Source organism: Actinoplanes sp. NPDC051851 (assembly GCF_040681165.1).
GTDB lineage: Bacteria > Actinomycetota > Actinomycetes > Mycobacteriales > Micromonosporaceae > Actinoplanes.
Genome location: NZ_JBFAYF010000004.1, coordinates 1 through 230686, shown reverse-complemented (window position 1 = coordinate 230686; position 230686 = coordinate 1). Strand labels below are relative to the sequence as shown.

The following is a 230686-nucleotide window of genomic DNA, read 5'->3' as shown; positions in this document are numbered from 1 at the left end:
CCGAGGTGGCCGGGTCCGGGCCGTCGACGACGACGATCACTTCGAGGTTCGCGTACGTCTGCGCGAGGACGCTCCGGACCGCGCGGACGGCCAGCTCGGGGCGGTTGCACGTCGGGATGACGACGCTGACATCCGGTTCTGAGGACATGTCGGCTCGCTATCGGGGCACGGTCGGGCGCTTTACGGCACGTTGCGGTGCGTGGGGCACTGTCCGGTGCTTTCGGGCGCTTTCGGGCGAGGAGAGGATTCGCCGCGACGCTATGAGTCCCGGGAGGCCGTACCGTTAATGACAGGCAACCGCAAAGGGAGTAACGGGCGAGCAACGCACAGCGATGGCCCGGCCGTGGGCGTATGGTCGGCGAGCCGGAATCGGGGCTCACAGGAAATTCCGAGTTCGGACTGCAATCTTTCGGCGCGCGGGGCCCGTCTCTATGGGTGAGGTACTGCCGCCGGAGACGAGGAGAGCCCCTTGCGAAGGAAGACCGTTCGCCGACGACGCAACAACCGTTCACCACGCTGGGCCCTCTGGGTCCTGGTCTTCGGCGTGGTGCTGACGGTCGGGGGTGCGGGCGGCGCGGTCGGGCTCAAGATGACGGTCGCCGCCGCCACCAGCTCGGTCACCAAGGAGAGCCTGCTCGGTAGCGACTCCGCGACCGACGAGCAGCGAGCCGACGCCGACCTGGACGGCGCGAAGAACATCCTGCTCGTCGGCATCGACCAGCGGCCGGACCAGATCAACGGCGAGGCGCTGCGCTCCGACACGATCATCCTGGTGCACATCAACGCCGATCACGACAGCGGCTATCTGATCTCGCTGCCGCGGGACAGCTACGTGGAAATCCCGGCGTACGACAACGGCGCGCAGTCCTTCGCCGGCGGTAAGAACAAGATCAATGCGGCGTTCGCGTTCGGCACCCGCGGACTCACCGGCACGAACGCGCTCACCCACGGTTTCGAGCTACTCACCAAGACGGTGAAGAATCTGACCGGAATCACGCCGGACGCGGGCGCCATCATCGATTTCGAGGGCTTCAAGGACATCGTCAACACGCTCGGCAAGGTCTGCATGTACGTCGACGAGAAGACCACCTCGATCCACATCGGCACCGACGCGAACGGTGACCGCGCCAAGCCGTACGTGATCAACAAGGACGGCACGCTGAACCGGAAGATCGCCGGGGTGACGCCGAACATCTACACCAAGGGCGACCACTGCTTCACGCCGACCGAGGCGCTCGACTTCGTCCGCCAGCGCGACCTGCTGGAGAACGGCGACTTCGACTACGGCCGCCAGCGCCACCAGCAGCAGTTCTTCAAGGCCATCATCAACCAGGCGGTGAAGGACGGCCTCGACTCGCCGACGAAGCTGCCCGGCCTGATCTCCGCCTTCGGCAAGACCATGACGGTCGACGACGGAGGCATCGACATGGCCGACTGGGCCCTGGCGATGGCCACCGTCAAGCCCGACGACCTGGTCACCATCAAGACCAACGCCGGCACGTTCAACAGCGAGTCCATCCCCGGCATCGGCAGCGTCGAGCTCTTGAGCGACGACAGCCTGAAACTCCTCCAGGCCGTCAAGGACGACAAGGTCGCCAACTTCCTCCTCGACCACCCCGCTTTCGTCTCCGCAACCTGACCTCCACCCGCGGGCCCGCCTCCACCCGCGGGCCCGCCTTCACACGCGGGCCCGCCTCCACCCGCGGGCCCGCCTTCACACGCGGGCCCGCCTTCACACGCGGGCCCGCCTTCACACGCGGGCCCGCCTTCACACGCGGGCCCGCCTTCACACGCGGGCCTGTTCCACACGCGGGCCCGCCCCCGCTTGCATCGCCCTGCGCTCGCATCCCCGCGCCCGCACGCTCATTCCGCCAAGATCCACATCAATCCGTGATCTTCGATCATCTGGTGTGGGCCGTGGGCGGTCCGGGTTCACCGGGGGCGGCTACTCGTCGGGGCGGAGGCGGCGGAGGGCGGCGCGGGCCACGCGCTTGCCGGTGCGGAGGCTGCCGAAGACGACCGTGGCGGCGCGGCCGGTGGTGGTGGCCTTCAGCGCGCCGATGACGCGGTTGGCGCGGACCAGCTCGGCGTCGCGCTGGACCAGGCGCCTCTCGTACCAGGCGATCTGCGCACGGGCCTCGGACAGCTCGATGGTGAGCCGGTCGCGGGCGGCGGCGGTCTCCCGGGCGGTCGGCAGGGGTTCGAGGGGAGTGGCCGGCGGGGTGACGTCGGTGCGGCCGGCCATCTCGGCGAGGAGGGCGGTGACCTCGGCGGGATCGGCGGGACTCGGCCACAGGTGGGCCGCCCCCTCGTCGAAGAGCGCCGCGGCGAACCGATGCAGCGCCTCGGAGGACGACGGCGTGGCGGATGGATCGGGGGACGAGGGCAGGGCGGGGGACGAGGGCAGGGCCGGGGACGAGGGGAGGGCCGGGGAAGGGTGCAGGGTGCCGTCAGGGGTGAGCAGGACGGCGTCGGCGGGAAGAGTGGACAGCCTGCCGGTCTGCCACGCGGTCAGCAGGGTGCGGAACTCCGGGACGTCGTGGCGGCGGGATGCCGAGAGCAGGGCGTCGTGCAGGCACGCGGCGGACGGGATCGGCTTCACCCCGCCCGACGGTGTGGTGCGGACCCAGCCCAGCGTGCCGTCCCGGTCCACCCGGTGGACCTCGTCGCCGGTCGCCACCAGGGCGTCCGGGTAGCGCTCGGCCGGGGACCAGCCCAGCGTCGCGACGACCAGCCAGCCCGGGGCGAGCGACGACGCCCGCTCCTGCCGGACCAGGCGGGCGACGATCGGGCGCGGGTCCGCGAGCATCGGCGACTCCGGGACCAGCGCCCGCCGCAGCACCGACTGGGTGAATCCCCGCAGCTCCGGATCGCCGAGGATACGCTCGCTCAGCAGCACCGTCGGGGCGGTCGGCGACGGATAGGCGGCGTACGTCGCCGTCGTCTCCACACCGGAGTCGCGCAGCGTGGCGACCAGCCTCTCCAGGCTCGCCGGCCGCGTCGGGTCGTCCTCCGGGAGGGTGCCCCACTCCGCGTCGGACGGCGGCGCGGGCGGCGTGAGCAGAGCGGGCAGGCCGACCAGGTTGGGCAGGCCGAGCACCAGGCGGCCACCCGGCCGCAGCAGGGAGAGCAGCCGCGCGAGGGAGGCGGACCAGGCCTGGTCCGCGGTCTCGGTGGAGCCGGTCCGGTCCAGGCCGTTCAGGACCAGGATCTGATCGTACGAGGGATCACCCGCCAGCTTCTGCAGGTCTCCACAGAGCACTTCGGCGTCGATCCGGTGCTCGTAGTGACGCGCCAGTGCCTCCGCGTCGGGGAGGCCGCGTACCACGAAGGTCAGCGCGCCCAGGGCGAGCCGGTCGACCAGGCCGGGATCGTGCGGCCCGGCGATCAGCGTGCGGCCGGGAGCCGCGGCGGGAAGCGCGCCCAGCACCGGACCTCGCGCACGGCTCTCCACGGGCTCCGACCAGTGCGGCATCTCGCCACCGATCAACCGGGTGTTCACGACGTCTGCCTCTCGGGGGGAGTGTGGGGCCCGGTATCCGGCCAGTGGAAGAGTCTGCGCAGCTCGGCGGGGGTGCAGAGACGGTCGGAACCGAGTTCTTCGACGGCGGCGGCCCGGGCGGCAGCGGGGTCGACCCTCGGGCCGTGCAGCTCCGCCCACTGGCGCTCGATCCGGTTCTGGCCGCCGAACGCCGACTTCTCACCCCGCAGGCGCATCGGGTCGCCGTAGACGGCCGGCTCGCACCCGGCGAGCGTGCCGTAGAAGATCGCGCTGCACAGCCGGTTCGACGCCACACGCTTGTGCCGGCGCTGCTCGGCGAGCTGGTGCTGGAGGAAGTACGGGTCAAGGTCCTTCCACCACCCGCCCCGGTACCCGTGACAGACCACCCGGAACCCGGCCCGCTCGTAGTGTCGCCGTACGGCCGGTGTCCGGTACTCCTGCCAGTAGAGGCAGACGGTGACCGGCCCCTCCTCGGTGTCCCGGATCTCGTCGATCAGCCGCCCGTGGTCCCCGACGACGTGCTGCCCCTCCCAGCCGTGGAAGGGGTAGAAGATGGTGCCCTCCCGCTCCTCAGGGGGAGCAGCGGGGGGCGAGCCGGCGAGGAGATACGCCCACGGGGCCCCGATCACGTACGCCTGCCGGCGCCCCATCGACCAGGCCCGGCGCCGGGTGCGCTCGCTCCAGAGGAAGAGCGGGATCCCGGGGGTGAACTCGTGGTCCGGGGCGAGCCCGTCGCCGATGTTCCAGCCGTGCTGGAGGTAGCCGCGGATGCCCGGCGGGGACTCCTGGTCCAGCCCGCAGTACCGGGCCAGCACGTGGGAGTGCCCGTAGTAGTGGTTGGCGTGGTGCACGGATCCTCGAAGTCGTCGGCGGGGTCTCATCACACACCGGTCCGGCGACGACGGGGCGAACGCGCCGTGACCAGCCGGGGAACGCTGCGGCACACAGCCCACAGCCAGGTTTCCTTAAGGAGCGGGAAAGGGACGGCGGGCACGGTGAGCGCATGAACAACACCCTTGCTGAACGGGAGGACACCTCCCGGATCGCCGCCACCTGGTTCGGCGCCGTCCCCGGGCTCACCGACCGGCTCGAGGCCGGGGCGAGGGTCGCCGACGTCGGCTGCTGGCACGGGTTCGCCGGGATCCTGGTGGCCCGCGCCTGGCCGGCCTGCGACGTGCTCGGCTTCGACCGGCACGAGCCGTCGATCGCGACCGCGCGGGCCCGCGCCGCCGAGGCCGGCGACCCGCCGAACGTCGCGTTCCACCAGGCCGGTTTCGAGGAGATCGGTGGGTACGGGCCGTTCGACGTGGTGCTCTTCGTCGACTCGCTGCACGACCTCGGCGATCCGGGCGCGGCGGTCCGCGCGGCCTACCGGGCGCTGACGCCGGGCGGGGTGCTGGTCGCGGTGGAGCCGAAGCGGGTCTGCCCGGAGAGGCGGCTGGCCCTGCTCACCGAGGCCGGGTTCACCGGCGCATCGGTGGCGGCCGACAGCGGTTTCACCGCGGTGCTGACCGCCACCCGGTAGCGGGTGCGCCCGCGGATTCGGCGAATCCGGTTGACGGGCGGCCCGCGGCGCGCGACCGTGAGATACCCCCCGGAATCACCAGCTCACACGGGAGGTCCGGGATGGTCGAGATCCTTGTCGCAGTGCTGCTGATCTTCTCCGCGGTGGTCACCGGGATCGCCACGACACCGCCGCGCCGTCACCATCGGCACTGAACGGACGGCCGCCGCGCCGTAGGGTCACTGGCATGAGCGAACATTTCGATCTGGTCGTGCTGGGCGCGGGCCCGGGCGGCTACGTCGCGGCGGTCCGCGGTGCTCAGCTCGGGCTCTCCGTCGCGGTCGTCGAGGAACGCTACTGGGGCGGGGTGTGCCTCAACGTGGGGTGCATCCCGTCCAAGGCCCTGCTGCGCAACGCCGAGCTCGCGCACATCTTCACCCACGAGGCGAAGACGTTCGGCATCGACGGCACGGTCACCTTCGACTTCGGCGCGGCGTTCACGCGCAGCCGGTCCGTCGCCGACGGGCGGGTCAAGGGCGTCCACTACCTGATGAAGAAGAACGGGATCACCGAGATCTCCGGGCGGGGCGTCTTCACCGACGCGAACACGCTGCGGGTCGGCGACCGGATCGTCGCGTTCGACCACTGCATCCTGGCCCCGGGTGCCACGCCACGCCTGCTGCCGGGCACGTCCACGTCGGAGCGCGTGGTCACGTACGAGGAGCAGATCCTCGACGGCCGGCTGCCGGAGAGCATCGTCATCGTGGGGGCCGGGGCGATCGGGGTCGAGTTCGCGTACGTGCTGCGCAACTACGGCGTCGAGGTGACCATCGTGGAGTTCCTCGACCGGATGCTCCCGCTGGAGGACGCGGACGTGTCGGCCGAGCTCCGGCGGCAGTACCGCAGGCTCGGCATCGACGTGCGGCTCGGCACCAGGGTCGAGGGGATCGACGAGCGCGCCGAGACGGTCCGGGTCACCGTGTCGCGCAACGGCGTCCGCGAGGTGCTGGAGGCGGAGAAGGTCCTGCAGGCGATCGGCTTCCGGCCCAACGTCGAGGGGTACGGCCTGGACAAGACCGGGGTACGCCTGACGCCGGCCGGCGCGGTGGAGATCGACGACCACTGCCGCACGAGCGTCCCGCACCTCTTCGCGATCGGTGACGTGACCGCCAAGCTGATGCTCGCGCACGCCGCCGAGGCGATGGGTATCGTCGCCGCGGAGACGATCGCCGGCGCCGAGACGATGACCCTGGACTACCGGATGATCCCGCGCGCCACCTACTGCCAGCCGCAGGTGGCCAGTTTCGGTCTCACCGAGGAACAGGCCCGCGAGCAGGGGTACGCCGTCAAGGTCGCCAAGTTCCCGTTCACCGCGAACGGCAAGGCGCACGGCCTCGGCGACGCGACCGGTTTCGTGAAGATCCTCAGTGACGCGACGTACGGGGAACTGCTCGGCGCCCACCTGATCGGCCCGGACGTGACCGAGTTGCTGCCGGAGCTGACCCTGGCCCAGCAGTGGGATCTGACCGTGACCGAGCTGGCCCGCAACGTGCACGCCCACCCGACGCTCGGCGAGGCGGTCAAGGAGGCGATCCACGGTCTGGCCGGTCACATGATCAATATGTGACGTCCCCGCCGTGGTAGGCAGGTTTCATGCTGACGGCCGAACTCGCGTACTCCGCCACCCCGCACGACCGGGCCCCGGCCCCTCCGGAGCGATCCGGAGTGGGTGGCGGAGCAACTGGCCCGCCCCGACGCCCGGGTCATCCCGATGTGGCGGGGCCGGTGCCTGCTCCGGGACGGCCGCCCGGTCCTGTCCGGCGGGCCCGTCGAGGCCGAGCAGATCGTCCTGCTCGGCCTCGACGGGGAGACGCCGGTCTTCGCCGCCGAGATCGCCGACGCCGACGCGGACGAGGGGGAGACCGCCGACCTGCGCTCGCTCGTCGCCTCTCTCGCCTCCCCGGAGGCCGCCACCCTGGCGTACGCCAGAGGTCTTCTGCACTGGAATCGCACCACCCGGTTCTGTGGCTCCTGCGGCTCGCCCGCGATCAGCACCCAGGCCGGTCATGTCCGGGTCTGTTCCGGTTGCGAGCGCGAGCTCTTCCCCCGGATCGAGCCCGCCGTGATCGCGCTGATCGAGGCGCCCGGCCCGGAACCGCGCTGCCTGCTCGCCCGGCACGCCGGCGCGGCACCCGACCGGTTCGCGTTGATCGCCGGATTCGTCGAGATCGGCGAGAGCCTGGAGGCCACCGTCCGCCGCGAGGCGTTCGAGGAGGCCGGGGTCACCGTGGGTGAGGTCGGCTACCAGGGCTCGCAGGGCTGGCCCTTCCCGGCGGGCCTGATGATCGGCTTCCGCGCGCGGGCGCTCAGCGAGCACATCGCGGTCGACGGCGCCGAGCTGGCCGAGGCCCGCTGGTTCACCCGTGACGAGGTGATCGAGCGGGTCGCCACCGGCGCGGGCGCGGGTCCGGGCGACTCGATCGGCGGTGCCCTGCTGCGCTCCTGGGTGGAGTAGGGCTTCTGGGGGAGCAGGGCTTCTGGGGGAGTAGGGATACCGCAGGTGCGGTATGCCGGTTGCCTGCGTGCGGAGGACGACGGGGGCACGGGAGTCGGGAACGCTGAGGACATGTCCGTCATGAACATCAGTCGCCGCCGGTGGGTGGGATACGTCCTGCTCGCCGTGGTTCTGGCGATCATGGTGGTCACCCTGCGCGATCGTCTGCCCGGCCTGGGCGCGCTCAGCGCCGCCCTGCGCGCGGCGGATTGGCGGTGGGCCTGCCTGGCGGTCCTCTCCGGCCTCTTCTCCCAGTTCGCGTACGCCGAACAGCAGCGCCGCCTGCTCTCCGCCTTCGGGGTACGGGTACCGCGCTACCGTGCGCTGGCGGTGACCTACGTGCGCTCGGCGCTGAGCATGGCACTGCCGGCGGGCTCCGCGGCGTCGGCGGCGTACGCGTTCCAGGCGTACCGCCGGCACGGCGCCACGTCGGCGGTCTCGGCCGCGGTCACGCTGCTCTCCACGGTGGTGACCGTGCTCTCCCTGGCCCTGCTCTACGCGGCGGGCTGGTCCGCCCTCGGCGCGTTCGCCGCGGTCGTGATCGGCGCCCTGCTCTGGGCCCTCTTCCGCCGGGCCGGTTCGCCCCGTGCCGCACATCTACGACTCTTCGTGAAGGTGCGATTCAGGCGTGAACGCGCCGGTGCCGAGCCCGATCGGCGCGGCGCGGCATCCGGGTGGACCGGCCGGCTGTTCCGGCGGTTCGACGTGGGGCAGGCGATCCGGGACGCGCGTGACGTGCCGGCGCGGACCTGGGCCGTCGCGCTGCTGGCCGGCGCGGTGAACTGGCTGCTCGACATGGGCTGCCTGGTGCTGGCCGCGGCCGCGTGCCGGGTCGACGTCGGCTGGACCCGGCTGGCGCTGATCTACCTGGCCGTGCAGGCGGTCCGGCAGATCCCGATCACCCCGGGCGGGCTGGGCCTGATCGAGACCAGCATGCTGACCGCGCTGATCGCGGCGGGCGCACCGCAGGCCACCGCCGCCGCGGTGGTGCTGATCTACCGGCTGATCTCGTTCTGGCTGATCCTGCCGGCCGGGCTCGCCGCCCACCTCACCCTGCGTGCCGGTTCCGGGGGCGGAGCGCACCGGGACCCGCTCGCGACGGCGGCGGGCCCCGGGCAGTTGGTCGATCAGAACGGGTAGGGGGCGATCTCCGGGCGTACGGTCAGCCACTGCGTCTCGGTGAACGCCTCGATGTTGGCGGCCGCGCCGCCCGCCCGGGCGCCGTTGCCGGAGTCCTTCACCCCGCCGAACGGCGCGTTCGCCTCGTCGCCGACGGTCTGCTCGTTGATGTGCACCTTGCCGGACTCGATCCGGTCGGCGACCCGCATCGCCGTGCCGACGTCGCCGAGGATCGCCACCGAGAGGCCGTACTCGCTGGCGTTCGCGAGCTCGACCGCCTCGTCCAGGGTGGCGTACCGCATCACCGGGGCGACCGGGCCGAAGATCTCCTGGGTCCACGCCGGGTTCTCCGTCTTCAGGTCGGCGAGCACCGTCGGGCGGTAGCACGGGCCCTCGGCCACGCCGCCCGCCGCGAGCCGGGCGCCGGACCTCACCGCGTCCTGGACGATGCCGTCGATCCGGCTCAGCTGGGCGCCGTCGATGATCGGGCCGAGCGCGACCGGGCCGCTCGCCGGGTCGCCGACCGGCAGGTGCGCGGCCTTCGCGGCGAGCGCGGTCACGTAGTCGTCGTAGAGCGACTCGTGGACCAGGTGCCGCCCGGTGGTCATGCAGATCTGGCCCTGGTGCATGAACGAGCCGAACGCCGCGGCCGACACCGCCTTCTCCAGATCCGCGCCGGGTAGCACGATCATCGCGTTGTTCCCGCCCAGCTCCAGGTGGGCGCGCTTGAGCAGGCGGCCGGCCGTCTCGCCGATCACCCGTCCCGCCCGGGTGGAGCCGGTGAAGGCGATCACGCGTACCTCGGGGGCCTCGACCACGGCGGCGCCGACCGCGGCGTCCCCGGGGAGCAGCGAGAGCAGGCCGGACGGCAGTCCCGCCTCCTCGAAGATCCGGACCAGGCTGACGCCGCCGCTGACCGCGGTCCGCGGGTCCGGCTTGAGCAGCACCGCGTTGCCGAGCGCGAGCGCCGGGGCGACCGCCCGGATCGACAGGATCAGCGGGAAGTTGAACGGTGCGATCACCGAGACCACGCCGGCCGGCCGCCGTCGCGCGAAGGACCAGCGCTCTTCGTTGGTGGCCAGCACGTCGCCGCCCGGGTGGGTGGGCAGCGCCGCGGCCTCGTAACACTCGTTCGCCGCGATGTGCGTCTCCAGCCCGGCCTTCGGCGGGATCGCGCCGGACTCGCGCACGATCCAGCTCTCCACCTCGGCGGCGTGCTCCTCCCAGAGCATCCCGGCCCGGCGCAGCACCGCCGCCCGCTCCTCGGGCTTGCGCGCTGCCCACTCCCTCTGCGCCCGCGCGGCGATCGTGGCCGCTTCCCGTACGTCGTCGGCGGTCGCCACCCCGAAGACCCCGAGCGTCCCGCCGGTGGCCGGTTCGATCGCGTCCGCGGTGCCGCCGCGGGACTCCCGCCAGCCGTCCACGAAGATCTTCCCGCTCCAGCGGCCGTCGAACAGCGTCATCCTCGCCCCTTGCCTCGGTTCCTCGATCGGCTTCCTGATCGGCAGCCACCACCGGCCTGCGAAGAAATGATCTCGAAACATTGCGCGCGCAACTACCCCTGGCCTCCCATTCAGCGGAAACCCACAGCCGGCCCTCAGCCCGCGTGAGTCACCCGTAGCGCCGCGGGTGTGTGCGGGCTGGTGAGGCACCCCCGGGAGCCGGCCGGGACCGGGAGTCAGCGGGAGAGGTGGGCTACTCCGAGGGCGCGGTCGAGCAGGCGGAAGCGGAAGGCCAGGGTCAGGGCGCCGAACCACAGGAGGAGGGCGGGCGGGACGATCAGGGTGACCGGCAGGGAGGGGCCGAGCAGGCCGAAGTACGTCCAGAGCACCGGTACGTTGATGACCACCAGGAAGGCCACGAACAGGGCGGCCACCAGCCAGGCCGGGCGCCTGTCGTCGGTCGGCGGGGTCCACGCGGCGAAGAAGCGGGACGGCGGCGCCAGCATCAGGATCAGCACGAACGACGCGAAGCAGAAGAACGTGGAGAGCCCGGTCTGCGCGGTGATGGTCGCCGCCGCCGTGGTGAAGTCGGTGTCCGAGCCGTACGTGAGCCCGGTGAACCGCTCGTACTGGTCGATGACCTCCTCCGGGGTACGGCCGTAGCTGAAGCCCACGGTGACCGCCTCGTACAGGGCGGTGTAGACGGCCGTACCGAAACCCGCCGTGACGATCGACGCGGGCAGGACGAAGCGGGCCATGTTCGAGAAGAGCCTCTTGTCGGGCGCGGTGGGCTTCGCCCAGAAGGTCAGGAAGAACGTCGGCACGCCCACCGTGAACAGGGTCAGCCCGACCTGCGTGGGCGAGTACGGGAACCCCAGCTGCAACATCGTCACCGCGAGGATCACCAGGCCCTGCGAGGCGACCCGGGCCATGAAGACGTAGAGCGACATCCCGATCCCGTTGAGGATCTTGCGGCCCTCGTGCTGCGCGGGTGGCAGCGCCGCGAACGAGTCGTCCACCAACACGATGTCCGCGACGTCCCGGGTGACCGCGCTGCCGCTGCGCATCGCGACGCCGACCTGGGCCTGCTTGAGCGCCCGCGCGTCGTTGACCCCGTCGCCGATCATCGCGACGTACCGGCCCTGGCGCCGTAGCGAGCGGACGATCCGTTCCTTGTGCTCCGGGGCGACCCGGCCGAAGACCGTGGTCCGCTCGACCACCTTGTCCAGCGCCGCGTCGTCCAGGTCGTCGAGCTCGTGGCCCGGCACCGGGGCGCCCGCGTCCAGGCCCGCCCGGTCGGCGATGGCGGCCACCGTACGCGGATCGTCCCCGGACAGCACCTTGAGGTCGACGCCACCCTCCCGGAACCGCCGTACGGTGTCCGGCACCTCGGGCCGCAACTCGTCGGCGAGCGCGACCAGCCCGACCGGCTCGAGCATCGGCAGGTCCGGCCGCCCGGCCTCGTCGCGCAGTGACGCGCCCGAGTCCTCGGCCCGGGCCAGCAGGAGAACCCGCAGGCCACGCCCGGTCCGGTCGGTCACCTCACGCTGCGGAACCGGTTTGCGGAGCCGTGCCGCGAGGGCGTCCGGAGCGCCCAGCACCCAGACCTCGTCGTCCGCGGTGACCATCCCGGACCAGCGCAGCGAGGAGGAGAACGGCACCTCGTCGCGCAGCTCCCAGGACGGCCCGGAGAGCGCACCGGCGAGGGCGAGAGCGGTCAGGTTCGGGGTCTCCGCGTTGTGCGCCAGGCCGCCGAGCGCGTGGGCCACCTCGGCGTACTCGCACTCGCCGAGCGGGACGATCTCGTCCACCGCGAGGTTGCCGGTGGTCAGCGTGCCGGTCTTGTCGGTGCAGACCACGTCCACGTTGCTGACCGATTCGACGGCGTTGACCTGCTGGACCAGCGCACCCTCCTTGGCGATCCGCGCGGCGCCGGCCGTGTACGCGACCGCGATCAGCAGGAACAGGCCGTAGGGGACCAGCCCGGAGAGCACCGCGGTGATCTGCACGACGCGCAGCACGGTGAAGCCCTCGATGACCGCCTGGGTCACGATCGCGCCGCTCATCAGCACGACGAGCACGATCACCAGCCGTACGGTGAACTCGATCTTCCGTTGTAGTGGGGTCTTGTCCGTGGTGGTCTGCCGGGCCTCCGAGGTCAGTCGGCCGGCGTAGCTGTGCGCGCCGACGTCCCGGGCCAGCTGATGACCGTCTCCGGCCACGCAGAAGCTGCCCGAGCGGAGGTCGTCGCCGGGGTGCTTGACGACCGGATCCGATTCCCCGGTGAGCAGCGACTCGTCCGCCTCCAGCCGCCCGCCGTCGAGGAGCGGGCCGTCCACCACGATCTGGTCGCCGGCGCGTACCCGCAGTACGTCCCCGCGGACCAGCTCCTCCGGCAGGATCTCCCGCTCGTGGCCGTCCCGGACCACCAGCACCGCGCTCCGGTCCAGCAGCTGCAGCCGGTCCAGCTTCCGTTTCGCCCGGATCTCCTGTGCCGCGCTGATCAGCGCGTTGATCAGGCCGAGTCCGACACTGATCAGGGCGTCGCTGTACCTCTGGAGCACCAGCAGCGCCGCGCCGATGACGAAGAGGATCAGGTTGAAGAACGAGAAGACGTTGGTCCGCAGGATCTCCCCGTAGCTCCGGGTGTTCCCGTTGACCGCCGCGTTCCCTTCCCCGCGCCGCTGTCGCTCGGCGGCCTCCGCCTCGCTGAGCCCGGCGATCGGCGCCTCCGCCACCTGTTGCACCATCCCGCCTCCCGCGCTGGCTACGCCCCCTTCATCGCAGGGTAATTGCCTCGTTCGAGGTAAATGAGCAGTTTGCCGGGCCTGGTGTGCCCCCTACCCGGGTCGGTGGCAAGACTGCCACCAAGGGATAGAAAATAGTTGATCTCTTGACGGCGTCGGCATCGGCTGCGAACGATGATTTTCATGCGCAGACCCGGCGTGTTCCTTCTGGTCGCGATCATGGCGGCGGTCGCGGCGTGTGGTGACGGCGGTGCCGCCCCGTCCGCTTCCGGCGGTCTTCTCAAGGTACGGGTGGCGACCATCGGCGTGTCCGGCGCGGCCGCGATGGTGCTGGGCGTGAAGCAGGGTGTCTTCCGCCGGGCCGGGCTCGACGTGGAGGTGGTCGCCTCCGAGGCGCCCGCCGTCGTCCCGTCGGTGGTCTCCGGCGCGGCCCAGATCGGCTTCCTCAACGCGCCCGCCGTGCTGTTGGCCCGTGCCAACGGGGTGCCGGTGCTCTCCGTCTCGAACACCTCGACCAACCCGGCGAACGCGGCGGACAACTTCATTCAGCTGCAGGTCGAGGCGGACGGGCCGGTCAAGGCGCCGGCCGACCTGGCCGGGCGGACGGTCGCCGTGGACACCCTCTACCAGCTGCCCCACCTGTCGATCCTGAACGCGCTGAAGACCTCCGGCGTGGACGTGTCCCGGGTGAAGTTCACCGAGATGCCGTTCGCCTCGATGCCGGACGCGCTCGCCGCCGGTCAGGTCGACGCGATCCTGCCGGCCGAGCCGTTCGTGACGCTGGGGCTGGCGGCGGGCGCGACCGACCTGCTCTCCGCGAGCGTGGGCCAGACGCCGACGATGCCGCAGTCGGTCTTCCTCGCCTCCGAGACGTACGCCAAGGGGAACCGGGCGACGGTCGAGAGGTTCCGGACGGCGCTCACCGAGGCCTGCGCGTACGCCGAGGCGCACCCGGACGAGCTCCGCGCCGTACTCCCGACCTACACCAAGGTGCCGGTCGCGCTGGCCGGCAAGATCAGGCTGCCGCATTACACCACGGCCGAGGACGCGGCCGGGTGGCAGCAGTGGGCCGCCGTCCTCGAGGACCAGAAGATCACCAAGAAGGACGTCTCCGCCGACGGGGCCTACTTCACCTGATGAGGGGAGTGACCGGCTTCGCGGTGCTGCTCCTCGGCTGGGAGGGGCTGCGGATGCTGCGCGTCCTCCCGCCGACCGCGGCGCCGGGTGTCCGGGACGTCGTCGCGTCCGCCGACGCCGGCCTGGTCCGGGCCGCCGGGGAGACGCTGCTGGCCTGGGCGCTCGGGCTGGCCCTGGCCGCGGTGATCGGGATCGGTCTCGGGGTGCTGGTCGGTCTCTCCCGGTGGGCGGACGACGCGACCCGGCCGACCACCGAGTTCCTCCGGCCCATCCCGGTGGTGGCGCTGATCCCGGTGGCGATCGTGCTGATCGGGATCGACACCCGGATGCAGGCGGCGCTGGTCGGTCTCGCCTGCCTCTGGCCGTTGATGATCTCCACCCGCTTCGGGGTACGGGACGTCGACCCGCTGCTGATCGAGAGCGGCCGCGTGCTGGGCGCCTCGGGGCTGCGGCTGGTCACCCGGGTGACCTGGCCGGCGGCGCTCCCGGCGATCCGGACCGGTCTGCGTACGGCCGCGTCGCTGGGCATCGTCGTCGCGATCGCGGTGGAACTGGTGGCGGGGAGCCCGGGGCTGGGCCACTACATCGCGCAGCAGCAGGCGGCCGGCCAGATCGCCGCCTCGTACGCGGGAGTGCTGGTCTCGGGCGTGCTGGGGTGGGCGATCTCCGCGACGTTCCGGACCCGGTCATGATCGGCCTCGCCGTCGTGGGCGTGCTGCTCCTGCTCTGGGAGATCGCCGGGCGGGCCGGCCGGACCGGTCTCTTCCCGCCCTTCACCGACGCCCTCGCCGCCCTCACCGACCTGCTGACCTGGGACTCCCTCCGCACCGACGTGCTCCCGTCGGTCGGCCGCGCCCTGACCGGATTCGCCCTCGCGGTTCTGTTCGGCACTCTGATCGGCGTCACACTCGGCTGGTTCCGCCGCCTCGAACCGTGGATTCGCCCGGCCCTCGAGTTCCTCCGTGCCGTACCGCCCCCGGCCGTCCTCCCGGTCGCCGTCCTCACCCTGGGCGCGACCGGCGCCACCCGGATCGCGGTGATCGCCGGCGGCGCCGTCTGGCCGGTTCTGATCGCCGCCCACGACGCCACCCGGACCGTCGAGCCCGGTTACCTCGACGTCGCCCGGGTCAGCGGCCTGCGCCCGGCCGCGATCCTGCGCCGGGTGGTGCTGCCCGCGGTCCTCCCGGCCCTGCTCGCCGGCGCCCGGATCGCCCTCGGCATCGCCCTGATCATGATGGTGATCAGCGAGATGATCGCCGCGACGGCCGGGCTCGGCTACGTCATCCTGCAATCCCAGCGGATGTACGCCGTCGACCAGATGTACGCCGGCATCCTGCTGCTCGGCACCCTCGGCTGGCTGATCACCGCGCTCTTCACCGTGGTCGAGAGGCGACTCCTGGGGTGGTACCGGCGATGACCCTGATCCACGCGGCCGGGCTGCGCAAGAGCTACCCCGGCACCCCGGTGATCGACGAGATCACCTTCGGTCAGCAGGAGGGCGAGATCCTCGGCGTGGTCGGTCCCTCCGGCTGCGGCAAGACCACGCTGCTGCGCTGCCTCGCGGGGCTGGACCGGCCCGACTCCGGCACGCTGGACTTCGACGGCCGGCCGGTCACCGGCATCCCGCCGGACGTCTCGGTGGTCTTCCAGGAGTACAACCGCAGTCTCTTCCCATGGCTGACCGCGCTGGACAACGTGCGGTTCCCGATCACCCACCTCGGGCGTGCCGAGAGCGGGCGGCGCGCGAGTGAGATGCTCGCCCGCGTCGGCCTCGCCGAGTTCGCCGGTCACCACCCGCGGCAGCTCTCCGGCGGCATGCAGCAGCGCGTCGCGATCGCCCGCGCCGTCGTCTCGCACCCGCGCTACCTGCTGATGGACGAGCCGTTCGCCTCGGTCGACGCGCAGACCCGCGCCGACCTGGAGCTCCTCACGCTGACCATCGCCGCCGAACTCCGCCTCACCGTCCTGATCATCACGCACGACATCGACGAGGCGATCTTCATGGCCGACCGGGTGCTGGTGCTCTCCGCGCGGCCGAGTCGCGTACTCAAGGAACTTGAAGTCGATCTTGATCGTCCGCGGGACGAGGTGGAGACGCGTGCGCTGCCGGCGTTCCAGGACTACCGGCGCGAGGTGCACCACCTGATCCATCCCGGCGGTGCGCGATGACCGAGCGTCTGGTCGCCAACCTGCGCGACCTGGGCTTCTCGACCTACGAGGCCCGGTGCTACGCCGGTCTGCTCGGCGGCGGGCCGCAGACGGGTTACGCGGTGGCCAAGAGCACCGGCGTGCCCCAGCCCAAGGTCTACGAGGCGCTGCGCAAACTGGTCACCCGGGGTGCCGCCCGGCAGCTGACCGGCGTGCCCACCCGGTTCGTCGCCGAGCGCCCCGACGTCCTCTTCGACCGGATGGCCGACGAGTACGCCGCGTCCATCGCGGACGCCCGGGACGCCTCCGGCCAGCTCGCCGCCGTCCCGCCCGGCCTGGTCGAGCTCCTGCCCCAGCTCACCACCTGGCCGGAGATCCAGACCGCCGCGGTGGGCGCGCTCCTCGGCACGTCACGCTCCGCTCGTCTTTCGGGTACGCCCACCGAGCTGGCCGGCCTCGAGCACCCGCTCCGCGCGGCCCGGTCCCGCGGCGTCGACGTGACGGTGCTCCACTCCGGTGAACCCCCGTTCCCCCTGGAGGGCGCCCGCCTGATCCGCCGGGCCCGCCCCGACGAGCCACCCCGGCGCCACCTGGCCGTGATCGCCGACTCCCGCGAGCTGGTCTGGGCGGTGTCCCGGAACGGACATCAGTGGTCCGGCCTGACCAGCCGCAACGCCCTGCTGATCACGGCCGCCCGGGGCTGTCTCCAGCACGACGCCGAGCTGCGCCGGATCCTCACCGACCTCGGCCCGGAGCTGTACCGCCTCTACGGCCCGGACCTGCGCGGCCTCTCCGACACACCGACCGCTGTACACCCGGTCCCCTCCCCGGGTACGACGCCATTCGATGCCCCCGTTCCCTGACGTTTCGGTGCATGAGCGGCCCCTGCCGCTCCCCGGTCGCCTCCCAACTAGGTTCCTAGGAAGCCGAGGTGTGGTGGCCGAACACCGAACCGAATGGGATCTCGTCGCCGGCGAATCGAAGAGTCGTCCACGGCCGGAAGCGAGAAAGATCGGGGATGAAATGGTTTCTAGGCCACCGTCAGCACGTCCTCGACCGTCGCCACGAGTTTTTCTCCGCGGTCCGCCCTCAGCCGCTCGTCAAGTACTCTGGGCGCTTCTGGCTGTAGTTCTTCGAGTGGAACGGCCGACGGTGATTCGCTGAGATTCTTCGCGAACTCGTACCAGTCCGGAAGGGTCAGGTACATGGCAGGACCGTTGTTGCTCTCTCCGCGGCGGATGCAGATTATGCCGCGGGATTGGGCAACCTCGACTCGGTCGACTGCTGATGCCGCGCCACTCGCGGCGTGCCAGGTGACGCCGTCAACCCGTGCGCCCGTATCGAAATCCCTCTTGAGCAGAGCACGATCCTCGGAGGTGTGCGGAAACATGGGCCCGGCTGAACTGACGGCCGCTGCACCGAGGACCTTTTGCCGGGTTCTGAAGGCCGCGGTCATGACGCGGCGGGCTTGCTCGCGCTGCCATGCCGGATCCTCCGTGGGATGGGCGGCTTGAATCGTGGCGAGAGCGTGCCGATAGAAACTTCCCGGCACGGCTTGCGCGTCTGACTTCTTTGCCCTCATCCGCCACCAACCTTCGACTCGTCGCTTTCCCCGCAGTACGGGCAGGTCCCTCGCGGCGGTTTGAGATTGCCGGTCGAGGGGCTCTCGGATTTCTCGGTGCTCTTCCGCTCTTGCGTGATCATCAGGACCTCGACCGCGCTGCTGACAGCCAGCCGCACAGCGTCACTCTGCCGGTCGTCCGGCTTGACCGCATCGGTTTCTTTCAGGACGTAACTGACCTCGCGAGCGAAGTGGTCCTCTGCCATGCTCCAGTCGTCGTCGTGCAGGGCAACGAAGTACTCGACAAATCCGTTACCTATGCCGAAGTAGTCGGTTTCCGACCTATCGCGGAGCGACGGTATCACCAGGAGGCGAGGATCGCGGTGTGCATTGCGATTCCCGCCCGCCTTCGTGGCGCGCTTGATGGAGCGTGGCTTGCGGAGATATACCCCTTGGGGTGCGCGGCGACGCTGCAAGGTGAAGTTGACCAAGTATCCCACCACGGCGCCCGCCATGACAGGTATGACCAGCCAGCCGGCGATGGATAGGGGTACGGCGAGCCACGGATGATTCAGGTGATCCTTTTCGTCCCAGGGGGCGTTGATCGCAAGATTGATCTTGTAGGCGTTCAGCCATCCGTTCAAGATCCCGTTTGCTGTGAACAACGCGAGGTAACTGATCAGGATCGGACTGACCCACAGGGTTATGAAGTGAGAAATATTCGGAAGTCCATCTAGTGACCACCGGGCAAATTTGATCTTATCTCGGAAGGAGCGCTTGGGGGTCCGCTGCTTTCTACTCGGTGGGACTGGCGATTCCGGGGGCTGCGCGCGATCTGCTGGCGTCACGCGGTCACCGTATCGCTATCCGGCAAGCCTTTGACTCGGACTAAATTGCTGTTTTATGCGGTATTTATTCCTGCCTTCCTGAAGCTGTTCAATAATCTTGCTGGATGTGGCCCGGTGGACGCGACACCCACTGTATGGCCATTGATCGTGATCATGATTGATGGTGGGCGGGCTTTCCCTCATCTGCGTGACAGGCGTCCAACTGTGGGATTAGTCCGGGCGGATCCGTCGACCGCTGGAGCGTGAAGCACGTCTTGCCTGGTGGCTACCGGGTGGCACCAAGCACTGAGGAGCGTGCGTTCAGCCGGCCTGATCGATGGCGACCCTGCGATCCGGCGCCTGTGTCTCGGCGCTGATCGGCCGCCCGGTGACGGCCCAGAGCGGGAGTTGGCCAGCGTATGACCAGGTCGTCAGCGGTCGTTGGGGCTGAAGTGCATATAGTCCTTCAGGGTGTGCCAGCGGCCGCCCCAGAAGAAGCCGTTGCGGGTGAAGGCGGTCTCGGCGCCGCCATCGTGGATCATGCCGGTGCGGTACGGGGCGCGGGGGATCCAGGGGTCGCTGCCGGGCGGGTCGAGGTAGGTGCCGCGGATCATCGGGTTCTGGCGCGGGTTGACGTCGATGGCCAGGCCGTACGCGTGCTGGGACCAGTGGGTGGTGCCGGCGACGGTGCGGCACTCGTAGCCGCCGGTGACGATCGACCGGTCGGTGAGGCCGGGCCGGTTCACGTCGAGGGGCTGCATCACCATGATCGGGAACCGGCGTCGGTAGAGGGTGGCGAACGCCTTCTGGGTGGACCGCGCGATGCTCCTGTTGACGATCAGCCAGCCGTCCCGCCCGGCGCCCTCGAAGTCCATGTACTTGACCCAGACGCGGCGCAGGTCGGCGGCGGTGACCGGGCACTTCGGCGCGGGGCCGGTCGCGGCGGGGCCGACCGGGGTGGCGGCGGCCGAGGCGACGCCGGCGGGGGTGGCGGGGGTGGCGGTGGCCGGGGCGGTGCCGGCCGGGGCGGGGGCGGTCGGGGTGACGTCGGCCGGGGTCACCGGTTCGATCCGGCTGGCCCAGCGGGGGAGTGGGGTGGCCGGGGTGCGCAGGCTCAGCACGCCGTCCGGGCGCAGTGCGGCGTGCCGGCCGATCCGGTTCCAGCGCCGCAGGTCGGCGGCCCGCAACCGGTACAGCCTGGCGACCGTCCGCACGGTGTCCCCGGGCCGCACCACATGCCCGTCCGGTCGGATCGAGGTGACGGAATAAGGCGATGAATCCGGTGACGGCGAGGGTGGGGCCGCGGCGTTGGTGAGGGCGGCGTCGCCAGAGCCGGCTGCGGCGGAGGTGCGGACGGCGTCGCCGGAGCGGGACGCGGTGGGGGTGAGGACGGCGTCGCCGGAGCGGGACGCGGTGGGGGTGAGGACGGCGTCGCCGGAGCGGGACGCGGTGGGGGTGAGGACGGCGTCGCCGGAGCGGGGTGCTGCGGAGGACGGGTTCGCGGGTAGCGGGGCAAGGCTGAGGAGTGCGCACCCGAGTGCGATCGCAACACGCTTCACGAGCATCAAGGATCCCGCCTCACGACCACAAAAGTAGCTAAAACGGCGAAAAAGAGACTGTTTCCGCTCCGTAAAAGCCGGAAGAGATGTTGCCGCGGATCTTCACTAACCGAATGGCATTCGGTTAACGTGGCGCCACTCACCGAGGGAGGCCCGCATGGCGGAGGAGACACGGCTCAAGGCCGGGGCGCTGGGCGCCGCAGGGATCACGTTTCTGGTGGTGGCCGCCGCGGCGCCACTGACGATCATGACGGGCGTGGCGCCGCTGGCGATCTCGATCGGTGGCATCGGGGCCCCGTTCGGGTATCTCGCGGCGGGTGTCGTGCTGGCGATCTTCTCGGTCGGGTTCATGGCGATGACCCGGCACACCCGGGGTGCCGGGGCGTTCTACTCGTACATCACCCTGGGGCTGGGCCGTCCGCTCGGCGCGGCCTCCGGGCTGCTCGCGATGCTCTCCTACAACGCCCTGCAGATCGGCGTCTACGGCCTGCTCGGCACCCAGTTCGCCGCGGCGTGGACGAGGTTCACGGGTGCGGACGCGCCCTGGTGGATCTTCTCCGGAGTCGGGATCGTGCTGGTCTGGGCGCTGGGGCGGCGCGGCATCGACATCGGCGCGAAGGTGGTCGGTGTCCTGCTGATCGCCGAGAGCGCGATCCTGGTGCTGCTGGTGATCGCCGTGCTGTTCAAGGCCGGCCACCTCTCCGCGGGTACGTTCACCCCGAAGGCGCTGACCGACCCGGGCATGCTCGCCATCCTCGGCTTCTGCTTCGCGGCGTTCATGGGCTTCGAGTCGACCGCGCTCTACCGCGCCGAGGCCCGCCGCCCGGACCGGACCATCCCGCGGGCCACGTACGCCGCCGTCGCGTTCCTGGCGATCTTCTACTGCCTGGTCGGCTGGGCCGTGGTGCAGGCGTTCGGCGACGCGGACGTGGTCGCGGCGGCCGGCGCCGACCCGACCGGGCTCTTCTTCTCCGCGATGGACACCTACGTCGGGGCGTGGGCCAGCGACATCATGTACGTCCTCGTGCTGACCAGCGTGCTCGCCTCCCAGCTGGCGTTCCACAACGCGATCAACCGGTACTCGCTCTCGCTCGCCCAGGACGGCCTGCTCCCCGCCGCCCTCGGCCGGGTGCACCCGCGCTACCTCTCGCCCGCGCTGGCCGGCGGCGTGCAGAGCGTGCTCGCCGCGGTGGTGGTGGCCGGGTTCGCGATCACCGGCGCCGACCCGTACCTCCAGTTGATGTTGCTGGTGAACACGCCCGGCGCGATCGGCATCGTGGCCCTCCAGGCGCTCACCTCGGCGGCGGTGCTCGGGTACTTCCTCAAGCGGCGGGGCGTGGCCGGCGCCCGCCTGGCGATCGGCTCCGGCGCGCTCGCCACCCTGCTGCTGGCCGTCGTCCTCTATGTCCTCGTCGACAAGGTGGCGCTGCTGACCGGTGCCGACGCGAGCACGAACGCGCTGCTGGTGGCGCTGGTCCCGGCCGAGATCCTGGGCGGCGTGGCCTGGGCGCTGTTCCTCAAGGCGCGCAAGCCCGGGGCGTATCGGCGGATCGGCGGCGACGACGTCCGCCGAATTACGACAGAGGCCGGACTGAACCAGAGCGGTCCGGAGCCGGTAAGCCTGAAGGAAGTGACCGCGTGACGACGCTGAGTAGTGGGGAGGGTGCCGTATGACCGCCGCCGACCTGATCCTGATGGCGGATCGGATCCACACCATGGCACCCGGTCCGCAGCCGACCGCGATCGCCGTCGCGGGCGGGACGATCACCGCGCTCGGCGCCCGCGCGGACGCCCGTGAGTGGCGCGGCCCCGGCACCGAGGTGATCGACCTGGGCTCCGCGACCGTCACGCCCGGCCTGGTGGACGGGCACGCGCATCCGGTGATGGGCATCGGCATGACACGCGGCGTCGATCTCTCCTCCGTGCGTACCCGAAAAGGTCTTGAAGAGGCACTGCGGAGCGCCACCGCCGGACCGAGTGGATGGCTGGAGGGGTGGGGCCTGGACCCCAACGCCTTCGAGGGCGCGCCGATCACCAACGCCGTGATCGTGGACGCCGCCGGCCCCGGCGTGCCGGTCTTCCTCTCCCTCTTCGACGCGCACTCCGCGCTGGTCAGCCCGCGGGCACTGGAGCTCGCCGGGATCACCGGACCGCGTGCGTTCGTCTCCGGCGCGAGCGTGGTCTGCGACGCCGACGGGCGGCCGACCGGGCACCTGCTGGAGATGGAGGCGATCGACGTGGTGTCGGCGCTGCTGCCGGAGGACGCCCCGGCGGACCGGCGGGCCCGGCTGCGCGACCTGATGGCCCGGATGGCGGCGAGCGGCCTGACCGCGGCGAACGCGATGGACTTCGAGGAGGACTCGCTCGAGCTCTTCCAGGCCCTGGAGGCCGATGGTGAGCTGCCGCTGCGCTGGCGGTGCGCGCCGTTCACGATGCCCGGCACCGACCTGGCCCACGTGATCGAGCGGCAGCGGCACGGCGGCCGGCGGTGGCGGGTGGAGGGCGCCAAGTTCATGATCGACGGGACCATCGACGGCGGCACGGCGTGGCTGGACGAACCGGACACGCACGGCGAGTCGACGGCCTGCTTCTGGCCGGACCCGGCGGAGTACGCGGCGGCCGTCCGGAAGTTGGCCGGCCAGGACATCCCGATCGTCACGCACGCGATCGGCGACAAGGGCATCCGGTACGTGCTGGACACCCTGGCCGGGCTGCCCCGCCCGCGGGTGCCGCACCGGATCGAACACCTGGAGACCATGCCGTCCGAGCTGGTCGGCCGGTTCGCCGCGCTCGACGTGACCGCGAGCATGCAGCCCACCCACTGCACGCACTACACCCGCGCCGACCACAGTGACAACTGGTCGCAGCGGCTCGGCAAGCAGCGTGCCGACCGCGCGTTCCGGGCCCGTGACCTGCGAGATCGGGGCGCCCGGCTGGCGCTCGGCTCGGACTGGCCGATCGCGCCGTTCGACCCGCGCGGGATCCTCGCGGCGGCCCGGCTGCGGCGTCCGGCGGGCGCTCCGGCGACCGATCCGGTCCTGCCCGAGCAGGCGCTGACCGCCCGGATGGCGCTGGAGGGTTACACGGTCCAGGCCGCCGCGGCCGCCGGTCTGGCCGGCGTCTCCGGCCGGATCGCCGTCGGGTTCCGCGCCGACCTGACCGCTTTCGGTCTGGACCCGCTCACCGCCGATCCGGACGAGTTCGCCGAGTCCCCGGTCCCGCTCACGGTCGTCGACGGCACGGTCGCCCATCGCCTCTGAAGATCTCTTGGGTACGGTCGGAGTCCGCGGCACCCGCCGTCCCTGCCGAGGAGTCCCGCTTGCCCCGCCCCACGGTCCCGCTGCTCTCCCGCGAGCAGATCGCGGCCGCCGCCCTGACGCTGATCGACGAGACCGGCACGTTCACGTTGCCCGGTCTCGCCAAGGCTCTGGGTGTCAGCGCGTCCTCGATCTACCACCACTTCCCCGGCGGCCGTGAGGCGATCATCGAGGCGATCCGCGGCCTGCTCGCCGGGGAGAGCCTGCGGGCCGACCCGGGCGCCGCGGACTGGCGGGAGACCACGGTGGCCTGGGCGCGGGCGTACCGGGCGAGCTTCGCGCGGCACCCCCGGGTGGTCCCGATGATGACCGCGCAGACCGTCTCCGACCCGCTCACCCTGGCCGGTTACGAGAGCCTGGCCCGGGTGCTGCGCGGCGCCGGCTTCCGCGACGAGGACCTGCTGCACGCGGTCACCATCCTGGACTGCTTCATCCTCGGCTCGGCCCTGGACGCGGGCGCCCCGCTGGACGTCTGGGCGGCGTCCGACGACCCGGATTCGGTCCTGGGCTCGGCGATCCACGCCAGCCGCGCCCTGCCGGGCGACCGCTCCCAGGGCTCCTTCGAGATCGGCCTGCGCATCCTGCTGACCGGCCTCGCCGACCTGCCGCACACTCCGGCGGTCAGCTGACGTGGGACGCGGCTCGACGGTGACCGGTCGCTAGTGGTAGCGGCAGGAGAGGATCTCGATCTGGCCCTGGGCGTCCGTCACGCGGTACCCCAGCCGGTGCTCCTGGGTGATGCGGCGTGACGCCCAGCCCGACAGGTCGCCCTTGAGGAGTTCCGGCTTGCCGATGCCGCCGTCCTCGCCGCGCCGGATGTCCTTCTCGGCCAAGCGTCGGCGCAGTTCGCGGCCGTCAGATCGTACAACCATGGCGGTGGTTCGACCACGGCCCGAGACGTGCGGGCGGGAGGAAGGCCGCGCCCCCTCGGAGCGCGGCCTTCCCGTCGTGGTGGTGGTGCGGTGGATCAGAAGAAGCCGCCGGGGCCGCCGGGACCACCGCCCGGGCCGCCGGGGCCACCGAAACCGCCGAAGCCGCCGTGGTGGTGGTGGCCGAGGCCCATCAGGCCGTCGAGCAGGAGCATGCCGCCGACCGTGCCGGCGCCGGCCGCGAGCGCGGTCTTCCACCACGGGGTGGCGTAGTAGCCGGCCGGCATCGGGCGGCCGTCGCGGTAGCCGCCGGCGTAGTAGTACGGGTTGGCCGCGGTGGCCTGCGGGGTGACCCGGTAGCCGCCGTAGACCTCCTGCTCGGCGTAGACCGTGCCGATGCCGGCGTGCGAGACGGGCTGGGGCAGCTCGGGGCCCGGGTCCAGGCCCATCGCGGAGCGGGCGGCCCGGACGTACGCCAGGCCCTCCAGCGCGGTCTCGCGGACCAGCGCGTACTGGTGGACGGTGTGCGCCTGGGCCAGCTGCGACCCGGCGGCCTGGTGACGTTCGGTCGCGTCGAGCAGCGCCTGGCGGGACGCGCCGCCGTCGTCGCGGAGGTTGACCAGCTGGCCGCCCAGTCGTTCGTACCAGCGAACCGCGTCGGCCCGCGCGTCCGACAACGCCACGTCTTCCCGGCCGGCCGCGCCGCGGCGGCCATTGAGCAGGAAGACTGCGGCCCCAACACCCAGCAGCAGAACGAGAAGAAGAATCATGTCCCTAACGATGCGCGGGGTTTCTGGGGTGTCACCCTCAGTTCGCTGTGCGTCTGCTTTGAGCCGATATCCCGTGATAAGACCTGGTGGTGCGAGGTTATGGCGACGAGGTCGCCGGGCTGGCCGTGCCGCTGGAGGTCCCGGACGACCTCGGCGTGCTGCTGGACCGGATCGGCGGCGCGCGGGTGGTGCTGCTCGGCGAGGCCACCCACGGTACCCACGAGTTCTACACCTGGCGGGCCGCGATCACCCGGCGGCTGATCGACGAGGCCGGGTTCTCGTTCGTGGCGGCCGAGGCGGACCGGCGGGACTTCGAGGGCGTGGACCGGCACGTACGGCTGGTGCCCGGTGCGGACGCCGACCCGCTGCCGTCGCTCGGCCGCTGGCCCACCTGGATGTGGGCGAACGCCGAGGTCGCCGACCTGGTCCGGTGGCTGCGGGCGCGCAACGCCGAACGGGACCCCGCCGGCCGCGCGGGCTTCCACGGGCTGGAGGAGCGCTCCTCGACCGAGTGGGGCGGTCGCGAGGCGTGGAACGACCGCAGCTGGAAGATGGAGGTCGAGATCTGTCGCCTGCTGGAGCTGCACGGGCCCGGCAGCCGCGCCGTGGTCTGGGCGCACAACACGCACACCGGTGACGCGCGGGCCACCCGGATGGGCGCCGAGGGTGGGATCAATCTCGGTCAGTTGGTGCGTCAGCGGTACGGCCGTGAGAACGTCGCCCTGGTCGGCTTCGGCACACACCACGGGATGGTGATGGCGGGCGACTCCTGGGGTGCCCCGATGCGCGCGGTGGCGCTGCGCCCGGCCCGGCGCGGCTCGCTGGAGGCGGTCCTGCACGAGCACGCGCCGCCGCGGTCGCTCTTCGTGTTCCCGGAGCGCGGCCGGGGCCTGCGGCTGCTCTCCGGCACCCTCGGGCACCGGGCGATCGGCGTGGTCTACCACCCCGAGCTGGAGGACCGGGACACGTACGTGCCGACCGTGCTCGGCGACCGCTACGACGCGTTCTGCTGGTTCGCCGAGACCTGGGCGGTCCGCCCGGTGCCCACCCGCACCGTCGACACCCGGGCGCCGGAGACGTACCCCGCCGGTGTCTGACGCTTTTCGTTCAGGTTTCGCGGAATCCGGACGAAGAGGAGGGGTGACGCCGCGAACGGAATGAGTACCTGGTGACCGAAACCCCGCAGGCGCGCGACATCGAGCTCGCCGGCATCGAGGTGGTCGACGAGATCGGGCGCGGCGCGTTCACGATGGTGCACCGGGCCCGGCGCGGTGACCGGTCGTACGCGCTCAAGCGGCCGCTCGCCGACCCGGTCGAGCACCCCCGGTTCCGGGCCGCGTTCCACCGCGAGGCGGCGCTGCTGGCCTGCATCGACGACCCGGCCGTGGTGACCGCGCACGCGGTCGGCGACCTGGACGGGGTGCCGTCGCTGGTGCTGGAGCTGCTCAGCGGCGGCTCCCTCTCCGAACTGCTGGTCTATGGGCGGCTCACCCAGGAGCGGGTGGTCGGGATCGCCGCGCAACTGGCCCGCGGGCTGGCCGCCGCGCACCGCGCCGGACTGGTGCACCGCGACATCAAGCCGGACAACATCATGATCGGCGAGGACCGGGTGAAGCTGATCGATTTCGGGCTGGCCCAGCTCGGCCGGGACATCGACGGGGACCCGGACCAGGCGGTCGGCACATTCCTGTACACCTCACCGGAGCAGTCCGGGATGCTGCGCCGCCCGGTGGACGGGCGCTCCGACCTCTACTCGCTCGGCGTGGTGCTCTTCGAGTGCCTGACCGGGCGGCTGCCGTTCGAGGCGGCCAACGTCGGCGAACTGCTCCGGCTGCACCTGGTCGCGCCGGTCCCGGAGATCACCGTGCTGCGCCCGGACGCCGACCCGCTGCTGGTCGAGGTGATCAACCGGCTGCTCGCCAAGGACCCGGACGACCGCTACGCGGACGCCGCCACCCTCCTGGCCGACCTGCGCGACTGCCCCGGCGGCGGGGCGGCCGAGCAGCCCGCGGCCACCCGCTGGCCGCTGATCGGACGGGACGCCGAGGTCGACCGGCTGACCCGCCGCTGGCAGCGGGCGAGGACCGGGCACGGCGGGGTCGCGGTGATCCGGGGCGGTCCGGGGTCGGGGCGTACCCGGCTCGCCGAGGCGGTGGTGGAGATGGCCCGGGCGGACGGGGTGCCGGTGCTCTGGGGCACCTGCACCGACGACGCGGCTCCCCTCGCACCGCTGCGCGAGGCGGTGCAGGGATCGATGGCCCGGATCCGCCGGCTGCCGGCCACCCGCCGGGCACTCGCCGAGCGCAACATCGCCGAGGCGGCCACCGCGGCCGGGCCGGCCCAGGTCACCCGGCTCTTCGGCGACCTCGGCGTGCCGGTGCCGGCCGGGACCGGCGGCGACGAGCACGTGATGGCCGCGGGGGCCACGTTCCTCGGCGACCTGGCCCGGCGCGCCGACGGGATGCTGCTGGTGATCGACGACGCCGGGCAGCTCGACGCGGCCACCCGGCAGCTGCTCGGCAGCCTCGCGATCGACCTGCCCCGCCTGCCGGTCCTGGTGGTGCTCGTCGGCGCCGGCGAGGTGGCCGGCCTGACCGACGGCGCCCTCGAGGTGACCTGCGGGCCGCTGCCCGGCGGCGCGGTCGCCGAGGTGATCGCCTCCCGGCTGCCGGGCGCGAGGGTGCCGTCCGACCTGGTCCGGCACGTGAGCGTACGCGCCGACGACACCCCGCTCACGCTGGTCGGCTACCTGATGCGGCTGCTCGGCGCCGGCCTGCTCAGCCCGCTCTGGGGCACCTGGCGGCTGGACACCGCGGGCGCCGACGCGCTGCCGGCCGCCGCCGGGGTCCGCGACCTGCTCGCCGCCCGCCTCGCCGGGCTGCCCGAGCCGGTCCTCGACTGCCTGACCACCGCGGCGGTGGCCGGGGTCCGGTTCCACCCGGAGAGCCTGCCGGCCGACGCCGACGAGCTGATCGGCGCGCTCGCCGCGGGCGTGGACCGGCAGGTGCTGGAGGCCCGGGCCGGCGGCTGGTACGCGTTCGTCCACCCCCGGCTGCGCGAGGCACTGCTCGACCGGATGGACCCGGCCGCCCTCCGGCAGCGGCACGCCGCCCTGGCCCGCGCGCTGCAGGAGCGGGCCGGGCACGAGCGGGACGAGGGGCACGCGTACACGGTGGCCCGGCACTACCGGCGGGCCGGCGACGCGGCGCCCGCCGTGGAACGCCGGGTCGCCGCCGCGGCGGCCGGGCTGCGGGCGCTCGCCGACCAGGCGCCGGCCGACGCGATCGGGTACCTGACCGAGGCGATGGAGGGCAACCCGGCGCCCGGCACCGACCTGCTGCACCCGCTGGCGCTGGCGTACCTGCGGGCCGGGCGGTTCGCCGAGGCGGGGGAGACCCTGGACCGGGCGCTGGTGGCCGAGCCGGACCGGTTGCGGCGGGCCCGCCTGCTGGTCACCCGGATCGAGCTGTGCTACACGATCTGGGACGACACGCGCGCGCTGGAGACGACCCGGACGGCGCTGGCCGAGCTGCGGCGTCCACTGCCCCGCAACGGCCTGCTCGTGCTGGTCACGACGCTCGCGTCCGGACTGGCGGGCGGGCTGGTACGGCGTACCCGGATCGGGTCGGGAAACGCACGGGGCCGCCGGCGCGAGACGCTCGCCGTCCTCACCGCCGTGCTGGACGCCGGCGGCTATGCCGCCGCCTCCGGATCCCGCCTGCGCGAGGCCGGCATCCTCGCCATGCGCGCGCTCTACGCGGTCAACCGGCTCGGGCCCAGCCCCGAGTACGTCCGGGTGTACGCCCTGGTCGGCTACGTCGCCGCGGTGGCCCGGCTGCGCTCGACCGGCGAGGAGTGCCTGGCCCGCGCCGCCCGGGTGGCCACCGGTCTGGGCGACCCGGCGCTGGAAGCCTACGTGGCGTGGATGCGCGGCTGCGCGCTGCTCTTCGGCGGCTACGACGACGGCAGCACGTGGGGGAAGACGATCACCACCAACGCCCGGTGGTACGTACCGGCCCAGCTGCTCCCCGGGCACGCCAGCATCGGACTGCGGCTGATGCTGCGCGGCTACACCGCGGAGGCGGAGCGGGAGTACGAGCGCGGCCTCAAGACGCTCGCCGACCCGGACGAGGCGATGGGCACCTCGCTGGCCATGCTCGGCGTGATGATCCCGGCCTACCAGGGGCGCTTCGGCGAGGCGGCGACCGCCCTGCGGCGGATGCGCGAGGCGTTCCCGGACGGGAGCGGCACCCGGATCCAGCGGGCCAACATGCTCACCGCGGCCGCCTGCGTACTGCTCGAACAGGGCGAGGTCGGCGAGCCGTTCGAGCAGTTGCTCGCCGAGTTCCACGCGATGGGCCTGCGCCGCGGTGACCTGATGCCGCAGCACAAGTGGCTCTACGCGTACCAGGCGCACGCCCGGCTGGTGCACCTGCGCTACAGCGGCGACCGGGACCGGCCGCAGCGGCTGGCGGCGGCGACGGCGGCGGTCGCCGAGCTGGGCCGGGTCGGCGGCTCCCCGCTGCTCAAGCTGGTGCACGGGATGGCGAGCGCGTCGCTCTGCCAGCTGACGGGCGACGCCGCGCGCAGCCTGAAGCTCGCCGACGCGGTCGAGAAGGCGGCCCGCGACCTGGACGCGCCGCTCGCGCAGTACGAGATGCTCCGGGTCCGGGCCCGCGCGCTGCGGTCGATGGGGCAGAACAACGAGGCCGAACGGCAGGCGCGATCGGCCCTGGCGCTGGCCACCTTCCACGGCTGGGAGCAGCGGCGCCGCCAGACCCGGACCGAGTTCGGCGTCGACTTCAATCCGGAGGGTGGGGCCGGGACGCACCGGCGTACGGTCGCGGAACGGCTCGGCGGCAGCAGCGCCGGGCGCAACCGGCGGCTCGAGGCGCTGCAGCAGGTCAGCACGGCCGCGGCGACCATCCTCGACCCGTACCTGCTGGCCTGCGCGGCCCTCGACGAGCTGCTGCGCATCCTCGGCGCGGAGCGCGCGCTCTTCTTCCTGCTCGACGAGGCTGGTGCCCCGGACCGGTACGCCGGCCGCGACGCCGGCGGCGATCTGCCGGAGACGGCGGAGTACGCCGCGACCCTGGTCCGCCGGGTCGCCGAGAGCCGGGAACCGGTGGTGGTCAGCGGGCCGGAGCAGGCCACGGCGCTCGGCTCGCGCAGCGCGGTGGAGCACGGGCTGCGCAGCGTGCTGGTGGCGCCGGTGCAGTTCAAGGGGCGGCTGATCGGGGTGGTCTACCTGGACAGCCGGCTGGCCCGGGGGATCTTCACCGACGACGACGTGGAGGTGCTGACCGCGGTGAGCAGCCACGTCGCGGTGTCGCTGGAGACGGCCCGGGCGGCGCAGCTGCATCTGGCGGTGCAGGCGGCCCAGCAGCAGCAGGCGTTCGCCGAGATGCTCCGCGCCTCGCTGGCGGAGTTGACCACGATTCACGAGCCGGATGCGCTGCTGTCCCGGCTCACCTCGATGCTGACGGAGGCGCTCGGCGCGGCCACCGGCCGCCTCGTACCGGATGTGTCAGAGGTATCCGACCCGTTCCTCGCGGATGGCGAGCTGCACGTCCCGCTTCGCGGGCGGGACGGGCCGGTCGGGGTCGTGGTGCTCACCGGGCCGGGACTGGACGACACCAGCCGTCAGGTGGCCGCGGCGCTGGCCACCCAGGGGATGACCGCGTACGACAACGCCCGCCTCTTCAGCCGGGTGCAGGAGCTGGCCACCACCGACGAGCTCACCGGGCAGCACAACCGGCGGCACTTCTACGCGGTCGCGGGGGCGCTGGTCCAGGCCGCCGCCCGCAACGGCCGTGCGCTCGCCGCGGCCATGCTCGACATCGACAAGTTCAAGAGCGTCAACGACACGTACGGCCACGGCGTCGGCGACGAGGTGATCCGTACGGTGGCCCAGCGGATCCGCGCGGTGCTGCGCCACTCCGACGTGCTCGGCCGGTACGGCGGGGAGGAGTTCGCCGTCGTCCTGCCCGACCACGAGGGGCACGCCGACGATCTGGCCGAGCGGATCCGTGTGGCGGTCGCGGGGGAGCCGGTACCCACCCAGGCGGGACCACTCACCGTGACGATCAGTGTCGGTCTGACGAGGCTCGTGCCGGGTGACGTTGCTCTCGATGATCTGCTGGCGCGTGCCGACCATGCCCTCTATCGGGCGAAAGAGGCCGGAAGAAATCGGGTCATGGCGGGCTAGACACGGCTCTGGCCTGGGAAGCGGGGTCGCGGAGCATCGATCGGCCACCTATCATCGGCGGACCTTCCAAGATCACGAGGTGTGTCTGCCGTGCGTCCGTTCTCCGTTCCGGAGCGACTGAGCGGATTCGGTGTGCTCGCTGGAGCCGCGGCCGTGGTGTGGCCCGCCCTCACGGCGAGTACCGGGCTCGGCCTGCCGTGCGGGATGCGGACGCTGTTCGGTATCCCGTGCCCGGCCTGCGGCATGACCACCGCGGCCGTCGCGCTGATGCGCGGCGACGCCGGTGGGGCGCTCCGGGCCAATCCGGTGATCTTCGGGCTGGCGGCCGTCACGGTCGTCGCGGGGACGCTCGTGGTGTTGCGCGCCATGGGGATCATGAACCCACCGCGCCCGTGGCCGCCCGCGTGGCGGCGCCGGGTGGGGAGGCTCGCAGGGCTGCTCGCCGCCGCGAGCTGGCTCTATCAACTGCACCGGCTCGGCGTCCAGCCCGGCCTCGTAAGGATGATCTGACATGACATACCCCCCGCCCAACGATCCGTACGCCAACCAGGTCCCGCCGCAGCCCCCGTACGGCCAGCCCGGCTACGGCCAGCAGCCCGGTTACGGCCAGCAGCCCGGTTATGGTCAGCCCGCCTACGGGCAGCAGCCCGGCTACGGTCAGCCCGGCTATGTGCAGCAGCCCTACGGCCAGCCCGGTTACGGCCCGGCGCCGGTCGCGGCGTACGCCAGCTGGCTCCAGCGGGTCGGTGCGTCGCTGATCGACGGGCTCGTCTCGGTGCCGTTCGCCATCCTGGCCGTCGTGTTCGGCCAGAGCACCGACGACGCCACCGGCCTGCCGACGATCAATGCGTTCTACTTCGTCTTCTGGCTTCTCGGCGTCGCCGTGGCGGGCTACAACCGCTGGTACCTGACCGGCACGACCGGGCAGAGCTGGGGTAAGAAGGCGCTCGGCATCCGCCTGGTGAACGAGCAGAGCGGTCAGCCGATCGGCGCCGGCATGGCGTTCGTCCGCGAGCTGGCCCACTTCGTGGACGGGATCATCTGCGACATCGGCTTCCTGTTCCCGCTCTGGGACGCCAAGAAGCAGACGCTGGCTGACAAGATCGTCGGCACGATCGTCATCCGCTGAGGTTTCTGACGTGGTGAAGGCCCCGCTCCGGCGGGGCCTTCCGTCCGTCCGGCCTCTCCGTCCGGCCCGGCTTCCTCGCCTCCCGGCTTCTCCGTTTCAGCCGGTGGAGAGCTCGGCCACGATGCCCGCGATCGGTTTCGGGCGGGCCGCCGCGAAGCCCGTGCCCGCCCAGAGGTTCAGGGCCTCCGGGTCGCCGGCCGCGGCGGCGGCCGCCCGGATCGGCGCCGTGAGATGGTGGATCGCCGGGTAGCCGATCGGTGCCGTGGCCGAGTGCTCGATGACGAACCGGTTGCGCAGTGCCCGGGCCGGCTGGCCGGTGAACGCCCTGGTCACCACGGTCTCGGTGTACGTCCCCGAGATCATCGCGGCGCGCTGCACCGCCCGCGTCCCGGCCTCGTCGGCCAGCAGGAACGCGGTACCGCACTGCACCGCCGCCGCGCCCGCCGCGAGCAGCCGCCGGACGTCCGATCCGGACGCCGTGCCACCGGCCGCGATCACCGGCACCGGCGCGGCCGCCAGGACCACCTCGGCCAGCGTCCCCGCCGCGGTCGCGCCGCCCCGGTAGACGCCCGGGCTGGTGGTCGCCGAGTGCCCGCCGGCCGTGCCGCCCTGGGCGATCAGCGCGTCCGGCCCGGCGGCGAGGGCCCTGCGCGCCTCCCCGGCCGAGGTCACCGTGATCAGCACCGCGCACCCGGCCGCCCGCAGGGCACGTACCACGCCCCGCTCGGGCACCCCGAAGGTGAAGCTGACCAGCGGAATCCGGTACGCCACCGCCAGCTCCACCTTGGCCGCGTAGTGATCGTCGTCGGAGAGCCGCAGTGGTGGCAGTTCGACGTCGTACCGTTCCGCCTCGGGCCGCAGCTCCTCCCGGTACGCCTCCAGGGGCCCCGGATCGGTGGCCGGTGGGCTCGGCACGAAGAGATTCAGCCCGTACGCGTGACCGGAGGCCCGCACCGCGCGTACCTCGTCCTCGACCGTCTCGGGGGCCTTGTATCCGGCGGCGAGGAAGCCCAGCGCGCCGGCCTCCCCGCCCGCGATCACCAGTGCCGGTGTGGACGGCCCGCCGGCCATCGGCGCCACCACGACCGGTCGTAGCAGTTCCCGCATGACCCTGAGGCTAACGTGAGGTGGCCTCGAATGCCTCCCTGCGCAGACTCCGAGTGGGCTCTTGACGATTATCCGGGGCCGGGGAATCATCCATTCAACTTCTCCCGATTTTCCCCCCGCTTTTCTCGCCGCTGGAGCGGAAATTGAATCCGTACCGGGTTTCCGTCGTCATCCCCGCATACAACGAGGAATCAGCGATCATCCCCTGTCTGGACGCCGTCTTCGCGCAATCCCCGGCGCCCGATGAGGTGGTCGTGGTGGACAACAACTCCACCGACCACACCCTCGACCGGCTGCTGGCGTACCCCCGGCCGGTGATCGTTCTGCAGGAGTCCGCGCAGGGCGTCCAGCACGCCCGGAACCGTGGGTTCGGCGTCGCGACCGGCGACGTCATCGTGCGGATCGACGCCGACACCCGGATCCCGCCCGGCTACCTCGCGGCGGTGCACGAGACGTTCGCGGACCCCGCGGTGCACGCCGCCACCGGGCCGGTGAGCTACTACGACGTGCCGCTCCCGCGCCTGGTGGCCCGGGTCGACGCCGGTCTGCGGGGCCTCTGGGCACGCCGCCTGGACTGGATCTTCGGTGCCAACATGGCGATCCGGCGCCCGGTCTGGCAGGCGATCACGGCCGAGCTCTGCACCGACGAGCAGACCCACGAGGACCTCGACCTCGGCATCCACCTGCACGACCGGGGCTACCTGATCGTCTACGTCCGTGCCATGCTGGCCGGCACCTCCTCGCGCCGGATCCGCGGCACGTTCGCCGGATTCCGTCACTATCTGATGATGAACGAGCGCGGATATCGCCGGCACGTCGGTTTCCGGAAAGGCGGATCGTTTGCCCGTGCCTGGGTGACGTGCCGCGTTCTCCTGGCGTTCTACCTTCCGATGCGTTGTTTACATGAAATTCACCGGCGTCGTCATGAGCCGGTATTCACGGCGGCTCGAAAGAATCCGATGTCGAGCGCTCGTTGAGCAATTTTTCTCGGTGCGCAATCTTTTTCCGGCCGTGCCGCGGTGGCTCTGGGCGGCTTCGGTAGGATTCTCCGGTTAGGCATCCGCCTGCGCACGTCGTTCCCCGGAGGATTCCCCGATGTACCGCCCAGTGCCCGCGCAGGTCGACCTGCCCGCGCTCGACCACGAGATCCTGCGCTTCTGGCAGTCCGGCCGGATTTTCGAGCGCAGCCTGGAGCAGTCCGAGGGCCGCCCCGAGTGGGTCTTCTACGAGGGCCCGCCGACCGCGAACGGCATGCCCGGCGCCCACCACATCGAGGCCCGGGTCTTCAAGGACGTCTTCCCGCGTTACCGGACGATGAAGGGCTACCACGTCGCCCGCAAGGCCGGCTGGGACTGCCACGGCCTGCCGGTCGAGCTCGCCGTCGAGAAGGAGCTCGGCTTCAGCGGCAAGCAGGACATCGAGGCGTACGGGATCGCCGCGTTCAACGCCAAGTGCCGCGAGTCGGTCACCCGGCACACCGACGCGTTCGCCGAGCTCACCCACCGGATGGGCTACTGGGTCGACATGGACGACGCGTACCGGACCATGGATCCGTCGTACGTGGACTCGGTCTGGTGGTCGCTGAAGCAGATCTTCGGCAAGGGCCTGCTGGTCGAGGACTTCCGGGTGGCACCGTGGTGCCCGCGGGACCAGACCACGCTCTCCGACCACGAACTGGACCAGGGGTACGAGACCGACGTCGACCCGGCGGTCTACGTCCGGTTCCCGCTCACCTCGGGACCGCTCGCCGGGCGGGTGTCGCTGCTGGTCTGGACGACCACCCCGTGGACCCTCGTCTCGAACACCGCGGTCGCGGTCAACCCGTCGGTCACCTACGTGGTCGCCACCGACGGCACCGAGCAGGTGCTGGTCGCCGAGCCGCTGCTGGGCGCCGCGCTCGGCGAGGGCTGGACCGCGACCGGCGAGTCGTTCACCGGCAAGGAGCTGGAGCGGTGGACGTACACGCCGCCCTTCGACCTGGTCGAGGTGCCGGACGCACACATCGTGATCCTGGCCGGGTATGTCACCACGGAGAGCGGTACCGGTCTGGTCCATCAGTCGCCGGCGTTCGGCGCGGACGACCTGACCAGCTGCCGGGCGTACGGGCTGCCGATGGTGAACCCGGTGGAGCGGGACGGCACCTTCGCGGTGACCGTGCCGCTGGTCGGGGGGAAGTTCTTCCGGGACGCCAACCCGGTGCTGGTCGCGGCGCTGCGCGAGGCCGGGCTGCTCTTCAAGCACGAGGACTACGAACACCAGTACCCGCACTGCTGGCGCTGCCACACCGCGCTGATCTATTACGCCCAGCCCTCCTGGTACGTCCGGACCACCGCGGTCCGTGACGAGCTGCTGCGCGAGAACGAGAAGACCAACTGGCAGCCGGAGACGGTCAAGCACGGCCGGTACGGCGACTGGCTCACCAACAACGTGGACTGGGCGCTCTCCCGGAACCGGTACTGGGGTACGCCGCTGCCGATCTGGCGCTGTGCCGACGGGCACCTGACGTGCATCGGGTCGCGGGCCGAGCTGGGTGCGCTGACAAATAGGGATTTGTCGGATCTGGACCCGCACCGGCCGTTCATCGACGAGATCACCTTCGACTGCCCGGCGTGCGGCTCGGCGTCGGTGCGCGTCCCCGAGGTCATCGACGCCTGGTACGACTCCGGGGCGATGCCGTTCGCCCAGTTCGGGTACCCGTACCAGAACAGGGAACTCTTCGAGAGCCGCTTCCCGGCCCAGTTCATCTCCGAGGCGATCGACCAGACCCGTGGCTGGTTCTACACGCTGATGGCCGTCGGCACGCTGGTCTTCGACCGCAGCCCGTACGAGAACGTGGTCTGTCTCGGTCACATCCTCGCCGAGGACGGTCGCAAGATGTCCAAGCACCTCGGCAACATCCTGGAGCCGATCCCGCTGCTCGACACGCATGGCGCCGACGCGGTCCGCTGGTTCATGGCCGCCGTCGGCTCCCCGTGGTCGGCGCGCCGGGTCGGGCACACCACGCTGCAGGAGGTGGTCCGCAAGACCCTCCTGACGTACTGGAACACGGTCGCGTTCCAGGCGCTCTACGGCCGTACCGCCGGCTGGTCCCCGTCCGCCGCGGACCCGGCACCCGCCGACCGCCCGGTCCTCGACCGCTGGGTCCTCTCCGAGCTGAACGAGCTCGTCACCAAGGTCGACGCCGCACTGGCCGCGTTCGACACCCACGAGACCGGCAAGCTGCTCGCCGCGTTCGTCGACGACCTCTCCAACTGGTACGTCCGCCGCAGCCGCCGCCGCTTCTGGCGTGGCGACCCGGCCGCGCTGGCCACCCTGCACGAGGCGCTGCGCACGGTCACGCTGCTGCTCGCCCCGATCACCCCCTTCCTCACCGAGCGTGTCTGGCAGGACCTGGTCGTCGCCGTCGACCCGGCCGCGCCCGAGTCGGTGCATCTCGCGGCGTTCCCGGTGGCCGACCCGGCACTGATCGCTCCCGGTCTCTCGGCCCAGATGGCGACCACCCGCCGCCTGGTCGAGCTGGGCCGCGCCGCCCGCGCCGAGTCCGGCATGAAGGTCCGCCAGCCGCTCTCCCGCGCGCTCGTCTCGGGCGGCGCCGACCTCTCGGCCGACCTGCTCGCCGAGATCTCCGCCGAGCTCAACGTGGGCACCGTCGGCCCGGTGGCCGGCTCCTTTGTCGACACCACGGCGAAGGCCAATTTCCGTACGCTCGGCAAGCGCTTCGGCAAAGCGGTCCAGCAGGTCGCCAAGGCGATCGCCGTCGCCGACGCCGCCGCCCTGAAGGACGCGCTCCGCTCGACGGGTACCGCGGTCATCACGGTCGACGGCGAGGAGATCACGCTGGTCCCCGACGAGGTCGTCATCACCGAGACCCCGCAGGAGGGCTGGGCGGTCGCCTCGGACGCCGGCGCCACGGTCGCCCTCGACCTGCACCTGACCCCGGAACTGCGCCGTGCCGGCCTGGCCCGCGACGCCATCCGCCAGATCCAGGAAGCCCGCAAGACCAGCGGCCTGGACGTCTCGGACCGCATCGTCCTGCGTTACCTGACCTCGTCCTCGCCCGCCTCGTCCTCGCCTTCGTCGTCGTCCGACGAGACGGCGCTGGCCCTGACCGAGCACGCCGCGCTGGTCGCCGATGAGGTGCTGGCCACGGATTACGCCGCCGAGCCCGCGGACTGGCCCGACGCTCAGCCCTTCACCGACGACTCCATCGGCCTGACGTTCTGGCTCCGCAAGGCCTGACCCGCGGGTGGTTCCGGCCCGATTCCCGCCGGGTCGGAACCGCCTGTTAATTCGTTAACAGCTTATTCTTCGTTGGGCATGACATTCCCGCTCCCTGATGTCGTATGTTGGTGATGCGCCGCCGGAGAGTGACCCTTTTCGGCGCGCACCTCATGGATCACCCGGGAAATCCTCGCGGTGATTACCGAAAAGGATCCCCGTAATGCCCAAAGCATCTGCATTCGGTTCTGAGCGCGCCGTCACATTTTCGCCGCGACAGCAGTCGCCGTTGCTTTATCTACGCCGCTTCTGTGTGGGCGCTCTGCTTGCGCCACTTTCGTGGACGCCTCCCGCCCTGCTGCCTCCCGCCCTGCTGCCTCCCGCCCTGCTGCCTCCCGTCCTGCTGCCTCCCGTCCTGCTGCCTCCCGCCCTGCTGCCTCCCGCCCTGCTGCCTCCTTCCTTGGTGCCTCCTTCCCCGGTGCCCTCCGCTCGGGTGCCTTCCTCCCGGTAGAGACCCCTCACGGTAGAGACCAAGTGTCTCCCGGGGCGCGGCCGCCGTCGTGTGCTGAATTCCTGAACTCTTCCCGAAGTCTCGGCCGGGATTTCCTTCGACTTTCCTGAGGGGGATGGATGCCCGGTTTCCGTTGTCATTCGGCGCGGAAACCGGGCTATCCCGTCCCGTTCATCATTCCACCGGATCCCGTTCTCGCCACATCATCGGTGTGCCAATTCCAGCAGCCGCAGATCCTGCATCGGCGGATTTTCCGCTTCGCTGTACGGCAATGTTGCGAAGTTGAGGAAGTGGCACTGACGCCAGTATTCGTAGCGGTGATGTCCGGCAGCGACCCGGAACTCCACACGGGCGGTGCGGGCCGGGCGGTGGGTGTGCACGGGCGGTGCGGGCCGGGCGGTGGGTGTGCACGGGCAGTGCGGGCCGGGCGGTGGGTGTGCACGGGCAGTGCGGGCCGGGCGGTGGGTGTGCACGGGCGGCGCCGGCCGGGCGGTGGGTGCACACGATCAACCGGAAGTGGGGGCGGTAGGCGTGCGCGATCCGTGATCGTGTGCGTGCGCAGCCGTCAGAGGGGCGCCGGAAGGACGCAGACTGCGACGGTGGATTCCCGCCGCAGCCCCCCGCAAGCCATGTTCGTGAAGCCGGACCGCCCCGACCCGTACGAGAGTCCATGATCGCAACTCGGTTTGGATCTTGACGGGCTAGGAGAGCGGGCGGGACCAGGACCAGGCGTAGCGGCGGTCGTCCGTTGCCAGGGCGGCCTCGCCGAGGTCCAGGGGGCGGAACGTGTCGACCATGACGGCCAGCTCGTCGAAGGACTCGGCGCCGAGGGAGCGTTCGACCGCACCTGGCTGCGGCCCGTGGGAGTGCCCGCCCGGATGCAGGGAGATCGAGCCCTTGCCGATCCCTGACCCCTTGCGCGCCTCGTAGTCGCCGTCGACGTAGAACATCACCTCGTCGGAGTCGACGTTGGAGTGGTAGTACGGCACCGGGATCGCCAGTGGGTGGTAGTCGACCTTGCGCGGGACGAAGTTGCAGATCACGAAGTTGTGGCCGGCGAAGACCTGGTGCACCGGCGGCGGCTGGTGGACGCGGCCGGTGATCGGCTCGAAGTCGGCGACGTTGAAGGCGTACGGATAGAGGCACCCGTCCCAGCCGACCACGTCGAACGGGTGCGACGGGACCACGTGGATCGAGCCGCCGGCCCGGTGCCGCACGTAGACCTCGACGTCCGTCCCCTCGGCCAGCATCGGCGAGTCCGGTGTGCGCAGATCCCGCTCGCAGTACGGCGCGTGCTCCAGGAACTGCCCGTACCTGCTGAGGTACCGCGGCGGCGGGGCGATGTGCGAGCTCGCCTCCACGGCGTACGTCCGGAGCGGCTCTTGATCTGAAGAAGTGGGCACCCAGCGGTGTGTCGTCGTCCGCGGAATGATCACGTAGTCGCCCGGTCCGACGTCGAGGGCGCCGAAGACCGTCTCCACCGTGGCGGTGCCGCGCTCGACGAAGACGCACTCGTCACCGATCGCGTTGCGATAGTACGGCGACGGGTTCACCGCGACGGTGTAGGTGATGCGCACGTCGGCGTTGCCGAGCACCAGGCGGCGTCCGGTGACCGGGTCGGCCTCCTTGAACTCCAGGTCGTGCAGCTTGAGGTGCCGGGGGAGCAGCGGCGTGTTCGGGGTCAGCGACTGGTCGGGCAGCTCCCAGGGGCGCGCGTCCCGGATCGCCGACGGGATCCCCCGGTGGTAGAGCAGCGACGAGTCCGAGGAGAACCCCTCCTCGCCCATCAGCTCCTCGGCGTAGAGGCCCCCGTCGGGCTTGCGGTGCTGGGTGTGCCGCTTCGGCGGGATGCTCCCCACCTGCCGGTAGTAGGCCATCCGAATCCCTCCAGACCTGAACGGGCGTTAAGTCTGAACTTACGTACGGATAGCACACCGGGCAAGGGCGGCCCGCCGTGATCGTCAAAGAAGGTCGGTACCGCCTTTTCCTCCAATACTGTTCTGACCTGCTGATACACACTGCGGAATCAGGGGGATCCGATGCGGGCTGGGCTCCGGCAGATGAGCGTTGCGGTCCTGATCGCGGCGATCTGGACGATCGCCGGATCACCCGGTGTGGCCGCGGCGGTGCCCCGGCGATCCGGCACGGCGGCGCTCCTGATCCCCGCTACGCCGCCCACGGTCTACGTGGCGAACTACAGCTCCAACAACTTCTCGGTGGTCGACCTCGACACCTCGGTGACCCAGACGGTGACGCCGGGGGGCAGCAGCCCCGAGGGCGGCGCCGTCGTGCTCTCGCCGGTGTCGTCCCTTGCCTATCTGATGGGCGGTGACGAGGTCGAGGTCCTCGACCGGACCACCAATACCGTCGTCGACACCATCACCGTTCCCGGCGGTCAGTGGCTCGCGGAGGGCGACATCAGTGACGACGGCCGCTGGCTCTACGGTGCGGACTACATACAGGGCGCCGTCTATAAGATCGACACTGTCGCGCCCTACGCCGTGACCTCCTATCCGGTCGTCGCCTACCCGTGCACGCTGATGCTCGACGACGACCGGAACCGGCTCTACGTCTCCAGCAACTCAACCAACGAGATCGAGATCTACGACACCACCACCATGCAGCAGGTGCCGTCCTCGCCGGTGAGTCTCGGCACCAGCTCGTCGTACGGGATCAGCCTGACGCCCGACCGCACCCGCATCCTGGCCGCGCTCACCGGGGACGTGGTGGTCTCGATCAATACCACCACGTACGCGCTGACCACCCTCTTCACCCTGCCCAGCGGTGCGTCTCCGCGGCGGGTCCTATTCTCGCCGGACGGCGGGCACGTCTACACGGTCGGCAACGCGGGTGAGGTCTGGGAGCACAACGCCTCGACCTACGCGCTGGAGGCCTCGGTGACCGCGGCGGGAGTCAACAATGTCTTCCGTGCGGCGATCGACCCGCGAGGTACGGCGATCTACCTGCCGGGCAGCGGCAGCACCATCGTCCCGATCGACCTGACCACGGGGAGCGGCTCGGTCCTCGGCACCGTGGGCGCGGGCATCCCCGTCGCGGGCAGCAGCTGGAAGAACATCACCGTCAGCGTGGCGGCAGCGCCCGCCGCGCCGACGATCACGAACGCCGTCCCCGGCAGCGGGCAGGTCACCCTCAGCTTCACCGACGGCCTCGCCAACGGCCGGGCGATCACCGGGCACACCGTGAGCTGGCCGGGCGGATCGCAGGCCTGTCCCGCGACGAGCCCCTGTGTGGTGACCGGCCTGTCGAACCGGTCGTACACGTTCACGCTGCATGCGACGAACGCGGTGGGCGACTCGCCCGAGTCCGCGTCCCGCACGGTGAGCCTGGGCGCGGTCCCCGACCCGCCGACGATCACTGCGGCGGTGCCGGGGGACGGGCAGGCGACGCTGCGGTTCCGGGACGGCGCGGCCAACGGGTCGTGGATCACCGGGCACATGGCGAACTTCGCGGGCGGCCCGGTGTCGTGTCCGTCGAGTCCGTGTGTGATCACCGGTCTGGTCAACGGGACCGGCTACACGTTCACGGTGCAGGCGATGAACGCGGTGGGCAACTCCGCCGAGTCGGAGCCCTCCGCGGTGGTGACGCCCCGGAAGGCGCCCGTCCTGCCCGGCGTGCCGCTCCGGCTGGCCGCGATCCCGGGTACGACCTCCGTCCGGGTCTCGTTCACCGAGCCGTCCGGCACCGTCCCGGTCACCGGCTACGAGGTGAGCGTCGACGGCGGCGAGCACTGGGCGCAGCTGGCGAACCACGAGGTCACCGGGCTCACCCCGGGGACCGCCTACCGGGTCACCGTCCGGGCCGTCGGTACCGAGGGGGCCGGGCCCGCAGCCACGCCGGTCGCCGTGGTCACCCGGCTCGCGGCCGTGGGCGCGCCGGTCGCGACCGCCCGGACCTCCTCGTCGACCGTGCGCTGGAACCGGGCGGACGGGGCCGGGATCACCGGGTACACGGTGCGGGCGAACCCCGGGCCGGCCTGGTGCAGTACCACGGCGGTGGACACCGACTGCGTGATCGGGGGGACGGCGGGCACCGCGTACACCTTCACGGTCACCGTACGGGGAAAGGGGGGTGCGATCTCTGATCCGTCGAAGCCGTCGAATCAGGTCACGCCCGCGACCCCGGGACTGCCGAGTCGGCTGCCCGCCGACGCTCAGCCGGTGCTGACCACCACCAAGGGGAAGGTCGCCTCCGCTCTTCGCGGGCAGCGGATGACGCTCGTCGGCACCGGGTTCGCGCCCTGGTCGACGGTCCGCGTGGTGATCTATGGCAAGGCGCGCCTGCTCGCCACCTCGGTCACCGACGCGCAGGGACGGCTGACCCGGCAGATCGTCGTGCCGGACGAGTTGACCCTGAACCAGAAGCACACGCTGATGGCTGCGGGCGTCGATCCGGACGGCGTGGCGCGGCGGATCAGCATGACGTTCACGGCGAAGGGTTGATCCGATGTGGAAGATCGTGACGGGGATGGCGGCGCTGATCCTGGGATCGCCGGGTGCGGCCCTGGCGGCGCCGGGTCACGACGATCCGCCGCTGCTGCCGCCGACCGGTTACGTGGGCAGCTGGGCCGAGAACGGGCCGTTCCCGATCGTGAACCTCGCGGACAACTCCCGGACCGAGCTGGACGGGGACGGCACCGGGCGCTACACGTCGGTGCTCGCCCCGGACGAGTCGGTGGTCTACCTGATCGGCAGCGGCGGCACCGGGCAGGTCGAGGTCTACGACCCGGTCGCGGCGAGCATCACGAACACCATCCCGCTCGGCGCCACCGACCCGCCGGCGATCTATGCGGCGGTGATCAGCCCCGACGGCCGCTGGCTCTACGCCGCCGACAAGAACAACAGCGTGATCTACAAGATCGACACCCTTTCCCCGTACGACGTCACGGCGTACCCGGTGGGTTCGGCCTGGTTCGGACTGGCGCTCAACCGGGACGGTAGCCGGCTCTACGTGTCCGGGGCGGATCACAAGGTCTACATCCTCAACACCAGCACCGGAACGCAGGCCGGTACCTCCCCGCTCACCTTCGACGACGCCGTCTGGGATCTCACCCTCTCCCCGGACGGCAGCCGGGTCCTGGCCCCGGTGGCGGCGAGCGACAGGGTGTACTCGATCAACACCAGCACGGACGCCGTTACGGCCCCGATCACCGTGCCCGTGTCCGGCTCGCCCACCAGCACGCTGTACTCGCCGGACGGTAAGTGGACCTTCGTGACCGGCCAGACCGGGAAGGTGTGGCGGTACAGCGCCGGGACCCTCGCGCTGGAGGCGTCCCTGGACACCGGCTACGGCGACGTCTACCGCGCCGCGCTCAACCCGAACGGCACCAAGCTCTACCTGGTGTCGATGGCCACCGAGCAGCTGATCCCGATCGACCTGGTCGGCGCGGTCGGCCAGGTCCTCGGGGTCGCGGAGGACCCGCTGCCCGGCGCCTCGTCGGCCACCTTCGACCTGGCCGTCGGCGGCGTGATGGCGCCCGCCCCGCCGTCCATCACGGCCGCCGTGCTGGGCACGGCGGGCCAGGCCACGGTCGCGTTCACCGACGGCGCCGACGGCGGCTACGAGATCGTCGACCACACCGTCTCGTGGACCGGCGGCACCCAGAGCTGCCCGTCGAGCCCCTGCGCGATCACCGGGCTGACCGCCACCTCGTACACCTTCACCGTGCACGCGACCAACCAGGCGGGCGACTCGATCGAGTCGGCGCCGGTCACCGCGTCCAGCACCACCACGCCGGCGGCGACCGCCCCGGACGCACCGGTCATCACCGCGGCGACGCCCGGGGACGGCCAGGTCACCCTGGTCTTCCAGGACGGGAAGACCAACGGCGCCGCGATCACCACGCGGACGGCGGCCTGGACGGCGGGCGGCCCGGCGCAGACGGCCGCGTGCCCGCCCAGCCCCTGCGTGATCACCGGGCTGACCAACGGCACCGGCTACACCTTCACCCTCCGGGCCGCCAACTCGGCGGGGACCTCACCCGCGTCCGCGGCGACCGCGGTGGTCACCCCGGTCAAGGCGGCCACCTTGCCGGCCGCGCCCACCGGTCTCGCCGGTACGCCCACCGCGACCACGATCACGCTGAGCTTCGGTGAGCCGGCCGGCACGATCACCGGTTACCAGGCGAGCACCGACGGCGGCGCGCACTGGGCGGCGCTGGCCAAGGACCGGGTGATCACCGGCCTGACACCGTCCACCGAGTACCGGGTGTCGGTCCGCGCGGTCAACGCCGCCGGACCGGGCCCGGCCGCGACGGCCGTCACCGTCCGGACCGGGGCGCCCGCGATGGCCGCGCCGACCGTCGTCGCCGGGGTCTCCTCGCTGGCCGTCCGCTGGACGAAGCCGGCGGTCACCGGCGTCACCGGCTACACCGTCACCGCGAAGCCCGGCCCCGCGACCTGCACCACGACCGATCCCGACGACACCGACTGCGTGCTCGGCGCGACCGCGGGCACCTCCTACACCGTCACGGTGGCGGTGCTCGGCGCCTCGGTCGGCGCGTCCTCGGCGTCGAAGGCGGTCACCCCGACCGCCCCGGCGGTGCCCGGCAAGCTGCCCGGCGACGCGAAGGCCACGCTGACCACCACGAAAGGCAAGATCACTTCCGCCGTACGCGGTCAGAAGCTGACGTTGACGGGTTCCGGTTTCGCCGCGTACTCGACGGTCCGGATCGCGGTCTACGGCAAGGCGAAGGTGCTCGCCACCGTCGTCACCGACGCCAAGGGGAAGCTGACCAGGCAGGTCACCCTCCCGAACAGCCTCGCCACGGCCCAGAAGCACAGCCTGCTGGCCGCCGGCGTCGACGCGTCCGGCCGCACCCGGCGGCTGAGCATGACGTTCACCGTCAAGCGCTGAAGACCCGGCGGCGAGGGTGTTGCCGGGTCCGCTGGGAGGCGTGGTACGCGAGGTTTGACGGGGTTGGCCGCAGATGTGAAAAGCCGGTTTGTCAGGCAATTTCATCACATAGCGTCGTGGCCGTAACCCTTCGCGGCCACAGGAGGATCCGATGCGGATCGGGCGGATGCGCAAGAGCGCCGGTGTACTGGCGCTGCTGGTCACGGTATCGACCGGCGTCCCCGGGACGGCCGTCGCCGCACCCGCGGTCCACCCGGCGACCGTCACGCCGGAGAACTGGTACGTGGGCGGCGGCTCGACCCCCGGCCGATTCACGGTGTACTACCCCACGTCGACGATCACGGGGATCTTCAGCAACCCGCCCGCGTACAACGAGGCCCTCTTCTCGCCGACCAGTAATCAGGTGTACCTGATGGGTCCGGAGAACCTGATGGTCTTCCACAACGACACGTACACCGTCGGGCAGGACACCCCCCTCACCGGGACCAGCAACATCGTCTCCTCGATCATCAGTCCGGACGGCCAGACGATCTACGCCGTGGACGACGCGAACGACGCCGTCTACACCATCGACACCTCGACGTATACCGTCAGCCAGCTCTTCACGCTCGCCGACGTGACCAGGGGCGTCTCGCTCAGCCAAGACGGCGCCTACCTCTATGTGATCGACACCAACGACTACGTCTTCAAGTTCGACAGCACCTCCGGCGCGCAGGTCGGCAGTGCCGTGCAGATGCCGGGTCCCGTCGGTGAGGTGACGCGGTCCTCGAACGGATCCCGGACCATGGTGCCGATTCCGGCCGCGGACATGGTCCTCCTGTTCGACTTCTCGACCGGAATCTCCCCGATCGGCTCGCTGACCACGTCGACCGGTGGCCTGCCGAACTGGGCCGGCTACTCGCCGAACGGCAAGTGGATCTTCGTGGTCGGTCAGAACGGGATGGTCTGGAAGTTCGAGGCGACCGGCGGCGCGCTCATCTCGTCGCTGGACACACACCTCACCGGCACGTTCCACGCGGCGTTCAACCCGAACGGCACCAAGCTCTACCTGGTCCCGGAGAACACCGAGGTCGTCCACGCGATCGATCTGGACGACACCGTCAACTCGGTCGGCACTCTCGGGAGCACCACGCCACTCTCGGCGGGCGTGTCCGGGCGGAACATCGCGGTGGGCGGCTCGACGGAACCGGCCCCGCCCACCATCATCGGTCTCTTCCCGGGACCGGGCCAGGTCTCGGTGCAGTACCTGGACGGCCACGACGGCAACGACGCGATCACCGCGCACACGGTGAGCTGGTCCGGCGGTTCACAGGCGTGCACCGGCAACCCCTGCACGATCACCGGGGTACCGGTGGGCCAGCAGACCTTCACGATGACGTCGACCAACTCGTTCGGCCCGTCCCAGCCGTCCGGTGGGCTCCAGGAGACGATCCCGGGTAGTTCGTCGGCGAGTGTGCCGGACGCGCCGACGATCACGTCGGCGGTGGCCGGGGACGGTCAGGTGACCCTGCGGTTCCGGGACGGTTCGGGCAACGGTTCGCCGATCACGGGCCATCTCGCGAACTTCTCCGGTGGTCCGGCGTTCTGTGCCGCGAGTCCGTGTGTGATCAGTGGCTTGACCAACGGGACGGGTTACACGTTCACGGTGCAGGCGGTGAACGCGGTCGGTAACTCGTCGCCGTCGGTGGCGTCGGAGACGGTGACGCCGGGCCGGCTGCCGGAGGCTCCGAAGATCACCGGTCTTCAGGCGACCTCGGACGGGGTGAAGGTGTCGTTCACGCCGCCACACAGTGACACCCCGATCGTGAAATACCAGTCCCAGGTGGACAGTGGTGCGTGGGCGGACCTGATGGCGGCGACGATCCCGGGTGTGAAGCCGGGTAAGCATGCGGTGAAGGTGCGGGCGGTCAACGGTGTCGGTGCGGGTCCGGCGTCGGGGACGGCGTGGGTGACGGTGCCGGGCACTTCGACGAAGCCGGACGCGGTGCCTGCTCCGATGGTGGTCGCGGCGGCGTCGTCGGCGCGGTTGAGCTGGAAGAAGTCGTCGAGTGAGGGCGTCACCGGCTACACGGTCCGGGCGAACCCGGGTCCGGCCTCGTGCACGACGACGGCCGATGACACGGACTGTGTGATCGGCGGGACGGCGGGGACGTCGTACCGGTATGCGGTGACGGTCAACGGTGGAGGCGGTTCGGTCTCGGATCCGTCGGCGTGGTCGAAGTCGGTCACCTTGAAGTCGCCGGGTCTGCCGAGCAAACTGCCGGGCGATGCCGAGCCGTTGCTGACGACGCCGAAGGGCAAGATCACTTCTGCGGTACGTGGTCAGAAGCTGACCCTGATCGGTTCGGGTTTCGCGGCGTACTCGACGGTCCGGATCGTGATCTACGGCAAGGCGCGGCAGCTGGCCACCGTGGTCACCGACGCCAAGGGCCGTCTGAGCAAGCAGATCACCGTCCCGGCCGAGCTGGTCCTCGGGCAGAAGCACACCGTGATGGCGGCCGGCGTCGATCCGGACGGTGCGGCCCGCCGGATCAGCATGACCTTCGCCGTGAACTCCTAGGGAGAACCCGATGCGGAAAATCCTGGCCACCCTGGCGCTGTCCGTCCTCGTGACAGCCGGAACGCCGGGTCGTGCGATGGCCTCGCCGACTCCTCCGGTGCGACTTCACCTGTTGACGGGCGGTGCGGACAACAGCTCCTCGTTCGGAATCTGGGACCTGGTCGCCAACTCGCCAGTGACCACGTACTCCGGAACGCCGCACTACAACGTGGCGGTGCTCGACCCGGACGGCGCCACCGCCTATCTGCTCGGTGCCGACCAGATGCTCCCTTTCGACATGGCGACCGACACCCCGGGATCGCCGATGACCGTCTCCGGCGCCAGTGACATCGTCGACGCGGCGATCAGCCCCGACGGTTCGAAGATCTACGCCCTGGACGACTCCGGCGAGACCGTCCTCATCATCGAGACCGCGTCGCCGTACGCCGTGACCCCGTTGCCGCTCGGCTCGGTGGGCCGGGGCGTGACGCTCAACCAGAGCGGCAGCCGTCTCTACGTGTCCGGCGACTACAACCTGTTCTACGTCATCGACACGACCAACAACCAGGTGATCACCTCGGTGAGCCTGCCGGACCAGACCGCCAATCTGACGATGTCGCCGGACGGGTCGGAGGTTCTCGCGCCGGTTCTGACATCGAACAGCGTCGAGCGGCTCGACACCACCACGAACACCCTGCTCACTCCGTTGAGCGGGCCCGGTACCAGCTCCGCCGCCTGGGCGGGCTACTCGCCGGACGGCAAGTGGATCTACGTGCTCGGCTACGGGGGTGGACTCGGGAAGTTCGACGCCCAGAACCGGCAGGCCGTCGCGTCGATGAACCTGACCGTCTCCGACACGGTTCGCGCGGCGTTCAACCCGAACGGCAGCAAGCTCTATGCGGCCTCCACGGATGGCTACGTCCGGGCGGTCAGCCTGGACGACTCGACCAGCTCGGCGGGGACCGAGGACGCTCCCCTCCCGCTGGTGGCCGGCACCGGGCCGGGCACGATCGTGGTCGGCGGGTCGATGGTGCCCGCTCCGCCGGCGATCGTCACGGCCACCCAGGGGTCCGGGCAGGCCACGATCGCCTTCACCGAGGGCCTCACCGGTGGTGATCCGATCACCGGGCACACCGCCACGTGGTCCGGCGGCTCGCAGTCCTGCCCGTCCAGCCCGTGCACCGTCACCGGCGTGAGCGGCACCTCGACCTCGTTCACCCTGCACTCGACGAACGGCTGGGGCGACTCGGCCGAGTCGGCGCCGGTGGTGGCCACCGCGTCCGGTTCGTCGGCGAGTGTGCCGGACGCGCCGACGATCACGTCGGCGGTGGCCGGGGACGGTCAGGTGACCCTGCGGTTCCGGGACGGTTCGGGCAACGGGTCGGCGATCACCGGTCACTTCGCGAACTTCGCGGGTGGTCCGGCGTTCTGCCCGTCGAGTCCGTGTGTGATCACCGGCCTGACGAACGGGGTGGGTTACACGTTCACGGTGCAGGCGGTGAACGCGGTCGGTAACTCGTCGCCGTCGGTGGCGTCGGAGACGGTGATGCCGGGCCGGTTGCCGGAGGCTCCGAAGATCACTGATCTGCAGGTGACGGCCGACGGGGTGAAGGTGGTGTTCACGCCGCCGCACAGTGATACCCCGATCGTGAAGTACCAGTCCCAGGTGGACGGTGGTGCGTGGGCGGACCTGATGGCGGCGACGATCCCGGGTGTGAAGCCGGGCAAGCATGCGGTGAAGGTGCGGGGGGTCAACGGTGTCGGTGCGGGTCCGGCGTCGGAGGCGGCGTGGGTGACGGTGCCGGGCGCCTCGGTGAAGCCTGCGGCGGTGCCTGCTCCGATGGTGGTCGCGGCGGCGTCGTCGGCGCGGTTGAGCTGGAAGAAGTCGTCGAGTGAGGGCGTCACCGGCTACACGGTCCGGGCGGACCCGGGTCCCGCCTCGTGCACGACGACGGCCGCTGACACGGACTGTGTGATCGGCGGGACGGCGGGGAAGTCGTACACGTACTCGGTGACCGTTCGCGGTCAGGGCGGGGCGGTCTCCGATCCGTCGAAGTGGTCGAAGTCGGTCACGCTCAAGAATCCGGGTCTGCCGAGCACGTTGCCGGACGACGCCGAGCCGTTGCTGACGACGCCGAAGGGCAAGATCACTTCTGCGGTACGCGGTCAAAAGGTCACCCTCGTCGGTTCGGGTTTCGCGGCGTACTCGACGGTCCGGATCGTGATCTACGGCAAGGCGCGGCAGCTGGCCACCGTGGTCACCGACGCCAAGGGACGCCTGAACAGGCAGATCACCATTCCGGGCGAACTGGCGCTGGGGCAGAAGCACAGCCTGATGGCGGCCGGTGTCGACCCGGACGGGGCGACGCGCCGGATCAGCATGACAGTCACCGTGAAGGCCTAGGGAGAATCCGATGCGTAAGTGCCTGACGCCCCTGACGCTGCTGGCCGCGGCGGTGATCGCGCTGCCCGGCGCCGCCGTGGCGGCACCCCGGCGGGCGGCGATCGACCCGCTGCCGCTCCTGCCCCCGACGGCGTACATCGGATCGGCGATGAGCGCCAGCTCCGGCGCGGTCCTGGACGCGACCGCCGGCACGGTGACGGAGGTGCCGGGCGCCTACGGCACCGGAATCACCCGGGCCGTCCTCGCGCCCGACGTGCCGGTCGCCTACTGGGCGGGCCAGGCCGAGGTGCTTCGTTACGACCGGCAGACGGCGGCGGTCACCACCTTCGCCACGCTGCCCGGATCGAACCCGTACCCGAGCGTCAACAGCACGTTGATGAGCCCCGACGGCCGCTGGCTCTACGTCGCCGACAGCAACGCGAACACGATCTACAAGTTCGACACCACGGGGGTGGAGAGCCGCGTCGACATCCCGGTCACCGAGGTCGGCATGGATGTCGCCGCGAATGCGGACGTGACCCGCCTCTACGTGCCCGAGTACGGGGACAACCACATCTACATGGTCGACACCGCCACGAACCAGGTCTCCACCGATCCGCCGCTGGACGCGGGCTTCTGGGTGACCGGCTTCGCCCGATCCCCGGACGGCGCCAAGATTTTCGCGTGGGGGGACGAGGGGGAGAACCAGGTGGCCGTGATCGACACCGCCGCGAACACCATCACACCGGCCTTCACCGTGCCCGCCGGCACCTATCCGCTGGAGATGGCCTACTCGCCGGACGGCAGATCGATCTTCGCCGCCACCTACGAGTCGTCGGGCGACGTCGTCCTCCGTAAGTACGACGCCACGTCGTACGAGGCCCAGGGCACGCTCACCACCGGCAGCTATTCGGTCAACGGGATGGCGTTCAACCCGAACGGCACCGCGTTGTACCTGACGGCGGTCTGGCCGGGCGCCGTCTACCCCGTCGATCTGACCACGGGGGACGAGCAGAGCCTCGGCACCATCGGACAGCCGATCACGTTGACGAATTCTCCGGGCCCCATCGTCTTCGGCGGTGTGATGGTGCCCGGCGCGCCGACGATCACGGCGGCGGCGCTCTCCAGCGGGCAGGCCACGATCAGCTTCGTCGACGGCGCCGACGGCGGGGACCCGATCAGTGGCCGTACGGTGACCTGGTCCGGCGGTTCGCAGTCGTGCCCGTCGAGTCCGTGCACCGTCGCCGGCCTGACCGGCAGCGGCTACTCCTTCACCATGCACGCGACCAACCAGCGCGGGGACTCGCTGGAGTCGGCGCCGGCCGTGGTGGGGACAACACCGTCGACGAGCGGCCCGTCGGCGAGCGTGCCGGACGCTCCGGAGATTACCTCGGCGGTGGCCAGCGACGGTCAGGTGACGCTGCGGTTCCAGGACGGCGCCGGTAACGGGTCGGCGATCACCGGGCACATGGTGAACTTCGACGGCGGCCCGCGATCCTGCCCGCCGTCCGTCTGCGTGATCACCGGCCTGACCAACGGCGTGGGCTACACGTTCACGGTGCAGGCGGTGAACGCGATCGGCAACTCGGTCCCGTCGGACCCGAGCGACGTGGTGACGCCGTCGCGGCTGCCGGGCGCACCGAAGATCACCGGGCTGCGGCTGGCCGACGGCACGGTGACGGTCGGTTTCACCCCACCGGCCGGGCCGAACGACACCCCGATCGAGGGATATCAGTACGCGGCCGGCTCCGGCGCGTGGATCGACCTGGACGACGACGCGACGATCGAGAACCTGGAGCCGGGCCGGACCCACTCGATCCGGCTGCGGGCGGTCAACGGCGCCGGCGCGGGACCGGCCTCGGCCCCCGTCACGGTGACCATCCCGGCGGTGACCGGCCAGCCGTCGTCGTGGCCGGCGCCCACCGTGGTGGCCGGGGTCTCCTCGACCACGGTGACCTGGACGAAGCCCACCGCGCAGGGCGTGACCGGCTACACCGTCCGCGCCAAGCCGGGCCCGGCGACCTGCACCACGAGCGCCGGCGACACCAGCTGCGTGATCGGCGGTACGGCCGGCAAGCCCTACACCTTCACGGTGACGGCCCGCGGCGTGAGCGGCGTCGTCTCGCCGGCGTCGAAGGTGGTCACCCCGAGGACCCCGGGGCTGCCGAGCGCGTTGCCGGACGACACCGAGGCGGTGCTGACCACGACGAAGGGCAGGGTCACCACGGCCACCCGCGGGCAGACGATGACGCTCGTCGGCAGGGGCTTCGCCGCGTACTCCACGGTCCGGGTGGTGATCTACGGCAAGGGCCGGCTGCTCGCCACCCCCGTCACCGACGCCACCGGCCAGTTCAGCACGAAGATCACCGTCCCCTCGGTGGCGACCGGCCGGAAGCACAGCCTGATGGCCGCCGGCGTCGACCCGGACGGCGGGCCCCGGCGGATCAGCATGACGTTCACGGTGAAGAAGGACTAGGCCGATGCGGAAGACACTGGCGGCAATGGTCGTGCTGACCCTGGTGGCAGCCGGGACGCCGCAACGAGCCGGGGCAGCACCGTCGCTCCACCCGCTCCCCCCGCTCCCGGCCACCGCCTACATCGGGACCCCGAACAGCGGGCCCGGGTTCAGCGTGCTGAATCTTCGTGACGGGACACAGACGACGGTGGCGGCCGCCGGAACGTATTCGTATGCCCGGGCGTCCGCGGTGGCGCCGGACCTGCCGCTGGCCTACCTCTTCGGCAGCGACGTGGTCCAGGTGCTCGACCGCTCCACCAACGTGGTCACCGGCACCATAACCATCCCCGGCGGTGGCCTGGTCCTCGACGCGGCGGTCAGCCCGGACGGGCAGTGGCTCTACTGCGTGGACGACGACAACGACCTCCTGCACATTCTCGACGCCCACCAGCAGTCCTACGTCACATCGGTCGCCGTCCCGGCGAACCCGAGCTCGGTGGCGGTCAGCAGGGACGGCGGCCGTGTCTACGTGGGCAGTTGGGCGAGCCAGGACGTCGCTGTCATCGACACCGTCACCAACCAGCCGATAGCCGGTTCACCGTTCGCGGCCGGCGGCGCGGTCTCGGGCCTCGTGCCCACGCCGACCGGTTCCGGCATGCTGGCGGCCGTGCCGAACCTGGGACAGGTGATCCGGTTCGACACCGTGACGAATGCCGTCGCCTCTGCCCTCACCGTCCCCGGTGGCGGCCAGCCGTACTGGATCTTCTTCTCGCCGGAGGGCGCGTGGCTCTACGCCATCGGGTCGAGCGGCGAGGTGTGGCGGTTCGCCGCCGGGACCTACGCGTTCACGGCGTCGGTGGAGACCGGCGCGGTCGCCACGTATCGCGGGGCGGTCAACCCGAACGGCACCACGATCTACCTGGCGGTGCCGCCGGGCAACCAGATCCTGCCGGTCGATCTGACCACCGGGAGCGGCGCGCTCCTCGGCACCGTGGGCACGGCGACCGTACTGGGCAGCTACCCGTACGACATCGTCATCGGCGGCGACATGGAACCCGCGCCGCCGGTGATCACCGCGGGCACCGTGAGCTCAGGCCAGGCCGTCCTGAACTTCACCGACGGCGCCGACGGCGGGCAGCAGATCACCGGGCACACCGCCGCCTGGTCCGGGGGAACCCAGTCGTGCCCGGCCAGCCCCTGCACGGTCACCGGGGTGAGCGGCACGTCGGTGCCGTTCACCCTGCACGCCACCAACGTGATGGGCGATTCGCTGGAGTCCGCGTCGTTCACGGCGACCGCGGGGGCACCCGCGCGGAGCGTGCCGGACGCCCCGGTGATCACCTCGGCGGTGGCCGGGGACCGGCAGGTGACGCTGCGGTTCCGGGACGGCTCCGGCAACGGGTCGGCGATCACCGGTCACTTCGCGAACTTCTCGGGTGGCCCGGTCTTCTGCCCGTCGAGTCCGTGTGTGATCACCGGCCTGACCAACGGGACCGGCTACACGTTCACGGTGCAGGCGGTGAACGCCGCCGGCAATTCGGTCGCGTCGGACCCGACGGACGTGGTCACACCGTCCCGGCTCCCGGGTGCTCCGACGATCAGGGAGCTGCGGCCGGTCGCGACCGGGGTGACCGTCGTGTTCACGGCGCCGGCGAGCGACACCCCGATCCTGAGGTACCAGTTCCAGGCTGACGGCGGCGCGTGGGCCGACCTGAGCGGCTCGACGATTCCGGGGCTGGCGCCGGGGAACCACTCGATCCGGTTGCGCGCGGTCAACAGCGGTGGCGCGGGCCCGTCGTCGACGGCGGTGTGGGTGACGGTGCCGGTCACGACGGTGAAGCCCGCCGCGGTGGCCGCTCCGACGGTGGTGGCGGGTGTCTCGTCGGTGAAGGTCGCGTGGAAGAAGTCCGTGAGCGAGGGTGTCACCGGTTACACGGTCCGGGCGAATCCGGGTCCGGCCACGTGCACGACGACGGCGACCGACACCGACTGCGTGATCGGTGGCACCGCGGGCAGGTCCTACACCTACACCGTCGTGGTCCGGGGCCAGGGCGGCGCGGTCTCGGACGCGTCGAAGCCGTCGAAGGCGGTCACGCCGGCGGTGCCGGGCCTGCCGAGCACGCTGCCCACCGACGTGCAGGCGGGGCTTACCACCTCGAACGGCAAGATCACTTCTGCGGTACGCGGTCAGAAGCTCACTCTGACCGGTTCGGGTTTCGCGGCGTACTCGACGGTCCGGATCGTGATCTACGGCAAGGCCCGGTTGCTCGCCACGGCCACCGCCGACGCGCAGGGCCGGATCACCCAGCAGATCACCCTGCCCACCGAACTCGCGACGGACAAGCGGCACAGCCTGATGGCCGCCGGCGTCGACCCGGCCGCCCGTACCCGGCGGATCAGCATGACCTTCAACGTCAAGGCCTAGGGGGACCCTGATGCGGAACGGCATCCTACGGAAATGCGCGGTGTCACTGGCACTGCTGCTCGGCACGACGACCGCCCTGCCCGACCCGGCGGCCGCGGCCCCGGCAGACGGTTCGGGCGGCGAGCGAGCCTCGATCCTGACCCCGATCCACTATCCGGCCGTGGCGGGCGTGGGTAGCGGCGGAGGCGGCGCCCTGGACGGGGCCCTGATGACTCTGGGCAGTGCGACGTTCGTACCGGTGGCGGCCGGAAGCTCCGCCGTCAACGTCGTCGTGTTCTCCCCGACCCAGCCGCTGGCCTTCCTGCTCGGCGGCGACGAGATCAAGGTCTACGACACCGATCAGCAGACCTTCGAGACGCCCTTCACCATCGGCGCCACCGGCACCAACATCGTCGCTGCGGTCGTCAGCAGGGACGGGGACTGGCTCTACGCCGCGGACTCCGTCAACAACGCGGTCTACAAGATCGACACCGGGACGGGGACGGTCTCGATGCCCATACCGATCTCGAGCGTCTATTCCGGTATCGCCCTCAACCAGAGCGGCACCCTCCTCTACGTGGCTCGCGCCAGCGGCGGATTCATCGACGTCTACGACACCAGCACCGCAGTGGCGGATTCCGCTTCGCCGATCACCGTGGCCGGCGTCGCATGGCACCTCACCCTGTCGCCGGACGGCACCCGGATTCTGGCGACCATCCCGGGATCCGGCTTCTCCGAGATCGACCCCACCACGAACGCCATGCCCACCCTCGTCGGCACCTCCGGTTCTCCCCTCGACGGGGTCTACTCGCCGGACGGGCTCTCGATCTACGTCGTTGCCGACACGGGCACCGTGCTGAAGTACAGCGCCGCCGCAGGCAACGCGCTGGAATCGTGGCTGAGCCTCAACTACACCGATCTGTACGGTCTGGCGGTCAGCCCGAACGGCACGACCCTGCACGTGGTGTCGCGCACCCAGGCGGGTCTCGTCCCGATCGACATGACCACCGGATCCGGCACCGTGCTCGGCACGGTCGGTACGCCGACCGTCGTCAACTCCTACGCCGCGCAGATCACCATCGGCGGGCAGCAGGAGCCGGCCCCGCCGACGATCACCAGCGTGACGCCGGGTTCGGGGCAGGTCTCGGTGGCCTACACCGATGGCCTGAACGGCGGGGACACGATCACCACCCACGTCGTGTACTGGTCGAACGGCGGCAGCGGCGGGCAGCTGTGCACCGGTAACCCGTGCACGATCACCGGTGTGAGCGCGGGTTCGCAGAGCTTCACGCTCCGTGCCGTCAACCAGTTCGGTCCCTCGTACGCGTCGGCCCCGGTGCAGGCGACGGTGACGGGTGGTTCGTCGGCGAGTGTTCCGGATGCTCCGACGATCACGTCGGCGGTGGCCGGTGACGGTCAGGTGACCCTGCGGTTCCGGGATGGCAGTGGCAACGGTTCGTCGATCACGGGTCATTTCGCGAATTTCTCGGGTGGTCCGGTGTTCTGTGCGGCGAGTCCGTGTGTGATCAGTGGTTTGACGAATGGGACGGGTTACACGTTCACGGTGCAGGCGGTGAACGCGGTGGGCAATTCACCGGAGTCGGTGGCGTCGGAGACGGTGACGCCGGGGCGGCTTCCGGGTGCTCCGACGATCACCGAGTTGCACATGACCGCGGACGGGGTGATGGTGATGTTCACGCCGCCGCAGAGTGACACCCCGATCGCGAAGTACCAGTCCCAGGTGGACGGTGGTGAGTGGGCCGACCTGATGGCGGCGACCATCCCGGGCCTGAAGCCGGGTAAGCACGCGGTCAAGCTGCGGGCGATCAACCGCGTCGGTGCCGGTCCGGCGTCGGAGGCGGCCTGGGTGACCGTGCCGGGAACCTCGACCAAGCCGGTGGCGGTGCCCGCTCCGATGGCGGTGGCGGCCGCATCGTCGGCGCGGTTGAGCTGGAAGAAGTCGTCGAGTGAGGGCGTCACCGGTTACACGGTCCGGGCGAATCCGGGTCCGGGTTCCTGCACGACGACGGCTGGTGACACGGACTGTGTGATCGGCGGGACGGCCGGTGAGTCGTATCGGTATGCGGTGACGGTCAAGGGTGAAGGTGGTTCGGTCTCGGACCCGTCGAAGTGGTCGAAGTCGGTCACGCTCAAGCAGCCTGGTCTGCCGAGCAAGCTGCCGAGTGACGCTCAGCCGACGTTGACCACATCCAACGGCAAGATCACTTCTGCGGTACGCGGTCAGAAGCTGACCCTGATCGGTTCCGGTTTCGCCGCGTACTCGACGGTCCGGATCGTGATCTACGGCAAGGCGCGCCGGCTGGCCACCGTGGTCACCGACGCCAAGGGCCGGTTCAGCAAGCAGGTCACCATCCCGCAGGAGCTGACACTGGGTGGTCACAGCCTGATGGCGGCCGGTGTCGACCCGGACGGGACGGCGCGGCGGATCAGCATGACGTTCACCGTGAAGCGGTAGGTACCGGCCTCCGGAGCAGGGCGATCCCGGCGAGCAGCAGCTGCACGGCCGGGATCGCCAGGATCGCCAGGGGGAGGCCGCCGGTCATCCCGGCGGCCAGGTGCAGGACGGCCATCACCGCGGCCAGGCCGATCATGTCCAGCCAGGCCCGGCGGTCGTCCGGGCGCCGCCAGAGGTGCACGCTGCAGCGGACGCAGACCAGGGTGAGCACCAGCATCCCGGCCATCAGCACCGGCATGTGCCCGGCGTGCCCGGCGGCGAGCGCCAGGTGCCCGGTCGTGCCGGCCAGCCCGAGGGCCGCCGCGGTACGACCCGCGGCGGCCTCCCGGAAGGCCGTCAGCAGGTTTCGGATCCGCAGCATGATCCATTTGACCTGATCGTGGCCGGTACGTCGAGGGTCGGATTGCGATCGAGGAAACCGTCGGGCGCGAGGGTGAACCCCGCGTAGTCCACCGGCATGACCGGCCAATCCTCCAACCGGGGGAAATGCGTGAGACCGAACGTGTGCCACACCACGATGTCCTGGCCGTCGATGTCCCGGTCGGCCGCGGCGTAGGCGGGCAGCCCGGCCCCGCCCGGATGCTGGTTGACCACGGCGCCCGCGGCCCACATCTCCGCCGGGTCGTACCGGGTGACCCAGAGGCTCTTGGTGGCGAACGTGGCCCGCGCCACCGCCGACGAGGACGGATCGGCCATCAGCAGCGGCTTCCCCTCGGGGTGCAGCACGTACGCCGGCCGCCCGCCCATCCGGTTGACCGTCTCGGTGCTGGCGATCCGCCACACCCGCCCGAGGTGGTTGGCCGCCTCACGCGCGGCCCCACCCTCCCGGGACAACCGGGTGACCGTCCGGGCCAGCGCGTTGCCCCAGGGGTTGCTCTCGCTGACCGGGACGCGCTGCAGCTCGATCTCGTCGACCGCGTTGGCGACCCCGTCGACCGTCATGTCCAGCCGGGCGCAGAAGAGGTGCTGGTGCACCGGGGCGCCCAGGCCGGGGGCGATCTCGGTGGCGTACGGGTAGTCCCCGCCCGGATGTCCCGAGGTGAAGACGATGCCGGTCGCCTTCGCCTCCAGCTCGATCTTCCCGTCCAGGTAGAGGTACCAGTAGAAGCCGTAGTCGTAGTTGCCGACGGTGACGAAGAAGCTGATCACCAGGCGCCGCTGCCGGCGGGTCTCCTTCGTGCCGGAGAACCCGTCGGAGTGCTTCCAGAGCACCCCGAAGTCCTCCTCGTGGATGCAGATCGCGTTCCGGATCTCCTTCGACTGTCCGAGATCGTCCACCACGGTCGCCGACCGGTAGACGATCTCGCCGAGGCAGTCGCAGCCGAGTTCGAGCGAGTTGGCGAGCCGCCCGAACTGGTACTCGCCGACGTCGAAGTAGTTCTGCCAGGCGTGCGTGGGCGACGGGTCGCCGTAGTTGACCACCATCTCGCTGACCGAGGCGCGGTAGATCACCGGCCGCTCCTGGAAGCCCAGTTGGTGCAGGGTGAGCCCCTCGCGCCCGTTGAAGCCGAGCCGGACGCTCCACCCCTCCCAGGAGAGCACGTCGTCGTCGAGGGTGAAGCTGACGCCGTCCGGCTGGGTGATCTCGATCGGCTTCAGGCTGGTCCGCAACGGGCCGTGCACTGCCGGGTCGGTGTAGTCGCCGGACTCGGCCGGGACATCGAGGTGACCGGTGTCGATCAGCCGGAGGATCTTCCGGTTGGTGAGGTCGACGTGCGCCACCACGCCGTCGATCGGGTGCGCCCAGCAGGAGTCGGTGGGGTGGTCCTGACGGAACGCGAGCACCCGCGCCGCGCGCACGCCGATCTCGTCGTCGTAGCCGAAGACCCCGGCGCTCAGCGCCACCACCCGGACCTGGCCCAGGTCGGTGATCCCTCGTGCTTCCAGGGCTTTCACGTACGCGGCATCGCCCTTGACGATCTCCTCGGCGATGCCGAAGTCCTCGTCGAGGCTCGGGGCGGTGCCGCCGGTCGCGGTGTCCAGGACCTGTCGCGACACCAGTGCGGGGGAATCGATGTCGGTCACGTCGGCCACCACATCGGTGACCGTGTTGGTGGCGAGGTCGAGCAGCAGCGCCCCGATCTCCCGGTGGACCGTGCCGCCGGGGCGGAACGCGAGCACGGACGACTTCTCCGGTTCGCGGAGCATGACGTACGCGAAACGAACGGAGGGACCACCGAGGCCGGACTTCTCGACGGCGACGCGGAGCGCGCCGATCTCGGCGGGGGTGAGCGGGCTGAGCGGGTGAGTGATCATGGTCTTCCTTAGGAGCCGGCCACCGGGGAGGCGGCGGGGAGCGGCGCGGAGGCGGGTGCGGGACGGCGGTGCACCGCCGCGGCGACCGCGGCGCCGATGAGCAGTGCGAGGACGGGCGCACCGGCGAGGACGAGGTTGAGACCGGTCGAGGTGGAGCTGGTCAGCGCGGACATGTTGGTGACCGCGGTGTAGCCGACGACGGCCAGCCCGATCAGGCTGAGCACCGGCGCGATGACCGTGTGCCATACCCGCCGGTCCAGCCGGGTCCGGGCGAAGAACGCGATCACCGAGGCCGAGGCGAGCAGGAAGAGCAGGATGATGCCGATCGCGCCGGTGGACGAGATCCAGGTGAAGATCTGGGTCAGCGGGTCCCAGCCGAGCACCAGCCAGAGCCCGGTGAGGGCCAGCGAGACGATCGAGACCAGCACCGACGCGGCGTGCGGAGAGTTGTGCTCGGTGTGGGTGGCGGAGAGCCGGACCGGGACCAGGCGGTTGCGGCCCAGCGAGTGCAGATAGCGCGCCACCACGTTGTGGAAGGAGATCACGCAGGCGAAGAGGCTGGTGCAGATGAGCACGGCCATCGTGTCGGCGAGCCAGGAGCCGACGTAGTTCTGCGCGGTGACGGTGACCAGGTCGCCGGTGGCCAGGTGCTCGAGCGCCACCGACTGGATGTCGGCGGTTCCCCACGCGAGGACGAGCAGCCAGGTGGCCAGGGTGTAGAAGACACCGATGCCGATGACCGCGGCGTACGTGGCCCGGGGGATGGTCCGCTGCGGATCGCGGGCCTCGTCCCGGAAGATGGCGGTCGACTCGAAGCCGCTGTACCCGCCGAACGCCATCATGATGCCCAGCCCGAGCGGCCCGGCGCTGAAGACCGACGGCGTGAACGAGTCGGCGTCGATGCCGTGCGCACCGCCCTTGGCCAGTACCGCGACCGAGAGCACCACGATGACCAGCACTTCCAGGATCAGCAGCAGGCCGAGGACCTTCGCCGACAGGTCGATGTCCCGGTAGCCGAGGTACGCGGTGACCGCGACCGCCGCGATCGTCCACAGCCACCACGGGGTGTCCGGCCCGCCGAACGTGGTGATCAGCCCGGAGACCGAGAAGCCCAGGTACGCGTAGATCGCGGTCTGGATGGCGAGATAGGTGAAGAGGGCGAGGAAGGCGGCCGCGGTGCCGGCGTACCGCCCCAGTCCCGCGCCGACGAAGGAGTAGAACGCGCCGGCGTCCTTGACGTGCGGCGCCATCGCGGTGAAGCCGACCGCGAAGAGCAGCAGGATCACCCCGGCGAGGAGGTAGTTGGCGGGTACGCCGCCGCCGTTGGTCAGAGCGATACCGATCGGGCTGGCCATCACGACGGTCAGCGGCGCCGCTGCCGCCACCACCATGAAGACGATCGCCACCGGGCCGAGCCGGCCCGTGAGGCGGGGGCCTGGGTTCTCTTGCATCAGCGCCCTCCGAAGCTTTTATTGAGCGGTGCTCCAGAAAAATGTTATTGAGCATCTGCTCGAAAATGGTGACGCGGGCGTGACGATCAAGTTACTCGGCCGGTAGCCTGACTCCCGGGGGGAAGGGGAGACGTGCCGAAGATCGTCGATCACGACCAGCGGCGTCACCAGATCGTCGAGGCGTTCCTCGCGATCGTCGCGCGGGACGGGCTGCCCGCGGCGACGAGCCGTGCGGTCGCCGCCGAGCTGGGGATGGGCACCGGGGCCCTGTGGCACTACTTCGACGGTTTCGACGAGGTGGCCAGCGGGGCGTACCAGCAGATCGTGGAGCGGACCAACGGCCGGATAACGGCGGCGGTCCGGGGCCTGCGCGGGCTGGAGGCGGTGCACGCGATGCTGCGCGAGATATTGCCGCTGGTCAAGGAGACCCAGGACGAGGCGTCGGTGGTGGTCGGCTTCTGGGGCCGCCTCGCCTCGAACGAGAAGATGGACGCCACCCAGTCCGACATAGCCGACGAGTGGACCGCGCAGTTCCGCGGCTATTTCACCGAGGCGATCGAGGACGGCGAGCTCGACCCGGCCACCCCGCTGGACGACGTGATCGACGTGCTGCTCGCGATCGGTTTCGGCCAGCAGGTATTCGCGATGATGCACGCCCCGATCGCCGACCCGGCCCGCCAGCTCCAGCTGGTCGACCACGTCCTGCTCCCCTGGCGCCTCCCGAAGCGCCGGTAGGCCCGGCCCGGCGCGCCACCGCACGTGCGGCGCGCCGGCTTCCCGGCCCTACCTGACCGTCACCTCCCGCCGGGAGCTCGCCGGGGTACCGGGTTGGCGATCTCGGTCAGCCAGCCGTCGTCCAGGCGCAGCCACCGGGCCACCCCGATCCCGGCCAGGAACCGTTCGTCGTGGCTGACCACCACGAACGCGCCCCGGTACGCGGTGAGCGCCGACTCCAGCCAGGCCACGCTCGCCAGGTCCAGGTTGTTGGTCGGCTCGTCGAGCAGCAGCAACTGCGGGGCCGGTTCGGCGAAGAGCACGCAGGCCAGCGTGGCCCGCAGGCGTTCGCCGCCGCTGAGCGCGCCGACCGGCAGATGCGCGCGGTCACCCCGGAACAGGAACCGGGCCAGCAGGTTCATCCGCTCCGCGTCCGGCAACCCCGGCGCGCGTTCGGCCAGGCTCTCCGCCACGCTCCGGGACTCGTCGAGCAGGTCCAGCCGCTGCGACAGGTACGCGGACGGCACCGGTGCCGCGCCCAGCAGCCGCATCAGCGTGGACTTGCCCGCGCCGTTCGGCCCGACCAGCGCGATCCGTTCCGGGCCCCGGATGTCCAGGTCCAGCCCCGGATCGGCGAAGACCGGCCGACCGTCGTAGCTCACCCGCATCCGCTCGCCGTGGAACACCGTCCGCCCGGCCGGCACCGTCGTCCCGGGCAGCTCCAGGACGATCCGGTCCTCCTGCCGCGCCGCCCGGGACGCCTGGTCGAGCCGGGCGCGCGCGTCACCGACCCGGTTCGCGTGGGTCTCGTCGGCCTTCGCCGCGGAGACCTGTGCCGACCGCTTCAGGTTCCCCGCCACGATCTTCGGCAGCCCGGCGTCCGCGAGGTTCCGCGCCGCCGTCGAGGCCCGCCGGGCCGCGCGCTCCCGGGCCTGCTGTGCCTCCCGCTTCTGCCGCTTGAGGTCCTGCTCGGCGCTGCGGACCTGCCGCTCGGCGACCTCCCGCTCACCGGCGCGGGCCTCCTGATAGGCGGTGAAGTTCCCGCCGTACCACCGGACCTCGTCGTGCTCCAGCGCCGCGATCCGGTCCATCCCGTCGAGCAGCGCCCGGTCGTGGCTGACCACGAGCAGGCACCCGCCCCAGCCGCGGAGCACCTCCGCCAGCCGTTCCCGGGCCGGCCCGTCCAGGTTGTTGGTGGGTTCGTCGAGCAACAGCACGTCCGGCCGTTTCAGCAGCTGGGCCGCGAGCCCGAGCGCGACCACCTGCCCGCCGCTGAGCGTGCCGAGCCTGCGGTCCAGCGCGACGCCGCCCAGCCCGATCCGGTCCAGCTCGGCGTGCGCCCGCTCCTCGACGTCCCAGTCGGTCCCGACGGCGGCGAAGTTCTCCTCGCTCGCGTCCCCGCCCTCGATCGCCCGCAGCGCCGCGAGGGTCCGCTCCACGCCGAGAACCCGGCCCACGCTCTGCTCCTGCGCGAACGGCAGGTGCTGCGGCAGATATCCCAGCACCCCCTGGACCGTGACGCTCCCGCCGGTGGGTGCGAGCTCCCCGGCGATCAGCCTCAGCAGCGTGCTCTTCCCGGCGCCGTTCGAGGCGACGAGCCCGGTGCGCCCACCGGGCACGACCAGCGACAGGGCCTCGAAGACGGGGGTGTCGTCCGGCCAGGAGAACGACAGATCGGTGCAGACGATAGACATGACGGCGACTCCACAGCGCGATGTCCGGGGGCGCTCTCAGCGCTGCCCCGGCGTGATCAGGAAACGACGAAGTGGGCCACGCCCGCGCTGTGCTCTCTCGTCACGCGCCGGGTGGCCGCATCAGGGCCTTCACCCTGAGATGTCGTCGTCCCCAGACACCGCTGCTCCGTTCCTCCACGAGCCACCCATGCTAGGTCGCCCGGCGCCCTCCCGCACCGCCTTTTCCCTCAAGGCCGGGCTTGGCCTCATCCCCTCAGCAGCTCTGCCGCTCTTTGCCCGACCTCAGCGGCGTCGCCGACGTCTCGCACCGTGATGTTGAGTTCCTCGAAAACCTGTGAGGCTTCCTGGAAGACCTCGATCTGGGCTGAAGTGGTGGGCTTGGCGATTACTGCTTCCACTTCCACGCCCGCCTCGATGGTGCTTTCTCTGCCATCCGGTGAAATGACACGAGCGTCTTCATTCTCGCGCAAGCGTCCAATGGCGTAGGCCCAGGCTTTGATCTGAGTGGACAGATCATCAACCGTTGCCCGTTGGAAAGACCATCCCTGCGTTAACTGGACGATCCGGCCGTTGCCGATCGCAAAATCTACGCGAGACGTGACATGTCGCCCAACCTGAACCTCGGCACGGGGCTTCCAGTACGAAGATTCGATGTGTGCGGCTTCATACGCCTTGCGAATGCTGGCCAGGATCGCAAATTTGGTGATGAGATCCTTACGGGATGCACCCTCGGGGTCGATGATGAAGTTTCCAAAAATCATGCTCAGCGCGTGCCCGGAGTCGCTGGCGATTACGGGCAGCGGTGCACTGAGTTGCACGATGTTTCGATGGTCATGGAAGAGGGCTTGCAGCCAGGATTCTTCCAGGTCCGGGGATTCACCCTTATCGAGCATCGCACGGCATCTGTCGATCTCCAGGCCGACCCGAGCCAGGAAACCGTGCACCACTTCGAGGTCGGAGGCGCTGGCCAGCCGCCGGACGCGGCTCTCGTTGCTGACCTGGCGCATGGCCCAGTCTCCGGTTGCCGGGTCACCGACGATGGCTCCGACGTTGATGAACTCACCGGTGCGCGGATCGGGCACGCAACGAACAAGCGAGTACACATAACGTGTCATGTCGTCCTCCAGCCGTCATGATGCCCGAAGGCGCTCGGCGACCGCCGGTGCCCGATGCTCGAGAAACCACCCGAGAGCCTCGAGATCATCGTCGCTCACCGGCCACGAAGAGGGAACGCTCTGCATGATGGCCGCCAACTGGCTTTGGGTCACCGCCTCCAGCTTCGACGCGACGAGGGTGACCTGCTCCGAGTCTAAACCGCCACGTGGATCCGGCAATTCATGCGGGAGGTCGGCGGCTGCCTCCAAATCCGCGCGCGTCCAGAATCCATGATCCGCCGGAGGGAAGTACAGCCCATGGTCGTGACTGTAGATCGTGTGGTCACGGTTGAGGTCGTAGAGCCACTGCGGATCAGCGCCGAAACACCAGTCGTAGAGGGCATAGATGCCCACATGTCGTCGGCGGTTGTCGTCTCTCGTGCGGGAGGAAAGACGGGGGCGTCCCCGCTCGTCCGCATTGCGCAGGGCAAGGCTGGCGTGGGCCAGCCCTGGGCTGAGATTCACCCCCGGCCTGATCTCCATGTCGAGACCCTCCGGAATCCGGATCAAGCTCGTTGTGCAGACAGGCGCGTCGATCAATCGCCCCACCTCCGCGACTACCAGCTCAACCGCGATAGCCGCGCCCTGTCCCGACGGGCAGGCCTCCAGACATTTCACGAAATATTGCTGGTAGTCGGTGGCGAGAGCGCGAAAGGGACTACTCCAGCCTGCGTTGGCCGCCGATGGAGCAACCACCTCCAGGTCGTCGAACGCGTCCGACCGGCCTTGGGCGAGGCCGGTCCATTCCGACTGGGCAGCCAAGGATGTCCTCCCTCCGCGCTGAGACGAAGCTCAGCCTGCGGCGAAGCCGCAGGCCGCGACGTGGCTCGATGGTGACGGAAGCTACCTGCTTGGAGGCGGTCGCGACACCATGGAGACTGATCTCTACACGAAAGAGATCAAGACGGGCGTCGGGGCGGGTCAGGCGGTGGCGGTGGACTCGCGCTGGATCAGGCGGCAGGGCAGGTATTCCGTGCCGGCGCCGAGTGGGCCGTCGAGAGCCGCCGCCAAGCGTTCCGCCGCGACCCGGCCCAGGGTCTCCAGGTTCATGTCGATGCTGGAGAGGGGTGGGCGGGAGGCCGTGGTGAAGATCTCCCAGTTGTCGAAACCGATCACCGCCACGTCGCGGGGGACGTCGAGGCCCGAGCCGTGCAGGGCGTCGATGACGCCGCGGGCGATCTGGTCGGAGCCGGCGAAGATGGCGTCGACGGCCGTGTGCTGGGTGAGCAGGAGGCGGGTGGCGTTGCGGCCCCACGCCTCGGACCAGGAGCCGAAGTAGACGCGGTCGCCGGCCAGGGGCAGGCGCTGGGCGGCGAGCTCGTCGCGGGCGCCGCGGGCCCGGTCGTGCGCCGCACCGTAGGAGGCGTCGCCGGTGATGTGGGCGATGCGGGTGCGGCCGATCTCGATCAGGTGGCGGACGGCCAGGCGGCCGGCGGCCACGTTGTCGCTGACCAGGGAGAGGTCCTGCGGGTCGGCGGACGGGGCGTACGCGTAGACGACCGGGACGGGCAGGTCACGGCCGATCGACGGGCGCGGGTCGGGGCGGGCGCCGACCACGATCAGGCCGTCGACGCGGCGGCTGAGGAGCGTACGCAAGTGGTGTCCTTCTCTTATGGTGTCGCCGCGGGCGTCGCAGAGCAGGACGCTGGTGCGGTCCACGCCGAACGCGTCCTCGGCGCCCATCAGGATCGGGATGGAGAGGCGGCCCTCCAGGTCGGAGGTGAGCAGGCCGATCATGCCGGTGCGCCCGGCGACCAGTCCCCGCGCGAGCGTGTTGGGGGAGTAGGCGAGCAGGTCCGCGGCCTGCAGCACCTCGGCACGGGTGGTGGCGGAGACGTGTTTGCGGCCGTTGAGCGCCTTGGACGCGGTGGCCACCGACACCCCGGCGAGCCGGGCGACGTCGTGCAACGTGGCGGGGCGGGCGGACGGTCGTTGCTCTCCCGACACCGCGGTCCCCTTTGCCCAAGCAGTCACGGCAACACAGGGTAGCCCCTCGGCCACTCCTGTCCATCGATGCGTCCGGGATGGGCCTCAAAGGCGGTGGACAGAAATTGCACAGATTTGGTCGCGCGTTCCGGGGAGTGAGAAATTGAACGGCATTACATGACTCCGCAAGTTATTTACGCATGTGTATGTCATCTGGAGTCCACATTGTCATCCGATGGCGTCGTGATCAAACGTTGACCTGGTGTGCAGCGGCAATTCGCTGACCTCGGCGTTGGGCTTCTTCGTGCTTGCGTGGATGTGCTAACGATCTTCCTGAAAATCACTGGTTCTCTATATAGAAGATCACGACGTTCAGGTGTTCTTGACACGTATCAGTGGCCGTGACTAGCTTTTGATCAGGTGATCCGAGCGGTCGCCTAACGGGGAGCGCTGGTGACTGTGCTGGCGAGTGAATGATTCTGGGTGCCTGGCCTATGCCAATCGTGCGCCTTTCCCCGTGCATTTTTAGAGAAGATCGGGGAACTCTAAATGACGCACAATGAATTCGATCCGGACGAAGTCAAGACAGTTCTACTGTTTCCTGGTCAGGGCGGGTACTCGCCGGGAATAGTGGCCCGCGCGGCCCGCTATTCCGCCGGTGCTGCCGAGATCGTGGAGACGGTGCGGGGCGTGGCCCGCGACGAAGCCGGCGTCGTGCTCGACCGGTATCTCGCCGCGGAGGGACCGGAACTGCCGGAACTGCTGGCGGAGGACCCGGCCGCGCTGCAGTTCCTGATCTACGCCGCGTCCACGGCGACGGCCGCGGCGCTGCGCGAGGCGGGCGTCGTCCCGAGTGTCCTCGTGGGACACAGTTTCGGGGAGATCAGCGCGCTGGCGGCCGCAGGGGCCTGTTCCGTCCGGGACGGTGCGCGTGTCGTCGCGAGCCGGGTGCGCGTGCTGAGAGACCTCGCCAGCACCGGTTACATGATCTCCGCGACCGTGGACCGGGACCGGGCCGAGGGCCTGGTGAGTTTCCTGGGAGAGACCGGCCTCACGGTGGCCGGCCGCAACGAGCGGGGGCAGACCGTGTTCTCCGGGCCGGCGGCGGCGATGGACCGACTCGTCCCGGTGCTGACCAGCGCCGGCGCGAACGTCACCCGGCTCGCGTCGCCGCATCCGTTCCACAGCCCCGTACTGGCGCCCGCGGTGGAGAGGTTCCGTGCCGAGCTGGCGGGCATCGCGTGGACGACGCCCACGGTCCCGGTCCATTCGCCGATCGAGGGCCGGGTCTACAACGCCGGCGATGATCTCGGCGTGCTTCTCGCCGGGCACCTGACCCGGCCGTTCGACTTCTGGTCCGCGGTGCGGACCCTGCACACCGGCCGATCCCGGCTCTTCGTCGAGTGCGGTGGCCGTGACGTGCTGACCGGCATCGTCAAGCGGGTGCTGGCCGGAGAGGACGGCTGGGAAGCCGTCGCCACCGACGCCACCAGCCGTGCCGGGGCCACTCCTGAGCGGATCGCCCGGCTGGCCACCGGTGGGGACGGCGCGCTCCGCGACCTGATCCGCGGCCTGCTGAGCCCGGCGCCGTCGGACGCCGCCTTCGACCGGTACTGGAGCGCGGAGAGTGCCCGAGTCGTCACCGGGATCCGGGACTCCTACGAACGGTTCTGCGCGGCGGACATCGCCGCACCCGTCGCGGCCCAGGCTCCGGTTCCGGCTCCGGAAATCCACGAGGCGCCTCCCGCTCTGGACCGTGCGCGGGTGCTGGCCGAGCTGATCGAGCTCTATGGCGAGGCACTGGAGTACCCGGCGGAGGTCTTCTCCGAGGACGTCGACCTGGAGGGTGACCTCGGCGTCGACTCCGTCAAACAGACCGACCTGTTGGGGCGGGTGGCTCGCAGGTACGGTCTCCCGCCGGCCCCGAGTGGCCTGCCCATCGGTCAGGTCCGCACCATGGGGCAGGTCGCCGACCTCGTCGTGAGCGCCGCCGGCCAGCCCGTCGCGGCCGTCTGAGCGGGGCGCACGGTGGGAGGATTCGACGGAAGGATCGCCCTCGTCACGGGCGGTGCCCGCGGCATCGGCCGGGTCGTCAGCACCCGGCTGGCCGAGGAGGGCGCGCGGGTCGTCATCAACTGCTTTCACTCGTACGACCAGGCGAAGTCGCTGCGGGACGAGCTGACCGCGCGGGGCCACGACGTCACGGTGATCCGCGCGTCGGTGGCGAGACCGGAGCAGCTCGACCGGATGTTCGACGAGATCACCACCCGGTTCGGCGGGCTGGACCTGCTGGTCAACAACGCCGCGAGCGGAGCCTTCGGGCCGGCGTTGGAGGCGAGCGAGGAACAACTGGACCGCGCGCTCGACACCAACCTCAAGGGCGCCCTCTGGTGCGCGCAGCGTGCCCACCCTCTGCTGGCGGCTCGAGGGGGCGGCGCCATCGTCAACCTCTCGTCGATCGGGTCGACCACCGTCATCGGCAACTACCTGGCGGTCGGCACCGCGAAGGCGGCCGTGGAGGCGCTGACCCGGTATCTCGCCGTCGAGTTCGGCGCGTCCGGGATCCGGGTGAACACGGCGTCCGGCGGACTGATCGACGGGCAGGTCGCCACGCTCTTCCCCGAACCGGAGACGGTTCGCGGGCTCGCGGTCCGCAACACCCCGCTGGGGCGGATCGGGCGGCCGGAGGAGATCGCCGCGCTCGTGCTCTTCCTGCTCTCCGACGAGGCGAGCTGGATGACCGGGCAGACGGTGATCGCCGACGGGGGCATGTCGCTGGGCGGCGTGATGCTGACACCGCCGAGCCAGTGGTTCGCCGGCCGGAGCACCGGACCCGAGCAGGCCCCGGCTCTGCGGAACGAGACGGTGGCCGTGCCCGCGACGGCCGTACCCCGGGCGGTGGTGACCGAGAGGGACCCGGACCGTGACGTGATCGCCGTGGTGGGGACCGGCCTCGTCCTTCCCGGGGTGAACGACCCGCGGCAGCTGTGGGAGACCTCGCTGGAGTCCGCGGACCTGCTCAAGGGCAACCGCCCGGAGCGGTTCAGGGTCGAGCACTTCTACTCACCGGACCGCGACGACGAGGACAAGACCTACCAGACGCGATCCGGGTACTGCGACGACTACCGGCCGAACCCCGCCCTCGCCGCGGAGCTCGGCGAGGACCGTGCCCGGACGGAATACACCACCCAGTGGTTCCGGCACGCGCTGCACGAGGCGATCGGCGGTGTCCGCAACCTGGCCGGCGCGCGTACCGCCTGCGTGATCGGCTACACCGCCGACGGCAACCAGCACCTCGAGGAGGCGATGGTGGTCGAGGGCCTGTTGGAGGACCTCGCCGCGACCGCCGATCGAGCCGGATGGAGCCGGCCACGACGCGCCCGGATGCTGCGCGAGGCGCGGACCCTGCTGCACGGCTGGTATCCGCTGTCGCTCGCGGAACACGGGTCGCTCCTGCCCTACCAGGTGGGACGGAACGCGATCGCCGGTCTGCTGCCGGACGACACCCGGCTCCTGATGGTCGACACGGCCTGCTCGTCGTCGCTCTACGCGCTGGACATCGGGATCAAGGGTCTGCTGGAGGAGAACATCGACGTCGCGGTCTGCGGCGGGGCGTTCGCGGTCGGCCCGCGGAACGCGGTGCTCTTCGCCAAGCTGCACGGGCTCTCGATCAGTGGCGACGTCCGCCCGCTGGACCGGGCCTGCGACGGCGTGCTCTTCTCCGACGGTGCCGCCGCGGTCACGCTCAAGCGCCTGGACACGGCGAAGCGCGACGGCGACCGGGTGCTCGGCTACATCGGGGCGATCGGCACCTCGTCCGACGGCCGGGGCAAGGCGATCTACGCACCGAACGTGGCCGGGCAGCGGCTCGCGATCGAGCGCGCCCTGACGAAGGGCCCGCTCGACGGTGTGCCCGACTGGGTCGTCGCGCACGCCACCGGAACCCCGGCTGGTGACCTCTGCGAGGTCTCCAGCATCCGGGACGTCCTGGGCGGCCGGGGTGACACGATCCGGCTCACCTCCAACAAGTCGCTCTTCGGTCACACCGGCTGGGCAGCCGGAGCGGTGTCGCTGATCCAGGTGCTGGAGGGCCTCGACCGGCAGCGGATCCTGCCGCAGCAGCACTTCACCGAGAGCCCGGCCGAGTATCGGCTCGCCGAGGCGGGCATCGAGATCCCAGCCGCGCCGGTGGCGTGGCCGTCCCGGGCGGACCGCCCGCGGGTGGCCGCGGTCTCCGGGTTCGGCTTCGGCGGCACCAACGCCCACGTCGTGGTCCAGGACCGGCCGGTCGCGCACCCGCGGCCCGGCGACGGCGATGTCGTGATCACCGCCTGGTCGGCGCATGTGCCCGGTCTGGAGGGCACGGACGCCGTCCGTGCCTGGCTCACCGGCGCGGGTCCCGCTCCGGGTCTGAGCTTCGGTCCCCGGTACGACACCTCGGGCATGACCCTGCGGATGCCACCCCGGGTCATCCGGACCCTGGACCGCTGCCAGCTCATGATGCTGCGCTGCGCCGACGAACTACGGCAGCACCTGGGCGAGGTGTGGACCGAGCACCGGCGTACCACCGGTGTCTTCGTGGGACACCTCGGGCCGACACGGCACGCCGTCGAGTACGGCAAGCGCTGCCACCTCGACAGCGCACTCGCCGCGCTCGACGGTCTCGCGCTCGACGACGAATTCCGTACCGGCTTCCGGGAGATCGTGCGCGGCGGTGTACCGGCCTCCAACGAGGACTCGTTCCCCGGGATCATGCCGAACGTCATCTCCGCCCGGGTGTCGAACTACTTCGACCTGAACGGCCCGAACATGGTGATCGACCTCGGGCTCGGGTCCACACTGGGCGCCTTCGACGTGGCGGCCCGCTATCTGCGCGGCGGCGACATCGACGTTGCGCTGGTCGGCGGTGTCAACGGCAACACCACCACGGTGACGGCCGGCATGGTCGCCGCGTCGACCGGCGTGGACGGGGTTCGCCCGGCCGAGGGTGCCGCGCTCTTCGCCCTGATGAGGCGGGAGACGGCCGAGGCCGCGGGGCTGCCCGTGCTGGCCGTGGTCGGCGACCTGCGCCAGGAGACCGCGGCACCGGCAGATCGGCGGCGGATCGTCTGCGGTGCCGCGCCGGAGGCCGGTGACCAGCCGCTCTATCTCGGCGCGGACGCGGCCGTGGCCGTGGCCCGGGCGCTGTGCTCCGAGTCCGGGCCGGTCGAGGTGGCCGCCTACGAGTCGGCCGCGGCACGGCCCCTGTCGCTCTCCCTGGACCTGCCACCCCGCCCGGCGCCGGTGGCCGCCGCACAGCTTGCGCGGTACACCGCGCGCTGGGAGCCGACCGGCGCCGATCCGGTGGGTCCTCGGGTCGAGCCGCTCGGTGCGGAGCACGTCGTGGTCACGGCGACCCCGGAGTTGCTGGGCGAGCTGGGCACCCGTCCCGGCGACCCGCTGGTGCTCTCGGTCGTACCGGCTGAGGGCGTGCGCCGCCGGACACTCACCGAGATCACCCGTTCCGCGGTGGAGGCGGCACTCGGCGGCACCGTGCCCGCCCATGTGCGTGTCATCGCCGACCTGGAGGCGATGGCCCCGGCGGAGCGGGCGCTCGACGGCGACACGGACCTGTTCGGCCGGTTGCAGGACGCGGTGTTCCTGATGCTCCAGATCTGCGAGACCACGATCCGCGCGGAGAGCGGCACGGTTCTCGGCCTCTTCACCTCCGGGGTGGCGCACCCGTTCGCGGGACTCTTCACCGGCCTGTTCAAGAGCGCCGCCCTGGAACTGCGCCCGTGTCTGGTGGCCGGGGTGCTCACCACCCGCGGCGATCTCCCGGGCGGACTGCGCGAACTGGCCACGGAGGCCCGCGCCGAGCAGTCCCTCGCGGTGGCCCGGTACGTGGACGGTGTCCGGCACACGCTCGTCGCGGGACCTGCTCCGGCCACCGCCGCGCCGGAACCGGCACTGGACGGCGACAGCGTCGTGGTGGCGGTCGGCGGTGCCCGGGGGATCACTCCCGAGCTACTCAAAGCGGTGGCCCTGCGGCACGCGCCGACGATCTACGCGCTCGGCTCGAAACCACTCGACGATATCGCCCGTGAGCTGGCCGAACGCGGCGGTGCCGAGGTGCTGGCCGACAAGAGCGCCTTCCTGCGCGAGGAGATGCGCCGGCATCCCGGCCGGCCGCCGAAGGCCGCGATCGACACGTACGAGCGACTGCACGGCGCGGCCGGCGCGCTGGCCAACCTGGCCGAGCTGGAGGCCCTGGCCGGGGCGGGCCGGGTCCACTACCGGCAGGCGGACGTGACCGACGTGGACCGGCTCACCGCGGTCTTCGACCGGATATTCACCGAGCACGGCCGGATCGACCTGCTGATACACGCCGCCGGAGTGAACCGGGCGGGCGCCCTGGGCAGCAAGCCGCTGGCACATTTCCGGCTGGTCCGGCAGGTCAAGGTGCAGGGCTACCTCAACCTGCGCCGGGCTCTGCGCGGCCGGGCGCCGCGGCTGTGGTGCAGCTTCGCCTCCCTGATCGGCCTCACCGGGCAACTGGGCGAGACCGACTATGCGGCCGCCAACGACTTCCTCGCCTCGGCCGCCGATCACAACGTCGCTGCGGGCCGGAACGAGGTGGCGATCGGCTGGACGCTCTGGAAGGACGCGGGGATGGCCGCGTCGCCGCTGCACCACTCGTTCTTCTCGGGGGCGCAGGCGGACACGCTGACCCCGATGTCGACCCCGGAGGGCGTCCAGCATTTCCTGACCGAGGTGAGCACCGGTGACCGGGCTTCCGCGGTCTACCACCTGGGCGACATCGAGCGAGCGGCGGTCGAACGGATCATGCCGGGATACTGGGCGCCACGCCGTCCGCCGGCGCTGTCCCGGGGATCCTTCTACGTCGACCGGGTGCTGCCGGGCGCGCCGGGCGCGCTGACCGTGGAGCGGCTCTTCACCGAGGAACGCGACGGCTTCCTGCGGCACCACGCCGTGCAGGGCGCACCGACGCTGCCCGGGTGTTTCGTCACCGAACTGATGGCCGAGGCCGCGTTGCGGCTGGTGCCGGAGTGGCGCGTGACGGGGTTCCGTGACATCGAGTTCCATCACTTCCTCAAGCTGGGCGGCTCGACCGGCCGGAGTCCGCGCCGGATCGTCGCGAAGCTGCTGCACCGCGACGACCGGCAGGCGGTGATCGGGGTACGCGTCCTCGGCGACGTGCTCGCCCCGAACGGCCGGGTACTCACCGCGGACCGGTTGCACTTCGCCGGCAAGGCGGTGCTCACTCCGGACTACCCGCGGGCGCCGCGGATCGAGCCGTGGCCGGAGGCGCCGGAGACGCCGATCGCGGACCCGTACCACGTGCCCGGCGCGTCGGTGGCGCTCACCGGCCCCTTCGTCACCAGTACCTCGACCCGCCTGCACCCGATGGGCAAACGCGCCCACTACACCGGGCCGGTCGGCCCGGGTTCGGAGTTCGAGCAGTTCCTGATTCCGGCGTTGATGCTCGACGGGCTCGCCCGGCTCGCCGTACTGGAGCTGATCGATGACCGGTACGTGCCGATCGCCGCGCCCACCGGGATCCGTCGTATCGACCTGTACTGCCCGGACAACGACGTCGATCTCGGCGCGCGCGGTGTACCGATCGACATGGCGGTGACACCGCGGGGCCTGCTCTACGACTCCGGCGGGCCGGGCAGCCGGTTCACCGCGACCCTGCCCGGCGGCGAGGTGCTGCTCCAGATGAAGGACGTGGCCGGGATCGTCCGGGGCTACGTGGACGTGACGACCGGACTGCCGGTGGACCGGAACGAGATCGAGGCGATCGGGGTGGGACGACGTGGCTGACGAGAAGAGGGCGCCGGGTCCGCGTGCCCGTGGGCCGATGGGCAGTCTGCTGCCGTACCGGCGGAATCCGGCCGAGTTCCTGCTGACCATGCAGCGTGACCACGGCGAGGTGGTCCGGCTCAACTTCGGGCCCTACCTGGTGCACCTGGTGACCGAGCCCGAGGCGGTCTGGAGGGTGCTGACCGAGAACCACGCCAACTACTGCCGGGGGCGTTTCTACGAGCAGTTCAAGCTGGTGATGGGTACCGGGCTGCTGACCACCGACGGCGATCAGTGGCGTTCCCATCGGCGTGCCGTCCAGCCCGCGTTCGCCCGGGCCGCGATCGGCGGGATCGTGCCGAACGTGGTCGGCGCGGCCCGGGAGATGCTCGACCGCTGGGACCGGGCGCAGCGCGCGGACGAACCGGTGGACCTGATCGCCGAGGCGCTGCGGGTCACCCTGGTCACGCTGAGCACCTCGCTCTTCGGCTTCGACATCCGGCCGAATGTGCCGGTGCTCCGGAAGGTCGTCGAGGAGAGCATCGACGTGATGTTCCCGCACGGGTACGTCGGCGAGATGCTGCCCGGCTGGCTGCCGACCCGCCGCAACCGGCTGATCGCGGCGAACCGCCGGATCCTGGACGGCGTCGTGGACGAGGTCCGGGAGAACCACGCCCGGACCGGCGGGGGCGGCCTGCTCGGTCTGATGGAGGCGGCCCGGGACGCCGATGGGCGGCCGTGGACCGACCAGGAGATGCGGGACGAACTGCTCACCATCTATCTGGCCGGGCACGAGACCACGGCGACCGCCCTCTGCTGGACCCTCTACGCCATCGCGCAGCACCGGTGGGTCGCCGAGGAGATCGAGGCCGAGGTCGACCGGGTACTCGGCGACGGCGAGCCGACCGCCGAAACCCTGAACGATCTGCCGTACACGGGAATGGTGGTCCAAGAGGCGTTGCGGCTGTACCCGCCGATCTGGCTCTACCCGCGTGACGCGACCGGGCCCGACATCCTGGCCGGGTACGACATCCCGGCCGGAAGCTCGCTGCTGCTGTCCCCGTTCGTCTCGCACCGGAACCCGAGGGTGTGGGAGAACCCGGAGGCGTTCGACCCGGGCCGGTTCGCGCCGGACGCACCGGGAAAGCCGCCCCGGATGTCGTACTTCCCGTTCGGCGGGGGCCCCCGGCAGTGCGTCGGCAATGTCATGGCGCTGATGGAGCTGCGCCTGATCGTCGCCATGGTGGTCGCCCGGTACCGCCTGGAGCTGGTTCCCGGCCGGTTCACCCGGTACGGCGACTCGGTCATCTCGATGCGGCCGATGGGCGACATGCTGCTGCGGCTGCGTCCCCGTACCAGGAGGACGACGTGACCCCCGAGGACCCGTTGCGGCACGTCCTGGAACTGGCCGGTCTCCCCGGCCTGCCCGAGCCGGACGCCGCCGCGCTCGCGGGCCGGCGACTGCTCGCCGTCAACGGCACGCCGGGCGCCCGGGAGTCGGTCCGCTCCGCCGCTGCGCGCCACGGCGCCGTCGCCACGGCCTGGGACGACGACCGGGAGTCCGCCCCCGGCGACGACGAGATTCCGGATATCATCGTCGACCTCGGAGTCCCGGCCGGAGTGCCGGTGCGTCCCGGGGCGTGGCGCGCACCGATGAGCCGTACCGTCGAGGTGCTGCGGTGGGTGTATCCGGTGTGGGCGCGAGAGACGCGTGCCGGGCGGTTGCAGTACGTGGCGGTGACCGCGATGGGCGGGTCGATGGGCCTCCTGCCGGACCCCGCCGCCCAGCCGTTGGGCGGGCTCTGGGCGGGTCTGGCCAAGACCCTGCCCCGAGAGTTCCCGGTCTGCCGTCCTCTCGTGCTCGACCTCCCGGCCGACGGTGACCCCGGAGCCGTGGTGGTCGCCGAGATCGTGGCGAGCCGTCTCTTCGAGGTGGGGCGCCCGGACGGCCGCCGGGTCACCCTGATGCCGCGGGAGTGCCCGGTCGGCGGCGGCCCGGTGCCGCTCGGTTCCGGGGACGTGCTGCTCTTCACCGGCGGCGCCCGCGGGATCGGGTTCGAGATCGCCCTGGAGATGGCGGCGTCGTACGGCTGCGAGGTGGTGGTCACCGGCCGTTCCCCGCTGCCGGCCCCGGACACCGTATGGCTGACGGCCTCTGCCGAGGAGCAGGCCGCCATGGAGCGCGATCTGTACACGCGGCGCGGTGACGCCCCGGTCGTCCAGGTCCGCCGCCGGATCGCCACGATGCGACAGGCCCGGGAGATCCGGCAGAACCTGGACCGGGCCCGGCGGCGCGGCCTGTCCGTGGGATACCGGACCTGCGACGTCACCAGCGCCCGCGACGTCGCGGACCTGGTCCGCGATCTCGGCCCACGGCTGTCGGCGGTGGTGCACAACGCCGGGATCGACCAGCCGAAACGGTTGCCGTCGAAGTCCACCGCGGAGTTCCTCGAGGTGATCGCGGTCAAGGCCGACGGCTTCTTGAACCTGCTGACCGCGCTCGGCGACCACCGGCTCAAGGTGCTCTGCGCGGTCGGCTCCCAGACCGGACGGTACGGCGGGATGCCCGGCCAACTCGACTACGCCGCCGCCAACGACGGGCTGGCCCGGCTCGCGTACTGGGCCGGGCACCGGCTCGGATACCCGGTCAAGACGCTGGCCTGGCCCACCTGGGAGGGGGTGGGACTGATCACCAATCTCAAGGCGGCCACGCGGTACATGCGCCCGATCACCGTCGCCGCCGGGACCCGGGCCTGGCGGGCTGAGCTGACTCACGACGACCGCGGCGAGATCGGCTACATGGCCGAGATCGGCGAGGTCGCCCCGGTCTACCTGCACGGCATCCCACTGCCGCCGCACTGGGCCGGTCGCGACCGGATGCTCACCCGCCGCTTCCTGCTCGGCGACGTGACCGAGTTCGCCCCGGGCCGCCTGCTGGAGAGCCGTCACCGGCTGCACGCGGACTGGGCGACCTGCCTGCATGACGTCTCGGTGGACGGTGCTCCGGCGATGCCGGTCTCCCTCGCGCTGGAGTTGCTGTACGCGGTGCGGCTCTGGCTCGGGCCACCGGCCGAGGAGCCGCCGGCGTACACGCGGCTGCGGGACGTGGCGATCCGTCCGGCGGCGCTGCGGCTCGCGGCCGATGACACGGTGACGCTCGTGCGGCACGCCCGTGCCGAATGGCGCGGCACCGACTGGGTCGCCGACGTGGAGCTGTGGCACAGCGGGATCCGTGCCGCGACCGGCAGCGTCGTCCTCACCGACGACCCGGGCCCGGCCCGCGGGGGTGAGCCCGGCGAGGACGGCCCGCCGGCACCGCGCGCCGGCTATCGGTGGGCGCCTACGGCGGCGGACCCGGCCGACTGGTCGCGGACCGTCGACGGCTGGGCCCGGCCGGTCATCCCGGCCTCGCCGCTCGACCTGTTCACCCTGCACGAGCCGCCGACGCCGGACCTGCCCGTCAGCCACCTGGAGGCGGCCGTCCAGCACGCGCCGGGGGCCGGCGGTGCCGATCCGGTCTGGACCCTCGCCGAAGGGCGATTCACCACCGGTACGGCGGCCCGTCTGCGTACCGTCCCGCACCGCGGCCTGGCTCTGATCACCGACGACCGGGGCCGGACCGTCGCCGAGCTCATCGGGTCGCGGTGGCGCCCGGCAGAAGATCACCGATCACCGATATCTGAGGAAGAGTCATGACCGATCCGTCCCCCCGTTCCTGCCGTGCCCTGCAGATCGTGATCGGTGTTCTCGCCGCGGTCCCGATCATCACCGGCCTGATGGACGTCATCCTCGGCACCGCGACCCTGCCCACCCGGCCGGAGTCCAACCCCGACCTGGAGAGCAACTACCGGTTCTTCGCGATGATCTGGCTCGGCGCCGGTCTCACCCTGGCCTGGATCGTTCCCCGGGTGCGGACCGCCGTGCTGCCGCTGCGCGCCGTCGCGGGCATCGTCTTCGCCGGCGGATTCGCCCGGGTGCTCTCCCTGCTGGTCAGTGGCGTACCGAGTCCGCTCTTCGTCTTCTTCGCCGTCCTGGAGCTGGTGGCGCCCCCGGTGCTGATCCTCTGGCAGAACCGGGTGCGCGTCGATGTATGACGTCATCGTCGTCGGCGCGCGGTGCTCCGGCGCACCCACCGCGATGCTGCTCGCCCGGGCCGGCCACCGGGTCCTGCTGCTCGACCGCGCCGCTCTCCCCAGCGGCAAGCCGATGTCCACCCACCTGCTGCACCCGCCCGCGATCCGGGCCCTGCGCGACTGGGGGCTGCTGGACGCGGTGGCGTCCAGCGGCTGCCCGCCGATCCGTGAGTACGGCCTGGTGGAGGGCGCGCTCGACTTCATGGCGCCGATCCCGCCCGCCGGTGACGTCGACGTCGCGTACGCGCCACGCCGTCACGTCCTCGACCGCGTCCTGGTGGAGGCGGCCGTGGCCTCCGGTGCCGAACTGCGCGACCGCGTCTCGGTCCGGGAGCTGCTGCGTGACGGCGACGCCGTGGTGGGTGTCCGGGCGCAGAGCGCGTCCGGGGCCGAGTTCACCGAGCACGCCCGGTTCGTGGTCGGCGCGGACGGCACCAACTCGCTGGTCGCCCGCGCGGTCGCGGCGCCCGCGTACCGGACCCGCCCGCCGCTGACCCGGGGCCTGTGGACGTACTGGTCGGGACTGCCCGTACCGGACGTGCCGACTTTTCGGGTGGACGGCCGTTACGTCTTCGCCTGGCCCACCAACGACGAGCAGACCCTGGTCGGCATCGCCTGGCGGGCCGGCGAGTACCCGGCCGAGGCGGACGCCGAGCGGGCGTACTTCGACGCGTTGCACGCGACCGCGCCGGAGTTCGCCGACCGGGTCCGGGCGGCCACCCGGGCCGAGGACTGGATGCGCGGCGCCATCCCGAACTTCCTCCGTGAACCGTACGGGCCGGGCTGGGCGCTGGTGGGCGACGCGGCGTACAGCAAGGACCCGTGCACGGCACAGGGCATCACCGATGCGTTCCGGGACGCCGGGCTGTTGGCGGAGGCGTTGCACCAGGGTCTCACCGGGGAACGGCCGGCCGCGGACGCCCTGGCCGAGTACCACCTCCGGCGGGACGGGCACGCCGTCCCGTACTACGAGTACACCTGCGACTTCGCGACCCTGGTGCCGTACCCGCCGGAGGTCTGCGAACTGCTCTGCCTCGCCACCGAGAACGCCGCGGTGGCGAGCGACCTGGTCGGGCTCTTCGGGCAGACCGTGTCGCCGGCCGACTTCTTCTCCAGCGCCGGCGTCCGCGAGCTCTTCGCGACGCTGCCCCGGCCGGAGCGGTTGCGCCTCTCCATGAGGTTCGCCCGCCGGCTGCTGCTCGGCGCCGGTGACCCGGCCGGGCGACCGGCCCGGCTGGCCGAGCGCCTGATCGCCGGAAAGCTCGGCGCGATGAGTCAATTCCTGCTTCGTCCCTGACGTTCGCACACCTCCTCAAGGAGTCGTAGTGGCCTCCATCCTCGTGACCAGCTCACCCCTGCTCGGCCACGTCTCGCCCAGCCTCGCGGTCGCCGCGGAGCTGGTGAGCCGTGGTCACCGCGTACGGTTCCTGACCGGGCGGCGGCACCGGGAGAGGGTCGAGTCCGCGGGCGTGACCTTCCTGCCGCTGCCGGAGGCCGCCGACTTCGACGACCGCGACATGGCGGCCGCCTTTCCCCAGGTCGCCGAGCTGACCGGGATCCGTGGCCTGAGCGCCGCGGTACTGGAGGTCTTCGCCAAACCGATCGACGCCCAGTACGCGGGCGTCACCGCGGCGCTCGCGGCGGAGCCGACCGACGTGATCTTCTCCGAGATGCTCTTCGCCGGGGTGTACCCGCTCACCCTGCTGCCCCGCGAGAGCCGGCCGGCGATCGGTGTCCTCGGCATCAGCCCGATGACCCTGCGGGCGCCGGGCCTGCCCCCGTACGGCATGGGCCTGCTCCCGGCCACCAATCTCTGGGAGACGGTCCGCAACCGGTTGTTGCACACGGTCGCGAACCGGTTCGTGCTCGGGCCCGCGCAGCGGTGCCTCGCCGCGGGAACCAGGCGCCTGGTGAACGTGGACCTGCCGGTGCCGTTCTTCGAGATGCCCGGCCTCGGGGACGCCCTGCTCCACCTCGGCATCCAGGGCTTCGAGTACCCCCGCCCGAACGCGCGTACCGAACTGATCTACGTGGGCCCGATGACCTCCACCGCCGCCGGCAGCCCACCGCCACCGTGGCATCGCGACCTGGAGGGCCGCCGGGTGGTGCACGTGACCCAGGGCACGGTCGCGAACTCCGACTTCTCCACCCTGGTCACACCGACGGTACGGGCTCTCGCCGACCGGGACTGCATCGTCGTGATCAGCGGTGGCGGGCGGCCCGAGTCCGAGGTGGAGGCCGCCCTGGTCGCCGGCCTCGGCGCGGTGCCGGAGAACGTGCGCATCGGCGCGTACCTCGACTACTCGTGGCTCTTCCCGCACGTGGACCTGCTGGTCACCAACGGCGGGTACGGCGCGGTCAACCTGGCGCTGCGGCACGGCGTGCCGCTGATCGTCGCCGGTGACACCGAGGACAAGCCGGAGGTCGGCGCCCGCCTCCAGTGGTCCGGCGCCGGGCTGCGGCTGCGCCGGGCCGCGCCCAGCGCCGAGGAGGTCGGCGCCGCGATCCGGACGATCGAGGCGGATCCGGCATTCCAGCGGGCGGCCCGCCGACTGGGCGCCGAGATCGACGCCGCGCCCGGCGTCGACGCGGTCGAGGACTTCATCACCCGCCAGCTCACCCGTTCCTAGAGAGAACCCGTCATGCCGAACAAGATCTCACCGGTACCGCTGATCGTCGGGGCCGGCGCCGCGTTCATCGCCAGTCTCGACAACCTCGTGGTCTCCATCGCGCTGCCGCAGATCCAGCGGAGCCTGCACACCGACATGACCGGGCTGACCTGGACGGTCAACTCGTACACCATCACCTTCGCCATCCTCATCCTCGGTGCGGCGGCGCTCGGTGACCGGATCGGCCGCCGCCGTGTCTTCCGGGCCGGGGTGGCTCTCTTCACCGTGGCGTCGGCCGCCGTCGCGCTCTCCGGCACGATCGCCGCCTTCGCCGCGTTCCGGGCCGTGCAGGGTCTCGGCGCGGCGATGCTGGTGCCGCTCTCGCTGACCCTGGTGGTGGACGCGGTGCCGGCGGGGCGGCGGCCGATGACCGTGGCGATCTGGTCGGCGGCGCAGGGGCTCGCGGTCGCGATCGGCCCGTTCGTCGGTGGGCTCATCGTCGAGTACTCCGACTGGCACTGGATCTTCTGGCTCAACGTGCCGCTCGGGCTGCTCATCGTGCCGGCGGCCCGGGTCTTCCCGGACACGCGGGTACGCACGGCGGAGAGATTCGACGGGCCGGGCCTGGCGCTGCTCTCCGGCGCGATCTGCGGTCTCGTCCTCGCCGTGACCAACAGCGCCGTGCACGGCTGGGGTGCCCCGATGTCGGTCTGGCCGCTGGCCGCCGCGGTGCTGCTGACCGTGGCCCTCGTGCTCTGGGAACGGCGTACTCCGGCGCCGGTGCTGCCCGCCCGGTTGATGCGCAACCGTGGCTTCTCACTGACCAACCTCAACGCCCTGCTGCTCACCGCGGGCGTCTTCGGTTCGGTCTTCCTGCTCCTCCAGTTCTTCCAGAAGGTCCTCGGGTACGGCCCTCTCGAAGCCGGTATCCGTACCCTGCCGTGGACGCTCCTCCCGGCGATCGGCGCCCCGGTCTCGGGCATCCTCGCGGAACGGATCGGTACCAGACCGGTGATGATCGCCGGTTCGGTCCTCCAGGGCGCCGCGCTCGTCTGGTTCGCCCTCACGGTTTCGCCCGGGGTGGACTACGTCAGCCTGCTGCCCGGCATGCTCTGCGCCGGATGCGGCATGGGTGCCTTCTTCGCGGTCGTGGCCACCCAGGCGCTCGCCTTCACCCCGGACAGCGACGAGGGGATCGCCTCGGGGATCAACAACTCGGTCCGGGAGATCGGCGTCCTGATCGGCGTCGCGGTGCTCGCCACGGTCTTCCTCGACGCGGGCGGCAGCGACAGCCCCGAGGCCTTCGTGACCGGGTTGCGCGCCGCCCTGTGGATCGGCGCCGGCCTGCTCGGCGCGGCCGCCCTGGCAGCCGCGATCACGCCTCGGCCGACTCCGGAGCCTCCACCTCTGCGGGTGGATCCGCAGGAGGAACCACAGGCGGCGGATCGGTGAGCTGCTCGCGGATGTAGTTCCAGATCACCGCCAGCATCGCGGCCACCGGCACGGCCAGCAGGCTGCCGATGATGCCGGAGAGGCTGCCGCCGAGGGTGACCGCGAGCAGCACCACCCCGGCGTGCAGGCCCAGGCCGCGGCTCTGCAGCATCGGCTGGAAGACGTTCCCCTCCAGCTGCTGGACCAGCAGGATGATGCCGAGCACGATCAGCGCCTTGACCCAGCCGTTGAAGACCAGCGCGATCAGCACCGAGACCACGCCGGCCAGCAGGGCGCCGACGATCGGGATGAACGCGGTGATGAAGGTGAGCACGGCCAGCGGCAGCCAGAGCTCGACGCCGACTATCCAGAGGCCGAGGCCGATGAAGACCGCGTCGAGCATGCCGACGAACGCCTGGGAGCGGACGAACGAGCCGAGCGTGCTCCAGCAGCGTACGGCGATCTCCGGGATGTCGGCGGCGAGCCGGCCGGGCAGCTGACGGCTCAGCCAGCCGGGGAAGCGGTGCCCGTCCTTGAGGAAGAAGAACATCAGGAAGAGCGCGACCAGCGTGGTGGTGAGCCCGCTGACCACGGTGCTGACCCCGCTCAGGGTGGCCGTGGCGATGCTGCCGACGCTCTCCTTGAGCTTGGTGACGGCCTCGTCGAGGTACGTGCTGAGCTGGTCGTCGGTGATGTTCAGCGGCGGGCCGGCCGCCCAGTCGCGCAGCTGCTGGATGCCGTCGGTGATCCCGTTCGCCAGGTTGGTCGACTGGGAGGCGACCGGCACCACGATCAGCACGACCATGCCGGAGAGCACGATCAGGAAGAGCACCAGGACCACCGCGGCGGCGAGCGCGGACGGCCACCCGCGGCGCCGCAGGAAGCGCACCGCGGGGTAGGCGAGCGTGGTGAGCAGCAGGGCGATCACCAGCGGCCAGAGCGCCGACCAGGCCGTCCGCAGGAGCTGGAGCAGCACCCAGACGAACGCCAGGATGAGCAGGGTCTGCCAGGAGACGCGCGCGGCGTCGCGCAGCGCGTTCCGGGTCTTGTCGGCGTTCAAGGTGGGACCCACGTGATCACCATACGAAACCTCAGCACTCGATGACGTTGACCGCGAGACCTCCGCGCGCCGTCTCCTTGTACTTGGACTTCATGTCGGCGCCGGTCTCCTTCATGGTCTTGATGACCTTGTCGAGGGAGACGTGGTGCCGCCCGTCGCCGCGCAGCGCCATCCGGGCGGCGGTGACGGCTTTGACGGCGGCCATCCCGTTGCGCTCGATGCACGGGATCTGGACCAGGCCGCCGATCGGGTCGCAGGTCAGGCCCAGGTTGTGCTCCATGCCGATCTCGGCGGCGTTCTCCACCTGCTCGGGGGTGCCGCCGAGGACCTCGGCCAGCCCGGCCGCGGCCATCGCGCACGCCGAGCCGACCTCACCCTGACAGCCCACCTCGGCACCGGAGATCGACGCGTTCTGCTTGAACAGCATCCCGATCGCACCCGCCGCGAGCAGGAACCGGACCACCCCGTCGTCGTCGGCACCGGGCACGAACCGCGTGTAGTAGTGCAGCACGGCCGGGATGATCCCCGCGGCACCGTTGGTCGGCGCGGTCACGACCCGTCCGCCGGCCGCGTTCTGCTCGTTCACCGCCATGGCGAAAACGGTCAGCCACTCCATCGCGTGCCGCTCGGGATCGCCGGCGGCACGCAGCTGGCGCGCGGTCACCGCCGCACGACGGCGGACGTTCAGGCCGCCGGGGAGTAGCCCCTCGGTGGTCAGGCCCGCGTCGACGCACTCCCGCATGACCTGCCAGATCCGCAGAAGACCGGTGCGGACCTCGGCCTCCGGCCGCTTCTCCGCCTCCTGCGCCAGCATCAGTCCGGAGATCGACAGACCGGTGGTTCGGGTGGCTGCCAGCAGTTCCTGACCGCTTTTGATGGTGTACGCGGCATCGGGTGCCGGTGCGCTGCCCGCTTCCACCACGAACCCGCCGCCGATGGAGTAGTACGTCCGGCTGGTCAGTTCGGCGCCGTTCCGGTCGTACGCGGTGAAGGTCATGCCGTTGGGGTGACCCGGCAGCGACCGTTTCCGGTGCAGGACCAGGTCGATCGCGACCTCGGGCCCGTTCAGCAGGGTCAGCCGGTTGCTCTCCGCCGTGATCCGCACGTCGACCGTCTCCGGCTCCTCGCCCATCAGCCCGAGCAGGACCGCACGAGGTGTTCCATGACCGATTCCGGTCGCGCCCAGTGACCCGAAGAGCTCGGCCTTCACCGCCGATACTTCCTCGTTCTTCACGAAAAATGTGAACATTCGGGCGGCGCGCATCGGGCCTACGGTATGCGAACTGGAGGGGCCGATGCCGACCGAGAACAGATCAAAAACGGAAACCATGGGACGCTCCTTGTGGGGGCCGGGGTTCTCCCGAGCAATACGCAGACGGCGCCCACCCGGATCGCGGGTGGGCGCCATCGACCGTAGTCCTAAGGATTACTTCAGGTAGACCCCGTCGGAACCCACCTTTCCGGGCGCCGGGTTCCCCGTCTGGTCGAGCACGTACACCCGCAGGTTGCCCTTGGCGTTCAGCGAGACGGTCAGCGAGCCGCCGGTGACCACCTGCTTGTCACCGGTGACCGCGTCGACGTACGTGCCGTTCGGGATGCCGGTGAAGGTCGCCCCGTACGAGACGGTGATCAGCGCGAAGCTGTCCACGCTCCCCGAGGTGTACCGCCGCTTGTACGCCATGCTCCCGCTGACGCCCTCGGTCGAGTACTGGCCGGATTGCAGCGCCGGGATGGCCCGCCGGATCTGATTGAGCCGCTGCACGTGCTTGACCAGCGGCTTGGCCAGCGTGGTGGCGACCGCCCCGGAGGCCGATCCGACCACGCCGTAGTCGCTCGCGGTGACCGTCCCCTCGACGTTGGCCCCGTAGTACGCCCGCCCGGTGTTCGCGAGGGGGCAGGAGGAGCCGCAGTCGATCTGCTTGCCGGCCTGGAACTCGATCTCCGAGCCGTAGTACAGCGTCGGGATGCCGCGGAACGTCCACATCAGCGCCATGTTCTCGGCCCACGCCTCGGTGCCGCCGGAGTAGCGGGTCGAGGACTTGTTCGGCCCGTAGTCGTGCGAGTCGACGTAGACCACGTTGTAGGTGGCGTCGTTGACCGAGTCGTCGGAGTCCTTGCCGTTGTTGAAGGCGTTCTGCGCGTCGCTGAAGTTCATGTGCATGCGCATGTCGATGATGTTCATGCCGGAGAACTGGCTGTGGTCCGGCGCGTGGTACGTGTTCCCCGACAGGAACGCGTTCGTGCTGGTCGGCTGATTGGCCGTACCCAAATTGTTCTCGTAGTTGTATTGCTCGATGGCGGCGGTGGCGTCGTCGTCGGAGTAGGTCGCGCGCTCCTTCCAGGTGAAGAACTGCGCCGAGTGGTTCACCGAGCCGCGGTTCCACTTGTCGTTGACGAACGCGGCCACCTCGCCGAAGACGTAGAACTCGTCGGCCTTGGCGGCGCCGTACTTCTCCACCAGGTGCTCGTGCATGGCGGGCAGGAAGCGGCGGTTCCAGGTGACCCGGGGGATGTGCACCGCGGTGTCGATCCGGAACCCGTCCACGCCCATGTCGATGTACTTGTTGTACGCGTCGATCAGATATTGCTGGACGGTGGCGTTCTCGGTGTTGAAGTCGGCCAGGTCCTCGTGCAGCCAGCAGGAGCGCGCGTCCTCGCCCTCCCAGTTCCCGATCCAGCACTGGTGGTAATAGGTCGACGGGAACGTCTTGTTGGTCGGGTACGGCCACTGGCAGTTGTAGAGCGTGTAGCCCTCGCTGCTCTTCGAGCCGGTGGCGGTGCCCCAGTTCGGGCAGGAGCTGGTCGACGGCTGGGTGCTGCTCCACACGTCGCCGTTGTAGGTGCGCCCCGCGCTGTTCTCCTCCAGCGGGTCGTACTCCTTACCGGCGACCTGCTCGCTGTAGTACGAGCTCCACTGGCTGTCCCGGACGCCGTATACCGTCGGCGTGAAGAGCCCGTTCGCGCCCCAGCGGGAGCTGTGGTTGTAGACCACGTCCTGGTAGATCTTGAGCCCCTTGGCGTGCGCCCCGTCGATCAGGTCCTGGTACGACGCCCCGTCCGACTCCAGCCGCGGGTCCACCCGGTAGAAGTCCCACCCGTGGTAGCCGTGGTAGTCGTAGTCCGACCGGTTCATCACCACCGGCGTGATCCAGATGGCCGAGAAGCCGAGCGCCTTGATGTAGTCGAGCTTGTCCACCAGGCCCTGGAAGTCACCGCGGAACATCGGGTCGCTGTTGGCCGCGTTGCCCGAGGAGACGTTCTGGCTGCCCCCGCGGTCGTTGCTGGTGTCGCCGTCGTAGAAGCGCGCGGTCATCACGAAGTAGATGCTGTCCTTGCGCGGATCGCCGCCGAGCATCTCGCCGCTCGTCACCGGCGCCTCGTCACCGGTGGTCACGCTCACCGAGGCGCTCGCGGCCGAGACGTTCCCGGCCGCGTCAAGAGCCTTCACGGTGTACGCGTACGAGGTCTGCGCCGAGAGACCGCGGTCGCTGTAGGCGTTGGTCGAGGACGAGAGCGTGGTCCCGTCGCTCCGGGTGATCTGGTACCCGACCACGCCGACGTCGTCGGTCGAGGCGGTCCAGGCCAGCGCGACGGTCGTGTTGGTGGCCTTCGCGGTCACCCCGGTCGGCGCCGACGGCGCGGTGGTGTCCGGCGTCGCGGTTGCGCAAGGATTGGTGGAACTTACAACGCCCGCGTTGACGACGACCGTGCCGGTGCCGAGCGAGTAGTTCTTCCCGGAGTTGTTGTCCCAGGTCCCGGAGCCGTTGTTGAACGTGGCCTGCCAGCTCGTGGCGGTGCCCAGGTTGACGGTCTCGGCGGCCCACCCCGTGCAGGCCGTCTCGTCCATCACCACGCCGGGCACCGTGGTCCACGATCCGTTCGTCGGTGCCCAGTGCAGGTACGTCGTGGCCCAGCCCGTCTTGTAGTAGACCGTCGCGGTGCTGCTCGCGGTGCTGCACGGCACCACCGACGAGACCGCGCCGCCGGAGATCGCCACCGTCCCGGTGCCGACGCTGTAGTTGTTCCCGGAGTTGTTGTCCCAGGTCCCGGAGCCGTTGTTGAAGACGACCTGCATCCCGCTCGCGGTGCCGAGGTCGATCTCCTTGGTGTACCAGCCCGAGCAGGCCGCGTACGCGGTCATCGCGACGCCCGGCACGGTGGTCCAGGAGGACGCCGGCTGGTAGTAGACGACGACCGTGTTGGCCGCCCGCGCGGCCGGGGCGTCCAGGAGCAACAGGGGTATCAGGCAGAGTGCGGCCAGGAGTCTTCGCAGCACGGGGAACCTCCAGAAGGGGGGATACACGTGCGTAGCGGGACGGCAATCCCGCGTTCACATGTTGCGCTGGACGGTAGCAACTTCTTTCAATCTCTGAAAGAGGTTCCCGTCAATATGCAAGAGCCGCTCAGTGGACCGCCAGCAGGCGGTCGGCGAAGGCGGCCAGCCGCTCGGCCATCGCCTCGTCGGTGACCAGGAACTGCAGCCCGATCTCCGGCCTCCCCTCGGTGACCATCGAGTTGACCACCCGCGCGTTGACGTCGAGCGACCCGACGCTGTTGCTCAGCTCCACGTCGACGGTGGTGCCCTCGGGGAACATCCCCTCCCGGGGGATCCCGATGCGCATGCCGCCCGCGCTGAAATTGACCAGCGTCGCCTCCACCGGCGACTGACCCGGCTTGCGCAGCGCGACCCGGCCGCCCGCCGCGATCCGGTCGTGCTCGCGCCGCTCCAGCTGGGTGGCGAGATCGGTCATCTGCTCGACCCGGCCCAGTGTCTCGGTCATCTGTGCGGAGAGCCGGTCCATCAGGGCGCCCTGCTCGGCGGCGACGGTGCGCAGCGAGGTGGCGGCGTCGCCCACCCCGGCGATGCCCTCGATCATCGTGGTGATGGTGTGCGCCATCGCGGTGGTGTCCCGCTCCAGGTCGTCGATGGTGCGGGTGATCTGGTCGGTCGACTCGGCGGTGTGCGTGGCGAGCTGCTTCACCTCGTCGGCGACGACCGTGAAGCCGTACCCCAGGTCGCCGGCGCGGGCCGCCTCGATGGTGGCGTTCAGCGCGAGCAGGCGGGTCTGGCCGGCGATGCCGGTGACCAGGGCCGCGGTCTGGGCCACCCGGCGCAGGCTCTCCTCCAGCGAGGTGATCACCTGCTCCGCCTCGCGCGCCTGCGCCACGATCGCGCCGGTCGCCGCGTCCGCGACGCTGATCCGCTCGTCGATCACCACGGACGAGCCGCGTACCTCGCTCACCTTCTCCTGGACCTGCCGCATCTCCTCGGCGATCACCCCGGTCGACTCGTCGATGATCTCCTGCGTACGCCGCCGGAATTGCGCCTCGGATTGCCGTTCGTGCAGGAAGCCGGCCCGCAGCTGCTGTTCCCGGGCGACCTCCGCGCCGGCCAGGGCGGTCTCCTGCTCCTGCAGCCGGGCCCGGGCCACGTCCAGCGCCCGGCCGATGTCGCCCATCTCGTCGCGGCCCTGCGGCAGGTCCCGGTGCGCCAGGTCCGACGCCGCGATCGCGGTCACCGCGGCGACGGTCTGCCGTACGTCGTGACCGGTCCGCCAGAGCACGCCGAACGCGCACCAGAGCGCCAGCAGGAAGCCGCCGATCGCGATCGCCAGGACGACCGCGCGCTCCACGGCGTAACCGGAGATCCGGGTCTCCAGCAGCTCGGTGAGTGCGGTGTTGAGCGGGCGTACGGCGGCGGTCGCGGCATCGGCCACCGCCACCGGATCGGCCGGGGTGGGTGAGCTGAGGCTGCCGGTCAGCGTGGTGGCGAGCGCGTCGACGGTGTCGGCGAGGGTGTCGACCGGGGCCAGCCGGTCGGCCAGCCGGGAGAGCTCGGTGTTCTTCCCGGCGGTCTCCACGTCGGTGCGCAGCGACTCCGCGGCCGAGGTCAGCTGCCCGGCCAGCACCGCCTGCGCGGCGACCGCCTGGCGGGTGGTCTTGCCGGTCAGCGGGGAGGCGCCCTCCAGGGCGGTGAGCACCGCGCGCGGCAGCTGGACCACCTGGGCGTCCATCACGTAGAACGAGTCCAGGTCGGGGTCGAGGATCAGGTTGGAGTTGTTCCCGATGCTGCCCACCAGTGCGGCCAGCGCCGTCGCGGTGGCGAGCCGGGCGGCGACGGTGTCCTCGGCGACGTCGGGGAGCTTCTGCGCCTCGTCCGAGACACCGAGTTCCGGGTACGCCGCGGCGGCCGTCCTGATCGCGTCCAGGTCCGGCGTACGGCCGGCCGCCGTGTCGGTCAGCGCGGTCAGCGCCGGCCGCAGCACCGCGGCGCCGTCCCGCTCGCTGTTGCTGAACGTGAGGTCCTTGGCCTTCTCCGCGGTGTACATCCCGGTGGCGATGCAGCCCGGGACCAGCAGCGCGAGAACCACCACCGCGAGACGGGCCCGTGTCCGGATCCGATCGGTGAGCGCCAGCACCGGGCGCAGCAGCAGCGGCGGCGCGCCGGTCACCGAGGTGTCGTTCCGCGTCGCCATCAATGCCCGCCCCGTCGGCCGCTCTGTCTGTCCTGTCGGTATTTTCCCGGTTTCTTCCCTCGACGCGCTGGAAAGGCGCAAATCCGTCGTTGCCTTTCCGTCGTCCCACCCATAACGTGATCTCCGTCACCGTCAATGGAGCGGGGTCTCATGAGAGCTGCGGGCAGAACGCTGGTCGTGACCGGCGCGGGCGGCGACATCGGCCGTGCGGTCACACTGGAGGCCCTGCGCCGCGGCGCCCGGGTCGCCGCCGTCGACGCCGACCCGGTCGCCCTGCGCGCCACCGCGGCCCAGGCGGTCTCCGCCAACGCCCTCTCGATCCACGAGGCCGACCTCACCGACCGCGCGGCCGTCCGGGAACTGCCCGCCCGGATCATCGCCCGCTGGGCCCAGATCGACGGCGTCCTGCACTGCGCCGGGACCGCCCAGCCCGTCGCACCGCTCGCCGACCTCGATGACGAGACCATCGACCGGGTCTTCGCGGTGAACTGGTCCGGCACGCTGCACGTGTCCCGGGCGTTCCTGCCAGTGCTGCGGACCCGCCCCGAGGCCCACCTGGTCACCGTCGCCAGCCTGGGCGGCGTCCTCCCGGTGCCGGGCCAGACCGTCTACGGCGCCGCGATGGCCGCCGTCCGGCTGCTGACCGAGGGCCTGCACGCCGAGTGCGCCGGCACGAACGTCCGGGTCACGCTCGCCCTGCCACCCGCACCCCTGCCGGGCGCCGCGACCACCACCCCGGAGCGCGCCGCTCGCGACATCCTCACCGGCATGGAACGCAACGCGTACCGCATCCTGCTCGGCCGCGACGCCCGCCTGATGGACCGCCTCTACCGCCTCACCCCACGCCGCGCCGTCACCCTGCTGACCACCCACCTGCGCCGCCTGAGCGCCGCCCCCGCCCGCTGACCGCCCGCGCAGTGTCCGCGTGCGTCCGCACGGCAGGGGTGGCCGGGGGTGGCCGAGGGTGGCCGGGCCGAGCCGGATCGCCGACGTCATCGTTTCGGCTCGGCAGGAAGCGAAAGGGGGCGGCCGTTCGATGCGGGCGGTTCGCCGCGCTGCGGGAAATGCTTTCAGCAGCGTTATGAGCGAACGCTGAAGACTTGGGGACCCGAGCTTCCCGCGCGGATCAGCCCTAGTGTGACTGCGGGTAGACCCAGTCGTACCGTCATGGTTTGAACGGCCTCGCGAACAAATGGAATCACGGATATGACCGCAGTTTTCTCGACGAATCTCTGGATGACATCGGACTCTGCGTAAGCGCTCGCCTCCGGCGACAGGAATGAGAACGTCTGGAGAAGGGAGAGGCCGAGTGCTGCAACCCGGTGCCCGGTTGTCGAGCTGAGAGTCGAATCGAGATCCCATTTGAACTGGATCGTTTCGCCATCATGACGAAACTCGACGCTGAAAACTGGTTCGAACTCTTGAATCTCCCTCGCCTGGAAGTCGACGAGTTCGCTGTGCCAGCGCACCACCCGGATGTCCATGAGCTCTACGCCTTGAACGAGCCGCCACAGCGTGGAGTCGCTCTCGGTGGTCGATGACCGGACGGTTTCGGTCACGAATCCTCCCCGGCTCTGACGGAGATCTTCTCGTGCCATGCCGTCGCTGATGAATACTCCGGAACGATTTCGCCGACCTGGCATTTGTCGCTGAACCCCGACGTCGTGGGATGCTGCGGCATCCTCGTCAGGGGCGTGTAAACCCCCGCGGTCGCCTGCTGCCATTCGCGATCGATCGGTCCGGCCACTCGATGCAACGAGGCGTTGACCTCGGCCATCTGGGCGGCCGACAGGGCCTCTTCGTCGTCATGCAACCCGAAATATCGGAGCCAGTCGTTCACCGGCGCCCATTGCCACAGGCGTTGTGATCCTCGTTCGCCGCCGCCCGAGGAGCCGACCGGATCCGGGAAGTTGCCAGGTCCGCGCTTGCCGTCGACCCAGAGGCGAACAGCTTCGCGAGTCACCCCGACGCGCTTGGCGATGTCGGAGACGCCGACGAGATCCTGATCGACCTCGGCGATCCGTGCGCCGCTCAATGATCCGACGATCTCCCGAGCCGCCTGTGAGGCGGCGCCGACGGGGTTACCTTCGGTGTGGGTGACAGCGAGCGTGCGGCCGTCGATCTCGATCCACGAAAGATGATCGAGATACTCGCTGATTGCGGCGAACGTCGCGTCGTCGTCGAGGTCTACGCCAGTGACACGCAGGGCAATCCGGTACAAGGTGGCCTCCCGGTGCGCAGCTGTCTTTCGATGCTATAGCCAACGTTGGCAAACGCCAACAGGTTACGACTATCTGGGATCGAGTCGCAGCCGGAGGCTGACAATGCGACCTTTCGTGGCGACAACTCTGGCCTTTAGAGTGATCAGCGTGGGATCATGCCGGTTGCGTGCCTTGTCGGCGACGTCGGCCGCCTCCTCCATGCGCTCTTCCGCGAGAGTGACGTAACTGCCCGGTGATCCGTCCGACCCGCCTGCTTCGGCGCCCCGGACCCAGCCGCGCTGGGTTAGCGTTCGAGCCTCCGCGTCGAACTTTTGTGCTATTTCCATGATTCGGTCGACCTCCTCCGCGCTGACCGTGGCCAACGCCAGCAGATCCTGGGCCTTCTGCCAGGCTTCCTCGGAGCCGGCCGTCGCTTCTTCCGCGTCCAGAAAGTCCTCGGCTGCGTCGAGAAGCTTTTCTGCGCCGTCTACCAGACCATGTGCGTACGACAGGTCGGTTGTCTGGTCGGCGTGGTGGTGCGGGCAGTCGCGAAAGGCGCGAAGGATGTCCTTTGCGCGGTCTTCCGGTCTTTGGGGTGTCGTGAAAATCGGAACTTTGCATACAGCGCCGCCCGGCTCCACTCGCCGACAGAAAATACGGCCGAATCCGTGGCCAAGGGTTTTGCGGAGATGCCAGCCGCCGCGACGAGCTCGATCAATCGCCTCACGCATAGATGGATTCTGATGTTTCGGCCACTGGTCGTCCGGTCCGTACCAAAGATCATCTCCGCCCGGTGGCGCCACGCGTCCGACCTCGATTCGGAATTTCAGCTGTCCCCGTCAAAGCCCTCGGGCTTGAATGGCCAGTCTAGACCCGTGTCTTCCCCGGGGCCACGCGGCGGGTCTCGTGTGGATGGTGTCGTCTGCCGTCCGTAATACCGAGCGGGTGGCGACTGTCCTGCCACTGGCAGGACGGCTTACCGATGTGAATTTGTTGTCGATGTGAACTAATCACCGCTTCTGGGGCCTGGGTTGGACCGAGGCTCTCAGGAAAGCGCTCGAACGGGGTTCTCGTCGAAGCGGTGGGGGCGATTCCGCCGCCGCGAAGTTTATTTCCGGAGCGGGACTGCCCGGGATTGGCTCCGGTAATGAGGAAAGAGTCTCCGCGACCGGTTCCGGGACTCTCTGTAATCGAAAATTCAGCGAATAGTGTCGGGTCGAGGTGGTTCTGGCCGGCGCGAGGGTCAGGTGGCGACGTGGAGGAGGGTGGTGGCGGCGAAGAGGAGGAGGGTGCCGAGGGCTGTGGAGCCGAGGATCAGGCGGGTGGCCAGGGTGATGTCGGCTCGCAGGGCCGTGTGGAGTTCGGTGTAGGGGCGTGTGGTGCAGAACGCCGGGCCGGAGCGGGGGAGGTCCAGGCCGTCGGGGGTGAGGCGGCCGGAGACGAAGACCGGGAGCGCGAGGGGGAGGCGGGTCTCGGTGAGGACCAGGCTCTCGGAGCGGCGCAGGCCCGCGACCACGTCGGGTGGGACCAGGGCGGGCAGCGGGACCGGGGCCGACGTGCGGTAGGTGAGCCGGGTGACCACGTACGGGACCGGGTGCTCCGGTGGGCGGCAGACCAGGGCGGGGGAGAGCGGCAGGCGGCCGGTGGCGTCGAGGAGTGCGGGGCGGTCCGGTGCGGAGGCCTCCAGGAGCAGGTCCTGGCTCAGGTCGGAGTCGCGGCGGCTGGGCTCGCGGGTGAGACGTACCGAGTACCACGCGCACTCGTCGCCGCTGACCGGAGCGATCTGGATGCCGGCCGGGCCCGGGGCGGTGACGCCCTCGGCGGCGAAGCGGCCCCGCGACACCGGCCGCGAGCCGGCCTGGACCGTCCCGGCGACCGCCGGGGTGGCCAGGGCGGCCGGGACGATCGAGGCGATAGGGGCGGGCGGCACCCGGCGCAGCAGGCGGACCGCGCGCCGATCGGCGAGGTTGAGCAGGAGGAAGATGCCCGCGCCGCCGAGGAGCAGGAAGCCGGCGCAGGCTGCCAGGGTTCCGGCGAGCACCACGCCGTCACGGTAGTACCACGCTTCCACAACGGACAGTGAGTAGAGCGGGCGGCGAAGCGCCGTGGTGAGCCGCGGCCCGATCCCAGCGATGCTTTTGGCCGCATTGTGTCGTGGTTGTATCGAGATCTCGTTACAGGCGGTAAGTCGTTTGACAACGGGCCGCATCGGTCAGCCATAGTGGACCATGGCACATCGCAGCCGGCTCTCCACGATCCTGATAGACACGCCAGGCGGCGACGCCCCCGCGGCGGCCACCTTCTGGTCCGCGGCCCTGGGCGTACCGGCGCGGGCGGTGCCGGGGGAGGCACAGTTCACCTCGCTGCCCGGCGCGCTGCCCGACCTGACCCTGGCGGTGCAGGCGGTGGACGACGCGGCCCGGTTCCACATCGACATCGAGACGGACGACGTGGAGGCGGAGACCGAGCGGCTGATCGCTCTCGGCGCGGTCCCGGTGGGGCAGTGGCTGGACTGCCACACGCTGCGGGCGCCGGGCGGGCACCTGCTCTGTGTGATCCCGCGGCACAGTGAGCCGGAGGTCTTCGAGCGGCTGGCCCAGGTCTGGGAGTGAGCTCCGGAGAGCGTCTTCCGGGCGGTAACGACGGCGGCGCGGTGCGGGTCGGTGACACCGTACGGCGGGTGGCGGGAGCGTGGACGCCGAGCGTGCACCTGCTGTTGCGTCACCTGGAGTCGACCGGATTCGATCGGGTGCCGCGGGCGCTCGGCCTGGACGATCAGGGACGGGAGACGCTCAGCTATCTCGACGGCGAGGCGATCGGGCACCGCCGGCCGTGGCCCGCGTGGGCGCACAGCGACGAGGCTCTCCTCGAGGTCGCCGGGTGGCTGCGGGACTTCCACACGGCCGTGGCCTCCTTCGTGCCGCCGCCGGGCGCGGTCTGGCGCGGCGGGGAGACGTGGCGGCCCGGGCTGATCATCGGGCACAACGACGCGGCGCCGTACAACGCGGTCTGGTCCGGCGGGCGCCTGGTGGGGTTCTTCGACTGGGACTTCGCGGGGCCGGTGACGCCGGAGTGGGATCTGGCGTTCACCGCGTTCTCCTGGGTGCCGCTGCACGCCCGGCACGTGGTCGAGGCGGAGGGGTTCACCGCGTTCGAGGACCGGCCGCGGCGGCTGCGGATCTTCCTGGACGCGTACGGCTGGGAGGGCGATCTCGGGGCCTTCGTCGAGACGGTCCGGCGCCGGGTCCTCGCGTCGGTGGACGGCATCCGGCGGGCCGCGGCGGCGGGGGAGCCCGCGTACCGGCGACTGATCGCCCTCGGCGCGGACCGGAACCTCGCGACGGCCGTCGCCGAGCTGGACGGATTCCCGGTGTAGCCGGAGGCCGGTCAGTAACCTGACCGACATGGCGGACCTCGAAGCTGGCCGGATGACGGACGGCTGTGCGGGGTGGCAGGGACACATCATCGTCTGTGGGCTGGACGGGGTTGGGCTGCGGATCGTGGAGCAGCTCTACCACGCGGGTGTCCGGGTCGTGGTCGTGGAGGACGACGCGGATCCACGGCTGGTCAAGGTCGCCCGCGGATGGGGTGTCCCGGTGGTGGCCGGGAGCCCGCGGCTGCTGGAGACGCTCGGCGAGGCGGGCCTGGCCGGCGCGGTCGCGGTGATCTGCGTGCAGATGGAGGACCTGCACACGCTGGAGACGGCGCTGCTCGTCCGGGAGCGGCGGCCGGACGTCCGCGTGGTGGTGCAGCTGGACAACCCGGCGGTGGGCCGGGCGCTGGCCGCGCTCTCGATCGCGGTGCTGGACGTGGCCGGGCTCTCCGCGCCCTCGGTGGTGGAGGCGTGCCTGCGGACCGGGACGCACGATCTGGACCTGGACGGGCAGCGGTTCGTGGCGGCGCATGTCGTCGCGGACCGGACCGGGACGCTGCGCTCCTGCTACGGGGATCTGGCGCCGCTCGCGGTACGCCCGGCCGACGGCACCGGCATGGAGGTCTGCCCGGGACGCGACCACCCGGTGTGGCCGGGTGACCGGATCACGCTGCTCGGCACGCCGGACGAGCTGGCGGCGGCCGGTGTCCGCGACGGTGACGAGGATCCGGTGGAGCGCGGGCCGAACCGGCTGCGGCAGGCGGCGCACTTCGCCGAGTCGGTGCTGCACGCTCTGGACCGGCGGATCGTGGTCGCGCTCGGGGCGCTGCTCGGACTGCTCACCCTCGCGATCGTGGTGTTGCGGCTGGGGTACCGGAACGCGGACGGGTCGCACATGAGCGTGGTCGACGCGACGTACTTCGGGGTGGAGACGATCGCCACGGTCGGGTTCGGCGACTTCTACTTCCGGGACCAGCAGACCTGGCTGCGGTGCTTCGCGATCGGGCTGATGGTGCTCGGGGTGCTGCTCGGCACCAGTTTCTTCGCGCTGCTCACCAACACGCTGGTCACGCTGCGGCTGGCCGAGGCGCTGGGCAACCGGCGGCTGGACCGGCTGGCCGGGCACGTCGTGGTGGTCGGGCTCGGGTCGGTGGGCGTACGCGTGGTGGAGCGGCTGCGCGCGGCCGGTACCGAGGTGGTGGTGATCGAGAGCAACGAGAACAACCCGTACGCGGCCCAGGTGCGCGACTCCGGGGTGCCGGTGCTCTTCGCGGACGCGACGACGCCCCGCACGCTGGACCGGGTGCAGCTCGGCAGCGCCCGCGCGGTCGCCGTGCTGACCAGCGACGACCTGGTCAACCTGGAGACCGGGCTGGCGGTCCGCGACCAGCTCGGCGACCGGTGGGGCGAGGTGCCGGTGGTGCTGCGGTTGTTCGACCGTACGCTGGCCGCGACCGTGGAACGGACCTTCGGGCTGGGCCTGGCGCGCTCGACGGCGGCGCTGGCGGCACCCTGGTTCGTCGGGGCGGCGCTCGGGCTGGACGTGATCGCCACGTTCTACGTCGGGTCGCAGCTGATGCTGGTGGGGCGGCTGACGGTGGCGCCGGGCGGCGGGCTGGACGGGCTGGCGATGCAGGACCTGTCGGCGCGGACCCGGGTGGTGGCGATCAGCCGGCAGGCGGCCGGCGGCACGCTGGAGCACCCGCCGCGGCGGGACACCCGCTTCGCGGCGGGGGACCGGGCGTACCTGATCGGTCCCTACGAGGAGTTGCTGCAGGTGCTCCGCAGGGACACGCTCTCCGCGGCCGACCTGCCTACCCCGCCGGCGCCGGTTGAGCGGCCGCTGACGCGAAACCGTCCTGGGCAGGGGTGAGTAGGCGGCGCAGGGAGAGCGCCAGCAGCGACGCGACCAGGCACCCGGTGAGGAGCAGGCCGATCCAGAGCGTGCCGTGGCCGGCGCCGATCAGTGGGCCGGCGCTGATCGGGCCGATGATGCCGCTGATCCCGAAGTTGATCGAGTTGACCGCGTTGTAGCGGCCGCGCAGCTCGTCGGTGGCGAGCGCGTTGGTGAGGGCGGGCATCACCGGCTGGAGCAGGGTCTCGCCGAGGCTGAAGACGACCGCGCAGCCGATCACCGCGAGCGCGGCGGCGAGCGGGGCACCGGAACCGGCCAGGCCGCCGGCGCCGAGGACCAGCCAGGAGAGGCCGAAGAGCGCGCCGACCATGCTCAGCGCCAGGCTGCGGCTGCGTCCCTGGAGCAGGCGTACGACGGCGAGCTGGGCGAGCACGATGGTCACCGAGTTGGCGGCCAGGGCGAGCGAGACGACGCGCGGGCTGACGTCGGCGACGCGTACCGAGAAGGCGGCGAAGCCCACCTCGACCTGGGCATACCCGCAGGTGGTGAGCACCAGGCCGAAGAGGACCAGACGGCGGAAGGGGCGGTCGCGCAGGACCGTGCGGTAGCCGCCGGTGACCCGGGCGGGTGACGGGTCCCGGGCGATGCGGCCGCCCACGCCGGGCATGGTGAGCAGGATGGCGAGCGGGACCAGGAAGGTCGCGCCGTCGAGCAGGTAGATCAGCTGGAAGGTGGCCGGGCGGGTCACGTCCACGATCGCGCCGGCGATCAGCCCGCCGACCGCGACACCGAGGTTGAGCAGGGTGAACTGCAGGCCGAAGACGCGCTGCCGCTCCTGTTCGCCGGTGAGCGTGGTGAGCAGGACGGTGTTGCCCGACCAGGCCGGCGCGTTACCGGCGGCGGCCACCGTCAGCGCGGCGAAGACGGTGAGCGGGGTCGCCGCGAAGGCCAGCGCGAGACTGCCCGCGAGCTGGGCGGTGGTGCCCGCGATCAGTACCGGGCGGGCGCCGTACCGGTCGATCAGCGTGCCGGAGATCGGGGAGCCGGCCAGCACCACCACACCGAACCAGCCGACCGCGATGCCGGCCAGCGCGTCGGAGAGTCCGCGGACATCGGTCAGGTAGATGAAGAGGAAGGGCAGCGTGAGCCCGCGCCCGATGAACGAGAGCAGGACACCGGCGAGGAGACGCCGCGCTTCCGGGCGCTGGGGGAGCATCGATCGATCCTCGCGTATCGATGGTGCCGGCGAAACGGAATTAGCGTGGGGGTGGACGGGCTTGGAACGGACATGACCGCATTCGATCCCCGCGACCTGCTCGCGGACAGCAAGATCGGTGTTCTCGCCACCATCAAGGCGGACGGGCGCCCGCAGCTCTCGCCGGTGACGCCGTACTACGACCGGGAGCGGGACGCCATCCTGGTCTCGGTCACCGCGGGACGGGCCAAGACCGCCAACCTGCGCCGGGATCCGCGCGCCGCCCTCCAGGTGACCAGCGCGGACGGGTGGTCGTGGGCCACCGCCGAGGGCATCGCGACGCTGACCGGGCCGGGCGCCGACCCGGACGGGCCGGAGGTGGCGGCGCTCGTCGATTACTACCGCGCGGCGGCGGGCGAGCACCCGGACTGGGCGGAGTACCGGTCGGTCATGGTCGCCGACCGGCGGGTGTTGCTGACCATCACAGTGGATCACGTCTATGGAGCGCGGCTGAGATAGATACTTGCGCCCGTCCGGTAGCCTCCGTCGCGCCATGACGGTTGGGGGACGGGAGAACTTGGTGAGGCGCAGGAATGTCCTGATCAGCGCCGCTACTGCGGTAGTGGCGCTGGCCGGGTGCTCGGAGACGGCGGAGCAGACCGGGACACCCGGTCTGGAAGCCCGCGGAACAGTGCTCACCACGGTCCAGCCCACCCGGCAGGACCTCACCGACAAGCTCAGTCTGAGCGGGAAAGTGGAGATCAACCCGGTCTTCGGGATCGCCGCGCCGGCCGACGGCGAGCTGCGCTACATGGACAGGCGGCCGGCGAAGACCGCGGCCGCCTCGCCGATCTGGGTGGCGACAGTCTGGGACGAGAAGGGCGCGCCCCGGCGGGTCAACATCCCGAAGGGCTCGATCCTGGCCGGCCGGCTGCTGGAGGACCACGCCGACGTCACCGCCGGGATGCCGGTCATCTCGGCCACCCACGCCGGGTACGCCATCGTCGCCGACATCGACAGCGCGTCGGCGTACCGGGTCTCCGGGGCCGCGAAGTCGGTGAAGGCGCAGATCAAGAACGGTCCCGGGCCGTTCACCTGCGAGACGCTCGGCACCATCGCGGCGCTGCCCGCCGGCACGATCCCGGCGGCCCCGGTCACCACCACCGAGCCCACCACGGGCGCCTCGGCCCCGGTGTCCGTGACCGAGGAGGAGACCACCACCGAGGAGGCCGGCTCCGAGGCGACCGGGATGCGGCTGGTCTGCGTGCCGGCCTCGAACGTCAAGCTGATCAACGGCGCCGACGTCACCCTGGAGGTCGTCACCAGCAAGGCGGAGGACGTGCTGACCCTGCCGGTCGAGGCGGTCGCCGGGGTGCAGGGCAAGGGCAAGGTCGACGTGGTGACCGGGACGGACCGGACCCGCACGACGGTGGACGTCACGCTCGGTATCTCAGACGGCAAGGTCATCGAGATCAAGAAGGGGCTGACCGGGGACGAGACCATCGCCGTACCGGGACCGGACCTGCCCGCGGCGACCGCGGAGAACGGCGAGGTGACCGGGTGACGGCTCTGATCGAGCTCACCGGCGTCACCAAGGTGCTCAAGGGCCAGGAGGAGCCCCGGACCATCCTCGACGGCGTCGACCTGCGGGTGGAGGCCGGCGAGAGCGTGGCGATCGTCGGGCGCTCCGGTTCCGGCAAGAGCACGCTGCTCAGCGTCCTCGGGCTCTTCGACCGGGCCGACTCGGGGACGTACGCGCTGGACGGGCGGGACATCAGCCGGCTGCCCGAGCGGCACGCCGCCCGGCTGCGCAGCTCGCACTTCGGCTTCGTGTTCCAGCGCTTCTTCCTGCTCAAGCACCTCACCGCGGCGCAGAACGTGGCGATGGCCCTGGTCAACGGGCAGGGCTGGCTGCCGCGCCGGGAACGGCGTACCCGGGTGATGACCGCCCTCGACCAGGTGGGGATCGCCCACCTGGCCAAGAACCGGCCCGCCAAGATGTCCGGCGGTGAGCAGCAGCGGGTGGCGATCGCCCGCGCCCTGGTCCGCGACCCGAAGGTGCTGCTCGCCGACGAGCCGACCGGCGCGCTGGACCTGGAGACCGGCACCATCGTGATCGAGGCGCTGCTGGAGGCGACCACCCGCGGCTGCGCGCTGATCCTGGTCACCCACGACCGCGACCACGCCGCCCGGATGGGCCGGACCGTCGACCTGAACGCCGGCGTGCTCACCGAGCGGGTGCCGGCATGATGCGCCTCTCCGGCCGGGCCCGCTCGGCGCTGATCATCGGCGTGCAGGGGATCCGGGCCCGCAAGACCCGCACGCTGCTCTCCATGGTCAGCCTCTTCCTCGGCGTCCTCGCCGTGGTGGTGGTGCAGGCCGGCGCGAGCATCGCGGAGCGCGCCCTCCTCGCCGACCTGGAACTCACCATGGGCCTGGACGGCACCAAGGTGATGAACACCGGCGGTTCGGCGCCCGGCGCCTCGCAGATCGTCGAGGACACGGTGGCCGGGCGGGACGACGCGGTCGCCATGGTCGGCGTCTCGGCGATCATCGGCGAGCCCGGTGTCCGCCCGGTCAACGAGGGCGCCTCCCCGATCGACCAGGACTGGGGTGGCGGCTCGATGGTCTGCGACGCGAGCGGGAACTGCACGGATCCGAACGAGGGGAAGCCGAAGGGGCAGGCCGTCGAGGTCCGGCTCACCGCGCTGACCGGGGACGTCCGGCGGTTCCGGCCGTACCGGCAGCAGTCGGGGGAGTGGCTCGACTTCGGCAGCCAGCCGATGCTGGCGCCGCGGCTGGTGCTGAACAAGGAGGCGGCGAAGGGGTTCGAGCGGTACCACGTGCCCGCCGAGATGCGGGTGCCCGGGGCCTCGGCGAACCTGACCCCGCGGTTCATCGGGGTGGTCGACGACGGTGACTACCAGCCGCGCGCCTACGTCCGGATGGACGAGCTCACCACCTGGCTGCCGTCCGCGCAGCTCTCCGACCCGAACAGCGGTACCGAGATGACCGTGGTGATGGCCGGGGCGACCCCGGTCGAGCAGGTGCTGACCACGAAGCTCAAGGCGATCGGCGTGGACAGCTACGTGGAGACCATCAACTCGCGCAAGGATCAGAAGGACCAGCTCAAGCTGATGCGGCTGATCTTCCTGTCGATGGCCGGGCTGGTGCTGCTGATCGGCGTGGCCGGCATCCTCAACGTCGGCCTGGCCACGGTCGGCGAGCGGGTCGAGGAGTTCGCGCTGCGCCGGGCGGTCGGCACGCCCCGCCCGCTGCTGGCCGGCATCGTGCTCGCCGAGACGCTGCTGACCGGTCTCTTCACCGCCGGGGCGGCGATCGGCTGCTGCGCGGCCGCGCTCAAGGTCGGCGTGATGCTGGCCGGCGACTCGATCCCGGCGCTGCAGGGCGTCGAGTTCCCGTGGGACGCGGGCGTCGCGGGTGTCATCGCGGGCCTGATCGCCGGCGTCCTCGGCGGTTTCGTCCCGGCGATCCGCGCCGCGGGCATCCCGATCGCCACCGTGATGCGCGCCTGATCGTTCCCGGTCACCGGCGCGCCGACAAAGCCGCGGCGCGCCGGTCAACCGTGGAAGGTCGCTCGGCCTCTCCCGCCGCCCAGGTCCAGCTCCAGCCGCTTCCAGCCCGCCTCGTTCAGGTGGGTGGTGCCGTGGAACTGGGCGCCGCAGAACTCCGCGTACCCGCCCTCGCAGCCGGTCAGGTCCAGGTCGACCAGGGTCGCACCGGAGAGCTCGAGACGCATGCCCGCCCAGCGGCCGCCGCGCAGCCGGCTCGCGAGGGTCTCCTGCTGCCGCCGCCGGTGCTCGATCACCCGTAGCTCCTCCGGGGAGAGCACGCCGGTCAGCGGGAAGGAGAGCGGGACCCGCAGGCTCGCGCAGATCGCGTCGACCACCTCCTGCCGCCGGTCCGGGTCCGCGTCGCCGATCGCGGCGAGGGCGACGGGATCGTTCCGGTACGCCCACTCCGCGCTCGCGACCAGGCGCTCCTCCTCGACCGACCAGCCCCACGGCCAGCTCACCGGCGCACCCGTGGAGACCGCGCCGGTCAGGTCGACGGCGGGGGAGCCGAGACCGGTCCCGCCGTGGAATCGTACGTGGGAGAAGTCCGCGGTCTCGGCGAAGCGCGCCTTCCCGAACCAGGCGGTCTCCCGGAAGGTCGCGCCCCGGAACGACACGGCCGCGTTGAAGCGTGCGCCGTCGCCGCCCTCCTCGTAGTCCTGGTAGTCGCCCATCAGCACGGCGACCGGCCAGTGCGGGTCGGCCTCGTTCACCTCGTCCCAGGGCAGTGGGGTGATCTCGTCGACGGTCTCCCAGGCTTCGTCGTCGTCCCAGAGCGACTCCTCGCCCCTGCCGAACCAGGCCATCCCGTCGAATCTCGCCCCGTCGAAGGATGCGGGACCACGGAAACGCGTACGGCCGAAGACGGCGACCGCACGGAAGCCGGCGTCGGTGAAGTCGACCGGACCGTCGAAGACCGCGCGGGCGAAGACGGCCGGGCCGGTGAACTCGGCGCCGGCGAAGGACGTCTCCCCGGTGAAGCGGGTGTCGGAGAAGTCCACCGCGTCGAGCCGCTGCCCGCTGAAGTCCATGGCTGAGCAGAATATCGGCGATCGTGACATGGGAGCGCTCCCATGTCACGATGATGTTTCGTCCTTCCGTCCTCGAAGGAGTCCCCCGTGCGCTTCCCCCGAAGACTGCTCGCCGCGCTCACCACCGTCGCAGTGACCGTCGTGCTCGCGCCCACCCCACCCGCCGTCGCCGCTGCCGCCACCGGCACCGGAACCGGCTACCTGCACACCAGCGGCAACCAGATCCTGGACAGCACCGGCGCCACCGTCCGGCTGACCGGGATCAACTGGTTCGGCATGGAGACCGACAACAAGACCTTCCACGGTCTCTGGTCCAGCAACCCGTGGCGGAACCAGATCGACACCATGGCCTCGCTCGGCTACAACACCCTGCGGGTGCCGTTCTCCGACGACGCGCTCGTCTCCGGCGCCGTCGCGACCAGCATCAACGACTACGTCAACCCGGACCTGACCGGCCTCTCCCCGCTGCAGATCCTGGACAAGGTCATCGCCTATGTGGGCACCAAGGGCATGCGGGTGATCCTGGACCGGCACCGCCCGACCGCGGCCGGCCAGACCGCGCTCTGGTACACCTCGGCCGTCCCGGAGAGCACCTGGATCGCGAACTGGACGGCGCTCGCCCAGCGCTACGCCGGGAACACCACGGTGATCGGCGCCGACCTGCACAACGAGCCGCACGCCGAGGGCACCAACCCGGCCGCCACCGGCGCCTGCTGGGGCTGCGGCGACACCGCGCGGGACTGGCGGCTCGCGGCCGAGCGGGCCGGCAACGCGATCCTGGCGGTCCAGCCGAACTGGCTGATCTTCGTCGAGGGTGTGAGCTGCCCCAGCGGCGGTCTCTCCAACGTCTGGGACGGCGACACCAGCAACGACGAGGACTGCGGTTGGTGGGGCGGAAACCTCTCCAAGGCAGGAGCTTTTCCGGTACGCCTGAACGTGGCGAATCGTCTCGTCTACTCCCCGCACGAGTACGCCACGTCCGTCTACCACCAGACCTGGTTCGACGACCCGACGTACCCGGCCAACATGCCGGCGATCTGGGACAAGTACTGGGGCTACCTCTATGAGCAGAACATCGCGCCGATCATGATGGGCGAGTTCGGCACCACGCTCGCCAGCGACATCGACAAGGTCTGGCTGGAGAACCTGCTCGCCTACACCAGCGGGATGTCCTTCACCTACTGGGCCTGGAACCCGAACTCCGGGGACACCGGGGGCATCGCCAACGACGACTGGACCACGATCAACACGGCGAAGCAGGCGATCATCTCGCCGTACCTGGTCGCGCCGGTCGGTACTTCGACGCCGGCCACCGCGGCGTGCACGGCGACGTACACGCAGAGCAGCGTCTGGACGGGCGGCTTCCAGGGCTCCCTCTCGGTCCGCAACGACGGTGGCGCCGCGGTCAACCCGTGGCAGGTGACCTGGACCTGGCCGTCCGGCGTGACGCTCGGCAGCGGCTGGAACGCCACGGTCAGCCAGAGCGGCACCACGGTCACCGCCACCGGCTCCGGCGCGCTCGCTCCGGGCGTCTCCGCCTCCGTCGGCTTCACCGCCAACGGCACCGCGACGGCCCCGGCGTCCGTGAAGCTGAACGGGACGGTGTGCTCGTGAAGGCCCTTCTCGCCATGGCATTGCTGGTCGCGGCCGGTGCTGTCGGCCTCTCATCCGCTGCCCGGGCGGCCACGACCTGCGACGTCGCCTACACCGTGAACCAGTGGGACACCGGGTTCACCGCCGACGTGAAGGTCACCAACACCGGACCGGCCGTCACCTCCTGGACGGTGAGCTGGACCTTCGCCGGGAACCAGCAGATCACCTCGGCCTGGAACGCCACCGTCACCCAGACCGGCACGGCGGTGACCGCGGCGAGCCTGGCCTGGAACGGCGCGCTCGCCACCGGTGCCTCGGCGAGCTTCGGCTTTCAGGGGACGTACTCCGGCACCAACGCCGTCCCGGCGGCCTTCACCTGCGGTCCGGTCGTCGTGGATCCGGCCCCTTCGACCTCGCCGACCTTTGACACGGACTGCCTCGGCACCGCTCTCTGCGACGGCTTCGAGAGCGGGCTCGGCAACTGGGCGGTGACCACGCCGGACTGCTCCGGGGCGGGCACCGCCGCGATCGACGGCACCGAGGCGCACACCGGCTCCGCGTCGCTGCGCATCGCCGGCGCGGCCGGGTACTGCAACCACGTCTTCGTCCGCAGCACCGGCATCCTCGGCGCCACGACGAACGTCTGGTACGTCCGCTACTGGGTCAAGCACACCACCGCGTTGCCCGCCGCCCACGTCACCGCCGTCGCGATGACCGACGCGAACGACAGCGGCAAGGACCTGCGGTTCGGCGGCCAGAACGGGGCGCTGCAGTTCAACCGGGCCTCGGACGACGCCACGCTGCCCGAGCAGAGCCCGGCCGGGGTGGCGCTCTCCGCCCCGCTGCCGGTGGACACCTGGACCTGTGTCGAGTTCAAAATCGACGGCACCGACGGCACCATGGAGACCTGGCTGAACGGGACCTCGGTGCCGGGCCTGCTGGAGGACGGCGTCGCCACCCACGACATCGACAGCCAGTGGCTCAACCGGACCTGGCGTCCCGCGCTCACCGACCTGAAGCTGGGCTGGGAGAGCTACGGCGACGGCGCCGACACCCTCTGGTACGACGACGTGGCGGTGGGAAGCACCCGTAACGGCTGCTGACGTTGTTTCACAACGGCCGGGCGCGGTGGCGCGCCCGGCCGTTGTGAACGGATCACGCAGCGGTGCAGGTCACCGCGGGGACGCTGTTGGTGCCGGTCCATGAACCGAGGAAGCCGAACGAGGTGCTGGCCCCCGCCCCGACGCTGCCGTTGTAGCCGACGTTCTTCGCGGTCACCGCGGAGCCGCTGCTGGTCACGGTGGCGTTCCAGGCGTTCGAGACGGTCTGGCCGTTCGCGTACGTCCAGGTCACCGTCCAGGAGCTGATCGCCGAGCTGCCGGCGGTCACCTTGACCTCACCCTGGAAGCCGCCGGTCCAGCTCCCGACGATCGAGTACGCCGCCGAGCAGGTCTTCCCCGTGGACGGAGAGGAAGAACTGGCCGACGGGGAAGCGGAGGAGGACGACGGCGAGGCGGTCGGTGACGACGTCGTCGTGGTTCCGAAGATCGTCGCCTGCTTCGCCGTGGCGGTGATCCCGTTCGCACCGTCGAAGATCCGGTGGCCCCAGGTGGTCTCCTGCGCCGGGTCGAAGCTGAGCACCATGTCCAGGATCGGGTCGGTGTTGCCCGACCAGGACCAGCCGATGTACCCGATGTCCCGGGCCACCGCCTCGGCGATCACCGTCTGGTCGTCGACCTGGCTGGAGTCGAACTGCCAGCCGAACTCGCCGATCACCAGCGGCCAGCCGTTGGTGCGGAACGTGTTCAGGTACGTGGTGATGGTCGAGGCCGCCGCGTAGACCGAGTACATGTGGATGGAGAGGACCGTGTTGTCCTGGGTGTCCGCGTCCAGCACCGTCTGCGCGTTGTTGAGCATGACGTTCTGCCAGTCCTGGCCCCAGTTCGGCGCGTCGATCATCAGCAGGTGCTGGAAGCCGTTGGTGCGCATCTTGGCGATCGCCGCGGTGGTGGCGGCGGTCCACTGCTCCGGGTTGGTGTTGCCGATCGGCTCGTTGCCGATGTTGATGGCGACGTAGTTCTCCTGGCCGACCAGCACATCCTTCAGGCTGATCCAGTAGTTCACCGCCTGGTCCAGCGTGTACGCCGCACTGTCCTCGCCGTACCCGGTGGTGTCGTGGTCCTCCAGCACGCAGATCAGCTTGTTCGCCTTGCAGAGCGCGATGACGTTGGCGACGTCGGTGGCGCTGTTGGCGGTCCAGCGCCCGCCGCTGAGCACCACCCGGACGGTGTTCGCGCCCCACGCCTTGATGTTGGCGAACGAGCTGGTCTGCCCGGTGTACCAGGTGTGCGCGTGGTTGACCCCGCGCATCACGAACTTGTTCCCGTTGGCCTCGTAGATGTCGGTGCCGACGACGTGCAGTCCGGTCGCCGCGTACGCCGGGTTCCCGAGGACCAGGAGCGAGCCGACGGCGGCGAGCAGGGCGGCACAGATGGCGATCAGGGCTCTTCGCATGTCTACCTTCCTTTTTGCTTCGATCTGCGTCGATGGGGAGCGCTCCCATAAGAGTCCGGATGTTTCTTAGTTTGGTCAAGATAGTGACAAGATCATTTCGGGTTATCGTGGACGCGTGCGCGCACTCGTCTTCACCGGGCCGGAAAAGGCCGAGGTCCAGGATGTCCCCGAGCCGGTCGCGGCCGAGGGTCAGGTCGTCGTCGAGGTCGGCCGGGCCGGCGTCTGCGGCACCGACGTCGAGCTCTTCACCGGCGAGATGAGCTACCTGCACACGGGCCAGGCGTCCTACCCGCTGCGCCCCGGCCACGAGTGGTCCGGCACGGTCATCGCCACCGGCCCCGGCGTCGACCCGTCCTGGCACGGCAGGCGGGTCACCGGCGACACCATGATCGGTTGCGGTGACTGCCGCCGCTGCCTGGCCGGCCGCCACCACATCTGCGCTTCGCAGCGCGAGCTAGGGATCCAGGACGGCCTGCCGGGTGCGCTCGCCGAACAGGTCACGGTCCCGGTCCGCCAGCTCCTTCCCCTCCCGTACGCCGTGGACGACGAGCTCGGCGCCCTCGTCGAGCCGGGCGGCAACGCGCTCCGCTGCGTCGAGGCCGCTCTCCTCTCCCCGGGCGAGCGCCTCCTGGTGATCGGCACCGGCGCGATCGGCCGCCTGGTCGCCATGTTCGCCCGCGCGCGCGGCGCCGAGGTCCACCTGCTCGGCGAGGCACCCCGCCCCGACCTGCCGCACGCCTGGACCCGCGACACCCTCCCCGACCTCCCGTGGGACGCCGTGGTCGACGCCTCCAACGGCCCCGGCATGCCCGCCCTCGCCGTCGACCTGGTCGAGCCGGGCCGCCGCGTCGTCTACATCGGCCTCTCCGGCACCCCGAGCCACATGGACACCCGCACGATGGTCCTGAAGGACGTCACCACGGTCGGCATCCTCGGCGCTTCCGCGGGCCTCGCGGGCACCATCGACGCCTACGCCCAGGGCTTGGTCGACCCCCGCCCCCTGATCGGCGCCACGATCTCCCTGGAGGAGGTCGCCGACGTCTTCCGCGGCCACCGCCCTTCATCCGTTGGCCCCGGCCCGAAGATCCTCGTCGACCCCCACCGCACCATCTGACACCCGCCGCCCGCCGCCCGCCGCCCGCCGCCCGCCGCCCGCCGCCCGCCGCCCGCCGCCCGCCGCCCGCCGCCCGCCGCGATCTTGGCAAGTTGGGGTTGATGTGTGGGCCGTGCTTGTCAAGATCTGGATGCGTTTCGGGCGGGCTGGTGGTCAGGGCTGACCCTGCTGGTCACATCTGGACCACCTGGGCGGGACGCCGGATCCCGTGATCGGGTGCCCGCCCGAACACTCGCCGCCTGCGGATCGTCGGCTCCGCCTGCCGGGGTTCGTTCGTGGACCGGTCGGGCGGTATCCCGCGGGCGGTGAGCCGGCGGTCCAGGGCGCCCCGGCCGGTCGGCTGGCGGTCCGGGGTGCCTCGGCCCTGGTCGGCTGGCGATCCGGGGTGCCTCGGGCCGGTCGGCTGGCGATCCGGGGTGTCTCCGGCGCCCGAGAGACCCCTGAACACCAGCCGCGCCGGGAAAGCTGGCGCTCACGGGTCACTCCAGCCCGCCGACACACCCCTGAACGCCAGCCACCAAGATCATCTCCGCAGTTGATCATGGAATGTTGATCAAGTCCGGCCGGTCGGGGCCCACCCCGACCGGGGGAAACCCCCATCCCTAACGGAACAGTGGCACATAGCAGCGATCTTGGCCCGGGACCCTGTGGACAAACCCCGGCTGTGGATAACCCCCAACCCGGACCATGACCGAGAACGCCCACCCCGCTACCCCGCCGGCGACGACGATCCCGCCGGAATCGACCAGCGGGGTAAGGGCTGTTTCGGAGCGTCGGCTGAGTTGGGTTGATCGCGCAGGAGGGGGAGGAGCTGGTCGCCCTGGCGCTTCAGCTCGGGGAGGTAAGGGGTGTCGGAGAGGACGAAGTGGGTGATGCCCAGGTCGCGGTACTTGCGCAGGGACTTGGCGACCTCCTCGGGGGTGCCGACCAGCCAGGTGGTGCCGGCGCCGCCGGCGCCGAATTTGCCCGGGGTGGTGTAGAGGTTGTCGTCGAGGATCTCGCCGCGGGACTGGAGGTCGAGGAGGCGCTGCTGGCCCACCGCGCCGCGGCGGATCGGGTCGGCGGAGTAGTCGGCGCCATCGCGGCGACCTTCGTCTCGGCGTCGGACCAGGCCTGGTCGGTGGTGTCGCGGATCAGCGTGGTGATGCGCAGGCCGAACTCGAGCGGGGCGTGTTCACGGCCCAGCTCGGCGGAGAGGCGCTTCAGGCGGGCGATCCGGTCGGCGACGCCGTCGAGGGGCTCGCCCCAGAAGAGCTGGACGTCGGCCTCGGTGGCGGCGACCCGCTCGGCTGCCTCGGAGGCGCCGCCGAAGTAGAGGCGCGGGGTGCCGCCGGTCAGGCGCGGGACGACCGTGGAGTCCTCGACCCGGAAATGCTCGCCCTCGAAGGTGACGTTCTCCTCGGTCCACAACCTGCGGACCAACTGCAGGAATTCTTTCGTACGAGCGTAGCGCTGCGGCTGGTCGCCCTCGGCGTCGCCGTACGCGGCCAGGTTGTCCCGCCCCGAGACGATGTTGATGAGGGCGCGGCCGCCGGTCAGGTGGTGCAGGGTCGCGGCGGCGGTGGCGAAGTTGGCGGGGCGCCAGTAGCCCGGGCGGACCGCGATCAGCGGGCGGAACGTGGTGGTCCGGGCGGCGAGCGCGGTGGCGACCGTGAAGGTGTCCGGGCGGCCCCAGCCGGTGCCGATCAGTGCGCCGCCCCAGCCGTGCTCCTCCAGGGCGAGCGCCTGCTCGGTCAGCGTCGCCAGGCTGTTGTGCCCCTCGACCACGTCGTCGCCGCGGTGGCCCGGGTCTACCTGGTTCGGGATGTACCAGAGGAACTCCTGGCTCATGGGACCCTCCTGATCGGTCTCAAGTCCCATAAACCCTATAGCTATAGTATGTGTTATGGCCAGCCTCTCCGCCGCCCGGTTCGGCCTCAGCGGCGCCTGGAGCGAACGCGTGCTCGCCCGGCTCCGGGGACCGGAGTCGCTGTCCGGTCGGCACGTGCTGCGGGAGACCCTGGGGAGGCCGGGCCTCCCGTCGGAGTAGATCAGGCCGTCTCCAGGCGGGCCGCGTCCGTGAAGCTGAGCACCCGTGCGTTCTGCAGGGTGAGGATCTGCCAGCCGCCCTCGCGCAGCCCGACGACCAGCAGCTGCATAGATTCCCGCACCGCCGGGGCGGTGGTCTCGCCCGGCATCAGCAGCCGCACCCGGTAGCGGACCAGGCCGATCTCCGGGGTCACGAGCTGTGCGGAGACCACGCGGCCGTCCACCAGCCGGGTGCCCTTGAGCACCGTGTCGAACATCGACTGCTGGGCCGCGACGATGGCGTCCCTGCCGGTGAGCACCTCGCCGTTGAACTCCACCAGTGAGGAGTCCGGGCCGAAGCCGGCCGCGAAACCGGCGGCGTCACCGCGGTTCCAGGCCTCGGTCATGCGTACGGGAATGGCGGCGATGTCTTCGATCATGAAGAGCATCGTGCGGCGTGCCGGTGCGCGCGGGCCATGACGATCCGTGCCGCGTCACCTGGATCTGCGCGCGACGACCGGGTACTCCCGGGGTGGGCAGCCGTAGGCGGCCCGGAAGAGCCGGCTGAAGTGCGCCGGGTCGCCGAAACCCCACCGCGCGGCGATGGCGGAGACCGTGCCCCGGCCCGCGGCCAGGTCGTCGCGGCACCGTTCCAGGCGGTCGTGCCGGATCTGCGCGGCCACGGTGAGCGGCTCGTGCCGGAAGAGCTGGTGCAGGCGCCGGACCGAGATGTGGTGGGCGGCCGCCACCGCCGCCGAGCCGAGCATCGCCCCGGCCCCCTGGCCGCCGGGGACCCGGGCGCAGACGAGTCGCTCCAGGTCGGCCGGGGCCAGGCCCAGCATCGAGCGGGGCACGAGCATCGTGACGTACCGGGTGCGCGTGGTGGTGACCCTCAGGGGCCGGGCCGGCCATCGGTGGAAGACCGGCCTCGGACAGCTTCCGCACCCATCGCTCGGGGTCGCTGATCCAGGTCACGACCGCCACCGTACGCCCGGCCCGGCCCGGATCAGATCAGACCGGGCAGCACGATCGTGAAGATCGAGCCACCGCCGGGGCGGGGGCGGTACTCGATGTCGCCCTGGTTGGCGCGGGCCAGCTCACGGACGATGTAGAGGCCCAGGCCGGTGCCGCTGATCCGTCCCGCGGTGGTGTCGCTGCGGGAGAAGCGCTGGAAGAGGCTGGCCCGGAACTCCTCGGGGACGCCGGGGCCCTGGTCCTCGACGCTGATCCGCACCACGCCGCCGCCGCTGGTCACGTCGATCAGGGTGGCGCCGCCGCCGTACTTGCGGGCGTTGGTCAGCAGGTTGGAGAGGATCTGGTCGAGGTGACCCGGCTGGACCAGCGCGGTCGCCAGGTCGGAGCAGCGCACCTCCGGGCTCTCGTTGTTGATGGCGTTCGCGGTCACGATGTGCCGGGCCACCCGGCTGGGCTGCGGGCGGGCGGTCAGCTTGCCGGCGTCCAGCGCGACCAGGGCGAGCACCTCGCGGACGATGTCGGAGAGCCGGTGCGCGTTCCGGTCGATCGCGGTGACGCACTGGTCCCGGCGGTCGGCGGGGATGTTCTCCCAGTTCTCGGTGTACCCGATGATCGTGCAGAGCGGGCTGTTGATCTCGTGGCCGAGCATGCCGATCAGGTCCAGCTTGAGGTGGTTGGCCTCCTCCAGCTCGACGTTCTTGGCTGCCAGCTCACCCATCGCCAGGTCGCGCTCGTCCTGGGCGGCGCGTTCCGAGGTCACGTCGTGCAGCACCACCACGGCGCCGAGCCGGGTGCCGTCCGGGCCGATGACGGTGTTGCCCGAGGCGAGCACCCGGGTGTGTGCCATCCCCTCCGGGGCGATCACCATCTCCAGGCTCCGGACCCGGCCGTCCCGCATGGTCCGGGCCAGCGGTACCTCACCGGGAGCCATCGAGGTGATGCCGTCGGCGTGGAAGAGGTTGTAGCGGAGGGCGTGCTGCTCGGGCAGGAGATCGTGGTCGGCGTCGAGGCCGTGCCACTCGCGGGCGGCCCGGTTGAAGACGATGAGCCGGCCGTTCTCGTCGGCGGCGAGGATGCCCGCGTCGACGGTCTCCAGCAGGGTGGTGATGAACTCCTGCCGGCTCACCAGGTCCCGGGTGGTCTTGCCGAGCTGTTCGGCGAGCTGCCCGTTGACCCGGGCCTGGCGGCGCCGCTCCAGGAGGCCGACCAGCACTCCGGCCGCGTCCTCCAGCAGCGGCGTCATCGCGGGGCCGGTCTCCCGGGGCTCCACGTCGAAGAGGAAGAGCATGCCGAGTACGTCGCCGACCGCGCTGATCAACGGCATCGAGGCGTAGAACTGGACCGCGCCCGGCGCGCCGGAGATCCACGGGTGAACCTGGTAGTCGTTCGCGGTGCCGGCCGTCCAGACCGTCGGGCCGACCCGGAACGGGATCACGCTGAGCTCGTCCACGGTCGGCTGGGTGCGGTCGAACCCCACGCTGATCAGCTGGACGTTGCGGAACTCGTCGAAGATTCGCACGGTCGCGTACGGAACACCGGCCGCGGCCGAGACCAGCCGCAGGATCTGCTCGAAGTCCTTGGCCGCGGACCGGTCGACCTGGCCGGGTCGTTCCAGAACAGCGTGTTCCACCGTCGTCCCCCTTGTCACCGGGCTCGTCCTTGTCACCGGGCTCGTCGCCGGGCATCAATCGGCGGCCGGTGACCCGGCTCAAGGGAAAGACGTTTCGATTCAGGAGCGAGGCAGGCGCAGCCCGGACATCCCCCCGTCCACGGCCAGGGACATCCCGGTGGTGGCGCCGGAGGCCGGGCTGGCCAGGTACTGCACGGCCGCCGCGACCTGGTCGGCGGTGACCAGCCTCCCGGTCGGCTGCCGGGCCGCGAGCCTCTCCCGCTCCCCTTCGGGGTCCTCGGTACGGGCGAGCAACCGCGCGACCCACGGGGTGTCCACCGTCCCGGGCGCCACACAGCACACCCGGATCCCCTCGCCGACCAGGTCCGCGGCCATCGCCAGGGTGAGCGCGTGCACCGCGCCCTTCGACGCGCTGTAGACCGCCCGCTGCACCAGCCCGGCGTCCGCCGCGATCGACGACAGGTTGACGATCACCGGGCTCCGGCTGCGCCGCAGGTACGGCAGCGCCGCCCGGCTGGCCCGCGCCACCCCGATCACGTTCACGTCGAGCACGCTCGCCCACTCGGCGTCGTCGTTCTCCTCGACCGTGCCGACCGCGCTGATCCCGGCGCTGTTGACCAGGATGTCGATCCCGCCGAACGCCCCGGCCACCTCCGCCATCGCGGCGTCCAGCGGCCCGGTGACGTCCGCGGCGATCGCCAGCCCCGGTCCGTTCCCCGGGTTCAGGTCCAGGATGCCGACCTTGGCCCCGGCCGCCGCCAGCCGCCGCGCGCACGCCGCCCCGATCCCGGACCCGCCCCCGGTGATCGCCGCGACCAGTCCGTCCAGGTCGCCACTCGTGAGTGTCACGCCTTCACCACGCTCCTCTGCCGGCCGAGCCCGTCGATCTCCAGTTCCACCACGTCTCCGGCGCCCAGGTACGGGAAACGGCCGGAGAGCGCCACCCCCTCCGGCGTCCCGGTGTTGATCAGGTCGCCCGGTTCCAGCACCGTGAACTGGGAGAGGTGCCAGATCAGGTACGCCACGTCGAAGATCATGTCCGCCGTACTGGAGTCCTGCCGGGGCGCGCCGTTGACCCAGGAGCGCAGGCGCAGCGGGAAGCTCACCTCGTCCGGCGTGACCAGCCACGGCCCCAGCGGATTGAACGTCTCGCAGCTCTTGCCCTTGGACCACTGCCCGCCCGACCGGACCAGTTGGTAGTCCCTTTCGGACACGTCGTTTGATACGACGTACCCGGCGACGCAGGCCAGGGCTTCCTCGGGATTGTGCAGATAGCGCGCGGTCCGACCGATCACCACACCCAGTTCGACCTCCCAGTCGGTCCGGACCGCGCCAGGCGGGATCACGATGTCGTCGTCCGGGCCGACCACGGTGTTCGGCGCCTTGTAGAAGACGATCGGCTCCTCCGGCGGCGCGGCGCCCGACTCGGCGGCGTGCGCGGCGTAGTTCTGCCCTACGCAGAGCACCACGCCGGGCCGGGCGATCGGCGCGCCGATCCGGTGCCCGTCCAGGTCGGCGGCGGGCAGCACGGCCGGGTCGCCGCGGAACCCGCCCGCGGCGAGGAAGGCCGCGTCGATGTCCCGGGTCACCGGGGAGAGGTCGCGCAGGAGGCCGCCGGCGTAGAGCATCGGGCGTTCGGCACCGGGTGGACCGACGCGCAGGTACCTCATCAGCAGTTCTCCAATCGGTAGACGCGGGCCGCTGTCCCGCCGAAGACGGCCGCGGGGCGACCGCCGAGGATCTCGCTGAGCACGGCGACGACCTCCTCGTACGTCGCCACCACCTCGCAGACCGGCCAGTCCGAGCCGAACATCAGCCGGTCCGGGCCGAACATCTCCAGGGCCGCCTTCACGTACGGGCTCAGCACCGCCCGGGTCCACCCCGGACCGGCCTCGGTGACCAGCCCGGAGAGCTTGGCGACCACGTTCGGACAGGCCGCCACCGGTTCGATCAGCCGCCGCCACCGGTCGACCCCGGCGCTGATCGATGGCTTACCCAGGTGGTCCAGGACGAATCGCGCCTCCGGCAGGCCGGCCGCGGCGCGGGCCACCGCGGGGAGCTGGGCGGCGCGGACCACCAGCTCGTTCACGAGCCCGGCGGCGGCCACCCCGGCCAGGCCGGCGCGGATCGCGGGCCGGTCGAGCAGGTCGTCCGGCCCGGCCTGCAACTGGTCGCGGACGCCGACCAGACAGTCACCGCCCGGGCCGGCGCGGTGCCGGGTGAGCATGGCGCGCAGATCCGGATCGGCCAGCGCGGCCCAGCCGACCACCCCGGCGATCTCCGGGGTGACCGCCGCGAGCGCCAGGAACCGGCTGGTCTCGGCGGCGTGACAGCGGCCCGCCTCGACCAGCACGGTCCGCTTCACCCCGGCCGCGGCGAGGTGCGGGCGCAGGTCGGCCATCGTGTAGTCGCGCCGGATCGGGGCCAGCGCCGGCGCCGCCAGCCACGGGTAGTCGGCCGTCCACAGGTGATGGTGCGCGTCCACGACGATCACGGGTGCGGCACCTCCGGATCGAGCAGTCCCTCCCGGATCAGATCCCGCCACAGCCGGCCCGGGATCTCCCAGCGGGCCATCGCCGCGGCGTCGGCGGCCTCCCGGGCCGAGCGCATCCCGACCAGCACCGAGGCGACCGCCGGGTGCGCGAGCGGGAACTGCAGCGCGGCGGCCCGCAGCGGCACCCCGTGCCGCCCGCAGATCTTGGCGAGCGCCCGGGTTCGGTTGATCACCCGGGCGGTGGCCGGGTGGTAGTCGTAGACCGCGCGCCGATCCGGATCGGCCAGGACTCCCGAGTTGTAGACGCCGCCGACGATCACCGAGAGGCCGCGCCGCGCGCACTCCGGCAGCAGGTCGGCGAGCCCGGACTGGTCGAGCAGGGTGTAGCGGCCGGCGAGCAGGAAGCAGTCGAAGGCGCCGGTACGGGCGAACTCGGTCAGCATCGCGGACTGGTTCATCCCGGCCGAGACCGCGCCGATCTCGCCGGCCTTGCGGAGCTCGACCAGCGCGGGCAACGCCTCGGCCACCGCCGGCCCGAAGTGGACGTCGGGGTCGTGCAGGTGCAGGACGTCGGCGCGGTCGAGTCCCAGGCGGGCCAGACTCTCGCGGTACGACAGCCGTACCCCGGAGAAACTGAAATCCCAGACCGCGGAGGCGCCGGACGGCTCGGCCCACATCCCGGCCGCGTGATCCTTTCCGGACTGCTCCGGGACCAGGCGGCGGCCGACCTTGGTGGCGAGCGTGAAGGCGGACCGGTCGCGACGCCGCAGCGCCGCGCCGGCCCGCCGTTCCGAGAGGCCCGCGCCGTAGAGCGGGGCGGTGTCGAAGAACCGCACGCCCAGGTCCCAGGCCGTGTCGATCGTGGCGGTCGCGGCGGCGTCACCGACCGGCTCGAAGAGCCCGCCGATCGGGGCGAGCCCCATGCCGAGCCGGGTGACGGTGACGCCGGTGCCGCCGAGCGGCACCCTCTCGAACGGATCCATGCGGGCCCTTCCGGTCGATCCCCGATCTGTTTAACAGATCCGAAATGATCGAGAAAGACCAATGAATTTCCGGTACGCCGTCGCCTCCCACCGCTCGCTCAAAAGGTGCTCCGGCACTGCGGGCGCCGTACCGGCCGGCGCGTCTACGCCGTCGGCGTGACCACCAGGATGCCCAGGCACATCTCGTCACTGGTGCCCTCGCCCCAGACGACGTACCGGGCCGGAAGGGTCTTGAGCTGCGGCAACTTCTTACGGAGCGTCGCGTCGTGGGTGCAGGTGACCCGGATCGTGTCGCCGCGCTTCACCGTGATCGGCTTCGCCAGCGGCACCAGCGCCTGGTTGTCGAAGTCGTACTGCGGCTGGTCCAGGATCGTGGTGGCGCCGGCCTTCCCCGGGTTCAGCTCGATCTTTATCGACCGGCCCAGCAGGTGCATGTGCCCGGCGGCCATGTAGACCGTGCCGCCCTCCTCCAACTGCTGGTCGCAGTGCTGGGTGTTCCCGGGCTTCGGGGTGCCGCCGCTGCACCACTGCACGAGCTGGCCCTCCTGCTCGCCGGCCTCGGCGCCGAAGCGGCTGCCCACGTCCTTGATCGCGGCGTCCCGGTCGCAGAGCGGTCCGCTCTCGCCGGTCGCGCAGGGCAGCTCGATCGGCGCCAGGAAGAGCGCGGTGGAGAGCGAGGTGAGCTTCGTGGTGGCGTTCGCCATCCGCAGCTGGATGCCCGACTGGTCGGTCTGGCCGGCCGTACCCTCGGCGAGCAGGTTGTAGTGCACCTGCATGACCAGCTTGCTCCCCGGTGGCATGGCGAACCCGGTGCCGGTGGGCATCATGGTCTCGCCGGCGCCCGGCGCCCAGTGCGCCACCCAGGCGGTCTGGCCCTCCACCCCGGCGTCGCCGAAGCAGGTCCAGCCCTCGCCCGGCGTCGAGGCGTCGACCTTGACCGCCTCCTGCGCCTGCTGGGGGTCGAGCCGGTAGAAGATCGCGTGGTGCACGATCGCCGCGTTCTGCGGCAGGAACCGGCTGCCGGTCAGGTACGCCTCCTCGGTCAGGCCGGGATCGACCAGGAAGCAGCGATAGTCGTCGGTGCCCCCGTTCGGGGCCTTCGGGGTGTACGCCGTCGAGAGCGCCAGGTCGACGAAGCGCTCGCCGTCGCGCAGCGCTGTCGGGGGTGGCGCGGACGCCGCGAGATGACCGGCGTGCGTGTTCGCACTCTCCGGTGAGGCCGCGGGCTCGGTGGCGCCGGTCGAGCCGCAGGCCGCGATCAGCAGCAGGGTGGCGGCGAGTACGGCGGTGGGACGCAGGATTCGCATCACAGTGCCTTCCCGTTGTGGGCGGGGTGTCGGGCACGGGAATCGTCCCGATTCCGCCCTCAAGGTCACATCCGGGATCCCCCCGAGAACGACCCGGAGCCTGTCCGGCCTTGATCAGCCTGGGATAATGGCCTTTCGTGGCTTTTCGCTGGAGAGGATCTGATGGCGACCGAGGGCAGTACCAAGGCTGTGGTGACGGCACTGAGCGCGAATCTCGCGATCGGCGTCTCGAAGTTCGTCGCCGCGGCCATCACCGGATCAGCGTCGATGCTCGCCGAGGGTGTGCACTCGGTGGCGGACTCGACGAACCAGGTCCTGCTGCTGATCGGCGGCCGGCGTGCCAAGCGCCCGGCGTCCGCGCTGCACCCGTTCGGATACGCCCGCGAGCGGTACGTCTACGCCTTCCTGGTCGCGATCATCCTGTTCAGCCTCGGTGGCCTCTACGCCGCCTACGAGGGCTATCACAAGATCATCGACCCGCACCCGCTGGAGTCGCCGCTGGTCGCGGTGATCGTGCTGCTGATCGCCGCCGTCCTCGAGGGCTACGCGCTGAAGACCGCGGTCGGCGAGGCCAACCGGGTCCGGGGCAAGCGCAGCTGGTTCCGCTTCATCATCCGTACGCGTAACCCCGAGCTCCCGGTCATCCTCCTCGAGGACAGCGGCGCGCTGCTCGGCCTGCTCTTCGCGCTCTTCGGCGTCGGCCTGAGCGTGGCCACCGGCGACGGCGTCTACGACGGCATCTCGACCCTGCTCATCGGCCTGCTGCTGATCACGGTCGCCATCGTCCTCGCGGTCGAGACCAAGAGCCTGATCATCGGCGAGTCCGCGGTCCCCGAGCAGCTGAGCGCGATCGAGAAGGCCCTGCTGGCGTCCCCGGGCGTCCAGCGCGTCATCCACCTGCGCACCATGCACCTGGGCCCGGAGGAGCTCCTGCTCGCCGCCAAGATCGCCGTGGGTGCCGACGACGAGGGCCGCGACATCGCCGCCACCATCGACGACGCCGAGGCCCGCGTTCGCGCGGTCGTCCCGACTGCCAAGGTCATCTACCTGGAGCCGGACATCTACCAGCCCGAGAAGGCGACCAGCGCCCCGGCTTGAAGCGCGCTGACCCGCACCCCCTGATCCCGGCACCACGCCAGGCCGGCCTCACACCGGCCTGGCGCCGTCGTTCCGGCCCCGGGGGGATCGCCGCCGGCCGCTAGCCGGCATCGGTGGGGGCGGCGGCCGGGGCGGGAGAGAAGCGGCGGGCCGACCAGCCGACGGCCAGGGCGGCGAGCGCGAGGGTGGCCAGCACCGGGAGGGAACGCTGCCACGTGGCGTGGTACATGCCGCAGGTCGCGGCGTTCTGGCCCAGGCAGCTCGCCGGCGGACGGTAGATGATCCAGTCCCCGGCCACCCAGGCGACCAGGTGGGTGGAGAGCTGGAAACGGCCCGTGGGGATCATCCGGCCGATGAATTCGGCGACGGCCCAGAGCAGCAGCAGACCGAGAGCCGCGAGGCCGTATCGCGGTGGGGAGAAACGGCGGGCGACGCCGCCGATCGCGTAGCCCAGTGCCGTGCCGAGCAGGGCAAGGAAAAGGGCGCGGAACGCGATTCCCAGAGCGCCGGACCGGAACGCGGGATCGGCTACCACACCGTCCGGGCGGACGGCGTGGTAGCCGAGATACAGCGTGACGCAGAGCGCGGCCAGTACCGGGACGGCGCCGGACAGGGACACCAGCAGCGACCGGAACAGCGGCCGTGATCCGGTGCCGGCGAACAGTGCCCAGAGCAGCAGGACGACGCCGGCCGCCTGCAGGGTCTGTTCGATCTCGCCGTCGTCGTCGACGTACTCCTGGCTGCCCGCCGCGGCGAAGGACACCCAGAGTAGGGGCAGCAGCAGGAGCGCCACGCCCAGGGCGGTGAGGGATCGGGATCTGTCCATGGCGAACATTGTCGTCCGCCGGATCAACCCCATTCCGTGTTTCGCGACATCATCGTGATTTCACTTCCTCGAGGGCAGCAGAAAAGGGAATCCTCGCGAAGGGGAGGAAGAATGGATCGGCGCCGTCGGGACGCTTTATTCGGTAACCGCCGCGGCCGCATTGAGCATGACAAACCCCGGTAGCGCGACACAACCGAATATCCACTAGGGGCGATCGCTCAGGGGCGGCTCAGGGGTGATCCCGATGGTCGTGGCGAGGGGCCGACGGAAAGGTGGACGCCGATCCCGCCATCCACTTCGGAGGTCGACGATGAATCGGCGCACGCTTATCGCCGGGGCCCTCTCCGGCGTCGCACTGACTGCCACGGGCGGTCTTCCGGCGTACGGGAAAGAGGGTTTGAAGGGTCTTCCGCCGCTGAACGCCGAGGCGCTGAGCGCGGCGCTCGATCCGCTGCGTGAACCCGATTTCCTGCAGGGGGAGGTGAGCGGGGCGCTGGTCCGGATCGAGGGGAGTGCCGGGCGGTGGCGGGGGCGCGCCGGGATCGCCGACCTGACGACGCGGGCGCCGGTGCCGTGGGACGCGCGGTTCCGGATCGGCAGCATGACCAAGGCCTTCACCGCGACCGCGATGTTCCAGCTGGCCGAGGCGGGGCTGGTCGAGCTGGACGCGCCGCTGCGGCGCTACCTGCCGGACCTGCTGCCGGAGGGGCATCCCGCCACGGTGCGGCAGGCGATGGACCACACCAGCGGCATCCAGCCGGTGCCGATCGACCACAAGAACCCGGACTGGTTCTTCGTGCACCGCTACGACACCTTCGCGCCCGAGGATCTGGTGCTCTGGACCGAGCCGCCGCCGTTCACGCCGGGTGAGCAGCAGGTCTACGGGAACGTCGGGTACATCGTGGCCGGGCTGGTGATCGAACGGGTCACCGGGCGGCCCTACGCGGACGCGGTCCGGCGCGGGGTGCTGCGGCGGCTCGGACTGGAACACACCTGCCTGCCCGGCACCGCGATCGGGATCCCGGGGCCGCACGCGCACGGGTACGAGCGTTACGGAACCGGGTTCGTCGACGTGACCGAGTCGAACCCGTCGCTGCAGTGGGCCGCCGCCGAGATCATCTCGACCACCGGTGACCTGGACGGCTTCCTGACCGGGCTCTTCGGTGGGCGGCTGCTGTCGCCGCGGTCGCTGAGCGAGATGATGACCGTGCCGGACATCGCGGGCGCCGAGTACAGCGCCGGGCTGAAGCGGCTCGTGGTCGGCGACCTGATCCTCTGGGGGAAATCCGGCGACCGACCCGGGTACACCAGCGGGATGGGCACCACGCCGGACCTGGCGCGACGGCTGATCTACTCGGTCAACACGCTGAAGATGGGGAGCGATCTGCCGGACATCGCGATGGACGTCATCATGGCCGCGCTCACGTAACGTTACCGTCTACACAGGATGAGGCCGTAAGATCTGCCGGCATGACCGCGCCCGACGGCATCGACGCGAACGTGCCGAACGCCGCCCGCATGTACGACTACTACCTCGGCGGCAAGGACAACTTCGCCGTGGACCGGACGGCCGCCGAGGCCGTACTCAAGGTCCTGCCCGAGATGCGGGAGGCCGCCGTGCAGGGGCGCGCCCTGATCAAACGGGTGGTCCGGCACATGGTCGCCGAGCGCGGCATCCGGCAGATCATCGACATCGGCTCGGGGCTGCCGACGGGGGAGAACGTGCACGACATCGCGCACGCGATCGACCCGTCGGTCCGGGTGGTCTACGTCGACTACGACGGCGTCGTCTGCATACACGGACGGGCGCTGCTGGCCGCGCGGCATACCGCGATGGCCCAGGCGGACCTTCGCGACCCGGCCGCGCTGCTCGCTCACCCCGAGGTGAAGGGGCTGATCGACTTCGGACAGCCGGTCGGCCTGCTGATGATGTTCCTGCTTCACCTGGTGGGCGAGGACGACCGGCCGGGCGAGGCGGTCGCGGCGTACCGGGAGGCGGTCGCGGCGGGCAGCGTGCTGGCGATCTCGCACGCGGCGGTGGACGCCCGGCCCGACCTGATGGCCCGGATCTCGGCGGTCTACGAACGGGCCAGCAGCCCGTTCACGCCGCGCGGCCGCGAGGAGATCCGCGCGTTCTTCGGCGACTGGAAACTGGAGGACCCGGGTCTGGTGAACGTCTGGCCGTACCCGGTGCCGCCCGCGGACATCGACCCGGCGCTGGCCGGGATGGGCTACGGCGGGGTGGCCGTCAAACCCTGATCAGCTCCAGCATGCGGGGTAACCCGGCGCCGGGGGTGTGCTCGCTGGCCCAGGCCACCGCGTTGACCACGGTCAGCACGTCGTCGGCGCGGGCCGCCGACCCCGCCCGGTCGAGCAGGGCCTCGGTGACGCCGCGGACGGCCCGGTGGCAGTCGGCCAGCGCGGGGCCGCCGCGGACCAGTTCGGTGGCGACCAGCCCGCGCATGGCGGTGGCGTGCAGGGCCACCGCGGCGAGCCAGTTCCGGATCGCCTGCGCCGGGTCGGGGTGATCGAGGAGCGCCGTGCCGTGCGCGTGGAGCGCGGCGACGTCGTCGGTGATGATCGCGACGAGCAGGGCCTGCGCCGACGGGAAGTGGCGGTAGAGGGTTCCCGCGCCGACCCCGGCACGCTGCGCGATCCGGTTGAGGGACGCGCCGTCGCCGTGCTCGGTGAACTCGGCCCGGGCGGCGGCGATGATCCGGTCCCGGTTCTGTTGAGCGTCGCTGCGCATGGGCACGGTCCTCGTCGCTATCCGGAGAGCTTCTCCATATGCTAGCCCCGACCGAGAGGAGCGCTTCTCCGTTCAGAGGGGAGTGGGTGCGTGCGGATTGCGATGATGGTCGGCGGCGCCGGCGCGTGATCCGGCTGCCGGCCGGGTTATAGGGCCGGGGCGGAGGACGGCCGGACGACCAGCTTGCACGGCACGGTGTGCACGCCCGGGGTGTGGCCCTGCTCGATCGCCTGGAGCAGGAGCTTGCCCGCCGTGCGGCCGACCTCGCGCAGGTTGAGGTCGACGCTGGTCAGCGGTGGGCGGCACTCCTCGGCGATCGGGGCCCAATTGTCCACGCCGACCAGGGCGACGTCCTCCGGGACCCGGCGGCCGGCCTCGCGCAGGCCGTCGGAGACGCCGCGGGCGATGGTGTCGCTGCCGCAGAAGACCGCGTCGACGTCCGGGTGCTCGCGGGTGATCGCGGCGGCGGCGAACCGGCCCCAGACCTCGCTCCATCCGCCGTACCACGGATCGCCGACCTGCTCCAGTCCGGCGGCGGCCAGGGCCCGCTCGACGCCGCGGACCCGGGCGATCGCCGAGGCGTGGCCGTGCGGGCCGGTCACGTGGGCGATGCGGCGGCGGCCGGTGCGGACCAGGTGCTCGATCGCGGCGGCGGCGCCACCCTCCTCGTCGGAGACGACGCTGCAGTCGGCGTCGTCGGCGGAGCGGGCGAACGCGTAGACCACCGGAACGGCGGCCGACGCGAGGCTGAGCGGCGGGCGGGCCTCGGCGCGGCGCCCGGCCACGATGATGCCGTCCACCCGGCGGGCGAGCAGGCTGCGTACGTAATGCTGTTCCCGGATCGGGTCGTCGCGGGTGTCGCAGACGAAGGCGAGCGTCTCGGCCCAGCCCAGCGCGTCCTCCACGCCGTGCAGCACGGGTAGGCTGAACCGTCCGTGGTGGTCGGTCATGATCAGGCCGACCGTGAACGTGCGCCCGGTGAGCAGGCTGGTCGCGACCGAGCTCGGGATGAAGCCGAGCTGTTCGGCGGCGGCCTGGACGCGGGCGCGGGTCTCGTCGCGCAGCTGACCACGGTCGTTGAGCGCCTTCGACGCGGTGCCGATCGAGACGCCGGCGAGCCGGGCGACGTCGGCGATGCCGACCCGGGCGGAGGTTTTCCCTGGCACACCGCCAGCCTAGCCCAGGAAATCCTTTTCCGTCGAACCCCTCGTTGACGATCGAGGATGGTCTAAGTAACCTGCCTGAAACCTCGGAAAACTTTTTCCGCAGCGGAAGAAGGCGTGATGAGACCCTCCCGGTTCCTCGCCGCGGCGGCCGCCACCGGCCTGCTCGTGGTCCTCCCGGCGATCCCCGCGCAGGCGGCCGATCTCCCCGATCCCGTCGTCGCGTACGACTTCGGCGCCCCTCCCGAGAACGGCGTGATCACCGACGTCTCCGGCCACGGGCTGGACGGCACGCTGGTCAACGGCGCCACCGCGACCCCGGCCGACGGATACCTCCAGCTGCCCGGCGGGGCGCCGACCTCCTCGGGGGCCTACGTCACCCTGCCGCGGGCGGTCCTGGCCGGCCGCACCGACCTGACCGTCCAGACGCGGGTGAAGTGGGACGGCGTGACCGCGCCCTGGCAGTGGATCTACGCGCTCGGCAAGGACACCAGCCGCTATCTCTTCAGTACGCCCTACAACGGCGACGGCGTCCTGCGCACCGCGGTCACCACGAACTACGGGAGCGGGGAGGCGCAGGTCACCGGCTCGGCGGCGCTCCCCGCGAACGTGTGGAAGACGCTCACGGTCACGCTGGACACGTCCGCGGGCCGGGTGACGACGTACCTGGACGGGGTGGCGATCGGTTCCCACAGCACCGATGTCAGCGCCGCGGACCTGATGGACTCGTCGACCACGATCGCCGGGTACATCGGGAAGTCGTTCTACGCCGACCCGCTCTTCGACGGGGCGATCGACGACTTCCGGGTCTGGGGGAGCGCGCTCACCGCCGATCAGGTCGCGACGGCCTACGGCGACACGGTGCCGACGGTGACCGGGCTCGCGGCGACCACCTTCGACGTGCGGACCACCATCGGGACCGCGCCGGCGCTTCCGGAGACCGTGCGCGGCACCTTCACCGACGGGTACGACCGGGACGTCCCGATCACCTGGGACGCGGTCGACCCGTCGTCGTACGCGCAGCGGGGCACCTTCACCGTCTCCGGCGCCGCCGCCGGTGAGACGGTCACGGCCACCGTCACCGTGATCCGGGAGGGCGAGCTCACGATCGATCTCGGGCAGAGCACCGGGGCGTTCCACGGCGGCGCGGCCGGCTCGCTGTACGGGCTCTACGGCGACGGCGTACCGACGAACAACCTGATCGAGGGCATGCACCTGCGGACCGTGTCGACCAAGGCGCAGGACGGGCCGCAGCACCCCGGCGCCGACGCCCTGGAGGTGGTGAAGCCGCTCGCGGACAGCACCGACGGCGACGTCTACATCTACATGACCGACATCCACCGGGGCTTCCCGTACCAGTGGCCGGGGGACACCCCCGAGGAGAAGCTGGCCACCTACGAGGAGAAGATCGCCACCCAGGTCGACCAGGTGCTCACCCTGGACCCGGCGTACCGGGACAACATCGTGTTCGTGCCGTTCAACGAGCCCGAGGGGAACATGTTCGGGACGGGGGAGTGGAGCTACGACGGCGTCAGCTGGCTCAGCGACCCGACCGGCTACTTCGCGGCGTGGGACGAGGTCTACCACCTGATCAAACAGAGGATGCCGGCCGCGCGGATCGCCGGGCCGAACACCAGCGTCCTCTACACGCAGATCCAGGGCTTCCTGGAGCACACGCTCGCCGCGGGGACGGTGCCGGACGTGATGACCTGGCACGAGCTCAGCCACCCGGAGAAGGTGTGGCAGGACGTCGCGCTCTACCGGGAATGGGAGGCCGCCATTCTCGGGCGGGAACTTCCGATCAATATCAATGAGTACGCGTTCAACTACCACACCTCGGTTCCGGGGCAGATGATCCAGTGGATCTCCGCGATCGAGGAGTCCAAGGTCGACGCGGACATCGCGTACTGGAACATCGACGGGAACATCTCCGACTCGGCGGTGCAGGCCAATCGCGGGAACGGGCAGTGGTGGCTGTTCAACGCGTACGGGAGCATGACCGGGAACACGGTCGCGGTGAATCCGCCGTACCCGGGGCAGAATTACACGCTCCAGGGCGTCGCGTCGCTCGACACCTCGAAGAAGCAGGCCCGGGCCATTTTCGGCGGGGCCACCAGCGACGGGTACATCACCTTCGACGACGTGTCCGCGAAGACCTTCGGGAAGACCGTGCACGCGACGATCCGGGAGATCCCGTGGACCGGGCAGATCGGTGACTCGGCGCAGCCGCGGCTGCTGAAGGAGACCGACGTCGCGGTCCGGAACGGCTCGGTCGCCTTCGCTTTCGGCAGCGGGGATCTGCCGTCGCTGACCGATTCCTCGGCGTACGAGATCGTCCTGGAACCCGGTCGTTCCTCCGCGAGCAGTCCCACCCTCGTTTGGCAGGGGTCCTATGAGGCCGAGGACGCGGTATACACCGGCAGCGGATACAGCAGGAACGGTCCGGAGGGCTCCCCCGCCGACGTCTCCAAGTTCTACACCTCGGGCGGGTACGACGTCGGCGGGCTGCGCACCGGCAGTGACGGGGTGCTCGACTTCACCGTCGACGTACCGGAGGACGGCACCTACGACCTGAGCGTCTTCGCCAACTCGCTCAACACCTACGACCTGGTGCGGGAGCAGGGGCCGACCAACGTCTTCCTCCGCGTCGACGGCACCGCCGAGCAGGAGTTGTTCCTGCCGCTCGGTTACAAGTGGGTGGTCTGGGACCACACCGGCACCAGGGTCGCGCTCACCGCGGGCAGGCACACCATCTCGCTCGCCGCGCGCAGCCTCGACGGCACCGGCGTCACCAAGGGTGATGCCATCCTCGACCGCATCACCCTCTCACTTCCTTCGGGATCCCTTTCCGTGTACGAGTCCACCCAGGCGGATCTCGCGAACGGGGCCCGCGTCGAGCGCTCCGGAGTGCGGCTGGACCGGGGCGGTTCGGCGACCTTCTGGGTCTATTCGGCGGCCGACGCGGAATCGACGCTGGATCTCGCCGTACCGTCGGGTTCGGTCGATCTGACGGTGAACGGCGTGGCGGTTCCGGCGTCGCGGAAGGTCGCGGTCTCGCTCTCCGGCGGCGTCAACAAGGTGACGGTCACCGGAAAGAGCCGCGGAACGGTCGCCGGCAGGCTGACCGTCCGCCCGTCGTCGGTTCTTCACACCACGGTCACCGAGGCCGAATCGGCGACGCTGACCGGAACCGCAGCGGTGGTCGACAGGTCATTGGCGAGCGGCGGAAAGGCGGTCGCCGGTATCGGCGACGGTCCCGCGAACGCCGCGACGTTCACCGTCACGGCGGACAAGGCGGGTACGTACGCGCTGCGGATCCGCTATGCCAACCCGGAGCAGGCGGAGGCCACGCACTACAACCCGGACCCGCTGGCCCGGCACGCCGACATCGCGGTCAACGGCGGCCCGGCGAAACGCGTCCTCTTCCCGCACACCTTCCACGACAACTACTTCTGGGAACTGACGGTTCCGGTCGTCCTGAAACGCGGTTCGAACGCCATCACGTTCACCTCCGCCGAACTACCGAACTTCGACGGCACGACGTACGCGTCCGGCACCTGGCCGGGAATCCTGCTCCGCTCGGCGTACGCGCCGGTGCTCGACAGGGTGACCGTGTCGCCGTACAGCAGGGCTCTGAACCACTAGCGGTGTTCGAAGCCCGGCTAACGCTGCCCGATCCCGCCGTCGCCGACGGGATCGGGCAGCGTTAGCGTTCGCCGCGTGGATCAGCCCGCCGAGACCGACGTCCGCGCACTGCTCATCACCGGGACCGTCGGCTCCGGGAAGACCACGACGGCCGCCGCGCTCGGCGACCTGCTGGCGGCCGCGGGGATCGCGAACGCGGTGCTCGACGTCGACTGGCTCCGCCGGTCCTGGCCCTCCCCGCCCGGCGACCCCTTCAACCGGGACCTCACGCTGCGCAACCTGCGCGACGTCGCGCGCAACGTCATCGAGGCCGGCGCGCTCCGGCTGGTCCTCGCCGGCGTGATCGAGAGCCGTGCGGAACGCGACGACTACCGGGCCGCGCTGGGCGTCCCGCTCACCGTCTGCCGCCTCCACGTGCCCCTGGCGACGGTCCACGATCGCCTGACCGGGCGCCACACCGACGACGCCGCCGGCCTGCGCTGGCACCTCGACCGCTCGCGCGAACTCGACCGCGTCTTCGACCAGGCCGACGTCGAGGACGTCACCGTCGACGCGACCGCGGACTCGGCGCGCGAGGTCGCCCGAGCCGTCAGGGCCGCGGTCCACTGGTGACCGCGGTGCCGTGGTCACCGGCGCCAGATTGTCCAGGTCAGCGGCCGCACGGATGTTTCCGATCCCGTCGCGCGGGTCTGTGTTGACGGGTCGATACCTTCGGTATTAGGTGCATACCGAAGGTATCGAGTCGGTGGGGCGGGGAGAATCCTCTGGGGGAGAGCCGCCTTGCGCAGGGGAAAGGGTCAGCCATGCTTGCTGGACGTCTCAACGTCGCCACCCGCACGTTCGCCGTTGAAGAGGTTCCCGAACCGCATGCCGGGCCCGGGGAGGTACGGATCGCGGTGAAGGCGGCCGGGGTCTGTCTTTCCGACGTACACCTGATCCAGGGCATGCTCAAGCCGCTCTACCTGCACGGGGACTCAGTAACCCTCGGCCATGAGACAGCGGGGGTTGTGGACGAGATCGGGGAGGGTGCCACCGGGCTGACCATCGGGGAACGGGTGCTGCTCCAGGCCGGTGAGACGCAGGCCGGGACCGTGCTCACCCGGGGGGTCGACTACGACGGCGGGTGGGCGGAGCACGCCGTGGCCAGTGCCACCACCGTCGTACCGATCCCGGACAGCCTGCCGTTCGAGCAGGCCTGCTTCATCCCGGACGCGGTCTCCACGCCGTGGGCCGCCCTCACCGCGACCGGCGGGGTTCAGCCCGCCCGGCCGGTCGGCGTCTGGGGGGTCGGCGGGCTCGGCGCGCACGCCGTCCAGCTGCTCCGGGCGATCGGCGCCGCCCCGATCATCGCGGTCGACCCGCTCGAAGGGGCCCGGGAGCGCGCGGTGCGGTTCGGAGCCGACGTCGCCCTCGACCCGGCCGATCCCGCGTTCGCCGATGCCGTCGGGCAGGCGACCGGTGGCACCGGGCTCTCCTACGCCTTCGACTTCGCGGGGGTTGCTCCGGTACGTGTCCAAGCGGCGAAGACCCTGGCCAAAGGCGGCCGGCTGGTGCTGGTCGGGCTCACCGATCAGCCGCTGACCATCCCGGACGGCACCCGGTTCAGCTACCTGGAGCAGGAGATCCGGGGGCACTACGGCTCCGGGCCGGAGCACGTGCTGGAGTTGCTGACGCTGGTCGCGCTCGGCCGGGTCGACTTCGCCCGCTCGGTCAGCGGAACCCTGCCGCTGAGCGAGGCCGCCGAGGCGGTCCGCCGTCTCGACGCGAAGGAGGGCGACCCGATCCGCCTCGTCCTGATCCCCTGACGGGCGCCAGGCGTTCTGGCCGGTCCGCGCGTTCTGGCCGGTCCGCGCGTTCTGGCGGGTCTGCACGGGTGTCTCCAGTCCGTGCGGGCGCCGCGCGTTCTGGCCGGTCCGTGCGGGTGTCTCCAGCCCGTCGAGGCACCCCTGCGGGCCGTTCACCCGCTGGTGGCGCGGGCGGAGCCGGACCGGGCGGCCCATGATCGAGCGGAGCGTGCGGCGTGCGGCGGGGCGGCCCGCGAGCCGGAGTCCGTCGCAGCGGAGGAACAGCTCGCGGCGGGCGACCGGGGTGCCGTCGTCGTCGAGTTCGTGACCCTCCAGCCAGAGCCAGTCGCTGTGGGTGGTCGCCTCCTGCATCACCCGGGCCACCCGGAACAGGATCGGCTGGAGCCGGAACTGCGGACTCGCCAGCCCGGTCAGCAGCAGCACGTCACCACTTCGCACCGGCGCGCTCATCGCCGGACCCGCCGACCCACCCGCATGGCGACCTCCCTTGCGGAAGATCAACGGCCGTCCCCCGTACGCGAAACGGCTTTTACCCGACATTTCGCATTTGCCGCGAAGTCTCGATCAAGCCAGTCACTCCCGCCGCCGCCGCTCCCGCCGCCGCTCCCGCCGCCGCTCCCGGGCGTCCACGAAAGGCACGAAAGCGGCGCCGGACGCACACGAATGGCGCGACTGGGGCGGCGGGCGGCGCGAGTGGGGCGCCGGACGCACGCGGGCGGCGCGAGTGGGGCGCCGGACGCACGCGGGCGGCGTGAGTGGGGCGCCGGACGCACGCGAATGGCGCGAGAGGGGCGGCGGGTGCACTCGATCAATCGCGAGCAGGGGCGGTAGGCGCCCACGATCCGCGATCGTGGACTCGCGCAGCCGCCAGAGGGGCGCCAGAACGACTCGAGCGGCGATCGTGGGCGCCTACCGCCCCGATCGACCATGATCGTTAACCCGGGCCGCCCGCGGCGCCGCCGCCGGAAAATCGAAGATCATAGATTGATTCGGATCTTGGCAGGACGGCGTCCGGAGAGGGGGCCCACCCCATACCGGGGGAGTCCCCCATCCCAACGGGAATCCTGCCGGAAAACAGCGATCTTGGCAGGCGGCCTGTGGATAACTTCGCGCCGGGGCTCGCCGGCCCCGGGAGGGGCCGGCCAGAACCGTGGGAATCAGAGGAGGGTCTTGGTGAAGTGGGTCAGGGATGTCGTGACGATCGGGGGGAGGCCGGCGCCGACGAAGCAGTGGTCGGCGGCGGGGATGATCTCCAGGGTCGTGGAGGCGCCGGCCGTGAGCAGGGCCTCGTGCAGTTCGGTGCTCTGGGCGGCCGGGACCACCCGGTCCTCGGCGCCGTGGATCAGCAGGAGCGGGGGAGCAGCCGCGGAGGCGTAGGTGACCGGGCTGGCCGCGGCGGACTCGGTGGGCAGGGACTGGACCGGGCCACCGACCAGGCGGCCCTCCGGGGCGTCCGGGGAGTCGTGGTCCTGGAAACCCTGCGGGTGGTTCTGGGCGGCCATGCTCAGCAGGTTGCTCGGGCCGTACCAGATCACGCCGGACTGGACCGCGTCCGAGCCCTCGAGGATGCCGACCCGGCCGGTGAGCGCCGGGTCGTCGCCGGTGAGGGCCACCAGCGAGGCCAGGTGGCCGCCCGCCGACTCGCCCCAGACGCCGAAGCGGGTGGGGTCGACGTTCAGCGCGGCGGCGTGGTGGCGGAGCCAGCGTACGGCGGCCTTCACGTCGTGCAGCTGGGCCGGGAAGCGGGCCTCGCCGCTGAGCCGGTACGTCACCCGGGCCACCGCGAAGCCGGCCGCCAGGATCCGGTTGTTGATGTCGCCGGGGAGCAGCGGGACCGACTCGACCTTGTTGCTGCCGAAGAGCCAGGCGCCGCCGTGGATCCAGACGATCAGCGGGACGGGGGAGTCGCCCGGCGGGCGGTAGAGGTCGAGCGTGAGCGGGCGGAAGCCGGGCGCCTCGCCGACGATCACGTCGCGCCAGATCGTCACGTCGCCGTCGGTGACCGGTGCCGGCGGACCGAAGCGCTGCGGGTCGTTGACGTTCGGCGGGCCCATGGGTGCGTCGGTGGTCATCACTCACTCCTAACAGATGAGGCTGAGGCCCAGCCGTCGATCGGGGCGGAGAAGCCGATGGGGAAGAGCGGGTCGGCGCTGCCGCCGGGCAGGTCGGTCGGGTGCGCCTCGACCGCGGCCATCGAGGACGGTAGCTCGATCGGGAGCCTGCCCTCGGGCGCCGCGTGACCGAAGACGACGTCCAGTACGGCCTCGTCGGAGGCGGCGTAGTCGGCCAGCAGCGCGGCCGCGTGTTCGGCGATCTCCGGGATCACCGCGGCGCGCTCCAGGAAGACGTCGACCACGGTGGGGACCGTCGTCATCAGCGTGACGAGGTCGGCGCTGCGGTCCGCGGGCAGGTCGAGGCGGCCCTGGTGGAAGAGCGCCTCCGGGAAGTGCGGCCGGGCCTCGAACGGTGCCGAGAGCCGGACCAGCGCGACGTCCGCGTCGGTGGGCCTGTCGACCACGGTGGCGTAGCGGGCGGCGACGGCGGGGTCGACGCCCTCGACGTACAGGCGTACCCCGGAAGCGAGCGGAAGGGTCGCCGAGCGGTTGGTCAGCAGCGTCATGGAGCGACGCTGAGCGGCGAGGCCGGCGGCGACGAAGTCGGGGCGGCCGGAGATCTGGACGGCCTGCTCCTCGTCGACGTAGGGGTTCTCGAAGAGTCCGAGACGGAACATCACGGTGAGGATCCGGCGGACCGAGGAGTCGAGACGGTCCTCCTTGAGGCGGCCGTCGGCGAGGAGGTCGAGGACGATCTGGGGGCAGGACTCGCCGCCGATCTGGTCGACGCCGGCGTCGAAGAGCAGCCGGACCCGCTCATGGGTGTCCAGGTGCTCGACGCCCCAGGCGCGGGCCTGCCAGATCGCGCCGTTCGCCATCCGGTCGTCGGTGACCAGGCCCCAGTCGGTGCAGATCACGCCCTCGTAGCCCTCGCCGCGCCGGAGCAGGCCGTTGATGATCTCGTCGTTGTAGGCGAAGCCGACCTCGGGGATGCCCGGCACGCCGACCGGCATCCCGTAGTACGGCATGATCGCCGCGGTCCCGGCTTCGAGGGACGGGCGGAACGCGTTGAGGTGCGTCTCGAACTGCCCGGCGGGGTAGTCCTGCTCGCGGCCGCCGGGGAAGTGGCAGTCCTCGCCGTCCTTCTGCGGCCCGCCGCCCGGCCAGTGCTTGAGCATGGTCGCGACGGATGCTGATCCGACCTCACCGGCCTGGAACGCCGACACGTAGGCCGCGGCGAAGCGGGCGACCAGGGCCGGGTCCGCGCCGAAGGTGCCGGCGGTACGCGCCCAGCGGGGCTCGCTGGCGATGTCGGCGGACGGGTGCAGGGCCATCCGCAGCCCGACCGAGAGGTACTCCTGCCGGGCGATCTCGCCGAACTGCCGGAGCAGCTGTTCGTCGCCGATCGCGGCGAGGCCGAGCGGCTCCGGCCACTGGGAGAAGCCGCCGGAGGGCACCGAGGTCAGCGGGTTGCCGACCGCCGAGTGCCGCGGGTCGGTGGAGATCAGCACCGGGACGCCGAGGCGGCTCTGGGCGGCGATCTTCTGGACCGTGTTGTGCCAGCGGGCGAGCGGGCCGGCGGCGACCGGCGAGCAGAGGTTGAAGTGGCGCAGGCCCTGCTCGGCGATGGCGCGGGTGGTCGGCACCGTCGGCATCAGCCCGGCGGGCTCCTCGACCAGGCCGCCGTCGGGGCGTACTGAGATCGGCGCGTGGAAGAGCAGACCCGCCTTCTCCGCGGGAGTCATCCGGCTGAGCAGGTCGGACACGCGTTCCTCGACCGGCAGTGAAGCGTCCTTGTACATGGCGGGTCTCCCAGATTCTTACCGAGTTGGTACAGGTATAGCCGAGAGGTCGAACCTTTACCAGCCTGAAAAAAATGTGACTTGAACTTCTTACGAACTGGTAAAGGTGTGGGTTACGGTCGTGACCCCGATCACGGGCCTGACCCTTCGGAAGATCGTGAAAGCACGACGGCCACGCAGCCGATATGTCGGATCTGCATGGCCGTGGCTGGAACCGGGGCGACTTGGCTGCCACCAAACGCCCCGAAATACCTCACTCCGCCCCGATGATATCAAGGACGATCATCATGACCGACGTCTTCAACGACACACCGGCCACCGTCAGCGACGCGCCGCGCGTCAGGGTGGGCCGGACCATCGGACTCATCCTCGTCGCGGCCCTCGGCATGTACGTCATGCAGCTGACCCTCTCCTCCGCGCTCTCGCTGCGGATGGCGACCGTCGACCCGGCCGGTAAGGAGGGCTCGTACAGCCTCGCGGTCTCGGTCAGCTCGCTGCTGCTGCTCATCGCGATCCCGCTCGGCGGCGCGCTCTCCGACCGGACCACCAGCGCGCTCGGCCGCCGCAAGCCGTGGATCGTCGGTGGCCTGGTGCTCGCGCTGGCCACCTCGATCCTGATGGGCGTGGCCACCTCGGTCGGCCTGATCGCCGCGCTCTACGTGATCGCCACCATCGGCACCAACATCGCGTTCAACTGCTTCGCGGTCATCCCGGTCGAGGCGCTGCCGGACAACATGCGCGCCCGGGTGATGGGCCTGATGGGCATGTTCGGTGCGCTCGCCATGTCGCTCGGCAGCTACATGGTCTCCTGGTTCCAGGGCAACCAGACGCTGATGATGACCGCGCCGGTGCTGCTCGCCGTGGTGTGTAGCGTCCCGCTGCTGGTCGCGTACCGGGACCCGGCCGTGACCAGGGACGACGTGCCCACGCTGAACGTCGGCGAGCTGGCCCGCGGCTTCGTGGTCAACCCCCGCAAGCACCCGAACTTCGGCTGGACCTGGCTCTCCCGCTTCCTCGCCGGCATCGCGATGACCGCCCTGTTCAGCTACTTCATCTACTTCATGATGGACGGGCTGGGCGTCGGGATCGCCGAGGTCGGGCAGAAGGCCGGCCTGCTCACGCTCGCCTCGGCGCCGGTCAGCGTCATCTTCTTCTCGCTGAGCGGCTGGGTCTCCGACAAGATCGGCCGCCGCAAGCCGTTCATCGTGATCGCCGCGCTGATCATGGCGGCCGCGCTGGTCATCGGCGCCACCGCGCACACCTTCGCGATGTTCCTGGTCGCGTGGCTGGTCTTCGCGGTCGGCCAGGCCATGTTCCTCACCGTCGACCTGGCGCTCTGCGCGGCCGTGCTGCCGGACGCCAAGGACACCGGCAAGGACTTCGCGGTCTTCCAGCTCGCGCTGAGCCTGCCGAACGTCGCGGTCCCGGCCCTCGCGCCGACCCTGCTCGGCATCGGCGGCGGCCACAACTACGCCCTGCTCTGGGGCCTCGCCGCGGCGCTCTGCGCGGCCGGCGCGCTCGCCATCCGCCAGGTTCGCGGCATCCGCTGACCCTGCTCGCGCCCCTGACACGCGTGTCAGGGGCGCGACCGGAGTCCTGATACCGTTGGCGCCCTCTTTCCCCGTGACACCTGGCAGAGCGTGATGTCGAATCCTGAGGTCCCCACCAAGCGCGCCGCCTATGCGAACGGGGAGCGCAAGCGTGCCGAGATAGTGGACGCGGCACTCACCGTCTTCGCCGAGAAGGGGTTCCGCCGGCTGTCGCTGCGGCAGATCGCCGAGGAGCTCGGCACCAGCCACGTGTCGCTGCGCTACCACTTCGGGACCAAGGACGCGCTGCTCGAGGCGGTGCTGGAGCATCGCGAGGAGCGGGACCGGCCGTGGCGCGAGCGGGTGCTGCGGGAGAAGGGACTCTTCGACGGGGTGCCGGAGGTGATGCGGCGCAACGTCGGCATGCGGGGTGTCATCCAGCTCGACGCCACGCTGCTGGCGGAGGGGATCGCCGCGGATCATCCGGTGCACGAGTTCGTCCGGCGGCGGGAGCGGTTGTTCCACGAGGCCGTCCGCGGTGAGCTGGAGAGGGAGCGGGCGCGCGGTGCGCTGCGGGACGGGCTGGACCTCGACGTGGTGGCCCGGCAGCTGACCGCGCTGATCGAGGGCATCCAGGTGCAGTGGCTCTACGACGACTCGATCGACATGGCGGAGCATCTCGCCGGGTTCATGGACTATCTGCGTTCTTGAAAAATCCTGACATGGCCCATTTTCGGGTGAATGCTGGGCTTCGTGACGCACTATCGCGGAAGGCCGCTTCCCCGGCCGGATGAAGAGGTCTTCGACCAGGGTCTCAGGTTCGATCTGGACACCCTGCTCAGTCGCCGGAACGTGCTGCGAGCGGCCGGGGTGGGCGCGCTGAGCCTGAGCCTTGCCGCCTGCGGTGACGACGATTCCTCCTCCTCGTCCGACAGCGAGGCGTCGGCGTCGGCGTCGACCGGGGAGATCCCGGACGAGACCGCCGGGCCGTACCCCGGTGACGGGTCGAACGGGCCGGACGTGCTGACCGAGAGCGGCGTGGTGCGCAGCGACATCACCTCCAGCTTCGGCGACGCGACCGGCAAGGCCGAGGGCGTGGCGATGACGCTCACCCTGACGATCCTGGACATGACGAACGACGACGCGGGCTTCGACGGTGTCGCGGTCTACGTCTGGCACTGCGACCGGTCCGGTGAGTACTCGATGTACTCGGAGGGGATCACCGACGAGAACTACCTGCGCGGGGTGCAGGTCGCGGACAGCTCCGGCGAGGTGACCTTCACCAGCATCTTCCCGGCCTGCTACTCCGGGCGCTGGCCGCACATCCACTTCGAGGTCTACCCCAGCCAGACGGACATCACCGACGCGTCGAACGCCATCGCCACCTCGCAGGTCGCGCTCCCGAAGGACATCTGCGACGTGGTCTACGCGACCACCGGGTACGAGGCCTCGGTCACCAACCTCGCGCAGGTCTCGCTGGACACCGACAACGTGTTCGGCGACGACTCCGGCGTCCTCCAGCTGGCCACCGTCTCCGGCGACGTCACCAGCGGGTATGCCGTCTCGCTGACCGCGAAGGTGGACACCACCACGACGCCGACCGCGGGGAGCGCGCCCTCGGGCGGTGCGGGTGGCCCGTCCGGCGGAACGCCGCCGTCCGGCATGATGCCCAGCGGCCCGATGCCCAGCGGTCCGCGGCCGAGCTGATTCACATGGTGCTGACAGGATGGGTCAACTCCGTGTTCACCTGGACTGTGAACGATGCTGTGACATGTCCGTAAAGATCTTGTACATAGCCGGATGGGGTCGTAGCGGAACGACGATCGTCGATAACATCCTGAATTCGTACGACGGGGTCTTCTCCACCGGGGAATTGTTCTATCTGTGGACCCGTGGACTGCTGGAGGAGAAGCGGAAATGCGGATGTGGGGTCATCTTCCGTGAATGCGCGTTGTGGCGGAGCATTCTGGACGTGGCGTTCGGCGACGACCGGCCCTGCCCGTCGCACATGCGGGACCTGCAGCAGGCGGCGATCCGGGTACGGCACACCCGCGCGCTGACCGGGCCGACGCTCAGCGACGAGGCCGAGGAGTACCGGCGGGTCACCAACCGGCTCTATCATGCGATCGCCGAGGTGACCGGCGCCCGGCTGATCGTGGACTCGTCGAAGATCCCCTCGGCGGCGGCCCTGCTGCCGCGGATGGCCGGGGTGGAGCCGTACCTGCTGCACATGATCCGTGACCCGCGCGCGGTGACACACTCCTGGATGCGGGCGTACCGTAAGAAATCCCTGGTCAGTGACCCGGAGGCGCCGGCGGCCAGCACCATGCACTGGCTGGTGCGCAATGCGCTCGCCGAGCGGCTCGCCGGCGACTTCGGCGGGCGCTATCGGCGGCTGCGCTACGAGGACTTCGTGGCCGACCCGCGCGCGACCATCGAGGGGCTGCTGGCCTTCGCCGGGGTCGAGCCGAAGAGCGGGGCCGAGCCGAAGAGCGGGGCCGAGCCGGGGAACGGGGCCGAGCCGGGGAACGGGGCCGAGCCGGGGAACGGCGCCGAGCCGAAGAGCGGGGTCGAGCCGGGGAACGGGGTCGAGCCGGCTGGCGGGGGCGCGTCGGTGGGTGGGCCGTTCACCGGTGACACCACGGTCCGGCTCGCGGTCAACCACACCATCGCGGGGAACCCGAGGCGGTTCCACAGCGGCGACGTGGAGTTGCGCGCCGACGACCGCTGGCGGACCGAGCAGACCGCCGGGCCACGGCTGACGACGACCGCTCTCGCCCTTCCACTGCTGCACCGGTACGGCTATTCGGCCGGATTTTCCCGCCGCCGGGTGAACCGGTAAAGTTTGCCGCCGCGATCATTGTCGATCGCGCCGTAAGGGCAATCTAAGTCGCCCTTAAAGCAAACTTAAATCGGCGGGGTAAAAACATTATGCACGTCCCTTTTCGGTTCGCTGTGCCGGAGCGCGGCACCGGTCGGCGGCAATGGGTCAGAACGGCGCTGGTCGCAGCCCTGATCTTCGCCACCGGCGCATGCTCGTCCTCCTCCTCGGATTCCTCCTCCCCGGACGCCGCCGCGGTGGGGTCCGTCTCCGCCGCGGCCGGGGCCCCCTCCGCCGCCGTGGCGTCGGCGGCCGTCTCGTCGGCGGCCAGTGCACCGGCGTCGCCCTCGGCCTCCGCGAGCACCGCCAAGGCCGCCACCGGCGGATGCGGGCGGACCGCCTCGTCGAAACCGGTCACCAAGGTCACCCAGGTCAAGCTGCCGCACGCGGTCACCTCGTACGGGAACGAGGCGGACACCGACAAGCTGCCGATGGCGATCGCGGCGCGCCCGGACGGCACCTCCTGGCTGGCCTGGCTGGGCACCGGCGGCAAGGTCTATCTCGGACATCTGGGCTGCGACGACAGGCTGATCGGCACGCCCACCGGCTTCACCGGCGTCGACCTGCAGGACGTGCAGGCGGACAAGACCGGCGGTGTCCTCCTGCTCACCCGCAAGGGGAGTTGCGGCGACACCCCGCTCTGCGGTGGTGAGTCCAGCCCGTGCAACACCATGCACATGATCCGGTTCGACACCTCGGGCAAGCAGGTCTGGGAGCGGCAGGTCACCAACCTGACCGGCGGCCGGACCGGGTACGACGACGGCGCGCGCTTCGTCTGGTGGTATCAGCACCACGGCCGGCTGGCGTCGGACGGCAAGACGTTCGCGGCGTACTTCGGGGTGGCGATCACCGTGAAGAACGGCAGCTGCGTCGACATCCACGAGGGCGACCGGATGCAGGTGGTCAGTGCGAGCGGCTCGCTGCTCACCGGGAACAAGGACGCCTTCGAGGTGGGCTGCAGCCACGCGTGGACGTCGCGGATCGTCTGGGACGCCCGCACCGGCCACTACGTGACCGTGTGCGCCACCGACAACGACTGCCGGATCGCACGACCGAATCCCTACCGTACGGTCGCCGCCGGGACCTGTGACGGCACCCTGTTCGGGGGCGATCTCGTGCTCGCGAAGTCGAAGGGGTACTGGGCGGCCTGGAGTCAGGGCGGCACCGCGCGACTGGAGCACTTCACCACGGCGAAATCGGACACCACGATCAAGACGTCGGCGAGCACCAGCCATCCGCACCTGGTCGGGTACGGCTCCGGCCGGATGCTGCTGGCCTGGCAGTCGGGCTCCTCGATGGCGGCCCGGGTCTACGACTCCGGCACCGGGAAGACGGTGGGCGCCAGGTTCACCATCGGGGTGAAGGATCACGACTATCAGGCGTTCAAGCCGTACGCGGACGGCAGCGTGGCGTACCCCGCGGCCGGTGGCGGCAGCACCATCGTCAAGATCGCCCGGGTGCTCCCGCTGGGCTGATATGTCCGGTTACCTGCTGTGTGCGGGGGTGGGCATAGCAGACGCCCGCAACTCCGGAAAGTGTCGTACGCATGTTCGAGAATAGGGGGCATGCAGACCACGGGGAATTCCAGCATTCCGGGCGTCTCGATGGGTCCGGCCGGGCGTGTCAGCCCGGTCGGACAGGTCGTTCCCGCAGTTCAGGGCGGGTCGATGGGTCATGGCGGGGAGGGTGGGAACGTCCGCAACACCGAGTGGGGCCGGTGACCCCGGTGTTCGATTGATCCTCAGTGGATATTCACAGGCTGTATTCGCCGGGCGGGGCGGTGCGGAGCCCCGGAGATCGCTAGCCTTGCGCGGTGACCTCCGGGGAATTCACGGCGACCCTGCCTCGGAAGCGGATGTCTTCCGGGGTGCTGCTGTCGGATCAACACGGTCGGGTTCTGCTGATCGAGCCGGCCTACAAGCCGTACTGGGAGATTCCCGGCGGCGCGGTGGAGACGAACGAGTCGCCCTACGCGGCCGCGCAGCGTGAGCTCCGGGAGGATCTGGGGCTCGCGCTGCGGGTGGGGCGGCTGCTGGTGACCGACTGGGTGCCACCCTCGGTCGACGCCTCCGAGGTGCTGGTCCAGGTCTACGACGGCGGGGTGCTCACGCCGGACCAGACGGCGCGGATCCGGCCACCCGCCAACGAGGTCCGCAGCTGGGGGTGGTGCACGGAGGAGGAGGCCACCCGGCGCGTCTCCGAGGTGCTGTCCCGGCGAATCCAGGCGGCGGTCTGGGCGCGGAGCGAGCGCGCCATGGTCTACCTGGAGAACGGCTACTTCGTCGTCTGACCCGCTGCCCGCTGCCCGCTGCCCGCTGCGCGGGCGTCCGGCTGTTCGGGCGTCCGGCTGTTCGGGCGTCCGGCTGTTCGGGCGTCCGGCTGTTCGGGCGTCCGGCTGTCGGCTGTCCGGGTGTCCGGCTGCGCGCGCGTCGCCCAGCTGGTTCGAGCGGAGATCACCGCTTTCTGTCATGCGGCCGGCGGGGGACGGGGTCCCGGTGCCCGTACCCGAATGGGCCCGCTGGCACTCAGGGGTGTCTGAGGGCTTCCGCGACACCCCTGAGTGCCATCCGATGGCGGGACGTCACCTGGTTGCGTGACGCGGGAAAGAGCCGACATGGCTTATCTTCTTTCCGGGCGTACTCTCGTTCCGCCTGTTGATCTTGCTGGTGGAGCCCCTGGTGAGCGTGGCTCCCGCATTCTTCCTCTCCCTTTCCTGCGGTTTTCCAATGGCCGCGTTAAATTCGTGTTTCCGGCTCTGTGTCACGCATCCGACTCGCTCACTGGATCAGGGGAATTCGTTCTGATCGACTTGAATCAAGCGGGTGGCGCCACGCTAATGTCTGCCGCACTACTTCTGAGGCGCAACGGTGCGCCTCGTTTCTGGTGGCATATTCCCTTTGCTGAAAGGCGACGATCTTGGCTGCCGCCGTCATGATTGCTATTTCCGTGGTCCTGTCCGCGTTCGCGGCCGTGACCCTGTGGTGGACCATGCACGCGTGGCGTACGCCGGAGACGCTGGCAGCCACCAGATTCGCCGAGCCGGACGGCGACCACCGGCTGACCTTCTCGCTGCTCGTGCCCGCCCGGCACGAGCAGGCCGTCCTGGAGCACACGGTCGAGCGGCTGCTCCGCTCCACCCACCAGGGCTACGAGATCATCATCATCGTCGGGCACGACGATCCGGACACCGCCGAGGTGGCCGAGCGGCTCTCCGCCAAGACGCCCGGCCGGGTCCTCGTGGTCACCGACCACAACGAGGTCAAGAACAAGCCGCGGGCGCTCAACACCGCACTGCCGTACGTCCGTGGTGACGTGGTCGGTGTCTTCGACGCCGAGGACCAGGTCCACCCGGAGTTGCTGGAACACGTCGACCACGCGTTCCGGTCGACCCGTGCCGACGTGGTGCAGGGCGGCGTTCAGCTGATCAATTTCCACTCCAGCTGGTTCAGCCTGCACAACTGCCTGGAGTACTTCTTCTGGTTCCGCAGCCGGCTGCACCTGCACGCCAGCAAGGGGTTCATCCCGCTCGGCGGCAACACCGTCTTCGTCCGGACCGGGGTGCTGCGCGGGGCGAACGGCTGGGACGGCACCTGCCTGGCCGAGGACTGCGACCTGGGCGTACGCCTCTCCAGCCGGGGAGCCAAGGTGGTGGTCGCGTACGAGGCCTCACTGGTCACCCGGGAGGAGACGCCCGATTCGATCGGCAGCCTGCTCAAGCAGCGCACCCGCTGGAACCAGGGCTTCCTGCAGGTGCTGCGCAAGGGTGAGTGGCGGCGCCTGCCGTCGTTCCGGCAGCGCTCGCTGGCCCGCTACACGCTGACCGGCCCGTTCCTGCAGGCGTTCTCCGGTCTCGCCATCCCGATCGGTGTCGGCACCGCGCTCTTCACCAGCCTGCCGATCGGCATCGCGCTCGCCACCTTCGTCCCGGTGGTGCCGATGCTCGCCAACATCGTGTTCCAGACCATCGGCCTGCGCGACTTCGGCAAGCAGTACCACCTCAGGATCCGCCTGCGGCACTATCTCTGGCTCATTCTCGGAGCCTTCCCGTACGCCCTGATCCTGAGCGTCGCCGCGCTGCGCGCCGTGTGGCGGGAGTACACCGGCCGCCGCAACTGGGAGCTGACCGCGCACGTCGGCGCGCACCTGCAGAACCAGCCCGCCGAGGCCGGTGCCGCGTGACCGCTGAGCTCTCCGGGACCACCGAGCTGGTCCCCGCCGTCGAACCGGCCGACCGCACGATCGTCATCCCCCGCGCCCGCGAGGCGGTCGCCGACCGGACCCGGTCGGGCGTCCCGATCCGCGAGGAGCCGGCGCCGCCACCGCCGCGCCGACGGGTCCTCGGCGGCGAGGGCCTGCTCGCCGTCGGCCTGACCGTCCTGTCCCTGCTGGTGATCGGCATCAACATCAGCGGCTACCCGATGGTCAACGACGACGAGGGCACCTACCTCGCGCAGGCCTGGGCGGTGGCGCACGGACAGGGCCTGGCCCACTACACCTACTGGTACGACCACCCGCCGCTCGCCTGGATCCAGCTCGCCGGGCTCTCCTGGCTGCCGGGCCTCGCCGGGTCGGACGGTTCGACGGTCGCCACCACCGGACGCGCCGCCATGCTCCCGGTCGTCGGCGTGGTCCTGCTGCTGGTCTACGTGATCTGCCGGCGGCTCGGCATGACGGTCTGGGCCTCCGCCGCCGCGCTGGTGGCGTTCGGGCTGTCGCCGCTCACCGTGACCATGTACCGCGGCGTCTACCTGGACACCTTCGCCGTGGTCTGGATGCTCGGCGCGCTGGCGCTCGTACTGTCGCCGCACCGGGATCTGTGGCACTTCACCGCGGCCGGCGCGGCCACCGCGGTCGCGGTACTCAGCAAGGAGACCATCCTGGTCACGCTGCCGGCGGTGGTGCTCGCGCTCTGGCAGCACACCTCCCGGAGTTCGACGCGATCGTGGGCGGCCGGCGGCTACCTCAGCGGACTGAGCCTGGTCGGCGTCTTCTACCCGCTCTACGCGCTGCTGCGCGGCGAGCTCTTCCCCGGCGCGGGGCACGTCTCGCTGATCGGGGCCTGGGAGTTCCAGCTGGGTTCCCGCGCCGGCAGCGGCAGCGTCTTCACCGCGGGCTCGATCGCCAACGACCTGGTCCGCTCGTGGCTCGACCACGACGCGTTCCTCCTGGCCGGCGGGCTGGTCGCGACCGTCGCCTGCCTTCTGGTACGCCGCCTGCGCCCGCCCGCCGTGGCCGGCGCGATCCTGGTGCTGGTCGCCTGCCGTCCCAGCGGCCACCTCCCGGTGATGTACGTCGTCCAGGTCCTGCCGTTCTTCGCGATCGCCGTCGGCGGTGCCCTCGACCTGACGATCCGGTTCGCTTCGGCCCGGCGCCGCTGGGCGCGCCCGGCCGTGCTCGCCGTCCTGGCCCTGCTCGCCGCGACACTGATCGCACCGCGCTGGTACACCGGCAACCGGGTGGCCCTGACCGCGAACTACCACTCCGGATACGTGGCCGCCGCCGAGTATCTCCGCCATCGGGTGCCCGACCCGGCGAACACCACGATCGTCCTGGACGACGTGCTCTGGCTGGAATGCGTCGACGCCGGCTACCGGCCGGAGAAGGCCATCTGGTTCTACAAGCTCGACCTGGACCCGGCCGTCGCCGCGCGGCTGCCGAACGGCTGGCGCGACGTGGACTACGTGGTCTCCACCCCCGCGCTGCGGGGCGACTCCGCGACGCTGCCCGCCGTCAACGCGCTGCTGACCCACTCGACCCTCGCCGCCGGTTTCGGCGAGGGCGAGGGCCGTATCGAGATCCGCCGGATCACCGACCCCACGGAGACGTCATGACCACGGCCGACTGGGCCGCCGAGAACCTGGCCGACCTCGACACGCAGCCCACCGGGAACTGGTCGGCCGACCCGGTCACCCAGCCGGTGCCGAACGTCGAGGCCACCCCGCGGACGGCCGCGCGCGCCGCGGTCCGCTCGCCGGGGACGGCGACGGTCTCCCCGGGTGAGGAGACCGTCCCGCTGGAGAGGTACCGCAAGCCCGGGCGGACCCGGGCCGTCCTCCCCGGCCAGATCGGCGTCCGGCCCGCGCCGGTCACGCTGCGGCAGAGCATCATCGTGCCGACGTACAACGAACGGGAGAACGTCCCGGCGCTGCTGGAACGTCTGGCCGCCGCGCTGCCGCACACCGAGACCGAGATCGTCTTCGTCGACGACAGCACCGACGGCACTCCCGAGGTGATCGAGGAGGCCGCCCGGGACTACCCGATCGCGGTCACCGTCCACCACCGGGAGGAGGGGGTGGGCGGTCTCGGCGGCGCGGTGGTCGAGGGCATGCGCCTCGCCCGCGGCGAGTGGATCGTGGTGATGGACGCCGACCTCCAGCACCCGCCGGAGATCGTCCCCGGTCTGATCGCGGCCGGCATGCGGGACGGCGCCGACCTGGTGGTCGGCAGCCGGTACGCGAACGGCGGCAGCACCGGCGGGCTCGCCGACGGGTACCGCAAGCTGGTCTCCCGCGGCTCGACCACGCTGGTCAAGACGCTCTTCCGGAACAGCCTGAACGCGGTCAGCGACCCGATGAGCGGCCTCTTCGCGATCCGGGCCAGTTCGCTCGACGCCGAGCAGCTGCGCCCGCTCGGGTACAAGATCCTGCTCGAGCTGATCGTCCGCAACCGGCCGGGCCGGATCGTCGAGGTGCCGTACGTCTTCCAGTCCCGGCACGCGGGCGAGTCGAAGTCCACGGTGGCCGAGGGGGTGCGCTTCCTCAAGCACCTCGGCCGGCTGCGGCTGGGCGGCTCGCGCTCCCGGATGCTCGGGTTCGGGTTGATCGGCGTCTCCGGGCTGCTCCCCAATCAGGCGGTGCTCTGGGCACTGACCAGCATCGCCGCCATGCACTACGCGCCGGCCGCGATCATCGCCAACCTGGTCGCGGTCTGCTGGAACTTCGCCCTCGCCGACGGGGTGCTGTACCGCAACCACCGGCGCCGCGGACTGTTCAGCCGGGCGAGCCGCTTCCTGCTGCTCGGCAACGTCGACCTGGTGCTGCGGATCCCGCTGCTCGCTCTGCTGGTCGACGGCGCGCACCTCGGGGTGCTGCTCGGCAACCTGGTGACGCTCGCGGTCTCGTTCCTGGTCCGCTTCCTGGTCTCCGACAAGATCATCTACCTGGCACGCCGGGAGAACACATGAGAACCGAACCCCGTCCGCTGATGAGCCGGCGCGACCGGCTGCGGATAGCCCAGTTCCTCGTACTCACCCTGGTCCTCTTCCTCGGCCTGCCGGAACGGCCCGGTCTGGCGAGCGCCAACCTGATCGCCAATCCGGGCCTGGAGTCGATCGAGGGTGCCTTCCCGGTCTGCTGGGAGCAGTCCGGGTACGGGAACAACGGGCACACCTTCGAGGTGAGCACCGACGCGCACAGCGGTAGCCGATCGATGTCGGTCACACTGACCAACGCCGGCCAGGGCGACCGCAAGGCGATGATGCTCGAGGACAGCTCGTGCGCGCCCAACGTCACGCAGGGCCACCAGTACGACCTCTCGGTCTGGTACAAGACGAGCACGCCGAACACGGTGATGACCGTGTTCCGGCACGACGCCGCGCAGGGCTGGGTGTACTGGACCGACCTGGCGAACCTGCCGGTCACCACGGCCTGGACCCAGCAGACCGTGCGTACGCCGCAGATCCCCGCGGACACCGACCAGATCGTCTGGGGCGTCACGATCTATGGCAACGGCACGCTGAAGACCGACGACTACGCGATGGCCGACGTGACCCAGCCGGCCCCGGGCGACGAGTGCAGCGCCGGCGCCGCCTGCACCAAGGGCTCCTGGGCGGTCATGCCGTTCCCGTCGACCGTACGCGCGATCCACGCGGTCATGATGCGTACCGGAGACGTGCTCCTGATCGCCGGTTCCGGCAACAACCCGGACGACTTCGCCGCCAAGACGTTCAAGACGGCGGTCTACAGACCCGGCACCGGGCAGTTCACCACGGTGAGCACCCCGGAGGACCTGTTCTGCTCCGGCCACGTGCAGCTCAAGGACGGGCGCGTCCTGGTGATGGGCGGCAACAAGGACTACGCCGCGGCGGACAACAGCCACGGCTACAAGGGCCTGCGGAACTCGTACATCTTCGACCCGGCCACCAACAGCTACTCGCGGGTCAACGACATGAGCGGCGGCAGCTGGTACCCGTCCGCCACCGTGATGGGCAACGGCGACGTGGTCAGCCTCGGCGGTCTCGGCGAGGACTCCAGCGGCACGGTGCTCACCCAGTACTTCTCCGACGCCCAGCAGCGCTGGCTCGGGATCGGCGAGGCGAAGCAGAGCTGGAGTTTCTGGGGCCTCTACCCGTCGATGATCCTGATGCAGGACGGCCGCCTGTTCTACACCGGCAGCCACGTGTTCGGTAACGGCCTCTCCGGCAGCGGCTCGTCGATCTACGACTACGGCGCGAACACCATCACCCCGGTCACCGGCCTGCGCCGCAAGGACGAGCGGGACCAGTCGATGAGCGTCCTGCTCCCACCGGCCCAGGACCAGAGGGTCCTCACGCTCGGCGGTGGCAACAACGAGACCAACGTCGACGCGCACCGGCTCACCGACCTGATCGACCTGAAGCCGGCGTCGCCCGTCTACACCGCCGGCCCCGTGATCCCGCAGGGCACCATGACCGGCGGCGTCCCGCAGACCGGCGGCCAGGGCAAGATGTACGTCTCCGCGGTCCTGCTCCCGGACGGTCGGGTCTTCGAGACCGGCGGCGGCCTGCACAACCGGGCCGACCCCGTCTACGAGGCGTCCATGTACGACCCCGCGAGCAACACCTTCACCGCGGGGATGGCCACCGACCCGGTGCCGCGCACGTACCACTCGTCGGCGTTCCTGCTCCCCGACGGCCGGGTGATGTCCGTGGGCGACAACCCCGGCAACGGCACCTTCGACATGCGGATCTCGGTGTACTCGCCGCCGTACCTTTTCAAGGGCGCCCGGCCGCAGATCACCGGGCTCTCCGGCACGAACTGGGCCTACGGCACGTCGCCGACGATCACGGTGGACAAGCCGATCCTCAAGGCAGAGCTGATCCGCCCGGCGGCGGTCACCCACTCCAGTGACCCGAACCAGCGCTTCATCGACCTGCCGATGACCGTCAACGGGAACACCGTCGGCCTCAACCTGACGAGCAACCCCAACCTGGCCCCGCCCGGCTGGTACATGCTCTTCGTGGTGGGCACCGACGGCGTCCCCTCCGTCGCGAAGTGGGTGAAGATCGGATGAGGTCTTCCACGAGGTCTTCCGTGAGGGCGAGAGCTCTGGCCGGCACGGGCCTGGTGGTCGCGCTGATCTGGGGTACCGGGGTCTCCCCGGTGGCCGCCTCGCCCCATCCGTCCCCCACGGCGGCCGGCCGTCCGGGGCGCAAGGCGGAATGGCCGGAGAGCAAGGGCCGCCCGGGACCGCAGGGCACGCCCGCGCCGTTCACCCAGTCGTTCGCGGCGCAGCCCGGCGTGAGCCGCCGCAAGCCCGGCAAGCGACCGACCGCGCCGGTCAAGGTGGCGCCGACGGTGGACGGCTGCGACCACAATTACGGTACGCGGGCGCAGTGCATCCCGGTCACGTTCCCGGCCGGCGTCAGGGACAAGTGCGCCTGGCTCGCCGACCACGGCTTCAGGGCGTTCAGGGTGACCGTCACGGACCGCCAGAAGCTCGACCCGGATCGCAACGGCATCGCCTGCGACCGATGACGACCAGGCCTGGGGTACGGTCCGTCGCCCACCCCGGGCCTCGGCTGGTGCTCCGGGGTGTCTCCCGCGGGCGAGACACCCCGGAGCACCAGCCAGAACCGAAACGGGTCGCGGCGGGTGATCGATGTCGGTAACTTCATCGACGTGGGTGCGATCGGGGCGATGCTGGCGCTGGCGATGGCGGCGTTCTGTTACGTGGCGACCGAGACACTGCCGATCGGGCTGCTCTCGCTGATCTCGGCGGACCTGGGCGTGACGACGTCCTCGGCGGGCCTGCTGGTGACCGGCTACGCCCTCGCGGTCAGCGTGGTGACGTTCCCACTGACCCACCTGACCCGGAACGTGCCGCGGCGCCGCCTGATCGCCGTCCTGCTCGCGATCCTGGTGCTGGCCACGCTCGCCTCGGCGGCCGCGCCCGGCTACGGGGTGCTGTTCGGCGTACGGATCGCGGTGGCGCTCACCCAGGCCCTGTTCTGGGCGGTGGTCGGCCCCACCGTCGCGGCGATGTTCGAGGTGACGGTCCGCGGCCGGGTCAACGCGGTGGTCTTCGCGGGCGCCAGCCTGGGCCCGATGCTCGGGGTGCCCGCCGGCACCTGGCTCGGCCAGCAGTTCGGCTGGCGGATCGCCTTCGTCGGGCTGGCCGTGCCGGCGCTGCTGGCCTTCCTGGCGATCGTCACGCTGATGCCGGACGTCGCCGTGCACGAGACGCACGCGGCCACCGGGACCACACCGTCCGCGCGGCGCTACGCGATCGTGGTGACGGTGACCGCGCTGTCGGTGGCCGGGCTGTACACGGCGTTCACGTACACCGAAGTGTTCTTGACCTTGGTGACCGGTTTCGCCCTCGGCGCGGTCGGTCCGTTGCTGCTCGCCCGGGGCGTCGCCGACTTCGTGGGCATCGCGGCGGGCGGGGTGGCGACCGACCGGTGGCAGCGCGCGTCGATCGCCGGAGCGCTGATCATCCTGGCCGGCTCCCTGCTCGCGGGATACTCGCTGGCCTCCTCCCGCCCGGCGACGGCGGTGCTGCTGGCGGCGAGCGGTTTCGCGCTCGGGGCGCTGACCCCCGCCCTGCAGAACCGGGTGATGGAGGTGGCGCCGGGCAGCACCGACATGGCCTCGGCGGGCAACTCGGTCGCCTTCAACATCGGCATCGCCGGCGGTTCCCTGCTCGGTGCCGGGGTCCTGTCCGGCCTGGGCGTGCGAGCGACCACGCTGGTGGGCGGCCTGCTGACCCTGCTGGCACTGGCCGTCCTGGCCGCCGAGCCCCTGATCGCCCACCGCGACACCCCGGCCCGCCAGGCCACCTGACCCGCCGCCCCCGCGCGTGACGCGGCACTCGGCCGGACCGTCGGCGGCAACCGCGTGGGCGATGCGCTTCGATGCCGTGCCTGAGCGCCGCCTGGCTCACGCCGGCTGGCTCACGCCGCCTGGCTCAGCCGGCTGGCAGGCAGACTGGACCCTGCTGGTCACATCTGGACCACCTGGGCGGGACGCCGGATCCCGTGACAGGGTGCCCGCCCGAACACTCGCCGCCTGCGGATCGTCGGCTCCGCCTGCCGGGGTTCGTTCGTGGACCGGTCGGGCGGTACCCCGCGGGCGGTGAGCCGGCGGTCCAGGGCGCCCCGGCCGGTCGGCTGGCGATCCGGGGTGCCTCGGCCCCGGTCGGCTGGCGATCCGGGGTGTCTCCGGCGCCCGAGAGACCCCTGAACACCAGCCACGCCGGGAAAGCTGGCGCTCACGGGTCACTCCAGCCCGCCGACACACCCCAGAACGCCAGCCACCAAGATCCAACCCGCAGTTGATCATGGAATGTTGATCAAATCCGGCCAGCCGGGGCCCACCCCGACCGGGGGAAACCCCCATCCCTAACGGAACAGTGGCACATAACAGCGATCTTGGCCCGGGACCCTGTGGACAAACCCCGGCTGTGGATAACCCCCAACCCGGACCATGACCGAGAACGCCCACCCCGCGACCCTGCCGGTGACGATCCCGCCGGAATCGACCAGTGGGGTCGGGCTGGTTTGCGCGGCCGAATTCCGTGTGTGGTCGCCAGCCGGTCTCGGCGTGCTCGGCGTCAGGCGGGCTGGACGGAGGGGACCTCGATCCAGTCGGTGTACTTGCCGGTGCGGTTGTCGCCGGAGGACTGGCCGCGCAGGCGGCGCTGGATCCACGGGAGGACGTGCTCGCGGTAGTAGCGGGCCTCGGCGAGCAGGCCGCCGCTCGCCCGGGGGCCGGGCTCCAGCACGTGTGCCGTCGTCGGGTGGCCGAGGGCGTTCAGGATGACGCTGGCGACGCGGCGGTGGCCGTCGGCGTTCAGGTGCAGGCGGTCGGTGGACCAGTAGCCCGGCTTCTGGATCTCCGCGTCCCGGAACATGTCGACGAACGTGAGCGCGGAACTGCCCAGGTCGCGGGTGAGCTTCTCGGCGGCGACGGTGAGGGCCTCGCCCTTGCGGCGCATCATCCGGCCCATCGGGAGGTGGCCGGACGGGTCGGCGCCGCTGAGCAGCAGCACGTGGATGCCGGCGTCGAGGGCGCGGCGGACGGCGCGCTCGGTGAGGCCGATCAGCTCGGCCAGGTCGCCGCCGGGGCGCATCATGTCGTTGCCGCCGCCGTTGAGCGAGAGCAGCGTCGGCGCGGGGGAGAGCGTGAGGGCCGCCTCGAGCTGGTCGGTGACGATCGGGCGGAGCAGGCGGCCACGGATCGCCAGGTTCGCGTACCGGATCGGCTCGCCCTGCGCGGTGGCGAGCCCGGCGGCGACCAGATCGGCCCAGCCCCGCTCGGTGCCGTCCGGCTGCGTGTCGCCCAGACCCTCGGTGAAGCTGTCACCGATCGCGACGTACCGCGTCGTCATGAGCCGTTCTCCCGTCCCCGTGTGGTGATCGCCCCGAGCCTAACCAGCGACTCCGCCGTCCCGAGCCGTGGTGTACCGAAATTCATAATGAGGTTCTTCAACTGACCGATTTCAATTCCCTCCTCCGGTACGGCTACCGATAGCGTCGTCGTGTGACTGAGTCGACTGAGAAGGATCCCGAGCTGGTCGAGCTGAAGCCTGGTGTCTACGCCTGGGTGCAGCCGGACGGGTCGTGGTGGATCAACAACGCCGGTGCCGTGGTGGGCGGGGAGAGCCTGCTGGTGGTGGACACCTGCGCGACCGAGATCCGCGCGCGGCGATTCCTGGACACGCTCGGCGCCACGACCGGCCTGACGCCGAGGATCGCGGTCAACACGCATCAGCACGGCGACCACACGTACGGCAACAGCCTGCTCCCCGCGGCGACGGTGCTGATCGGCCAGGAGAAGATGCGGGAGGGCCTGCGGGTCGACCCGATCATCGACGGCTGCCCGCCGTTCTGGAACCCGGTGCCGGACTGGGGCGCCGTGCAGCGCCGCCTCCCGGACGTGACGGTGACGGACGCGCTGACCGTGCACCTCGGCGAGCGGCGGGTCGAGCTGCGGCACCCGGGCGGTCCCGCGCACACCACCGGCGACCTGATCGCCTGGCTGCCCGGGGAGCGGGTGCTCTTCACCGGCGACCTGGTCTTCGCGGGCCTGACCCCGCTGGTCTTCATGGGCTCGGTGCCGGGCGCCTCCGCCGCGCTGGACTGGCTGGCCGCCCTCGACCCGGAGATCCTGGTCCCGGGCCACGGACCGGTCCTCTCCGGCGCCGAGATCACCCGGGTCCTGGACGAGCACCGCCGCTACTACGCGCTGGTCACCAGGGCCGGCGAGGAGGGCCTGGCCGAGGGGCTGTCCCCGCTGGACGCCGCGCGCGCCGTCGACCTGGGCGAGTTCGCCGAGTGGAACGACGCCGAGCGCATCGTGCTGAACCTGCACCGCTTCTACGCCGACCACCACGGTACCGAGCTCGACCTGATCGCCGCCTTCTCCGACGCGGTCGCCTGGAACGGCGGCCCCCTGCACACCCACGTCTGACACGACCACCCAGCCCGCCCGCAGCCCGCAGCCCGCAGCCCGCCGCCCGCCGCCGTGCCGCTCGCCGCTCGTCGCCGTGCCGCTCGCCGCCGTGCCGCTCGTCGCTGGGCCGCTCGCCGGTCGTGCCATCTGTCGAGCATCTGGCGGACAAATCGGAAATGTCGTATGAGCGGGAGGGGCTGGGCCGGAGCCGCGGCGTGCTGTCCGCCAGAGGTGGGCAGGGCGGAAGAAAGGGGCCGGGATGGTTGGCGCCGAGCGGGTGTTCGATCATTCCGGCCTCCTCTACCGGGGGCCGGCCGAGTACCTGCGCGGGGTCACGGCCTTCGTCCGGAGTGCGGTCAGGAACGGGGACGCCGTGCTCGTGGCGGTGCCCGGCGGGAATCTCGAGCTGCTGCGGGTGGCGCTCGCCGGTCTCGGTGATAAGGTTAAATATGCTGATATGTCCGTCGAAGGGCGGAACCCGGGGCGGATCCTCCCCGGCGTGCTGCTGGCCTTCGCCGTCGAGCAACTCGCTGTCGAGCAACTCGCGGGCGAGCGGTTCGGGGAAGAGCCGGTCGCAGGGGAGCGGCCCGGGCGGCGGGTGTCGATCGTCGGGGAGCCGGTCTGGGTGGGGCGCGACGATGACGAGTACCCGGCCTGTGTGACGCATGAAGCGCTGATCAACGTGGTGTTCGCGGAGCGGGACGCGGCGGTGCTCTGTCCCTACGACGCTGCGGGGCTGGATCGGGCGCGGCTGCGGGACGCCTGGCTGACCCATCCGGCGATGATCACCCCGGGCGGCCGGCGGCCCAGTCCGTGGTATCAGGACCCGTACGTGACCGTGGCGTCCGTCAACCGGCCGCTCTCCGCCGTTCCCTGGTGGGCGGCCTCTCGCGCGTACGGGAGGAATGTGGGTTTGAAGGAGGTGCGGGTCTTCGTCGCCTCGCGGGCGAGGGCGGGCGGTCTGACGGCGCCGCGGGTGACCGATCTCGTGGCGGCGGTGAACGAGCTGGTGGTGAACACGCTGCGGCACACCGGCGGGGGCGGGACCGTGACGCTCTGGACCGAGAATGATCGGGTGATCTGTCAGGTCGACGATCACGGGTACCTGGCGGATCCGCTGGCCGGGCGGATCCTGCCGCCGCCGGAGGCGGAGAACGGGCGCGGGCTGGTCCTCGCCAACCACCTCTGCGACCTGCTGCGGGTGCACGCCCGCGACGACGGGACGAGTCTCCGGCTGTACATGAGACGGGGGCTATAAGGTCCGGTCGTGGAACAGAACGTGGACATCGCCATCACCGTGGCCACCCCGGCGGACCGGGAGAGGATCGTCGGCTCGCTGGTCGCCGCCTTCCCCGCGGACCCGGTGTTGCGGCATCTCTTCCCGGACGACGAGACCTACCCGCGGTACGCGGCGGCGTTCTTCGGGCACCTCTTCGACAGGCGGGTCGGCCGGGGGACCATCTGGACGGTCGACGGCGTCTCGGCCGCGATCTGGGAGCCGCCGGCCGGCGGGAGCGGGGACGGATCGCTCGCCGACGAGCTGCCGCCCGAGGTGTACGCGCGGGTCGAGGCGTACGACGACGCGGTGCACGGGGCGCTGCCGGACCCGCCGTACTGGTACCTCGGCCTGCTCGGCACCCACCCGGAGCACGCGGGACGGCGGCTGGGCCGGGCGGTGATGGCCGAGGGCCTGGCGCGGGCGGCCGCCGAGGGGGTGCCCGCGGTCCTGGAGACCAGCAACCCCGGCAACGTCGAGGTCTACCGCCGTGCGGGCTGGGAGGTCGTCGCCACCGTCGAGCACGGCCCGCTGACCATCTGGGTGATGAGTCAGTAACGGGTCCGGAGATCACTGGCGTGGACTTCGTAGGATGATCCGCGAGGTGGGGAGGACCATGAGCCGGTCATCGACGTTCCACCTCCGGACAGTGCCGTTGTATGTGGCGACGGTCGTCTATGAGCGGGCTGTCGCTGCTCGGGATCCCGGTCGGCGGCTTCGTCGCCGACACCCTCGCCGGGCGTCAGGCCGAGGGCTGACGGGTCAGGGGCGGGTGTAGCGGTGTTTGACGCCGCGGGGGAAGAACTCCGGGTCGTCGGTGGGGCGTAGCTCGACCGACGGGGTCTGCTGGGCCTCCGGGACGTAGTGGCCGAACTCGCTGTTCACACGGATCAGCTCGGTGCGGATGGCGGCCGCCGCGGCGTCGCGGCGCTCCGTCGTCGGGTCGGCGCCGGGGGCCAGTTCGACGATCACCGACAGGGTGCGGTCGCGGTCGGGGGTCTCCAGGGTACGGATCACGAAACGGCCCGTGGTCCACTCACTGACATCCGGTCGTTCCAGGCCGACGGTGACGTTCTCGGGGTGGACGTTGGCGCCGAAGAAGGAGACCGTGAAGAGCGAGCGGCCGAAAACGTACACGAAGGGGAGCGCCGGGCCGGGACCGGGATCGAAGCCGTGTGAGAGGCAGAAGGCGGTCAGCTCGGCGTGGGAGAGCACGCCGCCCTCGTCGGCGATGTGGTACCTGACCAGGGGGACCGTGCCGTCGGCGCTGAACGCGAGGGTGCCGTCCGGGGCGAGCTCGAAGAAACGGTCGGCCGGGTCGAACTGTACGAGCGTGGGCAGGCGCGTGTCCTGGAAGAGCTCCGCGGCCAGGTCCGGCCTCGACGCCAGGAAACGCCGGATGCGTACGCTCAACGGGGTCTCGTTGCCGAGCACCCCCGCGTCGGCGGTGCCGTAGAGCGAGGCGATCGAGGTGACCGGGTCGTCCATGCCGGTCCGGGCCGCGACCAGATCGCGCCACGCCTCGCTGAAGACCTCGCCGGCCAGCACCGCCCGGACGTGCAGGGCGGGCCAGTCGACGCCCCGGGCCACCCCGGCGTCGACGACGTTCTTGATGAAGGGCGGGTATCCGAGCAGGACCACCTGGTCGTAGTGGGCGCCGAGCTCGCCGACCACGCGCAGGATCTCGTCGACGTCGTTGCCCGGCGCGGCGACGGTGACCGGGTACCCGGCCTCGGCGAGGTGGCGGCAGGCGGCCACGGTGTACATGCCGCCGACCCAGTTGCCGAGGGCGAAGCAGACCACGGCCAGGGTGCTGCGCTCGGCGGCCCGGAACGTGTCGCGGAAGACCTGCTCGAAACGGGCGGTGACCGCCTGCTCGTCGCGGATGGTGCGTGGCCAGACGGTCGGGCTGCCGGACGAGCCGGACGAGACGGCGACGATGTCCGCGGTGGCCATCCAGCCGTCCCGGCAGCGCTCCGGGAGCGGGTAGCGCTGGTGGTAATCGGCCTTGGTCATCAGCGGGATCCCGGCCACCTCGGTGACCCGGTCCGGGTCGACGTCCCGCTCGCGCAGGAAGTCGGCGTAGGCGGGGACGGTGGCCGCGGCGTCGCGGAACAGGTCCAGGATGGACGACTCGTGGCTCTGCTCCGGCATCCGCGGCCCCCGGGGATCGATGTTCAGCTCTCCGCCGGGCGGGTCTCCGGCCAGACAAGTATGTCGTCCGGGAAGCCGTCGCGGCAGAGGGCGCGCTGGTCACGTCCGGGAATGGTGTGCCCGTTCGCGACCACCAGCCGGGCGACCTCGATCGCGCCGTGCGCCTGGAAGTGCGTGTTGTCGCTGACGCCGTCCGGATAGTTGACCGACTCGCCGGCGTCCAGCCAGAGGAAGTAGTCCTCGGTGGCGTCCGGGCCGAGCTCGCTCCAGAGCGCGAAGGAGAGCGCGGTGAGGTCGATCAGCGGGGTGTCCGTGGCGTCGGCGAGCGCGCGCATGGCGTCCGGGTACTCGCCGTGCGACAGGTAGGGCACCCCGTCGGCGGTGAAGCGGCGCCGCTCGACCGGGGTGACCAGGACCGGGTGCGCACCGCGGTCGCGGGCGCCGTCCAGGTAGAGGCTCAGGTACTCCTGGAAGGTGGTCCACGGCTCGGTGTAGCGGGCCGGGTCCGCGGACTTCTCGTCGTTGTGCCCGAACGAGATCAGGAACGTGTCGCCGGGGCGGATCGCGTCCAGGATCAGGCCGAGGCGGCCCAGGTCGTAGAAGCTCTTCGAGCTGGCGCCGGAGAGGGCGCCGTTGACGACCGGGACGTCCGGGTGGAGGAAGACCGGGAGGGCCTGGCCCCACCCGGCGCGCGGGATGTCGGCGACGGCGTAGGTGGCGGCGGTGGAGTCGCCCGCCACATAGACGGTGGGGGTGTGTCTGCCGTGCGCCGCGGACGGTGCGGCGATGCCGAAGGCTCCGGCGACGGCGCCGCCCAGGGTGGCGCGCAGCAGTGTTCTTCGATCGGTGGCCATGCGGCCATCTAATCGCCTAAGGTCTATGTGGGCAAGCGCTTTCCTCCAGGTGGAAGGCGAATTGGCCGGCGGGTCTGATGGGGGCTGCCGGCCGGCTGCCGAGTGCGCGAGAGTGCCATCGTCCTTGATTTGACAGGGCGAGAGCCCGGCGTCGATGGCCTTCCGTCCGTCCGGCGGATACATCCGGTGAACCGCCCGGGTACACCATCGAGCCGGAGAAGAACTGCGGAGAGCAATCGTCCGGCTACATTGCGAGGATGGCATGACGCTGCCCGACGTGGACGACACGCTCCGGATCGAGGAACGCCTCTACTTCCTCCGGAAGCAGGTCGACCTGTATCGAGAGAGCCTGTACGCCCGGCACGACCCACCCGACGACCTGATCGTCAGGCTCGAGCGGGCCGAGACCGAACTGGACCGCCTGGAACGGAGATCGTCCGAGGTCGACCCGCTGGACCTGCGGATCGGCGCGGACCGGTGGCGGATCTACACCACGTCGAAGGCCGCGGCCGACGCCGTCGACGCGAAACGGCGGACCGGCGGGGCGCCGCCGGCCGCCCTGATCGCGCACGAGACCGGCGATCCGCCGGTGGAGACCGGGATCGATCCGCCGGTGGACACCGGGATCGAGGTGGTGATCGACCGGCGGATGGCCCAGGTGCCGACCTCGATCTACCACCTCTTCCGCGCGCCCGAGCACGCCCTGATCACCTGCGATCTGACCAACCGGAGCGGGCGCCACCGCCGGCTGCGGGTCACCGTGGTCCTGGAGCGCTACTCGGCTCCGGCGGTCGAGACGGTGGAACTCCCGCCGGACGGGTCGCACACCGTCGAGGCGCTGCCGACGCTCTTCCCGGATCTCGTCCAGCGGATCACCGAGCTCACCGTGGCGACCGTGAGCATCCTGATCGAGGATCTCGAGGGGCCCGTCGTGCTGCACCGGACGGGGCCCATCCCGCTGCTGGCCCGGAGTACCGCACCGCTGGCGGTGCTGGATCCGGCCACCGCCCGCTGGACCGACCTGAGTCCGTACCTCGGTGCGTTCGTCACCCCGAACGAGCCCTCGGTGATGGCGTTCCTGCGGACCGTCGTCGACCAGCAGCCGAACCGCCGCCTGGTCGGGTACCAGATGACCGCCGTCGAGGTCGAGGAGCAGGTGAAGGCGGTCTTCGCGGCACTCAAGCTGCGCGGGGTCGCGTACGTCGACTCGGTCGTGGCGTTCAACCCGGACGAGGGGACCGGCGCCCAGCGTGTCCGGCTGCCCCGTGAGGCCCTGGCCGACCGGATGGCCAACTGCATCGACGGGACGGTGCTGTTCGCGAGCCTGCTGGAGGGGATGACCATCAACCCGGCCCTGGTGATCGTGCCCAAGCACGCCTTCGTGGCCTGGGAGACGGGTTTCAAGAACGGCAACTGGCGCTATCTGGAGACCACCAGGATCGGCACGTCCACGTTCACCGAGGCCTGCCAGAACGCCGAGACCTCCGCCGCGTTCTACGAACCGCTCGCGGCGAGGCTCAACGACCCGGCCAGGTTCCGGCGCTGGCCGCTGAGCCTGCTGCGGTCGGCGCATGGCATCACACCGATGGAGTGATCGACGACAGAACGGAGGACTGAGGTGACCACTGGGGACGCGGGTTTCGAGGACCCGGACACGGCGCTGGGCCGGAGGGTGAACGGCCTCCTCGGGGGCGATCTCGGACCGCAGGACGCCGAGCGCTTCTGGAGCATCTTCCGCATCGGCGCGAAGGCGCTCGGGGAGAAGCCCGAGCTGCTGGGTACGTTCGCACCCGGCGCCGCCGCCGGCTCGGATCCGTGGCGGGTCGACAACATCCAGAAACCCCTCTTCGAGGCCACCCCCGAGGACAGCGAGCAGGTGATCCTGCCCGAGGCCCCGCCGGACTGCGGCGGGCCGGTGCTCTCCTCCGGGGACGTGCGGGTCGAGATCTGGGTACGGCGGTGATCCGGTGCGGCCGGGCCGGTGCGGTCCGATGACGAGTGACCGGTCCGGGTGGCCCGTGGCGGTCGTGGCGATGCCGTTCCTCGGCGCGGACCGCCCGTCCATCCAGGCCGGGCTGCTCACCGCCATCGCCCGGGAGCACGGCTTCCCGGCCCGGTCGCTGCACGCGAACCTGGACTTCGCGGCCCGGATAGGCGCTGATCGCTACGGCCGGCTGGCCAATCACCGGGGGCCGCTGCTCGGCGAGTGGCTCTTCTCGCGCGAGGCGTTCGGCGACGACGCCCCGGATCCCGGCGGCAAGCTCCTCGACGACCTGGGCGACGACCTGACCCGGCTAGGCGGCACGTACGACCGGATCCGGGACTGTCTGCTCTGGATCCGGGAGGAGCAGGTGCCGGCGTACCTGGACGAGCTGACCGAGACGTACCCGTGGGAACGGTTCCGGGTCGTCGGGTTCAGCTGCACCTTCCAGCAGAACGCCGCCTCGTTCGCCCTGGCCCGCCGGCTCCGGCGCCGTCACCCGGGACTCGTGACCGTCTTCGGGGGCGCGAACTTCGATGGGGAGATGGGCGCGGAACTGGTGCGTACCGTGGAGTGCGCGGACCTGGCGGTGACCGGTGAGGCGGATGCGGCCTTCCCCGCGCTGCTGGCCGCGCTGGCGGACGGCGCCGACCCGGGCGGCGTACCCGGAGTGATCCGCAGGGTCGGCGACGCCGCGGTGACCACCCCGCCCGGGCCGCTGCCCGCGCTGGACGGCCTGCCGCCGCCGGACTACGGCGAGTACTTCGATCGGGCGGCCGCGCTCGGACTGCTGGACGCGGCGCACCGCCCGCGGGTCCGCATCCCGATCGAGACCGGCCGCGGGTGCTGGTGGGGCGCCAAGCACCACTGCACGTTCTGCGGGCTCAACGGCGTCTCGATGGCGTTCCGCGGCAAGTCGCCGGACCGGGTCCGCGCCGAGCTCGCCCATCAGGCGCGGCGCTGCGGCAGCCTCCGGTTCGCCGCCGTCGACAACATCCTCGATCCCCGGCTGCTGACCACGCTGCTGCCGGAGATCGCCGGGGCCGGGTTCGGCTACGAGCTGTTCTACGAGATCAAGGCCAACCTCGGCCGCGGTCAGGTCCGTACCCTGGCGCGGGCCGGGGTGACCAGCGTCCAGCCCGGCCTGGAGTCGCTCAGCACGCACGTGCTGGGCCTGATGCGCAAGGGCACGACCGCCGGGCAGAACGTCAACCTGCTGCGCTGGGCGCGGTACTACGGGATGGCGGTCTCCTGGAACCTGCTCTGGGGCTTCCCCGGCGAGCGCGGCCGGGACTACGCGGAGCAGGCCGCCCTCCTGCCGTACCTGGCCCACCTCGAGCCGCCGGACAGCGCCGGCCGGATCCGGCTGGAGCGCTTCAGCCCGCTCTTCGCCGAGCGTGGCACCCCGGTCTTCCGGTGGGCCCGGCCGGAGAGCAGCCACCGGTTCGTCTACCCGGAGCGGACCGACCTGGAGCGGGTCGCCTACTTCTTCGACCACGAGCTGGCCGGCGCGCTGCCCGACGAGGTCTACGACGACGTACGCCGGGCGGTCGCCGCCTGGCAGACGCGCTGGACGTCGGCCGGCCGGCCGGAGCTGACCTACTCGGCGGCGCCGGAGTACGTGCAGATCTACGACACGCGGTGGCCGGGTCGGGAGGGGACGTACGCGTTCGAGGGCCTCCCCGCCGCCCTCTACACCGTCTGCGCCGAGCGGCCGATCGGCGCGTCCGCGGCCGCCGGGCGGCTGAAGGTCCCGGTCGGCGAGGTCCAGGAGCTGTTCACCGAGTTCGAACGGCTCGGCCTGATGTTCGTGGACGGCCCGATCGGGCTCTCACTGGCGCTGCCCGCCGTCGCGCAACGGTGATGCCCGATCTCCGGTTCCGGGTTCTGGGCCGGCTCGGCGTCGAGCGGGACCGGCAGCCGGTCGCGCTCGGGCCGATCCAGCAGCAGGTGGTCCTCGGGATCCTGCTGCTGCACGGCGGCAGGCCGCTCGGGGTGCCGCAGATCATCGACGCGGTCTGGGGCGACGCCGCGCCGGCCTCGGCGGTCAACCTGGTGCAGCGGCACGTCTCCGGGCTGCGCCGGGCGCTGGAACCGCGACGGGCGGCCCGGGCGGCCGAGAGCCGGCTGCACTGGACCGGGACCGGGTACCGGCTGGCGGTGGAGGACGCCGAGGTGGACCTGGCCGCCTTCGACGCCGAGGTACGGCGGGCCCGGTCGCAGCGGGAGACCGGCGACCGCGGTGGCGCCGCCGCGCGACTGGCGGCCGCGCTCGGGCTCTGGCGCGGGCCGCTCTGCGACGGGCTGGGCGGTCCGTTCCTCGACGCGGAGCGGGACCGGCTCGCCGGGCGGCGGCTGACGGTCGTACGGGAGAGAATTGAACTTGATCTTTCGCTGGCACCGGACGCGGCCGCTCTCGTCGAGGAGCTGTGCCGGCTCTGCGACGAGCACCCGTTGCACGAACCGCTCTACGAACTGCTCATGCGGGCGCTCCTGCGGTCCGGGCGGCGGAGCGAGGCGCTGGACGTCTTCCAGCTGGCCCGGCGGCGGTTGCGGGGCGACCTGGGCGTGGAACCGGCCGCGACGTTGCAGCAGCTGCACCGGGAGGCGCTCGGCGGATCCCGGGCGGAACCGGGGATCCCCGCCGCCGCCCGGCGGATCGGCGTGCCCGCGCAGCTGCCCCGGGCCCTGCCGGACTTCGTCGAGCGGGTGGAGCCCGGTACCCAGCTGGACCGGGCGCTGGCGGAGGAGGGCGCGGTGGTGGCGCTGGTGGGCACCGCCGGGGTGGGCAAGAGCACGCTGGCGGTGGCCTGGGCGCATCGGGTCCGGGACCGCTTCCCGGACGGTCAGCTCCACGTCAACCTGCACGGCTTCGACCCGAGCACCCCGGCCACCGACCCGGGCCGGGTGATCCGTGGCTTCCTCGAGGCGCTCGCGGTGCCGGCCGAGCGGATCGGGGCCGACGTCGAGGGGCAGGCCGCGCTCTACCGCAGCACGGTGGCCGGCCGGCGGATCCTGATCCTGCTGGACAACGCCCTCGACGCCGAGCAGGTACGGCCGCTGCTCCCCGGCGCACCGGGCTGCCTCGTCCTGATCACCAGCCGGAACGAGCTGCTCAGCCTGGTGGCCATCGACGGCGCGCGGCCGGTACGGCTCGACCTGATGAACCCGGACGAGGCCCGGCACCTGATCGCCCGGCGGCTCGGCCGGCGGCGGGTGGACGCCGAGCCGGACGCGGTCACCGAGATCATCGCGGGCTGCGCGCGGCTGCCGCTCGCCCTCTCGGTGGTCACCGCGCGGGCCGCGGCGTACCCGCAGTTCTCGCTCTCCGCCACGGCGGGGGAGCTGCGCCGGGTGCACGGGCGGCTCGATCTGCTCGACGCGGGGGACACCGCCACCAACGTACGGGCGGTCTTCGCCTGCTCCTACCGGGGGCTGAGCCCCTCGGCGGCGCGGCTGTTCCGGCTGCTCGGGCTGCAGTGCGGGCCGGAGCTGCCGACGGCCGCGATGACCGGCCTGGTGGACGGACCGGTCCGCCCCCAGCTCGCCGAACTGGCCCGGGCACACCTGATCGCCGAGCGGGTGCCGGGGCGCTACGTGCTGCACGACCTGCTGCGGGCCTACGCCGCCGAGCTCGCCGTCGCCACCGAGCCGGCGGACGAGCGGCGCGCGGCGATCCGGGCCGTGCTCGACCATCACCGGTACGCGGCGTATGTGGCGGACCGGGCGCTCAACCCGTTCCGCGACGACCCGATCGATCCGCCGCCGGCGCCGGCCGTCCCGGTGGATCCGCCGGTGGACCACCGGGCCGCGATGGCCTGGTTCGCCGCGGAGGAGCCGGTGCTGCTCACGGCGCTCCGGCAGGCGGCCGACGAGGGGCTGTACACCCACGCCTGGCAGCTGGCCTGGGCGCTGACCCAGTTCCTGAACCGGGAGGGACACTGGCACGACGCGGTGGCCGCGCAGGAGGTGGCGCTGACCGCCGCCCGCCGGCTCGGGGACGCCCGCGCCGAGGCGGTGGTCCGCGGCTGCCTGGCCTACGCGTACATCCGGCTGCGGCGCTTCGACGAGGCGCGCGCCCAGCTGCACCGGGCGCTGCCGCTCTTCGAGCGGTGCAACGAGCCGATCGGGATGGGGCACGTGCATCGTGCCCTCACCTGGGTGGCCGACTGCGAGGGCCGGTACCGGGACGCGTTCCCGCACATCCACGAGGCGCTGCGGCACTTCCGGGCGGCGGGTCACCGTACCGGCGAGGCGCGGGCCCTGAACGCGCTGGGCTGGTTCCACTCCCGGCTCGGCGAGCACCGGGAGGCGCTGGTGCACTGCGCCGCCGCGCTGTCGCTGATGCGCGCGCACGACGACCGCTACGACCAGGCCGACGTCCTCGACAGCCTCGGCCGGGCCCACCACGAGCTGGGCCACCACGCCGAGGCGGCGAGCTGCTACGCCGAGGCGGTCGAGCTGTACGAGGAGTTCGCGGACCACTTCTGCGAGGGACAGGCCCTGGTGGCGCTCGGGGAGGCCCACGCGGCGGCGGGTGCCGGCGGGGAGGCGGTCCGGGCGTGGACCCGGGCGGTGGACGTGTTCGAGGCGCTCGGACTGCCCGACGCCGACGACGTACGGCACTTAATCAAGTCCGCCCCCTGGCTAAGCGGTGGCTAAGGGCCGGCGAAGAGCCCCGCGGGATCGTCGTGTCATCGGCGGCGCAGGGCTGCCGGGGAGAGGAAGACATGGCCGACATCCAGTTCCCCAACACCACTTTCGGCGCGGGCCTCTTCAACGCCCAGATCAAGGACAACAACGGCCTGCCCTCCAACGTCCTGGAGGCGGGCGCGGAGTTCCAGGTACTCGTCGACTGGCACGTCGGTGACCTCGCCGCCGCGCTGCTCGGCGGGCTCTGGGAGGTCAACGTCTACGTCGAGTCCCTGGGCCCGGGTCCCGAGAAGCGGGTGGGCACGGCGACGGTCGCGGTCAACGGGGGCCGGGACTACTACGTGACGGTGACCGTGCCGAAGAACTCGGTCGACGACCAGCCGAAGCCACCGGTCTCGGGCGCGTACAAGCTGGTCACCGTGCTGCGGCACAGCAACTTCGGCCGGCGTACCGAGGTCGGCGCGATCTACGACGGCCCGACCGTCCTGATCGCCTGATTCAGAGGGAGCGGACTCCGGTGGTCACCTCGATGCCACCGGAGCTGCCCCGATGGAGGACGGCGCGGTCGCCGTGATCGATGATCACGAGCTCACCGTCGTCGGTGACCGCCAGGCGGCGGCCGCAGCCGTCGTCCTCACAGGTGAACAGCAGGCCGCCGGGGCTGATGGTGCAGATCAGCTGATGAACGGTTCCCATGGACCGACGCTACGCCGCCCCGGGGATCCCGCAACCGCTCGAAGTACGCCGTGGTCCCGGCCGAGGGACGTACCCGGTGCGTGGTCCAGAGACGCTCGGCGAGCCGGTGGTACTGGGACAGGGCCAGATGCCGCTGCCCGGCCGTGGCGTAGCAGGTCATCAGCAGGCGGCTGACCGTCTCGTTGCACGGGTCGTCCTCCAGCAGCCGCCGGGCCAGCAGGGTGGCGGACCCGTAGGCCCCGCGCTCCAGGTACGCCTCGGCGAGCCGGGTCTGCACGTCGATCACGTCGAGGCGCAGCGCCTCCCGGATCGGGGCGGCCCACTCCAGGTACGGGTCCTCGGCCAGGAAGTCGCCCTCGTGCAGCTGGCAGGCGGACTCGTAGGCGCGCACCACCCCGTCCCGGTCGCCCCGCCGGTCCGCCTCCAGTCCCGCGGCCCGGTGCCGTGCGAACTGCTCCACGTCGCTCCAGACCGCGGTGGCCGGGCCGATCCGGTACGTGTCGTACCGGCGCTCGATCTCGGCCAGCGGATGCGCGGCCCGCAGCGCCTGCCGGACCCCGGTCAGCGAGACGTGCAGGTTGTTGCGGGCCCGCTCCGGTGTCGCGCCCGGCCAGAAGACCTCGGCGAGCACGTCCCGGTGCACCGCCGCGCGCCGGTGCGTCAGCAGGTACGCGAGCAGGTGCCGGGTCCGCCGCCGGGACACCGTGTCCACCGGCACGCCGTCGATCATGACCCGGAAGTCGCCGAGGAACCGCGCGGCGAGCATCGGAGCCGTAACGTGTGCAACCACGGCTCCCATCGTCGGAACCTCGGTTGCAGCGCTCGTTGCACCACTCGTTGCACCGGCTCAGTTTCTGTACGTCACGGCCGATGGGCCTTCTGACGACTATTACCGGATATGTCGGGGGAAACCGTGGGCAACTGGTCGGTACGCTGGAAGATCAGCAGTCTGATCGTGGTGAGCATCGCGCTCGCCGTGTGCCTGGGTTGCACTGCGTGGATCAGCATCAGCAACCTCGCCCAGAAATCCGACGAACAGGACGTCTACCGCCAGGCCAGCCTCTACCTCGCTCGCCTGGACACCAAGGCGTCGCTGATCGACAGCATGATCAACGCGAATCTGGCGTTCCCTTCCCAGACGTCGACCTTCGCCGAGTCGGTGGCGACGTACACCACGGAGGGTGACGATCTGGTGACGTCGCTGAAGAAGCTCGACCTCTCGTCGTCCGACTCCTCCGCGGTGTCGGAGCTGGCGACCTCCTGGAGCACCTTCACCGCCTCCGCCACCGAGACGCAGAGCTCGCTCACCACCAAGACCACCAGCACGCAGCTCTACAAGGCGGGCGAGACCCTCTTCAACACCTACAGCACCTTCGCCACCTCGCTCGGCACCGTCGTCACCTCCATCGACAAGAAGGCGACCAGCGCGGCCACCGCGCAGAACCAGCTGGTCAGCAAGGTCCGCTGGATCGTCGGGTCGGCGCTGGTGCTCGGGGTGCTGCTGCTGGCGGTCTTCGGCTGGTTCATCGCGCGCAGCATCCTCGCGCCGCTGCAGCGGGCCGTCGACGCGCTGCGCCGGGTGGCCCAGCGTGACTACACCGGCGACGTGCCGGTGAAGAGCCGCGACGAGATCGGGCAGATGTCCGAGGCGCTCAACGCGGCGATCGGCGACATCCGGACGGCGATCGGCGACATCGCGCACGGCGCCCGTTCGCTCACCGACGCCTCCGAGCGGCTCTCCGCGATCAGCGTCAGCGTCGACGCCTCCTCCGAGGAGGCGTCCGCCCAGGTCGGTACGGTCTCCGACTCCAGCGTGCTGGTCAGCGAGCGGGTCCGGGAGGCCGCGCAGGGTGCCGAGCAGATGACCGCCGCGATCCGCGAGATCTCCGGCAACACCACCACGGTCGCCCAGATCGCCCAGGGCGCGGTGAGCACCGCCGAGGAGACCACCAGCGCGATGTCGAAGCTCTCCGCGTCGACCGACGAGATCGGCAACGTGATCAAGCTGATCACCAGCATCGCCGAGCAGACCAACCTGCTCGCGCTGAACGCCACCATCGAGGCGGCCCGGGCCGGCGAGTCCGGCAAGGGCTTCGCGGTGGTCGCCAGCGAGGTCAAGGACCTGGCGCAGAGCACCGCGCGGGCGACCGAGGACATCGGCCAGCGGATCGAGGCGATCCAGGGTGACACCGGCAACGCGATCGCCGCCATCGGCCGGATCGCCGAGGTGATCAGCGACATCAACCAGTACCAGACCAGCATCGCCGGCGCCGTCGAGGAGCAGACGGCCACCACCAACGAGCTGAGCCGGCTCTTCGACGACGCCGCCCGGGGTGCCGATGCGATCAACCAGTCGATCGGCCAGGTCGCGGCGACCGCGGCGCAGACCGCCGAGGGCGCGACCTCCACGCGGGAGGCGGCGTCCGACTTGTCTGCTCTTGCGGCGAGTCTCAACGACGTGGTGTCGCGATTCCGTATCCACGCATGATGAGCGTCCGCGTGATCTCGCACTCAGCGGGAAGTGGACGGGTTGCGTAGGATGCGGGCCGCACCACCGCAACCGACAGGAGCCCAGGACGATGCCGCTGACTCCAGCAGACATTCACAACGTCGCCTTCAAGAAGCCGCCGATCGGCAAGCGCGGCTACGACGAGGAGGAGGTCGACGCCTTCCTGGACGAGGTCGAGCAGGAGCTTATCCGCCTCCTCGAGGAGAACGTCGCGCTCCGTGACCAGATGCAGCGCGGCGGGGGCGGGCCCAGCCCGGCCTCGACGATGGTGCTGACCAACGAGTTCGCCGAGCTCACCGCCCAGTTGGAGCGCCTGCAGGAGGCCCGCGCGCGGGCCGAGCAGAACGCCCGCGGCGTGCAGTCGCAGCTGGAGCGGGCCCGCACCCAGCAGCCCTCCGGTGCGCTGCCCACGGTCGGCGACGACGACCGGAACGCCCGGGTGCTGATGATGGCCCAGCGCACCGCCGACGAGCACATGCGCGACGCCCAGCGCGAGTCGGAGCAGGTGCTCGACGGCGCCCGCGGCAAGGCCGACCAGATCACCAGCGAGGCCCAGCTCAAGGCGAGCACCATCGAGAGTGACGCACGCCGCAATCACGCCGAGGCGATGGACAGCCTGGTGGAGAAGCGTGCCGGGCTGCTCGACGAGATCGACCGGCTGGGCCAGCTCGCACAGAGCTACCAGCAGGCGCTCAACCAGCACGTCACCCAGCAGCTGATGGACCTGACCAGCGGCCCGGAGGCCCCCGCCGACCGCTGACGCTCGACCTGCGCGAACCCGCCGGTCGTGGTGGACTCTCTGCACGGAGTCCCCCGACCGGTAGGAGTCGCTGATGACGGCCGAGCAGGACCAGTTGGATCGTGAGGACCGCGAGGAGCGTGAGCTGGTCCGGCCGCCGGACGTCAACCGTGAGTCGAACCGCTCGGCGACCCGGTTGGAGCTCTTCTTCGACCTGGCGTTCGTGCTCCTCGTCGGCCGGTGCGCGGACGTGCTGGCCGGTGACGAGACCCTGGCCGGCGGATTCCGGTTCGTCGCGGTGCTGGTGGCCGGCTGGTGGGCGTGGGCCAGCACCACGCTCTACGCCAACCGCTTCGACACCGACGACGCGATCTTCCGGCTTCTCACGCTGACCGGCATGGCCGGGGTGCTGGTGATGACCGCCGCGACCGAGCAGGCGATCGGGGCGCACGCGCGCTGGTTCGCCCTCGGCTACCTCCTGCTCCGGCTCGTGCTGATCGCCGGATACCTGCGGGTCTGGCGGCGGCTGCCGGAGGCCCGTGCGGGGATCAGGCCCTATCTGTACGGGCACGCCGCGGGCGGCGCGTGCTGGGCGGTCTCTCTCGCCGTACCGGAGAAGTGGTCCTCTCTGTTGTGGGCGGCCGGTGTCGGGCTGGATCTGCTCGGGCCGGTGATGGCCACCCGCGTGCCGGACGCGCCGCCGCTGCACATGGAGCACCTGCCGGAACGCTTCGGGCTCTTCGTCATCCTGGTGCTCGGCGAGTCGGTGGCGGCGGTCGCGGTCGGGCTGCGGGACGGGCACTGGGAACCGGGCGTGGTCACCGCCGCGGGCTTCGCGTTCCTGGTCGCCGCGGCGCTCTGGTGGTCCTATTTCGACCTCTCCGGCGGCGCCGCCAAACGGCGCCTGGTGCAGGAGGGCGGCGAGCGCATCCGCCGGCGGGTGCACGACTTCTACGTGTACGCCCACCTGCCCGTCGCCATCTCGCTGGCCGCCGTCGCGGTCGGGCTGGAGCACGCGGTGATGCACGGGGCGGACGACCGCCTCGATGCCGGCACGCGGGCGGTGCTCGGGGCGGGGACGGCCGGGTACCTGCTCAGCGCCGCGGTCATCCAGGCGGTGCTGTCCCGGCGGTACCGGACGGCGCTGATCTGGCCCGGCCTGGGCGTGCCGCTGGTGGTGGCGATCGCCGCGATGCCGGGGCTGCCGCCCGCGCTGGTGGTCGCGCTCTTTGCCACGGTGCTGGTGGCCGGCGTGGCGACCGGGATCGCCCAGCATCGGGCCGGTGAGGTGCGCGTGGCCAAGGTCTGAGGTTCCGCGTTCGTCCTCTTTACATTCCTCGTACATCGCGGGCCGACAGTGGCGGCATGCGTTGTCGTGGAATCGCTGCCGTACTGCTCACCGTCGTGGTGCTGACCGCTGGTTGTACGCGTTTCACCCGGCCTGATCCCGTACCGTCCGCCTCCGCCGCCGTGGGTGTCTCGTCGCACACCATGCGGGTGGGGACGCTCGATCGAACATATCGTATTTATCGCCCGGCGTCGCTGCGGGAGGGCGCGCCGATGGTGGTGGTCCTGCACGGCGCGGTCGGTTCGGGGCGCCAGGCCGAGCAGTCGTACGGCTTCGACGCGCTCGCCGACCGGGACGGCTTCCTCGTCGTCTACCCCGACGGCGTGGGGCGTACCTGGAACGTCAGCACGGACTGCTGCGGTGCGGCGGCCCGGGACCAGGTGGACGACGTCGGGTTCATCAAGCAGCTGGTGACGGCCGAGATCGGCGACGCGGGTATCGACCCGTCGAAGGTCTACGCGGCGGGCATCTCGAACGGGGCGATGCTCGCGTACCGGCTGGCCTGCGAGACGACGCTCTTCGCGGCGATCGCCCCGGTCTCCGGCACGATGATCAACGCGTGCCCGTCGCCGGCGCCGGTCTCGATCATCCACATCCACGGTACGGCGGACAGGACGATCCCGTACGGCGGCGGGCCGGGCAAGCGCGACAACGAGGGCGACGGACGGCTGCCCGTGAAGATCGACGGGCCGCCGGTGCCGGATCTGATCACCACGTGGCGCAAGACCGACGACTGCGCGGCGCCGGCGTCGACGGTGTCCGGGGTGGTGACGACGTCGGTGGCCCGGTGCGCCGGCGGGCGGGTCGTCGAGCTGATCACCGTCGACGGGGCGGGGCATCAGTGGCCGGGCGCGCCGGGGCCGGGGAAGCTGGCGTCCTCGCTGCTGAACCTGGACCAGCCGTCGACCGCACTGGACGCGACGACGACGATCTGGAGCTTCTTCGCGTCCCTGTAGCCGGGGCGGCTGTAGGCAGGCCTGCGGTAGCAGGCCGGTGGGGTGGCCGGGGGGTCGGCCACCCCACCTCCCTACGCCGGGCGGAAAGAGGTGTGCGGGGCCGGCGCCGCGTGCTTGATCATTAGGTGGCGGGTCACCGAGTACTCCTGGATCGCCTCCTGGCTCATGTCCTTGCCGAAGCCGCTCCCCTTGACCCCGCCGTGCGGCGCCTCCGACGCGATCGGCAGGTGATCGTTGATCCAGGTCACGCCGAAGTCCAGCCGGTGCGCCACCCGCAGGGCCCGGGCCACGTCGTGCGACCAGATCGACGACGCCAGGCCGTACGGGGTGTCGTTCGCCAGCCGGACCGCCTCGTCCTCCCCCTCATCGAAGGGGACCGCGACCAGCACCGGCCCGAACACCTCGCGCTGGACGATCTCGCTGGCCTGGTCCGCGTCCACGATCAGCGTCGGCGGGTAGTAGAACCCCTTCCCCTCGGGTACGACCCCTCCGGTCAGCACCGACGCGCCCGCCGCCACGGCCCGCTCGACGAATCCGTGCGTCCGGTCCCGCTGCGCCGCCGAGATCATCGGCCCGATGTCGGTACCCGCCGCGGTGGGATCGCCGACCTTGATCTTCGAGAGCACGGCCCGCAGCGCCGCCACCCCGTCGTCGAAGATCTCCCGGGCCAGGTAGACCCGGGTCGCCGCGGTGCAGTCCTGCCCGGTGTTGTAGGTCGCGCCCATCGCCACCCCGGTCGCCATCTCACCGAGGTCCGCGTCCGGGAAGACCAGCGCCGGCGCCTTGCCGCCCAGCTCCAGGTGCAGCCGCTTGAGCCCGGTCACCGCACCCGACATCACCCGACGCCCGGTCTCCGACGAGCCGGTCAGGCTGACCATGTCCACCCCGGGATCGGTCACCAGCGCCTCGCCGACGTCGCCGCCGCCGGTGACCACGGTGACCAGCCCCTCCGGCGCCCCGGCCTCCTCGGCCAGCCGCGCCAGCAGCAGCGTCGACCGCGGCGTCTGCGGGGCCGGCTTGATCACGATCGCGTTCCCGGCCGCGATCGCCGGCCCGATCTTCCAGATCGCCATGATCAGTGGAAAGTTCCACGGCGCGATCGCCCCGACGACCCCGATCGGCCGCCGGACCAGCAGCGACGTGTACCCGCTGGAGAGCACCCCGGCCCCGGTCCCGTCCAGCGACCGCGCGCCCCCGGCGAAGAACCGCAGGTTGTCCACCGCGAACGGCAACTCCCCCTCGGCGAACACCGGCACCGGCTTGCCGGTCTCCGCGACCTCCAGCCGGGTGAATTCCCCGGCCGCGCCCTCCACGAGATCCGCGAGCCGCAACAGCACGCGTGCCCGCTCACCGGGCGTGACGTCCTTCCACTTCAGATAGGCCGCCCGGGCCCGTGCCACCGCCGCCGCGACGGCCGCCGCCTCGGTGTCCTCGACGTCGGCGGCGACGCCACCGTCGGCCGGATTGATGATCACCCTGGGTGCCACTCGTTCTCCCTTTCCTTCCGTACGTCCCACGAGGTCAGCTGTCGAAACCGACGCCGAAGTGGTCGAGCAGCCGGAGCCACGCGCCCCGCCGCCCACCGTTCTCATCGGCGCGGATCATCTGGTGCCGCGTCAGCGCGACCACCGGCCAGCGCAGCGGCTCCGGCGGGAACGGCACGCCCCGGCGGCGGACCATCGCCAGCTCGGTCAGCTCGGAGGGCGCACCCCGGAGCAGGTCCAGCGCCACCCGCGCCCCGAACCGCGACGACGCGACGCCCAGCCCGGTGTAGCCGACCGCGTACGCGACCCGCCCGCCGTGCGCGGTGCCGAAGATCGGCGTGAACCGGCTCGTCGAGTCGATCACCCCGCCCCACCGGTGGGTGAAGCGCACCCCTTCGAGCTGGGGGAACGTGGCGAAGAACTGCCGGGCGAGCAGCTGATGGGTGGCGTCCCGCTGCTCGTACGACGCGTCGACGCGCCCGCCGAAGTGGTAGATCGCGTCGTACCCGCCCCAGAGGATCCGCCCGTCGGCGGTCGGGCGGTAGTAGTGGAACTGGTTGCCGTTGTCGGTCAGCCCCTGCCGTTCGGCCCAGCCGATCGACGACCACTGCGCGTCGCTCAGCGGCTCGGTGACCAGCACGTGGTCGTAGACGGGCAGCACGTACGGCCGGATCCGCCGCAGCGGGGACGGGAACGCGTTGGTCGCGACGAGGACACGGCCGGCGTGGACCGTGCCCGTACCCACGGAAAGACGCAGAGCGGAACCGGAACGCCGGAGGCCGGCCACCGGGGAGCCGTCGAAGCGGCGCACGCCGAGGGCGTCGGCGAGGCGGACCAGGCCGTAGAGCAGGGCGGCGGGGTCGACCAGGCCGCCGGACTCGTGGATGCGCAGGCCGCCGAGGTAGGTCGGGGAGCACACGTCGGCCCGCGCGGCGTCGGCGTCGAGCAGGGTGACCCGGTCGCCCAGGGAGGTGTGCAGGGCGGCCAGCGACTCCAGCTCGCCGAGATGGTGCGGGGCCAGCGCGAACGTGGTCTTGCCGACCAGGCGCAGGTCGGCCTCGATGCCGTGGTCGGCGACCGTCTTGGCGATCTCGGCGAGGTTGCGCCGACCGAGTTCGATCAGGCGCGGGAACTCGGTGGGCCAGCGGGCCTTTCCGTGGCCGAGGCCGTGGGTGAGCGACTCGCTGAGGAATCCGCCGTTGCGGCCGGAGGCGCCGTAGCCGGCGTGCCGCCCCTCCAGGAGCAGCACGTCGGCGCCGGGGTCGTCCTGTTTCGCCTGGATCGCCGCCCAGAGGCCGGTGAACCCGCCGCCCACGATCACCAGGTCGGCGGAGGCGCCGTCGGGGACCGGATCGGTCACCGGCGGCGCGTCCGCGCGATCCGTCCAGAAGACGGTGGGTGCGGCGTCGGCCAGGGAGGCAAGGGAGCGCGAGGTCACGCAAGTCCTTCGATCAGGTCGGCGGCCTTGCGCAGCCCGTCCTGCCCGCGGATCTCCTCACCGGCGGCGGCAACGCGGGCCCGGAGATCAACATCGGTCAGCACGTGATCAACGGCCTCGCGAAGTGAAGCATCGCTGAAGGCGTACGTGTCGAGCCGCACCCCGAAGCCCAGCTCGTCCATCCGCTGGGCGTTGTCGTACTGGTCCCAGAAGAGCGGGAGCAGCACCATCGGCTTGCCGAAGTGCAGCGCCTCGGTGACCGTGTTGTTCCCGCCGTGCGTGATCACCGCGTCGACCTGCGGGAGGATCGAGGTCTGCGGCAGGAACTCGGCGCCGTACATGTTCCCGGCCAGCTCGATCTCGGCGTGCAGCGGGCCCTTGGAGACGATGTAGCGGTGCGGGGTCTGCGCGAGCACGGAGATCACCCGGCGCATCAGCTCGACGTCCGCGGAGCCGAGCGACCCGAGGCTGAAGTAAATGATCTTGCTGGAGGGGGTGGAGGAGAAGGGCGGCTCGAAGGTGGCGTCGGTCTCCCGCACCGACGAGTCCAGCCGGTGCCAGGAGGCGTCCAGCCGTCGATGCGACGTGTAGTCCGCCGCCGCCGGGAAGACGTAGAGGTTCAGGTCGCCCGAGGCGATGAACTCCAGGTCCGGCAGGGGCGCGGCGCCCTGTGCGACGACCCACGCGTTGAAGGACTCCCAGAGCGGGCGGTGGGTCCGATCGTATTCGGCCAGGAAGTCGGTCCAGCCGGAGCGGTCGTCCTGCGGGTATCCGGAGAAGACCGGTGCGATGTCCGGGCCCTTCACCTCGAGGGGGTTGCAGGAGACGATCCGGACGAAGGGGACGCCGGCCGTGGTCAGCGCCGGGAACGCCACCACGTTGTCCTCGACGATGACGTCCGGCCTGACCCGCTCGATGATCTCCAGCAGGCGGGGCTGGCAGTACTTGGCGCCGGTGATCAGCTCCTCCCAGACCGGCTTCACCCAGGTGTCGAGCTGCTCGATGGTCGGCTTGCGGAACTCCGGAGCGGTGTCCCGGATGAAGTCCTTCCAGAACTGACCGGCGTCCTGGTCACCCTCGGTGGGCGGCGCCAGGTCGACCAGGTCCTCCTCGAAGCCGAGCGCGCTCAGCTTCCCCTTCCAGGACGCCTCGGCGGCGAAGACCACGCGGTGGCCGCGCTGCCGGAGAATGTCTCCAATCCCGATGCAGTTGTTGGTCGGTCCGTAGGCGCTCTCGGGCATGAAGAGTATGGTCAGCTTGCGTTCGGACATGAGCACTCCACCTCGCTCGAATCTGAATCAGAATTCAAATACGGTGGCGCCGAACCGTCAAGAGGCGAGAAACCCCGAGACGGTACGGTCGACCAAAACGAAAGACCAGGACGATGACGACTCCCCGTAAGCGCCGTGCCGACCGCCAGCAGGACCTGATCGAGGCCGCCCGCCGCGCGATGGTGCTGCACGGCACCGACGGCGTGCACCTCAAGCAGGTCGCCGCCGAGGCCGGGCTGACCTCCGGCGCGGTGCTGTACCACTACGCCGACCTGCAGGATCTGCTGCTCGACGCGCACCACGCGGGCATGGAGCGCTTCTACGAGCAGCGGGTGCGGGCGATCGCCGAGGTGGCCGACCCGGTCGAGAAGCTGGTGGTGACGGTCCGGTCCGGTCTGCCCAGCGGCTCGGACGACACCGACGTGCGGCTGCTCTGCGAGCTCGGTGGCGCGGCCGGCCGCAACCGGGTCTACGCCGCGCTGCTCACCACGCTCTACGACCGCCAGGTCTCGATGTACCAGACGATCCTGGAGTCCGGCGTCGCGCAGGGCGTCTTCACGCTCGCCGACACCGCGCTCACCATCGGCCGCAACCTGGTGGCCCTCGAGGACGCCTACGGTTACCGGATCGTGGCGCGGCACCCCACCCTCGGTGTGGCCGAGGCGCAGGAGCTGATCCTGAGCTACGCACGGGGGATGACCGGCAATCCGCTGCAGGTCAAGCCGCGTCGCTCGCCCCGGTCCCGGTCGTGACCGGCGGCGGCACCAGCACCCCGTCGGCCGTCTCCCAAACAAGATCGACCTCCGTTTCCGGTACGACCTGAGCCGCGCCCTGCTGCCGCACCAGGAGAGGCGTGGCCATCCCCGTCACGCGTACCGCGATCCGCGAGGTCCCGCCGTAGAAGCTGACGTCGAGCACCGTGCCGCGCAGCACCGGGGTCCCGCCCCCGCCGATCCTGATCTGTTCCGGACGGACGGCCAGGACGGCGGACTCCCCGGCGGCCACCTCGCCGGCCCCGGGAAGCGGCCCGATGCCGGGGCACTCCAGTCCGCCTTCGACGGCCGTACCCGGGAAGAAGTTGTTGCCGCCGATGAAGTCCGCGACGAAGTGCGTGCGGGGCGCGCCGTAGAGGGCGACCGGCGTGCCGACCTGCTCGACCCGGCCGTGGTTGAGCACCGCGATCCGGTCGGCCATCGACATCGCCTCCTCCTGGTCGTGGGTGACCACCACGAACGTGATGCCGACCTCGTGCTGGAGCTGCTTGAGCCAGAGCTGCATCTCGGCGCGCACCTTCCGGTCCAGCGCGGAGAGCGGCTCGTCGAGCAGCAGCAGCTTCGGCCGCTTGACGATGGCCCGGGCCAGGGCGACGCGCTGCCGCTGCCCGCCGGAGAGCTGATGCGGACGGCGCTTGGCGGCCCCGGAGAGCCCGACCCGGTCCAGCACCTCGGCGACGCGTTCCCGGATCTCGGCCTTCGGCAGCTTCTCTCGCTCGAGGCCGTAGGCGACGTTCTTCTCGATGCTCAGGTGCGGGAAGAGCGCGTACGACTGGAACATCAGGTTGACCGGGCGCCGATGGGCCGCAACGGTCGTCAGGTCGTCGCCGCCGAGCGTGACCGTGCCGCTGTCCGGCGTCTCGAACCCGGCCAGGATCCGCAGCAGCGTGGTCTTGCCGCAGCCGCTCGGCCCGAGCAGCGCGAAGAACTCGCCCTCCCGGATGTCGAGCGAGACCCCGTCCAGCGCGGCGACGTCGCCGAACGCCCGTCGGACGTCGGCGATCTTCAGCAGACTTGTCATCGGCGCTCCGTGAGTTTCGTCAGTCGTTGGACGGCGAGGATCGCGGTGAAGGTGACCGCGAGCAGGACCGTGGCGAGGGCGTTGATCTCCGGGGTCACCCCGAAGCGGACCATGGAGTAGATGACGATCGGCAGGGTCGGCGACTGTGGGCCCGCGGTGAAGAACGCGATCACGAACTCGTCGACGGAGAGCGTGAACGCGAGCAGCGCGCCGGCCACGATCCCGGGCGCCAGGGTCGGCAGGGTGATCCGCAGGAACGTGGTCAGCCCGTTCGCGCCGAGGTCCCGGGAGGCCTCCTCCAGGGACGGGTCGGACGAGGCGAGCCGGGTGCGGACCACGGCGGCGACCGCGGCGGTGCCGAAGACCGCGTGCGCGAGCAGCACCGAGTAGAGGCCGAGGGTGAGCTGGATCAGCGTGTAGAACGCGAGCAGCCCGATCGCCATCACGATGTCCGGCAGGATCACCGGCAGCGTGGCGATCGCGTCGAGCACCTTCGACCGGGTGTGCCGGGCCAGGCCGACCGCGAGCAGGGTGCCGAGCACGGTGGCGAGCGCGGTCGAACCGGTCGCCACGATCAGCGTGTTGACCAGCCCGGTGCGGACCTCCTCGTCGCCGAGGAGCTCGCCGTACCAGCCCAGGCCGAAGCCGCTCCACGAGTACGGCGAGTCGCCCGCGTTGAACGACATGACGACGACCACCAGGATCGGGACGTAGAGGAAGACGTAGGAGAACCAGAACGGGATGCGCTTGATCATCGGCCGGCTCCCTGGAGTCGTCGGGCGCTCCAGGCCTGCAGGAGCAGCAGGATCATCAGCATCGCGACCACGGCCAGCGCCAGGGTCGCGCCGAACGGCCAGTCCCGGGCCTTGAGGAACTGGTCGCGCACCAGATTGCCGACCATCGCGGTGCGGCCGCCGCCGAGCAGTTCGGGCACGATGAAGTTGCCGAGGCTGGGCACGAAGACGAAGACGCAGCCGGTCAGCACGGCCGGCAGCGTCAGCGGCCAGGTGATCGTGAAGAACGCGCGGGCCGGGCGGGCGCCCAGGTTCGCGGCGGCCTCCAGCAGCTCGCCGTCGAGCTTCTCCAGCGCGGCGTAGAGCGGCAGGATCATCAGCGGCAGGTACGCGTAGAGCAGGCCCGCGACGATCGCCGGCTTGGTGTAGAGCAGTTCCAGGGGCTCGTCGATCAGGCCCCAGCCGGTCAGCGCGTCGTTGACCAGACCGGCCGGGCTGAGCAGCACGATCCACGCGTACGTGCGGATCAGGAAGTTGGTCCAGAAGGGCAGGACCAGCGCGATCAGCGCGATCGTCCGGGCCCGCGCGGGCAGCCGGGCGATCACGTACGCGGTGGGGTACCCGATCAGCAGGGCGAGCAGGGTGGTCACCCCGGCGATCCACGCCGAGGTGCCCAGCACGTCCAGGTAGAGCGGGTCGGCGAGCCGGGTGAAGTTCTCCACGGTCGGCTCGTAGACCAGCCCGCCGAAGCGGCCCCGCTGGAAGATCGTGTAGCTCAGCACCAGCGCCAGCGGGACGACCATCAGCGCCGTGAGATAGCCGAGCCCCGGGCCCAGCAGGACGAACCGCTCCAGCTTCGCCTTCACTAGCTGGCCGTCACTTCCGTGACGATCCGGCTGTAGTCGGTGGCCGCCTCGCCGAGGTCGACCAGGGTCTCGCCCTTGAGCAACTCGGCCGGAGTGGTGCCGAGGTTCGGGTACTGCTTGATGAGCGCCGGGTCGAGTGAGTCCATGGCGGCCTTGTTCGGCACCTTGTAGAGGATGTTCTCCGCCGCCCAGGAGTGGATCTCCGGCGTCAGGATGTAGTTGATGAAGGCGTGCGCGGCCTCCTTGTTCCTACTGGTCTTCAGGATCACCATGGTGTCCACCCAGAGGTCGCTGCCCTCCTTCGGCACCGTGAACTTGATCTTGTCGTTGTCGGTGATGCCGTAGTTGCACCAGCCGTCCCACGCCTCGACCAGGGACGCCTCGCCGGAGACCAGACGCGAGTAGAAGGTCGTGTCGTCGTACGCGAGAAGGCTCTTCTTCGCCTCGACCAGCTTCTCCTTGACCTTCGCCATCTCGCCGGCGTCGGTGGTGTTCGCGGAGTAGCCGAGCGACTTCTGCGCCGGGAGCATCAGCCAGCGGTCGGTCGCCAGCATGGTGGTCTTCTTGGCCAGCGCGGTCTTCGGGCTGAGCAGGTCGTTCCAGCTGTCCGGGTCGTAACCGGTCAGGTCGCTGCGGTAACAGAGCCCGGTGGTCCCCCAGGTGTACGGGACCGAGTACTTGTTGCCGGGGTCGTACGCCAGCTGGGTCGCCTCGGGGTAGAGGTTGCTCAGGTTCGGGATCAGGTCGGCGTGGATCGGCTCGACCAGTCCCTGCTCGGCGAGGGCCTGGGCGAACGGCCCGGAGACGAACGCGACGTCGATGCCGCTGTCCCCGCCCGCCGTCAGCTTGGCCATGATCTCTTCGTTGGTGGCGTGCTTGGTCACCGTGACCTTGGTGCCGACCGCCTTCTCGAAGGTGGCGGGCAGGTCCTCCGGCATGTAGGCGTCCCAGTTCGAGACGGTCAGCGTCTGCTTCGTGAGGTCGGCGCTCGGGTTCAGCGCGTCGGGCGCGGCCGACGCGGTGCTGCTCTCGCCACCACAGGCGGCGGTGGTCATCAGAAGAACGGAGGCCGCGGCCCCCGTGAGGGCACGACGGATCGAGGGAATGCGGGACACGTGGTTCTCCTCCAGGTGGAGATTTCCGGCCTGGCGGCTGAGTGTTGCAGTGCAACTCAGCTCACACAAGACTTAGATCCACGCTCGTGACCTGGTAATTTGCATTTTACTTTGAATCTGAGTTCAGAAACTACCGATGAGCTGCGCGGAGAGGGATCGATGACGACTGCTCCGGATGCGGCGGGGGCCTCCACCGCCCTCGTCCGCAGGATCGCAGCGGATGTATCCGATATGTCGGGTGAGGCCGGTCTTCTGCATCGTTTTCCGGGGGCGGTGCCGTCGGTGCCCGCGGATCTCGGCGAGCGGGCGATCACCGTGGACCAGACGCACCGGTCGGTCATCGTGGGGGAGCGGTTCGTGGTGAAGTGGCTGGTGCCGCCGCTGCCCGCGCCGCAGCGCACCCCGGAGCTCCTGGCGCACCTGGCAGAGGTCGGCTTCGACCGGACGGCCCGGCCGTATGCGGCGCTCTATGCCGGGACCGACCTGACCGCGCTGGTGGTGGCGTTCCTGCCGGGTGCGCTCGACGGCTGGGACTGGGCCACCGACGACCTGCTCGCCGAGCTCGACGGGGGAGCACCCGCCGCGATCGGCGCCGAGCTGGGTCGACTCGCCGGTGAGCTGCACGCCGCGCTCGCCACACCCTCCTCGGTGTTGCCGTCACCGGCCGGGACCGCCACCGCGGCCGACCTCGCGAGCTGGGTCGAGCAGGGTGAGCGGGCCCTCGACGACGCCCTGGGCCTGGTCGACGGCGCCGACGGGACGTGGCTGGCCGGGCACGCCGCGGCGATCCGGGCCGACCTGCGGCTTCCCGCGGCACCGACCCCGGTCCAGCGGCTGCACGGTGACCTGCACGTGGGGCAGGTCCTGCGGTGGGACGAGGGCTACGCGGTCGTCGACTTCGACGGGAACCCGACCGCGCCGCAGGACGCCGCCGAACCCGCCGCGCGGGACGTCGCCCAGCTGCTGACCAGCCTGGAGCACGTCGGCGCGATCGCCAACCGGCGGACCGGGCACGCGCACCGCGACCGGGTCCGGGCGTGGGCCGCCCGGGAACGGGCCGCGCTGCTGGACGCCTACCGGCCGCTCGCCGGGGAGCTCTTCGACGAACGGCTCCTGCGCGGGTTCGAGACCGCGCAGGAGTGCCGGGAGCTGGTCTACGCCGCCCGGTTCCTGCCGCGCTGGCGCTACGCGCCGATGGAAGTCCTGCGAAACCGCTATCCCCGAGGAGATCGATGAATCCGGAGTTGTTCCTGCGGGACCTCGAGGCGAAACCGGAGTCGCTGCGGCGGCTGGCGAGCGAGATGGAGGCCGGGGACCCGTTCGCGGGACTGCCGGCGTACCCGGGAAAGGTGTTGATCCTGGGCATGGGGAGCTCGCGCTACGCGGCGCGGGTGGCGGCACTCAGGCTGCGCACCGCCGGGATCGCGGCCTGGGCCGAATACGCCTCGGCGGAGGCCTCGCTGCCACCCGGACCGGACACGCTCGTCGTGGCGATCTCGGCGAGCGGTGGCAGCCGGGAGACCGTGGACGCGGTGGAACGGTACCGGGGGAGGTCGCCGGTCGTGGCGCTGACCAACAGCGCGGAACCGGCGGCGATCGCCGAGGACGCGCTGCTCACCGTGCCGATGCTGGCCTTGCCGGAGCTCGGCGGGGTGGCCTGCCGGAGCTTTCAGCACACCCTCGCCCTGCTGCTCGCGATGAACGCCCGGCTGCTCGGCGGGGACGGATCCGCAACGGTCGCCGCGCTGTGCCGGAAGGCGGCCGACGCGACCGCGCACCTGCTGGACACCCGCGACGCGTGGCTGCCGATGGCGCTGGAGCTGACGGACGCGCCGGACGGCCTCTACACGATCGCGCCGGCCGAGCGGATCTCGTCGGCGGAGCAGTCCGCGCTGATGGTGCGGGAGGGGCCGCGGCGGCGGGCGGACGCGACCGAGACCGGGGACTGGGCGCACGTCGACGTCTACCTGACCAAGACCCTCGACTACCGGGCGCTGCTCTTCCCCGGCTCCCGCTACGACGGGCAGGCGATGGCGTGGATCCGGGAACGCGGCTCGACGGTGCTCGCGGTCGGCGCCCCGGTCGACGGCGCGGCCGGGGTGATCCGCTACCCGCACGACGACGACCCCGATGTCCGGCTGCTCACCGAGACCCTCGTCGCCGAACTGCTCGCGGCCACCTGGTGGCAGGCTTCCTGACGGCTTCCCGAGCGCCGGTTCGCTTCCGTCGGCTCGCTTCCGTCGGCTCGCTCCCGCTCGCGGGAGCGAGCCGGGCTGCTACGGGTGGGGGAGCGTGAACGGGAGCAGCGGGCGCCGCCGTGGGCTCGCCGCCCGGAGCGACGAGGCGGCCTCCGCGGCATGACGGAAGAGCCGGCCGCTGAACCGGAGCCACTGGACCGGGCCGTCGGCGGCGCGGAGGAAGTTCACCCGGGCGTTGAGGACCGTGCCGGTGGCCGGGTCGAGCGGGACCGCGTAGTCGTCGCGGTAGAAGGCGAGCTGGAAGAGCCGCTCGCCGTCGAGGGCGACGTCGAGCCGGCCGTCGGCGGGGGTGATGTCGAGGACCAGCGGGGACACCTCGCCGTAGAAGTTGATCGCGTCGGCGGTGTAGGTGCCGGTGTAGGCCGCCAGCGCACCGGCCGGGAGCGGGTAGGGCTCGGCCGGGAGGTTGTGCAGGCCGGTGAAGTGGTGCAGAGCCCCGTCGCCGGCGAAGAAGTCGTCGAGCAGGGCCGGCCCGCTCTCCGCGTTGGTCAGGATCGTCAGCGCGAAGTCCTGGGAGGGCACGAGCAGGAAGCCGGAGTGCTGGCCGCTCCAGTCGCCGCCGTGCTGGATCACCGTCGGCCCCTCGGCGGTCGGGCGGATCATCCAGGTGACGCCCATGCCGTCGAGTTCGACGAGGAGGGTGCCGCCGGGCCCGGGGTGCGACTGCATCAGGCGCAGGGAACGCGACGAGAGCAGCGGGCGGCCGTCGCCGAGGTGGTACCGCGCCCAGGCCAGCTGGTCACGGGCGGTGGAGATCAGGCCACCGGCCGGGTTGATGCCGCGCGGCATGTCCCAGAGCGCGGGCTCGGCGGTGAGTACGCCGTCGGCGGTGACGTAGTGCGGGACGGCCATTGAGACGCCCGGGATGTCGTCGATCGCGTACCCGCTGTGCCGCAGTCGCAGCGGGTCCAGGACCAGGGTGCGCATCGCCTGCTCGTACGGTGCGCCGGTGACCTTCTCGATCAGGCGGCCGGCGAGCGAGAGCGCCGCGTTGTTGTAGGCGAAGACCTTCCCCGGCGGGGTGAGCTGGGGCAGCCGGGACATGCCGTCGACGTACGCGGCGAGGGCGTCGTCGCCGTCGCCGGTGTCCAGGAAGTAGTCGCCGAGCCAGCCGGCGCTGTGGTTGAGCAACTGGCGGACGGTGACCCGCGCGGAGGCGGCCCCGTCCGAGGTGCGGAAGTCCGGCAGGTAGGAGCGGACGGTCCGGTCCAGGTCGAGGGCGCCCCGTTCGACCAGGCGCATCACCGCGGTGCCGGTGAACGTCTTGCTGGTCGAGGCGACCCGGAACACCGTGGTCTCGTCGACGGGGGTCTGCGTCTCGATGCTGGTCACGCCGTAGGAGCGGACGTACTCGGAGCCCCGGTGGCGCAGGCCCAGCGCGACCCCGGGCACCTGGTAGGCGGCCATCAGCGCGTGGATCCTGGCGTCCAGCTCCCCGAGAGGATCTTTCGACGCGGCGCCGGTCAGGGCCGGGGCGACGGTGGCGGCCACCGCGGTGGTGGCGGCCGCACGGAGGACGGTTCGGCGGGTCAGATACTCCGGCATACCCGCAATCTATGAACGGGTGTCAATGTCACCCGGGTGATAGGAACGCGGCCAGCGCGTCGGCCGTGTGCGCGGCACCGCGGTCGGTGGTGTGGATCAGATCGGGGGTGTAGAGGGCCGCCGTGTTGTCCAGGACGGGGGACGGCTGGCGGGAGCCGAGGTCGAAGTAGGCGACGGACGGGTCCTCGTCGGCGAGCGACCGCCAGGCGTCGGTGACCGCGGTGAAGTCCTCCACGGCGTGGCCGGCGGCGATCCGCGGCGAGCCGTAGACCACGAAGGACGGATCGGTGCGGGTGCCGGCCCGGACCGCCGCGATGACCGACCGCAGGTGGGACTTCAGCACCGCCGCCGCGATCCCGGCCCGCCAGTCGTTCACACCCAGTTGGAGGACGACCAGGTGGGGCTGGATGGTGGCGAGCCGCGGCGCCCACCCGGCCAGGTTGGCGGCGAACGTGCCGGACGTCGTCCCGCCGTGCCCGCCGTGGTAGAGCCGGATCCCCTGGGACTCGTCGCCGTCGAAGGCCGCGAACCCGTGGACGAAGGTGGCCGACGACGAACCGGTCGTCCGGCAGGTGACCACGACCGTGTGGGTGCCCCGGACGAGCGGGCCGGAGGACCAGACGGCGTTCCGGTCGGTGGGTCCCGCCGTCTCCACCGCGGCGGCGACCACGGTGCCGTTGACGGTGACCGAGAACGATCCGCCGCCGGCGAAGCGCGAATACCAGATCTGGACGCCGGTGCCGGTGAACGTGTAGCTCAGCCGCTGCCCCGGTGCGTTCAGGTTGACCGCCTTCAGGCCCCAGCCCGTGGTGCTCGGCACGCCGCCGGTGCGGACCACCGGCCACGCGTAGTCCCGGTGCTCGCCCGGCACGCCCCAGGCCGCGACGTAGTTGTCCCCGCCGTGCGAGCCGGGCACCGGGAACCGGGAGCGCAGGTTCTCCACGAGCAGATGCGCATAGCTTCTTCCGTACGCGGAGACGCCGACACCCTCACTCGTGGACGATCCGATGGTGGCGATCACCGCCGGGGCGTACCGGCGGTTGGCGAGCGCGGCGTGCCAGGTGAGCAGGGGCCGGCGTACCGGGTCGTCGTCGCCGACAGCGTGCGCGACGGCGAGGGGCGTGGCCGCGGTGATCGCGGCCCCGGCGGCGAACAGCCCACCCGCCCGAATGAAGGTACGACGCTTCGCCACCAGATGCCTCCCCCGTGGATTGCCTGGCTGTCGGCAAGCTAACACGCCATCGACAGCCACCGTCATTACCGAAACGGCCGGTTCTATCGCTGAACGTCACCTGACGGGTCCGTGCCGCCGGTCCCGCGCAGGCACCGCCCGACGAGCCCGGCGTGGAGCTCGGCGCTGTAATAGGGGCTGTCGCGAATCCGTCCGATCAGGTCGAGCACCGTCGCCGGGGGCAGACGGTCCACGTCACCGGCGAGCATCCGGAGCACCACGGTGACCGCCGGCCCGGTGATGGCCGTGGCACGCAGATGCGGGCTCCAGGCGAACCCGGTGACCGCGAGCACCGCACGCTGGTAGGCCTCCGCCAGGACCGGGCCCTCACGCAGGGCCGAGGTGAGCCACAGATGCACGAGACTGTGCGCGACCGACTCGGTGTCGTCCTGATCGTGGACGATGAAGTGGGTCAGGCTCTGCGGCAGGTGGTCGATGAACGGCCCCAGCGCGTGCCGCAGGACGTCGTCGCTGAGCGCGCTGGTGAGATTCATCGAGGTGACCGCGAGGTCGAGTTCGAAGTAGCCGCCGAACCCGGTGCCCGGCTGATAGCGGCGCGCCCGGGACTGCGGGTCGTGCCCCGAGCCGTGGGACCAGAACGGGTCGACGCCGGCGTCGGCGACGAGGGTGACACCCCACTCCAGCGCGAAGTCGAGGCGGCCGTCGGCGGTCCACCGGCGGTGCACGGAGACCCGCCGGAACGAGTCGAGCCAGAGGTCGATGGGGCAGGCGGCCTGCCACTGCAGCGCGCTGTCCCGCAGGATCCGGGCCGGATCGGGTGCGTCCGGGTAGAGCTCGACGGTGCTCAGCGGGGTACCGCACGCCACCGTCAGCAGCATCAGGTTGAACGAGTAGATCGCCATCCAGTGGTCCGCCCGCCGGTCGACGGGCTGGTAGGTCCCGGGCGCGTGGTGCGGCCGGGTCGTCGCGACCCGGAGCCGGTCGACCAGCCAGGCCCGCAGCGCCGGGGTGTCCTCGCGGCCCAGCATCGCCGCGGCGAAGGACAGCACGTTGTTCCGGGCGGTCAGCGGCGTGAAACCCAGCAGCGAGCGGAGCAGCTCGTCCTCCTCGGCCTGCCCCAGGCGCAGGGTGCGCGCGGCGGCCCGGGCGGCCGCGTCGCGCACGGCGTGGACCACGAGACGGGCGATCAGGTACTCGCCGAAGGTCGCGTGCAGGAACTCGTACGTCTGCAGGCGGCGGTCGTCGCGCAGGGCCTCGGCCCGCTGGATGAAGAAGAAGCGGCCGACCATCTCCTCGCCCGCGGTGATCGGGGTCCGGAAGCCCGCGGTGGCGGCCGTGCGGCTCGGCTGGAGGCCGAGTCCGGCCAGGTCGGCGTCGAGCTCGGTGGTGGTGACCCAGAGGCGCATCCGGTGGAACATCGCGAACGCGACCACCGAGAGGCGCAGCAGCTCCTCCTCGACCAGGGCGGGTAGCGCCGACTCGGGCCGGCCGTCGTGCACCCGGCCGACCTCTCGCGCGGCGAACTCGGTGAGCAGCCGCTCGTAGAGCAGGCCCTCGTCGAAGTCCTCGTCGTCGTGCGGCAGGCCGGGGCCGGTGGCGTTGTAGAGGGCGAGCATGAGCAGCAGCAACGGCTGGGCGGCCAGATCCGGGAAGCGGTGCAGCCCGGCGGGGGTGAGCTGCCGGAAGTCCGGGTTGGCGCGGTTCCAGATGCCCGCCCACTGGCCGATCTGTTCCTCGGTGAACGGCTCCAGGCGGACCACGAGGCTGCCGCCGGGCATCCGGGCCCGGTCGGCGACCGCGACCCGGCTGGTGACCATCACCGCGACCGGGCGGCCGAGGATCGTCTCGCGGCGCTGGAAATCGACCACCTGCTGCAGATAGTCCGACTGGTGCAGGCCGGTGGTCATCAGCAGCTCGTCGAAGCCGTCGAGGAGGATCACCGGCATCGCGCCGTTCGCCTCGCCCGCCAGGCCGGACCAGCTGACGTCCTCGCCGATGGCCGACCGGAGGGCCTGTTCCACCTGGTCCTGGATCGCGGCCTCGGCGTTGACCTCGCGCAGCGCCACCCGAACCACGAGGAAGTCGGCGGCCGGGAGGCGGGCGGCGAGCACCTTGGTCAGCGTCGACTTGCCCGCCCCGGGCTGTCCGAGCAGCAGCATCGGCACCTCGGCGGCGGCCGGGGTGGTCAGGTAGGCGGCGAGGAAACCGGCGAGGTCGCCCCGCGGTTCGACCTCGCTCCACCAGTCGTCGGCCGCGGGCCGGGCGCCGGTGCCGCCCTGCCGGACCCGGAACACCGGGTCGAGGTAGGCGTCCTGCCGGTGCGGTACCGCCAGGTCCCCGGTGTCCCCGCCGAGCACCGGCCGATCCAGGTCGGCGCGGTACACGGCGGCGAGCACCGCCCGCTGGCGCGCCGGGTCGGTGCGGGAGGAGACCCGGAGCAGCTCGGTCTCGAGCGCGGCCAGCCCACGGGCGGTCGCCCGCTCCTCGGTCTGCCGCATCCAGAACGCGAACTCGGGGATCTCGACGGCGAGCCGCCGCACGGACGCGTCGTAGCGTTCGGTGGCCAGGGCGGGAAGACGGGTGCCGAGCAGGCTCTCGACGGTGAGCTGCCGGTTCTCGCCGGCCCTGTCCCACGCCGCGAGGCCGGTCAGGTGGGTGGCCAGCTTGACCGCGAGCGGCTGGGCCCACCGGCCGACGGCGGCGAGCAACCGGTCGTAGGTCCGGTCGGCGGAGGGCATCGGCAGGCTCTCGGAGACCAGCCGTTCCATCCAGTCCCCGGTGGATGCGGTGCCCGCCAGCCGGAGCTGATCCTCGCGGGAGAGGCCCGGCACGTCCCAGCCCGCCTCGCCGAGGCAGTCGTCGAAGGCCTCGAAGAAGGCGGTGACGACGAGGACCCCGTGCGCGGCGTGCAGGCGCTGGGTGCGGTCGTACCGGCCCAGGCCGCGGACCCTGTCGTTGAGGGTGGTCGCGACCTGATGACCGAGACGGATCACCTCGCCCTTGGCGTCGAAGAAGCTCAGGGCGACCTCGCTGCCGCCCGCGGTGGCCAGGCTCAGCGCCCCGCCGAGCAGGGTGTCCGCGAGGGAGACGAGCGGCCCGGCTCCGCCCAGCAGGCGGACGGCATCGGCGTAGGTGAGGCGCGACGGCATGCCGCCCAATATGGACGACCGTGGCAAGGCCCGGCCACCGGAGCACGGGTGGCCGGGCCGGAGAGGGTCAGTGCGGGGTACGGATGCGGCTCAGCCCGGCGGTCCGGGCCAGCGTGATGCGGTCGATCTCGGTGTACGGCTGCCCGCTGCCCGGCAGGGCGTCCGCCAGCGTGCGTACGGTGAAGGTGGTCTTCGACCCTCGCTTTCCCGGGACGACGTCGACGGCGATGAACGCGTAGTCGTCGTAGCGGACCTGCGACCAGTCCACCTCCTCCGGGATCTTGGTGCCCGCCGGGTAGCCCGACGCGTTCACCGCCGTCCCGTCGAAGGACCACTGGTAGCTGTTCACCACGGTGGTGGTGTTGTTCTCGGCGGTGTTCGCGCCACCGGCGGGCTGGTATCCGCGGTAGCGCTGGCCCTCGGGGAGCAGCTGCGCGCCGGTCGGCTCGACACCCTCCGGGGCGGGCGCCGCCGCCGACGGCGCCGGGCGGAACGGATACCGGGGACGCCCGCCGGAGCCGACACAGATGTAGGTCACGCCGTCGTCGGCCGGGCGGATCGTCGAGCCGTCCGGTGCCGAGCGGGTCTTCTTCCCGTTCTTGATCGGGTCGGTCCGCTCCAGCAGGTGGTTGTGGCCCTGCACGACCAGATCGACCTGGAACCTGGTGAAGAGCGGGTCGAGCGCGTCGCGCAGCCCGCCGTCCGAGGCGTGGTTGTTGGTCGTCGAGTACGCGCAGTGGTGGAAGAACGCCACCACGAAATCCACCCGGTCGGCGAGCTCCCCGGTCCGCCACTGCTTCAGCGTCGACGCGATCCACGCCAGCTGCGCGCCGTTCGAATACCCGGTGTTGGTCTGGATCTCCGCGGAGAGGTCGTTGGCGTCGACCGAGATCACGCCGACGTTGCCGTACACGAAGCGGTAGACCGACGGGCAGGTCTTCGGGCCGTTCCCGGGCAGGTCGAGGCGCTTGAGGTGGCCGCCGTAGCCGTGCGTCGCCGAGCCGCCCAGGTAGGACGTGTCGCCGTAGATCGGCTCCATGTCGTGGTTGCCGGTCGCGAACATCCACGGGGTGAACGCGGCCTGCGGCTCGATCTGGTTGAAGAAGACGTCCCAGACGTACGGGTTGAACGAGTTCTTCCCGGCCGGGGCGGACCCGGTCAGCGAGGTCGAGTCGTCGGCGGGCAGGCCGGTGCCGGACGGGTCGGCGTAGCAGATGTCGCCGGCGAGCAGCGTGAAGACCGGGTGCTGCGAGGCCATCAGGCCGGTCTGGGTGATCGCCGGTGTCGGGTCGGTGCCGCCGGTGCCCGCGACCGGGTCGGCGGTGTTGTAGTAGTTGTTGTCGAAGACACCGGACGGCCACACGCCGCCCGCGGCGGTCACGCTCGCCGGGTCGAGGCCCCACGCGTACGCCGGGTCGGTGGGTGCGGCGTTCGTGCCGACGTCGGCGAACGCGGTGAAGGTGAACGGCTTCGCGGGCTGCGCCAGGTAGTGGCCGCCGGTCGTGCCGGCGTCGGGCGCGGTGCTGAAGTGCGCGTCGCCGGTGACCGTGCCGTCGGAGAGCCGGATCCGGTAGTGGTACAGCGTGCCCGGCCGCAGCCCGCCGACCGTGCCCTTGACGTAGAACTGGCTGGCGACCGGGCCGCCGGCGATCGCGTACTGGCCGGTCAGGTGCTGGATGTCGGCCTCGACCCGGCTGCCGTAGTGCCCCGGCGCCGTGCCGACCTCGACGAAGGCGCGCAGGGTGCGCGGCAGGCTGCCGGTCTTGCTGACCAGCTGCGCGGTGACCGCCATGGCGGCCTTGGGGATGCCGTCCCGGCCGGGGACGAAGGAGAGATGGCGTCCGGAGACGACCACGCCGGCGGTCCCGGCCGTGCCACCACCGGCCGCGAAGGCCGCGTCGGCGAGTGCGAACTGGGCGACCGCGATGCCGCCCGCGCCGGCCATGACCGCCTTGAGCGCGGAGCGCCGGCTGACCGGCTGCCGGGCCAGTTCCCGGGTGTTCCACTCGGTGTATTCGTCCACCGTGAGCGGACGATTGCTGCGGTTAAGCGTCACGCCGATCATCCTGTTCCCGCCCCGGCGGCGCCCGCGTGCTGCTGGCGTGAACATGCGGCGAACCGATCGGAGTGTGCGGGTTAACCGCCCGGCCATCCTGTGTTCCCTGTTGCTGGGTTGTTTCCGTGCCCGATTTTTGTCATGGGCCGACTCGTGACATCCGTCCTTGGCACTTCCTTCTCCGGTACGCAACGAACCCGCGTTGAACCGACCGGAGGCGAACGGTGTACGGGCCGGTACAGGGGGTGATCGCAGCGCCACGCGGTGTCCCTGGAGTCGAGGGGGAGGCGTCATGAACGACTTGATCCTGGTCGACCTGGACGAGAGCGGCCGGCTGCGCGACCTGAAGCTGCACCCGTGGGTCGCCCACCTGGAGCTGGACGAGCTGCGCACCGCGCTGATCGCCGCGTTCGCCGGTGCGCAGGACCGGGCCCGTGCGCGGCTCGACGACGCGATCGCCGGGTACGGGGCCGGCGCCGACGCGCGGGAGCTGACCGAGGGCCTGGCCGCGGTGACCTCGGACGCCGAGCGCCGGTTCGCCGAGATCTCCGTCGCCCTGTACGACCTGAGCCGGCGGGCGGCCCGGCCGTGGTGACCCCCGGGCTCCTCGCGGTCGACCCGGAGAGCATGGCGGACGCGGGGCGGGACCTGGCCGGGGTCGCCCAGCGGATCGCCGACGACACCGCGGCACTCGCCGCCGAGGTGGCGGTGAGCGGGCTCGGGGACGGCCTGCTCGGCGCGGTCTACTCGGTGGTGCTGGCCAAGGCCCTGGACGCGTTCGACTCGTACGCCGAGCAGGTCGGTTTCGCGGCGGCGAACCTGGTCGTGCAGGCCAGGGCGATCGCCGAGACCGACGAGGCGAACGCGGCGGGCCTGTCCGGTGCGGCTCTCGGGGCGTCCGCCGCCGGTGCGGCCGGACTCTACGGGACCGGGACATGACGATCACGCTGCCCGGGGCGCTGACCGAGCCGCTGAGCTGGGTCGGCCTGGAGTGGCCGGAGGCGGACGAGGACCGGCTCTACGCGGACGGCCGGGCCTGGATCGAGCACGGCACCCGGATGCGGGTGCACGCCGAGGAGGCCGGGCAGGCGGCGCGCCGGGTCTGGATGACCAACGAGGGCGCCACCGCGGAGGCCTTCGAGCGCTGGTGGAACGGCGTGGACGGACCCGGGCGGCACCTGGGCGACGCGGCGACGGCGTCCGAGCTGATCGGCGCGGCGCTGGTGTCGTACGCCGGGATCACGCTCGCGCTGAAGACCGCGTATCTCGCGCAGCTGACCGTGCTGGCGATCGAGATCGGTCAGGCGGTCGCGACGGCCTCGGTGACGGCCGGGGCCACGCTCGCCGAGATCCCGGTCTTCGTGGTCGCCGCCCGGGTGGTGATGCGCAAGCTGCTGCAGCAGTCGACGGCGATGGTCGAGAAGGAGGTGGCGGCGCTGCTCCGGCAGGCCGCCGAGATGCTGGAGCGCGCGGGCGCCCGGGAGGTGGCCGGGCAGGTGGCCGTCCGCAGCCGCCGGACCGCGTTCCAGGGACTGATGCGGGAGGTCCAGTACGCCGACGTGCGCAGCCCAGTCGGCGGCGCGCACTTCTACTCCGGGAAGGACGCGTTCGGGACACCGATGCGGCAGTACGCCGAGGCCAAGGTGGACGGGGTCGGCTCGGTGATCCTGGAGCGCACGCCGGGCGGGCGGTACTTCGACGACCTGCGGCTCTACGACGAGGGCTCGCCGGTGGACGGCGCGCAGGCGGGCGACATCTGGCACCGGCTCTCCAAGCGGTACGCGCACGCGGCCGAGGGCGAGGTGACCGCGTGGACGCACCGGGTGAACCCGGAGAGCGTCTGGGTGGGTGCCGAGCGCCCCTCGGTGCTGTCGAACCCGGCCGTGACGAACATCCAGGTGATCGATCCGAGCTGACCGGTCCCGGTTCTGGCTGGTTCTCCGGGGTGCCTCGCTCCGCGTCGGGCACCCCGGAGAACCAGCCAGAACGCGGAGCGGGCTCTTTCGGCGTACCGGAAAATAGTTTTGAGGGTTTTGGTGGTTTATGTCTTTAAAGTCCGGTTGATGGTGCTCCTGCTCGCGCGACGGCTACCGCTCGTCGCCACGATCGCTCTCACGCTGATGCTCGCCGGTGGCTGCGGCACCGCGATCGACCAGCCCTCGCCCGCGGAACGCGACGTCCCGGACGCGACCGCGACCGCGACGACGCCGGCCGCGCGCGCCTACGACGGTACGGACGGCCCGGCCGGCGTCCTGCTCGCCACGCACGCCTTCCTCGCGACGCTGGACGACACCGGGCGGGCCGCCGTGCGCGGCGAGCGGACCGCGGCGAACCTGGAACAGTGGTCGGACCTGCCGGATCGGCTCTTCAAGCGGGCCGGGCTGCGGATGGACGGGCTCGACGAGGGTCAGCGGGCGGCCGCGATGGCGATCCTGCGCGCCGGGCTGAGCCGGGACGGGTACCGGCAGGTCCTGCAGATCACCGCGGCCGACGACCTGCTCGCCCGGCGGACCGAATCCGATCAGGAGTACGGCTCCGGCCATTACTGGATCAGGATCCTGGGCAGTCCGTCGGCCGGCGAGATCTGGACCGTGCAGTACGGCGGCCACCACCTCGGGATCAACCTGACCCTGCGCGGCGACCAGATGACCATGGCGCCCAGCTTCTGGGGAGCGCAGCCCGCGGTCTTCCACGCGTTGGGGGAGGAGATCCAGCCGCTGCGCGAGGTGACCGAGAAGGCCTACACGCTGATCGGCGCGCTCCGGGAGGAGCAGCGCGACGAGGCACGGCTGGACACCCGGATCACCGACGTGATGCTCGGCCCGCAGGAGGACGGCCGGACCCTCGACCCGGAGGGCGTGCGCGCGTCCACGTTCTCCACCCGGCAGCGGACGCTCCTGGCCGACCTGCTCGCCGCGTGGATCGGCGCGCTCAACGCGGAGAGCGCGGCCGAGAAGATCGCCGAGGCCAAGGAGGACCTGGGCGCGACCACGTTCGCCTGGTCCGGCGGGGACGAGCCGGGGCGGCCGGTCTACTACCGGCTGCAGGGGCCCACGTTCAGCATCGAGTTCGCGCACCAGGCGGGCAAGGGGCGCAACGGCGGCGGGGTCGGGCACGTGCACGCGATCTACCGCGAACCGGAGAACGATTACGGCATGTCGTACTCCTGATGGGGTATGCATGACCGATGACATCGCTGTCGCGCCGCAGGCTCCTGTTCACCGCCGGCTCCGGGGTTCTCGGGGTGGCGGTGCTGGGGGCCTGCTCCTCCGCCGAGTCGTCGGCACCGGTCCCGGCCACCTCCTCCGCCGGGTCCGCTCCTGCCTGGCAGCGGGTCGACCTCTCGTTCGTGTCGGCGTACATCCTGGTCCGGGGGAGTGAGGCGGCCGTGGTCGACCTCGGTACCGCGGGCTCGGGTGCCGCGATCACCGACGGGCTCACGGCGGCGGGCTCGGACTGGAGCGCGGTCAAGCACGTGATCCTGACCCACAAGCACCCCGATCACGTGGGCGGCCTGGCCGACGTCGCGTCCGCGATCACCGGGAAGGTCTACACCGGCCGGGCCGACGTCGCGGGCGTCGAGTCGGACCTGACCGTCACGCCGCTCGCCGAGGGTGACGAGGTGTTCGGGCTGCGGATCTACGACACCCCGGGGCACACGGCCGGGCACATCTCGGTCTTCGACCCGTCGACCGGCACGCTGGTGGCCGGCGACGCGCTGCGCACCAACGACGGGCTGACCGGTTCCGACCCGAAGTACACCGCGGACGCGGCCCAGGCGGTGGCGTCGGTGAAGAAGCTGGCCGAACTGGACGTCAGGGCGATCCTGCCCGGCCATGGCGACCCGCTGACCGAGGGCGCGGCGGAGGCGCTCCGGAAGCTGGCCGCCTCGCTCTGAGTGGCGCCCGCGCCGACCCGTTTCCGCAGACTACACGATGGCATCGATGATCTTCGTTTTTGGGTAGACTCCATCGATTGTCGACATCCTGTCTGACGTTCCGGCAGGCGCTCTGTGCTGCGCGTGTAATGCGTGGATAACTCACAGCTAACGCGTTGTTGACAATGATGTTGATGACTGTGAGGCTTGCCACCAGCAGATGTCACTCACCCCTTTTGTGAGCTGGGAGATGACATGTCCGATCATCCGATTCCCTCCGCCCGGGCCCGCGAGATCGTCGCCGGGGCTTATGACACCCATGTCCACGTCGCACCCGACGTGATGAAGCGCCGTATCGACGACATCGCGCTGGCCACCCGGTTCGCCGAGGTCGGCCTGGGCGGATTCGTGCTCAAGTCGCACTACGTACCCACCGCCGAGCGGGCCGAGGTGGTCCGCGCCGCGGTGCCGGACGGGGCCGAGGCGCTCGGCGCGCTCACCCTGAACGGCTCGGTCGGCGGGCTCAACCCGGTGGCCGTCGAGATCGCCGGGCGCCAGGGCGCCCGGGTCGTCTGGCTGCCCACCGTGGACTGCGCCAACGAGCGGTCCTGCCGGGACTCGCTGCCACCCGGCGCGCCGGTCCCGATGTGGGCGGCGCTCCAGGACGAGCTGGCCGCGGAGGGCATCGTCGCGCCGACCATCGAGGTGGTCGACGCGTCCGGCGCGATCGTGCCCGCGCTGCTCGACGTCTTCGCGGTGATCGCCAAGCACGGCATGGTCCTCGCCACCGGCCACCTCAGCGGGCCGGAGATCGTCGCGGCGGTGGACGCGGCGGCCGGCGCGGGCGTCCGGCACATCATCGTCACCCACCCCGAGTTCACCTCCCAGCAGCTCGAGGCGGGCGTCCAGCAGCACCTGGCCGAACGCGGGGCGCTGCTGGAACGCTGCTTCACCACGCCGTACACCGGGAAGGTCGCCTGGGAGACGGTCTTCGCGAACATCCGTGCCGCGGGGCCGGAACACTCGCTGCTCTCCAGCGACCTCGGGCAGCCGTTCAACCCGCCCGTCGAGGACGGCCTCGCCCTGCTCGCCGACCGGCTGTTCGAAGCCGGGTTCACCGACGAGGAGGTGCACACCATGGCGGTCGTCAACAGCCGCCGGGTGGTGGGACGGTGAGCGTCTTCGAGGTCCGTACGCTCTCCAAGCACTTCACCAAGGACGGCCAGGACCTGGTCGCGCTCCGCGGCGTCGACCTGGCCGTCGAGCCGGGCACGTTCCTGGTGCTGCTCGGGCGCAGCGGCTGCGGCAAGTCCACGCTGCTCAACCTGATGGCCGGGCTGACCACCGCGACCGGCGGCGAGATCCTCTACCGGGGTGAGAGGCTGACCGGGCCGCGAACCCAGATCGGCTACCTCACCCAGCACGACACGCTGATGCCCTGGCGAGACGTCCGCCGCAACGTCGAGATGCCGATGGAGCTGCGCGGCGACCCCGCACCGGGCCGGGCCGAGGCCGCACAGGCGCTGATCGAGCGGGTCGGTCTCGCCGGGTACGAGAAGCACTACCCGCGCGAGCTCTCCGGTGGCATGCGCCGCCGGGCCGGGCTGGCCCGGATGCTCGCCGGGGAACCCGAGACGCTCCTGCTCGACGAGCCGTTCAGCGCCCTGGACGCGCAGCTCCGCACCGAGCTGCAGGCCGACCTGCTGCGGCTCTGGCAGGGCAGCGGCCGGACGGTCGTCTTCGTCACCCACGACATCGACGAGGCGCTGCTGCTCGCCGATCGGGTCGTGGTGCTCGGGGCGCTCGGCCGGATCCTGCTCGACCTCGAGGTCGACCTGGACCGCCCGCGCGACCTGGACGAGATCCGGGTCGACCCGCACTACGTGGCCCAGCACCGCGAGCTGGCGGCCACCCTGAAGAAGGCGGCGACCGCATGACCACCGGCCCCCTCCGCATCGCCAGCACCACCACCTGGTGGCAGCGCAACCACCGGTGGGTCACCGTCTGGGGACTGCGCGCCGGAGTCCTGATCACCGCGCTGATCGCCTGGCAGCTGCTCTCCGGCCCGGTGCTCGACCCGCTCTTCGTCAGCTCACCCGGCGGCATCCTGGACCGCCTCGGCGAGTGGATCACCGACGGGACGCTCGCCGAGCACGCCTGGACCACGATCAAGGAGATCGTGCTCGGCTTCGCCGTCGGCGCCCTGGCCGGCGCGCTGCTGGCGTACCTGGTCGCGCCGATCCGCACCATCTGGCAGGTGCTCGACCCGTTCCTGATGGCGCTCTACTCCATCCCCAAGGTGGCGCTCGCGCCGCTCTTCATCGTCTGGTTCGGCATCGGCGTGCAGATGAAGGTGCTGCTCGCCGCGGTCAGTGTCTTCTTCCTGGTCTTCCTCAACACCGCTGCGGGCGTACGCGACGTCGACCGCGGGCTGATCGACGCGGTCCGGCTGATGGGTGGCACCCGGCGGGACATCGCGCTGAAGGTCACCCTGCCCGCCTCGATGACCGGGCTGCTCACCGGCCTGCACGTGGCCATCCCGTACGCCCTGATCGGCGCGGTGATCGGCGAGCTGGTCGCCTCCAACCGAGGGCTCGGCTACCTGATCAGCGACGCCTCCGCCCGCTTCGACACCGACGGCGTCTTCGCCACGCTCGTCGTACTCAGTGCCTTCGCCGCCCTGCTCAACCTGCTCGTCAACCTCCTCGGCGCCCGCGCCAACCGCTGGAAGCCTCTCGACGACTGAACGGGGTTCCACCCATGAAGAGACGCACCCTCCTACTCGGTTCCGTCCTCGTCGCCGCCGGTTGCGCCAAGAACGGCGGTTCGCCCGGCGGCGACACCAGCACCCTCAACGTCGGCCAGGTCAGCAACTCGATCGCCTTCCTCCCGTTCTACATCGCCGAGCAGAAGAAGCTCTTCGAGGGCGTCACGCTCGGCGAACGGCCCCGCCTCGGCACCGGCGCCAAGGTCGCCGCGGCCCTGCAGTCCGGCAGCATCGACGTGGCCGGCTCGGTGATGACCGACGCGTTCAACCTCTACAAGACCAACGACCAGACCCGGGTGATCGGCAGCCTGGTCAACACGTACTACCTGGACATCGTCGCCGGTGCCACGATGCCCACCGCCGGTGACACCGCGCCGGTCGCCGACCGGATCGCGGCGCTCAAGGGGAAGAAGATCGGCATCACCGGGCCGGGCAGCGGCACCGAGGCGCTGGTGAAGTACCTGTTCAAGAAGGGCGGGATGGACGCGACCAAGGACGCCGAGCTGGTCAACCTGGGCAGCGACGCGTCGGCCGCCCTCGGCGCGCTCAGCCAGAGACGGGTCGACGCGCTCTCCTTCCCGCAGCCGGTCGGCCAGCTCGCGGTCGCCGCGGGCGCCGGGCGCCTCTACATCTCGGTCGCCGCCGGTGACGTCCCGGAGATCAAGAGCGCCACCCACGGCGTGATCCTCACGACCCAGTCGGTGCTCGACGCGAAGAGCGACGCGGTCGCGGCGTTCCTGCGGGGCATCGCCAAGGCCGAGGCCCTGGTGCACAGCGACGCCACCGGCACCGGCGAACTGCTCTCCGGATACCAGGAGACGATGAAGCCCGAGACCGTGCAGTCGCTGGTCCCGATCCTGCAACAGGAGATCCCCGAGTCGCCGCTCCCGCCGGAGGAGGGCTACACCGCGTCGGCTACGTTCCACCAGGCGACCGGCTTGATCACGGAGGTGCCGCCGTACAGCACGATCGTTCCGACCACGTGGATCAACTCCGCCCTGGCGTAAGGCGGTTCTGGGCGCTGCTCGGCGCCCACGCGATCCTGGTCATGGTGGTCAGCTACGCGCTGCGCCCGGCCCTCTCGTACGCCGTCCTCGACCTCGGCTACGGGTCGGTCTGGCCGGCCGTGCTGACCGCCGCGTTCGCCGTGCCCCCGCTGATCCTGGCGCTCACCACCGGCCGCCTCGTCGACCGGGTCGGTGAGCGCCCCGGGATGCTGCTCGGTGCCGTGTTCCTGGTGGTGGCCTGCCTGGTCGCCTGGGCCGGGGCCCGGCACCTGGCCGCGCTGATCGTGTCGACCGCGCTGCTCGGCGTCGGGATCATCTTCTCGATGGTCGGCGAGCAGTCCGCGGTCGCCGGCCGGGCCCGGGCCGGTGGGCTGGACTCCACGCTCGGCGTCTACACGTTCCTCACCTCGCTGGGCCAGATGCTCGGCCCGTTGCTGCTGCTGATCCCGCCGCGCCCCGGCTCCCTGGTCCCGCCGCTGCCACCGATCGCGCTCGCCTGCGCCGTCGCGAGCGTGCTGATCCTGCTGACGTCCTGCGGGTTCGGCGGCACCCGCACGGCGCCCGTCGTGGCGGACACCGGCACCTGGTCCGCGCCCCGGCTCCTCGGCCTGCCCGGGATGTGGCGGGCGATGCTGGTCAGCGGGCTGATCCTGGCCTCGATCGACGTGGCCCTGGCGTATCTCCCGGCACTGGTCCACGCGCGCGGGATCGCCCCGTACTGGCTGACCGCCATGCTCGCGGCGCGCGCCGTCGCCCAGATGCTCTCCCGGATCAACCTGGGCCGGCTCTCCGAGCGTTTCGGCCGCCGCGGTCTGACCATGGTGTGCTGCGCGGTGTCGGCGCTGGCCCTCGGCGGCCTGACTGTCCCGGCGCCGATCGCGGTCCTGATCGCGCTCGCCGCGGTCTACGGCTTCACGGCCGGCGTCTGCCAGCCGCTGACGATGGCCTGGGTGACCGAGCTCGCCCCGTCGGGCACCCGCGGCACGGTGCTGTCGCTACGCCTGGCCGGCAACCGCATCGCCCAGACGCTGATCCCGGCGATCACCGGCGCGGCGGCCGCGACGACCGGCGTCTCCGGCGTCCTGATGGTCACCGGCGCCACCCTCGGCGTCGCGGCGTGGTCCGCCGCCGCCATCCCCCGCCCACCCACCTGACCCCGGCTCCCGCCCGGGCGAAGGGCCGGCCGCCCGTCCGGCGCCGTTCGTGTACACCCACCACCCGGCTCGCGCCGTCTGTGCGCGTCCACCGTCCCGGGGCGGACGTATCGGCGGTCCCCGAATTCTGTCCGTCAGGAATCCACCGAGGGCGTTGGCCGGGAGGATCGGTGGGGACGGATGGATGTGTCGACGAGAGGTGCGCCGGTGCTGTGCCGGCGATGCGGGCAGATCGCGGTCGGGAACTCCGGGAGCTGTCCGCACTGCGGGTCGCCGGCCGGCGCCTCGCCGGACGGTGGGGCACCGGGGCCGCGGCCGGCCACACCGCCGCCGATGGACACGGACGGGACCGTGTTCCGGTTCGCTCCGGCGGAGCTCAGCACCGGGCCGCGGCTCAGCCGTAAGGCCTGGCGGCGGGTCGGGTTCGGGGGAGCGGCCCTGGTGATCGCGGTCGCCGCGTTCGTGGTGTTCGGGCCGGAGGCGCCGAGCCCGGGCGGGACCGTACGGGACTACTTCGACGACCTGGCCAAGGGGGACACCGCCGCGGCGCTCGCGCTGGTCGACACCGGGGGAGAGCTGGACGACGCGCCGCTGCTCGTCCCGGAGGCGCTGGCGGCCGAGGCGAACCGGCCGGGCGACCTCAGCGTCACGTCCGAGGAGCCGTACGCGGCGGAGTCCTACTCGGGGAGTGACGAGTACACCGTGGTGACCACCCGGTACACGCTCGGCGGGCAGACGGTCGAGCAGCGGTTCACGGTGCACGAGACCGAGGACGGCGATGTGCCGTACCTGCTGGAGCAGCCGTTCCTGTACCTGACCGTGGCGCTGCCGGGCGGGATGGACGTGGCGGTCAACGGGATCACCGTGGACAGCGCGACGGCGGCCCGGGGCACGCCCGTGTTCCCGGCCGTCTACGCGGCGACGACCAGCGGCAACGTGCTTTTCGCCGGTGCCACGCGAGCCGCCGCCTACGAGTTCTCCGGGCAGGCCGGGCGCGCCGACATCGACCTGTCGCAGCCGGAGATCGCCGCGGGCGCGCAGGGCGCGGTGCAGACCGCCGTCGAGACGTATCTGGACACGAACTGCGTCAACCCGGCGGCGTACTCGTACGGCTGCCCGCTGCGGGCGCCCTCGTCGTGGTGGAGCCAGACGACCACGTGGGCGATCACGGCGTACCCCCAGATCGGGCTCGAGCAGGCGGAAGCGGGAGCGACGCGCCTGCAGTTCGCCACCGGGACCTCGGGGTCCGCGGACTACACGACCACCTACACCGAGTTCGGCGGGGTGGCGAAGAAGGAGACCGGCACGGTGCCGGTCGACATCACCGGCAGCGCGGCCCTCGGCGACGACGGTGCCGTCCAGATCGCACTCGGCTACTGACCGATAGGGAGAAGAACGATGGACGAGGACATCGCCTACCGCACCCAGTCACTCAAATTCACCGGGATGGAACTCGCGCTCGACGAGTCGATCTCGTTCCGCACGCTGATCCGGCTCTGGGTGTACGCCGCCCTCGCCGGCACCCTGACCTACCTGGCCATGTCGCTGTTCGCCCTGCTCCTGCTGGCCGGCGGTGGGGGGACCGGCTCGGTCACCGTGTACGGCCTCGGCAGCATCCTCGGGATCGGCGTCTTCTTCGCCGTCCTGCTCCTGGTCAAGATCGAGGAGCCGGTCGCCGAGTGGAAGACCCTGATCGAGGGGAAGTCCGCGGCGGCCGAGTCGTCGTACGCCGCCATCTACCAGTCGATGTCCCGCCGCCGGATCCCGGTCGGCGTCACGGCCCGCCGGATCCGCAGCGACGTGATGGCCGAGACGGTCAACAACCGGCTGATCATCGTCGAGCGGTCGTACATCGCCTACGTGTCGGTCTTCGCGTTCGGCACCTCGCTCTACGTCGGCTGGACGATGTGGCGGGACCGCCGCGGCTACCAGCTGATCGGCCAGTTCCTCAAGGACATGCTCGGCGCGATGCTCGGGCGCACCGGGATCATCAACCAGATGCTGCGCACCGAGCGGGTCCGCGCGGTCCGCGAGGCCGTGCACTCGGCGGTCCGCGAGGGCGTGGACGCGGCGGTCGACGGCCTCGAGGTGCCGATCGCCGCCACGTTCGGCTACGACATCCCGATCGAGTCGGTGTCGTCGAGCTCCTCGGCGATGGCGCCGGGCCGCCCGGCGCACCTGGCGGGCTGACCGGATGACGGCGATGTCCGGCCGGGACCTGGGGAGGTTCCCGGACGGGCCGGCGGCGGACGTGCTGACCGCCGCCGGCCCGCACGGCTTCCGCTCGTGGGCCGCCCTGCTCGTGGAGCCGGTCCCCGGGCGGGAGTCCGGTGAGGGTTCGCAGGGGGAGCGGCGCGCCGAGGCGGCCATCGCCGACGCGGGCTGGCTCGCCGGGCTCGGTGATCCGGCCGGCGGCGCCCGGCTGGAGCTGCGCTATCTGCACCGGCCGGGGGAGAAGCTGCGGTGCGTGCTGCTCGGCCGGGTGGACACACCCACCGCCGGTGCCGCCACCTCCGCGGCGCGGCGTCTGCGCGACCGTCTCGCTTCGCTTCCTCCGCATGTACGCGCCACCTCGGCCGGTTCCGCCGCCGACATCCAGCGCCTGCTGAACCCGTTCCGGCCGCACCCGTCCGGGCTCGCCGAGGTCCGCAAGCAGATCCGGTGGGCCCGGCCGATCCGGCGGGACGCGGGGGTCGCGTACTACCTCGCGGTGCCGCGGCTGGCCACCGGGGCGTCCAGCTGGGATCCGCTCTGGCAGGGTGTCGCCGATCTGCCGCAGCCGTTCCTGCTGACCGTGGGGCTGGAGCCGTACGCGCCGCCCCCGCAGTTCGGCGGCATGCTCGCCGACCTGGCCATCCGGTACGGCCGGCTCGCCACCCCGGGCCGGTCCGCGCAGAGCTCGCTGCGGCAGCACAGCTACGAGCTGCCCGCCGACCCGTTCGCGGCGTACGCGGCCCCGCTCTTCACCGAGGCGTGGCGGCACTACCAGTCCGGCGTCTTCCGGGCCCGGATCACCCTCGCCTCGCCCGAGCCGCTCCCGGAGCCGCTGGTGGCCCGGGTGGCGGCGACGATCTGCGCGCCGCGCGGCAACGGCGAGACCACGCACGTCGTGGTCACCCCCGCGCCGGACGAGAGGGACACCGCCTGGCGCAACGTGACGATGCTGGAGAACGAGCGCTGGGACCGGGGTTACCTGGCCCACCTTCCCGAGCCGCCACCGTCCGGACTGCGGCTGCTGGCCGAGACGATGGACGCGTCCGAGGCGGCGTCGGCCTGGCGCCTGCCACCCGCTCCCAGCCCCGGAGGCCGGACCGTGTTCCACATCAGCGGTGACCACGCGACCGTCGTGAACGAGAGCGTCGTGCACGGCTCGTTCAACGTCGGCGGCGGCTCGGCTGCCGGTGCCGAGGAGGCGGGACCGAAACTGAACATCCTGCTCGCGTGCGCCAACCCGCGGGGCAGCAAGGACCTGCGGCTCGGCGAGGAGGACCGCACACTGCGCGAGTCGATCAAGCTGTCGGCGGGCCGGGACCGGATCACGATCGAGACCCTCAACGCGGTCACCGTCGACGACCTGCGCCGTGCCCTGATGGCCACCCGCTTCGACGTCGTGCACTTCTCCGGCCACGGCGCCCCGGACGGGCGGCTGGCCTTCGAGGACGCCGTCGGCAACCTCTTCGAACCGCCGACCGCGGCGCTCGCCCAGCTCTTCGCCCGGCGGGGTATCCGGGTCGCGGTGCTGAACGCCTGCTATTCACTCTCGGTCGACAGCATCACCGGGATCGGCACCGAGTACACCATCGCCTCGGACGGCCCGCTCGCCGACCCTGCCGCGATCGAGTTCACCCGCGGTTTCTACGACGCGCTCGGCCACGGTCTGGAGGTACCGGACGCCTTCGAGGAGGGCAGGGACGCCGCCGCGCTGAAGGGCCAGACGTTCACCGGGATCCTGCTGCGTGCAGGGGAGCGACACGTCGCGTCCACATAGGTGAGAATCGGTCCGTGCCGGAGCGATCGTGGTGGGAACGGGTGGTGAGCCGGGTGCGCGGGCTGCCGCCGCCGGTGGTCGACGTCGGGCTGGCGGTGATCGCGCTGATCGCCCAGCTCGCCCCGTTCGTCTCCGGCGGCGGGCCCTGGCCGCCCGGCGCCTACGCGGTGGCCGTCGCGGTGTCGCTGCCGGTGGTCTGGCGGCGGCGGGCGCCGTTCGCCGTGCTGCTCGCCAGCGAACTCGCGGCCGCCCTGTACACGCTGGTGCCGACCGGCCCGCGGCAGCCGCTCTGGTACGGCGCGCTGATCGCCATGTTCACGGTCGCCGCGCAGGCGCCCCGATGGCAGCGGATCAGCGCCCTCGTGATCATCGGGTGGGGCGCGTTCATCCTCACCGGCTCGATCGAGACGGCGGCGCGGGGTGCACTGCTCTGGACCACGGCGTACGTGATGGGCAGGGCCTGGGCGAATCGCCGGGAGGAGGTGCGCACCCTGCGGGAACGCGCCCGCCACCTGGAACGCGAGCGGGAGCTCTCGGCGGCGCGCGAGCGGTCCCGGATCGCCCGCGACATGCACGACATCCTCGCCCACGCGGTGAGCATCACGATCGCGCAGGCGGAGGCGGGCCCGGTGGTGATGAAGCAGGGCCCGGAGCGGACCGAGGCGGCGTTCGACGCGATCGCCGAGGCGGGCCGGGACGCGATGGCCCAGCTGCGCCGGATCCTGGGCGTCCTCGACGCGGACGGCGAGGGGGACCGCAGCCCGCAGCCCACGCTCGCCGGCCTCCCGGACCTGGTCGGCCAGGTCGCCCGTACCGGATCCACCGCGGTCACGCTGGACGTGCTCGGCGAGCCCGGCAGCGTGCCGCCGGAGACCGAGGTCGCGGCGTACCGGATCGTTCAGGAGGCGCTGACCAACGTGCTCAAACACGCGCGGGCGACGACGGTCGCGGTCACGCTCGACTGGCACGAGGGTGGACTGGCCCTCACCGTGACCGACGACGGCCGCGGCCCACGGGCGGCGGACGGCCACGGGCACGGGCTGATCGGGATCCGGGAGCGGGCGGTGTCCTGCGGCGGGACCGCGTCGTCCGGTCCGGCGCCCGGCGGCCGGGGATTCCAGGTGCGGGCGAGCCTGCCCGGCGCGACGGCGGCGGTGGCCCGGTGACGATCCGCATCGTGGTCGCCGATGATCAGGAACTGATCCGGAACGCCTTCGCGATGATCCTGGACAACGAGGCCGACATGACGGTGGTCGCCGAGGCCGCGGACGGCGCCGAGGCGGTGGCCGCGGTCCACGAGCACGCGCCGGACGTACTCGTGCTCGACATCCGGATGCCGGTGATGGACGGGATCGAGGCCACCCGGCGGCTCAGCGGCGGGTCGGTCCGGGTGCTCATGCTGACCACTTTCGGCCAGGACGACTACGTCTACGACGCGCTCCGGGCCGGTGCGAGCGGGTTCCTGCTCAAGGACGTACGCCGGGCCGAACTGGTCCACGCGGTCCGCGTCGTCGCCGCCGGTGAGTCGCTGCTCGCCCCGGCGGTCACCACCCGGCTGATCGAGACGGCGGTCCGCGGTCAGGCGCCGCCGGCCACGCCCTGGCCCGGGCTGGACCGGCTCACCCCGCGGGAGCGGGAGACGCTGCGGCTGCTCGGGCGCGGGCTGACCAACGCCGAACTGGCCGCCGCCCTGGTGGTCAGCGAGCACACGGTGAAGACGCACGTCAGCAGCGTGCTGGCGAAGCTCGGCCTGCGCGACCGGGCCCAGGCGGTGGTGGCCGCCTACGAGTCCGGCTTGGTGGTGGCGGGGGAGCCCTCCCCCTGACGGAGACCTCCTCCCCCTGACGGAGACCTCCTCTCCCTCTGGAGAGTGAGTCCGGAACCGCTCTCGGCGGCGATGGCCGGGCGCGCCGTTTCATCGACGATCATCTGGTGAAGACACGCATCCTGGTCCCGCTCCTCGCCGTCGCCGCGCTGATCGGCGCGCCCTCCGCCGCCTCCGCAGCCCCGGTCCCGCCGTCGATCCCGGCCGATCTGACCACGACCGACATCGCCGTTCCCACCAGGGACGGCACGATCCTTTCCGGTACGGTCGTCGCGCCCCGCACGACCTCCGGCCCGCTACCCGGGCTGGTGCTGGTGAGCGGCTCCGGCACCGGCAAGCGGTCGGGTCTCACCCCGGAGGCGATCGCCTTCGCCCGGCAGGGGATCGCGGTGCTGTCGTACGACAAACGCCCGCTCGATCAACCGGTCTACTCGACGCTCGCCGACGACGTGGTCTCCGCGGTCGGCGTGCTGCGGCGGCAGCCCGGGGTGCGGCCGGACGCCGTGGGACTCTGGGGGATCAGCGAGGGCGGCTGGGTGATGCCGCTCGCCGCGAGCCGTTCGCCGGAGATCGCCTTCCTGGTCCTCGCCTCCGCACCGGCCCTCTCGCCGGTCCGGGTGCAGAACTGGAACATGCGGAACAAGCTGGCCGCCGCCGGGGTCACCGGCGCACTCGCCGAGACCCTCTCCACCCGGTTCTACCGCCTCGCCGACGACGCGGGACTCTTCGCCGAGGCCGGCTACGACACGCGTCCCGCGCTCGCCGCCGTCACCCAGCCCGTCCTCGCGGTCTACGGCTCGGCCGACACCCAGGTCCCGGCCACGGAGAGCGCCGCCGTGCTGCGCGCGACGATCCGTACCCCGCTGACCGTCCGGGTCCTGCCCGGCGCCGGCCACACGCTGCGCGTCCTCGACGAGACCGGCATGTACACGAACGAGCTCTACCCCGGCTACCCGGAGATGGTCGGCGCCTACGTCCGGTCGGTCGCCGCCGGCACGGTCCCGGCGCCCCGCGTCGACCCGTCCCCGGCGCAGTCGGCCACCAGCGTCGCGCTCTCCCCGTCGGCGTGGTGGGAGTCCTGGCCCGCGCAGCTCACCGTCCTCGCCGTGCTCCTGACCGGCTTCCTCGCCTACCCGGTCATCGCGCTGATCCGGCGGCTGCGGCGCGGCACGGTCGCGGCCGGTTGGGTCCGCCGCCGTTCCGCCCCGGTCGCCGTCGCGGTCGCCGTCCCGGTCACCGTCCCGGCCCGGGTCCTGGCCGCCGTCGGCGCCGCCGCGGTCACCGGTTTCGTCGCGTACTTCGTCCTCGTCGCCGACAGCGCCGACTGGAAGGGCATCTCGCCGGGCCCGATGCTGGCCGGCCGCCCGGTGTTCTGGCTGGCGCTGCAGGCAGCCGCCCTCGTCGTGGTCATCACCACCGCCATGACGATCCACGCGTGGCGCACCGCCGCCGGCGACCGCCTGCGTCTCGGCTTCCTGATCACGGCCGGCGCCCTCTTCCTCCCCTGGTCCCTGTACTGGGGCCTCCTCCTCCCCTGACGCCCGCCCCGCCCCGCACCGTCCGCCGAGGCCGGCAGGCGCACAACGCCAGCCACGAAGATCATCCCCGCAGTTGATCATGAAAAACCGAGAACGCCCACCCCGCCGGTGACGGTCCCGCTGGAATCGACCAGCGGGGGGTGTGTCGGGTCGTGTGACACACCCCCGGGACGCCAGCCATGGAGGGTGGGCGGTCGGGGTCAGCGGTGGGTGGCGGTCAGCTCCACGCGATAGGTGGACTGGGTGGAGCCGTCCTCGCTGGTCGTGGTGACCGTGCGGGTGCGGCCGGTGCCGGTGACCGTGACCGTGGCGTACGGGTCGGTCGCGGTCGCGGTCACGACGGCCTTGGACGGGTTCGGGACGGTGACCCGGTACGTGGTGGTGGACGGGGTGAAGCCGTGGACCGGAACGCCGTCGACCAGCAGGGACGAGACCGAGGCGTCGGAGCCGGTGCCGGGGGCCTTGGCGTACACCTGAAGCTCGGAGACGGTCAGATAGCCGTTGGGCACCGCCGTCAGTCGCAGGCAGAGGGACGTGGTGGCGCCGGACGGCACCGGGATGTCGACGGCGAGGGGGCTGTCGACGCCGACCGGGATGACCGCGCCGGTGAGCACGCAGGCGCCGGACGCGTCCGGGATGCCGGCCTGGACGGACTGGGCGAGGCCGCCGCCCGACGAGTTGTCGCGGTAGAACGTCAGCGTCAGCTTGGACGGGACGGTACCGGCGGGGAGGGCGACGGTCAGGGTCTCGGCCGCGTTGCGGTCCGTGGACTTCCAGTCGGACCAGGCCTTGTCGGTGGTGTCGCCGTTGGTGAGGCCGGCGGTGGAGTATCCGGGCTCGGTGTACGACGCGGTCACCGTGTGGCCCGAGGTCAGCCCGTCGACCGGTGCGGTGACCTGGACGCGGGCGGTGGCCGGGAGCGTGGTGCCGTCGACGACGGTGGCGGTGCCGGTCAGCGTGGCGACGCCGAGCGTGTCGAACGTCCCGGTGGACCACGTGACCGGGATGTCGGCCTCTCCGCCGTGCCTGCCGACCGCGACGACCGTGGTGGGCAGCGCGGGCCGGCCGCCGGGGAAGGTCTTGGCGCGGCCGGGCAGCGTCGAGGTGAAGACGTCGACGGTGACCTTCGCGGTGGCCTTGTGGGTCTTGCCGAGCACGTCGGTGGCGGTGCCGTGGACCGTGACCACGCCGGGCTTGCGCCAGCACGACGCGGCCGGGAGGGACCAGGTCACCGGCAGGGCGCGGGTGGTGCCGTCGGCCAGGGTCGCGGAGACCGTCGCGGGCAGCACCGGGGTACGCCCGGGAACGGTGTAGGTGACGGCCGGGGCGAGCGTGGTCACCGTCTCGTCCTTCAGGGCCCAGCGCTGGTTGCCGGCCGAGGTGGGCTGCCAGAGGCTGACCGGGGAGCCGTCGGTGACCGCGCCGCTGGAGACGTCGAGCAGCAGCTGCGCGGCCACGTTGATCAGGGTGTACGTCCCGTCCCCGGTGGTGGAGACTCGCCAGAGGTCACCGCCGCCCGCGGTCAGGGTCGCTCCGGTCGCCACGTTGACGAGCCGGTAGGTCGCGTCGATGGTGCCCGCGCCGGCCACCGCGTGCAGCGTCCACAGCTGATCGGTGTCGGTCACGTCGTTGGTGCGGATGGTGGTGTCCGAGGAGAGGCTGCGACCGCTGGCCACCCCCTGGATCCGGTACGTGTCCCCGTCCACGAGGTGTGCCGAGGACGCCGACGAGACGCCGGTGACGAGGAACGAGGTCACGGACTGCGCCGGTACGTCCAGCGTGACGGTGCCGCCGGTGACGCGTACCGGAGAACCCTGCACGAGCTTGCCCGACGCGTCGGTGACCACCGGGGTGACGGTCGCGGAACGCGACACGGAACCGAACTTCGACAGGTCGAGGGTGACCGATTCCGCCGTCGTCGCCGGGTTGGTGTGCACGACCGTGAGGCCGGTGCCGTCGGCGGTGATCGCGGCGACGCTGCGGGTGTCGCTCACCTTGACCACGTGGTCGCCGGGCCGGATGTAGTGGGTGAAGTTCCGGATCGTGTCGAACTTGGTGTTGGTCTTGACCGGGCAGGTCGCGAGGGTGTCCGACGCCGTGCAGTCGAACGGCACGTGGATCTCGCCCCACTGCAGGTTGCCCTCGGCGACCATGTTGTCGAGGTCCTCGATCGGCTGCCAGAGTACCCAGGCGGACGGCTCCAGCTCACGGATGTCGTCGATGATCCGCTGGGCCATGCCGAGTCCGGAGTTCATGCTCGTGTAGTCGTTGCCCCAGCTGCCCTCGACCTCGCTCATCCAGAGTGGCGTCTGCGAGGCCTTCGCGATGTCCCGGACGCTGGTCCGCTGCCCGGTGCCGTAGGTGTGCACGTTGAGCCGGTCGACGGCGTCGCGGGCCGACGAGGTCCAGCCGTAGTAGTCGGTGACCATCGTGCCGGGGTTGGTCTCGTCCGGTGCGGAGATCTCCCACTCGTCCGACTTGTCCGCCAGGGCGCTGATCACCGCGGCCTGGAGAGCGGGAGAGGCGTGCGCCCCCTCCTGCCGTCCGCCCGTGGGCTGGCCGTTCGAGCCCAGCGTCGTTCCCCAGTAGTTGGTGTTGGGCTCGTTCAGCGGCTCGATCGAGTCGAAGGTGATGCCGTGCGCCTGCTCGAGGTGCGAAGCGACGGAAGTAAGATATGTCGCGAAATCATCGACCTTTTCGGTACGGATCTGGTCGGTGGTCGCGCTGAACCCGCCGCTGACGTACCCGGAGACGGTCTGGAAGTAGGGCGGCGAGTTGCTGAACGCCTCCCAGTGCGTGACCCTGTCCTTGATCTGGTCCACCCACCAGCGCTGGTTGGGGTCGGCGTCCCAGTCCCAGTCGTCGGCGGACGCCGGATCCCACCAGTCCTTGTCGGTCGGGCCGTACTGCTGGCCGGCCTTCCAGAAGCCCGGAACCGCGCCGCCCGGTCGCAGGTAGTCGGTGACCGTCGGTGCGTTCCCGCCGCCGATGTTGTACCGGGCGATGTTGAGGTTCAGCCCCTCTGCGCCGAAGACCAGGTCGACCAGCTTCTGCCGGATCTCGTCCGGGTAGTCCCCGGTGGCCTCGGCCATCCAGGCCAGGCTGGTGCCCCAGCCCTGCCAGGCGGCCTCCTGGTAGGAGGGGTCGACGACGACGGTGGTGGTGGCGATATCGACGGCAGCGGACGCGGGCGACGCCGGCACGGTGGCGAGACCGAGAGTGAGCAGGGTGGCGAGGCCGATACGTAACGACATGGGCGGTCCCTTGTTTACGTAAACATCGGAGGATGCAACAGTTTCGACATTCGATTGACTCAATGTCAAGAAAGACGGGCCCGGCGTCCCACGCCGGGCCCGTCGCGAAGGATCAGGCGAGCTTGTCGCCGACCAGGGCGAGGTTCTGGATCGCCGCGAGCCCGTACAGGGCGGTGGTGTTCGTGTCCACCCAGGACGCTTCGTCCACCGCGTTGAGCACCTCCGGGCCCTCGCGCCGGGTGGTCGTCCACGGCGAGGCGTCGGTGTATCCGTCGGTTCCGGTGAACTCGCTCCACGCCCGGGCCGCCAGGGTGGCGTCGGTCAGCCGGACCGAGGCGTACGCGGTGAGCCGGGAGTGCCCCTGCTTGAGGATGAGCGTCCCGAAGTCCGCGCCGCACTCCGCGGCCTGCTCGGCCTTGGTCGCGTTGAAGAGCCGGCAGTACTGCAGCCACGCGGCCTCGAAGCCCGGCACGTCGACCAGGTCGATCAGCTCGGCGCAGATCTCCACCTGGCCGAACATGGCGCTCAGGTGCGAGACGCTGACCAGCTTCTCGGCCTCGGCGAACTCGCCGGTGTCGATGTCGTAGAGCCCGCTGCCGGTGACGAAGCCGTTCGGCATCCGGGCGATCGTCCGCATGGTGGCGAGCAGCTTCTTCTCCGCGATCGCCGCCTGCGGGCCGCGCCGCTCCCACTCGGTCAGCCAGGCCGCGGCGAGGCCGCTCCAGTCGGTGCCGAGGCCGATCGAGAGCGCGTGCGGGTCCGGCGTGTACGGCTCCGTCCGGATCTTGCGTAGCGGGTCGAGCACCAGGAACGTCTCGTCCGAGTCGACCAGGTCGGCCATCAGGTCCCCGACGCGTTCGTCCGCGGTGAGGAAGTAGAAGATCCGCCGGTACACGGCCGTGCTGATCCGCTGCTGCTTGGCGCTGTCCGCCCAGTGCATCACGCCGTGCCGGGTGCCGAGGCCGGCCCACTCGCCGAGGTGGTAGACGTCGACCTCGCCGGTGTGCCGGGTCATCGCCTCGGCGAACCGGTAGATGTCGGCGCGGCCGGAGCGCAGGTACGCGAACCAGAGCCACAGGTCCGGCGAGAGCTCCGAGTTGTCCCAGGCGTACCCGCCGACGTCGTACCGCCAGACGTGCCGGTCGGCGTCCGGGGTGTGCATGATGTCGCCGTAGTTCCAGAAGCCGTACCAGTGCCGCACCTCGCGCTGGTCCCGGTAGTAGTCGAAGAGGAAGTCCAGCCGGTCCTCGACCTTGGCGCGCGCCGGGGTGGACCGGTCCACCGGGCTGAACAGCCCGCCGAACGCCTTACTGGTGACCAGGTGCTCGACCGGGGCCACCACCTGCGGCGGGGTGGCGACCGCACCGGCCAGCGCGGCGAGCCGCTCGGCGGACGGGGTGGCGGCGAGTGCCCAGAACGTCAGCTCGGTGGTGCGGGCGATGCCGTACGGCGTACCGAAGCCCGGCTCGTAGTCCTCATAGGTGATGTTGAGGCCTTCCAACTGCTCCGGGTACGTGTCCTGGCCCATCCCGTCGTGGTAGAAGCGGGTGTCCATCGGCCCGGCCTCCGGCGACCAGAGCCAGAGCGTGGCCTGCGCCTCGTCCCCGGCGGCACCCCGGATGTCCAGCTGGGTCGGCGTCCGCTGCCAGAAGTCCCGCATCCCGAAGCCGAGCCCGCCGGTGACCCCTCCGACGTACCCGAACCCGCCGGCCCGCTGACCGGAGTCGACGCCGATCCACCCGTACCCCGGCTTGGTCCTCTTCTTGATGGTGTAACCCTCGGAGCTGAGCTGGCTCAGCGTGTAGTCGCCCCAGGTGGGGATCAGGTCGAGCCGGGTGGTGACCCGCTGGTCCCAGGTGGACGGGTCGGCGAGCTTCTCCCCGGCGATCTGCGCGGTGCGGATGCTCGCGCCCGGGTCGCGCCGCAGCCCGGTGATCCCGCGGACCGCCTCGCGCAGCAGCCCGTCCCCGTCGCCGGAGATCCGGATGTGCCGGTCGTAGTACGCGTCCCGCATCGGCACCCCGACCCGGACGCCGAGCCCGGCGATGAACTCGTCCTGCCCCTCGCTGTCGAAGACGAAGGTGTGCACCATCCGGACGTGCTCGGCGCCGGCGTAGAAGTAGAGCCGCACGCTGAACGGCAGCCAGGACCGCCCGCGCCGCTTGTGCTTCCCCTCGATCCGCACGACGGCGCGGACCGGCCCGCGCTGCTCGATCTTCACGTTCTTGACATCCGAGATCAGCCGCTCGCGGGACGACTTCGTCTCGTCGCCGTCGTCGGCCGTGGTCTGCCGCAGGCTCACCAGCTGCATGGTGCGGGCGATCTCGACGCCGTCCCGGGTGATCGAGCCGACCACCGCCGAGCCCTTCTTCGGGATGGTCACCTTGATGATTCCGGTGTTGACGATCACCCGGTCCTTCTCGTCGGCGACCAGGATCGGCGGCGTCACGTCCTGCGCGGTGGTCCGGGTCAGCGTGTAGCCGTCCGCGAGGAACTCGTCGGCGGCCGGGATGGCGTGCGCGCTCCACTTCAGCGTGCCGTCCGGCCAGTAGGCGATCGGCCAGCTCTGCACCGGCACCGTCGCACCACCGGTGGCGGTGAGCGCGAACTGCTCACCCGGCGCCACCGTCCCTTTCGGCCACGGCACACCCCAGGTGCTGCCGGTGCCGACGCTGGGCTTCCCCTCCAGCCAGCTCAGATTTACCGACTGCGGCGCATCCGCGCCTTTCAGCAGCTGGGTGGGGGTCAGGGTGGGTGGTTCCGCGTGCGCTTGCGTCGATGTCGCAAGACCGCTGAGGGGTACGGCCGCACCTGCGGCAGCCACGCCTCGGACGAAGGTTCGTCGGGAGATCTCCGACATGACCGGCTCCTCCTGTGTGGGGATGGGGTTCAGCCTTTGAGCCCTGATGTCGCGAAGCCCTCGACCAGGAGCCGCTGGAAGGCGGCGAAGAAGAGCAGGATCGGTACCAGCGCGAGGGCGGAGAGCGCCAGCATCGGGCCGTACAGGTTCTGGTCGGTGACGTCGATGAAGAGCCGCAGGGCCAGCGGCAGGGTGTACTTCTCCGGATCGGAGAGGTAGATCAGCTGACTCAGGAAGTCGTTCCAGGTCCAGATGAAGGTGAAGATCGCCGTGGTGACCAGGGCCGGCCGGATCAGCGGCAGGATGATCCGGCCGAAGATCCGGATCGAGCCGCAGCCGTCCAGACGGGCCGCCTCGTCCAGCTCCCGCGGGATGTTCCGCATGAACTGCACCATCAGGAAGACGAAGAACGCGTCGGTGGCGAGCAGCTTCGGCAGGATCAGCGGCCAGAACGTGTCGACCATGCCGAGCCGCTGGTAGATCGTGTACTGCGGGATCAGCACGGCGTGCGTGGGCAGCATGATGGTGGCGAGCATGAAGCCGAAGAGCAGGCCGTGCAGGCGGAACCGGAGGCGGGCGAAGGCGTACCCGGCCAGCGAGCAGCTGATCAGGTTGCCCAGCGCGGCGCCGGCCGAGACCAGGATCGAGTTGGCGAAGAACCGCCAGATGGGTACGTCGGCCAGCGCGCCACCGAGGTCGCGGTAGTTGTCCAGCACGATCCGCTTCGGGATCAGCGCGAGACTCTGCAGGATCTCCGGGCCGGGCTTGAACGACGCGACGGCCAGCCAGACGATCGGGTAGAGCAACGGCGCCAGCAGGGCGAGCACCACCAGGTGCCAGCCGGCCCGTCGCAGGACCCGGCTCACGATTCGTCCCCGGAGTAGAAGACCCAGCTCCTGGCGGTCCGGAAGAGCAGCGCGGTGACCGCCGCGACGGCGATCAGCAGCATCCATCCCATCGCCGACGCGTATCCCATCTTGAACTCCACGAAGCCCTTCTCGTACAGGTAGAGCGTGTAGAAGAGGGTCGAGTCGCTGGGGCCACCGGTGCCGTTGCTGACCACGTACGCCGCGGTGAAGACCTGGAACGCGCGGATCGTGTCGATCACCAGGTTGAAGAAGATCACCGGGGAGAGCATCGGCACCGTGATCGACCGGAAGGTGCGCCACGGACCGGCCCCGTCCACCGCTGCGGCGTCGTAGTACTCCGGCGGGATCTGCTGCAGCCCGGCCAGGAAGATCACCATCGGCGCGCCGAACTGCCAGACCGCGAGCAGCACCAGCGCGGTCAGCGCCCGGTCCGGGTCACCGATCCAGTCGTGGAAGATCACCCGCCAGACCACCGCCACGCTGACGCTCGCGCCGAGCAGCGACGGCGCGTAGAACGCCGACCGGTACACGCCCTGCGCCCGGCTCCGCCGGTTGATCAGCATGGCCACCGCGAGCGCGGCCGCCATCTGCACCGGCACCGCGACCAGCACGTACTTGGTGGTGGCCCAGACCGAGTTCCAGAAGTGCGGGTCGACGGTGAGCGCCCGGACGTAGTTGTCCAGCCCGACCCACTCCGGCGCGGTGAACAGGTCGTAGTCGGTGAACGAGAGGTAGAGAGAGGCGGCCATCGGCCCCAGGGTGAGCAGCAGCGCGCCGAGCACCCAGGGGGAGAGGAAGAGGTACGCGATCGACGGCCGCTCGCCGTACCGGCGTGGCGTGGCGGCGGGTGCGACCGGGCGAACCCGGGGACGGTCCAGCACCGTGGTCATCGCCTCAGACCCCGAGCGCCTGCTGGATCTCGCTCATCAGCCGGGGAGCCGCCTCCTCCGGGGTGGCCTTGGCGTTCATCACGTCGTCGTAGATCCGCTGGAACTGGGTCTTCACCACGCCGGCGCCCTTCGGCGGGGGCGACGGGGCGGGCAGCAGGCTCGGGCTGACCTTCGTCTCGTAGTCGGCGACCATCTTCCACTCGTCGGTCAGCGTCGAGCTCAGCGTCTCGCGGATCTTCAGGTTGGCCGGCAGGCCGCGGCTCATCCCGAGGAGCGCGCCGGCCTCCGGGTCGTTCAGGAAGAAGTCGACGAACTGCAGCGCGGCCTCCTGGTTCTTGGTGCGCTGCGCGACGCTGATCAGCATCGGCGGCTGGGTGACCTGCCCGATCGTGGTGCCGGCGGTGGGGAAGGCGGAGAGCTTGAACTCCGAGCCGTACGTGTCCCACGAGGTCATCCCGACCGTCGAGTCCGGGCTGAACTCGCCGGTGGACTCCTTGCGCGGGAACGGCGTACCGGTGGTGTTGCTGGTGACCGCGGGCGGGGTGAGCGCCTTGGCGTCGCGGAACTCGTTCGCCAGCTGCCACCAGCGGACCACGTCGTCCTGGGCGTACCCGAGCTTGCCGTCCGCGGTGTACAGGTCCTTGCCCTGCTGCCGCAGCCAGTCGCCGAACCAGTCCTCGATGCCGAACGGGTCGCTGATCCCGCTGACCTTCGGCCCGAACTTCGCGGAGACCTTGCTCGCCGCCACCTTCAGATCGTCCCAGGTCCAGCCGTCGGCGGGGAGTTTCGCGCCGGCCTCGGTCCACTTCGCGGCGTCGTACTGCAGCACGTGGGTGGTCTGGCCCATCGGCAACCCGTACGTCTGCTCGCCGATCTTGCCCTGGGTGAAGAGCTTCGGCTCCAGGTCGGCGGTCTGGATCGTGCCGGTGAGGTGCGAGGTCAGGTCGAGCAGGGTGTTGCGCTCGGCGTACTCGCGGATGTAGCGCTCGCTCATCTGCAGCACGTCGGGGGCGTTGCCGCCGCTCATCTCGGTGGCGAGCTTCTGGAAGTACGGGTCGAAGGCGGCGTACGAGGTCTTGATGGTGATGTCCGGGTGCTTGGTGTGGAAGAGATCCACCACCTTCTGCGTGATGGTGGCCCGCTCCTCGCTGCCCCACCAGGCGAACCGCAGCGTCTTGCCGTCCGAGTCACCGGACCCGCCACAGGCGGCGGCCGAACCCGTCCCGGCCAGCGCCAGGCCGGCCAGTCCACCGCGCAGCAACGTCCTTCTATTGACAGGCATGGGAGCCTCCCCAAGGCTAAAACGTTTCATTGACGGTGCAAGTTAATTCAGCATGCTCAATATGTTCCGGCAGCATGACACGACGATCATCACTGCGTCAACGACTGCTGAATCGTTTACCCACCTCGGGGAAAGCGCTGTCCTGAGGAGGGTGTTCCACGCCCTTTTCAGCCGGTTTCGAGGGCATCGGTGGACGCGAGCGCCGGGTTCGTAGGATGGGCGGCGCTCTGCCGCCCCGACCCCCCTGGAGTGACGACCATGCCCGACGAGCCGTCCGGCGGGCCGGTGCAGGCGTTCTGCGCCGAACTGAGCGAGCTGCGGCGGTCCTCGGGCCGGAGTCTGGCCGGGCTGGCCCACGATCTCAAGATCAGTCGCGGGCACCTCTACACGATCCTGAACGGCGAGGTGAAGCGCCCGCCGGACTGGAACCGGGTGGTCGAGCCGCTCCTGCGGGCCTGCTCCGCCGACGACGCCACGGTCGCCGCCTGGCGTACCCGCCACGACGTGCTGGAACAGGTCTACGAGCAGCTCCGCCGCCACCAGCGCCCGGACCCGGCCGCCTCCTCCGCTCCGCCCGCGCCCTCCGCTCCGCCTGCCCCCTCCACATCGGCTGCCCCCTCCACATCGCCCACCCCTTCCGCTTTCTCCGCCGCGCCTGACATTCCCGAACCTGCCCCGGCCGGGCGGCCACATCGGACCCGGCGGCTGTTCTGGGTCGCGCAGGTCGTCGCGCTCCTGGTGGCCGTCGCCGGGGGAGTGGTGATCGGGCGGGTCACGGCGCCCCGGACCGCGGCCGTGGCGCCCGCCGCCTCCGCGAGCGGGTGCGGGACGGTCACCCCGGCGGCCGGCGTGAACCTGCTCGCGCTCCCCTCGGCCAACTCGGGGCGGGCCGTCTGGTGGCGCAACGATCCGCGGGTGACCGAGCCCGGCGACGACCCGGCCGGGTTCGGCGCGACCGTGCCCGGCGGCTCGCAGGACCCGTGGGACCGGATGGTGCTGCACAGCTGCAACCCCGTGGTGCGGGGGCGGGCGTACACGCTCACCTTCACCGCGTCGGCCACCGTCCCGGTCACGATCACCGTCCGGGTGCAGGACAACCGGCCGCCGGAGTACGTGGCGTCGCTCAACGAGCAGCTGCGGCTGGAGACCACCCCGCGGCGGTTCACCTACCGCTTCACCGGGGCCACCACCAACCCGGAGTCCGAACTGACCTTCCAGCTCGGCGGTCATGCCGGCGACTTCCGGATCGAGCTGACCGGCGCGTCCCTGGCTGTGGCCTGAGCGTTGTCCGGTCTTGTCGGGTGCGGGTGTCCTCGCGCTCGCTCATGACCAGCGGCGATGGTCGTACCGTAAGCAATCGACGGGAGAAACTGACCGAGAGTGCCGCACCCGGCTCTACTGTCCCCTGCGCCGCGCATCCACCGCGTGGCGTGAGAGGGGAAGCCGATGGGAGCGCACCGCCTGCTGACGGCGATGGCCGCGATGGTGATGCTGGCCGCCTGTTCCGGGACCGACGGGGGTTCGGAGAAGGCCGATGCGACACCGTCCTCGTGGCCGCAGCCGGTGGGCGGCCGGCTCACCACCGAGATGTGCGACCTGCTGACCGCGGACGACTTCGCCGACGCCGGCGTGATCGCGCTGCAGTGGGCGGACCGGACGGCCGCCGAGCCCACCGAGCCGAGCGGCCTGACCTGCCACGCGCTCGGCGGCCACTGGCTCAACCTGATGCTGCAACCGGACCCGGACTCGGCGGACCTGTACTACGACTACCTGCTCGCCCAGCACGAGCAGCGCGCCGAGGCGAGCGATCCGCAGGACGGCGGCGTCACCGGCGCCGACGAGAGCTGGTTCGACGTCTCGGAGACCGGTGAGCTGGGCGGGCACGACCTGTGGGCCCGGCGCGGCGCCCTGCTGGTCGGCCTGAACGTCGGCTTCCTGCACGACGACGGCGGCTTCGACCCGCGGGCGGCCGCCGCCACCCTGGTCGCGAAGCTGTTGAGCCGGATTCCGGACGCCGGCGCGACGGGCACCGGCGAGCCGCACGAGCTGGTGCTGACCGTCAAGGGCTCCGGTCTGTCGAAGGCCCGGGTCATGTACTACGAGCCGGTCTCCGGGGAGAAGCACGAGGAGGTCGTCGCGCTGCCGTGGGAGTACCGCGCACGGTTCCCCTGGTACGGCTCCCGCGGCCAGCTGATCACGCTGCTCGCCTCGCCCGCGACGACGCCGACGAAGCTGCCGCTGCCGACGCTGACCTGCACCGCCACGGTCGACGGCGAGCAGGTCGCCACCGCCGGTCCGATCTCGGTGGTGACCTGCCAGACCACGTTCAAGGACGGTTCATGAGTACGGCCATCCCGGCCAGGTAGTCCTCCCGCTCGGTGCCGTCGGCCAGCAGGTGCTGGATGACGTAGCCCTGGATCGAGCCCAGCATCGCCGCGCCGATCTGCTCCGGCGTCGCAGACGGATGCGGGTCCCCGGTGGACTGCCGGCGGCGGGTGATCTCCGCTTTCTCGGCGGCCTGCCAGCGGCGGGCGATCTCCGCGCAGTGGCCCCGCAGGCGCCGGAAGACCTCCTTGGCCCGGGCGGAGAGCTCCGGACTCCGTAGCGCCTCCGCCCACACCTGCAGGGCGATCCGGGTCAGGTCGGCGCCGCTCGTCCCGTCCCGGGTGATCCGGTCGTCGACGGCGCGGATGAGGACCGCCACCGCGTACGCGGGGGACGGGGCGGCGCCGTCGGCGAGCAGGTCCACGATGACCTCCTCCGCCTCGGCGAGCGCGTTCTCCGAGACGGCCGTGATCAGCTCCTCCTTGCTGCGGAAATACCGGTAGAACGCGCCCGCCGAGGAGCCGGACTCGCGGATCACGTCGGCCATCGAGGTGGCGTGGAAGCCGTTCGCGGCGAAGAGCCGGGCGGCCGCGGCGACGATGACGGCGCGGCGCCCGGCCAGGTACTCCTCCGACACGCGTGGCATCTCCCCAAGGTAAAGCGAACGTTCGTTCTTGACAACCGGGCGTGGCGGCGCGACAGTGAAAACGAACGCTCATTCGCTTGCTGAGTCACGCACTCGTTCGCTGAACCGGCGCTCCTCTGCGTGAGCCACACCCTCATCTGCGTGAGCCATACGCTCATCTGCTGAATCACACGGGAGTCGAGAGATGAAGTCACCCTGGCCCAAGGTCGCCGGCGCGGTCGCCCTGCTCACGGTGATCATCAGCGTGCTGCTGACCGCTTTCGCCTGGCCTTCGGTACGCTCCTCCGTCCACGACGTGCCCATCGCCGTCGCGGGCCCGGCCGCCGCGACCGCGCAGGTCACCACGGTCCTGGAACAGCACGGCTTCACGATCACCCCGGTCGGCGACACCGCGGCGGCCGAGAAGCTGATCCGGGAGCGCGAGGTCTACGGCGCGATCGACCTGAGCACCGGCACACCGCAGGTCCTCACCGCGTCGGCCGCCAGCGCCACCGTCGCCCAGGGCCTGCAGTCGATCGCGACCGCACTCGGCCAGCTGCAGAGCGGCCAGCTGCAGAGCGGGGCCACCGGGATCGCGGTCCGCGACGTCGTCGCGCTCCCCGCCGACGACCCGCGCGGCGCCGGGCTGGCGGCGGGCGCACTGCCGCTGGTCATGGGCGGCCTGCTCGCCGCGGTACTGCTCACCAATCTGATCAAGGGTGCGGTCCGGCGGGTCGCCGGCGCGGTGGCGTTCGCGATCACCGGCGGACTGGCGATGGCCGCGATCCTGCAGTTCTGGTTCGGCTCGCTGGACGGGAACTACCTCGCCGCGGCGGGTGCGATCGCGCTGACCGTCGGCGCCACGTCGCTGACGCTGCTCGGCCTGGAGTCGCTCTTCGGGTACCCCGGCTTCGGCGCCGGTGCGGCCCTGATGATGCTGGTCGGCAACCCGTTCTCCGGCGCGGCGACCGCCCCGGAGATGCTGCCCGGCTGGAGCGGCACGCTCGGCCAGCTTCTCCCGCCGGGCGCGGGCGGCCAACTGCTGCGCTCCGCCTCCTTCTTCGACGGCGAGGGCGCCACCCACTCCCTCATCGTCCTGCTCTCCTGGCTGACCGCCGGCCTCCTGCTCTGCGCCGCCGGCGCCCTGCGCGCCCGCCGCCGCCCGGCCCTCTCGCCCGAGCCCACCCCCATCCCCCAACCCGCCACCGTCTGACCACCACCACCACCGAGGCGTCGCCCGCCTCTCCGTCCCGATCTTGGCAAGTCGCGCCCACGTTTCGACCACGACTTGCCAGGATCGGAGGAGGGCGGTGGTTGCGTTACGCGGAGCCGTGGTCGAGCCAGTGGAGGGGGAAGGTGTTCGCCAGCGTGGCGTAGCCGGGCGGGTTCAGGTGCAGGTGGTCGCCGGTGTCGTAGGGCGGGGCCAGGCGGGACGGTGAACCGGGGGCGCGGACGGCCGCGTCGAAGTCCACGTAGTCGTCGAACAGCCCGCCGCGGATCGCCGCGTTGACGGTGGTTCGCGAGGATTCCGCGGCGTCGTACTCGTGGCCGCCGAACGGGGTCAGCGTCGCGCCGAGGATTCGCAGGCCGGCGGCGTGGGAGCGGGTCACGAGTTGCCGGTACGCGGCGATCACGGCGCCCGGCGGGGTACCGGTGCCGATGTCGTTGACCCCGGCGAAGACGAAGACCCCGAACGCCCCGCTCACCCCCAGCATATCGCGATCGAAACGGGACAGCATGTTCGGGCCGTTCGCGTCGCCGAGCAGTTGGTTCCCGCCCGCCGCCTGGTTGAGCAGCGCGATGCCCGGCGCCCGTACGGCGAGCAGATCCGGCCAGCGGTCGTTCCCGTTGGTGGTCGAGCCCCGCCCGTCGGTCAGCGAGTCGCCGAGCAGCACCAGCCCCGGCGCCGCCGACACCACCTCGACCCCGCTGATCACGAACCAGTGGTCGACCGGGGTGGAGTCGAGCCAGGACGTCGTCCGCGAGCCCGGGTGGTACGTCGAGACCGGGCCGCCGAGGCGCAGGGTGATGGCGAGGTCGCTGCGCGGGGCGAGCGGCATCACGACCGGATCGGACACCATCGGCGCACCGGGCGGCACCTCCACCGAGGAGTGCCCGCCGAAGCGGAGCTCCCGCGCGCTCCCCGGCACGATCTCGCGGGAGCCCGCATGCCGGGGGACCGCGACCGTCGCCGCCGAGATGCGGAGGCCGGAGAGGCCGTACGCGTTGGAGAAACGGACCCGGAGGGTGTCCCCGCCGACCGTGACCCGCACGGTCTGATGCACGGCGCCGCAGTCCACAGGAGACGGCAGGGACTGTGGCATCGCGGTCCAGGTGTGCACCCATCGATCGGCCATTTCGGTAATCACCTTTCCTAGATCGAATCTCTTGACTGAGTCCTTGTGAGCGTTAACACTCAGGCAACGCCTCCGTCACGCGATCGACTCGCGCGCTCGCGGACCTCTCCTCCTGCTGGCAAGGGGAATTCATGCCCATAACCGCACCGCGGCCCGCCGTGTTAGCGCCCCTCACCGCCCTCGCTCTCCTGGCCGGCAGCCTGATCGCCGGTCCCGCGCACGCCGCCGACGCCGACGCCGTGACCGACGGCCTCGTCCTGCGGTACAAGCTCGACGAGACCTCCGGCACCACCGCCACCGACTCCTCCGGCAACGGCCGGAACGGGGAGGTGAAAGGCACCCCCACCTGGTCGGGAACGGGACAGGGTCTGTCGTTCAACGGCACCGACACGTACGTGAAGGTGCCGGACGACATCATGGCCGGACTGAGTTCGATCAGCGTCGACTTCGACGTGAAGATCGACAGTGCACAGCAGACGCCGTACTTCCTGTACGGCTTCGGCAACACCAGCAGCAGCACCGGGTACGGCAACGGGTACCTCTTCGCCACCGGCAACACGTTCCGCAACGCCGCGTCGCTGAGCAACTGGTCCGGCGAGCAGAACACCACGCCGGGCGGCACGCTCGGGCGCGGCATGTGGAAGCACGTCACGTACACGCAGACCGGCACCACCGGGACGCTCTACGAGGACGGGACCGCGGTCGCGACGAACACCGCGATCAGCATCCTGCCCAGTGCCATCGGCAACGGCGTGACGACCGCGAACTACCTCGGCCGCTCGCTCTACACCAGCGACAAGTACCTGCTCGGCAGCATGCGCGAGGTGCGCGTCTACGACCGGGCGCTCGCCGCGAGCGAGGTGGAGACGCTCGCGACGCCGGCCAACACCGAGTCGGTCGCCGCCGACGAGGCCGCGCTCGACCTGGGCGACACGAGCGCGCTCACCGCCGATCTCACGCTCCCGTCTACCGCCACCTACGGCAGCAAGGTCACCTGGTCCACCAGCGACGCAGGCGTGATCAGCTCCGCGGGCAGGGTCACCCGGCCCGCGGCGGGCGAGCCGGACGCGCACGCGACGCTGACCGCGTCGCTGCGGCGCGGTGCGATCTCCGCGAGCAAGACGTTCGAGGTCACCGTCGAGGCCGCCTTCGACGACGCGGCCAACGCGAGTGCCGCAGCCGAGGCGCTGGTGGTGCACAACCTCTCCGACGTACGCGGAAATCTCGATCTGCCCGCCGACGGCCTGAACGGCAGTTCGGTGACCTGGGCCAGCGACGAGCCCGCGGTGATCGCCACGACCGGTGAGGTGCACCGGCCGGCGCACGGATCCGGGGCGTCGACGGTGACCCTGACCGCGTCGGTGACCTACGGCGGCGCGACCGTGACCCGGGACTTCACCGCGCAGGTGCCCGAGCTGCCCGCGACGGCCGACTACAAGGGCTACCTGTTCAGCTACTTCACCGGCGAGGGGTACTCGAACGGGGAGCAGATCTACAACGCGCTCTCCGACGGGAACGACCCGCTGAGCTGGCGGGAGATCAACGACGGGCAGCCGGTGCTGACCTCGACGCTGGGCACCACCGGCCTGCGCGACCCGTTCATCATCCGCTCGCCGGAGGGCGACAAGTTCTACCAGATCGCCACCGACCTCAAGATCTACGGCAACGGCGACTGGGACGCCTCGCAGCGCACCGGCAGCAAGTCGATCATGGTGTGGGAGTCGACCGACCTGGTCAACTGGACGAACCAGCGGCTGGTGAAGGTCTCCCCGGACACCGCCGGCAACACCTGGGCGCCGGAGGCGTTCTACGACAAGACGCTCGGGGCATACGTGGTCTTCTGGGCCTCGAAGCTCTACGACGCGGCGGACACCTCGCACAGCGGCAGCACCTACAACCGGATGATGTACGCGACCACCCGCGACTTCTACACGTTCAGCGAGCCGAAGGTCTGGAAGGACCCGGGGTACTCGGTGATCGACTCGACGATGGTGGAGAACGACGGGACGTACTACCGCTTCACCAAGGACGAGCGGAACAACGACTCCTCCTCGCCGTGCAGCAAGTACATCATCGAGGAGAAGTCCACCGAGATCCTCGACCTGGACTACGACTTCGTCGCCGAGTGCATCGGCTCGTCCGACCTGTCCCGTGGCGAGGGCCCGCTGATCTTCAAGAGCAACACGGAAGAGAAGTGGTACCTCTTCATCGACGAGTACGGCAGCCGCGGCTACGTCCCGTTCTCGACGACCGATCTCGACTCCGGCGTCTGGACCATGGAGAAGACCTACACGCTGCCGTCGCGCCCCCGCCACGGCACGGTCCTCCCGGTCACCCAGGCCGAATACGATCGGATCTCCGCGGCGTACGAGGACCCGGTCCCGGCCGCGGGCCTGCGGGTGAGGTACGACTTCGACGAGACGAGCGGCACGGTCGCCGAGGACTCCTCGGGCAACGGGCTGGACGGCACGTACGTCAACTCGCCGTCCTTCGGCACCGGCGTCAGCGGTGGCTCGGTCACGCTCTCCGGCGGATCCAGCTCGTCGACGACCGCGCCGTACGTGACCATCCCGAACGGCGTGCTGCGCGGCGCGACCGGGGCTACCGTCTCGTTCTGGGCCAAGTGGACCGCGTCCACCACGGTCAACCAGTGGGTGTACGGCCTCGGCCCGGACAGCACCGAGTACCTGTTCACCAGCCCGCGCAACGGCGGCAGCGTGCTCTACTCGGCGATCACCAGCGGAAGCTGGTCGGCCGAGTCGAAGCTGCCCGGCAGCGAGCCGTTGACCGGCGGGAGCTGGCAGCACGTCGCGGTGACCGTGGACGATGCGACCGGCACGGCGGCGATGTACCTGAACGGCGTGAAGATCGCCTCGGCGACCGGGGTGACCGTGAAGGCCGCCGATCTCTATGACGCGTCGAAGAGCTACTCCGGTTACATCGGGAAGTCGCTCTACGCGGCGGATCCGTACTTCGCGGGCGAGGTCGACGACTTCCGGATCTACAACACCGCGCTCGACGCCGGGGAGATCCTCGAGCTGGCCGGGAAGGGCACCTCGGTCGCGGCCGTCTCGCTCGCCGAGCTCAAGGTGCCGGCGATCATCGACGACGCGAGCGGCACGATCAAGCTGCCGGTCGCCGAGGGCACCGGTGTGACCGCGCTGGCGCCGGAGTTCACGCTGGCCCACGGCGCGACGATCGATCCTCCGTCGGGCACGGTTCGCGACTTCACGCAGCCCGTGACGTACACGGTGAAGGGTTCGGACGGCAGTGAGCGGAAGTGGACCGCCCAGGCCCTGGTGATGAAGAGCCCGGTCCTGCCGGGCTACTACGCCGATCCCAACATCACGGTCTTCGGGGACACCTTCTGGATCTACCCCACCACCGACGGGTACGACAGCTGGGCGGGCACTCAGTTCCACGCCTTCTCCTCGACCGACCTGGTGCACTGGACCGACCACGGCGTGATCCTGGACCTCGGCCCGGACGTCTCGTGGGCGGACGACAGCGCGTGGGCGCCGACCGTCGCCACGAAGAACGGGAAGTACTACTTCTACTTCTCCGGCGGTCTGAGCAGCGGCAACACGGCCAAGCAGCTCGGCGTGGCGGTGGCGGACAATCCGGCCGGTCCGTTCGTCGACGCGCTCGGGAAGCCGCTCGTCGCGTCCGGCACCTACAGCGGGCAGATGATCGACTCGGCGGTCTTCACCGACGACGACGGGAAGTCCTACCTGTACTGGGGCAACGGCAACTCGTACCAGGTGCCGCTGAACGACGACATGATCTCGTTCGACGCGTCGCAGGTGAAGACCTACCACCCGACGAACTACAACGAGGGCTCGTTCGTCATCAAGCGCGACGGCACCTACTACTTCATGTGGTCGGAGAACGACACCCGCAGCGCCGACTACCGGGTGGCCTACGCGACCGGCACCTCACCGACGGGACCGTGGAGCGACCGGGTCGGCGTCATCCTCGCCAAGGACGCTTCCCAGGGCATTCTGGGTACGGGTCACCACTCGGTCGTACGCGTGCCGAACAGCGACGACTGGTACATCGCGTACCACCGGTTCGGCATCCCGGGTGGCGACGGCACGCACCGGGAGACGACGATCGACAAGCTCACCTTCGCGGCGGACGGCTCGATCAACCCGGTGGTGCCGACGCTGACGAGCGTGGACCCGGTGACGGTCGCCCACGTCGGAGCGGACGTCTCCGGTCGCGAGGGCAGCCCGATCGCGATCACCGGGTCGACCTCCAACAACGCGAACCCGTTGACCTGGAGCGTCTCCTCGCCCTCGTGCGTCATCCGTGACGCGCACACCATCGGCACGACGGTGACCTGCGCGGACGACGGGGTCTACACGGTCACGCTGACCAGCGGCGGCAGCAGCGACACGCTGACCGTGACGGTGGCCAACGTGGCGCCGTCGATCGTCGCGCCGCCCGCCCACCCGGGTGCGCCGGTCGGGGTGGGGGAGACGTACCGGATCTCGGTGAAGGTCTCGGATCCCGGTGCCGACACGCTGACCTGCGCGGTGACGTGGGGCGACGGGAAGTCGTCGGCCGGGCGGGTCGCGGGCGGCACGTGCACGGCCTCGCACACCTACGCGAAGGCGGGCACCTACCGTCCGGTCGTCACGGTCCGCGACGACGACGGGGCGTCCACGTCGCTGTCCCTCGCACCGGTGACGGTCTGCAAGCCGCGCCACCGCTGATTCTGTTGTTCACCGGACGGCGGCACCTCCCGGTGCCGCCATCCGCGATCGGCACGCTGCCCATGCCCCCGATGCGCCTGCGGATCGGCCACTACCTCTTCGGCGCCGTGCGCCCGGCGACGACCGCTTCCTGCGATGGGTGGCGGCTATGGGGAACCTTCGGCAGGTGCGGTGCGTCAAACCTGTGTGACACCGTGCCGCGGGTCCTCGGAAGCGGATGTCCTGAGTCTGCGGGAGTTCTACGGGGAGGCTGACAAAGCCATGTGGAGTGGGATGAAGTTCCTGGGTGTGGCGCTGATTCTTCCGGTTCTCGCCGCCGGGCTGGTGTCGGGGTGCTCGTCGGAGGGGGAGGCGGAGTCGTCGTGTGCGGCTGGCTACCTGTTCGACGGCACCTTCTATCGGGAGATGGACGGGAGCGCCGGTGAGGATCCGGACTTCGTGGTGGGGGACCGGGCCGGAGAAGCGCAGCAGAACGTCTGTCAGGACGTCTTCGTGAACGGGACGCCGCAGAGCGACGGCGGCGACGGCGGCGAAGCGGAGCGGATCGGTGCCTATCGGATCGAGGGGGTGGACACCACGGTGGCCATCGCCGTCGGTGAGTCGCCCGAGCAGGCCGGGGTCTATGCCGCGTTCGAGGGCAGTGAGGTCCCCGACGCCGTCGCGAAGCTGATCGACGGCGAGTAACGGGGGCGAAGGCGTCAGGAGCGGATGGGCTCGGCGGCCAGGAGTTCGCGGGGGACCGCGGCGGCCAGGGCCCGGTGGCCGGCCGGGCTCAGGTGGAGGTGGTCGCCGGAGTCGTACGCGGGGGCCAGGCGGTCCGGGCGCCGGGGGTCGCGGACGGTGGTGTCGAAGTCCACGTGGGCGTCGAAGATGCCGCCGCGGATCACGCCGTTGATGGCCATGCGGGCCCGTTCCCGGCGGCCGTCCCGGTCGTCGTAGGCGTGGCCGCCGAACGGGGTCAGGGTGGCGCCGTAGACCAGCAGGTCCTGGGCGTGCGCGCGCAGCACCACCTGGCGGTAGGCGGCGGTCAGGTCGGCGATCACCTGGCGCAGGCCGGCCTCGGTGGGCAGCGCCGTGCCGATGTCGCCGGCGCCCTCGAAGACCAGCAGCCAGGTCGCGCCGCTGATGCCGAGGACGTCGCGGTCCATGCGTGCCAGGGCGTTCGGGCCGGGGCCGTCGCGGAGCATCCGGTTGCCGTCGGCGGCCTGGTTGAGCACGGCCACGCCGGGCAGGCGCTCCCGCAGATGGCCGGGCCAGCCGCCGGAGCGGTCGGTCAGCGAGTCGCCGAGCAGGATCAGGCCGGGGGCGCTGGTCCAGACCTCGACGCCGCAGACCAGGAACCAGCGGTCGACCGCGGTGGCGCCGGTCAGCTCGGCGGCGGTGTGCTGGTCGCCGGGGGCGAGCCAGGACGTGGTGCGGGCACCGGCGTGTGAGGTGAGGCCGCGTCCGGGCTGGCCGGTGGCGATGTACGTGGTGACGGTCAGCGCCGAGCCGTCGGCGACCGGCAGCGGGATCGGGTCGGAGACGATCTGGGCGCCGGGCGGCACGGTGACCGAGCGCTGCCCGCCGAAGGTGAGCGGCCGCGAGGTGCCGGGCGTGATACCGCCCATCGCGGATCCGGCGCCGGGCGGCCCGGTGGGAAGGCCGGGGGAGGGTGGCCCGGCGGCGGGTGGCCCGGTGGGAAAGCCGGGGGAGGATGGCCCGGCGGCGGGTGGCCCGGTGGCGGGGGCGGGGAGGGCGACGGCCGCCGCGGAGATCGGGAGCGGGAAGGTGCCGTACGCGTTGGAGAAACGCACCCGCAGGCGCGGTCCGCCCGCCGAGAGGTGCACGGTCTGGCGGATGGTGGTGTCGGCCAGGACCAGGTCGCCGCCGAAACGGCCCGGTGGCAGGTCGCCCGGAGCGGTGGGTTGCGGGGCGGCGGTCCACGTGTGTGCCCAGCGCCGGACGGCGAGGGGCGGGCCGGTCGCGGCGCCGCAGGTCACTCCGGAATGGACGAGAAGGGTACGCCGGCGCATAAGTACCTCCGGGAAGCCCGCCGAAAATTCCGGAAACCGTACCGAGGCGTCCTCGTAACGTATAGCCAACAATCTATGCCGTCAATGCACTCGCGGCAGCCTGCAAAACCGGCATCCTGTTGCCGGAAGTTTCGGAGGCGTGACGGAAGCTCTCTTAAGCCTGTCTTAAGTCTCGGCGGGCGAGGAAACCGCTTTCCCTCCATCTCCGTGCCTATCGCTGACAACGTCCCCTCGAGCGGAAGGTCCAGCGATGACGAAACTGCGAGGCAGGCGGGCACTCGCCGTGGGGGTGGCGCTGACCGGCGCGGCCGCGGCGGTCATCTTCGCGAACTTCGCCTCGGCGGCGGTCCCGGAGGCCACCGGCGAGCAGACCGTGACCGAGACCATCCAGGTCGACGGGGTCTTCGACGGCGAGAACCAGCGCTTCATCGGCGGCGGTGACCTCGGCGACGGCGGCCAGGACGAGGGCCAGGACGCGCTCTTCGAGCTGGCCGACGGCGCCACGCTGCAGAATGTGATCATCGGCAGCCCGGCCGCGGACGGCGTGCACTGCTCCGGCAGCTGCACGATCACCAACGTGCACTGGGAGGACGTCGGCGAGGACGCGGCCACCTTCCGCGGCGAGAACGCGACCGTGGTGATCGACGGCGGCAGCGCGGTCTCCGCGACCGACAAGGTGTTCCAGGACAACCGGGGCGCCGGCGGCTCGGTGACCATCCGGAACTTCGAGGTCTCCGATTTCGGCAAGCTCTACCGGTCCTGCGGCAACTGCACCACGCAGGCGGCGCGCACCGCGACCCTGGAGAACATCACGGCCACCGCGCCGGGCAACACCCTCGCCGGGATCAACCCCAACCTCGGCGACAAGCTCACGCTGAACGGCATCACGCTGGTCGGCGACGACATCTCGCTCTGCGACCTCTTCGAGGGCAACGACACCGGCGACGAGCCCACCAAGGTCGGCTCGGGCCCGGACGGGACGAGCTGCATCGCCACCGGCGTCACCGGCCCCTGATCGGGAAGACGGCTCCCTGATCAAAAAACGGCGCCGTACCGGGCAGAAGCCCGGTGCGGCGCCGTTGCTGTGAGTGACTGCGATCAGAACTTGATCGAGTTGGTGAGGCTGTCGAAGACATCCGAGATGTGGCTGCCGAAGGCCGAGATGGCGATGATGCAGACGCCCGCGATCAGGGCGGCCAGCAGCGAGTACTCGACGGCGGTCGCACCCTCGTCGTCACGGCCGGTGAAGCGGGCGTAGACGTAGGCGAACAGCATGGTGACTCGTTCCATGGCGCAGATCCTCACAGTCAGTGGCCGTCGTTCCCCTCGCCGGCCGGACACCAGATTGATCGGACCGCCGTGCCGGACCCTGAAGTGAAAGGGGTTGCAAAGCGGTTGGTCAGTGTTGCGAAACCGTTCCGCCAGTTCGCGGGTGAATCTCTTGAGGCGCGGAGCGCGGTGCCGATGTGAGCCGGGTCAAGCCGAGCCCGGGAGGCCGCCGCATGGAACGTGCAGCACAGCGGCGGCGCCGGCACGCACTCCGCAGCGGTCTCGGCAACGGCCTGGTCCCGGCGGTCCTCACCACCGCGTACGCGATCGGGACGTGGCACCTCCCGCACCGCACCGAGATGCTCGCGCTGGTCGCGGTGATGCTGGTGACCGCGCTGACCTGCTGGGTGAGCGCCGGACGGCTCTGCCGGACCCGCTGGTGGGGCGCCGCCCTGCTCGGCGCCGCGACCGTCAACCTGATCGCGGTGGCCGCGCTCGCGCTGCTCGACGGCGGGGTGAGCGGGCCGCTCGGCGCGTTCATCCCGGCCTCGACGGTGCTGTTGGCGACCGTGGTGCCGCCCCGGCCGTTCCTGGGTGTGGCCCTGCTCAGCGGACTCGCGTACGCCCTGGTGGTCCTCCTCGGCGACCCGGCCCCGCCCGGGTACTGGCTGGTCCACGCGCTCGGCTTCGGCGGTGCCGCGCTGCTCTGCCTGCGGCACGCCGGAGTGCTCGGCTCGCTGCGGCGGCGGCTCGCGGAGAGCTCCCGGACCGACCCGCTGACCGGGTGCCTGAACCGGCGCGGCTTCGACGACCGGCTCGCGGCCGAGATCGAGGAGGGCCACCCGGTCGCGCTGGTGCTGCTCGACCTCGACCACTTCAAGCAGGTCAACGACGCGTACGGCCATCGCGCCGGCGACGAACTGCTCGCCTGGACCGGCCGGGAACTGCGGGGTCTCGCCGGGCCCGGCGACGTCGTCGGGCGGCTCGGCGGCGACGAGTTCGCGCTGCTGCTCACCGGTCCCCGCGCCGCGGGCGCGCCCGCCGTCGTGGACGGGATCCGCGCCCTGCTGCGGGACCACGCGCCGGCCAGCCTCGGCGTCGCGCGCTTCCCGGAGGAGGCTCGCGACGCCGTGACGCTGGCGGCCGCGGCCGACGGGCGGCTCTACGCGGACAAGGCCGCCCGGGAACGGTGCGCGCCGACGGCCGCCGCGGTCGCCGAGGCCCGGGCCCGGATCGGCGAGCCCGGGCGGGTGGCCACCGTCGCCGCCCGCGAGCGTCTGCGGCACTCGATCGCCGACCCGGGCCGGATGGCGATGGCGCAGACCGTGGTCGCCGCCGCCTACCTGGCCTTCTTCGCCGTCGGTAAGCCGCACTGGGCCGCGATGGCGGGCATCTGCGCGTGGGGTTTCACCGCGGGCGTCGCCGTGGTCCTCGGCGCGGACTGGCTGAGCCGTTCGCCACTGGCCCGTCCGCTGATGCTGGCCTTCTCGCTGAGCTCGTTCGTCAGCTGCGCCGCGATCGCGGTCCTGGACGGCGGGGTGGACAGCCCGCTCGGCATCGGCATGCTGCTCTCCATCCCGCTGCTGATGCTCGGCATGCGCCCGCGGGTGGCCACTCCGGTCGCGATCGGCGCCGGACTGCTCTACCTGCTGGTCGCGTCGCTGGTCGGCGGCCCCGGCTTCTGGTACGTCGCGATCAATCTGACCGGCACCACGCTCGCCGCGCTCGTCACCGCCGGGCAGGGTCGTGCCGCCGCCCGCCAGCGCCGCCTGCTCACCCGTCTCGGCCGGGTCGACGTCCTCACCGATCTCCTCAACCGCCGCGGGTTCTCCGAGAGATTCGAGACCCGGCTCGGGTACGTCCGGAGGGCCGGACACCACGCGACGCTGATCATCGTGGACCTGGACGAGTTCAAGCAGCTCAACGACGTCCGGGGCCACGCGGCCGGCGACGAGCTGCTGCGCTGGGTGGCCGGCGTGCTGCGGGCCTCGGTCGGCCCGCAGGACACGGTCGGCCGGCTGGGCGGCGACGAGTTCGTGGCGCTGGTCGAGGGCGAGGCGGGGGAGACCGTCGCGCGGATCCGGTCCGCGCTGGCCGAGCGGACCGGCGCGAGCCTGGGTGCCGCGCTGCTCGACCTGGACGGCGCCGACTTCGACACGCTCTACGCGGCCGCCGACGCTCGTCTCTACGAGGAGAAGAACGGTGGAGAGAAGCGCGGGGAGGAGAAGAGTGGCCGGTCAGGCGCGCGCCGGGGTCTTGACGGCCTCGGTGCGGGCCAGCCAGGTGGCGAGCAGACCCGCCACGCAGAGTACGGCCAGGCTCAGGAAGCCGATCCGGAACGAACCGGTCGCGTCCTTGGCCGCGCCTAGGACGTACACGAAGGCGAAGCTGCCCAGGTTGGCGCAGAAGTTGCCGAAGCCGCTGATCAGGCCGGCCCGCTCGGCGCCGAGCACGTCGATCGGGAGGGCGAAGAGTGGCCCGAAATAGACCTGCACGCAGACCGAGATCGCGGCGACCACCACCAGCACGGCGATCATGCCGGGTGCGTAGGTGAGCGCGGCCAGCCCGGCGGCGAGCACGGTCTGCGCCGCACCGATCACCAGCAGCGGGCGGCCGATCCGGTCGGAGAGCACGCCGCCGAGGTAGTTGGCGGGCGCGGTGCAGGCCGCGCCGAGCGCCGCGACCAGCCCGGCGGTGGCCAGTGACTGCCCGCGGTCCGCCACCAGGTAGCTGGGCAGCCAGAAGGTGAAGCCCTGCGCCACCGCGAGCCGGACGAACTGGATCGCCGCGGTGATCCAGATGATCCGCCGCTTGAGCAGCGCGGGCAGGTCGGCGAGGCGGACCGGGTTCGCCGCCGGGCCGGTGTCGTGCCGGGTGGCCCGGGTGTAGAGCAGCAGCGCGAGCAGCCCGGTCCCGGCGAAGAGTGCGAAGAGCAGCCGCCAGCCGAGCGGCTCGACGATCAGCGGCCCGATCGAGCTGAGCAGGATGTTCGACGAGAACCCGCCGACCACGTAGAGGCCCATCGAGGTGGCCCGCCGGTCGGCCGGGAAGAGCGAGCTGATCAGCAGCATGCCCGGGGCGAAGACCAGCGCCCGGAAGAACCCGGAGAGCGCCTGATTGATCAGGAGCGCGTAGTAGTCGCTCTCCACCGCGAAGAGCATCGCGAGCAGGTTCGTGCCGAGCAGCCCGATCAGGAACAGCCGCCGCGGCGTGAACCGGTCGGCGAGGTAGCCGGACGGCACCTGCATCAGCGCGTACGTGAGGCTGCTCGCCGCGGCGATCGTCCCGGCCTGCCCGAAGCTCAGCCCCAGGTCGGAGCGGATCAGCGGGAGGAAGAGCGCGATTCCGCCGAAGATCAGCCCTTGCGTGCTCTGACAGACCACGAGCAACGTGATGATCAATCGGCGCATCGCGAGATGATCTCATGACATCCGGCCCTCAGCGGTGCGGAGAAGTTGCCGATGGGTTGATCGTGGTGCGAATGCCCCGAATGACCATCAAGCTTCGGCTGATCATCTGCGTGGTACTGATCACCGGGCTGTCTCTGGTGCTCGTCGTCACGTTCATCGCGCGGCGGAGTCTCGCCGAGGCCCGGGACACCGGGTTCTCGTACGCGCAGGAGACCGCGGAGCGGTACGGCGCACAGGTGCAGCAGCAGCTGATGATGGGGATGGGCACCTCGCGGGACATGAGCCAGGCGATGCTCGCCGAGTCCACCTCCGGCGGGAACCGGGCGACCGCGAACGCCGAGCTCAAGGCGGTGCTCTCCGGGCACTCCGGCTATCTCGCCGTCTGGACCGCGTGGGAACCGAACGCGTTCGACGGTAAGGACCGGAGGTACCGCAACGCCGACGCGCGCAGCGACGCGACCGGGCGGTTCGTGCCGTACTGGTACCGCGACGGCGACACCATCACGTCCTCCGCGCTCACCGACTACACCGAGGAGGGCGCCGGGGACTACTACCTGATCGCGCAGCAGAGCGGCAAGGAGAAGGTCCTCGAACCGTACGAGTACGAGGTCGGCGGCGAGACGGTGCTGATGACCTCGCTGGTCGCCCCGATCGTGAAGAGCGGCTCGACCGTCGGGGTGGCCGGCATCGACCTGCCGCTGGACACGCTCGGCACGCTCTTCGCCTCGCTCAAGCCGCTCGACACCGGCAGCGCCATGCTGGTCAGCGCGGGCGGTCTGCTGGTGGCCGGCGGGGACAGCGCCGGGGCGGGCAAGGCCGCGGACGCCGCAGTGGTGGCCCTGGCGTCGACGGCGACCGCGCAGGGCTCCGCGGCCCGGCGGGTGATCAGCGGGGACGACGAGCAGGTGCAGATCGCCGCGCCGCTGAGCCTCGGCGACACCGACACCTGGTCGATCATCGTCACCGTGCCGACCTCGACGATCCTGGCCACCGCGCACCAGTCGCTGACCATCAGCATCTGGATCACGGTCGCCGCGCTGCTGGTGGCCGCCGGTGTCGCGCTGCTGGTGGGCCGCTCCATGGTCCGGCCGATCGACCGGCTGCGCCGGCGGATGGCCGAGATCGCGGACGGGGACGGCGACCTGACCCAGCGGGCCACGGTCCGGACCGAGGACGAGGCGGGTCAGCTGGCGGGTGCGTTCAACCGGTTCGTGGAGAAGGTCGCCGGGACGGTACGCGGCATCGCGGGCTCGGCGACCGAGGTCCAGGCGGCCGCGGACCGTCTCGCCGAGTCCACCGACCGGCTCAACGGCGACGCGGCGCAGGTGTCGGATAAATCGGGTACCGCGGCCGAGGCGACGCAGACGGTGAATTACAGCGTGCAGTCGGTGGCGGCGGGTGCCGAGGAGATGAACGCGGCGATCGGGGAGATCGCGAGCAGTGCCGCGCAGGCCGCGCAGGTGGCCAA

At 71.1% G+C, this 230686-nt stretch carries 172 protein-coding genes and 2 pseudogenes (1 of these 174 cut by a window edge); 104 read left to right on the top strand and 70 right to left on the bottom strand.

The window, feature by feature from the left end; translation table 11 throughout:
• Positions 1-148, bottom strand: partial view of a glycosyltransferase family 2 protein gene (locus tag AB0M08_RS06505; protein WP_364489443.1) — the beginning only. 842 nt of this gene lie to the left of the window's left edge; the window shows 148 of its 990 coding nt (coding positions 1-148); its start codon is at positions 146-148; its stop codon lies off the left edge, out of view.
• A 321-nt stretch (positions 149-469) separates the two neighbouring features.
• Between AB0M08_RS06505 and AB0M08_RS06500 the strand changes: the two genes are divergently transcribed.
• Positions 470-1639 carry an LCP family protein gene (locus tag AB0M08_RS06500; RefSeq protein ID WP_364489440.1) on the top strand — a complete coding sequence of 390 codons (1170 nt, stop codon included), beginning with the start codon at positions 470-472 and terminating at the stop codon, positions 1637-1639.
• A gap of 306 nt (positions 1640-1945) precedes the next feature.
• Here AB0M08_RS06500 and AB0M08_RS06495 read toward each other — a convergent pair whose 3' ends face one another.
• Together AB0M08_RS06495 and AB0M08_RS06490 are read right to left on the bottom strand one after the other, a co-directional pair.
• Complete coding sequence (locus AB0M08_RS06495) at positions 1946-3502, bottom strand: hypothetical protein (protein ID WP_364489437.1); 1557 nt, start codon at positions 3500-3502, stop codon at positions 1946-1948.
• Positions 3499-4353 (bottom strand): hypothetical protein, encoded by an 855-nt coding sequence (locus tag AB0M08_RS06490; protein ID WP_364489434.1) that lies wholly within the window; start codon positions 4351-4353, stop codon positions 3499-3501. The genes AB0M08_RS06495 and AB0M08_RS06490 overlap by 4 nt, the downstream gene beginning before the upstream one ends.
• A gap of 152 nt (positions 4354-4505) precedes the next feature.
• Between AB0M08_RS06490 and AB0M08_RS06485 the strand changes: the two genes are divergently transcribed.
• From AB0M08_RS06485 to AB0M08_RS06470, 4 genes and pseudogenes are all read left to right on the top strand, one after another.
• Complete coding sequence (locus tag AB0M08_RS06485) at positions 4506-5027, top strand: class I SAM-dependent methyltransferase (protein WP_364489431.1); 522 nt, start codon at positions 4506-4508, stop codon at positions 5025-5027.
• 226 nt (positions 5028-5253) lie between these two features.
• Positions 5254-6633 (top strand): dihydrolipoyl dehydrogenase, encoded by a 1380-nt coding sequence (gene lpdA / locus AB0M08_RS06480; RefSeq protein WP_364489428.1) that lies wholly within the window; start codon positions 5254-5256, stop codon positions 6631-6633.
• Between the two features lie 26 nt (positions 6634-6659).
• Positions 6660-7521: pseudogene (gene nudC, locus AB0M08_RS06475) on the top strand (NAD(+) diphosphatase).
• 111 nt (positions 7522-7632) lie between these two features.
• Positions 7633-8700, top strand: a complete 1068-nt coding sequence (locus AB0M08_RS06470; RefSeq protein WP_364489425.1) for a lysylphosphatidylglycerol synthase transmembrane domain-containing protein — start codon at positions 7633-7635, stop codon at positions 8698-8700.
• On the opposite strand, the gene AB0M08_RS06465 is transcribed toward AB0M08_RS06470, so the two are convergent.
• Both AB0M08_RS06465 and AB0M08_RS06460 read right to left on the bottom strand, forming a co-directional pair.
• The gene (locus AB0M08_RS06465) at positions 8688-10142 is read right to left on the bottom strand and encodes an aldehyde dehydrogenase family protein (RefSeq protein ID WP_364489422.1); all 1455 of its coding nucleotides are present in this window, start codon (positions 10140-10142) and stop codon (positions 8688-8690) included. The two genes, AB0M08_RS06470 and AB0M08_RS06465, sit on opposite strands and share 13 nt — an antisense overlap.
• A 215-nt stretch (positions 10143-10357) precedes the next feature.
• Entirely contained in the window at positions 10358-12871 is a 2514-nt protein-coding gene (locus AB0M08_RS06460) for an HAD-IC family P-type ATPase (protein WP_364489419.1), read from the bottom strand.
• Between the two features lie 180 nt (positions 12872-13051).
• Here AB0M08_RS06460 and AB0M08_RS06455 point away from each other — a divergent pair, with 180 nt between their 5' ends.
• The 5 genes from AB0M08_RS06455 to AB0M08_RS06435 are packed head-to-tail and all read left to right on the top strand — an operon-like array spanning position 13052 to position 17016.
• Positions 13052-14005 (top strand): ABC transporter substrate-binding protein, encoded by a 954-nt coding sequence (locus AB0M08_RS06455; protein WP_364489416.1) that lies wholly within the window; start codon positions 13052-13054, stop codon positions 14003-14005.
• Complete coding sequence (locus tag AB0M08_RS06450) at positions 14005-14697, top strand: ABC transporter permease subunit (RefSeq protein WP_364489413.1); 693 nt, start codon at positions 14005-14007, stop codon at positions 14695-14697. The genes AB0M08_RS06455 and AB0M08_RS06450 overlap by 1 nt, the downstream gene beginning before the upstream one ends.
• A complete protein-coding gene (locus AB0M08_RS06445) occupies positions 14694-15422 on the top strand; it encodes an ABC transporter permease (RefSeq protein ID WP_364489410.1) in 729 nt (242 codons plus the stop codon). Before AB0M08_RS06450 ends, AB0M08_RS06445 begins: the two co-directional genes overlap by 4 nt.
• A complete protein-coding gene (locus tag AB0M08_RS06440; RefSeq protein WP_364489407.1) occupies positions 15419-16174 on the top strand; it encodes an ABC transporter ATP-binding protein in 756 nt (251 codons plus the stop codon). Before AB0M08_RS06445 ends, AB0M08_RS06440 begins: the two co-directional genes overlap by 4 nt.
• Positions 16171-17016: a helix-turn-helix domain-containing protein gene (locus tag AB0M08_RS06435; protein ID WP_364489404.1), complete on the top strand. Its 846-nt coding sequence runs from the start codon at positions 16171-16173 to the stop codon at positions 17014-17016. The genes AB0M08_RS06440 and AB0M08_RS06435 overlap by 4 nt, the downstream gene beginning before the upstream one ends.
• A 167-nt stretch (positions 17017-17183) precedes the next feature.
• Here the strand turns inward: AB0M08_RS06435 and AB0M08_RS06430 are convergent, their stop codons facing one another.
• From AB0M08_RS06430 to AB0M08_RS06420, 3 genes are all read right to left on the bottom strand, one after another.
• Complete coding sequence (locus AB0M08_RS06430) at positions 17184-17735, bottom strand: hypothetical protein (protein ID WP_364489401.1); 552 nt, start codon at positions 17733-17735, stop codon at positions 17184-17186.
• Positions 17732-18562, bottom strand: a complete 831-nt coding sequence (locus AB0M08_RS06425; RefSeq protein ID WP_364489398.1) for a DUF6313 family protein — start codon at positions 18560-18562, stop codon at positions 17732-17734. The genes AB0M08_RS06430 and AB0M08_RS06425 overlap by 4 nt, the downstream gene beginning before the upstream one ends.
• Before the next feature lie 410 nt (positions 18563-18972).
• Positions 18973-20100: a M15 family metallopeptidase gene (locus AB0M08_RS06420; RefSeq protein WP_364489395.1), complete on the bottom strand. Its 1128-nt coding sequence runs from the start codon at positions 20098-20100 to the stop codon at positions 18973-18975.
• 157 nt (positions 20101-20257) lie between these two features.
• On the opposite strand from AB0M08_RS06420, the gene AB0M08_RS06415 reads away from it, so the two are divergent.
• From AB0M08_RS06415 to AB0M08_RS06405, 3 genes are read left to right on the top strand one after another with little or no spacing between them, the layout of a single operon-like run.
• Complete coding sequence (locus AB0M08_RS06415; RefSeq protein ID WP_364489392.1) at positions 20258-21742, top strand: APC family permease; 1485 nt, start codon at positions 20258-20260, stop codon at positions 21740-21742.
• A gap of 28 nt (positions 21743-21770) precedes the next feature.
• Positions 21771-23360 carry an amidohydrolase gene (locus AB0M08_RS06410; RefSeq protein WP_364489389.1) on the top strand — a complete coding sequence of 530 codons (1590 nt, stop codon included), beginning with the start codon at positions 21771-21773 and terminating at the stop codon, positions 23358-23360.
• Positions 23361-23419: 59 nt separating this feature from the next.
• Positions 23420-24046 carry a TetR/AcrR family transcriptional regulator gene (locus AB0M08_RS06405; protein ID WP_364489386.1) on the top strand — a complete coding sequence of 209 codons (627 nt, stop codon included), beginning with the start codon at positions 23420-23422 and terminating at the stop codon, positions 24044-24046.
• 30 nt (positions 24047-24076) lie between these two features.
• Here the strand turns inward: AB0M08_RS06405 and AB0M08_RS06400 are convergent, their stop codons facing one another.
• Both AB0M08_RS06400 and AB0M08_RS06395 read right to left on the bottom strand, forming a co-directional pair.
• A complete protein-coding gene (locus AB0M08_RS06400; RefSeq protein WP_364489383.1) occupies positions 24077-24289 on the bottom strand; it encodes a Txe/YoeB family addiction module toxin in 213 nt (70 codons plus the stop codon).
• Between the two features lie 95 nt (positions 24290-24384).
• Positions 24385-25056: a hypothetical protein gene (locus AB0M08_RS06395; protein ID WP_364489380.1), complete on the bottom strand. Its 672-nt coding sequence runs from the start codon at positions 25054-25056 to the stop codon at positions 24385-24387.
• A gap of 119 nt (positions 25057-25175) precedes the next feature.
• Here AB0M08_RS06395 and AB0M08_RS06390 point away from each other — a divergent pair, with 119 nt between their 5' ends.
• The 4 genes from AB0M08_RS06390 (at position 25176) to AB0M08_RS06375 (ending at position 32393) form a co-directional block, all read left to right on the top strand.
• Positions 25176-26153, top strand: a complete 978-nt coding sequence (locus AB0M08_RS06390) for an erythromycin esterase family protein (RefSeq protein ID WP_364489620.1) — start codon at positions 25176-25178, stop codon at positions 26151-26153.
• Between the two features lie 71 nt (positions 26154-26224).
• Positions 26225-31264 carry a diguanylate cyclase gene (locus AB0M08_RS06385; protein ID WP_364489378.1) on the top strand — a complete coding sequence of 1680 codons (5040 nt, stop codon included), beginning with the start codon at positions 26225-26227 and terminating at the stop codon, positions 31262-31264.
• A gap of 81 nt (positions 31265-31345) precedes the next feature.
• Positions 31346-31774 (top strand): DUF2752 domain-containing protein, encoded by a 429-nt coding sequence (locus AB0M08_RS06380; RefSeq protein WP_364489375.1) that lies wholly within the window; start codon positions 31346-31348, stop codon positions 31772-31774.
• Position 31775: 1 nt separating this feature from the next.
• On the top strand, positions 31776-32393 hold the full coding sequence (locus AB0M08_RS06375; RefSeq protein ID WP_364489372.1) for an RDD family protein: 618 nt from the start codon (positions 31776-31778) through the stop codon (positions 32391-32393).
• Positions 32394-32489: 96 nt separating this feature from the next.
• On the opposite strand, the gene AB0M08_RS06370 is transcribed toward AB0M08_RS06375, so the two are convergent.
• The gene (locus AB0M08_RS06370; protein ID WP_364489369.1) at positions 32490-33500 is read right to left on the bottom strand and encodes a nitronate monooxygenase; all 1011 of its coding nucleotides are present in this window, start codon (positions 33498-33500) and stop codon (positions 32490-32492) included.
• A gap of 143 nt (positions 33501-33643) precedes the next feature.
• Here AB0M08_RS06370 and AB0M08_RS06365 point away from each other — a divergent pair, with 143 nt between their 5' ends.
• Together AB0M08_RS06365 and ileS are read left to right on the top strand one after the other, a co-directional pair.
• On the top strand, positions 33644-34477 hold the full coding sequence (locus AB0M08_RS06365; RefSeq protein ID WP_364489366.1) for a glycosyltransferase family A protein: 834 nt from the start codon (positions 33644-33646) through the stop codon (positions 34475-34477).
• A gap of 118 nt (positions 34478-34595) precedes the next feature.
• Positions 34596-37739 (top strand): isoleucine--tRNA ligase, encoded by a 3144-nt coding sequence (gene ileS, locus AB0M08_RS06360; protein ID WP_364489363.1) that lies wholly within the window; start codon positions 34596-34598, stop codon positions 37737-37739.
• Between the two features lie 1191 nt (positions 37740-38930).
• Here the strand turns inward: ileS and AB0M08_RS06355 are convergent.
• Positions 38931-40106 (bottom strand): homogentisate 1,2-dioxygenase, encoded by a 1176-nt coding sequence (locus AB0M08_RS06355; RefSeq protein ID WP_364489360.1) that lies wholly within the window; start codon positions 40104-40106, stop codon positions 38931-38933.
• A gap of 183 nt (positions 40107-40289) precedes the next feature.
• On the opposite strand from AB0M08_RS06355, the gene AB0M08_RS06350 reads away from it, so the two are divergent.
• From AB0M08_RS06350 to AB0M08_RS06320, 7 genes are all read left to right on the top strand, one after another.
• On the top strand, positions 40290-42689 hold the full coding sequence (locus AB0M08_RS06350; protein WP_364489357.1) for a fibronectin type III domain-containing protein: 2400 nt from the start codon (positions 40290-40292) through the stop codon (positions 42687-42689).
• A 4-nt stretch (positions 42690-42693) separates the two neighbouring features.
• Positions 42694-45102 carry a fibronectin type III domain-containing protein gene (locus AB0M08_RS06345; protein WP_364489354.1) on the top strand — a complete coding sequence of 803 codons (2409 nt, stop codon included), beginning with the start codon at positions 42694-42696 and terminating at the stop codon, positions 45100-45102.
• A gap of 151 nt (positions 45103-45253) precedes the next feature.
• Positions 45254-47662 carry a hypothetical protein gene (locus tag AB0M08_RS06340; RefSeq protein WP_364489351.1) on the top strand — a complete coding sequence of 803 codons (2409 nt, stop codon included), beginning with the start codon at positions 45254-45256 and terminating at the stop codon, positions 47660-47662.
• A gap of 10 nt (positions 47663-47672) precedes the next feature.
• Positions 47673-50045 carry a hypothetical protein gene (locus AB0M08_RS06335; protein ID WP_364489348.1) on the top strand — a complete coding sequence of 791 codons (2373 nt, stop codon included), beginning with the start codon at positions 47673-47675 and terminating at the stop codon, positions 50043-50045.
• A 10-nt stretch (positions 50046-50055) separates the two neighbouring features.
• Entirely contained in the window at positions 50056-52500 is a 2445-nt protein-coding gene (locus AB0M08_RS06330; protein WP_364489345.1) for a hypothetical protein, read from the top strand.
• Positions 52501-52504: 4 nt separating this feature from the next.
• Entirely contained in the window at positions 52505-54904 is a 2400-nt protein-coding gene (locus AB0M08_RS06325; RefSeq protein WP_364489342.1) for a hypothetical protein, read from the top strand.
• A gap of 40 nt (positions 54905-54944) precedes the next feature.
• Positions 54945-57359, top strand: coding sequence for a hypothetical protein (locus AB0M08_RS06320; RefSeq protein ID WP_364489339.1), 2415 nt, complete (start codon positions 54945-54947; stop codon positions 57357-57359).
• Here AB0M08_RS06320 and AB0M08_RS06315 read toward each other — a convergent pair.
• The 3 genes from AB0M08_RS06315 to AB0M08_RS06305 are packed head-to-tail and all read right to left on the bottom strand — an operon-like array spanning position 57343 to position 61066.
• On the bottom strand, positions 57343-57720 hold the full coding sequence (locus tag AB0M08_RS06315) for a hypothetical protein (protein WP_364489336.1): 378 nt from the start codon (positions 57718-57720) through the stop codon (positions 57343-57345). The genes AB0M08_RS06320 and AB0M08_RS06315 overlap by 17 nt on opposite strands.
• Complete coding sequence (locus tag AB0M08_RS06310; protein WP_364489333.1) at positions 57696-59615, bottom strand: primary-amine oxidase; 1920 nt, start codon at positions 59613-59615, stop codon at positions 57696-57698. Before AB0M08_RS06310 ends, AB0M08_RS06315 begins: the two co-directional genes overlap by 25 nt.
• Before the next feature lie 8 nt (positions 59616-59623).
• Entirely contained in the window at positions 59624-61066 is a 1443-nt protein-coding gene (locus AB0M08_RS06305) for an APC family permease (protein WP_364489330.1), read from the bottom strand.
• Positions 61067-61198: 132 nt separating this feature from the next.
• Here AB0M08_RS06305 and AB0M08_RS06300 point away from each other — a divergent pair, with 132 nt between their 5' ends.
• The gene (locus tag AB0M08_RS06300) at positions 61199-61801 is read left to right on the top strand and encodes a TetR family transcriptional regulator C-terminal domain-containing protein (RefSeq protein ID WP_364489327.1); all 603 of its coding nucleotides are present in this window, start codon (positions 61199-61201) and stop codon (positions 61799-61801) included.
• 59 nt (positions 61802-61860) lie between these two features.
• Here the strand turns inward: AB0M08_RS06300 and AB0M08_RS06295 are convergent, their stop codons facing one another.
• From AB0M08_RS06295 to AB0M08_RS06280, 4 genes are all read right to left on the bottom strand, one after another.
• A complete protein-coding gene (locus tag AB0M08_RS06295; protein ID WP_364489324.1) occupies positions 61861-63474 on the bottom strand; it encodes an ABC-F family ATP-binding cassette domain-containing protein in 1614 nt (537 codons plus the stop codon).
• 245 nt (positions 63475-63719) lie between these two features.
• Positions 63720-64589, bottom strand: a complete 870-nt coding sequence (locus AB0M08_RS06290) for a DUF3037 domain-containing protein (protein WP_364489321.1) — start codon at positions 64587-64589, stop codon at positions 63720-63722.
• Between the two features lie 15 nt (positions 64590-64604).
• Complete coding sequence (locus AB0M08_RS06285; RefSeq protein ID WP_364489318.1) at positions 64605-65390, bottom strand: hypothetical protein; 786 nt, start codon at positions 65388-65390, stop codon at positions 64605-64607.
• Positions 65391-65549: 159 nt separating this feature from the next.
• On the bottom strand, positions 65550-66602 hold the full coding sequence (locus AB0M08_RS06280) for a LacI family DNA-binding transcriptional regulator (RefSeq protein ID WP_364489315.1): 1053 nt from the start codon (positions 66600-66602) through the stop codon (positions 65550-65552).
• 501 nt (positions 66603-67103) lie between these two features.
• On the opposite strand from AB0M08_RS06280, the gene AB0M08_RS06275 reads away from it, so the two are divergent.
• Genes AB0M08_RS06275 through AB0M08_RS06240 form a run of 8 tightly spaced genes read left to right on the top strand, consistent with a single transcriptional unit; the run spans position 67104 to position 82554 of the window.
• Positions 67104-68570 (top strand): acyltransferase domain-containing protein, encoded by a 1467-nt coding sequence (locus AB0M08_RS06275; RefSeq protein WP_364489312.1) that lies wholly within the window; start codon positions 67104-67106, stop codon positions 68568-68570.
• Between the two features lie 12 nt (positions 68571-68582).
• Positions 68583-74381, top strand: coding sequence for an SDR family oxidoreductase (locus AB0M08_RS06270; protein WP_364489309.1), 5799 nt, complete (start codon positions 68583-68585; stop codon positions 74379-74381).
• A complete protein-coding gene (locus AB0M08_RS06265; RefSeq protein WP_364489306.1) occupies positions 74374-75732 on the top strand; it encodes a cytochrome P450 in 1359 nt (452 codons plus the stop codon). Before AB0M08_RS06270 ends, AB0M08_RS06265 begins: the two co-directional genes overlap by 8 nt.
• Positions 75729-78056, top strand: coding sequence for a KR domain-containing protein (locus AB0M08_RS06260; protein WP_364489303.1), 2328 nt, complete (start codon positions 75729-75731; stop codon positions 78054-78056). The genes AB0M08_RS06265 and AB0M08_RS06260 overlap by 4 nt, the downstream gene beginning before the upstream one ends.
• The gene (locus tag AB0M08_RS06255) at positions 78053-78454 is read left to right on the top strand and encodes a DUF4345 domain-containing protein (RefSeq protein WP_364489300.1); all 402 of its coding nucleotides are present in this window, start codon (positions 78053-78055) and stop codon (positions 78452-78454) included. Before AB0M08_RS06260 ends, AB0M08_RS06255 begins: the two co-directional genes overlap by 4 nt.
• Entirely contained in the window at positions 78447-79790 is a 1344-nt protein-coding gene (locus AB0M08_RS06250; protein WP_364489297.1) for an NAD(P)/FAD-dependent oxidoreductase, read from the top strand. The genes AB0M08_RS06255 and AB0M08_RS06250 overlap by 8 nt, the downstream gene beginning before the upstream one ends.
• A 28-nt stretch (positions 79791-79818) precedes the next feature.
• A complete protein-coding gene (locus AB0M08_RS06245; RefSeq protein WP_364489294.1) occupies positions 79819-81123 on the top strand; it encodes a nucleotide disphospho-sugar-binding domain-containing protein in 1305 nt (434 codons plus the stop codon).
• Positions 81124-81135: 12 nt separating this feature from the next.
• Positions 81136-82554, top strand: coding sequence for an MFS transporter (locus AB0M08_RS06240; protein ID WP_364489291.1), 1419 nt, complete (start codon positions 81136-81138; stop codon positions 82552-82554).
• On the opposite strand, the gene AB0M08_RS06235 is transcribed toward AB0M08_RS06240, so the two are convergent.
• The 4 genes from AB0M08_RS06235 to AB0M08_RS06220 form a co-directional block, all read right to left on the bottom strand.
• Positions 82478-83605 (bottom strand): AI-2E family transporter, encoded by a 1128-nt coding sequence (locus tag AB0M08_RS06235; protein ID WP_364489288.1) that lies wholly within the window; start codon positions 83603-83605, stop codon positions 82478-82480. The genes AB0M08_RS06240 and AB0M08_RS06235 overlap by 77 nt on opposite strands.
• Before the next feature lie 19 nt (positions 83606-83624).
• On the bottom strand, positions 83625-84923 hold the full coding sequence (locus AB0M08_RS06230) for an L-serine ammonia-lyase (RefSeq protein WP_364489285.1): 1299 nt from the start codon (positions 84921-84923) through the stop codon (positions 83625-83627).
• Between the two features lie 96 nt (positions 84924-85019).
• On the bottom strand, positions 85020-87869 hold the full coding sequence (locus AB0M08_RS06225; RefSeq protein WP_364489282.1) for a carbohydrate binding domain-containing protein: 2850 nt from the start codon (positions 87867-87869) through the stop codon (positions 85020-85022).
• Positions 87870-87996: 127 nt separating this feature from the next.
• On the bottom strand, positions 87997-90069 hold the full coding sequence (locus AB0M08_RS06220; protein WP_364489279.1) for a methyl-accepting chemotaxis protein: 2073 nt from the start codon (positions 90067-90069) through the stop codon (positions 87997-87999).
• Positions 90070-90219: 150 nt separating this feature from the next.
• On the opposite strand from AB0M08_RS06220, the gene AB0M08_RS06215 reads away from it, so the two are divergent.
• On the top strand, positions 90220-90975 hold the full coding sequence (locus AB0M08_RS06215) for an SDR family oxidoreductase (protein ID WP_364489276.1): 756 nt from the start codon (positions 90220-90222) through the stop codon (positions 90973-90975).
• A gap of 173 nt (positions 90976-91148) precedes the next feature.
• Here AB0M08_RS06215 and AB0M08_RS06210 read toward each other — a convergent pair whose 3' ends face one another.
• The 4 genes from AB0M08_RS06210 to AB0M08_RS06195 form a co-directional block, all read right to left on the bottom strand.
• On the bottom strand, positions 91149-91628 hold the full coding sequence (locus tag AB0M08_RS06210) for a hypothetical protein (RefSeq protein WP_364489274.1): 480 nt from the start codon (positions 91626-91628) through the stop codon (positions 91149-91151).
• The gene (locus AB0M08_RS06205) at positions 91625-92290 is read right to left on the bottom strand and encodes a hypothetical protein (RefSeq protein WP_364489271.1); all 666 of its coding nucleotides are present in this window, start codon (positions 92288-92290) and stop codon (positions 91625-91627) included. Before AB0M08_RS06205 ends, AB0M08_RS06210 begins: the two co-directional genes overlap by 4 nt.
• 69 nt (positions 92291-92359) lie before the next feature.
• Positions 92360-93001, bottom strand: coding sequence for a hypothetical protein (locus tag AB0M08_RS06200; protein WP_364489268.1), 642 nt, complete (start codon positions 92999-93001; stop codon positions 92360-92362).
• 512 nt (positions 93002-93513) lie between these two features.
• Positions 93514-94314: a hypothetical protein gene (locus tag AB0M08_RS06195; protein WP_364489265.1), complete on the bottom strand. Its 801-nt coding sequence runs from the start codon at positions 94312-94314 to the stop codon at positions 93514-93516.
• Between the two features lie 184 nt (positions 94315-94498).
• Here AB0M08_RS06195 and AB0M08_RS06190 point away from each other — a divergent pair, with 184 nt between their 5' ends.
• The 3 genes from AB0M08_RS06190 to AB0M08_RS06180 are packed head-to-tail and all read left to right on the top strand — an operon-like array spanning position 94499 to position 97516.
• Positions 94499-94882, top strand: a complete 384-nt coding sequence (locus AB0M08_RS06190; protein WP_364489262.1) for a VOC family protein — start codon at positions 94499-94501, stop codon at positions 94880-94882.
• Positions 94879-95646 carry a phosphotransferase gene (locus AB0M08_RS06185; protein ID WP_364489260.1) on the top strand — a complete coding sequence of 256 codons (768 nt, stop codon included), beginning with the start codon at positions 94879-94881 and terminating at the stop codon, positions 95644-95646. The genes AB0M08_RS06190 and AB0M08_RS06185 overlap by 4 nt, the downstream gene beginning before the upstream one ends.
• Before the next feature lie 28 nt (positions 95647-95674).
• Positions 95675-97516 (top strand): NAD-binding protein, encoded by a 1842-nt coding sequence (locus tag AB0M08_RS06180; RefSeq protein WP_364489257.1) that lies wholly within the window; start codon positions 95675-95677, stop codon positions 97514-97516.
• On the opposite strand, the gene AB0M08_RS06175 is transcribed toward AB0M08_RS06180, so the two are convergent.
• Complete coding sequence (locus AB0M08_RS06175) at positions 97458-98801, bottom strand: MFS transporter (protein WP_364489617.1); 1344 nt, start codon at positions 98799-98801, stop codon at positions 97458-97460. The two genes, AB0M08_RS06180 and AB0M08_RS06175, sit on opposite strands and share 59 nt — an antisense overlap.
• Here AB0M08_RS06175 and AB0M08_RS06170 point away from each other — a divergent pair.
• The 4 genes from AB0M08_RS06170 to AB0M08_RS06155 all read left to right on the top strand — a co-directional run bounded on the left by AB0M08_RS06170 (position 98787) and on the right by AB0M08_RS06155 (position 102229).
• Positions 98787-99212 (top strand): PPOX class F420-dependent oxidoreductase, encoded by a 426-nt coding sequence (locus AB0M08_RS06170; RefSeq protein WP_364489614.1) that lies wholly within the window; start codon positions 98787-98789, stop codon positions 99210-99212. The two genes, AB0M08_RS06175 and AB0M08_RS06170, sit on opposite strands and share 15 nt — an antisense overlap.
• Before the next feature lie 61 nt (positions 99213-99273).
• Positions 99274-100257: an efflux RND transporter periplasmic adaptor subunit gene (locus AB0M08_RS06165; RefSeq protein WP_364489254.1), complete on the top strand. Its 984-nt coding sequence runs from the start codon at positions 99274-99276 to the stop codon at positions 100255-100257.
• Complete coding sequence (locus AB0M08_RS06160; RefSeq protein WP_364489251.1) at positions 100254-100943, top strand: ABC transporter ATP-binding protein; 690 nt, start codon at positions 100254-100256, stop codon at positions 100941-100943. The genes AB0M08_RS06165 and AB0M08_RS06160 overlap by 4 nt, the downstream gene beginning before the upstream one ends.
• Positions 100940-102229, top strand: a complete 1290-nt coding sequence (locus AB0M08_RS06155; RefSeq protein ID WP_364489248.1) for an ABC transporter permease — start codon at positions 100940-100942, stop codon at positions 102227-102229. Before AB0M08_RS06160 ends, AB0M08_RS06155 begins: the two co-directional genes overlap by 4 nt.
• Before the next feature lie 44 nt (positions 102230-102273).
• Here AB0M08_RS06155 and AB0M08_RS06150 read toward each other — a convergent pair whose 3' ends face one another.
• Positions 102274-103299, bottom strand: coding sequence for a pentapeptide repeat-containing protein (locus tag AB0M08_RS06150; RefSeq protein ID WP_364489245.1), 1026 nt, complete (start codon positions 103297-103299; stop codon positions 102274-102276).
• 132 nt (positions 103300-103431) lie between these two features.
• Between AB0M08_RS06150 and AB0M08_RS06145 the strand changes: the two genes are divergently transcribed.
• Together AB0M08_RS06145 and AB0M08_RS06140 are read left to right on the top strand one after the other, a co-directional pair.
• Entirely contained in the window at positions 103432-104913 is a 1482-nt protein-coding gene (locus AB0M08_RS06145) for a cellulase family glycosylhydrolase (RefSeq protein WP_364489611.1), read from the top strand.
• The gene (locus AB0M08_RS06140) at positions 104910-105995 is read left to right on the top strand and encodes a cellulose-binding domain-containing protein (protein ID WP_364489242.1); all 1086 of its coding nucleotides are present in this window, start codon (positions 104910-104912) and stop codon (positions 105993-105995) included. Before AB0M08_RS06145 ends, AB0M08_RS06140 begins: the two co-directional genes overlap by 4 nt.
• Before the next feature lie 52 nt (positions 105996-106047).
• Here AB0M08_RS06140 and AB0M08_RS06135 read toward each other — a convergent pair whose 3' ends face one another.
• Positions 106048-107406: a cellulase family glycosylhydrolase gene (locus AB0M08_RS06135; protein ID WP_364489239.1), complete on the bottom strand. Its 1359-nt coding sequence runs from the start codon at positions 107404-107406 to the stop codon at positions 106048-106050.
• 115 nt (positions 107407-107521) lie between these two features.
• Between AB0M08_RS06135 and AB0M08_RS06130 the strand changes: the two genes are divergently transcribed.
• Positions 107522-108520 carry an alcohol dehydrogenase catalytic domain-containing protein gene (locus tag AB0M08_RS06130; RefSeq protein ID WP_364489236.1) on the top strand — a complete coding sequence of 333 codons (999 nt, stop codon included), beginning with the start codon at positions 107522-107524 and terminating at the stop codon, positions 108518-108520.
• Between the two features lie 828 nt (positions 108521-109348).
• On the opposite strand, the gene AB0M08_RS06125 is transcribed toward AB0M08_RS06130, so the two are convergent.
• Positions 109349-110350: an LLM class flavin-dependent oxidoreductase gene (locus tag AB0M08_RS06125; RefSeq protein WP_364489233.1), complete on the bottom strand. Its 1002-nt coding sequence runs from the start codon at positions 110348-110350 to the stop codon at positions 109349-109351.
• Between the two features lie 55 nt (positions 110351-110405).
• Here AB0M08_RS06125 and AB0M08_RS06120 point away from each other — a divergent pair, with 55 nt between their 5' ends.
• Positions 110406-110549 carry a hypothetical protein gene (locus AB0M08_RS06120; protein ID WP_364489231.1) on the top strand — a complete coding sequence of 48 codons (144 nt, stop codon included), beginning with the start codon at positions 110406-110408 and terminating at the stop codon, positions 110547-110549.
• A gap of 1 nt (position 110550) precedes the next feature.
• Here AB0M08_RS06120 and AB0M08_RS06115 read toward each other — a convergent pair whose 3' ends face one another.
• From AB0M08_RS06115 to AB0M08_RS06080, 8 genes are all read right to left on the bottom strand, one after another.
• A complete protein-coding gene (locus AB0M08_RS06115) occupies positions 110551-110967 on the bottom strand; it encodes an SgcJ/EcaC family oxidoreductase (protein ID WP_364489228.1) in 417 nt (138 codons plus the stop codon).
• 54 nt (positions 110968-111021) lie between these two features.
• Positions 111022-111387 carry a helix-turn-helix transcriptional regulator gene (locus AB0M08_RS06110; protein WP_364489225.1) on the bottom strand — a complete coding sequence of 122 codons (366 nt, stop codon included), beginning with the start codon at positions 111385-111387 and terminating at the stop codon, positions 111022-111024.
• Positions 111388-111533: 146 nt separating this feature from the next.
• Positions 111534-113132, bottom strand: a complete 1599-nt coding sequence (locus AB0M08_RS06105; protein ID WP_364489222.1) for a PAS domain-containing sensor histidine kinase — start codon at positions 113130-113132, stop codon at positions 111534-111536.
• 99 nt (positions 113133-113231) lie between these two features.
• Positions 113232-113981 (bottom strand): SDR family oxidoreductase, encoded by a 750-nt coding sequence (locus tag AB0M08_RS06100; protein WP_364489219.1) that lies wholly within the window; start codon positions 113979-113981, stop codon positions 113232-113234.
• Positions 113978-114802, bottom strand: a complete 825-nt coding sequence (locus AB0M08_RS06095) for a fumarylacetoacetate hydrolase family protein (protein WP_364489216.1) — start codon at positions 114800-114802, stop codon at positions 113978-113980. Before AB0M08_RS06095 ends, AB0M08_RS06100 begins: the two co-directional genes overlap by 4 nt.
• Positions 114802-115626, bottom strand: a complete 825-nt coding sequence (locus AB0M08_RS06090) for an amidohydrolase family protein (protein ID WP_364489213.1) — start codon at positions 115624-115626, stop codon at positions 114802-114804. The genes AB0M08_RS06095 and AB0M08_RS06090 overlap by 1 nt, the downstream gene beginning before the upstream one ends.
• Positions 115623-116609 carry an aldo/keto reductase gene (locus tag AB0M08_RS06085; protein WP_364489211.1) on the bottom strand — a complete coding sequence of 329 codons (987 nt, stop codon included), beginning with the start codon at positions 116607-116609 and terminating at the stop codon, positions 115623-115625. The genes AB0M08_RS06090 and AB0M08_RS06085 overlap by 4 nt, the downstream gene beginning before the upstream one ends.
• Positions 116610-116752: 143 nt before the next feature.
• Positions 116753-117916 (bottom strand): monooxygenase, encoded by a 1164-nt coding sequence (locus AB0M08_RS06080; RefSeq protein WP_364489208.1) that lies wholly within the window; start codon positions 117914-117916, stop codon positions 116753-116755.
• Between the two features lie 162 nt (positions 117917-118078).
• Here AB0M08_RS06080 and AB0M08_RS06075 point away from each other — a divergent pair, with 162 nt between their 5' ends.
• On the top strand, positions 118079-119014 hold the full coding sequence (locus AB0M08_RS06075) for a cation diffusion facilitator family transporter (RefSeq protein ID WP_364489205.1): 936 nt from the start codon (positions 118079-118081) through the stop codon (positions 119012-119014).
• A 100-nt stretch (positions 119015-119114) separates the two neighbouring features.
• Here AB0M08_RS06075 and AB0M08_RS06070 read toward each other — a convergent pair whose 3' ends face one another.
• Positions 119115-119840 carry a hypothetical protein gene (locus AB0M08_RS06070; RefSeq protein ID WP_364489202.1) on the bottom strand — a complete coding sequence of 242 codons (726 nt, stop codon included), beginning with the start codon at positions 119838-119840 and terminating at the stop codon, positions 119115-119117.
• Positions 119841-120237: 397 nt separating this feature from the next.
• Here AB0M08_RS06070 and AB0M08_RS06065 point away from each other — a divergent pair, with 397 nt between their 5' ends.
• Together AB0M08_RS06065 and AB0M08_RS06060 are read left to right on the top strand one after the other, a co-directional pair.
• Positions 120238-121269: a serine hydrolase domain-containing protein gene (locus AB0M08_RS06065; protein WP_364489199.1), complete on the top strand. Its 1032-nt coding sequence runs from the start codon at positions 120238-120240 to the stop codon at positions 121267-121269.
• Positions 121270-121310: 41 nt separating this feature from the next.
• Entirely contained in the window at positions 121311-122099 is a 789-nt protein-coding gene (locus tag AB0M08_RS06060) for an SAM-dependent methyltransferase (RefSeq protein WP_364489196.1), read from the top strand.
• Here AB0M08_RS06060 and AB0M08_RS06055 read toward each other — a convergent pair.
• Positions 122089-122589: a helix-turn-helix domain-containing protein gene (locus tag AB0M08_RS06055; RefSeq protein WP_364489193.1), complete on the bottom strand. Its 501-nt coding sequence runs from the start codon at positions 122587-122589 to the stop codon at positions 122089-122091. The two genes, AB0M08_RS06060 and AB0M08_RS06055, sit on opposite strands and share 11 nt — an antisense overlap.
• A 146-nt stretch (positions 122590-122735) precedes the next feature.
• Positions 122736-123755: a LacI family DNA-binding transcriptional regulator gene (locus tag AB0M08_RS06050; protein WP_364489190.1), complete on the bottom strand. Its 1020-nt coding sequence runs from the start codon at positions 123753-123755 to the stop codon at positions 122736-122738.
• A gap of 117 nt (positions 123756-123872) precedes the next feature.
• On the opposite strand from AB0M08_RS06050, the gene AB0M08_RS06045 reads away from it, so the two are divergent.
• From AB0M08_RS06045 to AB0M08_RS06035, 3 genes are all read left to right on the top strand, one after another.
• On the top strand, positions 123873-127397 hold the full coding sequence (locus AB0M08_RS06045; RefSeq protein ID WP_364489189.1) for a LamG-like jellyroll fold domain-containing protein: 3525 nt from the start codon (positions 123873-123875) through the stop codon (positions 127395-127397).
• A 75-nt stretch (positions 127398-127472) separates the two neighbouring features.
• Positions 127473-128009: an adenylyl-sulfate kinase gene (locus AB0M08_RS06040; protein ID WP_364489186.1), complete on the top strand. Its 537-nt coding sequence runs from the start codon at positions 127473-127475 to the stop codon at positions 128007-128009.
• 191 nt (positions 128010-128200) lie between these two features.
• Positions 128201-129202 carry a zinc-binding dehydrogenase gene (locus AB0M08_RS06035; protein WP_364489183.1) on the top strand — a complete coding sequence of 334 codons (1002 nt, stop codon included), beginning with the start codon at positions 128201-128203 and terminating at the stop codon, positions 129200-129202.
• 1157 nt (positions 129203-130359) lie between these two features.
• On the opposite strand, the gene AB0M08_RS06030 is transcribed toward AB0M08_RS06035, so the two are convergent.
• The gene (locus AB0M08_RS06030) at positions 130360-131274 is read right to left on the bottom strand and encodes an alpha/beta hydrolase (protein WP_364489180.1); all 915 of its coding nucleotides are present in this window, start codon (positions 131272-131274) and stop codon (positions 130360-130362) included.
• Positions 131274-133058, bottom strand: coding sequence for a glycoside hydrolase family 3 N-terminal domain-containing protein (locus AB0M08_RS06025; RefSeq protein WP_364489177.1), 1785 nt, complete (start codon positions 133056-133058; stop codon positions 131274-131276). Before AB0M08_RS06025 ends, AB0M08_RS06030 begins: the two co-directional genes overlap by 1 nt.
• Before the next feature lie 287 nt (positions 133059-133345).
• Here AB0M08_RS06025 and AB0M08_RS06020 point away from each other — a divergent pair, with 287 nt between their 5' ends.
• From AB0M08_RS06020 to AB0M08_RS05965, 12 genes are all read left to right on the top strand, one after another.
• Complete coding sequence (locus AB0M08_RS06020; protein WP_364489174.1) at positions 133346-134608, top strand: MFS transporter; 1263 nt, start codon at positions 133346-133348, stop codon at positions 134606-134608.
• 93 nt (positions 134609-134701) lie between these two features.
• Positions 134702-135298, top strand: a complete 597-nt coding sequence (locus tag AB0M08_RS06015; protein ID WP_364489171.1) for a helix-turn-helix domain-containing protein — start codon at positions 134702-134704, stop codon at positions 135296-135298.
• A gap of 30 nt (positions 135299-135328) precedes the next feature.
• Complete coding sequence (locus tag AB0M08_RS06010) at positions 135329-136294, top strand: intradiol ring-cleavage dioxygenase (RefSeq protein WP_364489168.1); 966 nt, start codon at positions 135329-135331, stop codon at positions 136292-136294.
• A gap of 19 nt (positions 136295-136313) precedes the next feature.
• Positions 136314-137429, top strand: coding sequence for a sulfotransferase (locus AB0M08_RS06005; protein WP_364489165.1), 1116 nt, complete (start codon positions 136314-136316; stop codon positions 137427-137429).
• Between the two features lie 89 nt (positions 137430-137518).
• On the top strand, positions 137519-138943 hold the full coding sequence (locus AB0M08_RS06000; protein WP_364489162.1) for a hypothetical protein: 1425 nt from the start codon (positions 137519-137521) through the stop codon (positions 138941-138943).
• Positions 138944-139281: 338 nt separating this feature from the next.
• Positions 139282-139758 (top strand): NUDIX hydrolase, encoded by a 477-nt coding sequence (locus tag AB0M08_RS05995; protein WP_364489159.1) that lies wholly within the window; start codon positions 139282-139284, stop codon positions 139756-139758.
• 641 nt (positions 139759-140399) lie between these two features.
• Complete coding sequence (locus AB0M08_RS05990; protein WP_364489156.1) at positions 140400-141647, top strand: glycosyltransferase; 1248 nt, start codon at positions 140400-140402, stop codon at positions 141645-141647.
• The gene (locus AB0M08_RS05985; protein ID WP_364489153.1) at positions 141644-143299 is read left to right on the top strand and encodes a hypothetical protein; all 1656 of its coding nucleotides are present in this window, start codon (positions 141644-141646) and stop codon (positions 143297-143299) included. Before AB0M08_RS05990 ends, AB0M08_RS05985 begins: the two co-directional genes overlap by 4 nt.
• The gene (locus AB0M08_RS05980; protein ID WP_364489150.1) at positions 143296-144651 is read left to right on the top strand and encodes a glycosyltransferase family 2 protein; all 1356 of its coding nucleotides are present in this window, start codon (positions 143296-143298) and stop codon (positions 144649-144651) included. Before AB0M08_RS05985 ends, AB0M08_RS05980 begins: the two co-directional genes overlap by 4 nt.
• Positions 144648-146738, top strand: a complete 2091-nt coding sequence (locus tag AB0M08_RS05975) for a galactose oxidase early set domain-containing protein (RefSeq protein WP_364489147.1) — start codon at positions 144648-144650, stop codon at positions 146736-146738. The genes AB0M08_RS05980 and AB0M08_RS05975 overlap by 4 nt, the downstream gene beginning before the upstream one ends.
• A 20-nt stretch (positions 146739-146758) precedes the next feature.
• Positions 146759-147202: a hypothetical protein gene (locus AB0M08_RS05970; protein WP_364489145.1), complete on the top strand. Its 444-nt coding sequence runs from the start codon at positions 146759-146761 to the stop codon at positions 147200-147202.
• A 117-nt stretch (positions 147203-147319) separates the two neighbouring features.
• Positions 147320-148510 carry an MFS transporter gene (locus AB0M08_RS05965; protein ID WP_364489142.1) on the top strand — a complete coding sequence of 397 codons (1191 nt, stop codon included), beginning with the start codon at positions 147320-147322 and terminating at the stop codon, positions 148508-148510.
• 769 nt (positions 148511-149279) lie between these two features.
• Here the strand turns inward: AB0M08_RS05965 and AB0M08_RS05960 are convergent.
• On the bottom strand, positions 149280-150056 hold the full coding sequence (locus AB0M08_RS05960) for an SGNH/GDSL hydrolase family protein (protein ID WP_364489139.1): 777 nt from the start codon (positions 150054-150056) through the stop codon (positions 149280-149282).
• A 152-nt stretch (positions 150057-150208) separates the two neighbouring features.
• On the opposite strand from AB0M08_RS05960, the gene AB0M08_RS05955 reads away from it, so the two are divergent.
• The 3 genes from AB0M08_RS05955 to AB0M08_RS05945 all read left to right on the top strand — a co-directional run bounded on the left by AB0M08_RS05955 (position 150209) and on the right by AB0M08_RS05945 (position 152954).
• Complete coding sequence (locus AB0M08_RS05955) at positions 150209-151138, top strand: MBL fold metallo-hydrolase (RefSeq protein WP_364489137.1); 930 nt, start codon at positions 150209-150211, stop codon at positions 151136-151138.
• Positions 151139-151379: 241 nt separating this feature from the next.
• Positions 151380-152378 carry a sensor histidine kinase gene (locus AB0M08_RS05950; RefSeq protein ID WP_364489134.1) on the top strand — a complete coding sequence of 333 codons (999 nt, stop codon included), beginning with the start codon at positions 151380-151382 and terminating at the stop codon, positions 152376-152378.
• A gap of 9 nt (positions 152379-152387) precedes the next feature.
• Positions 152388-152954 carry a GNAT family N-acetyltransferase gene (locus AB0M08_RS05945; RefSeq protein ID WP_364489131.1) on the top strand — a complete coding sequence of 189 codons (567 nt, stop codon included), beginning with the start codon at positions 152388-152390 and terminating at the stop codon, positions 152952-152954.
• A gap of 204 nt (positions 152955-153158) precedes the next feature.
• Here AB0M08_RS05945 and AB0M08_RS05940 read toward each other — a convergent pair whose 3' ends face one another.
• Complete coding sequence (locus AB0M08_RS05940) at positions 153159-154550, bottom strand: phenylacetate--CoA ligase family protein (protein ID WP_364489128.1); 1392 nt, start codon at positions 154548-154550, stop codon at positions 153159-153161.
• Between the two features lie 23 nt (positions 154551-154573).
• Positions 154574-155404, bottom strand: a complete 831-nt coding sequence (locus tag AB0M08_RS05935) for a rhamnogalacturonan acetylesterase (protein ID WP_364489125.1) — start codon at positions 155402-155404, stop codon at positions 154574-154576.
• A 262-nt stretch (positions 155405-155666) separates the two neighbouring features.
• On the opposite strand from AB0M08_RS05935, the gene AB0M08_RS05930 reads away from it, so the two are divergent.
• The 5 genes from AB0M08_RS05930 (at position 155667) to AB0M08_RS05910 (ending at position 162535) form a co-directional block, all read left to right on the top strand.
• Positions 155667-156998, top strand: coding sequence for a hypothetical protein (locus tag AB0M08_RS05930; protein ID WP_364489122.1), 1332 nt, complete (start codon positions 155667-155669; stop codon positions 156996-156998).
• Positions 156999-157022: 24 nt separating this feature from the next.
• Positions 157023-157367 carry a hypothetical protein gene (locus AB0M08_RS05925; protein WP_364489119.1) on the top strand — a complete coding sequence of 115 codons (345 nt, stop codon included), beginning with the start codon at positions 157023-157025 and terminating at the stop codon, positions 157365-157367.
• Positions 157368-157395: 28 nt separating this feature from the next.
• Positions 157396-159249 (top strand): RiPP maturation radical SAM C-methyltransferase, encoded by a 1854-nt coding sequence (locus tag AB0M08_RS05920; protein WP_364489116.1) that lies wholly within the window; start codon positions 157396-157398, stop codon positions 159247-159249.
• Positions 159249-162047: a BTAD domain-containing putative transcriptional regulator gene (locus AB0M08_RS05915; RefSeq protein WP_364489113.1), complete on the top strand. Its 2799-nt coding sequence runs from the start codon at positions 159249-159251 to the stop codon at positions 162045-162047. Before AB0M08_RS05920 ends, AB0M08_RS05915 begins: the two co-directional genes overlap by 1 nt.
• Positions 162048-162115: 68 nt before the next feature.
• Positions 162116-162535: a hypothetical protein gene (locus tag AB0M08_RS05910; RefSeq protein WP_364489110.1), complete on the top strand. Its 420-nt coding sequence runs from the start codon at positions 162116-162118 to the stop codon at positions 162533-162535.
• A gap of 1 nt (position 162536) precedes the next feature.
• Here AB0M08_RS05910 and AB0M08_RS05905 read toward each other — a convergent pair whose 3' ends face one another.
• Together AB0M08_RS05905 and AB0M08_RS05900 are read right to left on the bottom strand one after the other, a co-directional pair.
• Positions 162537-162734, bottom strand: coding sequence for a hypothetical protein (locus AB0M08_RS05905; RefSeq protein ID WP_364489107.1), 198 nt, complete (start codon positions 162732-162734; stop codon positions 162537-162539).
• Positions 162673-163524 carry a BTAD domain-containing putative transcriptional regulator gene (locus AB0M08_RS05900; protein WP_364489105.1) on the bottom strand — a complete coding sequence of 284 codons (852 nt, stop codon included), beginning with the start codon at positions 163522-163524 and terminating at the stop codon, positions 162673-162675. Before AB0M08_RS05900 ends, AB0M08_RS05905 begins: the two co-directional genes overlap by 62 nt.
• A gap of 108 nt (positions 163525-163632) precedes the next feature.
• On the opposite strand from AB0M08_RS05900, the gene AB0M08_RS05895 reads away from it, so the two are divergent.
• From AB0M08_RS05895 to AB0M08_RS05880, 4 genes are all read left to right on the top strand, one after another.
• Complete coding sequence (locus AB0M08_RS05895; RefSeq protein ID WP_364489102.1) at positions 163633-165222, top strand: methyl-accepting chemotaxis protein; 1590 nt, start codon at positions 163633-163635, stop codon at positions 165220-165222.
• Positions 165223-165313: 91 nt separating this feature from the next.
• On the top strand, positions 165314-166003 hold the full coding sequence (locus AB0M08_RS05890) for a DivIVA domain-containing protein (protein ID WP_364489100.1): 690 nt from the start codon (positions 165314-165316) through the stop codon (positions 166001-166003).
• Positions 166004-166076: 73 nt separating this feature from the next.
• The gene (locus AB0M08_RS05885) at positions 166077-167291 is read left to right on the top strand and encodes a low temperature requirement protein A (protein WP_364489097.1); all 1215 of its coding nucleotides are present in this window, start codon (positions 166077-166079) and stop codon (positions 167289-167291) included.
• A 56-nt stretch (positions 167292-167347) separates the two neighbouring features.
• Complete coding sequence (locus AB0M08_RS05880) at positions 167348-168286, top strand: PHB depolymerase family esterase (RefSeq protein WP_364489094.1); 939 nt, start codon at positions 167348-167350, stop codon at positions 168284-168286.
• A 71-nt stretch (positions 168287-168357) separates the two neighbouring features.
• Here the strand turns inward: AB0M08_RS05880 and AB0M08_RS05875 are convergent, their stop codons facing one another.
• Genes AB0M08_RS05875 through AB0M08_RS05865 form a run of 3 tightly spaced genes read right to left on the bottom strand, consistent with a single transcriptional unit; the run spans position 168358 to position 172479 of the window.
• A complete protein-coding gene (locus AB0M08_RS05875; protein ID WP_364489091.1) occupies positions 168358-169773 on the bottom strand; it encodes an aldehyde dehydrogenase family protein in 1416 nt (471 codons plus the stop codon).
• Between the two features lie 34 nt (positions 169774-169807).
• Positions 169808-171208 carry an FAD-dependent oxidoreductase gene (locus AB0M08_RS05870; RefSeq protein ID WP_364489088.1) on the bottom strand — a complete coding sequence of 467 codons (1401 nt, stop codon included), beginning with the start codon at positions 171206-171208 and terminating at the stop codon, positions 169808-169810.
• The gene (locus tag AB0M08_RS05865; RefSeq protein ID WP_364489085.1) at positions 171205-172479 is read right to left on the bottom strand and encodes a nucleotide disphospho-sugar-binding domain-containing protein; all 1275 of its coding nucleotides are present in this window, start codon (positions 172477-172479) and stop codon (positions 171205-171207) included. Before AB0M08_RS05865 ends, AB0M08_RS05870 begins: the two co-directional genes overlap by 4 nt.
• 113 nt (positions 172480-172592) lie before the next feature.
• On the opposite strand from AB0M08_RS05865, the gene AB0M08_RS05860 reads away from it, so the two are divergent.
• On the top strand, positions 172593-173231 hold the full coding sequence (locus AB0M08_RS05860) for a TetR/AcrR family transcriptional regulator (protein WP_364489082.1): 639 nt from the start codon (positions 172593-172595) through the stop codon (positions 173229-173231).
• On the opposite strand, the gene AB0M08_RS05855 is transcribed toward AB0M08_RS05860, so the two are convergent.
• The 4 genes from AB0M08_RS05855 to AB0M08_RS05840 are packed head-to-tail and all read right to left on the bottom strand — an operon-like array spanning position 173197 to position 176988.
• Complete coding sequence (locus tag AB0M08_RS05855; protein WP_364489079.1) at positions 173197-174273, bottom strand: ABC transporter ATP-binding protein; 1077 nt, start codon at positions 174271-174273, stop codon at positions 173197-173199. The genes AB0M08_RS05860 and AB0M08_RS05855 overlap by 35 nt on opposite strands.
• Entirely contained in the window at positions 174270-175028 is a 759-nt protein-coding gene (locus AB0M08_RS05850) for an ABC transporter permease (RefSeq protein ID WP_364489076.1), read from the bottom strand. The genes AB0M08_RS05855 and AB0M08_RS05850 overlap by 4 nt, the downstream gene beginning before the upstream one ends.
• Entirely contained in the window at positions 175025-175873 is an 849-nt protein-coding gene (locus AB0M08_RS05845; protein WP_364489073.1) for an ABC transporter permease, read from the bottom strand. The genes AB0M08_RS05850 and AB0M08_RS05845 overlap by 4 nt, the downstream gene beginning before the upstream one ends.
• Complete coding sequence (locus AB0M08_RS05840; RefSeq protein ID WP_364489070.1) at positions 175873-176988, bottom strand: spermidine/putrescine ABC transporter substrate-binding protein; 1116 nt, start codon at positions 176986-176988, stop codon at positions 175873-175875. The genes AB0M08_RS05845 and AB0M08_RS05840 overlap by 1 nt, the downstream gene beginning before the upstream one ends.
• A 282-nt stretch (positions 176989-177270) precedes the next feature.
• Here AB0M08_RS05840 and AB0M08_RS05835 point away from each other — a divergent pair, with 282 nt between their 5' ends.
• The gene (locus AB0M08_RS05835; protein ID WP_364489067.1) at positions 177271-178224 is read left to right on the top strand and encodes a hypothetical protein; all 954 of its coding nucleotides are present in this window, start codon (positions 177271-177273) and stop codon (positions 178222-178224) included.
• Positions 178221-179186 carry an SIS domain-containing protein gene (locus tag AB0M08_RS05830; protein ID WP_364489064.1) on the top strand — a complete coding sequence of 322 codons (966 nt, stop codon included), beginning with the start codon at positions 178221-178223 and terminating at the stop codon, positions 179184-179186. Before AB0M08_RS05835 ends, AB0M08_RS05830 begins: the two co-directional genes overlap by 4 nt.
• A 78-nt stretch (positions 179187-179264) precedes the next feature.
• Here the strand turns inward: AB0M08_RS05830 and AB0M08_RS05825 are convergent, their stop codons facing one another.
• From AB0M08_RS05825 to AB0M08_RS05810, 4 genes are all read right to left on the bottom strand, one after another.
• Complete coding sequence (locus AB0M08_RS05825) at positions 179265-180791, bottom strand: serine hydrolase domain-containing protein (RefSeq protein WP_364489061.1); 1527 nt, start codon at positions 180789-180791, stop codon at positions 179265-179267.
• 28 nt (positions 180792-180819) lie between these two features.
• On the bottom strand, positions 180820-181983 hold the full coding sequence (locus AB0M08_RS05820) for a GDSL-type esterase/lipase family protein (RefSeq protein ID WP_364489058.1): 1164 nt from the start codon (positions 181981-181983) through the stop codon (positions 180820-180822).
• Positions 181984-182066: 83 nt separating this feature from the next.
• Positions 182067-185132 (bottom strand): AAA family ATPase, encoded by a 3066-nt coding sequence (locus tag AB0M08_RS05815; RefSeq protein WP_364489055.1) that lies wholly within the window; start codon positions 185130-185132, stop codon positions 182067-182069.
• A 67-nt stretch (positions 185133-185199) separates the two neighbouring features.
• On the bottom strand, positions 185200-187188 hold the full coding sequence (locus tag AB0M08_RS05810) for a metallophosphoesterase family protein (protein WP_364489052.1): 1989 nt from the start codon (positions 187186-187188) through the stop codon (positions 185200-185202).
• A gap of 292 nt (positions 187189-187480) precedes the next feature.
• Here AB0M08_RS05810 and AB0M08_RS05805 point away from each other — a divergent pair, with 292 nt between their 5' ends.
• The 16 genes from AB0M08_RS05805 (at position 187481) to AB0M08_RS05730 (ending at position 203344) form a co-directional block, all read left to right on the top strand.
• Positions 187481-187783 (top strand): hypothetical protein, encoded by a 303-nt coding sequence (locus tag AB0M08_RS05805; protein ID WP_364489049.1) that lies wholly within the window; start codon positions 187481-187483, stop codon positions 187781-187783.
• Positions 187777-188127, top strand: a complete 351-nt coding sequence (locus tag AB0M08_RS05800; protein ID WP_364489046.1) for a hypothetical protein — start codon at positions 187777-187779, stop codon at positions 188125-188127. The genes AB0M08_RS05805 and AB0M08_RS05800 overlap by 7 nt, the downstream gene beginning before the upstream one ends.
• The gene (locus AB0M08_RS05795) at positions 188124-189104 is read left to right on the top strand and encodes a hypothetical protein (protein ID WP_364489043.1); all 981 of its coding nucleotides are present in this window, start codon (positions 188124-188126) and stop codon (positions 189102-189104) included. The genes AB0M08_RS05800 and AB0M08_RS05795 overlap by 4 nt, the downstream gene beginning before the upstream one ends.
• Positions 189105-189251: 147 nt before the next feature.
• The gene (locus tag AB0M08_RS05790) at positions 189252-190358 is read left to right on the top strand and encodes a DUF3500 domain-containing protein (protein WP_364489040.1); all 1107 of its coding nucleotides are present in this window, start codon (positions 189252-189254) and stop codon (positions 190356-190358) included.
• A 17-nt stretch (positions 190359-190375) separates the two neighbouring features.
• Positions 190376-191086 carry an MBL fold metallo-hydrolase gene (locus tag AB0M08_RS05785; protein WP_364489037.1) on the top strand — a complete coding sequence of 237 codons (711 nt, stop codon included), beginning with the start codon at positions 190376-190378 and terminating at the stop codon, positions 191084-191086.
• A gap of 234 nt (positions 191087-191320) precedes the next feature.
• The gene (locus AB0M08_RS05780) at positions 191321-192241 is read left to right on the top strand and encodes a DUF6282 family protein (RefSeq protein WP_364489034.1); all 921 of its coding nucleotides are present in this window, start codon (positions 191321-191323) and stop codon (positions 192239-192241) included.
• On the top strand, positions 192238-193002 hold the full coding sequence (locus AB0M08_RS05775; protein WP_364489031.1) for an ABC transporter ATP-binding protein: 765 nt from the start codon (positions 192238-192240) through the stop codon (positions 193000-193002). The genes AB0M08_RS05780 and AB0M08_RS05775 overlap by 4 nt, the downstream gene beginning before the upstream one ends.
• Positions 192999-193811 carry an ABC transporter permease gene (locus AB0M08_RS05770; protein WP_364489028.1) on the top strand — a complete coding sequence of 271 codons (813 nt, stop codon included), beginning with the start codon at positions 192999-193001 and terminating at the stop codon, positions 193809-193811. Before AB0M08_RS05775 ends, AB0M08_RS05770 begins: the two co-directional genes overlap by 4 nt.
• A 14-nt stretch (positions 193812-193825) precedes the next feature.
• Positions 193826-194839, top strand: a complete 1014-nt coding sequence (locus AB0M08_RS05765; RefSeq protein WP_364489025.1) for an ABC transporter substrate-binding protein — start codon at positions 193826-193828, stop codon at positions 194837-194839.
• The gene (locus tag AB0M08_RS05760; RefSeq protein ID WP_364489022.1) at positions 194815-195993 is read left to right on the top strand and encodes an MFS transporter; all 1179 of its coding nucleotides are present in this window, start codon (positions 194815-194817) and stop codon (positions 195991-195993) included. Before AB0M08_RS05765 ends, AB0M08_RS05760 begins: the two co-directional genes overlap by 25 nt.
• Positions 195994-196326: 333 nt before the next feature.
• On the top strand, positions 196327-197373 hold the full coding sequence (locus AB0M08_RS05755; RefSeq protein ID WP_364489019.1) for a hypothetical protein: 1047 nt from the start codon (positions 196327-196329) through the stop codon (positions 197371-197373).
• Between the two features lie 18 nt (positions 197374-197391).
• Positions 197392-198183, top strand: a complete 792-nt coding sequence (locus AB0M08_RS05750; protein WP_364489016.1) for an adhesin — start codon at positions 197392-197394, stop codon at positions 198181-198183.
• Between the two features lie 4 nt (positions 198184-198187).
• Positions 198188-199981 (top strand): CHAT domain-containing protein, encoded by a 1794-nt coding sequence (locus tag AB0M08_RS05745; protein WP_364489013.1) that lies wholly within the window; start codon positions 198188-198190, stop codon positions 199979-199981.
• A gap of 14 nt (positions 199982-199995) precedes the next feature.
• A complete protein-coding gene (locus AB0M08_RS05740) occupies positions 199996-201147 on the top strand; it encodes a sensor histidine kinase (RefSeq protein ID WP_364489010.1) in 1152 nt (383 codons plus the stop codon).
• Positions 201144-201806 (top strand): response regulator transcription factor, encoded by a 663-nt coding sequence (locus AB0M08_RS05735; RefSeq protein ID WP_364489007.1) that lies wholly within the window; start codon positions 201144-201146, stop codon positions 201804-201806. Before AB0M08_RS05740 ends, AB0M08_RS05735 begins: the two co-directional genes overlap by 4 nt.
• Before the next feature lie 107 nt (positions 201807-201913).
• On the top strand, positions 201914-203344 hold the full coding sequence (locus tag AB0M08_RS05730) for a prolyl oligopeptidase family serine peptidase (RefSeq protein ID WP_364489005.1): 1431 nt from the start codon (positions 201914-201916) through the stop codon (positions 203342-203344).
• A gap of 200 nt (positions 203345-203544) precedes the next feature.
• On the opposite strand, the gene AB0M08_RS05725 is transcribed toward AB0M08_RS05730, so the two are convergent.
• The 5 genes from AB0M08_RS05725 to AB0M08_RS05705 all read right to left on the bottom strand — a co-directional run bounded on the left by AB0M08_RS05725 (position 203545) and on the right by AB0M08_RS05705 (position 212499).
• A complete protein-coding gene (locus AB0M08_RS05725; protein WP_364489002.1) occupies positions 203545-206598 on the bottom strand; it encodes a glycoside hydrolase in 3054 nt (1017 codons plus the stop codon).
• A gap of 112 nt (positions 206599-206710) precedes the next feature.
• A complete protein-coding gene (locus tag AB0M08_RS05720; RefSeq protein ID WP_364488999.1) occupies positions 206711-209458 on the bottom strand; it encodes a twin-arginine translocation signal domain-containing protein in 2748 nt (915 codons plus the stop codon).
• A gap of 29 nt (positions 209459-209487) precedes the next feature.
• Complete coding sequence (locus tag AB0M08_RS05715) at positions 209488-210324, bottom strand: carbohydrate ABC transporter permease (RefSeq protein ID WP_364488996.1); 837 nt, start codon at positions 210322-210324, stop codon at positions 209488-209490.
• Entirely contained in the window at positions 210321-211217 is an 897-nt protein-coding gene (locus AB0M08_RS05710) for a sugar ABC transporter permease (RefSeq protein ID WP_364488993.1), read from the bottom strand. The genes AB0M08_RS05715 and AB0M08_RS05710 overlap by 4 nt, the downstream gene beginning before the upstream one ends.
• 4 nt (positions 211218-211221) lie before the next feature.
• A complete protein-coding gene (locus AB0M08_RS05705) occupies positions 211222-212499 on the bottom strand; it encodes an extracellular solute-binding protein (RefSeq protein WP_364488990.1) in 1278 nt (425 codons plus the stop codon).
• 258 nt (positions 212500-212757) lie between these two features.
• On the opposite strand from AB0M08_RS05705, the gene AB0M08_RS05700 reads away from it, so the two are divergent.
• Both AB0M08_RS05700 and AB0M08_RS05695 read left to right on the top strand, forming a co-directional pair.
• Positions 212758-213780 carry a helix-turn-helix domain-containing protein gene (locus AB0M08_RS05700; RefSeq protein WP_364488987.1) on the top strand — a complete coding sequence of 341 codons (1023 nt, stop codon included), beginning with the start codon at positions 212758-212760 and terminating at the stop codon, positions 213778-213780.
• Between the two features lie 165 nt (positions 213781-213945).
• A complete protein-coding gene (locus AB0M08_RS05695; protein WP_364488984.1) occupies positions 213946-214842 on the top strand; it encodes a hypothetical protein in 897 nt (298 codons plus the stop codon).
• Here the strand turns inward: AB0M08_RS05695 and AB0M08_RS05690 are convergent.
• The gene (locus tag AB0M08_RS05690) at positions 214826-215470 is read right to left on the bottom strand and encodes a TetR/AcrR family transcriptional regulator (protein WP_364488982.1); all 645 of its coding nucleotides are present in this window, start codon (positions 215468-215470) and stop codon (positions 214826-214828) included. The two genes, AB0M08_RS05695 and AB0M08_RS05690, sit on opposite strands and share 17 nt — an antisense overlap.
• A gap of 184 nt (positions 215471-215654) precedes the next feature.
• Between AB0M08_RS05690 and AB0M08_RS05685 the strand changes: the two genes are divergently transcribed.
• Complete coding sequence (locus tag AB0M08_RS05685) at positions 215655-216662, top strand: hypothetical protein (protein ID WP_364488979.1); 1008 nt, start codon at positions 215655-215657, stop codon at positions 216660-216662.
• A 106-nt stretch (positions 216663-216768) separates the two neighbouring features.
• Here the strand turns inward: AB0M08_RS05685 and AB0M08_RS05680 are convergent, their stop codons facing one another.
• Positions 216769-217806, bottom strand: coding sequence for a GDSL-type esterase/lipase family protein (locus AB0M08_RS05680; protein WP_364488976.1), 1038 nt, complete (start codon positions 217804-217806; stop codon positions 216769-216771).
• A gap of 158 nt (positions 217807-217964) precedes the next feature.
• Between AB0M08_RS05680 and AB0M08_RS05675 the strand changes: the two genes are divergently transcribed.
• Together AB0M08_RS05675 and AB0M08_RS05670 are read left to right on the top strand one after the other, a co-directional pair.
• Positions 217965-222524 (top strand): family 43 glycosylhydrolase, encoded by a 4560-nt coding sequence (locus tag AB0M08_RS05675; protein WP_364488974.1) that lies wholly within the window; start codon positions 217965-217967, stop codon positions 222522-222524.
• Positions 222525-222797: 273 nt separating this feature from the next.
• Positions 222798-223208 (top strand): DUF6281 family protein, encoded by a 411-nt coding sequence (locus AB0M08_RS05670; protein WP_364488971.1) that lies wholly within the window; start codon positions 222798-222800, stop codon positions 223206-223208.
• Positions 223209-223222: 14 nt separating this feature from the next.
• Here AB0M08_RS05670 and AB0M08_RS05665 read toward each other — a convergent pair whose 3' ends face one another.
• On the bottom strand, positions 223223-224539 hold the full coding sequence (locus tag AB0M08_RS05665) for a GDSL-type esterase/lipase family protein (RefSeq protein ID WP_364488968.1): 1317 nt from the start codon (positions 224537-224539) through the stop codon (positions 223223-223225).
• Positions 224540-224789: 250 nt separating this feature from the next.
• Here AB0M08_RS05665 and AB0M08_RS05660 point away from each other — a divergent pair, with 250 nt between their 5' ends.
• Positions 224790-225554 (top strand): pectate lyase, encoded by a 765-nt coding sequence (locus AB0M08_RS05660; RefSeq protein WP_364488965.1) that lies wholly within the window; start codon positions 224790-224792, stop codon positions 225552-225554.
• Between the two features lie 83 nt (positions 225555-225637).
• Here AB0M08_RS05660 and AB0M08_RS05655 read toward each other — a convergent pair whose 3' ends face one another.
• Positions 225638-225829: a Flp family type IVb pilin gene (locus AB0M08_RS05655; RefSeq protein WP_364488963.1), complete on the bottom strand. Its 192-nt coding sequence runs from the start codon at positions 225827-225829 to the stop codon at positions 225638-225640.
• A 212-nt stretch (positions 225830-226041) separates the two neighbouring features.
• Here AB0M08_RS05655 and AB0M08_RS05650 point away from each other — a divergent pair, with 212 nt between their 5' ends.
• A complete protein-coding gene (locus AB0M08_RS05650; RefSeq protein ID WP_364488960.1) occupies positions 226042-228177 on the top strand; it encodes a GGDEF domain-containing protein in 2136 nt (711 codons plus the stop codon).
• Between the two features lie 24 nt (positions 228178-228201).
• On the opposite strand, the pseudogene AB0M08_RS05645 reads toward AB0M08_RS05650, so the two are convergent.
• Positions 228202-229218: pseudogene (locus AB0M08_RS05645) on the bottom strand (MFS transporter); the annotation flags it as partial.
• Between the two features lie 80 nt (positions 229219-229298).
• Here AB0M08_RS05645 and AB0M08_RS05640 point away from each other — a divergent pair.
• Positions 229299-230686, top strand: a 1388-nt coding sequence (locus AB0M08_RS05640) for a methyl-accepting chemotaxis protein (protein ID WP_364488957.1), incomplete at its 3' end; no start/stop codon positions are given.

Bases quoted from the DNA above. Each gene is read 5' to 3' on its own strand.
- AB0M08_RS06485 (WP_364489431.1), top strand. From the start codon at position 4,506: ATGAACAACACCCTTGCTGAACGGGAGGACACCTCCCGGATCGCCGCC.
- lpdA (WP_364489428.1), top strand. From the start codon at position 5,254: ATGAGCGAACATTTCGATCTGGTCGTGCTGGGCGCGGGCCCGGGCGGC.
- AB0M08_RS06470 (WP_364489425.1), top strand. From the start codon at position 7,633: ATGTCCGTCATGAACATCAGTCGCCGCCGGTGGGTGGGATACGTCCTG.
- AB0M08_RS06465 (WP_364489422.1), bottom strand. From the start codon at position 10,142: ATGACGCTGTTCGACGGCCGCTGGAGCGGGAAGATCTTCGTGGACGGC.
- AB0M08_RS06460 (WP_364489419.1), bottom strand. From the start codon at position 12,871: ATGGTGCAACAGGTGGCGGAGGCGCCGATCGCCGGGCTCAGCGAGGCG.
- AB0M08_RS06455 (WP_364489416.1), top strand. From the start codon at position 13,052: ATGCGCAGACCCGGCGTGTTCCTTCTGGTCGCGATCATGGCGGCGGTC.
- AB0M08_RS06450 (WP_364489413.1), top strand. From the start codon at position 14,005: ATGAGGGGAGTGACCGGCTTCGCGGTGCTGCTCCTCGGCTGGGAGGGG.
- AB0M08_RS06445 (WP_364489410.1), top strand. From the start codon at position 14,694: ATGATCGGCCTCGCCGTCGTGGGCGTGCTGCTCCTGCTCTGGGAGATC.
- AB0M08_RS06440 (WP_364489407.1), top strand. From the start codon at position 15,419: ATGACCCTGATCCACGCGGCCGGGCTGCGCAAGAGCTACCCCGGCACC.
- AB0M08_RS06435 (WP_364489404.1), top strand. From the start codon at position 16,171: ATGACCGAGCGTCTGGTCGCCAACCTGCGCGACCTGGGCTTCTCGACC.
- AB0M08_RS06430 (WP_364489401.1), bottom strand. From the start codon at position 17,735: ATGAGGGCAAAGAAGTCAGACGCGCAAGCCGTGCCGGGAAGTTTCTAT.
- AB0M08_RS06415 (WP_364489392.1), top strand. From the start codon at position 20,258: ATGGCGGAGGAGACACGGCTCAAGGCCGGGGCGCTGGGCGCCGCAGGG.
- AB0M08_RS06410 (WP_364489389.1), top strand. From the start codon at position 21,771: ATGACCGCCGCCGACCTGATCCTGATGGCGGATCGGATCCACACCATG.
- AB0M08_RS06400 (WP_364489383.1), bottom strand. From the start codon at position 24,289: ATGGTTGTACGATCTGACGGCCGCGAACTGCGCCGACGCTTGGCCGAG.
- AB0M08_RS06395 (WP_364489380.1), bottom strand. From the start codon at position 25,056: ATGATTCTTCTTCTCGTTCTGCTGCTGGGTGTTGGGGCCGCAGTCTTC.
- AB0M08_RS06375 (WP_364489372.1), top strand. From the start codon at position 31,776: ATGACATACCCCCCGCCCAACGATCCGTACGCCAACCAGGTCCCGCCG.
- AB0M08_RS06370 (WP_364489369.1), bottom strand. From the start codon at position 33,500: ATGCGGGAACTGCTACGACCGGTCGTGGTGGCGCCGATGGCCGGCGGG.
- ileS (WP_364489363.1), top strand. From the start codon at position 34,596: ATGTACCGCCCAGTGCCCGCGCAGGTCGACCTGCCCGCGCTCGACCAC.
- AB0M08_RS06355 (WP_364489360.1), bottom strand. From the start codon at position 40,106: ATGGCCTACTACCGGCAGGTGGGGAGCATCCCGCCGAAGCGGCACACC.
- AB0M08_RS06350 (WP_364489357.1), top strand. From the start codon at position 40,290: ATGAGCGTTGCGGTCCTGATCGCGGCGATCTGGACGATCGCCGGATCA.
- AB0M08_RS06345 (WP_364489354.1), top strand. From the start codon at position 42,694: ATGTGGAAGATCGTGACGGGGATGGCGGCGCTGATCCTGGGATCGCCG.
- AB0M08_RS06340 (WP_364489351.1), top strand. From the start codon at position 45,254: ATGCGGATCGGGCGGATGCGCAAGAGCGCCGGTGTACTGGCGCTGCTG.
- AB0M08_RS06335 (WP_364489348.1), top strand. From the start codon at position 47,673: ATGCGGAAAATCCTGGCCACCCTGGCGCTGTCCGTCCTCGTGACAGCC.
- AB0M08_RS06330 (WP_364489345.1), top strand. From the start codon at position 50,056: ATGCGTAAGTGCCTGACGCCCCTGACGCTGCTGGCCGCGGCGGTGATC.
- AB0M08_RS06325 (WP_364489342.1), top strand. From the start codon at position 52,505: ATGCGGAAGACACTGGCGGCAATGGTCGTGCTGACCCTGGTGGCAGCC.
- AB0M08_RS06315 (WP_364489336.1), bottom strand. From the start codon at position 57,720: ATGCTGCGGATCCGAAACCTGCTGACGGCCTTCCGGGAGGCCGCCGCG.
- AB0M08_RS06310 (WP_364489333.1), bottom strand. From the start codon at position 59,615: ATGATCACTCACCCGCTCAGCCCGCTCACCCCCGCCGAGATCGGCGCG.
- AB0M08_RS06305 (WP_364489330.1), bottom strand. From the start codon at position 61,066: ATGCAAGAGAACCCAGGCCCCCGCCTCACGGGCCGGCTCGGCCCGGTG.
- AB0M08_RS06295 (WP_364489324.1), bottom strand. From the start codon at position 63,474: ATGTCTATCGTCTGCACCGATCTGTCGTTCTCCTGGCCGGACGACACC.
- AB0M08_RS06290 (WP_364489321.1), bottom strand. From the start codon at position 64,589: ATGACACGTTATGTGTACTCGCTTGTTCGTTGCGTGCCCGATCCGCGC.
- AB0M08_RS06275 (WP_364489312.1), top strand. From the start codon at position 67,104: ATGACGCACAATGAATTCGATCCGGACGAAGTCAAGACAGTTCTACTG.
- AB0M08_RS06255 (WP_364489300.1), top strand. From the start codon at position 78,053: ATGACCGATCCGTCCCCCCGTTCCTGCCGTGCCCTGCAGATCGTGATC.
- AB0M08_RS06250 (WP_364489297.1), top strand. From the start codon at position 78,447: ATGTATGACGTCATCGTCGTCGGCGCGCGGTGCTCCGGCGCACCCACC.
- AB0M08_RS06240 (WP_364489291.1), top strand. From the start codon at position 81,136: ATGCCGAACAAGATCTCACCGGTACCGCTGATCGTCGGGGCCGGCGCC.
- AB0M08_RS06230 (WP_364489285.1), bottom strand. From the start codon at position 84,923: ATGGTTTCCGTTTTTGATCTGTTCTCGGTCGGCATCGGCCCCTCCAGT.
- AB0M08_RS06220 (WP_364489279.1), bottom strand. From the start codon at position 90,069: ATGGCGACGCGGAACGACACCTCGGTGACCGGCGCGCCGCCGCTGCTG.
- AB0M08_RS06215 (WP_364489276.1), top strand. From the start codon at position 90,220: ATGAGAGCTGCGGGCAGAACGCTGGTCGTGACCGGCGCGGGCGGCGAC.
- AB0M08_RS06200 (WP_364489268.1), bottom strand. From the start codon at position 93,001: ATGCGTGAGGCGATTGATCGAGCTCGTCGCGGCGGCTGGCATCTCCGC.
- AB0M08_RS06190 (WP_364489262.1), top strand. From the start codon at position 94,499: ATGGCACATCGCAGCCGGCTCTCCACGATCCTGATAGACACGCCAGGC.
- AB0M08_RS06180 (WP_364489257.1), top strand. From the start codon at position 95,675: ATGGCGGACCTCGAAGCTGGCCGGATGACGGACGGCTGTGCGGGGTGG.
- AB0M08_RS06170 (WP_364489614.1), top strand. From the start codon at position 98,787: ATGACCGCATTCGATCCCCGCGACCTGCTCGCGGACAGCAAGATCGGT.
- AB0M08_RS06155 (WP_364489248.1), top strand. From the start codon at position 100,940: ATGATGCGCCTCTCCGGCCGGGCCCGCTCGGCGCTGATCATCGGCGTG.
- AB0M08_RS06150 (WP_364489245.1), bottom strand. From the start codon at position 103,299: ATGGACTTCAGCGGGCAGCGGCTCGACGCGGTGGACTTCTCCGACACC.
- AB0M08_RS06135 (WP_364489239.1), bottom strand. From the start codon at position 107,406: ATGCGAAGAGCCCTGATCGCCATCTGTGCCGCCCTGCTCGCCGCCGTC.
- AB0M08_RS06125 (WP_364489233.1), bottom strand. From the start codon at position 110,350: ATGAGCCAGGAGTTCCTCTGGTACATCCCGAACCAGGTAGACCCGGGC.
- AB0M08_RS06120 (WP_364489231.1), top strand. From the start codon at position 110,406: ATGGCCAGCCTCTCCGCCGCCCGGTTCGGCCTCAGCGGCGCCTGGAGC.
- AB0M08_RS06115 (WP_364489228.1), bottom strand. From the start codon at position 110,967: ATGATCGAAGACATCGCCGCCATTCCCGTACGCATGACCGAGGCCTGG.
- AB0M08_RS06110 (WP_364489225.1), bottom strand. From the start codon at position 111,387: ATGCTCGTGCCCCGCTCGATGCTGGGCCTGGCCCCGGCCGACCTGGAG.
- AB0M08_RS06095 (WP_364489216.1), bottom strand. From the start codon at position 114,802: ATGAGGTACCTGCGCGTCGGTCCACCCGGTGCCGAACGCCCGATGCTC.
- AB0M08_RS06085 (WP_364489211.1), bottom strand. From the start codon at position 116,609: ATGGATCCGTTCGAGAGGGTGCCGCTCGGCGGCACCGGCGTCACCGTC.
- AB0M08_RS06080 (WP_364489208.1), bottom strand. From the start codon at position 117,916: ATGCGAATCCTGCGTCCCACCGCCGTACTCGCCGCCACCCTGCTGCTG.
- AB0M08_RS06075 (WP_364489205.1), top strand. From the start codon at position 118,079: ATGGCGACCGAGGGCAGTACCAAGGCTGTGGTGACGGCACTGAGCGCG.
- AB0M08_RS06070 (WP_364489202.1), bottom strand. From the start codon at position 119,840: ATGGACAGATCCCGATCCCTCACCGCCCTGGGCGTGGCGCTCCTGCTG.
- AB0M08_RS06060 (WP_364489196.1), top strand. From the start codon at position 121,311: ATGACCGCGCCCGACGGCATCGACGCGAACGTGCCGAACGCCGCCCGC.
- AB0M08_RS06055 (WP_364489193.1), bottom strand. From the start codon at position 122,589: ATGCGCAGCGACGCTCAACAGAACCGGGACCGGATCATCGCCGCCGCC.
- AB0M08_RS06045 (WP_364489189.1), top strand. From the start codon at position 123,873: ATGAGACCCTCCCGGTTCCTCGCCGCGGCGGCCGCCACCGGCCTGCTC.
- AB0M08_RS06035 (WP_364489183.1), top strand. From the start codon at position 128,201: ATGCTTGCTGGACGTCTCAACGTCGCCACCCGCACGTTCGCCGTTGAA.
- AB0M08_RS06030 (WP_364489180.1), bottom strand. From the start codon at position 131,274: ATGACCACCGACGCACCCATGGGCCCGCCGAACGTCAACGACCCGCAG.
- AB0M08_RS06025 (WP_364489177.1), bottom strand. From the start codon at position 133,058: ATGTACAAGGACGCTTCACTGCCGGTCGAGGAACGCGTGTCCGACCTG.
- AB0M08_RS06020 (WP_364489174.1), top strand. From the start codon at position 133,346: ATGACCGACGTCTTCAACGACACACCGGCCACCGTCAGCGACGCGCCG.
- AB0M08_RS06015 (WP_364489171.1), top strand. From the start codon at position 134,702: ATGTCGAATCCTGAGGTCCCCACCAAGCGCGCCGCCTATGCGAACGGG.
- AB0M08_RS06010 (WP_364489168.1), top strand. From the start codon at position 135,329: ATGCTGGGCTTCGTGACGCACTATCGCGGAAGGCCGCTTCCCCGGCCG.
- AB0M08_RS06005 (WP_364489165.1), top strand. From the start codon at position 136,314: ATGGGTCAACTCCGTGTTCACCTGGACTGTGAACGATGCTGTGACATG.
- AB0M08_RS06000 (WP_364489162.1), top strand. From the start codon at position 137,519: ATGCACGTCCCTTTTCGGTTCGCTGTGCCGGAGCGCGGCACCGGTCGG.
- AB0M08_RS05990 (WP_364489156.1), top strand. From the start codon at position 140,400: ATGATTGCTATTTCCGTGGTCCTGTCCGCGTTCGCGGCCGTGACCCTG.
- AB0M08_RS05980 (WP_364489150.1), top strand. From the start codon at position 143,296: ATGACCACGGCCGACTGGGCCGCCGAGAACCTGGCCGACCTCGACACG.
- AB0M08_RS05975 (WP_364489147.1), top strand. From the start codon at position 144,648: ATGAGAACCGAACCCCGTCCGCTGATGAGCCGGCGCGACCGGCTGCGG.
- AB0M08_RS05960 (WP_364489139.1), bottom strand. From the start codon at position 150,056: ATGACGACGCGGTACGTCGCGATCGGTGACAGCTTCACCGAGGGTCTG.
- AB0M08_RS05950 (WP_364489134.1), top strand. From the start codon at position 151,380: ATGGTTGGCGCCGAGCGGGTGTTCGATCATTCCGGCCTCCTCTACCGG.
- AB0M08_RS05940 (WP_364489128.1), bottom strand. From the start codon at position 154,550: ATGCCGGAGCAGAGCCACGAGTCGTCCATCCTGGACCTGTTCCGCGAC.
- AB0M08_RS05935 (WP_364489125.1), bottom strand. From the start codon at position 155,404: ATGGCCACCGATCGAAGAACACTGCTGCGCGCCACCCTGGGCGGCGCC.
- AB0M08_RS05930 (WP_364489122.1), top strand. From the start codon at position 155,667: ATGACGCTGCCCGACGTGGACGACACGCTCCGGATCGAGGAACGCCTC.
- AB0M08_RS05920 (WP_364489116.1), top strand. From the start codon at position 157,396: ATGACGAGTGACCGGTCCGGGTGGCCCGTGGCGGTCGTGGCGATGCCG.
- AB0M08_RS05915 (WP_364489113.1), top strand. From the start codon at position 159,249: ATGCCCGATCTCCGGTTCCGGGTTCTGGGCCGGCTCGGCGTCGAGCGG.
- AB0M08_RS05910 (WP_364489110.1), top strand. From the start codon at position 162,116: ATGGCCGACATCCAGTTCCCCAACACCACTTTCGGCGCGGGCCTCTTC.
- AB0M08_RS05905 (WP_364489107.1), bottom strand. From the start codon at position 162,734: ATGGGAACCGTTCATCAGCTGATCTGCACCATCAGCCCCGGCGGCCTG.
- AB0M08_RS05895 (WP_364489102.1), top strand. From the start codon at position 163,633: ATGTCGGGGGAAACCGTGGGCAACTGGTCGGTACGCTGGAAGATCAGC.
- AB0M08_RS05890 (WP_364489100.1), top strand. From the start codon at position 165,314: ATGCCGCTGACTCCAGCAGACATTCACAACGTCGCCTTCAAGAAGCCG.
- AB0M08_RS05885 (WP_364489097.1), top strand. From the start codon at position 166,077: ATGACGGCCGAGCAGGACCAGTTGGATCGTGAGGACCGCGAGGAGCGT.
- AB0M08_RS05880 (WP_364489094.1), top strand. From the start codon at position 167,348: ATGCGTTGTCGTGGAATCGCTGCCGTACTGCTCACCGTCGTGGTGCTG.
- AB0M08_RS05865 (WP_364489085.1), bottom strand. From the start codon at position 172,479: ATGTCCGAACGCAAGCTGACCATACTCTTCATGCCCGAGAGCGCCTAC.
- AB0M08_RS05860 (WP_364489082.1), top strand. From the start codon at position 172,593: ATGACGACTCCCCGTAAGCGCCGTGCCGACCGCCAGCAGGACCTGATC.
- AB0M08_RS05855 (WP_364489079.1), bottom strand. From the start codon at position 174,273: ATGACAAGTCTGCTGAAGATCGCCGACGTCCGACGGGCGTTCGGCGAC.
- AB0M08_RS05850 (WP_364489076.1), bottom strand. From the start codon at position 175,028: ATGATCAAGCGCATCCCGTTCTGGTTCTCCTACGTCTTCCTCTACGTC.
- AB0M08_RS05830 (WP_364489064.1), top strand. From the start codon at position 178,221: ATGAATCCGGAGTTGTTCCTGCGGGACCTCGAGGCGAAACCGGAGTCG.
- AB0M08_RS05825 (WP_364489061.1), bottom strand. From the start codon at position 180,791: ATGCCGGAGTATCTGACCCGCCGAACCGTCCTCCGTGCGGCCGCCACC.
- AB0M08_RS05815 (WP_364489055.1), bottom strand. From the start codon at position 185,132: ATGCCGTCGCGCCTCACCTACGCCGATGCCGTCCGCCTGCTGGGCGGA.
- AB0M08_RS05805 (WP_364489049.1), top strand. From the start codon at position 187,481: ATGAACGACTTGATCCTGGTCGACCTGGACGAGAGCGGCCGGCTGCGC.
- AB0M08_RS05795 (WP_364489043.1), top strand. From the start codon at position 188,124: ATGACGATCACGCTGCCCGGGGCGCTGACCGAGCCGCTGAGCTGGGTC.
- AB0M08_RS05790 (WP_364489040.1), top strand. From the start codon at position 189,252: ATGGTGCTCCTGCTCGCGCGACGGCTACCGCTCGTCGCCACGATCGCT.
- AB0M08_RS05785 (WP_364489037.1), top strand. From the start codon at position 190,376: ATGACATCGCTGTCGCGCCGCAGGCTCCTGTTCACCGCCGGCTCCGGG.
- AB0M08_RS05780 (WP_364489034.1), top strand. From the start codon at position 191,321: ATGTCCGATCATCCGATTCCCTCCGCCCGGGCCCGCGAGATCGTCGCC.
- AB0M08_RS05770 (WP_364489028.1), top strand. From the start codon at position 192,999: ATGACCACCGGCCCCCTCCGCATCGCCAGCACCACCACCTGGTGGCAG.
- AB0M08_RS05765 (WP_364489025.1), top strand. From the start codon at position 193,826: ATGAAGAGACGCACCCTCCTACTCGGTTCCGTCCTCGTCGCCGCCGGT.
- AB0M08_RS05755 (WP_364489019.1), top strand. From the start codon at position 196,327: ATGGACACGGACGGGACCGTGTTCCGGTTCGCTCCGGCGGAGCTCAGC.
- AB0M08_RS05750 (WP_364489016.1), top strand. From the start codon at position 197,392: ATGGACGAGGACATCGCCTACCGCACCCAGTCACTCAAATTCACCGGG.
- AB0M08_RS05745 (WP_364489013.1), top strand. From the start codon at position 198,188: ATGACGGCGATGTCCGGCCGGGACCTGGGGAGGTTCCCGGACGGGCCG.
- AB0M08_RS05725 (WP_364489002.1), bottom strand. From the start codon at position 206,598: ATGTCGTTACGTATCGGCCTCGCCACCCTGCTCACTCTCGGTCTCGCC.
- AB0M08_RS05720 (WP_364488999.1), bottom strand. From the start codon at position 209,458: ATGTCGGAGATCTCCCGACGAACCTTCGTCCGAGGCGTGGCTGCCGCA.
- AB0M08_RS05710 (WP_364488993.1), bottom strand. From the start codon at position 211,217: ATGACCACGGTGCTGGACCGTCCCCGGGTTCGCCCGGTCGCACCCGCC.
- AB0M08_RS05705 (WP_364488990.1), bottom strand. From the start codon at position 212,499: ATGCCTGTCAATAGAAGGACGTTGCTGCGCGGTGGACTGGCCGGCCTG.
- AB0M08_RS05700 (WP_364488987.1), top strand. From the start codon at position 212,758: ATGCCCGACGAGCCGTCCGGCGGGCCGGTGCAGGCGTTCTGCGCCGAA.
- AB0M08_RS05695 (WP_364488984.1), top strand. From the start codon at position 213,946: ATGGGAGCGCACCGCCTGCTGACGGCGATGGCCGCGATGGTGATGCTG.
- AB0M08_RS05690 (WP_364488982.1), bottom strand. From the start codon at position 215,470: ATGCCACGCGTGTCGGAGGAGTACCTGGCCGGGCGCCGCGCCGTCATC.
- AB0M08_RS05685 (WP_364488979.1), top strand. From the start codon at position 215,655: ATGAAGTCACCCTGGCCCAAGGTCGCCGGCGCGGTCGCCCTGCTCACG.
- AB0M08_RS05680 (WP_364488976.1), bottom strand. From the start codon at position 217,806: ATGGCCGATCGATGGGTGCACACCTGGACCGCGATGCCACAGTCCCTG.
- AB0M08_RS05670 (WP_364488971.1), top strand. From the start codon at position 222,798: ATGAAGTTCCTGGGTGTGGCGCTGATTCTTCCGGTTCTCGCCGCCGGG.
- AB0M08_RS05665 (WP_364488968.1), bottom strand. From the start codon at position 224,539: ATGCGCCGGCGTACCCTTCTCGTCCATTCCGGAGTGACCTGCGGCGCC.
- AB0M08_RS05660 (WP_364488965.1), top strand. From the start codon at position 224,790: ATGACGAAACTGCGAGGCAGGCGGGCACTCGCCGTGGGGGTGGCGCTG.
- AB0M08_RS05655 (WP_364488963.1), bottom strand. From the start codon at position 225,829: ATGGAACGAGTCACCATGCTGTTCGCCTACGTCTACGCCCGCTTCACC.
- AB0M08_RS05650 (WP_364488960.1), top strand. From the start codon at position 226,042: ATGGAACGTGCAGCACAGCGGCGGCGCCGGCACGCACTCCGCAGCGGT.